This is a genomic window from Embleya hyalina (assembly GCF_003967355.1).
GTDB classification, from domain to species: Bacteria; Actinomycetota; Actinomycetes; order Streptomycetales; family Streptomycetaceae; genus Embleya; species Embleya hyalina.
Map to the genome: position 1 here is coordinate 1 of NZ_BIFH01000031.1, position 228,748 is coordinate 228,748.

The 228,748-nt window shown below is 70.3% G+C and carries 202 protein-coding genes, 1 tRNA gene and 17 pseudogenes; 119 read left to right on the forward strand and 101 right to left on the reverse strand.

All coding sequences use genetic code 11. From position 1 onward, the window contains the following. Nucleotides 1–520: 520 nt before the first annotated feature. A complete protein-coding gene (locus EMA17_RS33315; protein ID WP_126640909.1) occupies nt 521–988 on the reverse strand; it encodes a hypothetical protein in 468 nt (155 codons plus the stop codon). Nucleotides 989–1,077: 89 nt separating this feature from the next. Further along, complete coding sequence (locus tag EMA17_RS33320) at nt 1,078–1,266, reverse strand: hypothetical protein (protein WP_126640910.1); 189 nt, start codon at nt 1,264–1,266, stop codon at nt 1,078–1,080. 764 nt (nt 1,267–2,030) lie between these two features. On the opposite strand from EMA17_RS33320, the gene EMA17_RS33325 reads away from it, so the two are divergent. From EMA17_RS33325 to EMA17_RS52055, 22 genes are all read left to right on the forward strand, one after another. Further along, nucleotides 2,031–2,561 carry a VOC family protein gene (locus tag EMA17_RS33325; RefSeq protein ID WP_126640911.1) on the forward strand — a complete coding sequence of 177 codons (531 nt, stop codon included), beginning with the start codon at nt 2,031–2,033 and terminating at the stop codon, nt 2,559–2,561. A 102-nt stretch (nt 2,562–2,663) separates the two neighbouring features. Next, nucleotides 2,664–3,803: a PucR family transcriptional regulator gene (locus EMA17_RS33330; RefSeq protein ID WP_126640912.1), complete on the forward strand. Its 1,140-nt coding sequence runs from the start codon at nt 2,664–2,666 to the stop codon at nt 3,801–3,803. Between the two features lie 136 nt (nt 3,804–3,939). Further along, on the forward strand, nt 3,940–5,211 hold the full coding sequence (locus EMA17_RS33335; protein WP_218043147.1) for a cytochrome P450: 1,272 nt from the start codon (nt 3,940–3,942) through the stop codon (nt 5,209–5,211). Between the two features lie 3 nt (nt 5,212–5,214). Then, nucleotides 5,215–6,057, forward strand: a complete 843-nt coding sequence (locus EMA17_RS33340) for a polysaccharide deacetylase family protein (RefSeq protein WP_126640913.1) — start codon at nt 5,215–5,217, stop codon at nt 6,055–6,057. A gap of 57 nt (nt 6,058–6,114) precedes the next feature. Continuing rightward, nucleotides 6,115–7,089, forward strand: a complete 975-nt coding sequence (locus tag EMA17_RS33345) for a fumarylacetoacetate hydrolase family protein (protein WP_160161646.1) — start codon at nt 6,115–6,117, stop codon at nt 7,087–7,089. Next, the gene (locus tag EMA17_RS33350) at nt 7,086–7,400 is read left to right on the forward strand and encodes a 2Fe-2S iron-sulfur cluster-binding protein (RefSeq protein ID WP_126640915.1); all 315 of its coding nucleotides are present in this window, start codon (nt 7,086–7,088) and stop codon (nt 7,398–7,400) included. Before EMA17_RS33345 ends, EMA17_RS33350 begins: the two co-directional genes overlap by 4 nt. Next, nucleotides 7,397–8,701: an NAD(P)/FAD-dependent oxidoreductase gene (locus EMA17_RS33355; RefSeq protein WP_160161647.1), complete on the forward strand. Its 1,305-nt coding sequence runs from the start codon at nt 7,397–7,399 to the stop codon at nt 8,699–8,701. The genes EMA17_RS33350 and EMA17_RS33355 overlap by 4 nt, the downstream gene beginning before the upstream one ends. A 141-nt stretch (nt 8,702–8,842) precedes the next feature. Further along, on the forward strand, nt 8,843–9,958 hold the full coding sequence (gene pdhA / locus EMA17_RS33360) for a pyruvate dehydrogenase (acetyl-transferring) E1 component subunit alpha (RefSeq protein ID WP_371863079.1): 1,116 nt from the start codon (nt 8,843–8,845) through the stop codon (nt 9,956–9,958). 1 nt (nt 9,959) lies between these two features. After that, complete coding sequence (locus tag EMA17_RS33365) at nt 9,960–10,976, forward strand: alpha-ketoacid dehydrogenase subunit beta (protein ID WP_126640917.1); 1,017 nt, start codon at nt 9,960–9,962, stop codon at nt 10,974–10,976. Beyond that, nucleotides 10,973–12,307, forward strand: coding sequence for a dihydrolipoamide acetyltransferase family protein (locus tag EMA17_RS33370; RefSeq protein WP_126640918.1), 1,335 nt, complete (start codon nt 10,973–10,975; stop codon nt 12,305–12,307). Before EMA17_RS33365 ends, EMA17_RS33370 begins: the two co-directional genes overlap by 4 nt. Nucleotides 12,308–12,403: 96 nt before the next feature. Then, nucleotides 12,404–14,113: a phenylacetic acid degradation protein PaaN gene (gene paaN, locus EMA17_RS33375; RefSeq protein ID WP_126640919.1), complete on the forward strand. Its 1,710-nt coding sequence runs from the start codon at nt 12,404–12,406 to the stop codon at nt 14,111–14,113. Further along, the gene (locus tag EMA17_RS33380) at nt 14,106–15,326 is read left to right on the forward strand and encodes a thiolase family protein (protein ID WP_126640920.1); all 1,221 of its coding nucleotides are present in this window, start codon (nt 14,106–14,108) and stop codon (nt 15,324–15,326) included. The genes paaN and EMA17_RS33380 overlap by 8 nt, the downstream gene beginning before the upstream one ends. Then, a complete protein-coding gene (locus EMA17_RS33385) occupies nt 15,323–16,072 on the forward strand; it encodes an enoyl-CoA hydratase/isomerase family protein (RefSeq protein WP_126640921.1) in 750 nt (249 codons plus the stop codon). Before EMA17_RS33380 ends, EMA17_RS33385 begins: the two co-directional genes overlap by 4 nt. Beyond that, entirely contained in the window at nt 16,069–16,923 is an 855-nt protein-coding gene (locus tag EMA17_RS33390; RefSeq protein ID WP_126640922.1) for a 3-hydroxyacyl-CoA dehydrogenase family protein, read from the forward strand. Before EMA17_RS33385 ends, EMA17_RS33390 begins: the two co-directional genes overlap by 4 nt. Further along, the gene (locus EMA17_RS33395) at nt 16,914–17,741 is read left to right on the forward strand and encodes an enoyl-CoA hydratase/isomerase family protein (protein WP_126640923.1); all 828 of its coding nucleotides are present in this window, start codon (nt 16,914–16,916) and stop codon (nt 17,739–17,741) included. The genes EMA17_RS33390 and EMA17_RS33395 overlap by 10 nt, the downstream gene beginning before the upstream one ends. Nucleotides 17,742–17,812: 71 nt before the next feature. Then, entirely contained in the window at nt 17,813–18,799 is a 987-nt protein-coding gene (paaA, locus tag EMA17_RS33400) for a 1,2-phenylacetyl-CoA epoxidase subunit PaaA (RefSeq protein WP_126640924.1), read from the forward strand. Further along, a complete protein-coding gene (paaB, locus tag EMA17_RS33405; RefSeq protein ID WP_126640925.1) occupies nt 18,796–19,101 on the forward strand; it encodes a 1,2-phenylacetyl-CoA epoxidase subunit PaaB in 306 nt (101 codons plus the stop codon). The genes paaA and paaB overlap by 4 nt, the downstream gene beginning before the upstream one ends. A 16-nt stretch (nt 19,102–19,117) precedes the next feature. After that, nucleotides 19,118–19,972, forward strand: a complete 855-nt coding sequence (paaC, locus tag EMA17_RS52675; RefSeq protein ID WP_170222302.1) for a 1,2-phenylacetyl-CoA epoxidase subunit PaaC — start codon at nt 19,118–19,120, stop codon at nt 19,970–19,972. Beyond that, complete coding sequence (gene paaD, locus EMA17_RS52680; RefSeq protein ID WP_371863080.1) at nt 19,969–20,484, forward strand: 1,2-phenylacetyl-CoA epoxidase subunit PaaD; 516 nt, start codon at nt 19,969–19,971, stop codon at nt 20,482–20,484. The genes paaC and paaD overlap by 4 nt, the downstream gene beginning before the upstream one ends. Beyond that, entirely contained in the window at nt 20,484–21,590 is a 1,107-nt protein-coding gene (gene paaE / locus EMA17_RS33415) for a 1,2-phenylacetyl-CoA epoxidase subunit PaaE (protein WP_126640926.1), read from the forward strand. The genes paaD and paaE overlap by 1 nt, the downstream gene beginning before the upstream one ends. A 162-nt stretch (nt 21,591–21,752) precedes the next feature. Further along, nucleotides 21,753–23,012, forward strand: coding sequence for an AMP-binding protein (locus tag EMA17_RS33420; RefSeq protein WP_126641072.1), 1,260 nt, complete (start codon nt 21,753–21,755; stop codon nt 23,010–23,012). A 481-nt stretch (nt 23,013–23,493) separates the two neighbouring features. Beyond that, nucleotides 23,494–23,724, forward strand: coding sequence for an amino acid--tRNA ligase-related protein (locus EMA17_RS52055; RefSeq protein ID WP_160161648.1), 231 nt, complete (start codon nt 23,494–23,496; stop codon nt 23,722–23,724). Between the two features lie 80 nt (nt 23,725–23,804). On the opposite strand, the gene EMA17_RS54495 is transcribed toward EMA17_RS52055, so the two are convergent. The 4 genes from EMA17_RS54495 to EMA17_RS33445 all read right to left on the reverse strand — a co-directional run bounded on the left by EMA17_RS54495 (nt 23,805) and on the right by EMA17_RS33445 (nt 27,457). Further along, the gene (locus EMA17_RS54495; protein ID WP_246127063.1) at nt 23,805–24,428 is read right to left on the reverse strand and encodes a hypothetical protein; all 624 of its coding nucleotides are present in this window, start codon (nt 24,426–24,428) and stop codon (nt 23,805–23,807) included. A 236-nt stretch (nt 24,429–24,664) separates the two neighbouring features. Continuing rightward, a complete protein-coding gene (locus tag EMA17_RS33435; RefSeq protein ID WP_246127064.1) occupies nt 24,665–25,618 on the reverse strand; it encodes a phosphotransferase family protein in 954 nt (317 codons plus the stop codon). Between the two features lie 60 nt (nt 25,619–25,678). Next, complete coding sequence (locus tag EMA17_RS54500; protein WP_246127065.1) at nt 25,679–26,059, reverse strand: DUF397 domain-containing protein; 381 nt, start codon at nt 26,057–26,059, stop codon at nt 25,679–25,681. 69 nt (nt 26,060–26,128) lie between these two features. Next, the gene (locus tag EMA17_RS33445) at nt 26,129–27,457 is read right to left on the reverse strand and encodes a HEAT repeat domain-containing protein (RefSeq protein WP_160161649.1); all 1,329 of its coding nucleotides are present in this window, start codon (nt 27,455–27,457) and stop codon (nt 26,129–26,131) included. A 275-nt stretch (nt 27,458–27,732) separates the two neighbouring features. Here EMA17_RS33445 and EMA17_RS33450 point away from each other — a divergent pair, with 275 nt between their 5' ends. Beyond that, nucleotides 27,733–28,431, forward strand: coding sequence for a hypothetical protein (locus tag EMA17_RS33450; RefSeq protein ID WP_126641074.1), 699 nt, complete (start codon nt 27,733–27,735; stop codon nt 28,429–28,431). Here the strand turns inward: EMA17_RS33450 and EMA17_RS33455 are convergent. Next, entirely contained in the window at nt 28,361–29,617 is a 1,257-nt protein-coding gene (locus EMA17_RS33455; protein ID WP_174861472.1) for a site-specific integrase, read from the reverse strand. The two genes, EMA17_RS33450 and EMA17_RS33455, sit on opposite strands and share 71 nt — an antisense overlap. 33 nt (nt 29,618–29,650) lie before the next feature. On the opposite strand from EMA17_RS33455, the gene EMA17_RS33460 reads away from it, so the two are divergent. Continuing rightward, a complete protein-coding gene (locus EMA17_RS33460; RefSeq protein ID WP_126640931.1) occupies nt 29,651–30,673 on the forward strand; it encodes a HEAT repeat domain-containing protein in 1,023 nt (340 codons plus the stop codon). A gap of 192 nt (nt 30,674–30,865) precedes the next feature. Here the strand turns inward: EMA17_RS33460 and EMA17_RS33465 are convergent, their stop codons facing one another. Both EMA17_RS33465 and EMA17_RS52685 read right to left on the reverse strand, forming a co-directional pair. Continuing rightward, nucleotides 30,866–31,216 (reverse strand): hypothetical protein, encoded by a 351-nt coding sequence (locus EMA17_RS33465; protein ID WP_126640932.1) that lies wholly within the window; start codon nt 31,214–31,216, stop codon nt 30,866–30,868. Nucleotides 31,217–31,509: 293 nt separating this feature from the next. Continuing rightward, nucleotides 31,510–32,049 (reverse strand): hypothetical protein, encoded by a 540-nt coding sequence (locus EMA17_RS52685; protein WP_170222301.1) that lies wholly within the window; start codon nt 32,047–32,049, stop codon nt 31,510–31,512. A gap of 207 nt (nt 32,050–32,256) precedes the next feature. Between EMA17_RS52685 and EMA17_RS54505 the strand changes: the two genes are divergently transcribed. Beyond that, nucleotides 32,257–32,493, forward strand: a complete 237-nt coding sequence (locus EMA17_RS54505) for a hypothetical protein (RefSeq protein WP_246127066.1) — start codon at nt 32,257–32,259, stop codon at nt 32,491–32,493. Nucleotides 32,494–33,567: 1,074 nt separating this feature from the next. Here the strand turns inward: EMA17_RS54505 and EMA17_RS54515 are convergent. Beyond that, nucleotides 33,568–34,098: pseudogene (locus EMA17_RS54515) on the reverse strand (helix-turn-helix domain-containing protein); the annotation flags it as partial. Here EMA17_RS54515 and EMA17_RS33480 point away from each other — a divergent pair. The 5 genes and pseudogenes from EMA17_RS33480 (at nt 34,057) to EMA17_RS55825 (ending at nt 38,021) form a co-directional block, all read left to right on the forward strand. Continuing rightward, complete coding sequence (locus tag EMA17_RS33480; protein ID WP_160161650.1) at nt 34,057–34,650, forward strand: LbetaH domain-containing protein; 594 nt, start codon at nt 34,057–34,059, stop codon at nt 34,648–34,650. The pseudogene EMA17_RS54515 and the gene EMA17_RS33480 overlap by 42 nt on opposite strands. A gap of 5 nt (nt 34,651–34,655) precedes the next feature. Continuing rightward, a pseudogene (locus EMA17_RS33485) lies at nt 34,656–35,969 on the forward strand (carboxyvinyltransferase). Continuing rightward, a complete protein-coding gene (locus EMA17_RS33495; RefSeq protein ID WP_126640936.1) occupies nt 35,966–36,991 on the forward strand; it encodes a serine hydrolase domain-containing protein in 1,026 nt (341 codons plus the stop codon). Before EMA17_RS33485 ends, EMA17_RS33495 begins: the two are co-directional and overlap by 4 nt. Nucleotides 36,992–37,012: 21 nt before the next feature. After that, a complete protein-coding gene (locus EMA17_RS33500; RefSeq protein ID WP_126640937.1) occupies nt 37,013–37,651 on the forward strand; it encodes a UDP-N-acetylmuramate dehydrogenase in 639 nt (212 codons plus the stop codon). A gap of 172 nt (nt 37,652–37,823) precedes the next feature. After that, nucleotides 37,824–38,021, forward strand: coding sequence for a hypothetical protein (locus EMA17_RS55825; RefSeq protein WP_126640938.1), 198 nt, complete (start codon nt 37,824–37,826; stop codon nt 38,019–38,021). 1,449 nt (nt 38,022–39,470) lie between these two features. Here EMA17_RS55825 and EMA17_RS33510 read toward each other — a convergent pair. Further along, complete coding sequence (locus EMA17_RS33510; RefSeq protein ID WP_160161651.1) at nt 39,471–41,666, reverse strand: hemopexin repeat-containing protein; 2,196 nt, start codon at nt 41,664–41,666, stop codon at nt 39,471–39,473. 626 nt (nt 41,667–42,292) lie between these two features. Between EMA17_RS33510 and EMA17_RS56105 the strand changes: the two are divergent. Beyond that, nucleotides 42,293–42,640, forward strand: a pseudogene (locus EMA17_RS56105) (ISL3 family transposase); the annotation flags it as partial. 719 nt (nt 42,641–43,359) lie between these two features. Further along, nucleotides 43,360–43,803, forward strand: coding sequence for a hypothetical protein (locus EMA17_RS54525; RefSeq protein ID WP_246127093.1), 444 nt, complete (start codon nt 43,360–43,362; stop codon nt 43,801–43,803). On the opposite strand, the pseudogene EMA17_RS54530 reads toward EMA17_RS54525, so the two are convergent. Continuing rightward, nucleotides 43,748–44,309 (reverse strand): annotated as a pseudogene (locus EMA17_RS54530) (transposase family protein); the annotation flags it as partial. The gene EMA17_RS54525 and the pseudogene EMA17_RS54530 sit on opposite strands and share 56 nt — an antisense overlap. A gap of 320 nt (nt 44,310–44,629) precedes the next feature. Between EMA17_RS54530 and EMA17_RS33520 the strand changes: the two are divergent. Continuing rightward, nucleotides 44,630–45,103, forward strand: a complete 474-nt coding sequence (locus EMA17_RS33520) for a hypothetical protein (protein WP_126640941.1) — start codon at nt 44,630–44,632, stop codon at nt 45,101–45,103. A gap of 408 nt (nt 45,104–45,511) precedes the next feature. On the opposite strand, the gene EMA17_RS33525 is transcribed toward EMA17_RS33520, so the two are convergent. Continuing rightward, entirely contained in the window at nt 45,512–46,504 is a 993-nt protein-coding gene (locus EMA17_RS33525; RefSeq protein WP_126640942.1) for a hypothetical protein, read from the reverse strand. Between the two features lie 961 nt (nt 46,505–47,465). Here EMA17_RS33525 and EMA17_RS33530 point away from each other — a divergent pair. The 5 genes from EMA17_RS33530 (at nt 47,466) to EMA17_RS33550 (ending at nt 49,570) form a co-directional block, all read left to right on the forward strand. Continuing rightward, on the forward strand, nt 47,466–47,942 hold the full coding sequence (locus EMA17_RS33530; RefSeq protein WP_126640943.1) for a hypothetical protein: 477 nt from the start codon (nt 47,466–47,468) through the stop codon (nt 47,940–47,942). Then, entirely contained in the window at nt 47,939–48,565 is a 627-nt protein-coding gene (locus tag EMA17_RS33535; protein ID WP_126640944.1) for a hypothetical protein, read from the forward strand. The genes EMA17_RS33530 and EMA17_RS33535 overlap by 4 nt, the downstream gene beginning before the upstream one ends. Continuing rightward, nucleotides 48,547–48,759: a hypothetical protein gene (locus EMA17_RS33540; RefSeq protein ID WP_126640945.1), complete on the forward strand. Its 213-nt coding sequence runs from the start codon at nt 48,547–48,549 to the stop codon at nt 48,757–48,759. The genes EMA17_RS33535 and EMA17_RS33540 overlap by 19 nt, the downstream gene beginning before the upstream one ends. Next, nucleotides 48,756–49,136, forward strand: coding sequence for a fic family toxin-antitoxin system, toxin component (locus tag EMA17_RS33545; RefSeq protein ID WP_246127068.1), 381 nt, complete (start codon nt 48,756–48,758; stop codon nt 49,134–49,136). The genes EMA17_RS33540 and EMA17_RS33545 overlap by 4 nt, the downstream gene beginning before the upstream one ends. 236 nt (nt 49,137–49,372) lie before the next feature. After that, nucleotides 49,373–49,570 (forward strand): hypothetical protein, encoded by a 198-nt coding sequence (locus EMA17_RS33550; protein WP_126640946.1) that lies wholly within the window; start codon nt 49,373–49,375, stop codon nt 49,568–49,570. A 141-nt stretch (nt 49,571–49,711) separates the two neighbouring features. Here the strand turns inward: EMA17_RS33550 and EMA17_RS33555 are convergent, their stop codons facing one another. Both EMA17_RS33555 and EMA17_RS55520 read right to left on the reverse strand, forming a co-directional pair. Continuing rightward, nucleotides 49,712–50,842 (reverse strand): rRNA adenine N-6-methyltransferase family protein, encoded by a 1,131-nt coding sequence (locus EMA17_RS33555; RefSeq protein ID WP_126640947.1) that lies wholly within the window; start codon nt 50,840–50,842, stop codon nt 49,712–49,714. Further along, nucleotides 50,839–50,961, reverse strand: coding sequence for a hypothetical protein (locus EMA17_RS55520; protein ID WP_281290560.1), 123 nt, complete (start codon nt 50,959–50,961; stop codon nt 50,839–50,841). The genes EMA17_RS33555 and EMA17_RS55520 overlap by 4 nt, the downstream gene beginning before the upstream one ends. A gap of 823 nt (nt 50,962–51,784) precedes the next feature. Between EMA17_RS55520 and EMA17_RS33565 the strand changes: the two genes are divergently transcribed. The 8 genes from EMA17_RS33565 (at nt 51,785) to EMA17_RS52060 (ending at nt 58,672) form a co-directional block, all read left to right on the forward strand. Continuing rightward, complete coding sequence (locus tag EMA17_RS33565; protein WP_126640948.1) at nt 51,785–52,609, forward strand: class I SAM-dependent methyltransferase; 825 nt, start codon at nt 51,785–51,787, stop codon at nt 52,607–52,609. Nucleotides 52,610–52,664: 55 nt separating this feature from the next. Then, nucleotides 52,665–53,249, forward strand: a complete 585-nt coding sequence (locus EMA17_RS33570) for a hypothetical protein (RefSeq protein ID WP_126640949.1) — start codon at nt 52,665–52,667, stop codon at nt 53,247–53,249. A 528-nt stretch (nt 53,250–53,777) separates the two neighbouring features. Next, nucleotides 53,778–54,227 (forward strand): group I truncated hemoglobin, encoded by a 450-nt coding sequence (locus EMA17_RS33575; protein ID WP_126640950.1) that lies wholly within the window; start codon nt 53,778–53,780, stop codon nt 54,225–54,227. A gap of 267 nt (nt 54,228–54,494) precedes the next feature. After that, on the forward strand, nt 54,495–54,968 hold the full coding sequence (locus tag EMA17_RS33580; protein ID WP_126640951.1) for a hypothetical protein: 474 nt from the start codon (nt 54,495–54,497) through the stop codon (nt 54,966–54,968). A gap of 391 nt (nt 54,969–55,359) precedes the next feature. Then, entirely contained in the window at nt 55,360–55,959 is a 600-nt protein-coding gene (locus tag EMA17_RS33585; RefSeq protein WP_126640952.1) for an RICIN domain-containing protein, read from the forward strand. A gap of 280 nt (nt 55,960–56,239) precedes the next feature. Beyond that, on the forward strand, nt 56,240–57,598 hold the full coding sequence (locus EMA17_RS33590) for a Mu transposase domain-containing protein (RefSeq protein ID WP_126640953.1): 1,359 nt from the start codon (nt 56,240–56,242) through the stop codon (nt 57,596–57,598). A gap of 523 nt (nt 57,599–58,121) precedes the next feature. After that, nucleotides 58,122–58,484: a hypothetical protein gene (locus tag EMA17_RS33600; RefSeq protein ID WP_307721577.1), complete on the forward strand. Its 363-nt coding sequence runs from the start codon at nt 58,122–58,124 to the stop codon at nt 58,482–58,484. 38 nt (nt 58,485–58,522) lie between these two features. Next, a complete protein-coding gene (locus EMA17_RS52060; protein ID WP_160161652.1) occupies nt 58,523–58,672 on the forward strand; it encodes a hypothetical protein in 150 nt (49 codons plus the stop codon). Nucleotides 58,673–58,727: 55 nt separating this feature from the next. Here the strand turns inward: EMA17_RS52060 and EMA17_RS56110 are convergent. The 4 genes and pseudogenes from EMA17_RS56110 to EMA17_RS33615 all read right to left on the reverse strand — a co-directional run. After that, nucleotides 58,728–58,955: pseudogene (locus EMA17_RS56110) on the reverse strand (DUF6262 family protein); the annotation flags it as partial. Then, complete coding sequence (locus tag EMA17_RS33605) at nt 58,952–60,190, reverse strand: tyrosine-type recombinase/integrase (protein WP_126640954.1); 1,239 nt, start codon at nt 60,188–60,190, stop codon at nt 58,952–58,954. The gene EMA17_RS33605 and the pseudogene EMA17_RS56110, both read right to left, overlap by 4 nt. 293 nt (nt 60,191–60,483) lie before the next feature. Then, a complete protein-coding gene (locus EMA17_RS33610; RefSeq protein WP_126640955.1) occupies nt 60,484–61,146 on the reverse strand; it encodes a hypothetical protein in 663 nt (220 codons plus the stop codon). Then, nucleotides 61,143–62,348 (reverse strand): tyrosine-type recombinase/integrase, encoded by a 1,206-nt coding sequence (locus tag EMA17_RS33615; protein ID WP_126640956.1) that lies wholly within the window; start codon nt 62,346–62,348, stop codon nt 61,143–61,145. The genes EMA17_RS33610 and EMA17_RS33615 overlap by 4 nt, the downstream gene beginning before the upstream one ends. A 183-nt stretch (nt 62,349–62,531) precedes the next feature. On the opposite strand from EMA17_RS33615, the pseudogene EMA17_RS33620 reads away from it, so the two are divergent. Further along, nucleotides 62,532–62,819: pseudogene (locus EMA17_RS33620) on the forward strand (ATP-binding protein); the annotation flags it as partial. A gap of 103 nt (nt 62,820–62,922) precedes the next feature. On the opposite strand, the gene EMA17_RS33625 reads toward EMA17_RS33620, so the two are convergent. The 4 genes from EMA17_RS33625 to EMA17_RS33640 form a co-directional block, all read right to left on the reverse strand. Next, complete coding sequence (locus EMA17_RS33625) at nt 62,923–63,435, reverse strand: hypothetical protein (protein WP_126640957.1); 513 nt, start codon at nt 63,433–63,435, stop codon at nt 62,923–62,925. Between the two features lie 172 nt (nt 63,436–63,607). Continuing rightward, complete coding sequence (locus tag EMA17_RS33630; protein WP_218043149.1) at nt 63,608–64,438, reverse strand: site-specific integrase; 831 nt, start codon at nt 64,436–64,438, stop codon at nt 63,608–63,610. Between the two features lie 329 nt (nt 64,439–64,767). After that, the gene (locus EMA17_RS33635) at nt 64,768–65,643 is read right to left on the reverse strand and encodes a helix-turn-helix domain-containing protein (protein WP_126640958.1); all 876 of its coding nucleotides are present in this window, start codon (nt 65,641–65,643) and stop codon (nt 64,768–64,770) included. Then, a complete protein-coding gene (locus EMA17_RS33640; protein WP_126640959.1) occupies nt 65,640–66,611 on the reverse strand; it encodes a helix-turn-helix domain-containing protein in 972 nt (323 codons plus the stop codon). The genes EMA17_RS33635 and EMA17_RS33640 overlap by 4 nt, the downstream gene beginning before the upstream one ends. Before the next feature lie 1,604 nt (nt 66,612–68,215). Here EMA17_RS33640 and EMA17_RS52065 point away from each other — a divergent pair. From EMA17_RS52065 to EMA17_RS33685, 10 genes and pseudogenes are all read left to right on the forward strand, one after another. Then, a complete protein-coding gene (locus EMA17_RS52065) occupies nt 68,216–68,986 on the forward strand; it encodes an AraC family transcriptional regulator (protein WP_160161653.1) in 771 nt (256 codons plus the stop codon). A 121-nt stretch (nt 68,987–69,107) separates the two neighbouring features. Further along, nucleotides 69,108–69,275 carry a hypothetical protein gene (locus EMA17_RS52070; protein ID WP_160161654.1) on the forward strand — a complete coding sequence of 56 codons (168 nt, stop codon included), beginning with the start codon at nt 69,108–69,110 and terminating at the stop codon, nt 69,273–69,275. 157 nt (nt 69,276–69,432) lie between these two features. Further along, a complete protein-coding gene (locus EMA17_RS52075) occupies nt 69,433–69,993 on the forward strand; it encodes a MauE/DoxX family redox-associated membrane protein (protein WP_160161655.1) in 561 nt (186 codons plus the stop codon). Nucleotides 69,994–70,011: 18 nt separating this feature from the next. After that, nucleotides 70,012–70,557, forward strand: coding sequence for a TlpA disulfide reductase family protein (locus EMA17_RS33655; RefSeq protein WP_126640962.1), 546 nt, complete (start codon nt 70,012–70,014; stop codon nt 70,555–70,557). After that, the gene (locus tag EMA17_RS33660; protein WP_126640963.1) at nt 70,554–72,461 is read left to right on the forward strand and encodes an ABC transporter ATP-binding protein; all 1,908 of its coding nucleotides are present in this window, start codon (nt 70,554–70,556) and stop codon (nt 72,459–72,461) included. Before EMA17_RS33655 ends, EMA17_RS33660 begins: the two co-directional genes overlap by 4 nt. After that, a complete protein-coding gene (locus EMA17_RS33665; RefSeq protein WP_126640964.1) occupies nt 72,458–72,997 on the forward strand; it encodes a S26 family signal peptidase in 540 nt (179 codons plus the stop codon). The genes EMA17_RS33660 and EMA17_RS33665 overlap by 4 nt, the downstream gene beginning before the upstream one ends. Nucleotides 72,998–73,192: 195 nt before the next feature. Continuing rightward, a pseudogene (locus EMA17_RS33670) lies at nt 73,193–74,053 on the forward strand (transposase); the annotation flags it as partial. Nucleotides 74,054–74,091: 38 nt separating this feature from the next. Beyond that, a complete protein-coding gene (locus tag EMA17_RS33675; protein ID WP_246127088.1) occupies nt 74,092–74,841 on the forward strand; it encodes a DnaB-like helicase C-terminal domain-containing protein in 750 nt (249 codons plus the stop codon). Between the two features lie 345 nt (nt 74,842–75,186). Then, nucleotides 75,187–75,456 carry a hypothetical protein gene (locus EMA17_RS33680; RefSeq protein WP_307721578.1) on the forward strand — a complete coding sequence of 90 codons (270 nt, stop codon included), beginning with the start codon at nt 75,187–75,189 and terminating at the stop codon, nt 75,454–75,456. Nucleotides 75,457–75,885: 429 nt separating this feature from the next. Continuing rightward, nucleotides 75,886–76,566, forward strand: a complete 681-nt coding sequence (locus tag EMA17_RS33685; protein WP_126640966.1) for a hypothetical protein — start codon at nt 75,886–75,888, stop codon at nt 76,564–76,566. 796 nt (nt 76,567–77,362) lie between these two features. Here EMA17_RS33685 and EMA17_RS33690 read toward each other — a convergent pair. Beyond that, nucleotides 77,363–78,517, reverse strand: coding sequence for a methyltransferase domain-containing protein (locus EMA17_RS33690; protein ID WP_126640967.1), 1,155 nt, complete (start codon nt 78,515–78,517; stop codon nt 77,363–77,365). Between the two features lie 1,507 nt (nt 78,518–80,024). On the opposite strand from EMA17_RS33690, the gene EMA17_RS33695 reads away from it, so the two are divergent. Beyond that, nucleotides 80,025–80,933 carry a calcium-binding protein gene (locus tag EMA17_RS33695; RefSeq protein ID WP_126640968.1) on the forward strand — a complete coding sequence of 303 codons (909 nt, stop codon included), beginning with the start codon at nt 80,025–80,027 and terminating at the stop codon, nt 80,931–80,933. A gap of 271 nt (nt 80,934–81,204) precedes the next feature. Next, a complete protein-coding gene (locus EMA17_RS55525) occupies nt 81,205–82,167 on the forward strand; it encodes a calcium-binding protein (protein WP_126640969.1) in 963 nt (320 codons plus the stop codon). Between the two features lie 1,159 nt (nt 82,168–83,326). On the opposite strand, the gene EMA17_RS33705 is transcribed toward EMA17_RS55525, so the two are convergent. Beyond that, nucleotides 83,327–83,590 carry a hypothetical protein gene (locus tag EMA17_RS33705; RefSeq protein WP_126640970.1) on the reverse strand — a complete coding sequence of 88 codons (264 nt, stop codon included), beginning with the start codon at nt 83,588–83,590 and terminating at the stop codon, nt 83,327–83,329. A 1,278-nt stretch (nt 83,591–84,868) separates the two neighbouring features. Here EMA17_RS33705 and EMA17_RS33710 point away from each other — a divergent pair. Further along, the gene (locus EMA17_RS33710) at nt 84,869–85,516 is read left to right on the forward strand and encodes a hypothetical protein (RefSeq protein ID WP_160161656.1); all 648 of its coding nucleotides are present in this window, start codon (nt 84,869–84,871) and stop codon (nt 85,514–85,516) included. A 356-nt stretch (nt 85,517–85,872) separates the two neighbouring features. Next, nucleotides 85,873–86,259, forward strand: a complete 387-nt coding sequence (locus EMA17_RS33715; RefSeq protein WP_126640972.1) for a DUF4365 domain-containing protein — start codon at nt 85,873–85,875, stop codon at nt 86,257–86,259. A 17-nt stretch (nt 86,260–86,276) separates the two neighbouring features. On the opposite strand, the gene EMA17_RS33720 is transcribed toward EMA17_RS33715, so the two are convergent. Both EMA17_RS33720 and EMA17_RS53015 read right to left on the reverse strand, forming a co-directional pair. Beyond that, on the reverse strand, nt 86,277–87,161 hold the full coding sequence (locus EMA17_RS33720; RefSeq protein WP_126640973.1) for an IS3 family transposase: 885 nt from the start codon (nt 87,159–87,161) through the stop codon (nt 86,277–86,279). Continuing rightward, the gene (locus EMA17_RS53015; protein WP_174861473.1) at nt 87,158–87,388 is read right to left on the reverse strand and encodes a hypothetical protein; all 231 of its coding nucleotides are present in this window, start codon (nt 87,386–87,388) and stop codon (nt 87,158–87,160) included. Before EMA17_RS53015 ends, EMA17_RS33720 begins: the two co-directional genes overlap by 4 nt. Before the next feature lie 301 nt (nt 87,389–87,689). Between EMA17_RS53015 and EMA17_RS52080 the strand changes: the two genes are divergently transcribed. From EMA17_RS52080 to EMA17_RS33735, 3 genes are all read left to right on the forward strand, one after another. After that, complete coding sequence (locus EMA17_RS52080) at nt 87,690–88,148, forward strand: hypothetical protein (protein WP_160161657.1); 459 nt, start codon at nt 87,690–87,692, stop codon at nt 88,146–88,148. 44 nt (nt 88,149–88,192) lie between these two features. Then, nucleotides 88,193–91,609 carry a DnaJ C-terminal domain-containing protein gene (locus EMA17_RS33730; protein WP_126640974.1) on the forward strand — a complete coding sequence of 1,139 codons (3,417 nt, stop codon included), beginning with the start codon at nt 88,193–88,195 and terminating at the stop codon, nt 91,607–91,609. Nucleotides 91,610–92,253: 644 nt separating this feature from the next. Then, nucleotides 92,254–93,531 carry an IS701 family transposase gene (locus tag EMA17_RS33735; protein ID WP_371863081.1) on the forward strand — a complete coding sequence of 426 codons (1,278 nt, stop codon included), beginning with the start codon at nt 92,254–92,256 and terminating at the stop codon, nt 93,529–93,531. Between the two features lie 133 nt (nt 93,532–93,664). Here EMA17_RS33735 and EMA17_RS33740 read toward each other — a convergent pair whose 3' ends face one another. From EMA17_RS33740 to EMA17_RS33750, 3 genes are all read right to left on the reverse strand, one after another. Then, nucleotides 93,665–97,582, reverse strand: a complete 3,918-nt coding sequence (locus EMA17_RS33740; RefSeq protein WP_126640975.1) for a hypothetical protein — start codon at nt 97,580–97,582, stop codon at nt 93,665–93,667. A 65-nt stretch (nt 97,583–97,647) separates the two neighbouring features. Beyond that, nucleotides 97,648–100,458: a hypothetical protein gene (locus EMA17_RS33745; protein WP_126640976.1), complete on the reverse strand. Its 2,811-nt coding sequence runs from the start codon at nt 100,456–100,458 to the stop codon at nt 97,648–97,650. 320 nt (nt 100,459–100,778) lie between these two features. Then, the gene (locus EMA17_RS33750; protein ID WP_126640977.1) at nt 100,779–101,783 is read right to left on the reverse strand and encodes a DUF2278 family protein; all 1,005 of its coding nucleotides are present in this window, start codon (nt 101,781–101,783) and stop codon (nt 100,779–100,781) included. A gap of 376 nt (nt 101,784–102,159) precedes the next feature. Between EMA17_RS33750 and EMA17_RS33755 the strand changes: the two genes are divergently transcribed. Further along, nucleotides 102,160–103,920: a S8 family serine peptidase gene (locus EMA17_RS33755; RefSeq protein WP_160161658.1), complete on the forward strand. Its 1,761-nt coding sequence runs from the start codon at nt 102,160–102,162 to the stop codon at nt 103,918–103,920. Between the two features lie 22 nt (nt 103,921–103,942). Continuing rightward, a complete protein-coding gene (locus EMA17_RS33760) occupies nt 103,943–105,100 on the forward strand; it encodes a hypothetical protein (RefSeq protein WP_126640979.1) in 1,158 nt (385 codons plus the stop codon). Nucleotides 105,101–105,169: 69 nt separating this feature from the next. Here EMA17_RS33760 and EMA17_RS33765 read toward each other — a convergent pair whose 3' ends face one another. Continuing rightward, nucleotides 105,170–105,709 carry a hypothetical protein gene (locus EMA17_RS33765; RefSeq protein ID WP_126640980.1) on the reverse strand — a complete coding sequence of 180 codons (540 nt, stop codon included), beginning with the start codon at nt 105,707–105,709 and terminating at the stop codon, nt 105,170–105,172. A gap of 249 nt (nt 105,710–105,958) precedes the next feature. Here EMA17_RS33765 and EMA17_RS33770 point away from each other — a divergent pair, with 249 nt between their 5' ends. From EMA17_RS33770 to EMA17_RS56340, 3 genes and pseudogenes are all read left to right on the forward strand, one after another. Continuing rightward, a complete protein-coding gene (locus EMA17_RS33770) occupies nt 105,959–106,414 on the forward strand; it encodes a hypothetical protein (protein WP_126640981.1) in 456 nt (151 codons plus the stop codon). 361 nt (nt 106,415–106,775) lie between these two features. Then, nucleotides 106,776–106,865, forward strand: a pseudogene (locus EMA17_RS55830) (hypothetical protein); the annotation flags it as partial. A gap of 218 nt (nt 106,866–107,083) precedes the next feature. Next, the gene (locus EMA17_RS56340; RefSeq protein WP_443093126.1) at nt 107,084–107,401 is read left to right on the forward strand and encodes a hypothetical protein; all 318 of its coding nucleotides are present in this window, start codon (nt 107,084–107,086) and stop codon (nt 107,399–107,401) included. Between the two features lie 541 nt (nt 107,402–107,942). Here the strand turns inward: EMA17_RS56340 and EMA17_RS52090 are convergent. After that, on the reverse strand, nt 107,943–108,218 hold the full coding sequence (locus tag EMA17_RS52090) for a peptidoglycan-binding domain-containing protein (protein WP_160161659.1): 276 nt from the start codon (nt 108,216–108,218) through the stop codon (nt 107,943–107,945). A 372-nt stretch (nt 108,219–108,590) separates the two neighbouring features. After that, nucleotides 108,591–108,728 (reverse strand): annotated as a pseudogene (locus tag EMA17_RS54560) (hemin transporter); the annotation flags it as partial. 43 nt (nt 108,729–108,771) lie between these two features. Between EMA17_RS54560 and EMA17_RS33795 the strand changes: the two are divergent. Together EMA17_RS33795 and EMA17_RS56345 are read left to right on the forward strand one after the other, a co-directional pair. Next, on the forward strand, nt 108,772–109,788 hold the full coding sequence (locus tag EMA17_RS33795) for an IS701 family transposase (RefSeq protein WP_443093123.1): 1,017 nt from the start codon (nt 108,772–108,774) through the stop codon (nt 109,786–109,788). Next, on the forward strand, nt 109,728–110,009 hold the full coding sequence (locus EMA17_RS56345; RefSeq protein WP_443093124.1) for a transposase: 282 nt from the start codon (nt 109,728–109,730) through the stop codon (nt 110,007–110,009). The genes EMA17_RS33795 and EMA17_RS56345 overlap by 61 nt, the downstream gene beginning before the upstream one ends. Before the next feature lie 724 nt (nt 110,010–110,733). Here EMA17_RS56345 and EMA17_RS33805 read toward each other — a convergent pair. Continuing rightward, a complete protein-coding gene (locus tag EMA17_RS33805; RefSeq protein WP_126640984.1) occupies nt 110,734–111,186 on the reverse strand; it encodes an ATP-binding protein in 453 nt (150 codons plus the stop codon). Between the two features lie 353 nt (nt 111,187–111,539). Continuing rightward, nucleotides 111,540–111,923: a nuclear transport factor 2 family protein gene (locus tag EMA17_RS33810; protein ID WP_160161660.1), complete on the reverse strand. Its 384-nt coding sequence runs from the start codon at nt 111,921–111,923 to the stop codon at nt 111,540–111,542. Nucleotides 111,924–112,108: 185 nt separating this feature from the next. On the opposite strand from EMA17_RS33810, the gene EMA17_RS33815 reads away from it, so the two are divergent. Together EMA17_RS33815 and EMA17_RS33820 are read left to right on the forward strand one after the other, a co-directional pair. After that, nucleotides 112,109–113,404: a purine-cytosine permease family protein gene (locus EMA17_RS33815; RefSeq protein ID WP_246127090.1), complete on the forward strand. Its 1,296-nt coding sequence runs from the start codon at nt 112,109–112,111 to the stop codon at nt 113,402–113,404. Then, nucleotides 113,397–114,944 carry an N-acyl-D-amino-acid deacylase family protein gene (locus EMA17_RS33820; RefSeq protein ID WP_126640987.1) on the forward strand — a complete coding sequence of 516 codons (1,548 nt, stop codon included), beginning with the start codon at nt 113,397–113,399 and terminating at the stop codon, nt 114,942–114,944. The genes EMA17_RS33815 and EMA17_RS33820 overlap by 8 nt, the downstream gene beginning before the upstream one ends. A 7-nt stretch (nt 114,945–114,951) precedes the next feature. On the opposite strand, the gene EMA17_RS33825 is transcribed toward EMA17_RS33820, so the two are convergent. From EMA17_RS33825 to EMA17_RS33835, 4 genes are read right to left on the reverse strand one after another with little or no spacing between them, the layout of a single operon-like run. Further along, nucleotides 114,952–116,538, reverse strand: coding sequence for a helix-turn-helix domain-containing protein (locus EMA17_RS33825; RefSeq protein WP_126640988.1), 1,587 nt, complete (start codon nt 116,536–116,538; stop codon nt 114,952–114,954). A gap of 18 nt (nt 116,539–116,556) precedes the next feature. Then, nucleotides 116,557–118,137, reverse strand: a complete 1,581-nt coding sequence (locus EMA17_RS33830; protein ID WP_126640989.1) for a hydantoinase/oxoprolinase N-terminal domain-containing protein — start codon at nt 118,135–118,137, stop codon at nt 116,557–116,559. Next, entirely contained in the window at nt 118,134–118,475 is a 342-nt protein-coding gene (locus tag EMA17_RS55535; RefSeq protein WP_281290561.1) for an S-methyl thiohydantoin desulfurase domain-containing protein, read from the reverse strand. Before EMA17_RS55535 ends, EMA17_RS33830 begins: the two co-directional genes overlap by 4 nt. Then, nucleotides 118,364–119,206 carry an S-methyl thiohydantoin desulfurase family protein gene (locus EMA17_RS33835; RefSeq protein ID WP_218043153.1) on the reverse strand — a complete coding sequence of 281 codons (843 nt, stop codon included), beginning with the start codon at nt 119,204–119,206 and terminating at the stop codon, nt 118,364–118,366. The genes EMA17_RS55535 and EMA17_RS33835 overlap by 112 nt, the downstream gene beginning before the upstream one ends. 498 nt (nt 119,207–119,704) lie before the next feature. Between EMA17_RS33835 and EMA17_RS52095 the strand changes: the two genes are divergently transcribed. After that, a complete protein-coding gene (locus EMA17_RS52095; protein ID WP_160161661.1) occupies nt 119,705–119,851 on the forward strand; it encodes a hypothetical protein in 147 nt (48 codons plus the stop codon). 694 nt (nt 119,852–120,545) lie between these two features. Here the strand turns inward: EMA17_RS52095 and EMA17_RS33845 are convergent. Continuing rightward, nucleotides 120,546–121,070: a hypothetical protein gene (locus tag EMA17_RS33845; RefSeq protein WP_174861474.1), complete on the reverse strand. Its 525-nt coding sequence runs from the start codon at nt 121,068–121,070 to the stop codon at nt 120,546–120,548. A gap of 585 nt (nt 121,071–121,655) precedes the next feature. After that, nucleotides 121,656–122,855 carry a permease-like cell division protein FtsX gene (locus tag EMA17_RS33850; protein WP_126640992.1) on the reverse strand — a complete coding sequence of 400 codons (1,200 nt, stop codon included), beginning with the start codon at nt 122,853–122,855 and terminating at the stop codon, nt 121,656–121,658. Between the two features lie 412 nt (nt 122,856–123,267). On the opposite strand from EMA17_RS33850, the gene EMA17_RS33855 reads away from it, so the two are divergent. Then, complete coding sequence (locus tag EMA17_RS33855; RefSeq protein WP_174861475.1) at nt 123,268–123,648, forward strand: hypothetical protein; 381 nt, start codon at nt 123,268–123,270, stop codon at nt 123,646–123,648. 115 nt (nt 123,649–123,763) lie between these two features. On the opposite strand, the gene EMA17_RS33860 is transcribed toward EMA17_RS33855, so the two are convergent. Continuing rightward, nucleotides 123,764–124,600, reverse strand: a complete 837-nt coding sequence (locus EMA17_RS33860; RefSeq protein WP_126640993.1) for a hypothetical protein — start codon at nt 124,598–124,600, stop codon at nt 123,764–123,766. 1,068 nt (nt 124,601–125,668) lie between these two features. Continuing rightward, nucleotides 125,669–126,208 carry a DUF6193 family natural product biosynthesis protein gene (locus EMA17_RS52100; protein WP_160161662.1) on the reverse strand — a complete coding sequence of 180 codons (540 nt, stop codon included), beginning with the start codon at nt 126,206–126,208 and terminating at the stop codon, nt 125,669–125,671. A 285-nt stretch (nt 126,209–126,493) separates the two neighbouring features. Here EMA17_RS52100 and EMA17_RS33870 point away from each other — a divergent pair, with 285 nt between their 5' ends. Further along, nucleotides 126,494–127,393, forward strand: coding sequence for an SDR family oxidoreductase (locus EMA17_RS33870; RefSeq protein WP_246127070.1), 900 nt, complete (start codon nt 126,494–126,496; stop codon nt 127,391–127,393). Here the strand turns inward: EMA17_RS33870 and EMA17_RS33875 are convergent. The 4 genes from EMA17_RS33875 to EMA17_RS33890 all read right to left on the reverse strand — a co-directional run bounded on the left by EMA17_RS33875 (nt 127,365) and on the right by EMA17_RS33890 (nt 132,817). After that, complete coding sequence (locus tag EMA17_RS33875; RefSeq protein ID WP_246127071.1) at nt 127,365–128,123, reverse strand: ABC transporter ATP-binding protein; 759 nt, start codon at nt 128,121–128,123, stop codon at nt 127,365–127,367. The two genes, EMA17_RS33870 and EMA17_RS33875, sit on opposite strands and share 29 nt — an antisense overlap. A gap of 65 nt (nt 128,124–128,188) precedes the next feature. Further along, complete coding sequence (locus EMA17_RS33880) at nt 128,189–130,168, reverse strand: dipeptide/oligopeptide/nickel ABC transporter permease/ATP-binding protein (RefSeq protein ID WP_126640995.1); 1,980 nt, start codon at nt 130,166–130,168, stop codon at nt 128,189–128,191. Further along, a complete protein-coding gene (locus tag EMA17_RS33885; protein WP_246127072.1) occupies nt 130,165–131,232 on the reverse strand; it encodes an ABC transporter permease in 1,068 nt (355 codons plus the stop codon). Before EMA17_RS33885 ends, EMA17_RS33880 begins: the two co-directional genes overlap by 4 nt. Nucleotides 131,233–131,239: 7 nt before the next feature. Then, on the reverse strand, nt 131,240–132,817 hold the full coding sequence (locus EMA17_RS33890; RefSeq protein WP_160161663.1) for an ABC transporter substrate-binding protein: 1,578 nt from the start codon (nt 132,815–132,817) through the stop codon (nt 131,240–131,242). 744 nt (nt 132,818–133,561) lie between these two features. On the opposite strand from EMA17_RS33890, the gene EMA17_RS33895 reads away from it, so the two are divergent. Both EMA17_RS33895 and EMA17_RS33900 read left to right on the forward strand, forming a co-directional pair. Beyond that, nucleotides 133,562–134,221, forward strand: coding sequence for a sigma-70 family RNA polymerase sigma factor (locus tag EMA17_RS33895; protein WP_246127073.1), 660 nt, complete (start codon nt 133,562–133,564; stop codon nt 134,219–134,221). 155 nt (nt 134,222–134,376) lie between these two features. Beyond that, nucleotides 134,377–137,148, forward strand: a complete 2,772-nt coding sequence (locus EMA17_RS33900) for a helix-turn-helix transcriptional regulator (RefSeq protein ID WP_126640998.1) — start codon at nt 134,377–134,379, stop codon at nt 137,146–137,148. Between the two features lie 101 nt (nt 137,149–137,249). Here EMA17_RS33900 and EMA17_RS33905 read toward each other — a convergent pair whose 3' ends face one another. The 3 genes from EMA17_RS33905 to EMA17_RS33915 all read right to left on the reverse strand — a co-directional run bounded on the left by EMA17_RS33905 (nt 137,250) and on the right by EMA17_RS33915 (nt 140,981). Continuing rightward, nucleotides 137,250–137,972, reverse strand: a complete 723-nt coding sequence (locus EMA17_RS33905) for an alpha/beta fold hydrolase (RefSeq protein WP_126640999.1) — start codon at nt 137,970–137,972, stop codon at nt 137,250–137,252. 280 nt (nt 137,973–138,252) lie between these two features. After that, nucleotides 138,253–140,043: a ferritin-like domain-containing protein gene (locus EMA17_RS33910; protein ID WP_126641000.1), complete on the reverse strand. Its 1,791-nt coding sequence runs from the start codon at nt 140,041–140,043 to the stop codon at nt 138,253–138,255. Further along, nucleotides 140,040–140,981: a class I SAM-dependent methyltransferase gene (locus EMA17_RS33915; protein WP_126641001.1), complete on the reverse strand. Its 942-nt coding sequence runs from the start codon at nt 140,979–140,981 to the stop codon at nt 140,040–140,042. The genes EMA17_RS33910 and EMA17_RS33915 overlap by 4 nt, the downstream gene beginning before the upstream one ends. Before the next feature lie 304 nt (nt 140,982–141,285). On the opposite strand from EMA17_RS33915, the gene EMA17_RS33920 reads away from it, so the two are divergent. Together EMA17_RS33920 and EMA17_RS33925 are read left to right on the forward strand one after the other, a co-directional pair. After that, nucleotides 141,286–142,503, forward strand: coding sequence for a low temperature requirement protein A (locus tag EMA17_RS33920; protein WP_246127074.1), 1,218 nt, complete (start codon nt 141,286–141,288; stop codon nt 142,501–142,503). Between the two features lie 92 nt (nt 142,504–142,595). Then, nucleotides 142,596–143,942, forward strand: a complete 1,347-nt coding sequence (locus tag EMA17_RS33925; RefSeq protein ID WP_126641002.1) for an NAD(P)/FAD-dependent oxidoreductase — start codon at nt 142,596–142,598, stop codon at nt 143,940–143,942. Between the two features lie 35 nt (nt 143,943–143,977). On the opposite strand, the gene EMA17_RS33930 is transcribed toward EMA17_RS33925, so the two are convergent. Then, nucleotides 143,978–144,493, reverse strand: coding sequence for a hypothetical protein (locus tag EMA17_RS33930; protein WP_126641003.1), 516 nt, complete (start codon nt 144,491–144,493; stop codon nt 143,978–143,980). 224 nt (nt 144,494–144,717) lie between these two features. Here EMA17_RS33930 and EMA17_RS33935 point away from each other — a divergent pair, with 224 nt between their 5' ends. Continuing rightward, nucleotides 144,718–145,629 carry a sigma-70 family RNA polymerase sigma factor family protein gene (locus EMA17_RS33935; RefSeq protein ID WP_246127075.1) on the forward strand — a complete coding sequence of 304 codons (912 nt, stop codon included), beginning with the start codon at nt 144,718–144,720 and terminating at the stop codon, nt 145,627–145,629. A 338-nt stretch (nt 145,630–145,967) separates the two neighbouring features. Next, complete coding sequence (locus EMA17_RS33940; RefSeq protein ID WP_126641004.1) at nt 145,968–146,270, forward strand: WhiB family transcriptional regulator; 303 nt, start codon at nt 145,968–145,970, stop codon at nt 146,268–146,270. Between the two features lie 87 nt (nt 146,271–146,357). Here the strand turns inward: EMA17_RS33940 and EMA17_RS33945 are convergent, their stop codons facing one another. The 4 genes from EMA17_RS33945 to EMA17_RS33960 all read right to left on the reverse strand — a co-directional run bounded on the left by EMA17_RS33945 (nt 146,358) and on the right by EMA17_RS33960 (nt 150,107). After that, nucleotides 146,358–146,567, reverse strand: a complete 210-nt coding sequence (locus EMA17_RS33945; RefSeq protein ID WP_148112337.1) for a hypothetical protein — start codon at nt 146,565–146,567, stop codon at nt 146,358–146,360. 81 nt (nt 146,568–146,648) lie between these two features. Then, nucleotides 146,649–148,379: an L-aspartate oxidase gene (locus EMA17_RS33950; RefSeq protein WP_126641006.1), complete on the reverse strand. Its 1,731-nt coding sequence runs from the start codon at nt 148,377–148,379 to the stop codon at nt 146,649–146,651. 329 nt (nt 148,380–148,708) lie between these two features. Then, complete coding sequence (locus tag EMA17_RS33955) at nt 148,709–149,206, reverse strand: Ohr family peroxiredoxin (RefSeq protein WP_126641007.1); 498 nt, start codon at nt 149,204–149,206, stop codon at nt 148,709–148,711. Beyond that, a complete protein-coding gene (locus EMA17_RS33960; protein WP_126641008.1) occupies nt 149,199–150,107 on the reverse strand; it encodes an RNA polymerase sigma-70 factor in 909 nt (302 codons plus the stop codon). The genes EMA17_RS33955 and EMA17_RS33960 overlap by 8 nt, the downstream gene beginning before the upstream one ends. A gap of 346 nt (nt 150,108–150,453) precedes the next feature. Between EMA17_RS33960 and EMA17_RS33965 the strand changes: the two genes are divergently transcribed. Further along, complete coding sequence (locus EMA17_RS33965) at nt 150,454–150,840, forward strand: cupin domain-containing protein (RefSeq protein WP_126641009.1); 387 nt, start codon at nt 150,454–150,456, stop codon at nt 150,838–150,840. 130 nt (nt 150,841–150,970) lie between these two features. On the opposite strand, the gene EMA17_RS33970 is transcribed toward EMA17_RS33965, so the two are convergent. Beyond that, a complete protein-coding gene (locus tag EMA17_RS33970; RefSeq protein ID WP_126641010.1) occupies nt 150,971–151,444 on the reverse strand; it encodes a carboxymuconolactone decarboxylase family protein in 474 nt (157 codons plus the stop codon). 244 nt (nt 151,445–151,688) lie between these two features. Between EMA17_RS33970 and EMA17_RS33975 the strand changes: the two genes are divergently transcribed. The 3 genes from EMA17_RS33975 to EMA17_RS33985 all read left to right on the forward strand — a co-directional run bounded on the left by EMA17_RS33975 (nt 151,689) and on the right by EMA17_RS33985 (nt 154,474). Then, entirely contained in the window at nt 151,689–152,639 is a 951-nt protein-coding gene (locus EMA17_RS33975) for an alpha/beta hydrolase (protein ID WP_126641011.1), read from the forward strand. A gap of 116 nt (nt 152,640–152,755) precedes the next feature. Further along, nucleotides 152,756–153,562 (forward strand): alpha/beta fold hydrolase, encoded by an 807-nt coding sequence (locus EMA17_RS33980; protein ID WP_246127091.1) that lies wholly within the window; start codon nt 152,756–152,758, stop codon nt 153,560–153,562. A gap of 108 nt (nt 153,563–153,670) precedes the next feature. Beyond that, a complete protein-coding gene (locus EMA17_RS33985) occupies nt 153,671–154,474 on the forward strand; it encodes a DUF427 domain-containing protein (RefSeq protein ID WP_126641013.1) in 804 nt (267 codons plus the stop codon). 47 nt (nt 154,475–154,521) lie between these two features. On the opposite strand, the gene EMA17_RS33990 is transcribed toward EMA17_RS33985, so the two are convergent. Further along, nucleotides 154,522–155,235 carry a sigma factor gene (locus EMA17_RS33990; protein ID WP_126641014.1) on the reverse strand — a complete coding sequence of 238 codons (714 nt, stop codon included), beginning with the start codon at nt 155,233–155,235 and terminating at the stop codon, nt 154,522–154,524. 72 nt (nt 155,236–155,307) lie between these two features. Continuing rightward, nucleotides 155,308–158,169, reverse strand: coding sequence for a helix-turn-helix transcriptional regulator (locus EMA17_RS33995; protein ID WP_126641015.1), 2,862 nt, complete (start codon nt 158,167–158,169; stop codon nt 155,308–155,310). A 213-nt stretch (nt 158,170–158,382) separates the two neighbouring features. Here EMA17_RS33995 and EMA17_RS34000 point away from each other — a divergent pair, with 213 nt between their 5' ends. The 6 genes and pseudogenes from EMA17_RS34000 (at nt 158,383) to EMA17_RS34025 (ending at nt 165,538) form a co-directional block, all read left to right on the forward strand. Beyond that, nucleotides 158,383–160,071, forward strand: coding sequence for an FAD-binding protein (locus EMA17_RS34000; RefSeq protein ID WP_174861477.1), 1,689 nt, complete (start codon nt 158,383–158,385; stop codon nt 160,069–160,071). A 221-nt stretch (nt 160,072–160,292) separates the two neighbouring features. Further along, nucleotides 160,293–161,579, forward strand: a complete 1,287-nt coding sequence (locus EMA17_RS34005) for a PP2C family protein-serine/threonine phosphatase (protein ID WP_246127076.1) — start codon at nt 160,293–160,295, stop codon at nt 161,577–161,579. Between the two features lie 749 nt (nt 161,580–162,328). Beyond that, nucleotides 162,329–162,958: pseudogene (locus EMA17_RS34010) on the forward strand (sigma-70 family RNA polymerase sigma factor); the annotation flags it as partial. Nucleotides 162,959–163,179: 221 nt separating this feature from the next. After that, nucleotides 163,180–163,929, forward strand: coding sequence for an SDR family oxidoreductase (locus EMA17_RS34015; RefSeq protein WP_126641018.1), 750 nt, complete (start codon nt 163,180–163,182; stop codon nt 163,927–163,929). Between the two features lie 119 nt (nt 163,930–164,048). Next, entirely contained in the window at nt 164,049–164,471 is a 423-nt protein-coding gene (locus EMA17_RS34020) for a hypothetical protein (RefSeq protein WP_126641019.1), read from the forward strand. Nucleotides 164,472–164,536: 65 nt separating this feature from the next. Continuing rightward, entirely contained in the window at nt 164,537–165,538 is a 1,002-nt protein-coding gene (locus EMA17_RS34025) for a ferritin-like domain-containing protein (RefSeq protein WP_246127077.1), read from the forward strand. Nucleotides 165,539–166,732: 1,194 nt separating this feature from the next. Here EMA17_RS34025 and EMA17_RS34030 read toward each other — a convergent pair. Both EMA17_RS34030 and EMA17_RS34035 read right to left on the reverse strand, forming a co-directional pair. Next, nucleotides 166,733–167,563, reverse strand: a complete 831-nt coding sequence (locus EMA17_RS34030; RefSeq protein WP_160161664.1) for a DUF4344 domain-containing metallopeptidase — start codon at nt 167,561–167,563, stop codon at nt 166,733–166,735. A gap of 1,531 nt (nt 167,564–169,094) precedes the next feature. Continuing rightward, the gene (locus EMA17_RS34035; RefSeq protein WP_126641021.1) at nt 169,095–169,343 is read right to left on the reverse strand and encodes a hypothetical protein; all 249 of its coding nucleotides are present in this window, start codon (nt 169,341–169,343) and stop codon (nt 169,095–169,097) included. 534 nt (nt 169,344–169,877) lie between these two features. Here EMA17_RS34035 and EMA17_RS34040 point away from each other — a divergent pair. After that, nucleotides 169,878–170,902: pseudogene (locus EMA17_RS34040) on the forward strand (SAM-dependent methyltransferase). Nucleotides 170,903–171,105: 203 nt separating this feature from the next. On the opposite strand, the gene EMA17_RS34045 reads toward EMA17_RS34040, so the two are convergent. The 4 genes from EMA17_RS34045 to EMA17_RS34055 form a co-directional block, all read right to left on the reverse strand. Continuing rightward, nucleotides 171,106–171,870, reverse strand: a complete 765-nt coding sequence (locus EMA17_RS34045; protein ID WP_126641022.1) for a hypothetical protein — start codon at nt 171,868–171,870, stop codon at nt 171,106–171,108. A gap of 32 nt (nt 171,871–171,902) precedes the next feature. Further along, nucleotides 171,903–172,547 (reverse strand): Scr1 family TA system antitoxin-like transcriptional regulator, encoded by a 645-nt coding sequence (locus EMA17_RS56120; RefSeq protein ID WP_371863082.1) that lies wholly within the window; start codon nt 172,545–172,547, stop codon nt 171,903–171,905. A gap of 299 nt (nt 172,548–172,846) precedes the next feature. Next, nucleotides 172,847–174,244: an amino acid adenylation domain-containing protein gene (locus EMA17_RS34050; RefSeq protein WP_126641023.1), complete on the reverse strand. Its 1,398-nt coding sequence runs from the start codon at nt 174,242–174,244 to the stop codon at nt 172,847–172,849. 61 nt (nt 174,245–174,305) lie between these two features. Further along, nucleotides 174,306–174,698 (reverse strand): polymorphic toxin type 27 domain-containing protein, encoded by a 393-nt coding sequence (locus tag EMA17_RS34055; protein ID WP_126641024.1) that lies wholly within the window; start codon nt 174,696–174,698, stop codon nt 174,306–174,308. 9 nt (nt 174,699–174,707) lie between these two features. On the opposite strand from EMA17_RS34055, the pseudogene EMA17_RS34060 reads away from it, so the two are divergent. Continuing rightward, a pseudogene (locus tag EMA17_RS34060) lies at nt 174,708–175,621 on the forward strand (IS256 family transposase); the annotation flags it as partial. A gap of 484 nt (nt 175,622–176,105) precedes the next feature. Here the strand turns inward: EMA17_RS34060 and EMA17_RS34065 are convergent. The 6 genes from EMA17_RS34065 to EMA17_RS34090 all read right to left on the reverse strand — a co-directional run bounded on the left by EMA17_RS34065 (nt 176,106) and on the right by EMA17_RS34090 (nt 180,621). Then, nucleotides 176,106–176,741: a hypothetical protein gene (locus tag EMA17_RS34065; RefSeq protein WP_126641025.1), complete on the reverse strand. Its 636-nt coding sequence runs from the start codon at nt 176,739–176,741 to the stop codon at nt 176,106–176,108. A gap of 403 nt (nt 176,742–177,144) precedes the next feature. Next, nucleotides 177,145–177,807 carry a nucleoside/nucleotide kinase family protein gene (locus EMA17_RS34070; RefSeq protein ID WP_126641026.1) on the reverse strand — a complete coding sequence of 221 codons (663 nt, stop codon included), beginning with the start codon at nt 177,805–177,807 and terminating at the stop codon, nt 177,145–177,147. After that, nucleotides 177,804–178,100, reverse strand: a complete 297-nt coding sequence (locus EMA17_RS34075; RefSeq protein ID WP_126641027.1) for a hypothetical protein — start codon at nt 178,098–178,100, stop codon at nt 177,804–177,806. The genes EMA17_RS34070 and EMA17_RS34075 overlap by 4 nt, the downstream gene beginning before the upstream one ends. Next, on the reverse strand, nt 178,097–178,405 hold the full coding sequence (locus EMA17_RS34080) for a hypothetical protein (protein WP_126641028.1): 309 nt from the start codon (nt 178,403–178,405) through the stop codon (nt 178,097–178,099). The genes EMA17_RS34075 and EMA17_RS34080 overlap by 4 nt, the downstream gene beginning before the upstream one ends. A 377-nt stretch (nt 178,406–178,782) precedes the next feature. Continuing rightward, nucleotides 178,783–180,249, reverse strand: coding sequence for an NF041680 family putative transposase (locus tag EMA17_RS34085; RefSeq protein WP_126641029.1), 1,467 nt, complete (start codon nt 180,247–180,249; stop codon nt 178,783–178,785). Between the two features lie 144 nt (nt 180,250–180,393). Next, nucleotides 180,394–180,621, reverse strand: coding sequence for a hypothetical protein (locus tag EMA17_RS34090; RefSeq protein ID WP_126641030.1), 228 nt, complete (start codon nt 180,619–180,621; stop codon nt 180,394–180,396). Nucleotides 180,622–181,008: 387 nt separating this feature from the next. Here EMA17_RS34090 and EMA17_RS34095 point away from each other — a divergent pair, with 387 nt between their 5' ends. Continuing rightward, complete coding sequence (locus EMA17_RS34095; protein WP_126641031.1) at nt 181,009–181,509, forward strand: hypothetical protein; 501 nt, start codon at nt 181,009–181,011, stop codon at nt 181,507–181,509. 127 nt (nt 181,510–181,636) lie between these two features. Here EMA17_RS34095 and EMA17_RS34100 read toward each other — a convergent pair whose 3' ends face one another. The 8 genes from EMA17_RS34100 to EMA17_RS34135 form a co-directional block, all read right to left on the reverse strand. Then, entirely contained in the window at nt 181,637–182,491 is an 855-nt protein-coding gene (locus EMA17_RS34100) for an IS5 family transposase (RefSeq protein WP_126641032.1), read from the reverse strand. A gap of 58 nt (nt 182,492–182,549) precedes the next feature. Beyond that, complete coding sequence (locus EMA17_RS34105) at nt 182,550–182,978, reverse strand: RacP protein (RefSeq protein ID WP_126641033.1); 429 nt, start codon at nt 182,976–182,978, stop codon at nt 182,550–182,552. 3 nt (nt 182,979–182,981) lie between these two features. Next, nucleotides 182,982–183,845 (reverse strand): DUF6192 family protein, encoded by an 864-nt coding sequence (locus EMA17_RS34110; RefSeq protein ID WP_246127092.1) that lies wholly within the window; start codon nt 183,843–183,845, stop codon nt 182,982–182,984. Nucleotides 183,846–184,161: 316 nt separating this feature from the next. Then, nucleotides 184,162–184,521, reverse strand: coding sequence for a hypothetical protein (locus tag EMA17_RS34115; protein ID WP_246127078.1), 360 nt, complete (start codon nt 184,519–184,521; stop codon nt 184,162–184,164). A gap of 258 nt (nt 184,522–184,779) precedes the next feature. After that, nucleotides 184,780–185,214: a DUF6283 family protein gene (locus EMA17_RS34120; protein WP_281290566.1), complete on the reverse strand. Its 435-nt coding sequence runs from the start codon at nt 185,212–185,214 to the stop codon at nt 184,780–184,782. A 634-nt stretch (nt 185,215–185,848) separates the two neighbouring features. Continuing rightward, nucleotides 185,849–186,493 (reverse strand): hypothetical protein, encoded by a 645-nt coding sequence (locus EMA17_RS34125; RefSeq protein WP_126641035.1) that lies wholly within the window; start codon nt 186,491–186,493, stop codon nt 185,849–185,851. Nucleotides 186,494–186,681: 188 nt separating this feature from the next. After that, nucleotides 186,682–186,915, reverse strand: a complete 234-nt coding sequence (locus EMA17_RS34130) for a hypothetical protein (RefSeq protein ID WP_126641036.1) — start codon at nt 186,913–186,915, stop codon at nt 186,682–186,684. A 19-nt stretch (nt 186,916–186,934) separates the two neighbouring features. Beyond that, nucleotides 186,935–187,012, reverse strand: a tRNA-Met gene (locus tag EMA17_RS34135). A gap of 291 nt (nt 187,013–187,303) precedes the next feature. On the opposite strand from EMA17_RS34135, the gene EMA17_RS34140 reads away from it, so the two are divergent. The 3 genes from EMA17_RS34140 (at nt 187,304) to EMA17_RS34150 (ending at nt 188,742) form a co-directional block, all read left to right on the forward strand. Beyond that, nucleotides 187,304–187,771, forward strand: coding sequence for a hypothetical protein (locus EMA17_RS34140; RefSeq protein ID WP_126641037.1), 468 nt, complete (start codon nt 187,304–187,306; stop codon nt 187,769–187,771). 33 nt (nt 187,772–187,804) lie between these two features. After that, the gene (locus EMA17_RS34145) at nt 187,805–188,143 is read left to right on the forward strand and encodes a hypothetical protein (RefSeq protein WP_126641038.1); all 339 of its coding nucleotides are present in this window, start codon (nt 187,805–187,807) and stop codon (nt 188,141–188,143) included. Between the two features lie 251 nt (nt 188,144–188,394). Further along, nucleotides 188,395–188,742 carry a hypothetical protein gene (locus EMA17_RS34150; protein WP_126641039.1) on the forward strand — a complete coding sequence of 116 codons (348 nt, stop codon included), beginning with the start codon at nt 188,395–188,397 and terminating at the stop codon, nt 188,740–188,742. A 560-nt stretch (nt 188,743–189,302) separates the two neighbouring features. Here EMA17_RS34150 and EMA17_RS34155 read toward each other — a convergent pair. The 3 genes and pseudogenes from EMA17_RS34155 to EMA17_RS34165 form a co-directional block, all read right to left on the reverse strand. Continuing rightward, nucleotides 189,303–189,761 carry a DUF4279 domain-containing protein gene (locus EMA17_RS34155; RefSeq protein WP_126641040.1) on the reverse strand — a complete coding sequence of 153 codons (459 nt, stop codon included), beginning with the start codon at nt 189,759–189,761 and terminating at the stop codon, nt 189,303–189,305. Nucleotides 189,762–189,881: 120 nt separating this feature from the next. After that, complete coding sequence (locus tag EMA17_RS34160; protein ID WP_246127080.1) at nt 189,882–190,292, reverse strand: hypothetical protein; 411 nt, start codon at nt 190,290–190,292, stop codon at nt 189,882–189,884. A 38-nt stretch (nt 190,293–190,330) separates the two neighbouring features. Next, a pseudogene (locus EMA17_RS34165) lies at nt 190,331–190,791 on the reverse strand (DUF2199 domain-containing protein). 451 nt (nt 190,792–191,242) lie between these two features. Between EMA17_RS34165 and EMA17_RS52105 the strand changes: the two are divergent. The 5 genes from EMA17_RS52105 (at nt 191,243) to EMA17_RS54565 (ending at nt 194,647) form a co-directional block, all read left to right on the forward strand. Next, nucleotides 191,243–191,464, forward strand: coding sequence for a hypothetical protein (locus EMA17_RS52105; protein WP_160161666.1), 222 nt, complete (start codon nt 191,243–191,245; stop codon nt 191,462–191,464). Nucleotides 191,465–191,594: 130 nt separating this feature from the next. Next, complete coding sequence (gene mihF, locus EMA17_RS34180; protein ID WP_126641041.1) at nt 191,595–191,909, forward strand: integration host factor, actinobacterial type; 315 nt, start codon at nt 191,595–191,597, stop codon at nt 191,907–191,909. Nucleotides 191,910–192,608: 699 nt separating this feature from the next. Continuing rightward, entirely contained in the window at nt 192,609–193,565 is a 957-nt protein-coding gene (locus EMA17_RS34185) for a DUF8094 domain-containing protein (protein WP_126641042.1), read from the forward strand. Between the two features lie 93 nt (nt 193,566–193,658). Further along, on the forward strand, nt 193,659–194,132 hold the full coding sequence (locus EMA17_RS34190) for a hypothetical protein (RefSeq protein WP_126641043.1): 474 nt from the start codon (nt 193,659–193,661) through the stop codon (nt 194,130–194,132). Nucleotides 194,133–194,431: 299 nt separating this feature from the next. Further along, a complete protein-coding gene (locus EMA17_RS54565) occupies nt 194,432–194,647 on the forward strand; it encodes a hypothetical protein (protein WP_246127082.1) in 216 nt (71 codons plus the stop codon). A gap of 19 nt (nt 194,648–194,666) precedes the next feature. On the opposite strand, the pseudogene EMA17_RS53445 reads toward EMA17_RS54565, so the two are convergent. The 3 genes and pseudogenes from EMA17_RS53445 to EMA17_RS34210 all read right to left on the reverse strand — a co-directional run. After that, nucleotides 194,667–194,807, reverse strand: a pseudogene (locus EMA17_RS53445) (IS21-like element helper ATPase IstB); the annotation flags it as partial. Nucleotides 194,808–194,835: 28 nt separating this feature from the next. After that, nucleotides 194,836–195,030: pseudogene (locus EMA17_RS54570) on the reverse strand (IS5/IS1182 family transposase); the annotation flags it as partial. Nucleotides 195,031–195,126: 96 nt separating this feature from the next. Beyond that, on the reverse strand, nt 195,127–195,543 hold the full coding sequence (locus tag EMA17_RS34210; RefSeq protein WP_126641083.1) for a hypothetical protein: 417 nt from the start codon (nt 195,541–195,543) through the stop codon (nt 195,127–195,129). A gap of 187 nt (nt 195,544–195,730) precedes the next feature. On the opposite strand from EMA17_RS34210, the pseudogene EMA17_RS56350 reads away from it, so the two are divergent. After that, nucleotides 195,731–196,091, forward strand: a pseudogene (locus tag EMA17_RS56350) (ATP-binding protein); the annotation flags it as partial. Here the strand turns inward: EMA17_RS56350 and EMA17_RS34220 are convergent. Together EMA17_RS34220 and EMA17_RS34225 are read right to left on the reverse strand one after the other, a co-directional pair. Further along, nucleotides 196,088–196,609, reverse strand: a complete 522-nt coding sequence (locus EMA17_RS34220) for a hypothetical protein (RefSeq protein ID WP_126641084.1) — start codon at nt 196,607–196,609, stop codon at nt 196,088–196,090. The pseudogene EMA17_RS56350 and the gene EMA17_RS34220 sit on opposite strands and share 4 nt — an antisense overlap. Before the next feature lie 123 nt (nt 196,610–196,732). Next, entirely contained in the window at nt 196,733–196,918 is a 186-nt protein-coding gene (locus tag EMA17_RS34225) for a hypothetical protein (RefSeq protein ID WP_126641044.1), read from the reverse strand. Nucleotides 196,919–197,585: 667 nt separating this feature from the next. Here EMA17_RS34225 and EMA17_RS34230 point away from each other — a divergent pair. The 5 genes and pseudogenes from EMA17_RS34230 to EMA17_RS34250 all read left to right on the forward strand — a co-directional run bounded on the left by EMA17_RS34230 (nt 197,586) and on the right by EMA17_RS34250 (nt 201,682). Then, nucleotides 197,586–198,571, forward strand: a pseudogene (locus EMA17_RS34230) (IS5 family transposase). Nucleotides 198,572–198,797: 226 nt separating this feature from the next. Further along, on the forward strand, nt 198,798–199,319 hold the full coding sequence (locus EMA17_RS34235) for a S1 RNA-binding domain-containing protein (protein ID WP_160161668.1): 522 nt from the start codon (nt 198,798–198,800) through the stop codon (nt 199,317–199,319). A 698-nt stretch (nt 199,320–200,017) separates the two neighbouring features. Next, entirely contained in the window at nt 200,018–200,374 is a 357-nt protein-coding gene (locus EMA17_RS34240; protein ID WP_246127084.1) for a hypothetical protein, read from the forward strand. 20 nt (nt 200,375–200,394) lie between these two features. Further along, on the forward strand, nt 200,395–200,907 hold the full coding sequence (locus EMA17_RS53020; RefSeq protein WP_246127085.1) for a hypothetical protein: 513 nt from the start codon (nt 200,395–200,397) through the stop codon (nt 200,905–200,907). Between the two features lie 250 nt (nt 200,908–201,157). Next, nucleotides 201,158–201,682 carry a DUF1877 domain-containing protein gene (locus EMA17_RS34250; protein WP_126641047.1) on the forward strand — a complete coding sequence of 175 codons (525 nt, stop codon included), beginning with the start codon at nt 201,158–201,160 and terminating at the stop codon, nt 201,680–201,682. 223 nt (nt 201,683–201,905) lie between these two features. Here EMA17_RS34250 and EMA17_RS34255 read toward each other — a convergent pair whose 3' ends face one another. After that, entirely contained in the window at nt 201,906–202,811 is a 906-nt protein-coding gene (locus tag EMA17_RS34255; RefSeq protein ID WP_126641048.1) for a hypothetical protein, read from the reverse strand. A gap of 223 nt (nt 202,812–203,034) precedes the next feature. Between EMA17_RS34255 and EMA17_RS34260 the strand changes: the two genes are divergently transcribed. Then, nucleotides 203,035–203,253, forward strand: coding sequence for a hypothetical protein (locus EMA17_RS34260; RefSeq protein ID WP_126641049.1), 219 nt, complete (start codon nt 203,035–203,037; stop codon nt 203,251–203,253). A gap of 583 nt (nt 203,254–203,836) precedes the next feature. On the opposite strand, the gene EMA17_RS34265 is transcribed toward EMA17_RS34260, so the two are convergent. Then, nucleotides 203,837–204,958 (reverse strand): methyltransferase domain-containing protein, encoded by a 1,122-nt coding sequence (locus EMA17_RS34265; RefSeq protein WP_126641050.1) that lies wholly within the window; start codon nt 204,956–204,958, stop codon nt 203,837–203,839. A 275-nt stretch (nt 204,959–205,233) separates the two neighbouring features. Here EMA17_RS34265 and EMA17_RS34270 point away from each other — a divergent pair, with 275 nt between their 5' ends. Next, complete coding sequence (locus EMA17_RS34270; protein WP_443093125.1) at nt 205,234–205,422, forward strand: ATP dependent DNA ligase; 189 nt, start codon at nt 205,234–205,236, stop codon at nt 205,420–205,422. A gap of 105 nt (nt 205,423–205,527) precedes the next feature. Here the strand turns inward: EMA17_RS34270 and EMA17_RS34275 are convergent, their stop codons facing one another. After that, on the reverse strand, nt 205,528–205,734 hold the full coding sequence (locus EMA17_RS34275) for a hypothetical protein (RefSeq protein WP_126641051.1): 207 nt from the start codon (nt 205,732–205,734) through the stop codon (nt 205,528–205,530). A 131-nt stretch (nt 205,735–205,865) separates the two neighbouring features. On the opposite strand from EMA17_RS34275, the gene EMA17_RS34280 reads away from it, so the two are divergent. Beyond that, the gene (locus EMA17_RS34280) at nt 205,866–206,315 is read left to right on the forward strand and encodes a hypothetical protein (RefSeq protein WP_126641052.1); all 450 of its coding nucleotides are present in this window, start codon (nt 205,866–205,868) and stop codon (nt 206,313–206,315) included. A 27-nt stretch (nt 206,316–206,342) separates the two neighbouring features. Here the strand turns inward: EMA17_RS34280 and EMA17_RS34285 are convergent, their stop codons facing one another. Continuing rightward, on the reverse strand, nt 206,343–206,615 hold the full coding sequence (locus EMA17_RS34285; RefSeq protein ID WP_126641053.1) for a hypothetical protein: 273 nt from the start codon (nt 206,613–206,615) through the stop codon (nt 206,343–206,345). 1,024 nt (nt 206,616–207,639) lie between these two features. On the opposite strand from EMA17_RS34285, the gene EMA17_RS34290 reads away from it, so the two are divergent. The 4 genes from EMA17_RS34290 to EMA17_RS34305 all read left to right on the forward strand — a co-directional run bounded on the left by EMA17_RS34290 (nt 207,640) and on the right by EMA17_RS34305 (nt 210,023). After that, the gene (locus tag EMA17_RS34290; RefSeq protein WP_126641054.1) at nt 207,640–207,852 is read left to right on the forward strand and encodes a hypothetical protein; all 213 of its coding nucleotides are present in this window, start codon (nt 207,640–207,642) and stop codon (nt 207,850–207,852) included. Next, entirely contained in the window at nt 207,852–208,814 is a 963-nt protein-coding gene (locus EMA17_RS34295) for an MvdC/MvdD family ATP grasp protein (RefSeq protein WP_126641055.1), read from the forward strand. Before EMA17_RS34290 ends, EMA17_RS34295 begins: the two co-directional genes overlap by 1 nt. 2 nt (nt 208,815–208,816) lie before the next feature. After that, nucleotides 208,817–209,647: a BUD32 family EKC/KEOPS complex subunit gene (locus tag EMA17_RS34300; protein WP_246127086.1), complete on the forward strand. Its 831-nt coding sequence runs from the start codon at nt 208,817–208,819 to the stop codon at nt 209,645–209,647. Between the two features lie 85 nt (nt 209,648–209,732). Next, nucleotides 209,733–210,023 (forward strand): hypothetical protein, encoded by a 291-nt coding sequence (locus EMA17_RS34305; RefSeq protein WP_126641057.1) that lies wholly within the window; start codon nt 209,733–209,735, stop codon nt 210,021–210,023. Nucleotides 210,024–210,254: 231 nt separating this feature from the next. Here EMA17_RS34305 and EMA17_RS34310 read toward each other — a convergent pair whose 3' ends face one another. The 4 genes from EMA17_RS34310 to EMA17_RS55550 all read right to left on the reverse strand — a co-directional run bounded on the left by EMA17_RS34310 (nt 210,255) and on the right by EMA17_RS55550 (nt 213,219). Then, nucleotides 210,255–210,443: a hypothetical protein gene (locus EMA17_RS34310; protein WP_126641058.1), complete on the reverse strand. Its 189-nt coding sequence runs from the start codon at nt 210,441–210,443 to the stop codon at nt 210,255–210,257. Between the two features lie 124 nt (nt 210,444–210,567). Beyond that, complete coding sequence (locus EMA17_RS55545) at nt 210,568–210,699, reverse strand: hypothetical protein (RefSeq protein WP_281290562.1); 132 nt, start codon at nt 210,697–210,699, stop codon at nt 210,568–210,570. A gap of 579 nt (nt 210,700–211,278) precedes the next feature. Further along, nucleotides 211,279–212,550, reverse strand: a complete 1,272-nt coding sequence (locus EMA17_RS34315; RefSeq protein WP_503826244.1) for an Ea47 family protein — start codon at nt 212,548–212,550, stop codon at nt 211,279–211,281. Between the two features lie 537 nt (nt 212,551–213,087). After that, complete coding sequence (locus EMA17_RS55550; protein WP_281290563.1) at nt 213,088–213,219, reverse strand: hypothetical protein; 132 nt, start codon at nt 213,217–213,219, stop codon at nt 213,088–213,090. A 170-nt stretch (nt 213,220–213,389) separates the two neighbouring features. On the opposite strand from EMA17_RS55550, the gene EMA17_RS34320 reads away from it, so the two are divergent. Both EMA17_RS34320 and EMA17_RS34325 read left to right on the forward strand, forming a co-directional pair. Continuing rightward, nucleotides 213,390–213,659, forward strand: a complete 270-nt coding sequence (locus EMA17_RS34320; RefSeq protein WP_126641060.1) for a hypothetical protein — start codon at nt 213,390–213,392, stop codon at nt 213,657–213,659. Nucleotides 213,660–213,667: 8 nt separating this feature from the next. Then, entirely contained in the window at nt 213,668–213,922 is a 255-nt protein-coding gene (locus EMA17_RS34325) for a hypothetical protein (protein WP_126641061.1), read from the forward strand. Nucleotides 213,923–214,032: 110 nt separating this feature from the next. Here EMA17_RS34325 and EMA17_RS34330 read toward each other — a convergent pair whose 3' ends face one another. Together EMA17_RS34330 and EMA17_RS34335 are read right to left on the reverse strand one after the other, a co-directional pair. Continuing rightward, a complete protein-coding gene (locus EMA17_RS34330; RefSeq protein ID WP_126641062.1) occupies nt 214,033–214,287 on the reverse strand; it encodes a helicase associated domain-containing protein in 255 nt (84 codons plus the stop codon). A 201-nt stretch (nt 214,288–214,488) separates the two neighbouring features. Continuing rightward, nucleotides 214,489–214,815, reverse strand: coding sequence for a hypothetical protein (locus EMA17_RS34335; protein WP_246127087.1), 327 nt, complete (start codon nt 214,813–214,815; stop codon nt 214,489–214,491). A 907-nt stretch (nt 214,816–215,722) separates the two neighbouring features. Between EMA17_RS34335 and EMA17_RS34340 the strand changes: the two genes are divergently transcribed. Continuing rightward, nucleotides 215,723–216,646: a pPIWI-associating nuclease domain-containing protein gene (locus EMA17_RS34340; RefSeq protein WP_126641063.1), complete on the forward strand. Its 924-nt coding sequence runs from the start codon at nt 215,723–215,725 to the stop codon at nt 216,644–216,646. Between the two features lie 553 nt (nt 216,647–217,199). On the opposite strand, the gene EMA17_RS34345 is transcribed toward EMA17_RS34340, so the two are convergent. The 5 genes from EMA17_RS34345 to EMA17_RS34365 form a co-directional block, all read right to left on the reverse strand. Continuing rightward, nucleotides 217,200–218,321, reverse strand: a complete 1,122-nt coding sequence (locus EMA17_RS34345; RefSeq protein ID WP_126641064.1) for a methyltransferase domain-containing protein — start codon at nt 218,319–218,321, stop codon at nt 217,200–217,202. 411 nt (nt 218,322–218,732) lie between these two features. Further along, nucleotides 218,733–223,712, reverse strand: coding sequence for a serine protease (locus EMA17_RS34350; RefSeq protein WP_126641065.1), 4,980 nt, complete (start codon nt 223,710–223,712; stop codon nt 218,733–218,735). Continuing rightward, nucleotides 223,690–223,998: a trypco2 family protein gene (locus EMA17_RS34355; protein WP_126641066.1), complete on the reverse strand. Its 309-nt coding sequence runs from the start codon at nt 223,996–223,998 to the stop codon at nt 223,690–223,692. The genes EMA17_RS34350 and EMA17_RS34355 overlap by 23 nt, the downstream gene beginning before the upstream one ends. 668 nt (nt 223,999–224,666) lie before the next feature. Then, complete coding sequence (locus EMA17_RS34360; protein ID WP_126641067.1) at nt 224,667–227,747, reverse strand: trypsin-like peptidase domain-containing protein; 3,081 nt, start codon at nt 227,745–227,747, stop codon at nt 224,667–224,669. Beyond that, nucleotides 227,744–228,043, reverse strand: coding sequence for a trypco2 family protein (locus tag EMA17_RS34365; RefSeq protein WP_126641068.1), 300 nt, complete (start codon nt 228,041–228,043; stop codon nt 227,744–227,746). The genes EMA17_RS34360 and EMA17_RS34365 overlap by 4 nt, the downstream gene beginning before the upstream one ends. Between the last annotated feature and the right edge of the window lie 705 nt (nt 228,044–228,748).

The window sequence follows — 228,748 nt, forward strand, 5'->3', positions numbered from 1 at the left end:
GTGCACCGACGCGGCCAGTGCTCACGACACCCGGATTCCGGCGTTTCCGCAGGGCCCAGTGCTCACGATCAAGCGGAACCTACAGGGATTCCAGGATCCGCGTTTCCGTTGACAAAGGAGGATGGAAATTGACAGTGGGTCGGCAAAACCTCGTCCGCGTCAACAATCGATCTCCCCACCTGCGTCAACGTCTCGGGGGACTGCGGCATCCTGCGGCGAGGCGGTGGGAGTGCGCGCTCCGGACCGACGGGGCGAGTGCGTGTTGAACGCGGATTCCGGTGTTTCCGCAGGAACCAGTGCGTTGAGGACCGCAGGGGGCTATGACGGCCTTGGCCGTCTACGACACCGCCCGGGATCAGACCCTGGCGATGCGTCGTTGCCGGTGGGGAAGCGGTATGAGGTCCGACTCGGATAGTGCAAGCGGTCTGCGGAGTTCCCGGCTCTCCGCTTCGAGTGGATCGACAGCGCGAACGAGGCCGGGAGGCTCGCGGGGCGGTTCATGCGCGGTCGGTCCGGCCGGTCAGTCACCAGTCCCCGGGATCGCCTGGGTGTTTACCCACACGTGCCGCAGATGGTTGCCGAGCGTATCGACGATGGCTTCACGTCCGCGGAGGCAGGGAAGCGTGAAGTCCACGTCGCCGTAGCCGTTCTCGACTCCGTCCTCGCTGTTGAAGACGACACTCGCGACACCGGAGGGGAGCAGCCCGAGGAACCACGTGCTCAACACCTCGGCAGCGGCGTGCACATCGCAGATGCGAATGCTCAACGACGACGGGTCGGGCGTGCATGAGCCCTCGAACTGCCAGGAGGCGATGGAGAACCCGAGATTCACCAGAGGCTCACCGTAGAGGCCCTCCCCGAGCCTCCAGTGGGCGCCGGACCGCGTTTCGAGGGCGACGACGACCCTGTCGAGGGCCAGGCCCCAGGGCTGATTCCGTGCCGGGGCGAGGAACCAGGCAGTGGCGTACCGCACGGGATCGGGCGTCACGGTCTCGTCCGCTCGGTGTCGGCCGCGATCTCCGGGGCTCGGAGGGACGATGAGCGTCCTTTCCTCCGGGCACCGTGCCCGGCGGATACTCACCGTCGTCGTGTCGGGGTCGCGGGCGGAAAGGTTACGAATCCGGGGGAGGGGCCGTCGTAGTAGTAGATCCTCGGTTGGTAGACGGAGTCGTCGGGGTCGGGTGCGGGATGATCGTCGCCGGAGCATCCCGCGAGGAAGACCACGGCGACCATCGCCGTCACGGCGAGCGTGCGGGGAATCGTCACCCTGCGAGGCTACCGGCGGGCAACACACGCCACCGCAACGCACCTTGTGCGCCGTCGCCTCCGCGCATCACGTCCACACAGCAGGGACCGGTTTCATGCAAGGCGGGATCAAGCGGGCGCCGGCGGTGCCCGCCGGCCGGAAATCGTCCCTGCCTGTCGGTTGTGCGCCCTACAGTGCGAGGTTCCGCCACCGCACCCCGCCGCCGCACCGCCCACCCGACTCGACGCCGTCCACACCGTCGCCTGCACGCGAGTCCACACCGGCGAGATCTACGCCGTGTTCACCCTCGACTCCCAGGCGCCCACCGTCGATGCCGAGTCCCTGAACGTCGTGGCCACCACCCGATGCGTCGCCCTGGCACGCGAGTTCATTCCCTCCTCCGGCGTCGCCCCGCAGCCCGGCGACGTGCGTTACCTCCTCCCCGATCACAGCAGTGGACCCGGGTGGGCACACGATCGCCTGTTACGCGCGGGACAGCGGACTGCGTTTGACACCTCGGTCCGAGAAGTGAGCACTCTCCACCTTGTGTATCCGCCGGTCGGTCGGTGCGTTCGCCCCTTGCGCCAAACCGAGTCGAGAAGGTGGCTCTGGCCGCCTGGCGGTGGAGCCGCGACGCATCCATACGGCGGCGTCTTCGTTGGGTGAACCACCATCGCGGCCCGGGTTATTTCGGGGATTCGCCGATGACGAGAGCCTGTTTCGGAGCCTACGGTCCCTGCACGAGCCGCAACCGCGGCCCGCACTACCGCCCGGGGAGCCGGCCATGTCCACCAGCGAATCCAGTCACCTTGCCTCGTCGATCCTCGGTGAGGTCTTCCACGTCGCCTACGCGGTCGAAGACCTGGCCGGCGCCGCCGACGCACTGATCGCACTCGGCGGTGGAACCGTCACCGAGCCGGTTGCCATGGAGGCGCTGGTGGTGGCGCCCGCACTGTCCGCGGACCCTGTTCGGGTCGCCGGACGCCTGTGTTGGGTGCTGGGCTCCCAGCCGCCGATCGAGCTTTGGGAGGGCGACTCCGAGTCCCCTTGGGCCTGTCCGGCCGGCGGTATGCGGTTCCACCACATCGCCTACTACGTCGACGATCTGGACGAGGCCGCTCGCCGCCTGGAGGGGCAGGGGTTCGCTCTCGATCTGACGCCGTATCACGACGGCGAGGGCATTCTCGGCTTCGCCTACTTCCGCAGCGCGGGGGGCTTGCGCGTCGAGATCCAGCACATCGACGACAAGCCGGCCATGGATGCCTGGCTTCGGGGCGAGCCGCTGCGGGTGGGTTGGCTCGCCGAGCTTCGGTAGGCGGAGGGGTGGACGCGATGGACACTGCGGACGTCCCGACGCACGTATCCGTCGCCTTCTCCTGCCGCGGCGGCACCGATGTGCCGCAATAAGCTGTGGATCATGACGTCGGACCCCACCGCGATGAGCAGGTTGTGTGACGCGGTCGCCCTGCGGCTCGAACACGAGGATCCCGATCTGACGGCCCGGATCCGTGTCGAGTTGCCCTCGTACGAGCACCTGCCGGAACTCGAACACCGGCGCACGGTACACGACCTCACCCGTCGCATGCTGGCCAGCATCGCGTCCGGACAGGGGCCGATAGCCGAACATCTCCAGTTCACGCGGCGCTCCGCGCTGCGGCGGACGCAGTTGGGCGTGTCCGCCTACGACGTGCTGGGTTCGTTCCACATCGTGCGTCGCGAGGTCTGGGCGGCACTGCGGTCCGCACCCGAGGCGACCGACGAACTGCTGCTCCGGTTGGTCGAACCGCTCGGCCGGTGGACCGAGGCGATGAGTACGGCGGTCGTCGACGCGTTCGTCGCGGACGCGCCGGGTACGGCCGTGCAGCATGCCGAACTGCGGCAGCGTTTCCTGAGCGAACTGGGCGATCGGTCCCTCGGGGAGCAGGTCATCGAGAGCGCGCGTGCGCTGGCGTTCGACGTGGAGGGGCGGTTCCAGGCGTTCTGCGCGGCCCGTGCGGCGTGGCCCCGGCCGGAGGTGGAGAACCTCCAGCGCGCGACCCGGCGACTGTCCGGTGTCGTGCATTGCGGAGTGCGTGGCGACGTCATGATCGCCATCGCGCAGGACTGCGACCCGGTGCTCGTGGTGCGCACCGTACACGGGATCGCCGGAGACCGGTCCGCCGTCGGGATCGGGTTGCCCCGTCGGGGCCTGGAGGGCGCGCATCTGAGCATCGTCGACGCCGAGCGCGCGTTGCGGACGGCGCGATTGTGGAACGAGCCGTCGGTGCGTTTCTCGGATTCCTGGCTCGAGGCGACGTTGCTCGACAGTCGATCCCGGCTGATGCCGATCCTCGCCGACATCCAGCAGGCTCAGCGGGACCACCCCGACCTCGCCGCCGCCGTCCTGGCGTTCGCCGACTGCGGATTCTCCCTCGCCGACGCCGCCAGGCGACTCAATGTGCACCCGAACACGATGGGCTACCGACTGACGCGCTGGCAGGAACTCACCGGCGCCGATCCTCGGACGTTCGCCGGGCTGGTTCGGTCGGTGATCGGCTGCCGGTCGGCGCCGCGGTAGGCCGCGGTACATGGTCGGCCGGGTCGGGGAACATCGAGGGCGTCGGGGGACGGAGCGGCTTGTGTAAAGCACAGGAAGCCGATGCTCAAGCTCATGTTTTCCCCAAAGACATGTTGGTTCGCGCGAACGTACCGTCGTGGCAGCAAGCAGAGATGTCACCATCCGCGACGGCAACGACTCGACGAGGAGCCCCATGTCCGCCCTGGAGTATCTGAGCCTTGGTGATCCCACGATTCGCGCGGATCGTTTCGCCACCTACCGGCGACTGCGGGACGACAACCCCATTGCCCGGGTCGAGCCCGACGGCGCGAGAGTCGTTCTGACCCGCTACGCCGACGTCGAGCGCATCTTCAAGGATCCATTGATGCGGGTGCAGCCGAAGGCCGGCGAGTATCCGGCCGACATCGGTTCCGGCCCCGGCGCCACCTTCCACAAACTGTCGCTGCCGGACATGGACCCGCCGACGCACACGCGGCTGCGCAAACTCGTCTCGCCCGCGTTCGCGCCGCGGGCGCTGGCCCACATGCGTTCGTGGGTCGAGCGGATCATCACCGACAACGTCGAAGCCCTTGCCGACGTCGACGGCGAAGTCGACTTCGTCGAGCATTTCGGTATGCGCGTGCCTGCGGAGATCGCCTGTCGTCTGCTGCACGCGCCCGCCGCCGACGCGGCGACGGTACTGCGGCGGATGCCCGCGCTCAACCCCGTCCTGACCCACACGCCCCTCACCCCGAGGCAGCTTGCCGCGGCCGACGAGGCCGCGCAGTTCTACTTCGACTACATCGGCGAGATCGTCGACTCGAAGCGTGGAAAGCTCGGTCCCGAGGATCCGGTCGGTGCCCTGATGCTGGCCGAGGAGGAGGGCGGACGGCTCAGCCGGGACGAACTGATCGTGACGCTCGTCGGATTCTTCATCGCCAGTTACCACACCACGATGGTGGCGATGACCAACGCCGTCCACGCGCTGCTGTCCCATCCCGACCAGATGCGTCTGCTCGCGGACGACCCGGACCTGGCGCCGGCGGCATGGGAAGAAGTGCTGCGCTGGCAGTCGCCGGTGCACTTCATCTCCCGCTACGCCGGCTACGACTTCGAGCTCCACGGCGCGACCATCACCGAGGGCACCCAGCTCATGCTCGGGCTCGCGGCGGCCAATCGCGACGAACGCCGCTTCACCGACCCGGACACCTTCGACATTCGACGCGCCAACAATCGGCACTTGGCGTTCACCGCGGGCGGGCACTACTGCATCGGCGCGCCACTGTCCCGCCTCGAGGGCGACATCCTCCTGCGACTCCTGCCGCAGCGCCTGCCCGCGATGACGCTCACCGATTCCAACCCCCCGTGGAACGACGAACTCGTGTTCCCCTCGATGACCGCGCTGAAGGTCGCGCCGAAGGGGATGTAGGCGATGACCGAAGGAAGGTGGCCCGGCGAGCGCCGAGCCGCGGCTTGCGTCACGTTCGACCACCTCGGCGAGGCCGCCGAGCTGGGGATGCAATCCTGGCCCGCCGACGTCCCGGTCGGCTGTCACCACAGTGTGTCCGTCGAACTCCCGAACGTCTTGGCGATGCTGCGCGATCGGCCGGTGCGGTCGACGTTCTACGTCGAGGCGTGGAACATCGACGTCTACCCGGACGCCGTGCGGTCCATCGCGGACGCCGGACACGACGTGGGGTGGCACGGTTGGTTGCACGAACCGTGGTCCCGAACGGGCGAAGTCGCCCTGCGCGCGGCCCTGGACCGCAGCTTCGACCGGTACGACCGACTGGGAATCCGGCCGATCGCGGCGCGCCCTCCCGGCGGCCTCCTCGGCGACCACTCACCGGCGCTGCTGCGCGAGTACGGGTTCGAACTCGCCTCGTTGGCCGGCGACGTCCACGGTGTCCAGGACGGGTTGGCCCTGCTGCCGTACCCGTGGGTGGGCGTCGACGGCGCCTACTACATCCCCGGCTTCACCCGGCTGCGCAAGGTGGAGCCGGGTGACCACCCGGTCGGGCCGGACGTCCTGCTGCGCGCACATGAGCAGACGCTCGAGGAGGCCGTCGAGGCCGGCGGCTTCGCGTCGTACGTGTTCCACGTGTGTTGGCAGGACACCCCGGACAAGGTCGCCGCCATCGGCGCCCTGATGGATCGACTCGACGCCGACGACCGCGTGTGGCACGCCCGGTCGACCGAGATCGCACGGTGGATGCGGGCGCACCCCGAACACTTCGCGGAGGCCGTGCACGTCGACGCGCCTCCCGCGTGGTGACGCCGCCATCCCCCCGTCAGACATTCCCCCTTTGGAGACGACATGCCTGGAGACGACATGCGTATCGTCAGCTTCGGCGGACCCGGCGGCGAACAGCCGGGCGTGCTGGTCGACGATCACACGATCCTGCCCCTGGCACCGGTTCTCGCGCCGTTCGGGCTCCCCTGCACGGACACCGCGCAGATACTCGCGCTGTGGCCGACGATCCGCCCCATCGTGGAAGCAACACTGCACGATACGCGTCACCACATCGCCCGCGCGGGCGTGCGTCTGGGGCCGCCGGTTCCGCGCCCCGGCAAGGTGCTCGCCGTCGGGTTCAACTACCCCTTGCACTCCAACGCCGTACTCGGGGACGTCACCCCGCCCACCGAGCCCGTCCTGTTCGTCAAGCTGCCCGGCAGCGTGTGCGGACCGTACGACCCGCTGATCAAGCCGCCCGAGACGAAGGCACTCGACTACGAGCTCGAACTGGCCGTGGTGATCGGCCGGGCCGGGCGGCGGATCGCTCCCGCCGACGCCCTTGACCACGTCGCCGGTTACATGATCGCCAACGACGTCACCGCGCGGGACGTGGCGCTGGGCGCCGGAATCGGCTCGCCCCTGCAGATGCAACTCGTCCGCGGCAAGGGATTCCCGTCTTTCTGCGCCACCGGACCCTGGTTGCTCATGCGCGACGAGCGCGACGAGCGCGGTGAGCGCGGCGAACGCCTCGACGCGGAGCCGCGACGCCTGAAGCTTTCCGTCAACGGCCAGGCCCGCCAGGACGGTTGGAGCAGTGACATGCTCTTCGACATACCGACCCTCATCGCGTCGATCAGCAGCACCACAGACCTGCTCCCCGGCGACGTGATCCTCACCGGCACCCCGAGCGGCTGCGGATTCGAACTCGACCCGCCGGCCTACCTCGTCGACGGCGACGAGATCCGCGGCACCATCACCGGACTCGGCGAACAACACCAGTGGGTCATGGACGAAGTCACCACCCACTACGAAATTCCCGTCACCCCCACCACCGTTCGGACAGCGTCATGACGAAGATCGACTACATCCAATCGGACGGTACCCGCATCACCGTCGACGCGGCCCCCGGCGACACCGTCATGTCGGCCGCCATCGCCGCCGACGTGGACGGGATCGTCGGCGAATGCGGCGGCAACATGATGTGCGCGACCTGTCACGTCTACGTCGACGAGGCGCCGGCCGCGCGGCTCCCGGCCATGACCGACGACGAGGATCAGATGCTCGCCTGCACCGAGGCGCCGCGCACCGCCCTCAGCCGACTGGGATGCCAACTCCCCACCGACGAGCCGATGGTCGTCACCGTACCGGGGATCCCGACATGAAACCCGACACCACCGTCGTGATCGTCGGCGCGGGCCAGGGCGGCTTCCAGGTCGCGGCATCGCTGCGCGAACGCGGACACGCCGGCCCCGTCGTCCTCGTCGGTGACGAACCGGGCCTGCCCTACCAACGGCCGCCCCTGTCCAAGAACTTCCTGCTGCACGCCGAGACGCAGACCGAGTTGCGCCCCCGCTCGTTCTACGAGCGCCGCGACATCGAACTGCGCCACGCGCGCGTCGGCTCCATCGACCGGTTCGGCCGGCGGGTGCGACTGGCCGACGGACACACCCTGGCGTACGACCATCTCGTCCTGGCCACGGGAGCCCGCAACCGCACCCCGCCCATCGAGGGCGTCACCCTGGACGGGGTCGTCCAGGTCCGCACCCGAGACGACGCGGAACGCCTGCGCGCCCGCCTGTCGGCCGCCTCGCACCTGGCGATCATCGGTGCCGGGTTCATCGGCATGGAAGTGGCGGCCGTCGGGGCGAGGACGGGAATCACGACCACCGTCATCGAGGCGCTGCACCGCCCGATGGCCCGGTCGGTGTCCGTGGCGACCTCGACACACATCGCCGACCTGCACCGCGCGCAGGGCACGACGCTGCGCATGGGACGCACCGTCGTACGCCTGGACGGCGACGACACCGGAGCCGTCACCGGCGTCCGCCTCCACGACGGCACGCTCGTGCCGGCGGACCTCGTGGTCGTCGGGGTCGGCGTGGCACCCGCCGTGGAGCTGGCGACCGACGCCGGCATCGACGTCGGGGACGGCATCCGGGTCGACGCCCACCTGGCCACCAGCGATCCGCACGTGTCCGCCATCGGCGACTGCGCCGAATTCCCCAACACCCACACCGGAACCCGAACCCGACTCGAGTCGATCCAGAACGCCGTCGACCAGGCCCGCTGCCTCGCCGCCCGCTTGACGGGTACACCCGCCCCCTACACGGCCGTTCCCTGGTTCTGGACCGAACAGTTCTCCACGAAACTGCAGATCGCCGGCATCGGGCAGGGCCACGACGACAGCACCGTCCTCGGTGACCCGGCGACCGGATCGTTCTCCACCCTGTTGTTCAAGGACGAACTCCTCACCGCCGTCGAGTCGGTCAACGCACCGGCGGACCACACCGCGGCTCGCCGCATCCTCGCCTTCGACCGGCCGTTGCGCCGCGAGGAGACGGCCGTCGACGGATTCTCGCTCGCCCAATGGGCCGGCGGCCGACAGCGCCGCGGCCAGGACCGCACTGTGGCGCCGCAGGACGCGGTCGACGCCCGGCTCGGCCACACCGCCGACGTCCACTGAGCGAGTCGGGCGGGGGAGCCGCCACGGCACACCCACAACACCACGCACGCGCGCCGTGAATCGGCCCGACGCGCGGGGAGCCTTCACGTTCCTCGCCGGGCCCGTTCACGGATCACACGTCCAATGAATGCGAGCCTCCCGATGTCCACGATTTCCGCGAAGGCCCTGCGCCGATCGATGCAGAACTTCCTTCCCTCGCTCGCGCCGGTGCGCTTCGTGGCCGAGGACGGCACACCGGAGAAGCCACCGCCCGGCTATCGCGCGCCGGACGACGCGCTGCTGCGCGAGGCCTACCGACGGATGGTGCTCGGGCGGCGGTTCGACACCCAGGCGTCGGCGTTGACCAAGCAGGGCCGGCTCGCCGTGTACCCCTCCAGTCGCGGCCAGGAGGCGTGTCAGATCGCCGCGGCGCTGGTGTTGCGTGAGGACGACTGGTTGTTCCCGACCTACCGCGACTCGGTGGCGCTGGTCGCGCGTGGTGTCGATCCCGTCGAGGTGTTGACGCTGCTGCGCGGGGACTGGCACTGCGGTTACGACCCGATGGCCATCCGGGTGGCGCCGCAGTGCACGCCGCTGGCCACCCAGGTGGTGCACGCCGTGGGCATGGCCGAGGCGATGCGGCGCAAGGGCGAGGAGGGCGTGGCGATGGCGTTGATCGGCGACGGCGGGACCAGCGAGGGCGACTTCCACGAGGCGCTCAATTTCGCCGCGGTGTTCGCGTCGCCGGTGGTGTTCTTCGTGCAGAACAACAAGTACGCCATCTCGGTGCCGCTGGCCCGGCAGAGCGCCGCGCCCACGCTGGCGTACAAGGGCGTCGGATACGGCGTGCGGTCGGAGCAGGTGGACGGAAACGACCCGGTGGCGGTGTTGTCGGTGTTGACCGTCGCGGTCGAGCACGCGCGCGCCGGGCGGGGCCCGTTCCTGGTGGAGGCACACACCTACCGGATGGACGCGCACACCAACGCCGACGACGCGACGCGCTACCGCGACGCGGCCGAGGTGGAGCGGTGGCGGGCGGCCGATCCGCTGGACCGGTTGGAGACGTACCTGCGGGCGCGTGCCGTGCTGACCGACGACGACATCGAGGCCGACCGGTCGGATGCCGAGAGCCTCGCCGCGGACCTGCGCGCGCGGATGAACATCGCCCACGAGGGCGACCCGCTGGAGTTGTTCGACCACGTCTTCGCCGAACCCACCCCTCAGCTGCGCGAGCAACGTGCCCTGCTCGCGGCCGAGTTCACTGCCCAGGAGGACTGACATGGCGACCGTGACGATGGCGCAGGCGCTGAACACCGCGCTGCGCGACGCCTTGACCGCGGACGAGCGCGTCCTGGTGTTCGGCGAGGACGTCGGCCCCCTGGGCGGCGTCTTCCGGATCACCGACGGCCTGACCCGGGACTTCGGCGAGCAACGCTGCTTCGACACCCCGCTCGCGGAGGCCGGCATCGTCGGCCTAGCCGTCGGGATGGCCATGGGCGGCTTCCGGCCCGTGGTGGAGATGCAGTTCGACGCCTTCGCCTATCCGGCGTTCGAACAGATCGCCTCGCACGTCGCGAAGTCGCGCAACCGGACCCGGGGGCGGGTGTCGCTGCCGATGGTGATCCGCATTCCGTACGCGGGCGGCATCGGCGGTGTCGAGCACCACTGCGACTCCAGCGAGGCGTACTACGCGCACACGCCCGGCCTGAAGGTGGTCACCCCGGCGACGGTCGAGGACGCCTACTGGCTGTTGCGCGACGCGATCGACGACCCCGACCCCGTGGTCTTCCTGGAACCCAAGAAGTTGTACTGGTCGAAGCAGGACACCGACTTCGCCACGCGCCACGCGCCGCCGTTCGGTCGCGCGATCGTGCGCCGCGAGGGAAGCGACGCGACGCTCGTGACCTACGGCCCCTCCGTACCGGTGGCGCTCGAAGCCGCCGAGGTCGCGGCGCGCGACGGACGCGGCCTGGAGGTCGTCGACCTGCGCACCCTGGTGCCGTTCGACGACGAGACCGTGGCCGCGTCCGTACGACGTACGGGTCGCTGCGTCGTGATCCAGGAGGCCCAGGGATTCGCCGGTGTGGGCGCCGAGATCGCCGCCCGGGTGCAGGAGCGCTGCTTCCACTCGCTGGCCGCGCCGGTGTTGCGCGTCGCCGGATTCGACATCCCCTACCCGCCGCCGAAGTTGGAGCACGCGCACCTGCCCGGCGTGGACCGCGTCCTCGACGCGGTGGACCGGTTGCAGTTCGACGACGTGCCCGACGTCCGGCACCTGATCGTGGGGGCGGCATGAGCACCGGCACGCTCGAAGCGCAGGTCTTCCTCCTACCCGATCTGGGCGAGGGACTGACCGAGGCCGAAATCGTCGAGTGGAAGGTCGCGGTCGGCGACACGGTGGGGGTCGACCACATCGTGGTGGAGGTCGAGACCGCCAAGGCCGCCGTCGAGGTCCCGGTGCCGTATGCGGGCACGGTGCTGCGCCTGCACGCCGACGCCGGCACGGCGCTCGCGGTGGGACAACCGCTCATCTCGGTCGGCACGGCGCCGACCGATGGCCGGGCGGAACCCCTCACCGCCGCCGAGCGATACCGCGAGGAGGAGCAGGCCGGGTCCGGGAACGTCCTGATCGGCTACGGCACCGGCCACGCGCCGCCTTCCCGGAGGCGTCGCCAGCCCGCACCGGAATCGGCTCCCGCGCGGGACGAGGCCGCGGAAGGTGTGGGCAGCGTGCCGACACCCGAGCGGAGTCGGCCGGAAGTGCCGCTGGTGATATCTCCGTTGGTGCGCAGGCTGGCCCGCGACCACGATGTCGACGTCGCCCGGCTGGCACCGAACGGAACCGGCGGCGTGGTCCGCCGCCAGGACGTGGAACAGGCCATCGTCCGGGACAGGACGCCGGCGGCCACCCGCGCCGACGCGGTCGCCGGCGCCGCGGTGGAGCGGATCCCCCTGCGTGGCCTGCGTCGCGCGGTCGCGAGCAAACTCACGCGCAGCCGCACCGAGATCCCCGACGCCACGACCTGGGTGGACGTGGACGCGACGGCGCTGGTGCACGCCAAGGACGTGCTCCGAGTCGCGCACCCGGATCGCCGCATCGGCCTGCTGCCGCTGCTTGCCCGCATCTGTGTGGCGGGACTGCGGCGATACCCCGAACTGAACTCCACCGTCGATACCGAGCGGGAGGAGATCGTCCGCTTCCCGCACGTGCACCTGGGCTTCGCCGCCCAGACCGAACGCGGCCTGGTGGTGCCCGTGTTGCGCGAGGCGCACACCCTGACGACGACGGGGATCGCCGCCGAACTGGGGCGCCTGACCGACCTGGCCCGCACCGGCGACCTCCCTCCGCAGGCGCTGACCGGCGGGACGTTCACCCTCAACAACTACGGCGTATTCGGCGTGGACGGCTCCACCCCGATCATCAACCATCCCGAGGCAGCCCTCCTGGGCGTGGGCCGGATCGTCGACAAACCCTGGGTCGTCGACGGCGAACTCGCCGTACGCAAGGTCACCCAACTCTCGCTCAGCTTCGACCACCGCGTCTGCGACGGCGGCGTGGCCGGCGGCTTCCTGCGCTACGTGGCCGACTGCGTCGAGCGACCCGCGACGCTGCTCGCCGACATGTGAGCGAACCCGAGGTCGCTTGGCCTCGCTGCACCCGGCGCGTGTGCGACGGCGCCGTTCCCGCGCCGCAATCCCGACATCCCCACGAGGTGAGAACACATGGTGCACGACACCCCCACCACGCCCGACTTCTTCGCCCGACACCGTGAACTGCTCGACCGGGCCGTGACCGGCACCGCCAACCGCGAGTACTGGTCGCCCTTTCCGGAATCACCCAGCACCTCGGTGTACGGCGAGGACGCCCCCAAGCGGGGCGAGGCCGCGTTCCGGGAACAACTCGGCAGGCCCTTCGTCCTCGACGGCCACCCCGGCAGCGGCACCGTCGACCCCGGCGAAGTCTCCCCGTACGGGCTCGCGTTGCACATCTCCTATCCCCGGCTCACGCCGGACGAGGCGATCGAGGCCGCGACGGCGGGCATCGGCGCGTGGCGGGCCGCCGGCCCCGACACCCGTGCCGGGGTGGCCGCCGAGATCCTGGCCCGGATCAACGCCGCGAGCTTCGAGATCGCGCACGCGGTGCGGCACACCACGGGTCAGGCGTTCGTGATGGCCTTCCAGGCGGGCGGGCCGCACGCCCAGGACCGCGGCCTGGAGGCGGTGGCCTACGCGTGGGCCGAGCAGAAGCGCCACCCCGCGGCCGCGCACTGGAACAAGCCGCAGCGCAGGGGCGAACCGCTCGCCCTGGACAAGAAGTTCACCCCGGTCGGTCGGGGCCTGGCGCTGCTGATCGCGTGCAACACCTTCCCGACCTGGAACGGCTACCCGGGCCTGTTCGCGAGCCTGGTCACCGGCAACCCGGTGATCGTCAAGCCGCATCCCGGCGCCGTGTTGCCGCTCGCGATCTCCGTACGCGTCGCCCGCGAGGTCCTGACCGAGGCGGGCCACGACCCGAACCTGGTGATCCTGATGGCGGAAGGCCCCAAGGACCGCGTCGCGAGTCTGCTCGCGGTACGCCCGGAGGTGCGGATCGTCGACTTCACCGGCTCGACCGAATTCGGCGACTGGCTGGAGGCCAACGCCCGCCACGCCGTGGTCTACACCGAGAAGGCCGGCCTGAACACGGTCGTGCTCGACTCCACCGACGACTACCGGGGCCTGCTGCGCAACCTGGCGTTCTCGCTGTCCCTCTACAGCGGGCAGATGTGCACCACCCCGCAGAACCTGCTGATCCCGCGCGAGGGCTTCGACACCGACCAGGGCGTGCGCTCCGCGGCCGAGTTCGCCGACGACCTGGGTACCGCGCTGGACAAGCTACTCGGCGACCCCGCCCGCGCGGCCGGGACGCTGGGCGCGATCGTCAACGAGGGCGTGCAGGCCCGGTTGGCCGAGGCGGCGAAGGTCGGCCGCACCGTGCGCGCGTCGGCGCCGGTCGAGGACCCCGACCACCCCGACGCGGTGCTGCGCACACCGCTGGTCGCGCTCGTGGACGCCGCCGATCACGAGACGTACACCCGCGAATGGTTCGGCCCCGTGTCCTTCGTGATCGGAACCGACTCCACGGCACACAGCCTGAGTATCTTCCGCACGATCGTGCGCGAGCACGGCGCGCTGACCGCCGCCGTCCACTCCACGTCCGACGACATGTTGGCCGAGGCCGAACTGGCCGCGCTGGAAGCGGGCGTGCACCTGTCGGAGAACCTCACCGGCGGCGTCTTCGTCAACCAGTCGGCCGCGTTCAGCGACTTCCACGGCAGCGCCGCGAACCCGGCGGCGAGTGCCACACTGTCCGATCCCGCCTTCGTCACCGGCCGCTTCGCCACGCTCCAGTCGCGACGCCCCGCCCGGAGCCCGGAGGTCGGCGATGCCTGAGGTCTACCTGATCGACGGGGCCCGCACCCCGCAGGGCCGCTACGGCGGCGCCCTGGCCGGTGTCCGGCCCGACGACCTGGCCGCCCTCGTGGTCGCCGAGGCGGTGCGCCGAGCCGGGATCCCCGGCGCGGCGATCGACGAGGTGATCCTCGGCGCGGCCAACCAGGCCGGCGAGGACAACCGCGACGTGGCGCGCATGGCCGTGCTGCTCGCCGGACTTCCGCACACCGTGCCCGGATACACGGTCAACCGGTTGTGCGCGTCCGGCCTGACGGCCGTTGCCTCCGCCGCCCAGGCCATCCGGGCCGGCGAGGCCGACCTGGTCGTGGCCGGCGGCGTGGAATCGATGACGCGCGCACCCTGGGTCATGGCCAAGCCCGGTACCCCCTGGGCCAAGCCGGGGGAGGTGCACGACACCGCGCTCGGCTGGCGCTTCACCAATCCGAGGTTCGCCGAGGCCGACCGTGCCGTCCCGGCGGGCGCCGGACCCGAAACCGTCAAGACCACGCTGTCGATGGGCGAGACCGCCGAGGAGGTCGCCGCCCTCGACGGCATCACCCGCGCCGAGTCCGACGCCTTCGCGCTGCGCAGCCATCGACGCGCGGTGGCGGCCCGGGACGCCGGACACTTCGACCGGGAGATCGTGCCGGTGCAGGTCAAGGACGGCCTGTTCACCCGTGACGAGGGCCCGCGCCCGGAAACGAGCCCGGACAAACTCGGCGCGCTGCGTGCCCTCTTCCGTCCCGACGGCATCGTCACCGCCGGATCCGCCTCCCCCCTGTCGGACGGGGCCGCCGCCCTGGTGGTGGCGAGCGAGGCGGCCGTGGCCCGCTACGCCCTGACGCCCCGGGCCCGCGTGGTGAACTCCGCCTCGGCCGGGGTGCAGCCGCACCTGATGGGCCTGGGCCCGGTGCCCGCCACCGAGAAGGCCCTCGACCGGGCGGGTTGGCGGGTCGGCAACCTGGACGCGGTCGAACTCAACGAGGCCTTCGCAGCCCAGGCGTTGGCGGTGACGCGTCGACTCGGGCTCGACGAGGACCGGGTCAACGCCGACGGCGGTGCCATCGCGCTGGGCCACCCGCTCGGCTGCTCCGGCGCCCGTATCCTGCTCACCCTCCTGGGCCGGCTGGAGCGCGAAGACGCCCGCCGGGGGCTGGCCACGCTGTGCGTGGGCGTCGGGCAGGGCGTCGCGATGCTCGTGGAGCGGCCGTGAACAGGGATTGGGAAACGCTCCTGGTCGAGGAGCGCACCGATCGGGTCGTGGTCACCCTGCACCGACCCGAGGCTCGCAACGCGATCAACGCCCGGATGATCGACGAACTGCACGACGTCTGCGCCCTATTGGAGCGCGACCCGAGGCTGCTGCTGCTCATCGGCCACGGCGGGGTCTTCGCCGGCGGCGCCGACATCGGCGAACTGCTGCACCGAGGCCGCGACGAGGCGCTGCGGGGCATCAACAGCCGCTTGTTCGAGCGGATTCACCGCCTGCCGATGCCCACCGTGGCCGCGGTCGACGGCTGGGCCCTTGGTGGGGGAGCCGAGTTGGCATACGCGTGCGATATCCGGATCGCCGGCCCCGACGCGCGCTTCGGCAACCCCGAACCGGCCCTGGGCATCCTCGCCGCGGCCGGCGCCTGCTGGCGGTTGCGGGAACTGGTCGGCGAATCCCTCGCCAAGCAGGTCCTGTTGGCGGGGCGCGTCCTCGACGCCCAGGCGGCCCTCGCCGCCGGCCTGGTCATCGACGTCGTACCGGCCCCGACCCTCCCGACCGCCGCCCACGAACTCCTCGACCGGATGGCGCGCTCCTCGGCCGTCGCGCTGCGCCTGACCAAACTCGTCGCCGACGCGCCCGGGGTTCATCCGCTGGCCGACGACCTCGCCCAGGCCGCGTTGTTCGAGGGCCCGGACAAGCAGGAACGCATGACCCGGTTCCTGGCGAAGAAGGAGAGCATGACATGAGCACCGCACCCGCCGTGGTCGGCGTGATCGGCGGCGGCCGCATGGGCGCGGGCATCGCCCAGTCCTTCGCCGCCGTCGGATCCGCCGTCACCGTCGTCGAAAACGACGACCGGGCGGCCGAAGCCGCACGCGCGCGGATCGCGGACGGCCTCGCCCGCGCCGCCGAACGCGGTGGCCTCCACGAGCCGTCCGCACGGGTCCTCGACCGGATCACCACCACGGACTCCGTCGCCGGACTGCCCGCCGACGCCGACCTCGTCGTCGAAGCCGTCTCCGAGGACGCCGCCCTCAAGGCCCGACTGCTCGCCGCGGCCGAACGGGCCGTCGGCGAACGCGCCGTCCTGGCCAGCAACACCAGTTCCCTGTCCATCGCCGAACTGGGCGCCGCGCTGGCTCACCCGGGCCGGTTCCTCGGCATGCACTTCTTCAACCCCGTCCCCGCCTCCGCCCTGATCGAACTCGTCGCCGCGCCCACCACCGACGAGCGGACCCTGCGCGCCGCGTCCGCTTGGACCCACGCCCTGGGGAAGCAGGACGTGGTCGTCAAGGACTCCCCGGGTTTCGCCAGCAGCCGCCTGGGCGTGGCACTGGGTCTGGAGGCGATCCGCATGGTCGAGGAAGGGGTCGCCGATCCCGAGGCCATCGACGACGCCATGCGGCTCGGCTACAAGCACCCGATGGGGCCGCTGCGCCTGACCGACCTCGTCGGCCTCGACGTGCGCCTGGCCATCGCCGACCACCTGCACGCCACCCTCGGCGAGCGCTTCGCCGCGCCCCGGCTGCTGCGCGAGAAGGTCGCGCGCGGCGAACTGGGCCGAAAGAGCGGAAAGGGCTTCCACACATGGGAATAGCCGACGACCACGGCGTCGACGCCGCACCGGTGCATGGCGTCGACCTGTCGCTGACGGACGGCGTCGCGGTCATCCTCCTGTGTGGCTCCACACCGGGAAACGCTCTCGACGCGGCCCTCAGGGAAGAACTCCTCGCCGCCGTGCGCCGGGTGCGCGACCACGGGAGCGACGTTCGCGCGGTCCTGCTCGCGGCGCGAGGTCCGTCCTTCTGTGTCGGACAGGATCTCAAGGAGCACGCACGGGATTTGGAGGCCGATCCCGAATCGGCGTTCGCGAAGATCCGGGCCGAGTACAACCCGATCGTCGAAGCCCTGCACGCGCTGTCCCAGCCGGTGGTCGCCGCCGTCGAGGGCGCCTGCGTGGGGGCCGGACTGGCCCTGGCGTTGAGCGCCGACGTCCGGGTCGTGGCCGAGGGCGCCCGCTTCGCCACCGCCTTCGCCGGCATCGGGCTCGCCGCCGACAGCGGGTTGAGCGCGACGCTGACCCGGGCGGTGGGCCCCTCGCGCACGGCGGGGCTGTTCCTGCTCGGTGACCGCTTCGACGCGCGGGACGCGCTGCGCTGGGGCCTGGCCCACCGGGTCACGCCCGACGGAACCGCCGCCGACGAAGGCCTCACGCTCGCCCGCCGGCTCGCGGCGGGACCCACCGCCGCCTACCGCGAGATCAAGGCCCTGCTGCGACAGCCGGACGACGCACCCCTGCCCACCGTCCTCGACCGCGAGGCCGCCGCCCAGGAGCGACTGGGCCCCACCGATGACCACCGGGGTGCAGTACGGGCGTTCCTGGCCCGGGAAACGCCCACATTCCACGGCTCGTGAGACGGCGGCCGGTGCCACCACGGGGCGCTCCGAGCCATCGGGCGCCCCATCAGGAAGGAGCTTCGAGACACATGACTGGATTCGAGACCACGTCGCTCGAAGAGAGCGACTTCGAACTACGCCTGCACGAGCAGTTCGACGACACGATCGCGCGAGACCAACGCATCGAGCCTCGCGACTGGATGCCGGACGGCTACCGCCGGACGCTGATCCGCCAGATCGCCCAGCACGCCCACTCCGAGATCATCGGCATGCAGCCGGAGGGGGAGTGGATCACCCGCGCGCCCTCGCTGCGCCGCAAGGCGATCCTGTTCGCCAAGGTGCAGGACGAGGCAGGCCACGGCCTCTACCTCTACTCGGCGGCCGAGACGCTGGGCGCCGACCGCGCCGACCTGACACAGCGGCTGATCGACGGCCGCCAGAAGTACTCGTCGATCTTCAACTACCCCACCCCCACCTTCGCCGACGTCGGCGTGATCGCCTGGCTCGTCGACGGCGCCGCCATCTGCAACCAGGTTCCGCTGTGCCGGAGTTCGTTCGGCCCCTACGCGCGCGCGATGGTCCGCGTGTGCAAGGAGGAGTCCTTCCACCAGCGGCAGGGCTACGAACTCCTGTCGACGATGATGCGCGGCACCGACCACCAGCGGGCGACGGTGCAGGACGCGGTCGACCGCTGGTGGTGGCCGTCCCTGATGATGTTCGGCCCGCCCGACGGCGACTCGCCCAACTCCGAGCAGTCGATGGCCTGGAGGATCAAGCGGCACACCAACGACGAACTGCGCCAACGCTTCGTGGACATGACCGTGCCCCAGGCGGCCGCACTCGGCGTCACCCTGCCCGACCCCGAACTGCGCTGGAACGAGGAACGCGGCCGACACGACTTCGGCACCCCGGACTGGTCCGAACTGCACCGCGTGATCACCGGCGACGGCCCCTGCAACACCGAACGCGTCGCGCGTCGCCGCGCGGCCCACGAGGACGGCGCCTGGGTCCGCGAAGCGGCAAGCGCCCACGCCGCCACGCAGGCCGCCCGCGCCCGGGAAGGAGCGGCGGCATGACCGACGCGACACCGCGGACGAGCGCCCAATGGCCGCTGTACGAGGTGTTCGTGCGCGGCAAGCGCGGGCTCAACCACGTCCACGTGGGATCCCTGCACGCCGCCGACGAGCGCATGGCCCTGACCCACGCCCGCGACCTGTACACCCGACGCAACGAGGGCGTGAGCATCTGGGTCGTGCGCTCGGACCTGATCACCGCGTCGACACCCGACGAGCGCGACCCGTTCTTCGCGCCCAGCGGCGACAAGGTCTACCGACACCCCACGTTTTACGACATCCCCGCCGACGTTCCGCACATCTGACAGCCAGGAGCAGGTCATGCACGACGACCATGTCCACCCCTCCCCGAGCGGGGAACATGTCGAGGCCGACGGCCAATGGGCGTTCGGCACGGGCTTCGAGGACCCCCTGTACGGCGCCGACACCACCGTGCCGGACGGGATCGACGGCGCGGAACTCGCTTCCTGCTGCGTGCTCCTGGCCGACGACGCCCTGATCGCCGCTCAACGCCTGGCCCAATGGTGCACAAACGCCCCGGAGTTGGAGGAGGAGCTCGCCCTCGCCAACATCGGTCTGGACCTGCTCGGCCAGGCCCGGCACCTCTACGCCCGCGCCGGCCGGGCCGACGGTACCGGCCGAGGCGAGGACGCGTACGCGTACTTCCGCGACCCGGCGGAGTTCCGCAACGTGCGGCTCGTCGAACTGCCCAACGGAGACTACGCGTTCTCCGTCGTGCGACTCCTCGTCTTCGCCACGTGGCGTCTGGAGCTGTTCACCCGATTGACCGACACGCCCGACCCCGTCCTCGCCGCCATCGCGAGCAAGTCGATCAAGGAACTCGACTACCACCGGTCGTACGCGGCGCAGTGGGTCGTGCGCCTGGGCGACGGCACCGCGGAGTCGCGGCTGCGGGCACAACGCGCACTGGACGAAGTGGCTCCCCACCTCGGGGAACTCTTCACCCCGCACGAGCACCTGCGCGTCGACGTCGCCTCGGTACGTGCGGAGACGACGGCGATCGTGAGCCGAGTCCTGGACACCGCCGGTCTGGTGCTTCCGATCACAGAGTCGGCGACCGGCGGGGGCCGCGACGGACTCCACACCGAGCATCTGCCGGCGCTGTTGGCCGAGTTGCAGAGCGTGGCCCGAGCCGATCCGCAGGCGACCTGGTGAGTACGACCCCCGTCGGCGCCCGGCGCGCACGGCGCGTCGCCGAGCAGTCGACCGACCCGGAACTGCCGATGCTCACCCTCGCCGACCTGGGCGTGCTGCGCGACGTCGACATCGACGACGACGGCACGGTGACCGCGACCCTCACGCCCACCTACTCGGGCTGCCCGGCCATGGCCGAGATGCGCGCCGACGTGACCCGCCGGCTGCACGAGGCCGGGTTTCCCGAGGTACGGATCCGCACCCGCCTGGACCCGCCGTGGACCACCGACTGGATCACCCCGCGGGGACGACGCCTGCTCGCCGAACACGGCATCGCCCCGCCCGGGCCCGTGTCCCGGCAGACCGCCGGACCCGTACCGCTGCTGCTGTCCACCGCCCCACCCGCAGCGCGGTGTCCGCAGTGCGGGTCGGTCGACACCGAGGAGACCTCCCGCTTCTCCGGCACCGCCTGCAAGGCGCTGTGGCGCTGTCGCACGTGCCGCGAACCCTTCGAGTACTTCAAGGAGATCTGATGGCCCCGACCACCGCACCGGCCGCCGGGCCGGTTCGCGCGCGCCGCCGCCCGGCGTTCCATCCCCTACGGGTCGCCGCCGTCGAACCGTTGTGCGCGGACGCCGCGGCCGTCTCCTTCGAGATCCCCGAGCACCTTGCGGCCGAATTCGTCTTCGCGCCGGGGCAGTCGCTGACGCTGCGCCGGGTGGTCGACGGCCACGACGAACGCCGCTCCTACTCGATCTGCGCCCCGGTCGGCGCCCGTCCCCGCATCGGCGTGCGCGTGGTGCCGGGCGGCCTGTTCTCCTCCTGGCTGGTCAACGAGCTGCGCCCCGGTGACACCGTCGAGGCGATGGGGCCCACGGGGAACTTCACGCCGGACCCGACCGAGCCCGGCCGGCACGTCCTGATCGCCGCCGGCTCGGGCATCACCCCGATGGTGTCGATCGCCGGGTCCGTCCTCGCCGGCAACCCGGCGTCGCAGGTGACCCTGTTCTACGGCAACCGTCGCAGCGGCAGCGTCATGTTCGCCGACGAGCTCGCCGACCTGAAGAACCTCCATCCCGAGCGGCTGCACCTGGTCCACGTGCTCTCCCGCGAGCCCCGCGAGGCCCGCCTGCTGTCCGGGCGCCTCGACGCCGAACGGCTTCGGGCCCTGCTCACGTCCCTGGTTGCCGTGCACGACGCCGACCATTGGTGGCTCTGCGGGCCCCACGGCATGGTCGAGGACGCCCGACGGGTGCTCGCCGACTTCGACGTCCCGGGTGATCGAGTCCATCGGGAGCTGTTCCACGCCGAGGACGAGGCACCACAAACCGTCGACCACCGCGACTCCGCCCCGACCGGCCCGGTCAGTCGAGCGACCCTCACGCTCGACGGGCGCACCACGCCCATCGCCCTGCCGCGTGATCGGTCCATCCTGGACGGCGCCCAACTCGTGCGCTCCGACCTGCCGTTCGCCTGCAAGGGCGGCGTCTGCGGCACCTGCCGGGCGCGCGTGAGCGACGGCGAGGTCGACATGCGCCGCAACTTCGCTCTGGAGCAGGCCGAGGTCGACGCCGGCTACGTGTTGACCTGCCAGAGCTACCCCGTCTCCGACGTACTCACCGTCGACTTCGACGGCTGAGGACGAGCCCACCCGCCGTTGCGGCATCGCGGTCGTCGCCGAATCCCGCTCAGGCCCGGTGTGCCCGACCACCGCACGTCACCTCGCCCAGGAGGACCACCCGTGACCACGCAGCCCACCGCCACCCCCGCCGCCCCCGAACTCCACGACGATGCCGAGCGGATGACCCGCGACGAGATCGAGGCGCTGCAACTGATCCGACTGCGCGCGACATTGCGCCACGCATACGCGCATGTCCCGTTCTACCGGCGCCGGTTCGACGAGGCCGGCGTCGTTCCGGACGACTGCCGCACCCTGGCCGACCTGGCCCGGTTCCCGTTCACCACGAAGGCCGACCTGCGGGAGAACTACCCGTACGGGATGTTCGCCGTGCCGGAGGCGGACATCCGCCGCATCCACGTCTCCAGCGGCACCACCGGCCTGCCCACGGTCGTCGGATACACCGAACCCGACCTGCGCACCTGGGCGAGCCTGGTCGCCCGCTGTATCCGCGGGGCCGGAGGCAGACCGGGGAACAAGGTCCATGTGGCCTTCGGCTACGGCCTGTTCACCGGAGGCATAGGCGCGCACTACGGCGCGGAACACCTCGGCTGTACCGTGGTCCCCGCTTCCGGCGGCATGACCGCCCGCCAGGTCCGACTGATCCAGGACCTGCGCCCGGAGATCATCATGGTGACCCCGTCCTACATGCTCACCCTGCTCGACGAATTCGACCGCCAGGGCATCGACGCGGCCGCCTCCTCGCTGCGGGTGGGCATCTTCGGCGCGGAGCCGTGGGGCGAGGGCATGCGTCACGAGATCGAGCAACGCGCCGGAATCGACGCGGTCGACATCTACGGACTGTCCGAACTCATGGGCCCCGGCGTCGCCGGCGAAAGCGTCACGACCAAGGACGGCCTGCACATCTGGGAGGACCACTTCCGCCCCGAGATCGTCGACCCGCTCGGCGACCGAACCCTGCCCGACGGCACCACCGGCGAACTCGTCCTGACCTCGCTGACCAAGGAGGCCGTGCCGATCATCCGCTACCGCACGCGCGACCTGACTCGACTGCTCCCCGGGACCGCCTGGCCGGGCATGCGCCGGATGGACCGCGTGAGCGGACGCAGCGACGACATGATCATCCTGCGCGGCGTCAACGTCTTCCCCACCCAGATCGAGGAACTGGTCCTGCGAACACCGGGCCTGTCCCCGCATTTCCAACTCGTCCTGGCCCGCCGGGAGCGCATGGATCACCTGATCGTGCGCGTCGAGGCCCGCCCCGATCTGCCCACGAGTGCCCGCTCCGGAGCCTCCGCCGCCCTGACCCGGGCCGTCAAGGACGGAGTCGGCGTCAGCGTGGAGGTCGCGGTGCTCGACCCCGACACCCTGGAGCGCTCCGTCGGCAAACTCCGCCGCCTGGTCGACACCCGCGACCACTGACCCGACGGACGAGCGGTGGTGGTGGCAGGCCGGCCCGAACGAGACGCGTCGAACTCGGGATCGCCGGTCGTTGGGCCCGGCCGTCGCATTCGACGTCGTCCGGCCCGGGCCGCGTCGCCGTGCCCGGTCGGGCGGCGTGGGTCGGTTGCGGGCGCACCGCACGGTCGTTGTGGCGACCGAGGAGCGGACGAGCAGGCCGAACGTCCGGTGTGCAGTGCTTTGTGGGTCGCCGATGCTCGTGATTGTGCCCGCGAGCTCGGAACCGAAGGCAGTCGCGGCCGGCGGGACGGTGGTGACCGACGAGCCGACGAGGCCCTGTCCTTCGTCCGGCGTCGATTGCACGACACGGGCCGATCGGACGGAGCCACGCCATACCGACGCGCCAACCGAGGAGGAGCAGCGGCCCATTGCCACGACCGCGACGACGGTGCTCGAGGGAACCGGATCGGCGACAGCGAGGGCGCTGACCCGGGCTTTTACCATGGTCAGCGCCGACGGTGCGGCACTCCGCGACCGGCTGCGCCCGAACGGCCACCGGGCCGGCGGCGACGAGGCGGCGACCATCGACGACGCCTGGCTGAACGTGTTCGACGCCGACATGCTCCCGGCCGGCGGCCTGTGCATCGGCCTGGACCGCCTCGTGCAGGTCCTCACCGGCGCCGAGCACATCGACGACGTCATCCCCTTCCCGCTCCCCGGGCGGCCCGGATGAACCCCGCGGACCGCATCGCCGCCGACCCGCGCCCGATCCTCGAACACGCGGCGCGGCGGTGCGGGTTGGGCCGCGTCCTGTCATGGACGCCGATCACGACCGGTTTCGAGGACTGCAACATCGACACCCGCACCGAGAACGGCCGCGTGGTCGTCAAGATCTTCGCGGCGTGGCGCGATGGCGACGCGCCCCGAAGGACCGCCCGCCTGATCACCGACGCCATCGCAGCCGGGGTGCGTCACCCGCGGTTGTACCCCGACGTCGACGGCGACGTGCTCCACCACCCGCCCGGCGGCGCCGCGTGCCTCGTCCTCGAACGTGTCGACGCCCGCGACTACTACAGCCCCACCCGCGCGCCCACCGCGGCCGAACCGGGCGACCTGATCGCACAGACCACCCTGATCCACCGACTCGACACCCGGGTGGATCCCGTCGCCGATCCGTGGGCGGTCACCAACATCGGCCCCACGCCGGCCGCCGCCGAGCCGTACCTGACCGACGAACATCGCGCCCTTGCCCGCCGGGCCGCCGCCGTGTTCGCGACGATCGACCACCGTGCCCTCCCGCACGCGCTGATCCACGCGGACCTGACCAAGGGCAACGTGCTTGCCGACGGCCGCGACGTGCAGGTGATCGACTTCGCGGTCGCGGGCCGGCACCCGAGGATCCAGGAACTCGCGGTCGCCGCCGCCAATCTCACCCACCGGCCCCGAACCGCTCCCGGACCGGGCCGAGACCATCGCGGACCTGTACTCGGCGGCAAACCCCCACGCGCCCCTGACCTGCGGCGAACGGCACGCGTTTCCGACGTTCGTCCTCGCCGCTGCGGCGATGGCATTCCTGGGCGCCGTGCGGGCCCGGCACGTCCACCACGACGACCGACCCGAGATCGCCCACCTGATCGAGCTGGGGCCGGCCGGACTGCGCGACTGCGCCGACGTCAACTGATCCGCGACCGCAGCCAGGTCAGCGTCGCGTCGCCCTTCGCCCGCTGATGCGCCCGCAGCCCCGGCACGTTCCGGGGCGCGGGCAGCGTCGACTGATACAACCAGTCGCCCGCCAACGCGGCCAACACCGCGTCCACCGCGTCCGGATCGGCCGCCCGCCCGACCTCGCCGACGCGCCACAGGGCGGCCGGATCCACGGGACCGGTTGCGGTCGCGGCCACCGACGGCAGGAAGAACAACAGGTCCAGCCACGGCGCGCCGGTGACGGCGTGGGGCCAGTCGACGAACACCACCCTCCCGTCGGGCGCGAGCAGCATGTTGTCCGCGCGCAGATCCGCGTGCACCAGGGTGTCGCCCGTCGCGGCCCGCTCCCAGCCGGCCTCCAACTCGGCCAACCGATCCAGGTTCGCCCGTGCCCACGGGTGGTCCAGGTCCCGGTACAGCGCCGGGTCGGCGGACATCCGCCGCCAGGAGCGGAAGTTGTCGGCCAGGTCCTCGACGACGCCGGGACCCGCGAGCGGGCTCGGCGTCAGAGCCTGCGCCAAGTCGTCGAGCGCGCGCACGACCCGGCCCAACTCGCCGTCGTCCCACGGCTCCCGGGGCGAACGACCGTCGACCCACTCCAGGACCAGGACCACCCACTTTCCGTCGTCCCACGTCCACAATAACTCCGGCGCCGGAACCCGCGCCGGCAACGTCGCCATCACCGCTGCCTCACGCCGATACAACCCCGGCGCGTGCGGGTTGCGCGCCGCGCTGATCGCCTTGACGAACACCCGCCGCCCGTCCGCCAACGTCAACCCGCTCGCCACCCCCGGCGAGAACCCGCCCGGCCGCGGATCCTCCGCCACCACCGCCGCGTTCAACGCCTGGTGGGCCGCGTCCCGCACGCGTGCCGGAAGCGCGTCCCACCGCAGCCGCGGCGAAGCCGCCGCCCTCGTCGTCACGTCCCACACATCCCTCGACCACATCCACGCACCGCACCCGGATCGGGCGCGGCCGGCGACCTACAGACCGCGCCCGCCACGTTTCGCCGCCTCCAGGAAGCGGCCCCACGACGACGATCCGAACTCCAGCACCGGCCCCTGACCGCGCGCCTTGGTATCCCGTACGCCGACACCTCCACCCGCATCGACCGTTCCGGCGACCTCCACGCAGTTCGAACTCTCGTCGCTGCGGCGGAACTTGTGCCAGCTCGTGTACTTCTCGCTCATGTCGGTCGTCGTTTCCCAACGGTCGGCCGGCCGCGCCGCGGCCGCGATGAGTTCGACGCTGTCCCCACAGGACAGGGCGGCGTCACGCAGGAGGTCGTATCGCTGCGTGTAGCGAGCGACGTCGTCCGGCTCCGTCAGGACGACATCCGTGGCGACCGCCTCGATCGCGACCACCCTGACCAAGGCTGGATTGCTGCCAGTCGATCCTGACCGGCAGCCGATGTGCGGTGAAGGGCTGCGGCGTCAGCGGTTGCGGATCGCTTCCCAGGGGTCGGGGAGGGGTGCCGTCGGGTCCTCGCCCTCGGTGGGTAGGCCGACCCAGGCGCGCAGTGCGGCGCGGGTGTCGGGGAGGCCACGCTCGGTGAACCGTTCGTGGAGGTCCGAGCCGAACGGCCAGGACTGGAAGTCCTTGGCGGTCAGCAGGTCGGCCAGGGCGTGCAGCAGTTCCCGGCGTCCGGGGGAGAGGTCGGCGAACATCGGTGCGGTGTCCGCAGGGTCGAACAGTGCCGCCAACAGGTTCCCGGTGCGGGCCGCGAGCGGGCGGGGCACGACCCGGGTGTCCTTGATGTGGGGCAGGGCGGCGGCGATCCTCGGGAGGATTGCGTCCGGGTCCTCGGCGACGGCCGTCAGGCTCAGCAGGCTGCGGACGGTGTAGCTGTGCGGGTCGCCGTCGTCGTGGGCGGTGGCGGGTTCGGGCGCGGGGCCGGCGCCGAAGGCGGCCAGTTCGGCCGTGATGCGCTCGGTCGGCGGCAGGTCGGGTGCGGCGGTCGGGTGTGCGATTCGCAGGCGGGCCAGGGCGGTGGCGGCGGCCCAGCGTGGCAGGGGGTGCCCGTGGTCGAGGTGGCGCCGGAGCCGGCCGCCAGGGTCGTGGTCGGCGAGCAGCCCGACGGCGACGAGGACCGTGGCGGCCGTGACCGGGTCCGGCTCGCGGTCGAGGCGGGCGAGCAGCGGGGGCAGGGCGGCGTCGGCCTCCTCGGGGAACCAGCCCAGGAGGTACGCGGTCCGGGTGCGGATATCGGGGTCCGGGTCGCCGAGCAGGTCGAACAGCGCGGGGAGCAGGGCGCGGACCGCGTCGTAGGAGCGCAGTGCGCCCTCGCGGGCGTCGACCGGGTGCCCCGCCGCGCAATATGCCCGCGCCTCGCGCAGGCCCCGCAGCCGCTCCTCGTCGGTCTCGGCGGCGATCTCCTCGTCGTACCAGCGCAGGTTCTCCTCGGAGCTGACGGCCGCGGCGCGCCAGGCGGCGGTATCGATGCCGAGCGGGAGGTCGTACTCGTCGTGCCAGTCGACGGCCAACCGGGTCAGCAGCAGCAGCGCAGTGGCCCGTGCGCCGGACGGGCCGGTCGCGGCGATCCGGGCGAGGAACGGCACGGCGTACGGGGAGGCCGAGTACCGGGTCCCCTGGTGGAAGATGTTGCCGAACAGGTGTCGGAAGGCGTCCTTCCGGGCCTCCTCGTCCGGCCCGCACACCGCCCGGAGCTGGTCCGGAACGTCCTCGGCGGTGCCGTAGGCGTGCCCCAGAGCCGCCCAGTCGATGTCGTCCAGCCCGGCCAGGAGATCGTCGGATCGCTTCATGATCCGCATGCTCGCAGGCACCACCGACGCCCATCCCGCGGACGAATCGCCTCCGGGAGCCCGGCGGTTCCCACGCACACGACTTCGGCCATCAGCGCATCCAACTCCGGAGCTGCGGGCACCGACACGCGCCGAGCCCCCGCGTGCGGAGCCGGGCCCCGGCTACCGGCCTTGGTACTGGTGAGCTCGCGTATTCAACTGACGTGTGTTGGCCTACGGGGCTCCGCTTGCTGTCACTCATCGTGAAGTATCCGGCGGACTCCGGCGTCAGGGGCATGCGCTTGGATGGGCGGGTGACTGTCTATGACGTAGCTCGTCTGCTCCCCGCCATCACCGATCTTCGTGACCTGTGCCGCTCGCTGGCCATGCTTGATGCGATCCTGAGCCCGGACTGGGAAAGCCGGTACTACTCCTTCAACGCGGGGTGGGCCGATGGCGAAGAGATGGCCTCGAAGCGCAACGGATCGGGGGACGAGTACTCCATCGTGTTCTCGGCGGTCGGAGTCTATGTCCGAGGCTTCGACCACGAGTCGCCGATGAGCCCTTACGGCCATGACGGTGTGCCCTGGCCAGGTGTGATCGACGATGTTCCCGCACTCTTCACGCCCTATGTCGAGGAGCCGGCGTTCACTGACGAGGACGACGTTCCGGTCGTGACCGCATGTCTGTGGCGCGAAGCGACGGACGACCATTGGCGGCACGGGCAGATCGATTTCCCTGCCGGCCGTCCCGACCCTGATGGGGCGGAAGGCTTGTTCGAACTCCTCGTCGATCGGTCTCCAGAAGCGTTCCAGCGCTTCGCGGAGGACTACTACGAGGTTCCGGTGGACCTGGAAGCAGTGCGCCATGTGTATGCGCTGAAACCGTTGGACCAGGCGCTCGTGTCGTCGCTCAACGCGGAGGTCACATTGGCGGATCTGGCCGAGGACATCGCCGAGATCGGATATCCGCAGCCGGGCCCGGACTCGATCTGACTGCCTCCGCTGTGCGGCCGGAGTGGTCGCCAGGGGCGTATCGGCTCCACGGCGTGCCGGTGTCCGTTTGCAGCCGGGTGGTGGTCTTGTGGTGGTAGCCGAGTGCGTCCGCGACGACCGGGGCGGGCAGTTCGCGCACGTGTTGTCGGATCGCTGCCACCCGGCTGGCGACTGCGGGGACGCCGAGTTCGTTGACCTGGGCTGAGAGCGCGTCCGGGTGCATCGGTTGTCCGGCCCGTCGGCCGGGGAACAGCCGGCGGGAGTCGCGGTTGGTCGCGGTGTTCATGTTGTCCCGGTTGGCGATCCAGTACAGGAGAAGTTCCGCGACCGCCGTGGGCACCGGGGTCGGCGGGTCGCCGAGCCGTAGGAGCACGTGTCGGTCGTCGTGGATGACGTCGTCGACGGTGAGGTGGACGATGCGGCTGAGCGGTTGCGCATGGAGAAGGACGATGAGAGCGGCGACGCGGCTTCGCAGCGGCGGCGTCTCGTCGGTGAGGACGCGGCCGAGCATGTCGAGTCGTTCGCGCTGGGCGAGCGGGGCGGCCCTTTGGATCTGGGCGGCGGGAAGTCGGAATCGTCGGCTGAGCTTGGTGTTCTGGCACCGGAGGAGGAAGGCCCGGACGCTTTTGCGGTCGTGCTCGTTGTGTTCGGCGTGCCAGAGGTCGATGTCGGCTTGGCCGCAGGTGGCGAGGTCGCGGCCGTGGTCGTCGAGCCGGCGCAGGAACACGGTCGCGTGCTTGACCCGGTCCGCGGCGTATCTCGTGCTGGACGGGGTGAGAGCTCGGCGGTCCGCGCTGGTCCGTAGGCGGGGCAGCACTTCCCAGGTCGCGAACCGGCGGACAAGTTGCGCTTGCCGGGGGTTGGTGATGCCGGCGAGGTGGTCGACGAGCCACCGCTCGAAGAGGCAGACTCGCTTGTCGATCGCGGGGAGGACGCCGCAGTCCATGAGGAGTTCCCGCAGGTGGGCGGCAGCCCGCCAGGGCTGGAGCGTGTGGAACGCGTCGTGGGGCAGCCCGATCTCGCCGCGTCCGAGGCGGCGGAGCAGATTCTCGGGCGAGTCGGGGTGTTCTCTGCGGGTGTTGAGCCGGGTCAGTCCGGAGATCGGGTTGTCCATGGACAGCAACGCGTCGGCGAGCGGCGCCAGTTCGGACCGCGATGCGGCCGCGTCGTGGGTGCACGGGTGCACGGGTGCGAGGGCCTGCGGGGGACGGAGCGGGACGTGCGGGTGGTCGTGGCGGGCTTGCCGGTGGGGGTGCGGGAGGGGTTGGGGTACGAGCGGGTGCCGTGGGATCGCTTCGCCCACGCCAACGGTTCGGCCGCGGACGTGCCCGAACTCCTGGAGGGCCTGCGTTCCGGCGACGCGGCCGTGGCCGGCGACTGTCTGTCCTCGTTGGTGGGTTCGGTCTGTCATCAGGGCACCCGGTACGCGCCGGCGGCGTTGGCGGTGCCGTTTCTGCTGCGGATCGCCGCGGACCGCACGGCGCACCCTCGGGTGGGCGTGCTCTTCCTGGTCGCGGAGGCGGCGCGCGACGGATACGGCGGCGCCGCGCCGCAGGCGGGCCTGTTGCGGGTCGGTGGGGACCATACGCGGTTCGACACGGGCGCCTACCGGGAGGACTGGACCGTGCGGGCGGCACGCGCCGCGATCGCCGTCGACGCGCACATCCCGATCGCGCTCCTGGACGACCCGGATCCGCGGGTGCGGATGGGCGCGGCATACGTTCTGTCCGCCGCGGCGCAGCGCGCCGAGAGGATCTCCGCCGCCCTGCACGAGAGCCTGCGCGGCGAGAGCGACCCGCGGGTGTGCGCGGGCCTGATCCTGGCGATCGCGCAACTGGCCCACCAGCACCAGCACCAGCACCACCAGCACCGGGACCGGGATCGGGACGCCGCCGTCCTCGCCCGCGCCCACTGGTCGGACCCCGCCCACCCGCTCGTGGTCCGCACGGCCGCGGCGCTCGCATGGCTGGGCCTGGTCGACGACCCCGTCCCGACGATCTGCGCACCCACCTCGAGGCGATCCCCGCGGACGAACTCGACCGCCTGGCGGCCGGACTGCCGTCGCTGTGGTCCGTCGCTCACCACGGCGGCTTCGGAGCGAGGGCGGTCCTGCGCAGGATGCTCGACCCGAACATCCCCCCGACCACCGACGATCCGCCGGTGCGGGGCCAGGGCTGAGCGGACGACCCACCCTTTTAGCCCTTCGTCGGCAACGTTCGCCTTCGTGGCGACCGCGCCGTAGCCCATCGTCGGTGGCGCGCTTGTCTCGCCGGATGACGTAGCGGTGAATTGTGGCCTCGGGTCTTGTGACCGGGGGGCGTTGCCGTGGAGGGTGAAGCAGTGCGGGGCGGTGAACCGGGCTTCGACGCGGGTGAGCCGGGGGTGCCGGTCGGGGTGCAGGCGTTGATGTGGTCCCGGCCCCCGGCCCCGGGGCCTACCTGGCGGCGTGGATGCAGCCGTTCGGGTCGGACGGGCCGAGGTCGGCAACGATCAGTTGCCGTTGCCCGCGAGCCTCGCACGTGCTGTTGAGCGGCGGCTCCATGTGCGCCCCGATCACGGTGACGCGGTGCCCCTGTCGTGTACGGACCACGAGCGGCATCCCGTCCGTCCAGTCGCCCGCGCGCCAGTGGCCGGAGATTCGCGCCCGACCGTCGGACTGACGGCGCACCGCGACCACCATGAAATGGAACCAGTCGCCATTGCCTCGGCCCGTCTGTCGGTAGGGCTTTCCGCAGGAGGTGCAGACGACGGTCGGCGACGGCGAAGGGGCTTCGTCGGCAGTCACGATGCTCCGTCCCCCTCGGGTCGACAACGACTGGGCACGGTCGGCATTCTGCAGTCGCGGCTGCCCGAAGTCACGTGGTTTTGCACGGCAGGCAGGGGCCACGTGGTTCGACGCGGCACCGGCAGTTCGGCAGCGAGCCGGGTGCGCAGGTGCAGGGGCCTGCCGCGTTTCGGGCACACGCCCGATCCGACTGCCGCGCGGTGTCGGGGCACCCGCTCACTCGGCGGTGGCGTGACGCGCGGGAGGCCGCCGTTGCGGATGTCGGCGGGCCGGAGTGGCGGGGGTGGGGTGTTTCAGGCGGGCGCGGTGCGGTCGTGAAGTGCGGCGTCGATCCAGGGGGTGTCGGGGGAGATGTGCCACACGGCGGCGACCATGGTCTTGAGTTCGTCGGGTGGACCGTCCCATTTCGTGGTGGTCCAGGCGATCGGCAGGCCGATGATGTTGTCCATCCATCGGCCGCCGCGTCGGGTGTCGAGGCCGGTGCGGCGGCGGTACTCGGGGGTGGCGACGATGCCGACCCAGTGGCTGCCGTCGCGCACCCGCCAGGACACCACCGCCTCCACGTCCGCCCACGCCACCCGCCGAGAGCGCCATATTCCTCGGGACACGGCGACGCCCTCGGCGTCCATGCGCAGCGCCACCGGCGCGATCCGGGGCATCGCTGCGGCGAGCAGCCCGCCCAGCCCGAAGAACACCCAGCCTGCGATCGCCAGGCCGAGCGGAATGTCGGGTACGAACATCAACGCGCAGACACCGATCGCCATCGCGATCATCTTCGTGTTGTTCCGGGTCCAGCGAAGACGCAACTCGAACGGCGGTGAGGTGGACGGCATTCCCCCATGCTGCCGCAACCGACGGGCGTACCGGACCGGGGAAGACCATCGCAGCCCACGCCGATCACAGGCCCGCGGCCTCGAGGGGTGCTCCGGTTGCGCGTGTTTCCGCCTCCGTGCGACGACTACCCACAAGTCGGCAGGTTTTCGCGTCGGATCACGGTAGGATCGAGAAGGAAGAGGCTTGGGAAGGAAGTGGTCGGGCGCATGAGCGAGGGATCGCGCGGGTCGGACGAGAACGCGTCCACGACGCCCCTCCCGTACTCCGCACCCGGGCCCGGGTCCGGCGGGGATGTCGGGTCGGCGTTCGGTGTGGAGGAGGTCCGCAAGCGGTGGGCGCGGGTGGTCGACGACGCCGCGGCCGGGGCGCGGATCGTGATCCACGCCCCCCACGGCGTACGCGCCGTGCTGACCGCGCCGACGCCGGAGGTGATCGCCGCGTAGGGGGAGTTGCCCGCGTTCACGATGACCGACACCCGGCAGCACCTGGGCAACCTGGTGCGCGCCGCCGCTGCGGGCACCCCGCAACTCCTGCTGCGCTACGGCACCGTCCACGCCCAGATCACCCACCTCGCCGCCACACCCGCCCCCGAGGACACGCCCTCGGCCATCACCACCCCGCCGCGGGCCGTCGCAGCCCCGGCCCCGCCGCCTTCGGCCGACACGCCCCCGGACACCGACGACCCCGCGTCCGGGCGGCCCGCCGCCAAGGCCGGGCGCAGGGTGGCGGGGTTCGCGACGGCGTTGGGGGAGGCGACCGCCGCCCGCCGCCGCGCCGTCTCGTTCGGCCCCACCGCCCTGGACGAGGCCCTGGGCGGCGGCGCGCTGCCCGGTCGCCTGGTGGTGGTCGTCGGCGCGCCCGGCGCCGGCGGAGGCCTGCTCGCGGCGGGCACCGTGTTGTCCGCGACCCTGGCCCCGCCGACGACCCCGACACACCACGCCGTGCTGTCCTGCACACCCGGCCGCCCCCGCGCCGACGTCGCCGCCCGCCTGACCGCGGCCGCCGCCGGAGTGGACCACCGCCGCCTGCGCGCGGGCACCCTCACCGACATCGAACGCGCCGCCGACGGCGCGTCGACTCGACTGGCCGCCGGGGGACTGCTCCTGGACGACGGCACCGACCTGACCTCCGACCTCCTCCACGCCACCGCCGCCGACATCGCGGGCCTGCGCCTGGTCGCCCTGGACCCGCTCAACCACCTCGTCCGCCCCACCGCCGACGCCGGGCGTCCCGGCCCCGCCCGGGAAACCGTGGGCGCGTTGCGCCCGCGCGCCTCCGGCCCCGACGAGGGGGAGGGAGGCGGTGGCCGCCAGGTTCGCCAACAGGCGTCGTCTGCGCACTCTCTCGCCCTCTCGTGGGTTCTCGCGCACCACAGTAGGACTCGGCAACCCCGGAAACGATTCCCTCGCTGCCTGTCGCGGCCCCGGTATCGCCGGTGCCGGTGCAAGCCCGAAGTCCTCAACCGACAATTCCAGGGCGTAGGCGAACCGCCGGATGACCGTGACGTCGGTCAACGGCGCGAGGCCGCGTTCGTACCGGGAGACCTGCGCGGCGGAGTATCCGGCCCGGCGGCCGAGTTCGGCGAGTGTCCACGCCCGCGCCAGGCGGGCCCGGCGAACCCGCGTACCCGACCCCGAGCGCTGCCGCTGTTGCTTGACGGTGGCCACGGACGACCTCCTCGCCTGCCGATACAGGGACTCCCACTGATAGCACCCGCACACCCCCGCGATGAATCGCTTTGCACAACACGCAAAGCGTTTGCGGCATGCGTCCCCGGCGGAGACGCCGGGGCTCGGCGCGAGGCGTGATGGGACCGCGCGGCACCCCACTTCCCGGGCCGCGTCCGACGCGGACACACCACCGCCCGGCCCCACCGCACGAGGAGCGACCGTGCGCACCCTTCCCCCGCTCCCCACCCCGACGAACGCCTCACCCCCGCCTACTACATCGACCCCACACGGGCCGCACACCGCTACGTCGCCGACGTCCTGGTCCGCTGCGCCACCGTGTTCGACGTCAAGCCGGCGATCGCCGCCGACCTGGACCACCTCACCGCCAACATCGCCGACACCGCCGATGTCGACCCCGACGCGCGTCTGACCGACTCGGTCCGCGTCGAGGACGGGGCGAGGATCGAGGCCGGTGCCGTGATCGCGGGGCCCGTGCTGATCTGCGCCGGCGCCGTGATCGGGTCCGGCGCGGTGATCCGCGACCACACCGTCATCGGCCCGGGTTGCCGGATCGCGGGCGGCGCGGAGATCACCCGCAGCCTCCTGGCGGGCGGTGTGCTGATGGTGCATCAGGCGTTCGTCGGGGACTCGATCCTGGGCCACGGCGTCAACGTCGGCGCGTTCTGCACCACCACCGGCATGCGCGTCACCGGCCCGGTCACCGAACCCGCCACCACCGAGATCACCCTCGTCCTCGACGACGAGCGCATCACCACCGGCCAGACGAAGTTCGGCGCGGTGATCGGCGACGACGTCGCCCTCCCCGCCGGCACCGTGCTGAGCCCCGCCACCCTCATCGGCCCCGGCACGGTGATCTTCCCCCGCAACCACGTCGGCGGCGTCCTGCCGCGCGGCACCCGAATCAGGTGACCCCCATGACCACCACACACCCCACCACCACCGCGACCCAAGCCACAGACATTCTGCGGATCACCGGCGGCACCCCGCTCACCGGCACCGCCGCCATCCAGGGCAGCAAGAACATCGCCCTCCACCTCTACGCCACCGCCCTCGCCTGCGACGGACTCACCGTCCTGCGCAACGCCCCCGCAATCATCGACACCGACGTGTGCGCCGCGATCCTGCGCCACACCGGCGCCGAAGCCCACCACGCCGACGGCGAGTTCCGCGTCACGCCCACCGGCCAGTCCGTCCCCGAGATCCACCCGAGATTGGGCGGCCGGGTCCGCGTCACCACCATCCTGGGCGCCGCCGTCCTGGCCCGGACAGGCCACGTGAGCATGCCCCGCCCGGGCGGGGACGCGATCTGCCCGCGTCTGATCGACCGCCACCTCGCCGCGATGACCGAAGCCGGCGCCACCGTCACCGACGACGGCCACACCCTCCGCGCCGTCCTCCACCCACGCGGCCTGTGGCCGTTCCGAGCCGATGTGAACACGCCCTACGGCCCGAGCATGGGCGCCACCGTCACCGCCCTGCTCCTCGCCGCCCGTGCGCCAGGGAGCAGCCTGATCACGCACCCGAGCATCGAACCCGAAGTCGTCCACACCGCCGCGTTCCTCGCCGCCGCCGGCGCGGACATCGACTGGGCCGACGACGGCCTGCGCGTCACCGGCACCGACCGCCCCACCGGCGGGGTGCACACGATCCCCGGCGACCGGATCGAGGCCGCCACCTGGGCGATGGCCTGCGCTGCCACTGGCGGCCGCGTCCTCCTCGACGGCATCACCCTGGTCGACCTGCCCACACCACATCCCTGCGCGGCGCCGGGGTGACCCTCACCGACCTGAACCACGCCGTCGCCGTCGTGGCCCCCGACGTGCTGCTCCCGGTCGCGGCGAGCACGGGCCCGCCCGGGCCTGCCGACCGACACCCAACCCCAACTCACCGCCATGCTCACCCGAGCCCACGGCACCTCCACCATCACCGAGACGATCTACCCCCGCCGCGACACCCACGTGGCCGGACAGCGCGCGTTCGGCGCCGACATCACCACCGACGGTCCCCATATCCGCGTTCGCGGACCCGTTCGACTCCACCCCGCCGACGTGCACGGCGACGACATCCGCGCCGCCACCGCCCACGTCATCGCCGCCCTCACGGCGCACGGAACCTCTACGATCCGCGGCATGCACCACCTCCGGCGCGGCTACCAACGGCTCCTGCCGACTCTTGCCGCCCTCGGAGCCCACGCCACCCTCACCACCCCGGAGAACCCACACCCATGAGCCCAACGCCGTTCACCCGCACCGACATCCAGGCCCTGCGCGACGCCCTCGACACCCTCGTCACCACCCAGGGCAGCCCCGGCGGCATCGTGGTCTGCGGCACGTCGGCCGGGCAGCGGCACACGATCACCGCAGGCGTCGTCGCACCCGAGTGCGGCGACGCCCCACCCACCGAACACACCGCCTACGACGCCGCGTCGCTCACCAAAGTCGTCGCCACCTGGCCACTGATCGGCCGCGCCCTCGACACCCGACTCCTCGACCTCGACACCCCCGTCGGCGCATACCTGCCCCCGATCACCGGCGACGCCCCCGGCGCCGACGCCACCATCCGCCAACTCCTCACCCACACCGGCGGCCTGCGCGCCGAAACCCGCCTGGACCGCTACCGCGGCGACCCCACCCCACTCGCCGAACTCCTGTGCCGCGAACCCCTCGACGAACCCCCGGGCCGCCACCGCTACCTCAACCGCGGCTTCATCCTCCTCGGCCTCGCCCTCGCCCACATCCACCGGCGACCCTTGCACGAACTCGCCACCGAACTATGGACAGACCTCGGCATGACCGACACCACGTACGGCCCCGTCACCCGCAACCCACACGTCGCACCCACCGAACAACGCCTCACCGGGGCACCCCGGATCTGGGGCGGAGTCCACGACGACAACGCCGCCCTCCTCGGCGGCACCGCCAGCCACGCCGGCACCTTCACCACCGCGAACGACCTCGCCGGCTACGCCGAACACCTCCTCGACCCCGAACACCCCCTCCACACCTGGCTCACCACCTCCCGCACACCCCACGCACCGGTCGAACCCGGCCTCGACCGGGGACTCGCGTGGCTGGTCGCGGACGACGGAAACGTCGTCTACCACCACGGCTGGACCGGCACCAGCCTGTACCTCGCCCCCACCACCGGCCGCTACGTCACGATCTGCACCAACGCCGTCTACCACGGCCCACCCAGCCCCCGCCTCGCCCCACTGCGCACCCTCGCCCGTAAGACCCTCACCACCACCTGACCCCCACCTCGGAGGCTCACCATGGGTGACCTTCTCGCCGACCACACCACCCTGCGCCTCGGCGACCCCGCCGACCGACTCCACACCCACACCGACCCCACCACCTGGCCCGACCTCCTCGCCGAACTTTCGTCCCGAACCTGGGTGTTGGGCGGCGGCAGCAACGTCCTGGCCCCCGACGCCGGACACCGTGGAACCGTCTTGATCATGGCGACCCGAGGCATCACCACCACCCACGGTCCGCGCGGCACCGTCGAGGTGACCGCCCGCGCCGGCGAACCCCTGGCCGAACTCGTCGCCCACACCGTCGCCCACGGCCTCTCCGGAATCGAGTACCTCACCGGCATCCCCGGCACCGCAGGAGCCGCACCTGTCCAAAACGCCGGCGCCTACGGACAGGAAATCGCCCACACCCTCACCACACTCACCGCCCACGACCACCACACCGCCCGCACCGTGCGCCTGACCCGCGAACAATGCCGATTCGGCTACCGCACCAGCCGCTTCAAACCCGAACCGGGCCGCTTCACCATCCTCGACGTCACCCTGCGCCTGACCCCACGCGCCAACGCCGCACCGATCCCCACTCGCACCTGGCCCAAGCCCTCGACGTCGCCCTCGGGGCGACCCCACCATTGGCCGAAGCCGCCGCCGGCGTAGCGGTCGACCGCAAAGCACGCGGACTCCTCCTTCCCGCCGACGGCCCCGACGCCCGCCAAGTCGGCTCCGTGTTCCTCAACCCACCCGTCACCGCGCGCCAGGCGCCGTCCGCGCGGCGGGAGGACCCGTCCACCGCACCTCGGACGGCACCGAACGCGCCGGCGCGGGCTGGATGATCCAACAACTCGGACACCGACCCGACTCACCGCTGGGCCCCGGCATCTGGTGCTCGACCCTCCGCGCACTGACCGTCGTCGCCCGGGAGAACGCCACCGCGATCGCATTCGCCGACGCACTGGCCGGTCTGGTGACCGACGTCGAAACGACGTTCGGCATCCGTCTGAGCCCCGAACCGACTACGCCCCACTGACGACCGGCACACGGTCGTCGAGGGTGGTCTGCGGCCGTCATGGGGCACGATGCCGACGCAGGGGACCACGGGGCGCCGTTCGTGGCGTGCTCGACCCGGGGGCTTGGATCCGCGCGGCCACCGGCGTGGTTCGAGTCCGGTCGGGAGTCGACGTGTCCGGACGGGTCGATACCGGGTGACGCGGCGTGGAGGAATGCGGTCTCGGGTGTGTGGTGGTCGGTGCGGGTCGAGTTGATCGGTGGCGGGCCGGGCGGTGTGTTGTGGCCGCGTCCGGGGCGGGTGTTCGCGATCGGTCCCGCGCACACGCTCCACGAGTTCACGGAGGCGATCGACGACGCGTTCGCACGACGGGATCGCTCCCACCGCCACGAGTTCGCCTTCGCGACCGGGCACAGGGCGACCGAACACCGCTTCCCGGTGTCGGTTTTCGCGGACGCGGGGGCGAGCCGCGTTCCAGTGTCGGGCGTATGTGGGGTCGACAGCGCGGCGAGAGGCCGGAGTTCGGTTACGGACGGCGTGGTCGGCCGTTGTGGACCGTGCGCGATCGCGACGCGGAGCGGGTGCGCAAGGTGTTGCGGTGGGCGCGGTGCCGGGAGTTCTCCGATCGTCGCGGGGGGTTCGTCGTCGAGGGCGGCGAGGACGACGGGCCGTTCGCCCTCGCGTGTGCGTCCGAGTCCCTGGCCGGGCGCGGTGAGGTCGGCCGCTACGCGGTGGCGTTGCGCGCCGCCGGCTACCACGTCGAGCCCGACGAGGAAGACGACGCCTCGCTGCTGGTGTGGCGTCCCGGGACCGCGCCGCAACCCCCTCGAGCAGAGCCCACGTCGGCCCGCGAACTGGTTGCCCGCGTCCTGCGAACGGTGACGGTCCTGGGCGACACGAAGGCCTCGTGTGTGAGCTCCCGCAGGAGCGCCGGCACCACGTCGCCGCCCAGGGCGACCGGCGCGTCCGCGGCCGCGTCACGGCGCTCCGGGTCCCCCAGGTCACGTATGAGCCCGTCCGCACGGTCAACCGCCCTGTTCAGTCCCCGATCCGATGTGCCCGACCCTCATGCAGGCGACATGATGCCGCCCATCACCGACAGGACGGGGTGCACGACGACGAGGACGGCGGGGCCGCGCGTTACGGCGCGGTGCTCGCGCGGACCGCCGGTCTGATCGCGATGACGGTCTGCGCCGGGATGATCGCGAACTCCTACCACCCGCCGTGACCGACGGCCGCCGGCGCGACGAGCGGGCCGCGCGCCGAACCCCGGGGACGTTACCCCCCGGGAGGATCGGCCGACCTCGACGATGCCGGCGGTGACGGGGGCTCGCCGCAGGAGCCTCGGTACCCCGCGCCGGTATGCCGGGCGGAACTGTTCGGCGGATCGCCCGGCCTGGTGGTCGCGGGACGGGCGTGCGCGACATTCGTTCCCACCTCGCCGGCGTCCACGGCGTCGCCGTCGACCGATCAGGGGGCGGGGAAGCCGAGGTTCCAGGTGTCGATGATGGGTTTGGGCCCGATGTCGATCCTGTCCTGGGTGAGGTTGTAGCGGAGGCAGAGGTCGGCGTGGAACATCCAGACCTCGTTGGCGATGTGGAGGGCGTGGTACGCGGCGTCGATGCGGCGGCTGAACGGGGTGTCGCGCAGGCCCTTCCATCCGTCGGCGATGGGGGTGGGGGGAACCCGTACCTCTCCCCATTCGCCGAAGCGGATGTACTGGTCGCCGGCGAAGAACCACGTGTCGCCGGTGCCGGGGACGTCGAGGGCGGTGTCGATTCCGCCGGCGAAGGCGGTGCCCTTCGTTGCCGTCCAGGCGTCGGCGATGGGGGTGGGCGCGACGTCGACGTTGTGGTTGTCGAGGTCGTAGCGCAGGTAGTGGTCGCCGTGGAAAAACCACGCCTGGTGGGGCGTGTTGTCCCTCTTGGGGACGGTGAGGGTGGCGTCGACGCGGTCGGCGAATCCGTGGACGTCCAGGCCGAGGAACATCGCGGCGGCCGTGCCGGCGTGCTCGACGACGACGTTGTCGTCGACGTCGAACCGGAGGCAGACCTCGTCGTGGAACATCCACACCTGCGTCCACGGTCCGGCGCCGGGGTTGGGGCGGGGCAGGAGGGCGCTGACGCCGTCGACGAACGTCTTGTACCGCAGGGTGGCCCAGCCGGCGTGGATGCGCCGGGGGCCGGCGAAGACGGTGTGGCTCTGGATGTTGTAGCGGAGGTAGTCCTCGCCCTGGAAGAGCCACAGATCCTCGGTGCTGCCGGGGATGTTCAGCGCGGCGCTGACGCCGAGGGCGAAGGGGGTGTCCGCGAGGTGGTACAGGTGTTGGCCGATGGGCCAGGGGCCGTCGATGGTGTTGGTCGCGAGGTGGTAGTAGAGGACCTCGGAGTCGCGGAAGAAGAACAGGCCGCCGGTGCGGTCGCCGGGGTCCTGGACGACGGCGTCGACGTAGTCGACGAACGAGGTGTTGCCCAGGGCGGGCCAGCCGTCGGCGATCTCGCGGACGCCGCCGGTGCGGTGGGTGGAGGTGTTGTAGCGCACGTACTGGTGTCCGCTGAACAGCCACACGTCGGTGGTGCTGCCGGGGACGGACACGACGGCGTCGATGCGCGAGGGAAAGTCGGTGTCCTTCAGGCCGGGCCACACCGACGCGATGGGGCGGGGATCGCCCGTGGCGACGGTGTTGTGGACGAGGTCGTAGGTCAGGCAGGTGCCCGGGCGGAACAACCACGCCTTGTTCGCGTCGGGTTGGTTCCCGGCGGCGTCCAGCACCGGGTAGAGACGAAGCCGCGGGGACGCCACGCTCGCGTACGCCCTCGCCTGCGCGGCCCCGGTCGCGGAGGTGGAGGTGGAGCCGGCGCCCCCGCGGCCGGGCCGCACGTGCAGGATCGTCAACGCCGCCGCGACCGCGGGGAGGCTGCCGTAGGCACGGGAAAGGGTGGTCTCCTGCACGGGTCGTCCCGGGGCGGTGAGGTAGTCGGTGAACAGGCCCGTGATCGAGTCCCAGCTGGTTTCCAACTGGGTGATCCGGTCCCGTTGGTCCCGGGTGATGGTGCCCCCGGTGACTCCCCACCTTCCCCGCCCCAGAATCGCCGCGATCCTGCGGAACCGTGTGGCCTCGCAGACCATCTCGACCAGGAAGCTCAACGCGGGCTGCTGGTTGGCCCGCAGGTCCGGCCCGGTCTGGAGCCGCGCGAGCGTGTCGCGCAAAGTGCCCCAGTTCAACCAGCCCCGGGTCAGACCGTCGGAACGATAGCTTTCACGGATCCCCGTGTCGTGGAGGGTGAAGCCTTCGTCGACGGCCATCGCCCGCACTCCGTCGGGCAGGTTCGACAGATGGTGGAAGGCGGTCTGCCCGGTCAGGGTGAAGCCCCACCCGTATACATCGGTGTCCTGGATGTAGAAGTCGACGGAGAACCTCGATTCGGCGTCGTACGAGGCGCTCCCGACGAGGCGGACCCGGAACACGCTGTCGGCCTGGTCGCGGGCATGGGCCCGCCGCAGCCGGTACATCGTGACCACGCCGCTCCCGTCGGAGTTGGCGGACGTGTCGACCCGGTCGCCGTGGGGGGCGGCGACATGGTCCCGGATGGACCTGATGAACGCGCCGTAGACCTCGACGTCGGCGTCGTCGAGGTCCAAGGTGGCGGCGAGGTACACGGGCATGTCGGTTTCCTGCTCCTGTCTCGAAGGGTCACAACGGAGTCCGGGCACGCGCCCCCCCAACCGGGGGCGCGCTTTACTCGGCGTCGGCCGGTACGCAGCGGACCCGAGGAGCCGCTCGCGGCCCGCCGTCCGTCGGGGCCCGTCCCGTCCCGCCGGTTCCGCACGTAGCGCACGGGCTTCGATCGGCATGCCGACCCCATCCCACCCCGACCGGTGCCTGTCCGAGCGGTCCACCACCGGAGGCGACCGAAAATCGCAGAAGGTTGACCGGATCAATGATGGGAACGGGCGGGGGCTCGTGCCGAATCGATGGTGATCCTCGCGAGGCGACGCCAGGGAGGTCGAGGACTCGGACGGGACACGGGACCACCCGAAGGCGAACCCCGCGCACCCCGGACGGCCCGGCGGCCCGACGCGCACGGCGCCCGCGTGGTTCGACCGTGTGCGTCGGCTCGACGAAGCCGCCGCCGCGGGCCGACGCATGGTGGAGTTACGAGTCCGCCGGTTCCACTGTCGCGAACAGGCGTGCCCGAAGGCCACGTTCGCCGAACGGGTGCCGGGGCTGACATTCCGCCACGGCCGACGGAGCCGGGGATTGTAGGCGGCCATTGCAGCGGGTGGCGCCGATGCCGGCCGGCCGCGCCGGGGCCCGTCTCGCGGATGCGCCGGCCGCGCCGGTAAGCCGCTCAACGCCGCAGCAGCCGATACGCGCCGTCCCCGAGAACGCGCCGGCCACGCCGCGAGTGCTGGGGATCGACGAGTTCGCACCGCGCAAGGGTCACGTCCATGCCACCGTGCCGGTGGACATCGAGACCCGCTGTGTCGTCGACCTCCTGCCCGGCCGCACGATCGAGACGGTGTCCGCCCGGCCGGCCGCCCACCCCGGCGTCGAAATGATCTGCCGCGACCGCTCGGCCTCGTTCGGCGAGGCCGGCCGCCCGGGCTCGCCCGATGCGATCCACGTCACCGACCGCCACCACCTCTGGAAGAACCTTACCGAGGCCGTCGAGAAGACCGTGGTCCGGCACCGGGCTCTCCTGCCCGAGCCCGCACCGGAACCCGGACCCGCGGTCGTGCCGTTGCCGCCACAGCCCGCCTCGATGCGGACCACCGGGCGCCTGGCCGACCGGGTCCGCGAGCAGCACTCCGCCGTCCACACCCTCCTCGCCACCGGTGCCGGCCCCAAGACGATCGGTCGTGAGTCGGGGCCGGCCCGCAACACCGTCCGCCGCTACGCGGCGGCCGGCGACCCCGCCGAGCCGCCGGTGGGACGCCGGACCGGCCGCGTCGGCATCCCGGACCCGTTCAAACCGCACCTCGACCAGCGGTTCGCCCAAGGCTGCACCAACGTACAGCGTCCGTTCGAGGAGATCGCCGAGCGCGGCCACCCCGGCATGGAGCAGATCGTCCGCAAGTATGTTCACCAGCTCCGGCGGGCATTCCCACGCCAGGACCCGCCACGGCGCAAGTCGGCCGTCCGCGAAGTCGCCGGCCGGCTCACCCGCCATCCCGACCGGCTCGACGCCGACGACGCCCGGCGGCTGAAGGAGACTCTCGCCCGGGCGGATGCGAGTATGCGGTCGCGTAGTTCGTGCAGGGACGGCGGGTACGCCGCGGGGGACGTGGGCAGTGGTGCAACATGCGAGACACTCCCGACAAGCACCTCCGGGTGCGAGCAGATGATCCGACCCGAGTGCACGTCGGCGAGAACGCAGGAATCGACCTGTACCCGTTCTCGCCCCGGCACGTCCACGTCGGGTACTCCGCCGATGTCATGGCCTACTCGCTTGCCGATGGTTCTCCCGGTCGACCGTTCCTGCGATTGCGCTCGGCCGAGGAGCAGTTTCCCTTCGACGAGGACGGAGACGACCGCAACTCCTTCTTCGACCTTGACGAACTGCGCGACATCAGCGAACTCATCGCCCAATATGCGGGGAGCCTCGCCCACCTGGCTCTGCTGCAGCGCCGGATCATCGACCGGGAGGCACAACACCCCTCCGCGCCCTCACGGTTGCACCCCGACGGCCTATTGCCTGCGCCGATCGGCCCGTTCCGGGAACACGTCCGCGATGCGTTCGATCCCGTTCGCCGGTCTCGGCGTCGGTCGGCACGGTCGCGTAGCGGTGGCGGCGCTTGAGCGCGAAGTCGTCCACGCCTGGGACACACGGCACCGGGCGGGCCGGCAGCGGGATGCCGGTCAAAATGCGCAGGGCGGTGCACCGCGACAGCCCGGCCCCGAGGGCTTCCAGTGTTCGTGCGCCGGCGCGGCCTGCGAGTTCCCGCACGACGGCACGGACTTGAGCGAGCAGCCGCACCGTCCGTCGCTGGTAGCGGTCCAACACACCGGGGACCTGCTCACGAAACGTGATGCGGGGGCAGGCCGAGGTGGGGCAGACGAGCCGGCGGAGCCGCGCCGAAACGACAACCCCGGCGGGCGTCGACGGGGACATCCGTCACCGTGCGTTCGTGGAAGGCGTGCACCCGACCAGTCCGACCGCCGTAATCCGGGCAATCCACCGGACCGCCAGGCGTCCGGGCCCGCACCCGAATGACCTCGCCCTCGTCGGCAACCTCCTCAACCACCAGCGGCCCATGCCCCGAAAACACCACACCCACAAGCTCGTTCGCGTTCAGCACCCGCACATGATCACGGACTTACAGTCCGTCACCACCGGATATGAGGCAGACCCGTTAGTTTTACAGTCCCCCCTCGACGACATCCCGGCCGCGGACGTGTGGTCCCTCACCCTCGAGGACGACGCCCGCCCCCGCGTCATCACCGGCCGCGCTGGGTGGACGCGTGCCGTCGGAACCTCCCGAGCTGGGGCATCTTCCGTTGTCGAAGGACCGGTTGAGCGCTTCCGGCAACGTGGCACCGTCGGTGCTTGCCGAGGGTCGGAAGACTTCTCGGGCACCCGTCGAACGCCCTGGCCCCGGTGAATTCGCGGTCGTAGCCTGCGTCCATGAACACGTTGGAATTCCGGCCGCCGCGCTCGCACGGGCTGTGGGTCGTCACCGTCGTCACGGTCGCCATTGCCCTCGCCATGGCTGTGTCGGTGGCCCTGGGCCTGCCCACCTCCGCCGACCGGGAACCCTTCCCCGGGACCGCCCTGATCTGGTCCGGCTGGATCGTCGCCGGGACGTTCGTGTACTTCACGCTGCGCACGCTCCGGAGCTACACCCGGCTCACCCCCGAGGGCATCACCGACCGCACAGTCTGGGAAGTCCGCTTCATCCCATGGTCGGAGGTCACCGACATCTCGATCGAATTGGCCTTCTTGAGGAGGCGCAGCCAGGTCTTCGTTCGCTGCAGGCACGAACCCGACCTCCGCGTATCGGCCATCTTCGCGATATCCCCCGACACGCGCGAGGAAGAGATCATCGCCTACTGGCACGAGGTGCAGGCCGGCCTCGAATCAGCCCGAACCGCCTCCTGATCCGAAGCCCGGCCCGCCCGGCAACCGCGCGGGGCCGCACGCTCCTTCGGGCCTGTCAAGATTCGGGGTCTTCGGCGATTTTCGTGAAGCGGATCATGGTGTGGCAGTCGTGCCGGGTGCTCGGGGGTCGAGGTGCCGAACTGCTGAGAGTCCTGTTTCCGCATCTCGCGCGGGTGGCGGTCGAGGCGGTCGCCGCCGTCGGGAGGTCGGTGCGGGTCAAGGCGCGTGGTACCGGTCCGGAGGCCGAGTGCCCCGGGGTGCGCACCGCCGCTCCGGCGGGTCCACAGCCGGTCGTTCCATCCTCACGTCCACCGTATGCCGAGCGCGGGCGCGCCACGCCACGCGGCGGGCGAACCGCCCCGGTCGTCCGCGGCAGGGCGCTGCCGCCGGTTTTCACGCCGCCGTTCCTCAACTCCCGGTTCTGCCCGGCATTTCGAAGGCTTCCGGCGCGAAGTCGCGGATCGTGACGAACGCGGCGCCCGAAGGATCGGCCGCGTCGACCAGTTCGAACGGGCCGCTCATCGTGCACTCGAACGTGTCGCGCGCGACGTGGCCGATCGAGTGCAGGTCCGCGGTCAAGGACAACGGTTCGCGGGTGCGCACGACGAGGTCGGGGCGCTTGCTCATGGTGCCTTCCAGACGCGCGTGGACGGACAGACGCGCGGGGAAGAAATCCGGACCCCGCCCCGTGCGCTCGCGTGTCCCGGACGTCAAAACGCCGCCGGCGGGACCTTCCTCGGCCATTCGGAGCTCGATTCCGCCGAACTTGCGGGAGGCGATTTTGAGGTACGCGCCGTCGACGGTCAGCGGCACCTCGTGCAGCCCGGACGGCGGGTCGACGCGGGGCCGGGCCAGCGTCATCACGACGAAGCCGAAGACCTGCGTCAGGGGCTTCCTGCGTTCACCCGACTCGAAGAACCGGACATCCGAGCGTTGGGCGACCAGCGTCCACCGCCAATTCGTGCCCGGCGCGGGACAGTTCGGCAGCGGACGGGGCTCGAAATCCGAATGGGGGACCGGGTGCAGCCGTCCCGACGCGTCCCGCTTCACCGTCCCCTCCACCGGGTCGCCGGGCCCGTGACCGGCGAACGCGGTCCGCAGCTCCACGGCGAGGTCCATGACCACCTCCACAGGCAGTTCCTCGACGCCCGGATAGTCGGTGACCAGACGGCCCCGGTCGCCGTGGGTCACGACGCCGTCGGTGCCGTCGACGACGTCCTGGGACGAGTCCACGATCACCACGACGGCCTTGCTCAACTCGTGCTGCACCCGATCGCGCACGGCCGGGTCCACGATCGCGGCGATCCGATCCATCAGCAGCCGCGTCGGCCCCTCCACCGTCACGGTCGTCGTGCCGTCGTCACCGACTCGCACACGAAACAACGACAGGCCAGACTCCATGCGTCCCCCCACGACGGCGCGTCCGAGATCGAGCAGACCCATCATGCGCGAACAGCGGACGCCGCACCCCACGCTCCCCGGAACGCCTCGATCCTGGTCGGCAGGGGGCACGCCGGCAGCCGTCGCGACCCCGGCCGGCGGCGTCGTTCGTCACCTCCCCGATCGGAGCCGGAACGCACGCCGCGTCGTCACCGGCCGTGCCCGGCGACATCGCCCCGCAGCGGCTGCTCGGTCCGACACGCGGCTCGGGCAGGCCGGTCGGCGGGCACGTAGGCGCCCACCCGCAACCGCATCCGCCCGGGACGGCGCCGCAGCTCCTGCCGGGCACGCCGGCCGCGGCGGCGGGTGTGCCGTACGCGGTCCAGGGCCTGCGCCGAACCCGGCCCGATGATCGTGCGGAGTTCGCCGGCCTCAGGGAGCGCGCGGCGCGTACATGATCACGGCCACGCCGACCAGGCAGATCAGGGCATCGATGACCGTGTCGCCCCAGCGGGGTGGTGCGGGCGGGGTGCTCCGACCCGAGGTGCGGCACGGACTGAGAAGGTCGGCGCGTGTTTCGTGACCTGGGGTCCGGTGCGTGGTGTGGGAGGGTGTGTCCTTCGTCGGGGCGTCGGATGACCTGCGGTGCTGCAGGGTTCGAGAGGGACGGGCAACACGATTGGGAATTCCCTTTGGCGTGCGGTGCGTGGGGAGCGATAGCGATACATGGTCGACCTGCCCCGCCCGGGATTCCTGCCCGAGTGTCCCGACGCCTTGTGGTGGCTCGGGTGTGGGCCCGTCCGCCCGTCCGGGTCCCGTCGCCGCGCCCCGTGTTCGTCCGTGTCGACCCTGTCGATGTGTAGCCCGGGTGGGGTGCGGCGTGCGATCCCGGGCCGGGGTTTGACGGGCGCATTCGGTGGTTTTGTGTTCCCTTGTGGGTGGTGGGATGCGGACTGGAGGGCGGACGTCGCGGAGCGGGGGTGTGGTCGGATGGGGCGTGGGCGACTGGATGACCGGGCAGGCCGGCCGGGAGGTCACCGTGCGGTTCATGCCCCACCACACCCACGAGATGGACGTCTGCACCCGCCACGGCTGCCGCCTGGGCGCCGCTCACCTCGCCGACCGGGCCACCGACGGACAACGCGCCGCACTGCGCCGCGCCCGGGCGACCCGCGCCCGCCGCCTGCGCGCCGAGGCCAAAGCCGCCGAACAGCCCCGCCGGGACCGCTTCGCCCCCGCCACGCTTCCCGCCGACGCCCACCGCCTGGACGCCGTCACCGCCCACGAGGCCGACCGTGAACCGGCCCGCCACTACGACGGCGACCTGACCGAGTCGGCGCCGCCCGACCTGATCCCGCCCGCACCGCCACCGGCCGACCGGGCCACCCCCGACACCCTCAAAGCCCGCACCCGGCCCACCGACTCGACACCCACCCCCGCCCGAGAGGACGCCCCATGACCTCTCGCCTGCCGCCCGCGCCCACCGACCAGTACGTCTGCCCGCCCGACGCGCGCCCGGTGACCACGCGCGCGCTGCTCACCGTGCGCGAGAACCCGGCCGACACGATCGCCGCCCGCGCCATGACCTGCATCCACGGCGGGGCCGGCTTCGGCAGGACGGTGGCGGTCACCGGCTGCCTGCGCGAACTCGAACCCGACCAGGGCATCCACCGCATCACCTTCCACGCCCGCCCCACCACCCGCGCGGTACGCCACGAACTGTTCACCGGCCTCGGACTCCCGGGCCGGCCCCCGCGCTACGCAAGCGAGTTCGACCACCTCCTCAAACCCAGCTCGCCGCCCACCCCCGCACCCTCGTCCTCGACGAAGCACAGTGGCTCTCCAGCGACCGTGTGGGACGCGTGGTTTCTCCACGGGTGGCGCGTCGTGTGTTGCGGTGTCTCGTTGGAGTGTTCGGCGCGGCTGTCGACGTTCGGGTGGCGCCTGAACGCGCGGTCGCGCCGTCCCGGGGAAGGGGGATCGCCGCCGACCGGCCGAACGTTCACGGCCGTGGCTGTTCGCAGGGCACGACCCGACTGGTATCAGGTGGTATCTTGTCGGATATGGCGAAGACCCAGGTGAACGTGCGGATGACCGACGAGACCGCCGAGATGGCGCGGCAGGCCGCGGAGACGCGGCACATGCCGCTCAACGACTACATCGAGCAACTCGTGCGTCGGGACAACGACGGTGTGCGGGAGCGGTTCCTGGAGGGCGCCCGCGAGGTGATCGTCGGCTACGGCGACCTCATCGAGGAACTGGCCGCGAGCCGGTGACCCCGCCCAACCTGAGTGTCGACCTGGCGTGGATCCTGGAGGTCGCCCGCGAGGTGGGGGAGAACGATCCGGCGCCCGAGGACTACGGCCTGCCCATCGCCGCCGTCGCCCGCCACCAGGCGGTCCTGGCCGGACAGGACGTCTACAGCGGCCCGTTCGTCCGCGCCGCCGCCCTGTGTCAACTCCTGGGCCGCGTCGTGTGGCTGGAACGCTCCAACATGACCGTCGCCGTCGCCGTCGCCCACGGCTACCTCACCGCCTGCGGCATCACCACCAAACTCGGCCGCGACGAGATCACCGCCCTGGTCACCGAACTGCGCAAGGACACCTGTACCGTCCCCGACATCGCCGCGATCCTGCGTACCTGGACGGTCTGACTCCCGCGCCGACCGCGCGGACGCGCCCTCGACCTCCCCGGGTGGACGTGCGGCACTTCCAAGTGTCCGATCCGGGCCCGGTACGCCGACGCCGCGGCCGGCGCGATCTCGAACGCCTCCTGTCGGGTGCGCTCGGGCGTGGGCCCGTCCGGCACCGACACCACCGCCCCCACCAGCACACCACCACCCTGTGGCGCGAGTCCCACTCCAGCGGTGAAGTCCTCCTCCGAGACCGGGTGGAGCAGCAACTCCGCCGGCGGCAACTCCACGCTTTCATCGACACGTTGCCGGGCCAAGCGGCCGTGCCCGACGGAGACAGCCCGCCGTTCACCACAGACACGGCCCTGGACGCCGCCACGACGATGGTCCGGTGGCTGTCTCCCCGGATCAACGCGCAGCTGAACGCCGGCCTGACCGCGGACGAGGAAGACTGAGAACCACGGCGTTGCCGCCACGGGAACGCGTTCGTCGAGAGACCGCTTCGAGGGGACGAACCCGTTCCGATCGGCCGTTGCGGACCGGTACCCCTCTCGGTCGGATCGATCCGATACTGCTCCGCCGCCGTGCCAGTGGGTTCACATTCTCCAGCGTTGGTCGGGTGTGCCGGCCCAGGCCCATTGGGCATCCGGCTCGACGGTGATGCCGAAGTCGTAGGCGTGGACTTGGGCGTCGTCCTGCCAGGCGATCACGGCGGCGGCCTCATCCCACAGCTGTCGGGGACCGCCCTGGAGGGCGTGACCGGCGCCAGGGCTGTCGTTGACCAGGGCCCACGAGTCCTTGCCGTCGTGCAGCCACCACTTCGCACCTGCCGCCGCGGTGGCGCGGTGCACGTCCGCAAGCTTGAGCGCCAGCGCCTGGACGTAGTTGCCGTCCACGGACACGGCGGCGAGATGCCAGTCCACGGGCGTGCTGACATGGGCCGGATGCGCGGCGCGAATCGCCTGGAACGCCTCGTGCCCGGGGCCGCGTTGCCCGCGCAGGGGCATGAACACCACGCTCTTGACGAACCGCCCGCTCGCCACGCCGTGCTCGTCGACGATCAGGCGCAGCAGGCCGCCGGATCCGAACGGCGGGGAGAAAGGCACCGCCAACACCGCGCCCGGTGCGGCGTGTTCGATCCACGCGTGGGGGAGGCGGTGGGTGACGGCGGCGGTGACGTGGACACGGTCCCATCCCGCGCCCGTCCCGGTGTCCGGGACCGTGTCCTCGCCGTCGTGGGCCACGACGTCGACGGTGTCCGCCCAGGGGGTCAGGCGGGCGCGGGCGGCGTCGGCGAGGACCGGGTCGATCTCGACCGTCACCACCCGCCCGCGCGGGCCGACGCGGTGGGCCAGCAGTGCGGCGGTCCAGCCGGAGCCGGTGCCCACCTCCCACACCCGCTGCCCCGGGCGCACGTCCAAGGCGGTCAGGAAGCTCGCGACGGCGAGGCGGTCGCTGATCGAACTGGTCGCCGTCTCGCCGTGCTCGGTGTCGGCGCCGTCGTCGACCTGGGTGACCACCGGTCCGCGTCCGTCCACGATCGCCGACCACCCGACGAGATCAGAACGCCGGTCCACACGGGTGTAGACGTCGCCGTCGTCGCGCCAGATCACCTCGGGGGCGAACGCCTCGCGCCGTACCGCGTCCATCGCCTCGCGTATCCACGGCGCGTCGGAGAACGCGCCCCGTGCGTCGAGTTCGCGGATGGCGTCCTCGTGGGCGGTCACGGCTTCTTGTGCCTGCCGCCGCCGGGCTTTTGCACGTCCGGGTTCTGCCCGTCCTGGTCCCGAGTCGGCTGCGGCGTGTCGTCCGGCTTCCCGTCGTTCGGTTTCGAATGCTCACCCATGGCAACCCCCTTGCCTACCGACAGTCAGCGCTGCTTCGAGCATGGCGGGCCGCACCCGCCGAAGCAATACCACGGTCATTGGAACCGCACGCGGCTGCCGACCGGCCCTCTCGCCGCGCCGCCCGGTACGTCACCGCGACACCACCTTGGTCGAACGCGCGCAAGGAACCACGGGTGTGGCCGGGCGGGACGTGAGCGTGTGGGTGACCCAGGGATGATGCGTGCCGCCGCGGCGCAGCGCGCGAGCGGGGAGGCAACCCCCGAGCGGGCGATCGGTCGCCGGGCCCGCAGCGAACCGAACACCGCACCGGGACCGACTGCGGACCCCCGGCGGGTCACCCTCCCCGCACCCCGCAAGGGGTGTCAACGGTCATTGAGATGCCCAGGTGGGTGGCCGTCGGGTGTCCGGGCTGTTGGCCATCGGAAACCCCGGTGTGTGGCCGGTGGTGGTTACAAGGTGAGCGTGGTGCATGAGGTGGTCGTTGCTTGCGCCCGCGAGGGTCCTCGGCATGATCGTGTCGCAGCGCGAGGGGTGGATGTTGCCGGTCACCGCGATGGAACGACGCGGTGGAACGCCTCGGCGGCGTCCTCGCCGACCGGCAGCAGGCCGATGTCGTCGACTCTGTCCGACTTCGTCACAGGACCGCTCCGGCCGGTCGCTGATGTTCGCGAACACCAGCGAATTCGTGGTCGTGCTCGGAGCGTGCGGTGGACTCCCGTGGTCGTGGTCGGGCCTGCTTCCCCGTTTTTCGCGGTCGTTGCGTGCCGCGTACGGCGGTTGTGTTCGGGGTGACCAAGGCGCCGGTGGATCGTTGGTGGGGGCATGACTGTGGACTCGTCGGCGCAGCGTTACGGCGATGTGTTGTTCTCCTCCGGCCGTGACGGCGAGCGGGAGCGTCTGGGCGCCTTGGCCCGCGCGTTGGACCCGATCAGTCGGGACCTGCTGCTGGGGCTCGGCGTTGCTCGCGGCCGGCACTGTCTGGATGTCGGAGCGGGGACCGGCACCCTCGGCCGCTGGCTGAGCCGGCGGGTGGGGGCGCGGGTGACCGCGGTGGACCGCGACACGGCGTTCCTTCGGGATTGTTCCGGTGAACTGGACGTGCTCCGGGCGGACGTCACCGACCCGGGGTTCCGGCCGGGCCGGTTCGATCTGGTGCACGCGCGTCTGGTGTTGGCGCATGTACGCGAGCGTGAGGACCTGCTGCCCCGGATGCTCTCCTGGCTCAAGCCGGGGGGTCTGCTGGTGCTCACCGATCCCGTCGTGATTCCCGCGACGCAGCTGCTGCACCCGCACTACCGCGCGGCGGTGACGGGGCACTTCCGGATGATGGCCGAGGTGATCGGCAGCGACCTGCACTTCGCGGACCGATACGCGCAGGCGTTCGCCGACCTGGGGCTGACCGGGATCGGGGTGCACACATACCTGCCGGTCGTCGGTGCGGACCGCGGCTTCACCGAGTTCGTCGAGGGTACCCTGCGCCAGTCCCGGCACTTCCTCCTCACCCACGGGATGCGGCCGGCCGCGTTCGAGGAGGCACTCGACCACGTGCGCCGGCCCGGTACGCGGGAGAAGTTCTTCGAACTGCGCACGGCATGGGGACGCGTGCCGCTCCCCTCGCCCCGGGACCCGGACCCAGAGCACTCCTGACGCGTCCCGACCGCCCGACGTACGAGCACCGCACCAGCCGGCGGAGGTTGTCCCCGTGCCCCAGACGTCCCCCGCCCCCGCCGTCGCCCCGCCCCCCGGCCGGTGCCCGCGGGGCCCGGACTCGCGCATCGCCCGATTCGCCTCCCCGGCCACCCGGATGCTGCTGGCGGGAGACGGCCTGACCACGGTGCTCCTCCAGGCCGTGTTGCGCGTGCCGCTGGGCATCCGCACCGACTCGATCGAGCAGGCCCGCGCGAGCGTCCTCGGCGACACCGAAGCGGTGTCCGCACTGCGCGTGCCGGGACGACGGCCGTGCTGGTCGCGCCACAGCCGCCTGCTCACGCCCGACGGTGCGACGGTCTCCTTCAACAGGGTCGTCGCGCCGACGGCGCGCGACCCTCGTGTGGACGCGGCCATGGCAGACCCGGAACAGCCCTTGGGATTCGCCCTGAACGGGGCCGGGCTCACCACGGTCCGGCAATTGCACGGCGTCGGCCGCGTCCGATGGCCCGCGGGCACCGGTCGGCTCTGTGCGTTCAAGACGTACACCTTGCACGGCCCCGGGGGCGTACTGGCCTTCGTACACGAGAGATACAGCCCCGACTGGTTCTCCGCGGCCGTCGACGCTCCGGCGGGCTGACCGGGCGGGCGGTCATCACCCGCGGCCCGGGCGTACGCGGCCGTGCCGTCGCGGTGTCGCGCCAGGCGCCGGTGGGACCGATACGCGAGGCCGATCTCGGGGAGCCCAACCGTGTCGAGGGGCCCGGCAGGCGTGGCTCGCTCGCCCAATAGTTGGTGGTGGGGGCACCACATGCGGTCCGCGGGCGGATACGTCCGCGCGGTATCGCCGGCCCCGCGGGTGCGGTGTCGTACGCACACCGGGCAGGCCCGGATGCCTTGCTCGTCGGTGTCCACGACGCGTACCCGCGCGCCGGTCGTCCGCCTCGGCTGCGCGGGGCCGGTGGGCGCGACTCCCCCTCCTGGCTCGGGTACTTCACGGTCGCCGAACTCGCGGGCACCACCGCGTCCGACTATCGTCGCGCCACGACAGCGGTCGATCATTTCGTCAGCGAAAACGAGCGCAACTCCGTACAGGTGCCGGGGCTTGCCAATGCCCGCCTTCCTCGGCTGACATCGGAGGGGCGGCCCCGGTGACCCGAGGAGTGTCATGAGCATCTACGAGTCCATCGGCGGTGAGTCGGTCCTGGTAGAGGTGTTGGACAGGCTCTACCGGCGCATCGAGCTTGATCCGGACCTTGCCCGGTTCTTCGCGAACAGCGACCTCGGGCGGCTCGAGCAGCGTCAGGCCGAGTTCTTGGGTCAGGCTCTGGGCGGCCCGGTGGAGTACCGGGGCCGTGTGATGTGGCGGGGGCAGGCTCACGGCAGTGCCGTGCAGTTCCGGAGCCGCTCGATGAAGGACGTCCATGGCTTCAGGGGGTTTCGCATAGAGCAGCGGCACTTCGACAAGTTCGTCGAGCACCTGGCGGCGTCGCTGACCGCCGCCGGGGTACCGGACGACATCACAGAGGAGATCCTCGCTGTGGTGGCCCCACTGGCCGACGAGATCGTAAGCGGGCCTCCCGAATGGGACGACGGTGGTGCGCTGACCGGATTCTGACAGGACCCCGGTGGCAATCGCCGAAGATCCAGCGATCCAGCCTGTGCGAGGAAACGCCGTCCGGGTGTCGCGGGTCGGCATCGGCTGACATTTCTCGCGTGTCCAATTCACTGACAGTCCGAATCCTGTCCGAAAAGCGCGAGGCCTCTCACCCCCTCGACGCCACCGGAACCTGGACGCGAACCCGGACCGAACCAGCGGGGCGGCCCTGTTCGATCCATACCGCCGGGACGCTCGCGCCTCGGCCGAATCCGGAAGGACGACCCCGTGACGACGGACCCCGCCGGCTACGCCACGCCCTGGTACTTCGCCCCGACCCCGGACCAACCGTGGGACCTCGCCGTCCAGCAGGTCGTCGCCTCCCTCGAACAACGACCCGACGCCCATTGGAGGGCCGGGGAGGGCCTTCGCGGAGAGTCTCTCCTCGAGGTGTGGTTCCCCATCGGACCGTGGCTGTTCCAGGGCTCCTACGCCCCGCGTCCGCCGTGCCTGGGCATCCGCATCTGCGACGCCCGCGCCGCCACCGAGGCGTGGACCACCTGGTTCCTTCCACAGCTCCCCGCACACGTCACGAGCGTCGTCTTCAACACCGAGGACGGAGTCGAGAACGGCTACGCCGACGTCGACTTCGTCCTGGCCTGCCGCGACGGCCGCGACGCCGTCGTCGACACGCTCACCGACCACCTCCGGCACGTGTGGCGCGCCGGCGGCACATCCCCGCCGCCCCGCGCCGACGATTGAGCGCAGGGCACGACGGAACGGCTCCGCTGACCCCGTCTGAGTGACCCGCGGCGCTCCACCGGGGCCAGGCGCCGTGTGGGTTCCTCCACCTGACGCCCGTAGGGGGGCGATGACGAGGACGTTGAGCCTGCGGCCGTCGGGAATCTTGATCAGTCGTCTGCCGATGCACTGGTCGATGATCTCCAGGCGCTCCACGGCCGCGCAGCCACGTATTCCTCGTGCGGTCGGCTGCTGGACGCGGTCCGGCTGCCGGTTGTGGGCCGCGCCGAAAACGCCGGCCGCATGAAACGCATCGCGCTGCTCGGGTTCCTCGGCGGCGGGCAAGCCATGCGCTCAGCGCCTACATCAGTGCGCCTTCCGCCAATGCGCCAAAGGGAACGAGGGCACCACGATGGCTGTATCGACGCGCGATGTCGATTCGATCGACCCTCCGGGAGGCCTTCTACCGACCCTCGCCCTGTCCGCGACACTCCTGGCCGCCGGGACGCTCCCGGCCATGGCCGCCGAACCGACGGCCGCCGCGACGCCCGACGTCGTCGCGGCGGCCCCGGGCTTCACCCCGCTGATCAACTACCACTCCGGCAAGTGCCTGGATGTTCCCGGCGGCTCCACCCGCGACGGCGTGCAGGTTCAGCAGTGGACTTGCAACGGCAAGGCCCACCAAAGGTGGAACCTGCGCTACGCGAGGACCGCTCTGGGGCTGAAGCTCTACTACGTCGTGAACGAGAAGAGCGGCAAGTGCCTGTCCGTGAAGGGCAACAGCAAAAAGAATGGCACTCCCATCATCCAGTGGCCCTGCAAGGAAGGCGACACGGCGGAGTTCTTCGCCCCCTTGAAGGTGAACGACGTGCCCGGCACCAACTTCGTCCTGTGGGGCGCCCACTCCGGCAAGTACCCGCAGGTCGACGGGGGCAGCCAGGCCAACGGCGCCAAGGTCAGCCTGTGGGAGGGCAAGAGCGGCCGGCACCACTACTACTGGCGCTTCGGCTGAGACCTCGGGACCGATCGCTCGACGGAACGCCCTGATCGAGGTCGGGGCGTTCCCGCCTGTCGGGCGACTCTTGCCGCCCAAGGTGGTATATCGCCTGGGTGTCGCAAGGCGGCAGGCTCACCGCCCGGGTGGCGGGCCGCCGGTGGTGCGCCACGAACGGCCGCTCTCTCAGGGTTGTTGCGTCTCGTCCCGGCCGCTGGGGCCATCCTCGGCACCGGCCTTGATGCGGTGCGTTCATCGATCTTGGTGTGAGTGACGGTTCGGCCTGTTCGGGGGCCTGATGCTCACCCGGGAGGAAGACGTGGACGCGCACGCGCTCCGTCGGCAGGGTTGGTCGATCTCTGCGATCGCGCGGCATCTGGGCCGTGACCGCAAGACGATCCGCGCGTATCTGAACGGCGAACAGGTCGTGGGTGTTCGGCGTCGGGCCCCGGACGCGTTCGTGCCCTTCCTCGACTACGCCCGGCAGCGACTGGCGGACGATCCGCATCTGTGGGCGTCGACGTTGTTCGACGAGCTGGTCGAACTCGGATACGAGGGTGCGTATCCGACGCTCACGCGGGCGCTTCGCCGTCATCGGGTGCGTCCGCACTGCGAGCCCTGCAAGGTCTCGAACGGCCGCGATGTCGCGGTGATCGCCCATCCGCCGGGTGAGGAAATCCAGTTCGACTGGCTGGAGTTGCCCGATCCGCCCGAGCAGTGGGGAGTCGGCGAACACGCCCATCTGTTGGTCGGGGCGCTCGCGCATTCGAGCCGGTGGCGGGCGGTGATCGCCGAATCCGAGGACTTCCCGCACCTGGTCCAGGCCCTGGATCGGGTCGTCCGCAAGCTGGGTGGAACCGGGCGGCGGTGGCGCTTCGACCGGATGGCCACCGTCTGCCATCCGGCGACCGGTCGGGTCCTGCCGGCCTTCGCCGCGGTGGCGAAGTACTACGGCGTCGGCGTCGACATCTGCCCGGCGCGTCGGGGCAACCGCAAGGGCGTGGTCGAGAAGGCCAACCATTCCGCGGCCCAACGCTGGTGCCGCACGGTTCCCGACGGACTCACCGTCGAGCAGGCCCAGTCCGGGATCGACAAGCTCGCCGTTCGCATGGACGAACGCCGCCGCAGGGTGGCCGGCGCCCTGACCACGGTCGGCGAACTCGCCGACGTGGAAAGCTTGTTAGAGCTGCCCGGCCTTCCGTTCCCCGCCGAGTTGGAGGCCGAACGAACGGTCAGTCCGCAGGGCCTGGTCTCCTTCGAGGGCAACCTCTACTCGGTCCCACCGGGTCTGCCCGGAGCCCGGGTGATCGTGCTGCACCGACTCGGCGAGGACCACCTCCACATCGTCACCACCGGCCGGGTGGTGGTCGCCCGGCATCACCGCGCGCCTCGCGGTTCCGGCCGGGTCGTCCGCGACTCCGGGCACGTCATCGCCCTCGAGCGCGCGGTGTTGGACTCCTTCACCGATCGCGCGCCCTGCAGGACGAAGGTCCGTCGCCCGCTCACCCAGGCCGCCCTGGACGAGGCCGAGCGCCTGCGGAGCCGGGCCGCCGGCACGAGCTCGGCCGAGCGCGTGGTGATCGATCTGACCGCCTATGCCGCCGTTGCCGATCGGCTGCGGACCGCACCCCAACCCAAGGAGGAGACCGGGGAGTGAGCACGACACCCATGCAGATGAGCGAGGCTCGACGCTTCCAACAACTCAAGGGCCACCTGTCCTATCTCAAGCTTAACGACGCCGCGAAGGCCCTGAACCGGGTCCTGGACCAGGCCCGCAGCGAGGGAATGTCGCTGACCGCCGCCCTGGAACGGCTCCTGGAGATCGAGGTCGAGGCCACCGAGGCCCGACGGCTCGCCGCGCGTCTGCGGTTCGCCTGCCTGCCGGAGCCCTGGACGTTGCGGTTATCTGGGGTAGTGACGAAGGACTTTTGCAAGGCTGCTGTTCAGGACGCTGCGGACGCGTCGGGAAGGCGGTTGAGGGCGCCCCCGCCCAGGCAGCCTGCTCTTGGAGGTAATCCGCTGTCCTGTTGGAGCGGTGCTTCCATAGGATCGCGTCATGACTGCCGATGCCCCGCTCACCCGAGAGTCGTTCCGGCGCCTCCACCCGATCAACACGCCCCGGCCGGTGTCTCAGTTGCCGGATCGTGTCTGGACTGACGAGGACTGGAACCGGATCCGGCGTGGGTATCGAGCCCGGGGGCATGGATGAGAAGTGGAACGTCTTCGTCGAAGGCGATGTCCTTTTCATGCACCGGAGTTGGACCGGGCACGGCATCTATGAAGCATCCTTTGCCCCGGTGATCGGTGGTGGGGTGAGGATCACCTCCGCCGTGGTGGAGAGCGATCGGGAGAACTATCGGAGCATGGGCGACGAGTACGACCGTCTGATGATGGAGCTGATCATCGGCGCGATCGTCCTCGGTGAGCCGGCCGCCGACCTCCGGGCCGGACTCGTGGAGCTGATGGCACGGGCTTCAGGAAAGAGCGATCTTCCCTCGGGCGTGGTGGAGCACAGTGCTCTGGGATTGCGCTCCGGATCGTAGGTTCCGTCGTCTGGCGAGTGTCGTCACGGCCTCGGGCCATGCGACTGGATCACGCGTTGCAGGCGCAGGATCTCGCCGTGCGCGGCGGCCAGTCGTTGTTCGAGTTCTCGGACGCGCTCGCGGTGGGTGGTGCGGTCGCGGCGGAGGGCTTCGGTGAGGGCGTGGATGACCGTGCCGTCGTCGGATGAGGGGGCTTGCGGGGGAGGCCGGTCCTCGGCTCGTTGTTGGCCGCAAGGTCTCGATGCGTTGACGCAGATCGGTGTGGGCATAGAGGAAGTCCAAGCTGACGCCTGCTCTGCGGGCGACGGCCCGGAAGTTGATCTCCTCGCCTTCCTTGATCAGTCTTCGGAGGCCCGCTTCTGCTCGTTGGACGGCCTGCTGGTGTTTGTCCCGGGCCGCCTGCCGGAGGGCGGCGACCCGCCGGTCAACAGGCGCGGTCTCCAGGGCCGTTTCGTTCGGTTGCTTGTTCATGAGCGTGATGCCCCTTGGCTGTCCGAGGTGTTGGCGGTGTCCTGGTAGCCGGTGCGGCCGAGCACGCCGGCGCCGCGGACGACGGCGGTGCTGTCGGTCGGTTGGGCTTCGAGGGCGACGATCTCCAGCTGCATGCTGCGGATCTCCGCGTTGCGCTGTTCCAGCCAGACGTTGGCCCCGGTCATCGGGTCGCCGTAGCGCTCGGTGTGGCGGGCCTGCCGGGTGGCGACCAGGGACTGGGTCTCGGCGAGTTGACGCTGGATGTCCGGCAGGAACGTGCGGTCGGTGGCGAAGTGGTCGCAGCCGTGGCAGGCGTTTCCCTTGTCGCAGGACCGGGTGGGTGGCAGCAGGCAGTAGCCGTTGGGCAGGATGCGGTCGGTGCGGCGGTCGAGTTGCACGAGGTCGAGCATGTCGCGGCGGTCCATCCCGATCTCGCGCCCGTCGCGCCCGACCTTGGCCAGGGCGAGGAACTCGCGCTCGGCGGTGCTCGCGAGGGTCGCCGCGTATCGCATCGTCATCTCCGGGGAAAGGTGGCCGAGGTAGCGCTGGACGACGTGGATGGGGGCACCGGCGTTGATGAGCGTGGTTGCCTTCGTGTGGCGGAGCCGGTGGCTTCGCGAGTAGAGGAGGAACTCGCCGTGTGAGTCGCGCAGGTCCAGGTGGTGGCTGAAGTCCTTCAGGACGTGGTTGTAGTTGCTGGTCTCCCAGGACTTGGTGCCGTGGCGGTTGCCGGTGGTCTTCGGGAACAGGTAGCGGATGGTGTCGGCGGGGCCCAGGTGCCAGTGTTCGCGTACCCATACCTGCTGTTCCCGGATGATCTCGACGACATCGCGGCCGACGAGGATGGTGTTCGGTGCCGTGTCGATCTTCGTCTGCTGGTAGCGGAGCCGGGCGACCATCCCGCCCTCGGGGACGGCTGCGGCGTCCAGACCGGGGATGTCGGAGAGCGGTTCGAAGTCCATCATCAGCACTTCGCTGGCCCGGCGTCCGGTCATGGCCTGGATGAGCCAGGCCCGCATGACTGCGGGATGTCCGAGTCCGGCCAGTTCGACCCGGCGGGCGTCGCGGACAACGGTGCGGGTCTGCTTGGCCGGCAGGCCGAGGAGCTCGATGTGGGTGAGCATGCTGCTGAGGTCGGTGTCGTTGATGTAGTTGCGCTCGTCGGCCTCGCGAACCTCGCGTTGTCGGGGCCGGTCGCCGAGGCGGAACATGCGGGCTCGGTCAGCGCCAGCCACCGGGCATCATCGTCCAGGGCTTCGGCCGCCTCGGTGCGGCAGTCGGTCATGACCCGGTAGAACAGGTCGATCGTCTGCAGGTTCTTGTTGATCGTCCTCGGCTGGAGGCTGCCGCCGACCTCGGCTCGGCCCGGCGTCTCGCGCTGCCAGTGGTGCAGGAAGGTGCCGAAGTCCAGCGCGAGTGTGCGCAGGCTTCGCTCGGAGCCTTCCGCCAGGGCGGGGTGGTCCATTCCGCGTTCGGTTACGAACGTGGCGAAGCGCGCCGTGTTCACGCGGTGCTGTATCACCGTCGATCAGGTCAGTTGCCCGGACTCCATCTGCAGCCGGAGGTAGAACTTGGTCCCCTCCCGCAGCCAGACCGGGGTGATGTCGCCCCAGCGGACGGCGGTGTTGGCGCGCGGCTCGTGCTCGCGCCGCGGGATGCGCGGGTCCAGCCGCAGCGACCAGATGTCGTGCCGCCACCAGTCGACGTCGCTGGCGTACTGCCGCAGCAGCCGCTCCAGCATGCCGCGCAGAGCGTGCTCGGCCCGGAGCCGATGCCCGGGGGCGGGCATCCGGCCCCGGTCGGCGTGGAATCTCCGAGCCCAGGCGGTCATCCACTCAGCCAACGGCCGGTCGGCGAAGGAGGCGACGTGCGGGTGACGCGCGATGACGTCGGCGACGGTGACCGCCCAGCGGTTCCACTCACTGGCGTGGGCCTGACGTTCGCTGGTGCGCGCGCAGGTGGCCAACCACCAACCGACCTCACGGCGCATGATCAACGGCAAGGCGGTGATGTCCAGCCGGACCTGCCGCGATCCGCGCATGAACACCCCGGCCAGCTTCGGGTCACGTCCGTCGAACAGCGGCCCTGCGAACACCGGGTCCAGCCCGTTGATCAGCGCAGCACTCTGGGCGGACCGGTCCGGGGCAGTCGAACCGCCGGCACGAGCCGACGGGATGCGATGGTCGGTCATGCCGAACTTCCTTCCAGTCCACGCCAGTTGGTGGTGAATGACTTCCAGTTCGCCAGGGTCTTCAAATCGGCGTCCTCGGTGACCCAGCCGTAGAGGGTCAGCGTGGTCTGCACGTCGGCGTGGCCCATCCGCCGCATCACCACGTGCTCGTGAGCCCCGGAAAGCAGCAGAGCGGTCGCGTGGGTATGGCGCCACCAGTGCGGTGTCCAGGCGGACGGAACCGCCTTCCCCAGCCTGCGCTTGAGACCGTCGACCAGGTCATAGACGGTCTCCGGCCGCAGCGGCGCGAGCCACTCGCCGCGACGCAGGTTGACGAACACCCACCAGTTCTCCAGGTCCACCGCCCGGTGGGCGTCGGCGTCGCACAGTTCCCACACGTACTCGCTGTGCAGACGCTCCAGATCGTCGCTGATGTGGATGCGGCGGAACCGGCTGTTCTTCACCCGCACCCCGGCCGGGTGGTCCTGCCGCGGTACGACCTCGACGAACGGGGTCCCACCCCGGCCGACATGCCAGTCACAGTGCTTGAGCGACAGGCACTCGCCCAGCCGCATCCCGGTTTCGCTCAACGTCGCGAACAGCAGCCGGTCGCGTACCGATCCCGACCACTGCCCCGAAACTGCGTCGAAGCGCGCGCATCCGTCGAGGATCGCCTCGGCCTGGGCCGGCGTGAGCACCGGTGCCGGCCCGCGATCGCGGGCCCGGACACGCACCGCCGGGCTCACATGGTCACTCCCGCGGTCCAAGTGAGCCAGGGCTCCGACGTATCGGCTGCGGGCCCGGCGTCCACCGACCCGGTAGAGCCGTCCGGCGACCGCCACCCCGTGCACATCCGCGTGATACCGGTAGAACGACAGCACCGCCGCCACCCGCAGCCCCACCGTCGACTCCGCGGCCCCGCCGGCCCGGGTGGCACCGGAACCCGGCAAACGGTGCACTCCGAATGGATCACCGGTCCGCAGCACCGTCAGGAACGGCAGGAACGAGGGCAGCGTCACCTCGTCCCACGCCAGCCCGACCGCCTCCAGGTAGTCCCACCACGCGTTCAGCGACGCGGCGTAGGAACGGAGGGTGTGAGGCGACGCGTCCCGGCCGATGCGCAAGAACTCCAGGAACTTCTCGACGGGCACGACCGGCAGGTAGTCGGAACCGACCACCGTCCACGTCCGCCCATCACCCAACTCGACTCTCTGTACTGGCACGAAGCCATGCTGCCGACGTCACCGACGCTGCGGGGCCACCCCGGATAGCAAAACGCCAACGACCACTACAACGAGTGAAGCCAACGCTGACTACGTTCCAGACGGGCACATACGAACCCCGGATAGCTCGCCGACTTCGACTTCGCCGCCCAGCCCGGGGTCGACGAGAAACTCATCCGTGACCTGGCCACCCTGCGGTTCCTCGACGACGCAAGCAATGTGCTGTTCGTCGGGCCGCCGGGGGTGGGCAAGACGATGCCGGCGACCGCGCCGGCGCGCGCGGCGGTGGACGGCGGCCACCGCGTCTACTTCACCACGGCCACCGACCTGGCCGCCAAGTGCCACAAGGCCGCGCTGGAAGGCCGCTGGAAGACGGTGATGAACTTCTTCGCCGGTCCCAAGCTTCTGGTCATCGACGAACTCGGCTATCTGCCGCTGCCCGAGGACGGTGCCTCCGCGTTGTTCCAGGTGATCAATCAGAGGTATCTGAAGTCGAGCACGATCCTGACGACCAACGTCCGCATCGCCAAAGCGCACATGTTCCGGCGAACCCGTGCGAGGCGGCGCCGAAATCTCACGGGTTCACTGGTGCGTCAAGACTGTCGTCGACGGGCGGGACGTCGGCGAGAGGCAACGTGTCACGCCATGCGGTCCGCAGATCTTCCAGGTCGGTGCGTGGAAACGGTGACAGCCATCTCTTGCGGTAGGCCTCCTCACCCAGGTCCTGGGCGACGCGGTCGAAGCCGTCGATCACCGCCCTGGCTATCGCATCCACTCCCTGGCGGCGTGACTCCCAGATGACCTGTCCCTCGCTGTCGGGACGTTGCCCGTCCTCCAGAAACAGCAGGTCGATGTCCACGAAATCGCCGTACCGGTGGAAGACCCAGCGGTGAGCGCCTGGCTCGCCGTCGAATTGTGCCTTGACCATGCGGGCACCGAGAACGACTCTTGTCACCGCGTTGAGCAGGTCCTCGGGTGCGTTGCTGATGTAGGAGGCGTGGGCCCTGCCTTCTGACCGGCCATCGTTGATGGTGCAATCGGCCGAACCGGCCCAGCCAGGGGTCCAAGTGAATGTTATCGGCGTCATCGAGGCTCCTGCGGTTGGAATTTGGGACTGTTCAAGGAATGGAAAGCCGACCGGCGTCGATGTGGTCGGCGAGGTAGATCATGACGCCTTCGGGGTCCATCCCGAGGGCTGCGGCGACGAGCTTGGGATCGAGTGTGTTCACCAGGTTGGCGAGCCGGGTGCTCCGCAGGGTTCACGGTGGGACACCGCAGGGGTCCAAAAGGTGGCTGACGTAAGCGGTCGAGGCCGGGGCCCGGCCGGTCTTGGTGATCTTGGTGACGATCAGGTGCGGGTTGTCGGTGTGTTGGTCCGCCCGGTGGGCCAGGCAGTGCTGGAGTGCCGACCAGCTGGGCGGGTCCATGGGCACTGGATGCGGGCGTTTGCCCAGGCGGACGGTGCGGTTGGTGGGGTCGAGGTCGTCCACGCGCAGGAGCCGGACCTCGCTGCTGGAGGCTGCGTGGAGGAGGGCCAGGATTCCGAGCAGTGCCTCGTGCGGGTGCGCGTCGGTGCCGCTGGTCCAGCGGCGGAACAGCTGTCGCTGCTGGTCGACGGCGATGGTGGTGCCGCTGAACCCGGACGGACCCTTGGCCTTCACTCCCTGTGTGGGGTCGATGAGCACGACCTTGCGGGAGCGGGCGAAGCGGAAGTACTGCCGCAGCACAGTCAGTCGGCGTTGCCGGGCCTTGGGCATGGTCGCCAGGAAGGCCTCGACGTCGTGGACGTCGGTCAGGGCCCAGCCCTGCTTGTTGCGCGTGCCCGTCAGGAAGCGGGCGAGGTCACGGACGGTGGCAAGGGCCGCTTCGATGGTGCTGTCCGTGCGAGGCAGGGTGCCGGCCTTGAGGGCGCGCTCGCGTGCTCGCAGCATGGACTCGGCGAACGCCTGGACCTGCGGTCGGAGCGGGGGTGGGGTTGCGTCGATGCGGCGTCGGCGGCGTCCGGCGGCGAGCCGTTGCGCCTGGTCGGTGGGAAGGGCGAGGCCGCGCTGGGTGAAGAAGCCTTCGAGCGCGCGGGCGAGGGAGCCCATTGACCGGCCGGGCGGCGGGCGCGGTCCAGCAGGGCCTGGGGGTGGTTGGGCTGTTCTTCGACTCCCGCGACCACGAGCACTCGCGGCCGATCGTCCGGCCACGACAACCCCGAGCGCTGCGGGCACTGTGAACGGAGCATCCGCCACCGCGCCGGGCCCCGACCAACCCAGGACGACGTACACGCGACCTCCGCGACCCACTCCTCGCTCCACCGCTCCAGAAACGGCCGCCACGCCGTGCGCTCACCCATCGTCCCGTCCTTTCTCACCGGCGGCCCGCCATCGCCACAACCACAGGGATACGGCAACCGCCTTTCGCGGATGTGTCCTCAGATGTCGAAGCACTCCCTGCTCGTATCGCCCGCCGGAATGAAGCACAGTCGTAGTCCGGTCCGGGCCGGGGCGCCGATCATCGGGGTGAAACGGTAGGCGTCGGTGTCGGTGGTGTGGGTGACGACGAATCGCTGCGGACGGGTGCCGAGGGCGGAGATCTCGATCGTGTCCCCGACCTTCGAGTGCCAGATCCGGCCCCACGCGGCGGCACACACCGAGCTGTAGCGGACCTCCACGCGGGTACCGGTCGCGGTGTGGTGCTGTGCTCCGAGCGAGTCGTCCCGGCCGGGCAACCCGCAGGACATCTCGTCGGGGTCCCTCCCGTCACACGAGTCCGCACGGCATCCGGGAGCGGGGTCCAGCACGGGGGAGCGCAGGATCGGCGGCGGTCCCGCGTCGTGGCTCCGCGGGGCCGTCAGCACCGGGATCGAGGCGATGGCCGCTGCGGCCACGCCGGTGGCGACGAGGACGAACAACCACCCGCGCCGAGGCCGCCGTTGCACGCCCGAGGCGCCCGTGCTGCCCGTGCTGCCCGTGGCGACGGTGGGGACCGGTGCGGGTGTGGGCAGGGACGGCGACGGAGGCGAGGGCGCGGGTGGGCCGGAGGGACGGGCCTGGCGGGCGCGTCCGCTCCATTCGGCGTCCGCCAGTTCCCACAGCGCGAGCAGTCGTCCGGTGGGCTCGCCCGCGATCGCGCACAGTGCCTCGACGGCGTGGCGGGGTACCGGCGTCCTGCCGTTGAGACAGCGTTCCCACGACGACTTGCTGTACGCGGTGCGTTCGGCCAGCGCGGCCAGGCTCAGGCCCGTACGCGCCCTCAGCTCGCGGAGCCCTTCGGCCAGTGCCGCGCACTCCGGTGCGGGAGCACTCATCCGCGCAGCACCTGCCAGGTGTGGGGGCCCACGATGCCGTCCGCCGGTAATCCGGCCTCCTTCTGCATGCGTATCACGGCCGCGATGGTCTGTTGCCCGTACACTCCGTCCACGATGCCCGGATCCATCCGGTGATGGTCCAGCAGGCACTGGGCCTCCACCACGTCCCAGCCCGGTCCGGCGAGCTCGACGGTCCGGGAGGCGCTGTATCCGGCGGACAGCCCCCCGCCCACCGCGTCGGCCCTACGAACCTCGCAGGGGTAGGCCTTGCCCGGCTGGAAGCGGTAGCGGCCGGGCCCGCCGGCGGTGGTCGGAGGACCGTCGGTCGGGCGCGGGCCCGGCGTCCCCACCCCCGTCGTGACCCTGCGGCGCCCGTCGTCGTCGCCCCGGGGCCCGCCGATCAGCATGCCGACGCCCACCCCCACGAGCGCGGCGATCACGACGGCGGCGAGGACGACGGGCCGGCGTACGCCCGGCGGTCGGGCCGTGCCGGGCGAGTCCTCCGAGGCGGCGGGCTCCTCCGAGGCGCCGGCTCGCTCCTTTGCCGGCGCGCGATCCTGCGCCGGCGCGGAGCCCTCGACCGCATCGGAGTGCTCTGCCGTACCGAAATCCTCGGCCGGACCGGGCCCTTCGGCCGCGGCCCCGCCACGTGCTCCCGGCGCGCCTTCGTCCCGCACGGCGGGCGCGGTCGGCGCCGTCGACTGCCGCCAGGCCTCCTCGGCCACCTCGTGCAGCACCAGCAGCCGGACCGGATCCGCGCCCACGATCCGCGCCAGCCCCTCCACCACGTGCCGCGGCGGCAGCGCCCTGCCGTTGAGGCAGCGCTCCCACGACGAGCGGCTGTACCCGGTCCTGGCCGCGAGCGAGACCAGGCTCAGCCCGCTGCGGTCCTTCAACCTCCGTAACTGCACCACGAGTTGCCGAACCCTCCGGTCCAGCGAATCCGGTAATTCCTGCCAACGCGACATGCTCCACCCCGTACGGCGTCAAGGATCCCCAAGGTCTTCACCCTCTTGTTCTCCGGTGGCACACCGTCTGCACACGCTACGGGCCCGGCCGAGACGCCGCGCCGTTTCCATCGCAAGGCCGCGCATCGGTACGGACGTCCCGGCGCTGCCGCGTTCCACCGGACGTCCCCGCAGGTCAGCGCCCCGAGCGTCCCACGGTGTCCCAACGGGCCGGACTTCGCCGATCCGGCTCCGGAATGGCCGGCAAGCTCGGTGGTGCGAGCCGGACGGCGCGATCCACCACACATCGTCTTCGCATCCCTCGACCGCGTGCCCCACGGGGGTGGGCGCGCGGACGCGGCGAGCAGGCGCGGCCCGGTCAACGCCCACCCACACGAAAACGGAGAGACCGATGCGTGTCATCACAAAGACCGTTCTTGGCGCGGCAATGGCCCTGGCAGGCCTGACGGGTAACGCCCTGCCGGCCGGCGCGCGGCCGGCTCGACCGCCACCGCCGAGGAGTCCGTCTCCTCGGCCGCGGCGTGCAAGAAGTCCGTCATGTTCGGGACACGTCCCGAACATGTTTCGAACAGGCCCGGAACTGTTCCCGGCCGGCCCGCTTGCCAGTCTGAGCGACGCCAACGGGTCGGCCCGACCACGGGACCGGACCCATTCGCGCCGAACGGATGGAGAGAACATGGAAGCCTGTCGAAGGATTCTCGCCGGCACGCTCGCCGGAGTCGCGACCACGGTCGCGCTTGCCTTCGTGGCTCCACCGGCGCAAGCCGAGTCGCAAAGCACTGCGGCGACGACTCGGGTCCAACAGACCGACGGTCGCGTCGGGACCCTTGGCTTTGGCGAATGCGCAGACGTCCTCAGCGCAGCCGGCTACACCGTGTACTACGCGAGGGCGGCTGCCTGTTCCGTGGGAACGGGGGTGGGCACCGTAAGCGCGATCGCGGCATGTGGTGTCTCACTCACATCCACGTTCGTGATGCCGTTCGTCGCCGGAGCGGCCTGCGCCGCAGCAGCCCTTCCGTAGCCCACGGCTGACCACCTCGAGACACCTTCCTCGGTGCGGTCGAGGGTGAACCGAAGCCGAAGCGTGGGAGAACTCCTGGCCGGCCCGGAAGAGAGTGGATCCGTGTCGACGGGAGATCCCCCGCCATCCCCCAACCAGCGAGACGGACATGGGGACGGTGGCCACCGGGATGTCCTCCGGTAGGTGCAAGGGGATGCGCGGATCGGCCGACGGGCAGCGGGCCCTGGTTGCGTCATGTCGTGACCCAGGGCTTGCGTGCGAGGCAGGACCTGCGGCTGCCTCAGGCCGGTGCGCCGTCGACGCTCCCCGCGCACCACATGGCAACCCTGGAACTCCTGCTCTGCACCCACGACTCCGGATCGGCGCCGGCCGCTGGCGCCCGGCAGCGACACCCTCCTGGCGCGTTCGCGCCATCCATCTCCGGCCGAGAGGACCGATCGTGCGCAATTCGGCATGCACTGACGGGACATGGCAAGTGGCATCCGCCTCACCTCATCCCAGGCTGCGCCCAGGTGTGAGCTGCTATCGGGGGTTCCGGCTCGGCCCGGACCGACTGCACAGGGCCAAGGAAGTGCCCATAGGTATGGCGGTGGCCCTGGTGATCCCCTTCGACGAGAAACTGCAACTCACCCCGTCGCAGTTACCTTCGGGGCCGGTGGACGCGAACGCCTCGACCTCCCCGATCGGCGGCCCGAAGACCAGCAGGACAGGCGAGGAGGACAATGGCTGCTGGTCCGAAGTGGAGGTGACCTTCGCCCCCTGGGCCGCTCTCACGATCTTCGGTACAACCCTGCAGCAGTTGGCGAACGTGGCCATCGAGCCTCGCGCATTGCTCGGCCCCCGCGCCGACGACCTCACTGAGGCGCTCGCGACCGCGGTGGGCTGGAAGGAACGTTTCGCTCTGCTCGACGTCGTGCTCACCGAATGGGCCCGGAGTGGCCCTGCGTCCTCGACGCGCGTGGCCTGGGCCTGGCAGGAACTCGCCCATAGGGCCGGCGCCGTTCCCATCCCGGTACTCGCCCGAAGGGTGGGATGGTCGCAGCGACAGCTGGAGAAACGATTTCGGGAACAGATCGGCCTCACTCCCAAAGCCATCGCTCGCGTCTTTCGGCTTCAACGGGCACTCCAACTCCTCGACAGCGGGCTTCCCTCGGCCGAAGTGGCGACGCTGGCGGGCTACCACGATCAGGCCCACTTCGGCCATGACTGCAAGGCGATGACCGGTCATGCTCCAGGTCGCTTTATTGCCTGCCGGGTAGCCGGCAGTCCGGGCCCCTGGTCCGCGGACCGCGGCGAGGGGCAGGCCCCAGGCGTGCCGATGCCTGCCTCTATCCGGACCGCAACCTCCGTCTGACGAGAGTGCGGTTAATTACAAGACGTCACCGGCCAGCTCGCGCGAGTCTCGTGCTGCGGGCGCTTCCGGCCCGGAACGAATCAAGCGAAGGAGTACGGACGTGTTCAAGAAGCTTGGATCGATGGGGGACAGCCTCCTCGAACGATTCGCCCCCAAGGTTGACGCGGCGGCAGCAGTACGCCGGTGCTGGAGCTGGCCGGCCTGCTACCAGTGCCAGAACGAGTGCGGCTACCACGCCTCCTGCACACGCTGCGACAGCGCTCCCAACCTCTACATCTGCGACTGCTGAGCATTCGCCCTCGACGGGGGCGGCGGCGCACGTCAACGCAGGCGTAGAACCAAAGACAGGCGTAGGACCAGGGGCACCGGGTTGGGTCTCGGAGCCCCTGGTCCCCCTCTCCCAAGCCGTGGGACGACGACACGGAAGACGACACGGAAGGTGTGCAGTGCACTATCTGGAGCTCGGGATCCGCTCCCTGATCGCAGTGGTGTTCCTGGCCTCGTCCGTCGGCAAGACGGCGGGGAGAGGCGCGTTCGGCGCGTTCGTAGCTTCGCTGCGTGGTCTGGAACTGCTGTCGGCGAAGGCATGCCGACCGGTGGCACTGCTCGTGGTTGTCGCCGAATACGCCGTGTGGTTGCTGCTGTTGCTGGGTTCGACGACGGTCGCTGCGACCGGATTTCTGGTTGCGGCAGGGTTGCTGGTGATGTTCGCGACGGCGATCGCCCTCACGGCCCGTCGGGGCATCCGTCCACCGTGCCGGTGCTTCGGCGCCTCAACGACCCCACTCGGTGCCCGGCACATCGTGCGTAACGTCGTCCTCGCGGCCGTCGCGTGCCTCGGTGCGGTCACCGTACCGGCGACGAATACGTCTTCGGATCCCGGCGCACTTGTGGTGGCCATACTCGCTGGCCTGCTGTTGGGCGCGGTGGTTGCGCTGTTCGACGACATCCTCGAACTGTTCGAGCCCCTCGGCGACGGCCCGGGCGCTGCCCGGAGACGTCCATGACCCAGAAGGAGATTCACGATGCCCTTGTTGATCGCGGCCCTGACGCTCGTGGGTTCGCTGTGCCTGCTCAACCTGATCCTGACGGTAGGAGTGATCAAGCGGCTGCGTGAGCACACGGAGATGCTGGCCAACGTGGGCGGTGCGGGCAACGGCCGGGCCTCGATCACGGTGGGGGAGGAGGTCGGTGATTTCACGGCCTCCACGGTGGACGGTGAACAACTCGCCCGTGACCTCCTGGTCGGTGAGACACTGGTGGCCTTCTTCTCGCCCACCTGTAAGCCCTGCAAGGAGAAGCTGCCGAAGTTCCTGGACTTCGCGGCGACGCTGCCCGGTGGGCGCGACCGGGTGTTGGCAACGGTGGTCGGCGACGCTGAAGCGTCCGCCGCGCTCGTCGCCGAGCTCACTCCGGTGGCGCGCGTGATCGTCGAGGAGTACGACGGGGCGCTGAGTGCCGCGTTCCAGGCCAAGGCGTACCCGACCTTGCTCATGGTCGCCCGGGACGGCGCCGGGCGGCTGGTCGTCACAGAGGACGAGGTCCGGCTGGGCCATCTCGCCATCGCATGACCGCCCTCGTGACCGAACAGCAGCCGCAGAAGCGGTCCGGCGCGGGGCGGCAGGCGGTCGCCGCGTTTTCGCTCGCCGTCCGGGCAGCTCCCGGCACACTCGCGCTGTACGCGGCGCTGGCACTGATCGTGGGTCTGCTTCCGGTGGTGGTCGCCTGGCTGACCAAGCTGGTGCTGGACCGCCTTGCCGCAGGTGCCGACGTCGGGGCCCTGACCGGGCTGGGAGTGGGACTCGCCCTGGCCGGACTGGTCACCGCGGTAGCTCCACAGGTGACCCGGTATCTGCGGGCGGGGATCGACCGGGAGGTGGGGATGGTCGCCCAGGACCGGTTGTTCACCGCTGTGGAGGGTTTCGTCGGACTGAGCCGGTTCGAGGACCCGCGTTTCCTCGACCGGCTGCGGTTGGCCCAGCAATCCGGCGGGACGGCCCCCACTCTGGTGGTGGACGGAGTCCTCGGCATGACCCGGGCGGCCCTCACCATCACCGGTTTCCTCGGCTCCTTGATTCTGCTCAGCCCGATGATGACCGTGCTGGTGCTCGCCTCGGGAGTGCCGACTCTGCTTGCGGAAATTGCGCTGTCGCGGAGGCGGGCGCGGATGTTCTGGGATGTCGGTCCCGTCGAGCGGCGGGAACTCTTCTACGGCCAGTTGCTGTCCAGTGTGGAAGCGGCCAAGGAGGTACGGCTGTTCGGCGCCGGTGCCTTTCTGCGGCACCGCATGCTGACCGAGCGCCGTACGGCCAACGCCGCGAAGCGGGCCATGGACAGGCGCGAGGTCGTCGTCCAGGCCGGGTTGGGAGTACTTGCCGCCGTGGTGTCCGGCGGTGGGCTGCTGTGGGCAGTTGGCGCGGCGCGGACCGGGGCGTTATCCGTGGGAGGCATCACCATGTTCGTGGCAGCGGTCAGCGGAGTGCAGGGCGCGCTCGCCGCACTCGCCGGCGAGGTGGCCCGCTCTCACCAGGCGGTGCTGATGTTCCGACACTACGCGACGGTCACCACGGCCGGTCCGGAGCTGCCGGTGCCCGCCGCACCTCGCGCGCTGCCTGAGCTGCGCGACGCGATCGAGCTGCGTGACGTGTGGTTCCGCTACTCGGAGGAGCATCCCTGGGTGTTGCGCGGCGTCAGCCTGCGCATACCCCACGACCAAGCGGTGGCACTGGTCGGGCTGAATGGCGCCGGTAAGTCCACACTGGTCAAGCTCCTGTGCCGGTTCTATGACCCCACCCGGGGGGCGATTCTGTGGGACGGCGTGGACTTGCGCGACACCGATCCGGTCGAACTGCGGCGGAGGATCGGCGCGGTGTTCCAGGACTACATGGAATACGACCTGACGGCGGCGGACAACATAGCCCTGGGCGGTCTGGGTTCCTCCGACAATCCGGACTCCCTCCCCGACGACCGTGTGCCGATTCAGGCCGCAGCGAAACGGGCGGGCATCCACCACAAGCTCGCAGGCCTGCCCCACGGCTACGACACGCTGCTGTCTCGCATGTTCTTCATGGAATCCGACAAGGACAATCCGGCCACCGGCGTGATGCTGTCGGGCGGCCAATGGCAACGGCTCGCCCTGGCTCGGGCTTTCCTGCGGGACGAGCAGGGCAAACGAGACCTGATGATCCTCGACGAACCCTCCGCCGGACTCGACGCCGAGGCCGAGCACGAGATCCACGCCGAGCTGCGGCGGCACCGCACGGGGCGGACCAGCCTGCTGATCTCGCACCGACTCGGCGCCGTGCGCGAGGCCGACCTTATCGTCGTGCTCTCCGAGGGATGTGTAGCCGAGCGGGGCGACCACGCCGCCCTCATGGCAACCGGTGGGGAGTATGCCCGATTGTTCACGCTTCAGGCAACCGGCTACCAGGACGACCCGGAAGCCGAATCAGTCTTCACTGGAGGAAACCGATGATCCCCACGCGACCGCGCGACGGTACGCTGCGAGTCGCCGGAGTCACCAGGGTCGCGCTGCTTTGCGGAGCACCGGCAGCGCTTCTGGGCCTGGCGGGCCTGGTCGTCTCGGTACTGCAGGCGCGCAGGCTGGTCGTGGTAACCGTGCGTGGGGCGAGCATGGAACCGGCGTACCGCGATGGTGACCGGGTCCTCGTACGTCGTGACCTGGCCCCTTCGCCGGGGCAGGTGATCGTGATGGAACACCCCGGTGCCGGGATGGTTCCCGGCTCCGCCTGGTATGGCCCGCCTGTGGGGCGCACTGCACGGGCGCCCGCCATTACAGGGCGGCAGTGGTTGATCAAGCGTGTGGCGGCCGCACCGGGCGACCCCGTACCGCGCGACCGGTTCCCCGCCCTGGCTGGAGTGCTCGAAACCCGGGTCCCCGTCAGCAGTTTGGTCCTGCTGGGCGACAACGAGGAGATCAGCTTCGACTCCCGGCAAGCCGGCTACTTTCCGGCGGAGCGCGTGCTGGGGACGGTGCTTCGCCACCTGTGAGTGTGCGTTGTGGTGGCGGTGGTTGGTCGTCAGTGGGGCGCGGGTGTCGTGTGGGTGTTTGTGTGCTGGTCGGGGTGTGGATGACCGTGATTGTTTCGACTGTCACGGGAGTGACCATCGACTGACGTCGGGTGCTTAACACAAGCGGGGGTGGATTCAACTGGTCGTCGCAACACTTGGATGTGGAGGTGTTGCATGGGAAGACCGGTCGGGTGGATTACGCCGTTCACCGGGCGTCCGGCGATGCGTTCGCCGGGTCGTCCGCCTCCCCGGCGGGAGGTGGAGCGGGCGTTCCGGGCGAGGGTCGCCGAGGGCTTGACGATCGAGGACGCCGCGGTCGCGTGCGGTGTGTCGGGCCCGGTCGGTTCGCGGTGGTTCCGCAAGGGTGGCGGCATGCCGCCGATGCAGTCGGATCCGCCGTCGGGTGGATACCTGTCGTTCGCCGAGCGTGAGGAGATCGCGCTGCTCAAGGCCCAGGACGTGGGAGTCCGCGAGATTGCGCGCCGCCTGGGCGGGGGTCCCGCCACGGTCTCCCGGGAGCTGCGGCGCAACGCTGCCACGCGCGGCGGCCGGCTGGAGTACCGGGCGTCGACCGCGCAGTGGAAGGCCGAGTTGGCGGCGCGGCGGCCCAAGACCGCGAAGCCGGCGGGCGACGAGCGGCTGCGCACGTATGTGCAGGACCGCCTCGCGGGCGAAGTCCGGTTCCCGGACGGCACGCCCGCGGCAGGGCCGCAGGCGTCGCGGTGGAAGGGCCGGAACAAGCCCCGCCGTCGGGACCGTCGGTGGGCGACGTCGTGGAGCCCGGAGCGGATCTCCCGCCGACTCGGGACGGACTTCCCCGATGACGAGTCCATGCGGATCTCGCACGAGGCGATCCACCAGGCGCTGTTCGTCCAAGGACGTGGGGCACTCAAGCGTGAGCTGGTCGCCTGCCTGCGCACAGGACGGGCGTTGCGCGTCCCGAGGGAACGCGCACGCAACCGCGCTCGCGGTCATGTCACGCCGGATGTGGTGATCAGTGAGCGGCCCTCGGAGGCGGCCGACCGGGCGGTGCCCCCACTCGCCTGGTCGGCCTCGACCGCCTCACCGGCGGCCTGCACCCGGGACAACTCGTCGTGATCGCCGCGCGGCCGGCCCACGGCAAGAGCACCCTGGCGATCAACCTCGCGCGGTCCTGTGCCGTTGCCGAGGGCCGCCCCGTGTTGCTGTTCTCTCCGCAGATGAGCCGTCTGGACATCCAGCGGCGCGTGATGTCCGCGGAGGGCCGCATCCCCCTGCACCACCTCACCCACCGGCGACCGACCGGCGACGACTTGCAGGCCTTCACCGAAGCCATGCCCCGCGTTGCCAAGGCCGCGCTGACCGTCGACACGACGGCCCGACCCGATGTGGACGCGATCCGCTCCCAATGCCACCGGATGCGCACCCGCGGCGGCGTGGACCTGCTGATCGTCGACACCGTCCACGAACTCGCCCCCGCGCGCCGGTACGACAACCGGTACGGCGAACTCGAGGAGATCAGCCGCTCCCTCAAACGCGTCGCCCGAGAACTGGGCATCCCTGTGGTAGTCACCGCCCAGCTCAACCGTGATCCCGAGACTCGGCCGGCCCGGGAACCCAGGCCGAGCGATATCAGGGACTGCGGGGCTTTCGAGGAGGACGCGGACCTGGTCGTACTGATCAACCGCGACGACGTGCACGATCCGCGATCCCCGCGCGCGGGTGAGGCCGACCTCATCGTGGCCAAACATCGCAACGGCCCCACCGGCCGCCTCACTGTCGCCTTCCAGGGACACCTGGCGCGCTTCATCGACCTCGCCGCCGACTACACGCCGCGTGTGTAGGGTCTCGGATTTCATGTCGGAATCTCAGAACTGATGTCGGATCAGAGTCGGATCCGACACGGACTTGAGACTCGCAGATTGTCTCGTCTCGACTGGGTTGTCGGATTCTCGCTGCGTCTCATAGCGAGGTGGCCGGTTCTCGCGTACCTGGCTGTTCTGGCGGTGTCCCGTCTCGGGCCATCCGGTCCGGTTCGCTCGGGGTTTTCGAAGATCCGGTCGGTTGGGCTGCTGTCGGTAGGGGATGGCAGGTTGCGTCGATGAGCTACGACCTTGCTGTGGGAGGGCGAGCGGCCGGCAGACAATGCCGCTGCGGCCGAGTGCTTTGCCGATCTGTACGACCGGTACATGGACACGGAGGAGCCCGTGGTTCCCCCGGCGGATCGCATCACGGCCTTCGTCGCCGCGCTGTTGGAACGGTGGCCGGATCCCACGGAGAACGACGACGAGGACTCGCCCTGGTCGGCGGGGACGCTGATCGGCGCTGCCTGCGGCCCGCTGATCTACTTCTCCATGAGCTGGAGCATGGCCGAGGAGGCATCCGCCCACGCAGCGGAGGTTGCCTCGTCGCTGGGCCTCAACTGCTTCGACCCGCGGGCACGGCAACTCCGGCCCTGACAACGGCGCGGGAGCGATCGAACTTCGGCAGGCGGCGGGCCTGGCGGGCGCCCCCGGGTCAGGTGCCGGCTCGAAACACGGCCAACCCGATCATCCGTGGACGGAGGTCGAACCAGACGCCCGTCAATCTCCGAATCTACCCCACCGCAGAGTCCGGCTTCGGCGCTCGAGCATTCCACCTGCCGACCGCAGCCAAACCGCGAGCCGTTTCGCGCGGCACTGCAGCAACCTCGGCACCCGCGATTCGCTCTACCGCCGCTTCCGCAAAAGCCATGTCGTTTGCGAACAGCGGAACTCGTGTTCTCAAACGACATGGCAACCGCCCAGCTCGTAGGTGTCTCAATCGCCATCTGCACTGCGACGGAACACAGATCGTGCGAGGGGGCATGCAGCGCGAGCGCCGTCGTGTCGGTGGGTGCTGGTTAGGTGGTGGCTGTGGAGACCCCTGGTTCGCCGTTGCCGATTCGTGCGTGCTGGCTCTCGTGGATTGCCGTGTACGGGGCAGGCCAAGCCGAGTTGGCGGCGCTGCTCGGGCTCACGGGCGTCCGCGAGACGACATGGGCGGAGGGCGCGGATCTTGTCGACGACGTGGCGCACAGCGGTGAGGAGCGGTTCTCGACCGTTGTGATCCTTCCGCCGATCAACGCGTGGACGCTGGTGATTGGGGCTTGGGTCGGGCTCCCGTACCTTGAGCGCACCGCGTATGTCACCGAGCTCTGCCGGCGGTTGAGTGCCGAGTTCGGGCGAGCCCATGCATACTTCCACAGCGAGCAGAACGACGGCGAGGCATGGCTGATCGCCGAAGGTGGCCGGGTGGTCAGGCGGTGGATTGCCGAGTATCCGGGACTCGCGCTCGGCGAACCGTTCGGTGTCGAGCGCCGACTGCTGGACGAGTTCGGGATCCCCGGCAGGCCCGAGGACCTCGACCCCGAAGATGACCGGGCGAGCAGTTGGGGTGCCAGTTGGGGCGAGTGCTGGGCGCCGGTCGTCGCGTCGGAGTCGAGCGTTGATCCGCGGCAGATCGGGCCTGAGACCCCGGCGCCCGGGGTGGTGCTCGTGGCCGACACGCCGCTGCCCGATGGGCAGTCCGAGAAATTGGCATCGTCCTGAGACAGCCGCCGACTGACACGTCGTGAGGCAACTGGGGGACGTCTAGTTCACAGCCCTGGCATACGACACCGGGAGCGAGAACCTACAGCGTGTGTAGGTTCTCAGGATCCGCACCGTATTCTCAGCGCCGACGCCATGCCGCACATGTGGCGTCGGCGTGAGAACGCGCTGGTCAGTACCCCAGGCCTTCCCGCGTCGCCCGCCGCCGGCCGGCCGAATCCGGGTGTCCGCGGGCCCGTGCCGGCCCTCCCGCACCCGCCGGGCCGACAGCGGTACCTTCCTCGCCGCGTGTTTCGCTACGGACAACCCCCGCCCTCGGTGAACACCACGCCGGGAGGATCCGGACCGCCGGCGGGCCTTGGGTGCCCCGCTCACGCCACGCGCGTCGATGTGAGGAAGCGCGCCGCATGCACCGGTCGGGCCGCCTCTTCCCCTGAGGCGGCGGCCGTCGCGTCGGTGACGGCGGCGTGACGCCGGGTCCGCGACGCGTTTCGCAACGGCCCCGGCGTGGGAAACCCCGCGAAAGGAGTGTGTGGACCGACACGGGACGGGCCTCGCCCGGCGGCCCCGCCCCGTCGCCGCGGCAAGTCCACGCGAAAGAGCGCCCGTTGCCGCCGGGCCGTCGCTGCGGCCGATCCGATCCCACCCCGGACCGCACGCGGCGACCCGAGCGCAACCCCCGCCCCGACGGGCGACGTTGATCGGCGCATGGCCCGCCCACACACCCCCCGTCCGGCATCACACGGGGGCGGAGACAACAGCCACCGGGCTTGGCCACAGGGCAATAAATGCGGTTTCAGGTGGATCCGGGCGAGGGGAGTCGGTGGCGGCGGCCGGTGTCGGGGTCGCCTTCCCACACGTACTGTTCGCGCTCGGTGAGGGTGATGCCGTGGTCCCAGCGGCTGACCTGCCAGTGTGCGGTCCACGCGTCCCAGGCAGTTTCGACCGCGTCGAACAGGCGGCGAGGTCCGCCTTGTTCGGTGCGGGCGCCGCCGTCGGGCTCGGTGGTGACGACGGCCCAGGAGGAGGTGCCGTCGTGGATCCAGGCGTTGACGCCGTCCCGGTCGGTGTCGGTGGCGTAGACGACGTCGGGCAGGGCCATGCGCAGCGCCCACAGCAGGTTCACGTCGGTGTGCAGGGGAGTGATGTCGCGGTCGACGCCCCGCTTGTCGTCGGGCGCGCGGCCGGCGCGGACCTGCGTATAGGAGCGGACGGTGGCGGCGGGCGCCGGTATGTCGCGAGCGTTCATGAATTGAGCCAGGCCGTGCATCCAGCCCCGGGCGCTGCGGTGGTCGTCGGCGACGGTGACGGCGAAGTGGCCCATGCGCCCGAGGGGGAAGACCAGGTCGCCGCCGGGGACGGTCTGTGCGATCCAGGTCCAGGGGACGTGGTCGACGGCGTAGGTGGCGATCACCCGGTCGTGAGGGGCCGTTGCGGGCCGGCCGAGGTTGCCGTTGCCGACCGCGACGTCGACGCGGGCCCCGGCACGGTTCAGTGCGCGGGCGGCTGCGTCGGCGAGTCCCGTCGAAGCCTCCACGCTGGTGACTCGCCCGGAGGTGCCGACGCGGTGGGCGATCAGTGCCGCGTTCCAGCCGGTCCCGGTCCCCAACTCCAGCACGTGGTGGCCGGGGTGGACGTCGAGGGAATCGAGCATGGTCGCCACGACCGCGGGCGCCGACAGCGATGACGAGGGGAGGCCGTCGGTGATCTCGGTGACGGCCGCGTCGTCGGGCCCGGCGTAGACGAGTTCGGCCCACCGGCCCGGGCTCGCGCTGCGGTCGACGGGCACGTAGGCGTTCCCGTCCCAGTCCCACAGGCGGTCGGGCGCGAACGCGTGGCGGGGCAGCGCGTCGAACGCGTCGCGCACCCACGGGGCGTCCTCGGGCCACGCGCCGCGCGTCCGCATCGCCTCGTCCAGGGCGCGGCGGCGTTCCTCCAGGACGTCGGTCATCTACTTGGGGTCCTTCTTGTGGCGGCCGTCCGGGGTCGGTTCCGGGGTGGGCCGGCCGTCCTTGTTGCCCGGCGGGGGGTTGCCCTTGGACGGTCGGGGGCCGGTTTGCTGTGGTCGCCCATGATGGTGGTCGCCCCTTCTCGGGTCGTCACGGTCCGAAACCTCATGATGACGCAACCGGGGGGAGGGGGAACGGTTCACGACGACCGAAGCCGGCACGCGGCGGGACGCAGTGTCACGGCGCCTGTCCGTGCCGCCGCCGTCGAGGACCACCTCGCCGGGTCCGTACGCATGACCACCCGCGATGCGGTTCGCTCCGCCTTTCCCAGGACTCGAGGAGAAGAATTCAAACGCCCGGAGCGCCGGTGCCTTTCCGAGCCGACGGTTGCACGGTCCGCACGACCGCGGTCGTGGGCTGCCGTGTGCGAGCCCACCGCCGCCCCAGTGGCAGGCGCGGTCGACGCGCGGAAAACGGGGTGAGCCGGCCGAGGCGGGAGTGAGACGATTCCGGGGTGGCTCGTGTTCCCCTGCTGGTGCACCCGGACGCGTACGTGCAGCGCGTGCGCGGGCACCCGCCCTCCTCCCTGCTCCCGCTGGTGGCCGCCGCGCATCCATGTGGAACGCTGCATCCGCCTCGGCTCGGACATTCCGGCCCTGATTCCCCAGGTGTATCTGCACTACGACCCGTACACCCGCGCCCGCCACGCTCCCGCGGCCCCGCCTCTGGCCCGACAGCGCATGGACTTCCTTCTGCTGCTGCCGCAACGGGCCCGGATCGTGATCGAGTGCGACGGCCACCGGCACTACGCCGACCCCACGGGACGCGCGGACCCCTCCCGTACACCGAGATGGTCGCCGAGGACTGCGAACTGCGCCTGCGCGGCTACGAGGTCTACCGCTTCGGTGGCGCCGAACCGACCGACCCCCGGCCACCGGCCGCCGTCTCGCCGCGTTCCTCGATCGCCTCGCCGAGCGCCACGCCTGACGGCCCACGAAGCCACTTCCGACCGATTCGGCAACGGAGCCATGCAGCGGTGTTGCGGCGCTTCGGGGCGCTCCCGACCGACCCGGGTCGTGTTTGGCAAGACCCAACGCCCGTCCCGTGGGGGTGTACGAGTCCGTTCCGGTCGAGGAGTGGCACGCCTGCCGAGTCCGACGGCCTTGCCGGCGCGCGAAGTGCCTGGGCCCTCTGCTCGTCGAGTCGAGCCGTGCCGGCGTATCCGAGGTCCCGGTCGGGGCGTTCGTCGCCACCGATACGCACCAGTCCGCAGTCCGGCAGCACGTTCGGCTGAATTGCGTCGTGCGCCCGGCGAACTGCCCCGAGGATGCTGAGAGTTGGCGGGCATCCGCTCGCCAGGTCGCGTGATTCGACCCGTGTTCGAGGCGGCGGGGACCGGCTCGGTTCCCGTCTCTTCGGCCGCCCATCGAGCGCGCGGCGCCGACGGACGGCGCGGTCGTGCCCCGGTTCTTTTCGGGCGCGCGGTCACGAACCGGGGAGGGTTCGCTCATGTCGATACGACGCAAGGTGGCGGGAACGGTGACGATGTCGCTGTTCACGATGGGAATGACGGGGGGCGTCGCGGTCGTGGCGGCGCCGCCGTCGGCTGTCATGGCGCCGCCCACGGCGGCATATGTCGACGGCGGGGTGCTGTACGTGACGTCGTTACCGGGTGCCGACAACGACCTTTCGATCTACCCGCTGGGAGGCAGAACGCGGATCTGGGCACCACCCGGCAAGCCCGGCGTCATTTTCGGCGACGGCTGCGTGCGGGAGGACGGTAGCGGCGGTTGGTGCCAGGGCTACACGTCGGTGGTGGTGGACACCGGTGACGGGAACGACTGGGTGCACGTCGACGGCACCGGCAAGGACTGCCGGGTGAACACGGGTTCGGGCAAGGACTTCCTGCTGATCGACGCCTGTCGCGCCGACGCGGGGGCGGACGCCGATCACATCGAGGTCCGGGCCGGTGCGACGGTCCTGGGGGGCGATGGCGACGATGACATCCTCGTCTCGGATCTGCCCGGTACGGCCCCGCGGGAGATCTTCGGTGGCGCGGGTACTGATCGCGTCGACTTCACCTACGTCACGGCGCCGGTGTCGGTCACGTTGGACAACGTGCGGGACGACGGACCGCGAGGCAACACCACGATCAACGTGCACACCGACGTCGAACAGGTGGACGGCAGCCCGGGCGACGACGCCATCTCCGGCTCGGCGGTGGCCAACGTCCTGCGCGGCGGGGGCGGCAACGACCTGCTGATCGGGGGCGGAGGCAACGACACGCTGGAGGGCGGGGACGGCAACGACCGCCTCAAGGGAGGAGCCGGTTTCGACACCCTGATCGGCGGAACCGGCGTCGACGAATGCGACGTCGGCGCGGACGGCGGAACCGTCTCGGACGACTGCGAGGGATGACGGCGAGCGCGACGCAGACGCCCGAGTCGAGCATCGGGCCACCGAATCCCGGCGCGGCCACGTGGCGGCGGATCGGCCGAAATGCGCGCTGTGCAAAGGGAGTTCGTAGAGGACGCTGGGACCCGGTGGGCGCCTGCCCGCTCCGCCGCGGTCCCTTCCTCGCACGCCGACCCGCAACGACCGGTGTGCGAGGACACGGCGCGTGGTGGCGATCGACGACGCCCGGTGTCCCGATCGGACACACATCATCACCACCAAGGGAGGATCGTGCATGTTCGCTGGACGTCGATGGGCGTTGCCCGCGGCTCTACTGCTCGTCAGCGCGAGTACGACGGGTGCCGCGGCAGCGGGCGCGGCGGGTGCCGCGTCCGCGTACGTGGTGCCCACGGTGGTGTACGTGGAGGGCGGTGTCCTGCACGTGACGTCGTCCCCGGGTACCACGAGCAACATCTGGATGTACCGACGAGTCGGGCAGACCTGGGGAGTCCACGACAGCATCGCCGGCGTGGCCTTCGGCAAGGGCTGTGCGCCGTTCGACACCGACTGGGCGACCTGCGACGGGGTCTCCAGCGTCGTGGTCGACATCGGTGACGGGGACGACCGGGCGTACGTGTGGGGGTCGGCGCAGACGCCGTGCCGGCTGCTCGGCGGCACGGGCAACGACAACCTCGAGGCGGAGTACTGCCGGATCGAGGGGGGAACGGGCAACGACACCATTCTTGTGAACGAGGGGGCGTCCGCCGACGGAGGCGACGGCGACGACTGGTTCGTGGCCCGGTATCTCACCACGACCGCGCCGCGCGACATCCGCGGCGGCCTCGGCGAGGACGGGGTCAGTTTCACCGAAAGCGCCACCGCCGCGCTGACGGTCACCCTGGACGATGTGGCCGACGACGGGCAGGCCGGGGCCAAGGTGATCAACGTTCATGCCGACATCGAGCAGGTCAACGGCGGACCCGGCGCCGACTCCATCGCCGGATACGCCGCCGCCAACCACATTCGCGGCTTCGGCGGCAACGACCGACTGTTCGGCGGCGGCGGGAACGACGTCATCGAGGGCGGCGACGGCGACGACGACCTGCGGGGAGGCGACGGCAACGACGTTCTCCAGGGCGGCGACGGCAATGACAACCTCAAGGGCGGGCCCGGCACGGACACGCTCTCCGGCGGACCCGGCGTCGACGACTGCGACCCCGGCTCCGACAGCGAACCCCTCCCACCCGACTGCGAGTAGGCGCGACCACACGACGGGCGGCCCGAGGGCCCGCAGGGCTCCACCCGCCCGTCGTCGTGCCGCGTCGTGCGCGGGGCCGGGAGTACGAAGTCCTCGCACCGACACGGACGCACCGGCGCGCGCCGAGTTCCGCCGGCAGCCGTTCGTGCTCCGATCGACAGCGAATCACACCGGGCATGTCGGTTGTCGATCGTCCGACCGGTGCCACCGCGATGGCCGCGCGTGCGCAGGCCCGGCGTATCCGACATGATCCGGGATGCCGTCCGTGCCTCGGCCGGCGACGCGGTGTCGAATTCGGCGCCGATGGCGTCGCCCGCTGCGCGGTGTGTGGTCGTGGTGGAGTCATTTGGGTCGGGGGTGGTAACAGGACCGCGAGCAACCGCTGGGCGGGCGGGTCGGGTTCGTGCCGGCCGTTCTCCCACGTGGACACAGTGCGTGTGGTGGTGGCGATGTTCACGCCCGCGCGGCCCCGAGCGCGCACGGCCGGTCGGCGAGGCCATGTTGGGACCAGCTGCTCCGTCCCGGCTGTTTTGAAGCATCTTGTCGGTCGATTATGCGCTGACCAGTGGACTTGCAGGATCTGGGACTTCGGATCTTGGTGTGTGACCTGTGGTTTTGGTGGCTTGTTCTGCTTTGTCCGGCCTGTGGTCTGTGGTTTTGCGGGATCTGGGCAGGATCGTCGGTTTCGTTGGGAAAACCGGTGAGCGGAGGAGCCGCCCTGGTCTGGAACGCCCGGTCGGCGGCTCTTGGGTTCGAGTTGGTGCCGAACGGTTGTCGCGGGCGCGGTGGTTCGTGTCTCTCGTTTGTTTTCCTGTCTGGTCTTCCTGTCGTATTTCCTTGCGACTTTCGGGTTGGTTGTTCGGGTGTGGCGGAGCGTTTCAGTGGTGGGGTGGGTTGATGGCTGGTCTGGGGTTTCGTGTATTAATTGAGAATCCAGCGGGTGGGTTGGTGGTCCCGGGTTGTGGTGGCGGGGGTTTCGCGGGGCGGGTCCGGTGGTGGTGGCCTGGGGTCTCGTAGTTTCGTGAGAACGGTTTCGGTTTTCTCGGTGATGTATTGATGCGTCGTGAAGTAGCCGCAGGTTTTCGCGGGGGTTTCGGGGTGTCGGTGTGGGTGGCCCGAGTTGGGTGTCGGCTCTTATCGGGAGGCGGGTCGTTGCCGGTCAGGCCGAGCCGTGGTGGTGGAGCCGCGCCCACAGGAGGTCGTCGGGCGGGACCACCAGGCGGGGGAGTTCGAGGTGTTCGGCGATGTGTTCCAGGGCCCGTGCGTGTCGATACGCCGCCGGCACGCAGGGGGTCCGGGAGACGGCCCGGGGGAGTGTGACCAACGCGCGGGCGAGGGCGACGGTTTCGGGATGGGTGACCACGGTACGTGCAAGGAGAGCGGCCGAGACGCTGCCGGTCGCGGTCAGGGTGGGGTTGCCCACGGTGAGCCGCCCAGCCGCCCCTGCCGGCGCTGCGCCATGTGGCGTCCGCGGTCGTTGCCGGCGGGTGATGACCGCCGCCGCCCAGATATGCGCGGCCACGCCGTCGCCGCCTCGTGCGAGGCGCTGGCGGACCCGGTATGCGCGGCCGATCTCGGGGAGCCCACCCGTGTCGAGGGGACTCGACAGGCGGACCTCGCTCGCCCAATACCGGCGACGGGGGCACCACATGCGGTCCGCAGGCGGATACGTCCACGCCACATCGGTTGCCCCGCGGGTCCGGCGTCGTGGGCCAGGCCTCGGCGGTCGAGGCGGGTGATGGTGTCGGCGTGGGTGGTGGTGCTGAGCGGGAGCATCGCGACCTTCGGGTGGTTCGGGCCCGAGTTCGACCTCTTCGGCGAGCAGGGTTCGCATCAGGTGGCCGACGGAGGCCGAGGGCAGGTCCTCGTCGACGGCGATGTGCAGCATCAGGTGTTCCTCGTGGCCGGTGTGCCATCGGACCTGCGCTACCCATGCCGACCGGACGGTGGGGAACTGTGCGTGCGCACCGACAAAAATTGTGTCGCCCGTATCGACACCGTTCGTTTCCCACCGGCAAGGGCATCCTGGTCCACGGCAGCGGCATGTGTCGCGCCACGACTTGACGCAGCGACAGTCCCGGAACGAACGCGTGTGCCACCCAAGGGATTTGCCCGTCCGTATCTGCCGCCACCACCGGGGCGACAAAGGAGCCGGCAGGCACCGCTGCGCGGCAGCGACCTCGGCCCGCAATCGTTCCCTGAACCCGGCCGATCGAAAGCCCATGTGCAACACGTGCTGACAGCCATCGCCGTCAACATCGAAGCCTCAGCGGCCGCCCCGAGGAATCCTCTCCGTCGAGACTGCCGACCGCCTTCCAGACCTATCCGGACCAGAACGACACCCCCCGGCCGAAGTCCTGCCGAACGCTTGGCAGTCGAGTCCCATCTATCAAGATCACCGACAGAGTCAAGCTATGTGACCCCGATGACGTACGTACGTCACGACCACGCCGCCGTCCCGGCCGGGCCCGGTCGACCCGCCGGGCCGATGCCTCCGGTGGTGTCGAGCATCGGCGCGGTCAACGCCTCGGCGACCGTGGCGAGTCCGGGTAGGAGCGCGGTTCGCCCGGTCGCGTCGTCCGCAGCACCGAGGACCGGGCGGTGCGCGGCGGCCAGGCGGCGGCCGTCGGGTACGCGGTGGCTCCATCGACGTCCGGCGCGGCCGCGACGTCGGGACGTCGTGCGGGTGGTCGTGGTACCGATGCGATTTCGGATGGGCCTGCGCGTCGGTTTCGCCCGGTGGTTTGATTGTTCCTGTCGGCGGCGGCTGGGGACGGGGACGGTCGTGTGGAAGGACGTGATGCCGATCGTGGTCGGCTTCCTGCTGACCACGGTGCTGGGCGGGCTGCTGGGGGTTCTCTTCCAGCGACAGAGCTGGGCGCACCAGTATCGCGTCCAACTCGCCGACCAGGAATTGCAGCTCGCGTTGCGGATCTTCGAGGAGATCAGCCGACTCCTGGACAGGCGGCTGTACCGGCTCCGGCTCCTTGCCGGCGAGGCCACCCCACCCAACACAGGAGCCCGCAGCGCGCTCGCCGAGTCCCACATGGACGCGTACCGGGCGGTGCTGTTCGAGTGGAACGACGGCATCAACCGGAACCTCGCCCTGGTTCAGCGCTACTACGGCGCCGAAATGCGCGATCGGCTCGACAACACGATCGGCGCCGCCTTCGTGGACCTCGGACGTGAGGTGGAAGCCCTGTGGAAAGGAGCAGGGCAGCTGCGCCCGGACCTCGAAACCCGTCTGCGACAACTCGGCGGTTTGGTCTACCACTTCAATCTGGAGATGATCCGGGCCGTTCAACAGCGTGACGTGGGCTTGCTGGGACGAGCAAGGCCAACAGCCTGACCAGTGCCGAACGGCGGCACCCGTGCCCCGTGAAGGCGCCCGGTCGGATGTACCGCCCGCCCGCACCGCTCGCCATCCGGGTCCACCGGCTCCGGCGGACACCTCGGTGACCTGCGCAGATCCCAAGTCCGGTGTCACAGGCCAGGTTTGCCCGATTCGCCACGGCGCCGTCGTTCGCGACCGGCGTCGGCGTCACGAACAGACGTCACGCGGTGACCTCTGTCTGCGGCTCGAAATTCGGCCTGTCGGGTGAAAGCACCCTTACTCCGTCGTGCCGGCATGATCGGGTCTTCGACATCCCGCGAGCCCTCGCCGTGTCCCCGCGACCTCGTGGAGCGTAGGGAAGGCACGCGACGATGAGGGTCGACTCCAACCACGAAACCGACCGACGAGGTGTCAACCTGGTCGGTTTGCGCGCGAGCGAGATGGGGTGGCTCTTTCGGGAACAGACCGTGAGCGACTTCGGAATCGACGCACATTTCGAAGTCGTCGACGACGACGTCGACGAAACCGGCACGCGCGACGTCACCGGCCGGTTGTTGGCCGTGCAGATCAAGTCCGGACCCAGCTTCTTCGAACGTCCGACGAACACCGGCTGGTGGTTTCCCTGCAAGACCCACCACGTGGACTACTGGCGCGACCATTCGCTGCCCGTGGTGATCGCGCTCGTCGACCTCAGGAAGCAACTCGTCTACTGGCAACACGTTAACGACACGACCCTTGAGCTGACCCGAGTTTTATAGAGTCCGTTTGCGGTTGTTCACGCCGACTGCGTGGTTTGCTCCTGTTCGGCCCAATGTTGCTGCTCGTACTCGACCGGTGGCATGTAGTCGATTGCGGAGTGCAGGCGTTCGTCGTTGTACCAGGTCACCCACTCGGACACGGCACGCTCCACCTGAGCGAAGTCCCGCCAGGGCCCCTGCATTTCGATGAGCTCGGCCTTGAACGTGCCGTTGAGCGCCTCGGCCATCGCGTTGTCGTACGAGTCCGCCGCCGAGCCGACCGAGGCGGCCGCGCCGACGTCGGCGAGCCGTTCGGTGTACCGAATGGATACGTATTGCGACCCGCGGTTGCTGTGGTGGACCAAGCCGGAGTCCTTCTTTATGCGGCGGCGCCACAGCGCCATCTCCAAGGCGTCCAGCGGCAGTTCGGTGAGCGGAGGCTCGGCGATCTGCCGGCCGACGATCATCCGGGAGTACACGTCCAGGACGAACGCGGCATATGCCCGGCCGGACCACGTCCGCACATACGTCGGATCGGCGACCCACAGCCGGTCCGGGCCGTCGGCGGCGAAAACTCGGTCGACCAGGTCCGGCGGACGAGGCGCGGCAGGCTCGGGGACCGTGGTGCGACGGCGCCGGCCGCGGATGACACCCTCGATGCCCGGCTCGCGCATCAGCCGCTCGACAGTGCACCGCGCGATCGAGTGGCCCTTGCGAGCCGGGGCGCGAGTGATCCGCCGGGCGCCACAAGTACCGCCGGAGTCGGTGTGCTCACGCTCGATCGGCGCAACGAGCTGCTCGTCGCGCAGTTGTCGAGCGGACTTCGGGCGCTTCCTGCGCGCGAAGTACGTCGACGGCGACAGGTCGAGCACCCGGCATACGGGATCGACCCCGAGGCCTTTGTCACGCAGGTGGTCGATCACCTGCTCGGCCTCGTCCGGGGACGGTCGATCTCCTGGGCAAAAAACACCGAGGCGGCCTTGAGGATCTCGTTCGCCCGCCGCAACTCGGCGACTTCCCTGCGGAGTTGCTTCAGCTCGTCCTGTTCGCCGGTCGTCATCCGCTCGTCGCGTTCGCCCGCGTCCGCCTCGGCCTGGCGGACCCGGTTCCGCAGGGCCTCCTTGTGGATGCCCAGGGTCCCGGGCGACATGCGCGACCGGACGCCCGGAGGTGCGTACCTCCCGGATCGCCCGTTTTCGCAGCTCATCAGGGTATTTGCGTGGTGCCGGCACAGCTTGTGGTGCTCCTTTACGCCGGGCACCACAACCCGGCTTGAAGGACTCCACAAAACTCAGAGCAGCTCAGGGTTCGGTATTGGACGGGTGATGTCGCGCACTGTCCTCCAGCACCCGGGAGCGGCTCCCTGCCCGCCGACCCGCCGACGTTGGCGTGCCGGGAGAGAAACCGGCGTTGGGCCGCCTTCACCCGCCGCGCTCTGGCATAGTCGGGCCATGGATCCTGAACTGGTCGCCTTAGCCTCGGCGGGTGGAACAGCACTGGTCGGCGTGATGGCCACCGACTCCTGGAATGCGGCACGGCGGATGGTGACGCGGCTATTCTCGCGCCAGGGTCAAGACCGTGAGGCTGCGATCGAATCGCAACTCGATGGCAATCAGGCATTGATCCTTGGCGCCGAAGACCCGGACCAGACCCGCACCTACCTGGCCCCGTTGTGGGAGAGGGAGTTCTCCACCCTGCTCACGGCCCACCCGGATGCCGAGGCCGATCTGCGTCGCCTGGTGGATCAACTACAGGCCGCTTCGAAGAACCGCCCGGCGTGGACGCAGATCAACACCGCCCGCGACAATTCCCGGGTATTCGCCGCGCAGGGCGGCAACGTGGTGGTACACGGAACCGAGCCGTCGCAGCACGAGCGATCGTCAACCGACGAGCCGGACGCCGGGCGGTGAGCGGTCCCGGGGAGGCGCCCGGGCCGCGACAGGAAGTGCACGCCGTGGACGGATTCGCTTACGGCGTCATCGGCGCGGACCTGCACGTGCTCCCGGATCGCGGGCCGGTCTACCTGCTGCACCGGCACCGCCCGGCATCCCGGACGTCCGACCCCGCGTGGCTGATGCTTCAGCCCAGCCGACTGCTCGACGCCCGGCACACGGTGGTCGGCTTCACCGGCCGACAACGCGAACTCGATGAACTGTGCGGGTGGCGGGACGGTGCGTCCACCCGGATCTCCGCCTGTTGGCTACACGCGCCGGGCGGGCAGGGCAAGACCCGGCTGGCGGAGGAGTTCGCCCGCCTCAGCGGCGAGGCCGGCTGGCGGGTGGTCACGGCGACGCAGGGCCTCGGCATCGTGCACCCTCGGCCGGGCAGTCAGGATCTCCGCCCGGACGGCTCGTCGGGTGTCCTCCTGGTGGTGGACTATGCCGACCGATGGCCGGTCTCGCACCTGACCTGGTTGTTCAGCAACGCCCTGCTCCACCACGAGATACCGACCCGAGTGCTGTTGATCGCGCGCTCCGCACATGGCTGGCCTGCGGTTCGCGCTGCGCTCGCCGCGGTCGGGGCGGAACTCGGCGATCGGCACCTGGCTCCCTTGCCGGACGATCCAGCCGCCCGGCACCACATGTTCCGGGCCGCCCGAGACGCCTTCGCCGAACGCTACGGCGTCGACCCCGACGGGGTACCGTACCCGGATCGGCTGGACGGATCGGACTTCGGCCTGACCCTGGCGCTGCACATGGCGGCCCTGGTGGCGGTGGACGCCGTGGTATCCGATGCCCGCCCGCCCGAGGACCTGGCAGGCCTGTCCGCGTATCTGCTCGATCGCGAACTCGCGCACTGGCGCGCGATGTACGAGAAGCGCGTGGAAGGGATGGACTTCGCCACGTCGCCCACCGAACTGGCCCGCACCGTGTTCACCGCCACCCTCACCGGCCCGGTCAGCCACTCCGACGGTGTGACCGCGGTGATCGCGCTCGCCGCGAGCGAACATCCGCAGCGAGCCCTGGCCGACCACGCAATCTGCTACCCGAGCGCCGATCCGGGCCGCGGCGAGGTCCTCGAACCGCTCTATCCCGACCGGATCGCCGAGGATTTCCTGGCGCTGACCCTGCCCGGACACGATCTGACCGCCTACCCGTCCGATCCATGGTGTGTGGAGGCGCCCGCCCGGCTGTTGGCGGCCCAACCGCGCCACACGCCTCGCGCGGTCACCTTCCTCACCGCTGCGGCAGCGCGGTGGCCACACCTCGCGCGCCGGCACTTGTACCCGTTGCTGCGCAGCGATCCCACGCTCGGTGTCCGGGCGGGCAACGCCGCCCTGTCCGCCCTGGCGCAGCTGCCCGACGTCCCAGTCGACGTGCTCACCGCGGTGATGGAACGATTCCCGGAAGGTCGGGACATCGACCTCGATTCCGGGATCGCCTCGGTCACCGAACGCCTGATCGCCTACCGGCTCGCCGAGACGGACGACCCGGCGCAGACCGCAGAACTGCGCAATCTCCTCGCCCGGCGACTCGCTTACGCCGGCCGCGACGACGAGGCCGTCACCGCGGCCCGGAAGGCCGTCGAGGACTGCCGACGGCTTCCCAGGACGGTCCCGGACTCTGTGATCCCCCTCGCAGTCTCCCTCACCAATCTCGCGTCACACCTCGGCCACAGCAACCTGCCATCCCCTGAGGCCGTCGAGCGAGCAGAGGAGGCGGTGATACTGCTGGAGCGCTTGGTCACGGTCAGGCCGGGAACTCTGCTGAAGGAACTCACCACCGCCCGCGCCGTGTTGAGCGTGGCATACCAGGCCATGGGACGGCACGACAGCAACGTCCGCGCCCTGTCGAAACAAACGATCAGTGCATATCGGGCACTGGCCGCAATCGACTCGCGACAATACGAGCCGTACCTCATGCACGCCCTGCACAACGCCGCCGTGCACTATCGCGAAGACGGCCGGATCGCGGATGCGCTCGCATGCAGCGGTGAAGCGCTGGAGATCGCCGGCCGACTGTCCGCCGCCGCTCCGGCTACCCACCTGCCGAGCCGCGCGCAGGAACTTTTCATCCACGGCAACCTGTTGATGGAGAGCGGTCGGGCCGACCTCGCCCTGCCCGTCGCCACCAAGGCCGTCGAGGTGATTCGGAGGATGCAGCGCAGCGACGTGCGCGCCCACGAGCCCGACCTGGCCCGAGCGCTCGACCTGCTCGGCAACTGTCGGCAGCTGGTGGGACAGGTCGACGACGCCATCGAAGCGACGGAGGAGGCTGTTCGGATCGGCCGGCGGCTCGTGAGACGCGATGCCCGCGCGCACGAATGGTTTCTGGCCATGGTCCTGGACAACCTCGGCACCCGGCAGGCGGCCCACTCCATGTTGCGTCAGGAGGCGGGGTCGCCGGAGTCGATGAAGCACAGCGCGGAGTCAGCCACCATCCTGCGCCAATTGGCCGACGAGACTCCGGAACGATTCGATCCCGAACTCGCCCGTGTGCTCAGCAATCTCGCCGTCCGGCAGATGGAGAACGGCCGGATGGACGACGCACTCGAGACCATGCACGAAGCCTTGGCGCTGCGAGAGCGGCTGGTCGAGCGGAATCCGGCGGCCCACCGATTCCGACAGGGCTGGGACCTGGGGAACCTCGCACAGATCCTGCTCGAGAGCGGCGCGCCCGCGAACGAGTCGGCACACGCGGCCGAGCGCGCGGTCACCATCTTTCGGGAAGCCGCACGGACGAATCCGCGCGAGTACGAGTTGCAGCTCGCGAAAGTCCTCATGTTCCTGGCCTGCGCCAGGGCGCAACTCCCTGACGAAACGGACCACGCCAGGCAGCACGCGGCCGAGGCCATCGAGATCTGCCGCCACCACCTGCCCCGTCTTCCGGGATTCGTACAGCCCTTCCTGGACGAAGCACTGGCACTGCATAGGCAACTGGGTGGAGCAAGCGGGCACGGCGAAACCGCCCCAGTGAGTGTGTCGCTGGAACAGGCGGCCATGAGAGGCGTCGTATCGGTCACGCAGCCCGGTACCGGCCGCGAGATACGCATGCGGCTGCCGGCCGGTATCCGTTCCGGACAGCGGGTCAGAGTCGACTGCCTGGAACTCACGGTCACGGTACGCCCGCATCCCACGTTCCGGCGCGACGGCGACGATCTCCGACTCGGCATACCCGTGACCTGGGCCGAGAGAGCAGCCGGCCTCGTGCTGCGGGTACCGCTATTGGAAGGAGGCTTGGTTAAGGTGCGTTTGCCGCCGGCCGCTCCCGTCGACCGTCTGCTGCGGATTCCCGGCCGCGGATGCCTACGCGCCGACGGGACCCGCGGCGACATGCTGATCTCCTTGGACACCACCCCCGGCAACGTCGACGCCTCCACCCTTCGCGACTCGCTGCTGGCACCGGATTCGTCAGGCGGATCGACGGAATGACACTGATCGTCGTGTACACGCCAGGCACGTCAATGCCCCCTACAGCGTAGGCATTGGGGCTTGTTCGGCCCGGCCGATGATCGACCCGGTGACGACGACGTGATGCCGCATTGCGAGCGGAAGCATCACCCATCTGCGAGGTTTTCCCGCAGGCGGTGGCAGAGTGCGGACCAACCAGCGTTGACGGCTGACCGAGGGTGAGCGGCGGGAGGCGGCCGTCTGTGCGATGGAGTCCTCGTGGTCAGTGTCGAGCAGGCGGGGATGGCGTCCCACCCACAGGGTTTCGGGCCAGCAATGCCCGCCTGCGTGAAGCTGTGGACCGCGTCGCAGACGGTGCCTCCGTCCGCACGGACCAGCGCGCGATCACCGGACGGCGCTCTCCGCGGCGGAGGCATCGCTCTGCGGAACCGTGTCGCGCTGGCCGACTCACGACGCGCGATGCTTTTGAGGTTTTGTCCTTGCTTGGCCTGCGGACTATGACCTGCTCCGCCAGCAAAACTCCAACGCCGATTGGATGTTGAAGACATCCAATCGGCGTTCGGCATCGAAGTCACTCCGCCAAACCGGTGAGCGCTTCCGGTCACGTTCCTCGTAGGACTTCGTTAGGTCTCGCCTGACTTGTCGGTTGGGAGCATGTTGTTTGTGTGGACATGCGGCAGGCTCGGGGCCTGCGGGCGGGGTTGGCGGAGTTCGTGGCGGATGTGTTCGGATCGTTGCCGCGGCGGGATCAGCGGGAGAAGGGCGATTGCTACCTGCGTGGGTTGATGCTGGAGGGCCGTCGGAAGTCGATCGACGCGATGGCGTCGCGGTTGCCGGACGGGAACACGCAGAACCTGCAGCAGTTCGTGAGTGCGTCGACGTGGGATCCGGTGCCGGTGCGGCGGCGGATCGCCGAGCGGTTGCTCCCCCTGGTGCGTGCGGACGCGTGGGCGATCGACGACGTGTCCTTTCCCAAGGACGGGCGCATGTCCGTGGGGGTCGCGCCGCAGTACTGCGGCGCGTTGGGCAAGCAGGCGAACTGCCAGGTCGCGGTGAGCGTGCACGCGGTCTCCGACACCGCGTCGTGTCCGCTGCAGTGGCGACTGTTCCTGCCCCCCGAGTGGGACGCGGACACGGAACGCCGCCTGCGGACGGGGGTCCCGGACGCGGTGCGACACGTGGAGAAGTGGCAGCTCGCGCTGGACGCCCTGGACGAGGCCGCCGCCTGGGGGATGCATCCGCCGGTGGTCGTGGCGGACGCCGCCTACGGGCAGAACGCTTTGTCCCGGGCGGGGTTGACGGAACGCGGGCTCGACCACGTGGTCGCGATCCGCGCCGACGCCGTCGTCCACCCCGCCTGCGCGATCCCCGCGACGCTCGCGTGGACGGGGACGGGCCGCCCGTCGGTGGCGCGGTATCGCGAGGCGGCCGTGAGCGTGGCCGCGCTCGCCGCGGCGCGCGGCCGTGACGCCTTCGCCGACGTCACCTGGCGCTGCGGCTCGCGCGGTCCGATGCGCTCGCGGTTCCTGCGGCTGCGGGTGCGACCGGCCGGCAGGACGGTGGGCCACCTCGCCCGCGAGGCTGCCGGGGCCGACGGCCGGGCGTGGGACGGTGCCATGCCCGAGGCGGGCCTGTTGGTCCAGTGGCCCGACGGGGCGGAACACCCCACCGATTACTGGTTGTTCGATCTGCCGGAGGAGACGTCGACGGCGGAGGTGGTGCGGTTGGCGAAGATCCGGTGGCGGATCGAGCACGACCACCGCGAGATGAAACACGGCCTGGGACTGGACCACTTCGAGGGCCGCTCCTGGACCGGATGGCACCACCACGTCACCCTGGTCACCGCCGCCCACGCCTTCCTCACCGAACGACGGCTCTCCCCAAAAGCACCCACGAGGGCCTCACCCTCTACCAGGTCGTCGACGCGATCCAATCCCTCCTGAACTGCTGGACCGGAACCTGCACCACCTGCCACCGACCACTTCCAACCAACACCCGAAGATACCCAAAAACCCATCCAAACCTAACGAAGTCCTACTAGAGCGCGTCCGGAAGCCCACGCACACCCGGGTCGGGTCACAGTTCCACGGCGTCCGCGTAGACCAGGTTCCCCACCGTCGGGCCGAACTCGTCGACGGCGAAGTCGGAGCGCATCACCGCCATTTCGGTGATCATCAGGCGGCAGGGTTGGTCCGGGCGGGGATCGGGGAGCGGGACTTCGGCGGAGTAGGTGGGGAAGAGGCTGGTGTCGTCGTCGGCGAAGAGGTCGGTGACGGTCTCGCCGAGCTCGAACCAACCGAGGACCGGGTCGGGGACGTCGGGGTCGCGCTGCTCGATGGCGGCCGTCACCGAGGGCGGACCGTTGTCGTCGTGGTAGGCGGGCCCGGTGAGCTGCACGTTCAGCGAGTCGGTGCCGGACAGGGTGAGGGTGCGTTCGGGCAACAGCCGCAAGGTGTCGGCGAGGACGATCGGGGACAGGTGACAGGTCTCCATCGAGCGCGGTTGCAGACGGGCGAGCGCGGGCCGCAGGAAGGGGAAGTAGGCGCCGCCGGTATCGACGTCGATGTCGCAGTACCACCGGCCGGACGGTCTGTCGAAGATGGGCTCGAAGCCGGCCGCGGTGACGGTGAATCCGTCGAAGACCTCGGGCAGTGCCAGGTCCAGCGTGATCGTCGCGCCGGGGAAGTTGCTCGCGGACGGGAGGAACACCGGTGCCGCGCTGCGGATCGGATCGCGTCCCATGAGGGTGATGAACGGGTGTGCCTGGGGCGGCTGTTCGTCGCCCTCCACGCCCAACACCACGGCCAACAGCTCACCGTCTCCCGACGAGAACCACGGCCGAGACAGATAGACCCGAAAACCCCCGCCGCGGCGCCGCCTGACCAGTTCGTTCGGCAGGCTTCCGGAGGTCTCGAACCCGAGGGTGAGGAAGCTGCCCAACACCCGCGGCGCCGCCGGTTTGGCGCTGCTGAGCACGGTGTGCTCGACGGGACCGCCGTGCACGCTCAGGAGTTCCCGTTCGGTGTCCTGGGTGAACTCCGGCGGGAAACAGTCGCCGAACCGGCTGGTCGCCACGGGGGTGAAGGTCACGTCGCGGCGTTTGGTGTCACCGAACTCGCACTTGGCCGGCACCGGTGTCGCCGGTGGACGGCCCGGTTCCACCGCGGAGGCGAGTTCCTCGGCCACGACTGTGTTGAACGTCAGGGTGTCACCGTCGAGGGTGCTGGGTGGGGCCTCGCTCGCGACCGGATCCAGCGGGACGGCGGCGGCCAGCGGCAGCCGGAACACCGGAGTGGTGACGTCGAGGACGCTCGGGCTCGGCATGGTGAGGTCGTCCACGTTCTCGCTCCACGACGCGATCATGTCGATGCGTTCGGTGCTCGCCGCGCTCAACTCCAGCGAGCCGACGAGGTGTTCGCCGGTCGCCCCGAGCAGCCGGTCGGTCCCGTCGTCGAGCGTCAACAGCGGTGCGACCAACGGACGTTGCACGGCATGGACGAGCGTCACGTCGTACCACGGGGTCAGCATCCAGTGCCGGTTGGCCCGGGCGGCGGCCATCACGCTTTCGAACTGGTCGGGTTGGAGCGCGTCCCGGCACCACTTGAGCATGCCCATGGTCTTCTCGTTGACCTTGACCCGCGAGCACACCCGCACGGTCGCCACCGTCGCCTTCGGCAGCAGCACGGTCAGCACCCGGGTCGAGGTGTCGAAGACGGGCGGTCCGCTGCCCTCCCGGATGCGCAGGAGGATCGATTTCGGCGCATGCCAGGCCGACGCGTCCCACGGCAGCGTGAACCCCTGGCCCGCCGGCACGCCCGGGAGTTCGTGGAAGACCACGCCCTCGGCGAGCGGGTCGGGCAGATACGGCAGTTCGACCGTCTCGCCCGTGTACAGCACGTAGTGGCCCTCCGCCGTGTCGGGGGTCGCCGACGGGTACGTCACGGACGCCGTGCCGGGCCGGGACGCGTCGTCGAGCGACCCGCTCTCCCGCGACGCGATCGTGTACACCCGTTCGCGTGCGTCGGCGTCGCCCGAGCCGATGGCCTCGTCGAGTTTGCCGTGCCGTTCGGCGCATTGCAGCGACGTCTTGGGCGCGACCACGTGCCGCTCGTCGACCTCCCGGTACGGCGCGTGGGTGCCGCCGGAGACCGGCGGCGAGGCGTTGAAGGTCTCGGCGTACTGTGCCGGGGTCAGTTCGGCGGTGCTGCGGATCACCAGTCGGTGCGCCGAGGTCCCTTCGGTGAACGCGACGCGCGGCAGCAGCAGCGGCGGGGGGATCGCCTCGAACCTGCGGAAGACCGGCCCGCCCGCAGCCGGCAGCACCAGGACGTCCTGGTCGAGGAGTCCGTCGGCCTCCGCCGCCGTCGGCCCGTTGCCCGCGAGGTCCACGGTGCGGACCCGGATCCGGTAGGAGTTCCCGAACCTCAGGCGCGGCAGCGAGCCGGGCCGGGCGCGGGTTTCGATCTCCAACGGCATTGTCGTGGCCGCCGTGTTGGAGATGCGCTCGGGGCTGTCCCCCTTCGCCACGGCCATCCCCGGGTGCGGTGCGGACAACGCCCACCCGTCCCAGGTGACCAGGTGTTCGTGCACGTGGACGCGCTGCGCGGCGCCCGGCGCGGTGACCGGGGTGGCCAGGCTGAGCTGGAAGAATCCCTCGTCGGACGCGGTGTCCAGGTGGTCGCCGGGGCTGCCCGCCCGGTCGTAGGCGATCTCACGCTCGTGCAGCGAGAACCACTTCTGCCGGGTCTCGTCGAAGATGTCCAGGCGGTGTCCGCGCACGAGGTCCTCGGCACTGAGGACCACCGTGGTGTCCTCGTCGGCGAGCGCGTCCTGCCGGTCGGCGGCCCGCTGGAAGTTCTCGTGCAGGTGCCGCGTGCGGTCGCCGAGCACGAGCGAGAGCCCCTTGGTGCGGACCGTCGGCGGTGCGGCCTCGGCGTCCCCGTCGGTGGCGGTCGCCACGGCGGCGGTCATCAGTTTGAGCGTGACGCCGTCGATGTCGGCCTGCTCGATGGTGTACTCGTCCTCCGGCAGGGCCAGCAGCCCGCGCGCGGGCGGCCCGAACGCGTCGTTGCCGTCCGCGGCGGCGCAGAAGCCCTGGCCCGGAGCGAGAGCGTAGCGCGTCGCGGCGGGGTGGTCGTGCGACGCGTCCCGGCCCAGCAGCGGCTCCCAGGTGGGCACCAGGACGATGGTCCGCTCCCCGCTCGCGCCCGGCAGCTTGTCGACCGGAAGCACGAAGTCCAGCACCAGCCCCAGGCGTCGGAGCAGCTTGGGGTGGTCGCCGAGCGAGGACAACAACTGGTGGAAGTCGACCCGCGGCACCTCCGGTGGCGGTGCGATGTGCGGGCCGCCGTCCGCGACCAGGCCGGCGACCTGCGGTTGCGGTTCGTGGAAGGCGAGGAACGCCTCCTGCGGGCTCAGTTGCGGCCGGACCAGTTCGCCCGACCGGTTGGCGACGAGTTCGTCGGCGGCGGCGAGTTGCGTGACGATGTTCTCGCGCATGCCCTGCATGGTGCCCTGCATGTCGGTGGCCGCGGCGAACCCGGCGAGGGTGCTCATGGCCTGGCTCGGGGGCATGCTGTCGGGTGACTCGGCCGCGGTGCTCGCGAAGGATTGGCGGGTGGTGTCGGCGAGGTCGCGCGCCGGGTAGCTCACCATGGTGTTCTGCCGGTGGTCGTCGAACTCGAACGCCTCCACCGGGGTGCCCTCGGGGAAGAACAGCTGCCACAGCGCGGAATCGCTCGGCTGCCCGGTGCGGGTCAGCGGCACGACCGCGGCTCCGCCGTCGAGGACACCGGACTCGTCCCCGAGGGCGAGTGCGAACGTCGCGCCGGCCACCCGGGCTGGCCAGTCCCGGAAGTCCGGGAACGCCGCGAGAGTGCCGGGGCCGTCGCTCATCAGCCGAGGTGCCACGAACACGGACAGGCGCGCCTGCGTCCCGTCGGGGGACAGACCGGCCGGCAGGGCGATCCACTGGATGTTCTGTGCGGTCGTCATGGGGGGAGCCTTCCAGCCGGGGTCACCCGGGATGGACCTCGGATCGGGGTGGCCGTGGCGCGGGTTCACTCGGCGAAGTCCTGGCAGTACTCGTGCCAGTGCTCGAGTTTCATGGTGTCCGTGAACGACGGGTCGGCTGCCGAACCGGTGAACCGGCGCTCCAGCGCGAGGCTCACGGATTTGCTGAAGAACGCGACGCGGACGCTGACGGTGACGCTGCCCTGGCCGATCACCTCGGAGATGCCGTTGTCCTTGTGGTAGGTGAGGGCCAGGTAGAACTCGACGGTGATGCTGACGATGCCGAGCACGGACAGGTAGCCGCCGCAGCGCAGGTATCCGGTCAGCGTGACCGAGTCGCCGGCCATCTGGAACGCGATGCCCGCCATCAGGTGCACGCCGCCGCTGGCCACACCCAGGTCGAGCGATGCGTTGCCGCCGAACTCCAGGGATCCTTCGATCTGTTCGATGCCGCGGGTGCTCACTTCGAGGGCGAAGAAGCCGCCGCCGCCGAACAGCGACACGCTGACGCAGAACGGGTTGTGCCGTTCGGAGACGGCGAAACGGAACCGTGCCGGCTTGTCGTCGAAGGGGATGGTCAGGCGCGCGGCCAGGGCGACGTTGCTCAGGTTGAACATGCCCAGGGAGAGCGTCGGCAGGGTCAGCGAATAACCGGCGGTGATCCCGGAGGTGTTCACGTCGACGAATGAGCCGGGCCCGAACACGTCCGAGGGCAGCGCCTCGCGGAGCTGGTTGACGAACTCGAGGCTCTCCTCGAAGGTGAGCGCGACACCCGCGGCGCTGACGTCCGGTGCGCTGCCGGGGCGCGCGGTGAACGTCAGGCGTTCGAAGTCGCCCCGCACGATGTCCGCGAACACGAATGCGAAGTGCTTGAGTTCGCCGCGCACGCTGGACTTGCTCAGGGCGTCCGGCGAGCGCACGGTGGTCGCTTCGAGGACGAGGGCGGCGCCGTCCAGATCCAGCAGCGGCAGGTCGTTCTTCAGCGCGGGCTTCCATACGTATCGCAGTTCGGAGCCGGATCCGTCCAAGAGATCGCCGAACCGCATCAGTGGTACCGGCAGCAGTTCCTGGGAGACACCGTCGAGCCGGCGGCGGATCTCGTCCTCGCCGAGGTCCCGCAACTCCGCGACGGATGTCGCCGGGACGTCCGCGAGCAGGTCGGCCAGATCGATGGGGCCCAGCAGTTTCGTACCGCCGAAGATCTGCGCCAGCGACGCGGAGTCGACACCCACCGCGTCGCCCGCCGCGCCGAGGAACTTCGGTGCGAGCAACCCCGCTCGGGTGGTGACGGCCTGGACGGCCATGCTGGGTTTGGCCAGGCCGCCCGCCTTCTCGGCGGAGAGGTTCATCGGCAGCGCGTCGACCAGATGCAGGAACGCGCCGGTGGGTTGGCCGTCCAAGCCCTGTTCGAGGTAGGCGTTGTGCAGCCGTACGGCGGTTTCGGTGGCCAGTCCGGTGAGTTGTTCGACCGCGGGCACCCGCGCCACCGCGTCGACCATGGCGGGAAGCACCCCGGCCGGGTTCCCGGAGGCCGGTGCCAGGGTGAAGCGCGCCGAGGTCACCGGCATGCCGGTGCTGCCGTCCCCGCTCGGGTTCTCGGCCAGGGCGACGGTCTGTCCGCCCAGCCCCACGTTCGCGCGGTCGGCGGTGGCGGGGTCGTTGTAGACCGCCGCCATGCGGTCGAGGGCGTCCGAGGAGGCGAACACGAGCGGCAGGTCCAGGCTGACGTGCCGGCCCTCGGCATCGGTCGCGGTGGCGTGGAACCGGTACGGCTCGCCGCCCACGGTCACCCAGAACGCGCCCTCCCCGGGACCGATCACGGGGGTGACCAGGTCGGTGAGCCGCAGCGATCGGAACGGCATCTGCCGTCCCTGATGCCGGTCGTAGCCCGCGTTCGCACCGTAGGCGACCTCGACCTGGTCCACCACGATGTGCCTTTCCTTGTGCAGGTAGGCGACCGAGGTGAGGTCGCCCGGGTCGTCGTAGGTCCGCCTGGTGATGTCGACGAGGGACGCCCGATGGCCGCTGCTGAGGAAGCCCTGGCGCACGGTGTGCACGAACTCGTCGCGCCCGAGCGACGCGATGTGCTCGTAGCCGGTCAGACTCAGCCCGAGGAAGTCCGGCGCGGTGGGCCAGGAGCCGCTGATGCGCACCGTCGCGCCCAGCGGCGTGAGCATGAACCGGTCGGCCAGTAGGGGCCGTCGCAGCGAAGTCCCGTCCACGTCGATGAACTGGTCGAGGCTGGTGCGGACGAGCAGCTCGCCGGGCACGAACCGGTCCAGCGGCATCCCGGTGCGCTCGGGGCCGGCCTTGACGGAGAACACCTTCAGGTGCACGGGCGCGCCGTTCTCGCCCGACAGTTCGGCGTGCCACAGTTCGGCCCGACCGTCGAGCACGACTGGTTCGGCCAGGTGCGCCGACCACTCGAACGCCGAACCGTCGTGGTCGTGGCCCAGTAGCACGCGGGTGGGGAACTCGATGGCGGTGCGCGGGAGTCCGCCGACCACGGTCGGTTCGTCCGGGGTGTCCAGTGGCTGGTTGGCCGGGGCGATCGTGGGGGTCAGTCCGTTCCAGTCCATCAGCGCGTCGACGGTCAGGTCGATGCCGTCCTGCCCGTCCGGGAGCAGGAACACCAGTGTGCTCGACCCCGCTGCGAAGGCGGGTACGGTCTCCGGGAACCGGCCGCCGGGCAGCACGCTTTCGTTCACGTGTTGGGAGGGCAGCTGAAGCAGCACCAGCGCCGGTGCGGCGGGATCCTCCCGAACCAGACGCGCGCCCTCGCGTCGGAGGTTGACCACCTCGACGCGCAGGAAGAGCATGTCCTCGATGCGGAGGATGCTGAACGGGTCGGCAGTCATGACTGCCCGCCTTCCGATCGACCGGCCGGGGGACGCACCTCGCCGACCGTCGGGCCACGGCGGGGCACGCGACCTGTCTCCAGCGTGACAAACGCGGCCCCGGCACGCACCTTTTGGGCCGGACGGCCGGCGGGGTCCGCCGGGCCTGCGGCGGAGGGGCGACGTGCATCGCGCCGCCCCTCCGCACGTGCCGATCGCATCCACACGTGCATCCGCGCGTACGGATCAGAGCATGTATCGATCAGAACACGTACCGGTACGACATGCCCCGGTATGACAAATATTGATACAACACATACCTCTAATACGACGCGTACCGCTCAGAAGACGATCGTCCAACCCTCGCGACGCCCCTGGTCCGCGGTGTACGTGACACCGTGCACCTTGAGTCCGGCCGGGTCGAGCAGGGTGATCGCGCCGCCGCGGTTGCCGAGTTGGAATGACGGGCTTCCGGGCACCTCCAGGACGGCGCCGGGCGCCAGCGTCGTCGCGGGGAGCAGCAGCGCGGTCTTGTTGCGGTCCACGAGCCGCCAGCCGTCGAGCACGATCGGTGCGGGGGAGGCGTTGAGCAGGGTGACGGTCTCCGCCTCGGGTGCCGGTCCGGGCGGGTTGACCAGCGCCCCGACGATCCGCATTCGCTCCTCGCCGGTGCCCGGGAGGGTCGGCGCGGTGTCGAGGGCGTGACCGGTGGTGTCGTCGGTGTGCCAGGACTGGGACTGGAAGGCCAGGAAGACGGCCACCCAGCGGCCGTCCGGCAGGTGGATGAGCAGGCCGCCGTCCTGCCAGACCCCGTCGTCCCGGCGGAAATCCTCGCTGTTGCCCTGATTCATGTGCACGTCGTGCACGCCGTTGCCGGGCAGGAAGCCGAACACCTTGTCCGGCTTGTCGGGTTCGGGGCCGAAGCGCTCGCCGAACACGTAAACCGCGGCCGCCGCGTCGCCGATCGCGCGCTGCACGTAGTGGTCGAGCAGATCGGCCAGGTCGTTGTCCTCGCCGGGTACGTCCGGGGGCAGCGGCCGTACGGTCGTCGGGTCGAACAGGTTGGCGCGGATGTAGTCGAGCGCGGCGTGGCCGGGCTGCGACGCGAGCGGCGTCCACCCGCTGCCCGCGGCGGGCAGCGAGTCGGTCAGCGGGTGGCGGAAGTCCTCCACCAGCACGAACAGCAGCTCGGACGGCGCTTCCTTGGACAGCACGTTGATCGCCGCACGGTACGCGGTGCCCGCGTCGTCGGCCAGATGGATCTGGTAGTGCGGCGTGCCGGAGGCGCCTTCGCGTACGCGCGCCACCGCCCGCGCGGCCAGAACTCCGTAGCTCCTCAGCGGCATGGGCATCCCTTCCCACCGGGCCCGGACCCCGCCGGGCGGACCTGGCCATCGTGGCGGGCGTACCCCCCGGAATCGGGCTCGACACACCGGGCGCCGGCGACCCGCACCCGATCGCCGGGCCGAAATCCCTCGGCGGTGCACGACAGTTGCCGGCTGCGGGCCGACTCCGACCCACCGCCGGGCCACGACACGATGCGCCGCAGGGACACCCACGCGAACCGCCGCCCGGGTCACCCACGCGGCGCGGCAACGGACCGCACCCGGCGCCGACCGGTCCGACGCGACCGCGCCGGCACTCTGGCCTAGGCTGGAAGAGCGGCACCCCGTCCCAGGGTCGAGCGCGGGGATCCGCTCACCCATTCATTCTGGAGGGGCCATGTCGCCCATCGACGAGAAACACGATTCCCTCATCTCCAACGGCATACTGAACCTGGGCGATCCGGTCGGGGAAGAGGAAGAACTCTACGACGGCGGCTCCTGCCGGGCCTATACATTCGGACGAATCTACTTCCATCCGCGCGTGGGCGAGGCGTTCGAGCTGCACGGACTGATCATGGACAACTATCTCGGGCTGGGCGCGGAGACCGGCGGACTGGGCTATCCGATCACCGACGAGGTGGACAACCCGGACGTCCTCGGCGGGCGGATGAACCGCTTCGAACTCGGCGACATCACTTTCGACCCGGCCTTCGGCATCAACGTGCGGACGACCGATCCCCAGATCGCCCCGCAGGTGATCGTCAAGATCGCCGACAGTGTCTTCGTGCCACTCGGCCAGGGCGGCAGTCTCGACCTGGACCGGTTCGCCGCCGATGTCCTGGGCCCGGGCAGCGGGTTCGCCGTCGAGGCGGTGCGCGCGCTGCTGCCCGACCTCACGTTGCACCGCGTCTTCGACGGACTGTCCGCAGAGCAGATCCAGGTGCTGGTCGATCAGGCCGTCCAGGAGGAACCCGACTACGAGCGGACGAACTTCGAGAACTACCTCGAGATCGACTGCCCCGCCGGATTCGACACCGAGGCGCTCGCGGCCTCCATGGCCGCGTTCGGGGGGTCTGTGGAATTCGCCTACAGCATGCCGCTTGCCTCGGATCCGGTGGTCGGCACCGGCAACGCGCTGTTCTTCCGACAGGGTTACCTGGACCCGGCACAGGACGGCATCGGCGTGCAAGCGGCGTGGGCCAAGGGCGCGGGCGGCGACGGCACCCAGTTCATCGACCTCGAACAGGGCTGGTTCGTCGGCCACGAAGACCTTCCCCCGGGGCTGCGCCTGATCGACGGCGTCAACACCCGGCTGAGCTTCGCGCACGGCACCGCCGTCGTGGGCTCGATCGTCGGTGTCGACAACACCCGGGGCATCTGTGGCATCGCACCGAACGCGTCGGCACGGATGATCTCCTACTTCCACTCGAAGGAGGCCTTCAACTCGCCGGCGGACCGGCAACGCGTCGCCAACGCCATCATGCGGGCACAGTCGGAGCTCTCCGCCGGCGACGTGCTGCTGCTGGAAGTCCAGTTCGCGGCGCAGTTCAACGGCGTGCTCCGGTTCGTGCCGGCGGAGACCGACCCGGGCTGCTTCGCCGCGATCGCGCTGGCCACCGCCCGCGGCGTGATCGTCGTGGAGGCGGCGGGGAACAAGAATGCCAACCTCGACGAATTCCGCGACCCCGTCACGAATCGGCGCGTGCTCAACCGCAACGAGCCGGGCGAGTTCCGTGAGTCGCGGGCCATCATGGTGGGGTCCGGCACGTCCGTGCAGCCGCACGGCCGGATCGCGGTGGAGAACCTGGCCACCGGCTCCTCGCAGAGCAGCTTCGGCAGTCGCATCGACTGCTTCACCTGGGGCGAGAACATCGTCACCACCGGCAATCCGAACACGCCCACGAAACGCGACGCCTACTGGACCGGCCCGTTCTTCGGCGGCACCTCGGGCGCGGCCGCGATCATCGCCGGCGTGTGCCTGCTGGTGCAGGACCTGTTCACCAGGCTGAACCCGGGCGTCGGCGCCCCGGGCAAACTGCGCCCGAAGCGTATGCGCACGGTGTTGACCACCCCCGGCAACAGCACGGCAGGCGCTCCCGGCGCGTCCATCGGGGTGATGCCGGACCTGAAGAAGCTGATCGCGCGGGAATTCGTCTGACTCGTCGTTCATAGTCGAATACATGGAGTCAAAGTCGACACCCTCGGAGCCACCCCCGCCGCCGCCCGCCGACACCTCCCGTCGAAACGGGCGTTCGGAGGCTCGGAACCTTCGACGGCACGAACGCGGACAGTGGGAGTTGCGCGAAGGACTGCGCTCTCGCGTCATCGAACTCGAGGCACTCCTCAAGAGCAAGACCGCGCCGGGCCCGCTCGCCGCGTGCGATCAGGTTCTGGCCGACCAGGCCCTCGAGTCGCTCGAGGAGGCGAAGGAGGCCCTGGGGCACGAACACGGCCGACCGGCCGCGCACATCGCGGTCGCCCAGACGCAACTGGACGTCGCCTACATCTTCCTGCTTCGGCTGCTGACGCTGGAGGACATCACCGCACACCTGCCCGGCATCGTGGCCTTCATCAAGGAGCACCTGCCGCTCGGCGACGAACGCCGCGCCCACGTGGACGAAATCGCGCTGTCCGTCCGCACCGGTGACACGCTGACCGAAAACCAGCGCGAAGTCCTGGTCGACGCCTCGACGGTGGCACACCAAGTGCACCTGAAGGAGAAGCTCAGGGTCCGCAGCTTCGCGCACATCGTCCTCGGCGTCACCGCGGCGCTCGCGATCATCGCCGCCCTGATCGCGATGGCCGGCGCCGCCTCGCCCGGGACGGTGCCGTTGTGCTTCAACCCCACGGGCATCGGCATCGTCTGTGCCATGGCCACCGCCCCCGCCCCCGCCGGTGCCGCGGCGAACGGCGAGCGGGTCGACGAGCGAAGCCTGGACCAGATGTACGCCGACGTCGCCTCCCAGTGGGACTACCCGGTGGTCGAACTGGTCGGCCTGGTCGCCGCCGCCGTGGCCGCGGCCGCGTCGCTGCGCCGGATCCACGGCACCTCGACGCCGTACAACGTGCCCGTGGCGCTGGCCCTGCTCAAGCTCCCCACCGGCGCGCTCACCGCGCTCCTGGGGCTGTTGCTCATGCGCGGCGACTTCATTCCCGGCCTGAGCGCGCTCGACTCGTCCGCGCAGATCATCGCCTGGGCGGTCATCTTCGGCTACGCGCAGCAGTTGTTCACCCGCTTCGTGGACAACCAGGCCCAGCTGGTCCTCAACTCCGTCGGCGGCCCGACGACGCGCAACCCCGGCAAGACGATGCGCGGTTCACCGGGCCAACCGAGCTGAGCCCGCCGCGGGCAGCGCGGCGGCGCCGTCGCGCACGCGCCACGTCGAGGCCCCGCCGAGGACCTCGCGTCACCGCCCGTCGTGGGCCAACGCGGGCAGCGCGGCGGTGGGATCGCCCGGCAGCACCAGGCTCTGGCGGTCGAGCGCCGACACACGCAGCCGGGTCAACGTCTCGCGGACCGACGTGTCGCCGCCCGCCGAGGATTCCCGCAGTCGGGCCCAGCGGGTGTGCAACTCGCCCACGTAGGGCCGGTATTCGGCCAAGGCCGAGCCCAGCGGTTCGCCCGTGTACAGATGCGTGGACAGCGCGGAGACCAGCCGCCCGCCGAGCCCCTGCCCGGTGTCGTCGACCTGCGGGGTCCAGCTGAAGGTGGGTTCGACGTGTCCGGGCACGGCCCGCACCGGACTCTCCCGACCGAGCAATTCCAGGGGCGCGGGCACCACCATCGTGCCCAGGCCGTCGACGGCCTCGACCGTGCCGAAGGCGGAGCTGCCGACCGGCAGCAGCCCGGCGTGGAAGCTCTCCCCGGCGGCGCCGGCCGAGCGGCACGCCTGGGCGTACCGGATGCAGCCACTCGGCATGGCGTCGCACAGCTTGCCCAGCGGCACGGTGGCGTGCGTGCCGTCGACCGGAAGGCGAGCGCGGCGCGCATCTCGGCGGGGTTGCCCAGCGGTCCGGTGCGGCCGTGGCCGGAGGCCGCGAGCAGTCCGGGGCGGATCTCGGCCAGAGCGCTCGGCAGCGCCGCGCCGGTGGCCTCGGGCGCCGCGACATCGCGGAACTGCGCGAGCGGGGCGGCGTGAGCCGATCGGCCGGCGGCGCGGCGCGACCTCTCCATCCGCGCGACCTTGTTGAACTGGTTGGCTTCCACGGCCTACGACGCCTCCGACGAGATTGTCGACCGCGTCGAGCAGTACCTCCCCGGCTTCCGCGCCCACGACACCACGCCGGCAGCCTTCCGGAACCTGCGCCCGATACGCTTTCGAGCCGTCGTGCCCTACCTGCACGACAGTCACGAGGACGTGCGCGAAGCCGCCGGCCTCGCCGCGCTCGTCCTCGCCGAACACCCCACGCTTGCCCGACACCACGATCACTTCGCCGTGCACGCGCGCCACATCCTGGACGCCGGCAGCAACGGCCCCAACCGGCGCACTGGCCGGAAGGCCCTCGAAACATGGGGCCACGACGTCGCCGACATCGAACCGCTCCAGGAGGAGCCCTCGAACTGCGGGCCACACAGCGACGGCCGCGGCGATCTCGAACCTCCCTTCTCACTGACCAGGGGTTCTCAGGCAACACTTCCGGTACTTGGCTGAGCGCCATGTCGACCTCCACCAAGGAAAGCACTGCACTGGCCGAGCTATTCAGAGGGTTCGAACGTGCGACTGCGCCGACGTGGTGGTACCGGCCCTCGGGCGGGTGGTCGAATCCGGCCCGGGCGTACGGGTGCCGGCGGCGTCGGATCGGCCTGCCGGCCGGACCGTCGTCGCACGACGGGCGACTTTGCCGGCCCCCGCTCCCGGGTGGTGGCCGAATTTCGTTCGGATGTCGGCGACATGGTGGCCCGACACCGTGCGCGCGGTCGGTCGGTCGACGTGCTGCACGGCGTGAGCCTGGCGGTGGCGGGGGGGCGAATGCCTGGCGCTGGTGGGGCGTTCCGGTAGCGGCAAGATCACCGTGGGGCGGTGCGTGGCCGGGCCGCACAGTGATCACGACGGCCGGATCCTGCTCGACGGCGTGCCGCTGCGGCGCTCGCTGCGCGCCCGCGATCGTGCCGAACCGGCGGGCGTACAGTACGTGTTCCAGGACGCGCGGGCCGCATTCGACGAGTATCGCCGGGTGATCGAGCAGGTGGTCCGGACCGCGGTCCGGCTGCGCGGCGTCGAGCCGGGCGCGGCCGTGTGCTGGCGCTGTGCACGCCGGCCGAACTCGGCCTCCCGGCCGAGACGTCCGGACGCCGTCCCGGCGCATTGTCCGGAGGCGAGATGCAGCGCGCCGCGCCGGCCCGGGCACTGCTTGCCCGACCTCGGGTGCTGGTGTGCGACGAGATCACCTCCGGCCTGGACGCGTCCGACCCGACAGGGGATCCTGGACGTCCTTGCGGGATGGTGCGAACGCCTCCAGCCGAGCCTGGCGTTCATCACCCACGATTTGGCGGCGGCGGGTCGGCTCGCCGATCGGATCGCCGTCCCGGACGGCGGGCGGGTGGTCGAACAGGGCCCGGCGCGGCGCATCCTGACCGAGGCTGGGCCCCCGTTCACCAGGATGCTGGTGGGTGCCTCGGGCGCGGAGGACGGGGGTGAGGGGCCGAGGGGCCGAGGGGCCCTGGAGGTTGCCCCCATGGAGGGCGAACGACACAACGGCACCGACGCGCGTGCGCGCTCCTCCGCGCGATGGCGGGATGTCTGGGTTACCGTGACCATTATGTCCACGAAAACAATGCATTTCACCCATTACACGGTCCAGTCCGGTGACACGCTCACAGTCATCGCGAACATGTTCGGGACGACCATCGATCAACTGGCCAAGTGGAACAACATTTCCAACCCGGATCTGATCAATATCGGTCAGAAACTCATCGTCAACAAGTCCGACGCACCGCACGACACCTTCTACACGGTGAAATCCGGTGACACGCTCACGGCGATCGCCCACAGGTTCGGCACGACGATCGATCAACTCGTCACGTGGAATGGAATTCCCGACCCGGACGTGATCCAGGTCGCGCAGCGGCTGATCGTCGCCAAGTCGGTACCGGTGCAGGCCTGAGGACAGCACGGGTGAACGGCGGTTGGCATACCAACCGCCGTTCACCCGCAGCCGTTCGACGTGTATGCCAGGGGTTCAGCAGACGAAGTCCGCCGAGTTGGCCCAGAACGTAAGGAACGACCAGGTCTGCGGGCCGCAGATACCGTCGATGGTGATTTTCGCGCAGGTTTGAAATCTGCGCGTGGCGGCGTCGGTCACCGGACCGAAGATTCCGTCCTCCAGGAGTTTGGTCCCGGTCAACGAGTTGTTGAGGTAACACTGCTCCTGTTTGACCGCGTCCCCCGTGGCGCCACGCTTGATCGTGGGCCTGGCGTCGGTGAAATTGCAGGGCTGAGTGATGTCGCCGGGCATCTTCGGCTCCTTCGCGTGGCGCGGTTTGTCAGTCGCTCGGCGCGACAAAGGGCGTCGCGCGTTCGGTTCGGTCGCGATCGCTCGCGCCCATCCCAGCGGAACACAGGGCGGCACGAACCGCATGTCAACGGTACGCCACGAGGAGTGACCAACAAGGGGGCGATCCGGCGATTCGGCGAGCGTCTCGGGCGCCACACCATGTGCCGACGCATGCTTGCGCATTCCGTACATTGCGCCACTCGTGGTATGAACCCAAGCCCAGGCCGCGTGGTTCTACCTTCCGGCCGAGACGAGGCCGACCCGCCGATCCGCTGTGAACTCCAGGAGCACGGTTCCCAGCGGCAGCCGGTGGGAACCATTTGCGAAGCTCGCCTACTGTTGTCCGAGCCACAGGTCGGGGCCGAAAACCTCGTATTGGATCGCCGCAGCGGGCAAACCGCGGCGCAGCAGATCACCGCGAACGGCGCGCATAAGGGGCACCGGACCGCACAGGTAGGCGGTCAGGCCATCCGAACGCCCACTTCGCAGAGCACACCACGGCATCCATGCGAGGGTGGATCTCGGGGATGTGGAGCGTCTGCGGGAGGAACTCGCGGCGTTCGTGGGTGAGATGTTCGGGTCGCTGTCGAGGGTGGATCAGCGGCGTCAGGGCGATTGTTATGTGCGTGGGTTGATGGTGGACGGTCGGCGGAAGTCGATCGTGCCGATGGCGGAGCGGCTTCCGGACGGGAACGCGCAGGCGTTGCAGCAGTTCGTGGTGGACTCGCCGTGGGATCACCAACGGGTGTTGCGGCGGGTCGCGGAGCGGATGTGCGCGGCGATCGACCCGCGGGTGTGGGTGGTGGACGACACCTCGTTCCCCAAGTGCGGGAGGGCGTCGGTCGGGGTCGCCCGGCAGTACTGCGGTGCGTTGGGCCAACGGGCGAACTGCCAGGTGGGGGTGAGTGTGCACGCGGCGACGGACGCGATGTCGTGTCCGTTGCAGTGGCGGTTGTTCCTGCCCGAGGAGTGGGCGCAGGACCCGGCGCGACGGGCGCGGGCCGGGGTTCCCGACGACGTCGGGCACGTCGAGAAGTGGCGCCTGGCCCTGGACGCGATCGACACCCTCGCCGGGTGGGGACTGGCCCCGCCGGTGGTCGTCGCGGACGCCGGATACGGGCAGATCGGCGAGTTCCGGCACGAACTCGGCGCGCGGGGACTCGACTTCGTGGTCGCGGTGCGCGGCGACGAGATCGCCCACGCCGGTGACGCCGTCCCGTCGACGATCGCGTACTCGGGCCTGGGACCGCGTCCGCTGCCCCGATACCGGCAACGGGCCCGTTCCCTGGTGAAGCACGCGGTCGCCGCAGGCCGGGGGCGTTCGTCGAGGTCGTGTGGCGGCAGGGCTCGCGCGGCGCGATGCGCTCGCGATTCGCCACGACCGCGGTGCGACCGGCGGGAAAGGTCCCGGCGCGGCTCGCCCGGGCCGCCGCGGGGGATGCCGACGTCGCCTGGGACGGGGTGCTGCCGGTGTTCACCCTGCTCACCGAGTGGCCGGCCGAGGCCGAGGAGCCGACCGACCACTGGTTGACGAACCTGCCCCCGGACACGCGCGTCGCGGAAGTGGTGCGGCTCGCGAAGATGCGATGGCGCGTCGAGCACGACTACCGCGAGCTGAAACACGGTCTCGGGTTGGATCACTACGAGGGCCGGACCTGGCGCGGATGGCACCACCACGTCACCCTGGTCACCGCCGCCCACGCGTTCCTCACGCTCCACCGGACCGACCCAAAAGCCCTCACACCGGCCTGACACTCTACCGGGTCCTCGACACCCTCCAGGACCTCCTCGGCTGTTGGCCCGGAACCTGCCCCACCTGCCACCGAACCCTGCCCCACCAACGCCGACCACGAAGACCAAAACCAACACCGACCTGACAAAGCACTACTAGACGGTCCAGCAGCTCGCCGGACAGCGGCCCCGTCCTCGTCGGTGAGGCCGATCGTGCAGTCCCGGCTGACGTACGACACCTCCTCTCCGGTCACCGGATGCGCGAGCACCGCGGACTGGACCACCGCGGGCGTCTCCCGGTCGACCTCCTCGACCGGGTCGTGGATCGGGCGGTACACATCACTCGGCCGGATCTTGAAGTACCGGTTGGCGCTGTGCCGCGCCCGGATCCCCCGCAGCTCTTCGCGTAGGCCCGGGTCGAGGGACCGGTAAGGCGGCGGCCATGTCGATGAACAGCGCCCCGCGCGTCCGCGCCGGAACCACCCGCGGGTACACGAGCGTCAGCGCGAACGGCTCGGCCGTGAACTGGTAGTCCGCGTGCCAGAACTGCCCGGTCTTGGGGCACCCCAACCTGCCCGCCGTCGCTCGGCACGTTCGACCCGAGGCCCCTCGGACCTGTCGCTCGGGGCCGAGTGGAACGTCTGGCGCAAGGTCTCCGCTTCTGCCCCGGATCACCTTCTGTGGAATCTTCGCCCGCCGGATGGCGGGGAAACACCGAAGCACGGGACGGCGCGGCCCGACGAGGTCAGGGGGAGCCCTGCGACACTCCGATCTCGCACCAGACCCTCTTCCCCTGCGGGAAGAGATCCTGGCCCCACCTGTCCGCGAGTGCCTCCACCAGGGCCAGACCTCGTCCGTGTTCCTCGTGCCCGGCCGCTTGACGACGCCGAACACGTTCGCAGGAAGCGTCCGTCACCTCGACTCGCAGAACAGAAGAGCCGGTGGCGTTCTTCTCGCCGCAGGAGAGCGAGAAGCCGACCGGGCCTTTGCCGTGGGCCACTGCGTTGGTCACCAGTTCGCTCACCACGAGCAGCATCGTCTCCACGGAATCACCGGGGACCAACCACCGGACCAGCGCACTCTCCACGATGCGGCGTGCGGCGCCCGGCGATTCGGTCGTTGCGGGCAACCCGAGGGAGATCCTGCCCGGATTCGCGGTTGCAGTCGTCGTGACGAGGGTCTGCATGATCGTGCCCATCAGCGATCGAGGCGTGCGGTTCAACCCGAAACCGATCTCCGCGGTGCGGACCCGACATCCGATTGATCCTGCTTGGTATTTACGACGCTATAGGCCAAATCGTGTCCAATCACGGTGCACCTTCACCATCGAAGGCGCCCAATATGCACACAATGCACAATGCATTGATCAGTGGAGCACTCTGATAGCAATCGAACATTTGGGAATCACGCATCGACGATGCCCTGCCGCTCATCGACGTGAACGGCAGGGCCATGAGGTCCACGGCCGCGCGCGTGCCCCGTGACCCGCGCGGTCCGGGCCCTCGTGCACGTGCACGGGTCGCGATGTCGGGACACGGGTGCACGCTCCTGTCAGACCTCGTGCGGAACACCTTCCGAGATATGGCAGTGCGCGACCTTCCAGCCGTCGCCGGCCCGGAGGAGGACCATGGTCAGTCGAACGTCCAGAAAGCCGTCCTCGAGCATGTCCACCCGTCCCGTGCCGCAGAGCCAGGCGACACCGTCGTGCGCCCAGCCGTCCAGGTCCAGGTCGACGACCTCGCGCGGGGGGAAGTCGGCGAGGTGTCCGAGGAGAGCGGCCAGGCTGAGGCTCGAGTCCGGGCCGGAGGCGATCGTGTGCACGGCCGCGTCGTCGGCGCTGTACGACGCCTTCTCGATGAAGTCGACGTCGCGGGCGTGGGCCCTGACGATCCACTGCCCGGCGAATGCGACGAGATCTGCTGATGCCTTGTCCATGAGCCCCGATGGTAGGAGTGACGCCGCCTGCCGCGAGTGGGCGGTCACGCCAACACCGTCGCCCTGGTTGTGCGATCCGTCCATCTCCCAGGTCATCGTCCGCCCCTTAGCTTCCTCCTTCAAAGACGCCGACGAGGAAAGCGAACATGACACTCAACGGAAATGACGATTACGCCTTGAGCAGGGTGCCGACATCGGCCCGGCGGTCGTGGTTCGGTCTGGCGGTGCAGCGGTTCGGGCAGCTCTCGGCACTCGTCCAGTTCCTGGTCGGGGCCGCCCTGGGCTTCGGGATGAACTTCTGGGACGCGTTCCTGGCCCTGACGCTCGGCTCGGTGATCCTCGAGTTGGTAGCGATCGCCATCGGGGTGATCGGTGTCCGTGAGGGGCTGTCCACGACGGTGCTCGCGCGGTGGACCGGCTTCGGCCAGGGCGGCAGCGCCCTCCTGGGGCTGCTCATCGGGCTGAGCGTCACGGTCGCCTTCGGTATCCAGTCCGCAGTGTCCGCCGAAGGGCTGGTCGCGCTCTTCGGTGGTCTGCCCTCCTGGGCCTGGTCGCTGGTCTTCGGACTGTCGGTGACCGCGATCGTGGTGATGGGCATCCGCTCCATGGCGTGGACGGCCTATCTGACGGTCCCGGTCTTCCTCGCGCTGGTCGCCTGGTCGGTCGGGCGTGCCCTGACGTCGCACTCCATCGGCGACCTCATCCCCGGCTCGCCGCCCGGGCCGCCCATGACCCTGGTGCAGGGCACCACGATGGTGGCGGGGAGCTTCATCGTCGGTGCGGTCATCACCGCGGACATGACCCGGTTCAACCGCTCGGTGAAGGACGTGGTCAAGCAGACCCTGGTCGGTGTGACGCTGGGGGAATACGTGATCGGATTGGCCGGCGTACTGCTGGCGCACGCCTCGAGGTCGAGCGATGTGATCGCGATCGTCGTCTCCAACGTCGGGTGGGTGGGAGCGCTGATCATCGTGGGTGCCACCCTGAAGATCAACGACTGGAATCTGTACAGCGCGAGCCTGGGCACCGTCGGTTTCCTCGAGGCGATCACCGGCAGACGGATGCACCGCGGTGTGGTGACCGTGGTCCTGGGTGTGACCGGCAGCGCGCTGGCCGCCGCCGGGGTGCTGACACAGTTCGCCACGGTGCTCGGCGTGCTGGGCTACGTGTTCCCACCCGTCGCCGGCGTGATGCTGGCCGAGTACTTCGTGGTCCGGCGCTGGCGGCCGGAACTGGATGCGAGCCGAGCGTCGGGCACCCTGCCGGACACAGCCCCGCAGTGGGTGCCCGCGACACTCGTGGTGTGGGCGGCGTCGGCGACCGTCGGCGGAACGGTGTCCTTCGGGTTCCCCAGCATCAACGCGCTCGTGTGCGCGTTCGTGCTGTACACCGTCGCGGGCAAGGCCGGGCTCGTACACGCATTCGGTGCGACGCGCAGGAACCCCGCGGTCACGGCGGACGGGGCAGTCCTCGATGCATGATCTGGTACTCGGCGGCGGCACGGTCTACGACGGCCGGGGCGCACGCGGGGTGTCCGCGGATGTGGCCGTCGTAGACGGCCGCATCCGTGCGGTGGGCCGGGGACTCGGTGCCGCCCGTCGGGTGATCGACGTCGGCGGGCTCGCGGTCGCCCCGGGTTTCGTCGACGCGCACACACACTCCGATCTCATGCCGCTGACCGGGCCGGCGCAGCCGTTCAAACTGCTTCAGGGAGTGACGACCGAAGTCGTGGGGAACTGCGGGATCTCTTTCGCCCCCGTCGACACCGAGGCCGCCGAGACCCTCCAGAGCATCTACGGGGACCTGGCCTGCGGAACGGAGCTGCGGGCGCGGAGCTTCGGCGAATACCTGGACGAGGTGCAGGCCGCCGGTCCGATGACCAACATCGCGGCACTCGTCGGGCACGGCACCCTCAGGGTCGTCGCCAACGGTATGCGGGAAAGACTGCGCGAGGGTGCGTTGGGCCGGATGCGGGCGCTCCTCGGCGAAGCCCTGGCCGCAGGTGCCTTCGGGCTCTCATCGGGTCTGATCTATCCCCCCGGCAGCTACGCCGACACCGCCGAGCTGGTCGCGCTGGCCGAAGTCCTCCGCCCGTGGGGCCGCGTGTACGCGACCCATCTGCGGGACGAGGGGGATCGGCTGCTGCCGGCGCTGGACGAGGCGATCGAGGTCGCGGAAGGTGCCGGCGTGCGGCTGCAGGTCTCCCACTGCAAGGTGACCGGGCGCCGCAACCACGGCTCGGCCCCGGCGCTGCTCGATCGCCTGAGGGCGGCCCGGGAGCGGGGCGTCGACGTCCGGGGGGACGCGTACCCCTATACGTCCGGGGCGACGGTACTGGTCGCGTTGCTGCCGCCGGCGGCTGCCGCCGGCGGCAGCAACGCGTTGGCCGGGCGTCTGGCCGATGCCGGCGAGCGGGAGGCGCTGAGGGCGTCGGCCTCGGCCGGCCGGGGGCTCTGGAGCGCGGTGACTCCGGCCGATGTCCTGGTGTCCCGGCACGCGGACGGCGCGGTCGTCGGTCGCACGCTCGCCGATCTTTCGCGTGGGCAGGACCCGTGGCTGGTCCTGTGCCGGATCATCGCGTCGGATCCGGCGGCGACGGCCGTCCTCACCGCGATGGATCTCGGTGACGTCTGCACGATCCTGGCCGATCCGCTCATCGGGATCGGCTCGGACAGCATCCCCTCGGCCGGTCCGGGACATCCGCGAAGCTACGGCTGTTTCCCCGAGTTCCTCGGCCGCTACGTCCGCGAACTGGGCGTGGTCGACCTGCCGGTGGCCGTACGGAAGCTGACCTTCGACAACGCCGCCCGCTTCGGTCTGGCCGACCGCGGCCGGCTCGAGGCCGGGGTGGTCGCCGACGTCTGTGTCTTCGACCCGGAGGTGATCGCGCACCCGGGCGGGTACGCCGATCCGCGCCGAGCGCCGGTGGGAGTCGAACACGTTCTCCTCGCCGGGCAGCCGGTCGTCGTGGGCGGCGAGTTCTCGGGGGATCGGGTCGGACAGGTGCTCCGGGCGAGGTGACGCGGGGTCAGGGTTCCTTGATCTCCAGCTGCCCGGCGCGGGTGGCCAGATGCGCGGCCAAGCGGTCGTTGGGGTCCGAGAGGTCGATACCGAGTGCCGTGCGGATGCGGCTGAGCCGGTGCAGCACCGTGTTGCGGTGGATCCCCAGTACTGCCGCGGTCGTGGCCAGCGACGACTCGTGGTCCAGGTAGCAGGCCAGCGTGCGGCCGAGCTGGCCCGTGGGGTCCACCGCGCGCAACGGCGCCAGGACCTCCACGGCCAGCTCCTGGGTCGGCGCATAGGCGTACCACGCGTCGAGCAGACGGCGCAGGCCGCCCGGGTCGGTGAGTTCCACTGCGCCGTCCACCTCCCTCGCCCGCGCGATCATGCACGCACGGCGCGATTCCTCCAGCGAGGCACCGATCCCGGCTGTTCCGGAGTGGGCCAGGCCGATGCCCGCGCACAGGCTCCCGAGTTGTCCCTGTGAAGCGACATCGAGGATTGCCGTGCGCACGGACCGGGCCAGTTCCCCGACCGCGGCGGCGTCGGGCGGGGCGTCGTCCGTCACCCAGAACATCCAGCCGTCGGGGCGGTCGACCAGCGTCACGGTACGGCCGGCCCGTGTGAGGGCCGCTTCGAGCAGGCCGATGGCACCGACCGGACGCACACCGGAACCGCGGGTGGAGACCGCCAGGTGCACGACGGTGTGCCAGCCGGACAGCCGCCATCCCAGGACCGCGGCCCGCTCGACCGTGTCGCGCGCCGGTACGGGCGCCGTTTCGAGGATCTCCGTCAGCAGCAGGGTCCGCTCACGGCCTTCCTGCGCCCGGGCCAGTGAGCGCCCGGCGACGTGGGCGGTGAAAGCGAGGGCGGCGATCGCCAGGCAGTCCCGGGCCGATTCGGGCGCGGTGGCCATGTCGGGACCGACGAGCGTCGCGAACCACAGTCCGGCCCGGCTGCTCGGGGGCAGGACGACGGGGTGCAGCAGCACCTCGTTGTCGTCCCGGGCGCCGAGGTTCCGGGGAGCGGGGTGGTCGGCGTCCAGTCGCATGCGGGTCGCCCCGATGAGGCCCGGCCAGTCCACGGTCGCGTCGCCCTCTACGGGTCGGCCCTCGCCGTCCAGCAGGGCGACCGGCAGGTGCAGGATGCCGCCGAGGGTCCGGACGATGTCCGCCGCGTCGGAGTGGGGGCCGATCGCCCGCACGACGGAGCCGACGAGGTGGGCACCGGCGACCTCGGGCGCCCGGACCTCGCTCTCGAGCACGGTGACGGCCGTGGTCGGGTCGAGCGAGTCGACGACGATGAGCGGGACGGCGTGTTTGTCGGCCAGCCGGAGCGTCGACAGCGCGACCGCGGCGGACGGACGCCGCGTGAGGATGCCGGCGATCCGCGCGCCGACCCCGAACCGGATCGCGAGGTCGGCGTCCAACTCCTCGAGTCGGAGGCCGTCCCCCGCGAAGACGACCAGGCTTGCGGGCGCGACGTCGGCGAGGTCCCGGGGCAGGGTGCCGGCCACCACGGTGCGGACAGCGTTCGACAGCCCGGACGCGCCGGCCAGGACCGTATGTCCGTGCAGGACCTCGGAGGTGAGCAGGCGCCGCAGCCTGATCGTCATCGGCGATACCTTTCCCGCTCAGCCGTGACCGGCGTCGCGGCTCGGCGGCAGAAGGGGGCCGACTGCCTTGGCCTGGACCCGGACGCTGGTTCCCGGCATGTAGCTCATCGGGACTTCGGTCAGTGCCGTGATCCGGACCCGGACCGGGTCGGCCCCGGCACGGACCGCCTGTTCCACGGCCAGTTCACGGGCCTGCTCCAGGCAGTACGCCCGGCCGCCCTCGTCGTAGGAGAACGTGCGGTCGACCGATCCGGACGCCTCGGCGATCGCCGCGCCGATGGCGTTCGCGACGTCGGCGTGCTCGTGTCGGTGCACCATGTCGATCCCCTCGATGCGGTCGGGGACGAGGTGGGCGCCGCCGCCGACGGCGACGAGGGGCTGTGGGCCGCGCGAGGCCTTGATCCGGTCAGCGAGGGCGGCGAAGCGACCGTCGATCGACTCGAGCGCGCGACGTACGAGACCGCGGTCGAGCCTGGAGAGGTACTCTCGTTCGCCGATTGTACTGCGGCCCGCCGCGACACTCACGTCACTCAGGGTCAGGGTGCTCCCACCGAACACGATCGCCTCGCCGGCGAGCCGGTAGCCGACGCTGTCCGGTCCGATCCTCATACCGTTTTCGTCGGTGACGATGGTGCCGCCGCCGAGCCCGACGGCGATGAGGTCGGGCATGCGGTAGTTCGTGCGGACCCCGCCGATCTCGACGGCCAGGGCGGACTCGCGGGGGAAGCCGTTGACGAGCAGGCCGACGTCGGTGGAGGTCCCGCCGACGTCCATCACGACCGCGTCGGTGAGCCCGGTGAGGTAGGCGGCCCCGCGCATGGAGTTCGTCGGTCCGGAGCCGATGGTCAGCACCGGTCGGCGGATCGCCTCCTCCACGGTCAGAAGGGTTCCGTCGTTCTGGGTGAGGTAGACGTCGGGGGTCATCTCGTGGTGGGCCAGCGCCTGCAGCAGGCTTTCGACGACGTGCCGGCCGACACCGACGAGCGCGCTGTTGAGGATCGCCGAGTTCTCCCGCTCCAGCAGGCCGATCCCTCCGACGTCGCGGCTCTCGGTCACGGCGATGTCCCGGCCCAGCACCTCACGCAGGAGTTCCGCGGCGCGACGCTCGTGCGCCGGGTTGATGGGCGAGCTCATCGCCGTCACCGCGATGGCGTCGACCGCCCCCTCGCACTGCTTGGCGAAGTCGAGGATCGCGGCCTCGTCCAGCGGCCCGCACTCCACGCCGCTGTACTCGTGGCCGCCCCGCACGATGGCGGCAGGGCCGCGGAGCGCCGCGACCAGGTCGTTGGGCCATCCCGCGAGCGGGGGAACCGACAGCGTCGCGGGGGCACCTATCCGCAGCACGCCGACGCGCCCCAGGCCGGAGCGGCGGATGATCGCGTTGAGTGGGTGGGTGGTCCCCAGCATCACCTGCCCGATGGCGCTCCCGTCCACCGCGGACAGCACCGCCTCCAATGCCGCACGGACCCCGTCGAAGACGGCCGGTGTGGTCGGTGCCTTGTGACGGGCTCGCACCGTACCGGAGGAGTCGACTACGACCGCGTCGGTGTTGGTGCCACCGACATCGATCCCGATTCGAAGATTCGGCTTCGTGGTCACCGGGCGCCTCCGAAGGGAACGTAGTCGATGTCGTAGCCGAACGAACGCGGCCCGGCCAGGGCGATGCCGTCGGGCTCGTGCCAGCGCGAGTGGGCCGGGCAGGCCAGGACATGGAGCCGCTGCCCGTAGGCGAGGGTCTCCGTCGTCAGCGGTGTGCCGGTCTCGACATCGAGCATGGTGATCAGATCCGGCACCGTGACGAACGGGACCCCGTCCTCGGTGGCGATCAGGTTCTCGTTCTGGAAGTCGACCCGCAGTGCTCGGTCCGAGTCGTCCAGGTTCTCGAGGGTGACCGTGCCGCGTGCCCAGCCGCCCGACGTCCGGCGGTCGAGGTCCACGATCTTGCCGGTGAACACGAGGCGGCCGTCGGTGAAATCCAGGAGATCCGGTACGCGTCGGGTTCGCCGTCCTGGATCGCCCGGATCCGGCGGCCGATTTCGACGCAGTACGTCAGCGACCCGTGGATGGCGAATTCGTCGGCTTGGCGTGCCGTCACCGGATAGAGCGCGCCGACGGCGATCATCCCCATCTCGGTCGTCGCCGCTCGTGCCAGCCGCTCGGCCATCACGTTGTCCGTGGCCTGAACGACCACGGTGTTGCCAGCCGGGTCGACCAGCACGATCGGCGAGGCCGGGATTCCGGCGAGGTTGAACTGGGTGAGTTCCCCCCGGGGAAACGCCCGCCGCATCGTGTCGGCGTCGACGATGGGCAGGCCCAGTTCGGCTGCCGCGGCGACCGGCAACAGGGTGCTTCCGCCGCCGACCTCCACCGGCATCACCCCGACGCCCTTCCGCCCCAGCTGCCGTTCCAGTGCCCGCAGCGCGATCAGTGCCTCACTCCCGTTGAAGAACTTCTCGGCGAACGCCGTGGGCGCCCCGAAGACGGCCAGAGGGAGCAGCAGGCCCTCCGGATCGAGTTCCCCGGGCCGGACGACGGGTACCGGCCCATGGCGGCGCAGTGCCTCCTCGACCATCAACCGCGGCACGAACGGCTCGCCACCACCACCGGTCGCCAGCACGCCGGCCCCCAGCGTCAGATCAAGGACGTCCTCAAGAGTGATCTCGTCCATGTCACCTCCTAGTCACGGACAGAAAACCAGCTCGCCCCTGTTGCTTCACTGGGCCGTTCGCCCAACAGTCAACGGTATGTTGTGATACCTGCCCATGCCTGGCGCGACGCCCGGTGAAGGTGCGCTGCCCCAGCGGTTTGGGCAAGGTGTCGCAGGAGTCCTGGGAGGTTGGCAGCGCACCCGACTGCGTCGGGTGCAGCTTGCCGAGGAGTTCCGCGCAGCGACTCCCGCATCGGGCACGCAGTTTGAGTCGTTCGCAACCGCGCACCCGGTCAGGCAGTTCGCCGGGCACGGAGGAACAGCTGACCTACCTTGCCGGCCGCATCGACCCCGACCGGCGCACAGACGAATGGAATCCGGATCCATTGTTTTCACCGGTGACCTGGACAACCTGCGCACCGTTTCCCGCATCCGCCGGACCTGCGCGTCTGCTCGGGCCCGGCGGACAGGAGCGATATCGACCGCAACCCGGGGATGTCGTGGTCGTACCGGTTCGCTGTGTCCGAACCCCTGGCCACCATTCCCGGCGGCGGCCGGCCGGCGGCCGAAGTGATCCTCGCGGAGACCGGCGGGACATGGCCCGGTATCCACGCCACCATGACCGACCTCGGCCCGGCGGTGTGCGAGCCGCCCGCAGCGCTCTGATCGAAGTGGCCAAAGCGGTGGCACGACAAGGGACCTTCGGCCTCCGCGCTCGCTCAGACCGCGAAGGACCCGGGGGACAGCCGACTCACCGATCCCTTGCTCTCTTCCGGGACGCTCGCGAGCGAACTCGACGCCTCGTACGCGCACTGCAGCGGTCCTTCGGCGCAGGGGAGAATCGGTGACCGCCCACATCCGCTACAGGCGGCCGGCGCGGCCCGCCTCACCGCACAGGTCGGCTGAGCGTCTCGGAACTCGCCGCCCACCGGCAGTGACCGATATGTGCCGCGCAGATCGCGATCGGCTCGCCGCCGGAGGAGCGGCGCTGCCGCAACGGGTACCAAAACTGCACTCGTTCACCCGCCGAACGTCGCCCGGCACCGCATCCGCAATGACCTGCACGTCCTATCGGGTGAACGCACGATCCGGCTCCGGCAAGGTACGCCCGGCGGCCACCGGACGTCGGGAGAGCCGTCGCCCTCGTTCCGGATCGACATGCGCCGATCAGCCACCCCAGCGTACGAAGCCGGTCGACAACGACGAGCCCGGGACACGGAGACAGGTTCGCCGCCGCACGAGCGCGCGAACCGCCTGTGCCCGAGGGGACCCGGACCCCCGAAGACAGCCCAGGGGAAACACCACACGCAGGCCCTCCTCTGCCTCGCCCGGCGAAGAGCCGACGTCCTCTTCGCCATGCTCAGAGACGGCACCTTCCACGAGCCCCGGCCGGCGGCGGGTACCTGAGCGGCGGCTGGATCAGGAGGACGACCCGGTCGGCCTCGACCTCGAATCCGAGCACCGCATGGCCGTGATCGCCCTCCGGGTCCATGAGCACGGGCTTGCCCACACTCCGCCCGATCTCCCGCAGGAATTCGCAGAACGCATCGAGTCGCTCCTGGCCCTGCAACTCCCGCAGGTCGACGTCGAAGTCGATTTCGTCGTGGTCGCGGAAACGGAAGATCGCCAACACACCGGCCGTCGGCCGGACCCGCAGGTTCGGACACTCGGCGCCCCGCGGGCGGGACAGCACGGCCTTCGCGCGGGGCACCGGAAGCACCGTCTCGCCTTCGGAGTACCGGCACTTCCAGCCTCTCGCCTCGACAAGATCAAGGACCGTCTGCCAGTCCTCCACCGAGGCGTCGGGGACACGCACATCGGGAAGCGACCCCATCAGGTCGGGGTCGAAGAAGCACTTCACGTCATCCCACAGCAGATCGGGCACATCCCCATGTTCCCCGGCTCCCACCCCGAACGCAGCCCGACTTCCCTTGACGAAACCCATAGGGGCACCCCCCGGGGGTCGCGGACCCGCGGCCTGGCCGGACCGCCCCGACGGCACGGCGAATCCGCGCGGCTTGACGGACGGGTTCGTCGCAGCCCGAGCGCGCGACGCCACCACCGAGCTGTGCGAACGCTGCGGGCCTTCGCGTTTGTCATCCCGCGCGGGTAACGCACCTGCGGATATGGGGAGTTGCGGGCGGAGCGGGCATCCACGCGGGGACGACTCCGGACAGCGACACGGCACCGATGAGCGAGCTCGTGCCCGCTCCGGGCGTCACCCGCTCTTCCGAGGCTCATCCGCGTGGTTGACCCTTTCGCGCGATCCCGCGGTTCGGACGACATCAGCCCGCCACTGTCGGTAGGGACATCTACGCTCCGCGTGATGGCATCGAGCCCGTACCTCCCCGCGCGGCGATCCGAACCATCCAAGCCGGCTGCCTCCACAGCGAGTTCGGCCGGACCCGACAGCGAACACACGCCCCCGTCCGTACAGAAGGGGAGTCGAGTGCGAGATGTGTGGGTCCGTTCAGTCGCGGCCGGCGTGTAGGAGGTGTTCCGCTGCGCGGCGGGTGAGTCGGTCCGAGGTGGTGGGGTCGAGGCCGGCGTCGGCGGGGAGCGTGACGGTGGCGAGGTTGGGCCCGATGCGGACGAGGATCGAGTCGACGGTCCTGGCGGTGCCGCTCTGGTCGGTGACGATGCGCATGCCGAGTGTTTCGTCCCCGACGGTGGGGGAGGCGACGGCACGAAAACGTGCGGTGGCACCCGCCCACGGCACCGGCAGATCCGCACAGCCGGTCAACATGGCGCGGGTCTTGGCCAACTGAAGCGCGGCGCCGTTGCCTTCGTATGCCTGGACGGTGGCGACCAGTCGGGTACCGGCCGCGTTCTCGAACGTTCGCTGTGCGCCGAGGAGGACGACGATCGGCCCGGTCGGGGCGCCCGCCAGGGCGCGGTCGCACCCGGCGTCACCGCTGACGCCCGAGTACGGCGCGGCGGCCGGCTTGGGCCCGGTGTCGGCCAGGGCGCCCGCGGTCCAGCCGGTGCCGACGTCGTCCACGGTCAACACGGCGCGCCCGGCCTGCTCCGGGGTCAGCGCGGCCGTGGCGGTGACCGGGGCAGTGGCGGGCGGGCCGGAGGCGGTGTGCTTCATGGTCGAGGCAACTCCCGGGCGTCCCTCGAACGCGGAGGCCACCGCCGTGATGGTGCCGGGGTCCTTGAGCTTGACGCGGAAGGACTCCGGGAGTTGCTCTGCCGTCACGGCGTCGAGAAGGAGGGGGTTGGCGGCGTTCTGCGCGCGAAACAACTCCCAGGCCTGTCTCCGGTCCTCGAAGTACACGTGCTTGACCTGCGGCATGGCCTTGAGGGCGGCGAGGATCTCCTCGCGTTGGGCGTTGGTGACGGCGCCGTTCGAGCAGCCGCCCGTCTTCGGGTCGGAGGCCTGGCACAGGAACACCGCCAGGTCCACCTTCCCGGCCCAGAAGTCGACGCCCGGCGGCAGGTTGTCCGTGCTCCAGGCGGGAGCCTCCTCGTTCGCGTCGTCGGAGCCGGGCCCGGCGGACCCCGGTGCCCCCGCAGCCGCCGAAGGGGCCGCCTTCGGTTGCTGCGGATGTGCCTTGTCGCCGTCGCCGTCGCCGTCGGAGCAGGCGCCGGCCGTCGTGATCGCCAGGATCACGGCCGCGCACCGGACGGCGATCCCGCCCGTGCGGGACGTGTCTCGCTTGCCCATCTCATCCCCCCGATGTGAACGTGTCTGGTACCGAGCGTAGTTGCCGGGTCTCTCACGGGATCCGACCCGCCCTCGTGGGTGTCCGACGGGCCGAGCGTCCGCCGCGACCGCCCGTCGTTCCGGCTGACCCTGCGTCGTGTTCGGAGGCACGGGCGACCAGGCCGGATCATGGCCGGGATCGATCGGTCCGGCCTATTCCTTTCGGAAGGTCCGAGGTCTACCGTTTACGGCCCGGGAGAGGTTCGTGTGCCGAGGCACGCTGGTTGTCACATCGGCACGGTTGTTGTCACCGGGGTCGTCGGCGCGTGGATCTCTGCTCGGAGGGACACGTTTTTGGGCAGGTCGGGGAGTGGTCGGAGCGATCCGGCCGGTGACAACACGTGTGCCTTGTCGGTCGTTGGTGACAACCAGCGTGCTTCGGCACAGCGGCCTGGGGCTGCACGTTCCCGACTGCCTCGCCCAACGCGTCCCGGACGGACACGGCAGCGGAACCCTGTGGCTGCACGCCCCCGAAACCGGCCCGGGGCACTCGATCGCCGCCGCCGGATTCGCCCCCGGACACACCCCGAACATCCTGCGGAACGGACCGCGAGGCCTGTGGGAAGAGGTGGAGGCTGCGTGGCGCTGGTGGGACGGGCAAGGACGCCCCACCGTGCACGACTTCGGCCTCGCCGCCACCGTCACCACGACCGCCGACGCGGCCGTCGTCGAGCAACTCGCCTGGTACCGCGCCCGCGACCACCCGCTCACCCCGGCGGTACACGACCGACACCCCGCCCGGACGGCACGCTGAACACCCGCACGCGGGGCGCAGCGATCGGAAGCCGTTTCCGTCGCCGGTCGGGGTCGGCCGGCCTCGGAGGGCGCGGGTGTGTGCCGGCCGGTTCCCGGTCGTCTCGGCCCGGGGTTCAGGCCGTGGAATGCCCGCTGCCCGGGTACTCCTCGGAGGGTATCGAGTGCCACTCGGTGTTCGCGCCCTCGCGGGTCACCATGAACAACGGGCGCGATCGCAGGACCTGCCCGACCGTCTGCCCGCACAACACGATCCCGGAGTCGTCCGGTCCCGCGAAACCCTCGAGCGAGTAGCGAAGGTACACGCCCCTCGCCTCGGCATACGCGATCGCGTCGCTCTCCAACTCCTCCCGGTCCCTGCCGACCAGGGCGAGTTGATCGTGGGCGACCCGGGGACCGTGCACGGCGTCGACGGCCACGCAGAACAGCCCCGCGTCCCGGCTCACATAGGCCGTGACCGCAGGCGGTGAGGGAGCCGGCTCGTGACGGCGGACCTCGATCCACCACGTCGGCGAGAACGCCGCGTGGCCGCGCACGCACTCGCCGACCCCCGTCCTGCCGAGCATCCCGGCCGCCGCCTCGACCACCTCCTCGACCGTCATACCGAACCGCAGCGGCCCGACACCGACATCCGGCACGTAGAACCACTCGTCCCACTCGGCAACCCCGGTCCCGGGCACCGCGGTCGCCCCCCATGCCTGCCTCCGCCTCGCGATCGGGGCGTCGTCCGGCATCGGGAACGGCGGACGCGGCGGGCGGTCGGCGAGAACCTCCTCCAAGTGTTCGCGCTCGTAGCACTCGATCGCGTACGCCAACGCCCCGTACGCGTCGACGTCCAACCGGGGCACCCACCCCATGTAGCGGGCGTGGTCCGCCGCGAAGACCGCGTCGACGGCCCGCATGTACGCGTCGAAATCGGCGAGAACGGCGCCGGGCACCGGAACATCGGTCACGGGAACGATCATCACCGGCGGCACCGACACACCGGGCGCGGCACCGCGTCGTCCACACAGGGACCGGCACCGTCGGCGGCGCACCCGGGAACGGGAACGGTGCCGCATACGGTCCGAGTCCGCCTCCGGGACGGCGCGCCCAGGGGGTTGCGCGGTTGCGGTTCGCGCGCGCCCGGTCCGCAGGATCGGTCCTGTGCGCCGCCCGCACCGCGTCGGCCTCCAGGTGCCGGTGAGGGTGCGGGGCCGGCCACCGGCAGTGACTCGCCACCACCTTCGTCACGTCGCGGCAGCCGATCGGTCGGGTACGTCGGCCGCCGAAGGGCGGGTCCGACGCCCGCGAGCAGGGTCGACACGGAGAACACGGCGCAGCGACGGGACCCGGACGACCGGACGGGCCCACTCCCGGCCCGCCGCAAGTGGTCGGGATACTCGGGCAGGAATCCCTGGCGGGTCAGGTCGACCATGCGCCCCTCCGCAGGCAGCGACCGGCATTCCGCGCTGCGGACCCGAACAACGTCGCGCACCGACCAACGGGCGAAGGGAATTCTCAAACGCGTTGCCCATCCCTCTCGAACCCCGCGGCACCGCAGGTCATCCCACGCCTCCACGAAGGACACACTCGCCCCACGCACCGAAACCCCAGGCCACGAAACACATGCCGACCTTCTCAAACCGTGCCGCGCCCCGGGTCGGGCCACCACACCCGCTCCACCCCGCTGAGACGACACAGCCACCCCATCCCACCCCGGCCACCGACGGTGCGGCAGGTCACCGGCCGGCTCACCCGCCACCCCGAGAGTCTGAGCGAGGACGAACGCGCTGATCCGAAAGAGGTCCTGGCCCGCTGTCCCGAACCGGATGCGGCCGCCGAACACGTCCGCGACTTCGGTGAGATACCCGGTCGCCGCTCCGGAGCCAGGCTTCCCACCTGGATCGAGGCCGTCGACGCCGGCCGGCTCCCTGGCCTCACCGGCTTCGCACTGCACCTCCTCCGGGACTTCGACGCCGTGACGGCCGCGCCGACCCTGGAGTGGAACTCCGGCAGTGTCGAAGGCGCCGTGAACCGCATCATTCTGTGGAATCAGAATTGTCAAGATCATCGGCAGTGCCAGCGGCTGCCGGCCCGCAGTCGGACGGAAGGTGGGCGAGGACCAGGGCGACAGCGTCACGCGGGTTGTCGGTCTCTCCGATGTCCGCCGGCCCCTGTGGCGAGCGGGTTTTCCACCAGGTGACGCGGTATTTCCCGTCCGCGGGGGTAATCACTGGGACATCGTGGGTGTAGGGGAATCCGGTGCAGCGGCTGAAGTTCAGCGACCTGTGGCTGTGGAAGGGGAACAGGGCTCGCAACTGCGGTTCAGCGTAGGCGGCCTCAATGAGGTCGTGGTCGACGTGACCGGCAGCGGTCTGTCGGTAGATCGTCCACATGGTCTCGACGGCGGTGCCGCGCTCGTGGGCCTCGGCCATTGCTCCGTAGCGGACAAACGGGCATGCGGCCTGCAGATCCTTTAGGTCAGCGCCGGACTGCCAGACCACCATGGCCGTGGCAGCCTCCTCCAAACTGGTTGTGTTGCCCTTGGCCATGGCGACGCCGCGTTCCCGGAAGCTCATGATGAAGCAGCGTTCCCGGATGCCCAGGAGAGCGTTCGTCGTTCGCTCACGGCTGTCCGAGCGGGCACCCGTTCGCTTCCACCCCGGGGCTCGTTCGGGGAGCACGTCAATCCGATATCCGGCCTTGTGACCGGCCCTTTGCAGGGCGATCTGCAGCGTTCCGCCCCGGCCGAGTTCAGGGTAGAGACTCTCCAGGGGCGGGGCAGGTTGAGACGTCACGCTTCACCCTTCATTTCCTGCCGCCGGGTGTCAACGGCTCTTCCTGGCTCCTCGCAACTGCTTGCTGTGCCGAACCTCAACGAGGGGGAGCAACTTGTCCGTCGCGGGTATTCCGAGTTGGCGCGGGGTCGGGCCGGCGGGAGTGGCGACGTCTGTGAGTCGGTCGAGGAGTTGGTCGAGTGCGGCCTGGCCGTCGTCGACCGCGGCACGTTCGTCGTCCGTCAGGGCGATGGCCGCGAGCATCTTCTGCAGGTTCTCCTTGGCCTCCGGGAGCCGGCCCTTGCTGGAGGTTTTCGGGGTGTAGAAGTCGCAGCGTGCGCAGGCCATTCGGTGCGGGCATTGCTCGAAGAAGGTGTAGCTGCAGTAGCCGTGTCCGAGGTCGTAGTGCTGCCAGGGTCGCTCGACGCGGCCATCGCGAACGCGGGCGGCGCGTTCGCGGATCACTTCCGGCCGGGGAGTGCCGGCGTCGTCGACGACGGCGATCCGGAGCTGTGGGCGCCGATGGTACTCGCCAACGTGCTCGGCCCGGCTCTGTCGGCCAAGGCGACCCTGCCCCACCTCGAGCGGTCCCGCGGCCGGCTGGTGCTCCTCGGCAGCGTGGCCGGAATCAAGAACAGCCCGGGCAACCTCTACTCCGCCACGAAGTGGGCGGTGGTCGGCCTCGCCGAGAACCTCCGCCTGCACGCCACGACCCGCGGCATCGGAGTCACGGTCGTGAATCCGGGCATGATCGACACGGAGTTCCGGCACGGCAGGGCTCCCTCCATCGCGATGAGCCCGGATTCGGTGGCCGAGGCGATCGGCTTCGCGCTCGACCAGCCGGCAGGCGTCGACCTCAACACGGTGACGATCCGTCCGATCGGTCGGCCCGTCCGACTCCGGGCGGGCGGCGTGTCGCTACGTCATCCTCGGGCGCGATCTCGCCCGGAACCGGGGACTACCTCGCTCCCGGTGAGCCGGCGCTGAGCAGAAGCCGAGTGTACGGCTCACGCGGTGCGCCGAACACGTCGGCCGCTGTGCCGACTTCGACGAGGCGACCGTGCCGCATCACCGCCACGTCGTCGCTGACGTGGCGGACGACCGCGAGGTCGTGGGAGATGAACAGCATGGTGAGTCCGAGATCGCGGCGCAGTGCCGTGAGGACGTTGAGCACCTCGGCCCGGACCGAGCAGTCGAGTGCCGAGGTGATCTCGTCGGCGATGATCAGCGCGGGTTCGACGGCGAGTGCGCGGGCGATGGCGATGCGCTGCCGCTGGCCGCCCGAGAACTCGTGCGGATAACGGTTCGCGGCGTCCGCGCCCAGGGCCACCTGGGCGAGCCGCCGTTCGACCGCGTTGCGGTGCCGGGTCGCGCCGCCCCGACGCGGGTCGATGGCCTCGGCGATCGTTTCGCCGACCGTCATGCGGGGGTTGAGCGAGGCGTACGGGTCCTGCGGGATCAGCTGTACCTGTCGCCGCCGCGTGAACAGTTCGGCACGGCCGCGCCACCGCGTGACGTCGGTGTCGTCGAGCAGGACGCGCCCACCGACGGGCCGGACGAGTCCGACCATCACCTTGGCGAGGGTGGACTTGCCGGAGCCCGATTCGCCTACCAGGCCGAGTGTGCGCCCGCGCAACAGGGCCAGGTCGACGCCGTGCAGCACCGTCTTGCGCCGCGGCCCGTGCCCGAAGACGGCGCTGACGCCGTCGACGGTCATAACAGGGGTGTCGGATCCGACCGAGCCGCCTCGCGTGGCGGACGGCCCGTTGGGTGTGAGGGCGGTCATCGGGTGGCCTCCGACGGCTTCTCCTCGGTCGCGGACCTCCGGCCGGGCAGGTGGCACACGACGCTGAGGCCGGGCGCCGGGGCGTGCACAGGAGGCGGCGTGGCGTGGCAGATCGGCGACACGGCGGGGCAGCGGGGGGCGAACGCGCAGCCCGGGGGCCGCTCGTCGGGTCGCGGCGGATGGCCGGGGATGGCCGCGAGCCGCCGATCCCCGTTGGCGTCCTCGGGAGACGGGGTGTCGTCGAGGTGCGGGGTTGCCGCCAGCAGTGCCAGGGTGTACGGGTGTTCCGCACGTCCGGCGCGCAGATCCGCGGTCGTCAGCTCCTCGACGAGCCGCCCGGCGTACATCACCAGGACCCGGTCGCACAGGTCGCCGACCACCCCGACGTCGTGCGAGATGAACAACATCGCCGTGCCGTCGCGTTCGTTCGCGGCGCGCAGCACTCGCAGTACCTCGGCCCGCACCACGACGTCCAGGGCGGTGGTCGGCTCGTCGGCGATGACGAGGCGGGGCCGGGGCAGTAGCGCCGAGGCGATCATCGCGCGCCCGCGCATCCCGCCGGACAACTCGTGGGGATACTGTCGCAGGCGTGCCTTGGGATCGGTGATCCGGACGAACTCCAGTTGCTCGACGGCGCGTCGGGCGGCCTCGCGGCGTGAGACCCCCATGTGCACGCGCAGGGTCTCGGTCAACTGTCCGCCGAGCTTGAGTGCCGGGTTGAACGACGCCGACGGGTCCTGGTGGACGATGCCGATCTCGGTGGCGAGTCGGCGCCGGGTCGCCGCGGACTCGGATCCGCTTGCCACCAGGTCCAATTCGTCTGCCCCGGGATCGCGCAGTACGGCGCGTCGCGCGGTGGCGTGCAGCCCGCCGGGCAGCAGTCGCGCGACGGCCATCGCCGTCAGGGTCTTGCCGGAGCCGGACTCGCCGAGCACGCCCACGATCTCGCCGGCACCGACGTGGAACGTCACCCCGTCGACCAGTGCGGTGCCGTCGGCACGCAGGACCCGCAGTCCATCGATCACCAGGACGGCGTCGTCCGGGACCCCTGCGGTGCGATCCGGGATGGCGGACACCGGGTCCGACTCCGCCGCCCCCGATGCCTTCGCCTTCATCGCCGGCGCCGAGGAGCGTTCCGCCGCCGCGGCCAGTCCGTCGCCGACGAAGCTCGCGCTCAGCCCGGCCAGCACGACGGCGACGGCGGGGCCGACCGCCTCGACCGGGTTGGTGTACAGGCTCTGGAGCCCGACGGCCAGCAACTGGCCCCAGTCGTAGTCGGGAAGCTGCACGCCCAGGCCGAGGAAGGACAGGGCGGAGAGCGCCATCAGGGTGTGTGCGTACGACACCGACAGCAGGACCAGCAGCGGTTCGGCGATGTTGGGCAGGATGTGTCGCCGCATCAGGCGCAGCGGTCCGACGCCGAGCAGGCGTGCCGAGCCGACGAAGTCGCGCCCCGCCACCGACGCCGTGAGGTTCGCGGTCAGCCGGGCGAAGGTGGGGCTGCCCGCCGCGCCGATGGCGATGACGCATGCCTTCGGCCCGGGGTCCAGGATCGCGGCGATCGCGAGGGCGAGGATGACGGCCGGGTAGGCGATCATCACGTCGATCACCCGCAGGCCGACGGCCCGTAGGCGCGGTCCACCAACCCAGACGAGGCCGCCCAGCGCGATGCCGACCGTCGAGGCGATGAGCGTTGCCAGGGCCGACAGCTCCAGGGTCGGCCGGGTGGCGACGAGGGTGCGCGCGAAGATGTCGCGGCCCAGCGCGTCGGTGCCGAGCCAGTGTTCGCCCGACGAGCCGAGGTGCACTTCGGGGCCCAGCCTGTCGGCGTCGTCGCCCCAGATCCACGGGGCGACGACGGCGAGCAGTACCAGCAGGCCCAGCCCGGCGAGGCCGATCACGAGCATCGCGCCGAGGCGCTTGCGTGGCGGTCGGGTGGCCGCGCGGTCGCGGCGCGGGGGGAGCCCGGCGGTCATGACGCGGCTCTCCCCGTCAGGGTGCGCGGGTCGAGGAGCCCGAGCACGACGTCGATGAGCAGGTTGAGCAGGCACGCCAGGATGCCGAGGACGAGGACGACGCCCTGGACGACCGGCAGGTCCCGCAGGGTGACGGCCTCCACGACCCGGGTGCCGACGCCCGGCCAGGCGAACACGCTCTCGATGACGACCGCGCCGCCGAGCAGTCCGGTGAGCAGGAGGCCGGCGACGGTGAGTGTGCCGGTCAGCAGGTTGGGCAGGGCGTGCCGCAGGTAGAGGCGGTGGGCCGGGAGGCGGCGTCCGCGTGCCGCGCGCATGTAGTCCCGGGCGAGGACGACGGCGGTTTCGCGGCGCACGATCCGGGCGATGGTGCACACCGGCCCGAGCGCCACGGCGATCACCGGGAGGACGAGCGCGTCCGCGGTGGCGGCCCCGGCGACCGGCAGCCAACCGAGTTCGATGCCGACCACGAGCACGAGGAGCGTGCCGAGGATGTACTCGGGCGTGGAACCGATGATCCCGGTCGCCAGGGTGAAGCCGCCGTCCAGGTGCCGCCGTCGGCCGTCGCGGCACGCGACCGCGACGGCCATGCCGAGCGGTACGCCGACCAGCAACACCACCAGGATGCCCAGCAGCGCGAGTTCGGAGGTGTAGGGCAGGCGGTCCGCGATGATGTCGGAGACCTTCTCCTCGGTGGTGTAGCTGGTGCCGAGGTCGCCCCGGAGGAGGCCGCCGACATAGTGGCCGAACTGCGCGGCCACCGAATGGTCGAGGCCGAGGTCGTGCCGCATCCGGGTGATCTGCTCGGGCGTCGCGTTGTTGCCGGCCGCGACCCGGGCCGGGTCGCCGGGCATCGACTGCACCATGCAGAACGTCAGTCCGACCAGGACGGCGAGGACGAGCACGACGCCGAAGAGACGGCGCAGCGCGAAGCCGAACCATGGCGACTCGAGGACGCGCCGCGGCCCCGTCGCCGGGCCGGGCTCCTCGGGCTCGACCGGCCCGACGTCCGCGGCGGCGTCCTCGAGCACCGCCGCGGGCATCTTGTCGGTTCCTTGCGTCACGGCTCGGTCAGCCCTTGAGCCACAGGAGGGTCGGGTCGGAGTAGCCACCGGGGGTGACGGCCGAGATGCGCTTGCCGTAGATGCTCTTCTCCGGCACGGTCGCCAGCGGGACCGTGTCGAAACGGGTGATCAGCGCGTTCTGCGCCGCCTCCCACTTGGCGCAGTGTTCGGCCGTGTCGGTGGTGCCGAGCGCGTCGAGGAAGTTCTGCGAGTACTCGGGATTTTGAGTACCGCCGATGTTGCGGCCCTTCGGCGGGTCGTCACCGTGCATGAAGCTGCCGGGTGTGGTCAGCGTCGCCGACAGGTTGATGTTGACCATCACACCGAGGTCCCACTGGCCGGCGTTGCCGATGAACTCGGTTGCCCAGGTGGCGAAGCCGACGTTGCGCAACTCGACGTCCGCGCCCGCCTCCTTCAGGACCGCCTGGAGGTAGGCGGTGCCCGCGCCGCCGGACAGGACGTTGACGCCGAGGACGCGGATCTTCTTGCCGGCCAGGATCTGCCTGGCGGCGGCCTTGTCCATGCCGGCCCCGGCGTATTCCTGCCGGAGGACGCACGGGCTGGTCTTGTCGGTGATGCTGGTGAGCAGCTCGCCCTTGCCGCGCGTGGAGGCGTTGTTGTACGCGGTGCGGTCGATCATCGCGGCGATGGCCTGCCGAACCCGCGGGTCGGCGCCGGGGTGCCCGGGGCGCTCGTTGAAGACCACGAACTGGTTCGGGCCGGGGAGGGTGCTGCTTGCCCAGTCGCTGCCGAAGCGGTCCATGTCGGGGCCGGTGAGCGCGATGTGGTCGAGCGCGCCGGTCTGCAGTTGGTTGGCCTGCGTGCTCTCGTTCGTGACCACGGATGCGGTCAACGCGCTGGGGGGCCTGCCCTCCGGCATCCTCGCGAAGATTGGGCCCCAGGAGTAGTCGGTGCGGCGGGAGAAGGTGTAGCCGGCGCCGCGCCGGCTGCTCTCGAGGGTGAAGGGCCCGGTGCCGGGGGTCTTGCCGGCGGCCAGCGCCGCCGGGTCCTTGATGCCCGCGGCGCACACGATGCCGGTCTGCGGCATCGCCAGGCCGAACATCATGTCGGCCCAGGGGTGGTCGAGCTCGATGTGCACGGTGCTCGCGGTGTTGTCGCCGGTCGCGGTCATCGTGCCGGTGCCGAACACCTGTTTGGCGGCGGGGGCCTTGGTCTCCGGGGCGGCGAAGTAGGTGAGCGACGCCGCGACGTCGGTCGCGGTGAGCGGGCTGCCGTCCGAGCAGGTGACGCCCGACTTGATCCTGAGATCGACGGTGGTTGCCGTGGCGTTCCACGACTCGGCGATGCCCGGGATCAGCTTGCCGCCGTCGTCACGGCGTACGAGCGTGTCGTACAGGACGCGCGCGGACATGTAGTCGTTGTTGTTGTCGCCCTTGGCCGGGTCGAAGCTCTTCGGGTCGGAGGTGAACGTCGTGCGTACGACGGTCGCGCCGCCGTTCGACGTGTTGCCGCTCCCGCCTCCGCCGCCGGATGAACCGGAGTTCCCGGTCGTACAGGCGGGGACCAGCATGATCAGGGTGGCAGCCGAAACGCCTGCCGACCAAAGCCGGTTGACTCGTCTCATGGATTTCCTTCCACGCGGAACACGCCGCCCGCACGGCGGGAGCCGGATGGTGTGAAGAGCCGTCGTGCCGACGGGATCGAGGCGGGCGGGTCGCGGAGCGCCCGACCACCGGGCCTCGACCGGGACGAGGTCGGGTGCGTCGACATCGCCGTGACGGCGGGCGCCGTCGTCGGCACCGGTCCGCGCGGTGGGGGAATCGGTCATCGGCTTCCCCGGATCGTGGGATTCCTGCGTGCTGCGACGTGCGCGATGCTAGCAAGCGTGTTCGGGAGGGTGGTTTCCGGATCATCGGGGTGGCCGGTTCCGTCACCGTGAGCACGAGTGGTGACTACCGGGCGAGACGCGGGGCAGGTCGCCGGGGCCGGGCCGGGAGCCGTACCCGCCGAGCGTGAATGCGTCCGAGCACACGACGAGATGCCCGCCGAGTCCGCGGCGGAGCGATACCGGGCCGGGCGAACGGCGCGTGCGGTCCCGGTGCGGTCGGCGCCGATACCGACCCCGGGCACGGCGGGGCGACCGGGGCGCCGGCCGGGCCGGCCCGGGGGGACCCGGGGGGTCCACCCGGGTTTCCACGGGCGCGCCCGGGGCCCGCCGAGGACGACGGTGGTTGGAGATCAAGCCGGGCCCTTTCGGGTGACGAGTCGTTCCCGGCGGTCCGGAACATCGGGAGCGAGGGGGATCGCCATGTGCTTGTCCGGCGTCGATGTCGTAGCGGAGCCGTGCCTGTCGTGCGGAGACACACCTGTGGACACGGCGACCACGAACGCCGCACGCGGACCCGGGCCCGGCGGTGGGGCCCATGCCGCGGCCGACGTGGACTTCGAGAGCGTGCGTTCGCGGCTGTTCGGGATCGCGTATCGCCAACTCGGTCGTCTCGTCGACGCCGAGGACGTCGTCCAGGACGTTTGGCTCCGCTGGCAGCGTGTGGACCGCGACCGGGTGCGGGACTGTGCGGCGTTCCTGGCGACCGTCACGACCCGTGCGGCGCTCAACGCGGCGACGTCGGCATGGGCGCGGCGCGAGATCAGCGTCGAGGACTGGAGCCCGCAGCGTGCGCCGGAGTCGGTCGATCCGGCGCCGGGCGCCGAACGACGGGAGGCGCTCGAGAACGCGGTGCGACTGCTGATGGAACGGCTGTCGCCGGTCGAACGCGCCGTGTACGTGCTGCGCGAGGCTTTCGAGTACCCCTTCCGCGAAATCGCCGAACTCCTCGGTCTCAGCGAGGGCAATGCCCGGCAGTTGGCGTTCCGTGCGCGCAGGCACCTCGCGGGGCGCCGGCGCCTCCCGGTCGACCCGGCGGAGTCGGACCGGCTGCTGGAGGCCTTTCTGCGAGCGGCGCGCGCCGGCGACATGGCGAGCCTGCTCGGCCTGTTCGAGGGCCTGCGCACCCCGCCGAAGCCGTGAGAACCGGTGCGCCGACCCAGGCGGGCCGCACGGCGGTCCAGGTGACGATCGGGCCGAATGCCCGAACCGCTCGCACGCGTCCATGATCACTGGTGCATCATGGGGACAGCCTCGGGCGGACGCGGGTCCGACCTCTATGACCTGCGGTGGTTTCGATGTCGAACGGCACTCCGGTGCGCTGGCTGCGTGGCCGGCGCAGCGAATGCCTGACCCTGGACCAGGCCGTCGCCGATGCCAGGTCCGGGCAGAGCCGGGTGCTGGTGCTGCGCGGCGAGGCCGGGATCGGCAAGTCCGCGTTGGTGGAGCACATGGTGGGCAAGGCCGCCGAGTGCCGGGTCCTGCGCGTGGCCGGCGTCGAGTCCGAGATGGAACTGCCCTTCGCCGGACTGCACCTGCTGTGCATGCCGATGATGGGGCGGATCGACCGTCTCCCCGACCCGCAGCGCGATGCCTTGGCCGTCGCGTTCGGCCTCAGCGCGGGAAACGCGCCGGACCGCTTCATGGTCGGGCTGGCGGTCCTCAGCCTGCTGGCCGCGGTGGCGGAGGAGCAGCCACTGGTCTGCGTCGTGGACGACGCCCAGTGGCTGGACCGGGTCTCCGCGCAGGTGCTCGCCTTCGTCGCGCGGCGACTGCTGGCGGAGCACGTGGCGTTGGTGTTCGCGGTGCGTACGACGGCGCCCGCCGCGGCCGGCGAGTCGGCCGGCGATCCGTTGGCGGGGTTGCCCGGGTTGGTCGTCGGCGGGCTGCGGGACGACGACGCGCGCGCGCTCTTGGACACGGTGGTCCCCGGACGGCTGGACGCGCGCATCCGGGACCGCATCGTCGCGGAGACGCGCGGCAATCCGCTGGCGCTGCTGGAGTTGACCCGGGGGTTGACGCCGGCGGAACTGGCCGGGTTCGGACGCCCGGACGCGCTGCCGCTGGCGAGTCGGATCGAGGAGAGTTTTCTGCGCCAGATCGGGAGCCTTTCCGACGCGGCCCAGCGGCTGCTGCTGGCGGCGGCCGCGGAGCCGGTCGGGGACGCGTCGTTGCTGCGGAGGGTGGCCGAGCGGCTCGACATCACGGCGGACGCCGAACGGGCGGTCGAGGCGTCGGGACTGATCGAGTTCGGTCCGCGAGTGCGGTTCCGACATCCGCTGGTGCGTTCCGCGGCCTACCGCGGGGCCGATCCCGGAGCGCGCCGCGACGTGCACCGTGCGCTGGCCGAGGCGACCGATTCCGATTTCGACTCCGATCGTCAGGCCTGGCACCGGGCGCACGCGGCGGTCGCACCCGACGAAGCCCTGGCGGCGGAACTGGAGCGCTCCGCGGACCAGGCCAACGCCCGAGGCGGCATCGCGGCGGCGGCCGCGTTCCTCAGACGCGCGACCGAACTGACGCCCGATCCGCTCCGATACGGGACGAGGGCGGTGGCCGCCGCGCGTGCCGCCTTCGAGGCCGGAGCCCCCGACGCGGCACTCGAACTCGTCGCCGCCGCCGAGACGAGCCCCCTGGGCGACGTCGAGCGCGCACGCCTGGCCCGGCTGCGCGCCCAGATCGTCTTCGCCCGCAGACGCGGTAGCGAGGCTCTTCCGCTGATGCTCGACGCGGCCGGGCGACTGGAACACGGTGACGGCGCCCAGGCGCGTGAGGCCTACCTCGAAGCGGTGGGAGCGGCGGTTTTCGGCGGTCGTCTCAACGGACCGGTCGGCCTGCGGGACGTTGCCGAGGCCGCCCGTGCGGCACCGCGCGGACCCCGGCCCGGCAGGCCGGCGGACGCCCTCCTCGACGGACTGGCGACGTGGTTCACCGAAGGGTGCACGAAAGGCGCGGCGCTGCTGAAGCCGGCACTGGGCGCGTTCCGGGGAGCCGCCGCGCGCAACGAGGACGATGTCATGCGCTGGCTCTGGTTGGCCTGGCCGGCCGCGGGCGACATGTGGGACGACGAGACGTGGCATGTGCTGACCACGCACGCGGTACGGGCGGCCCGCGAGACCGGCGCGCTCAACTTCCTTCCGCTGGCGCTCACGTACCGTGCCGCCGTGCACGTGCACGCGGGGGAGTTCGACCTCGCCTCCACGCTGACCGACGAGGCCGACAGCATCACCGAGGCGACCGGCAACTCGCCCCTGGGGTACGCCGCGCTGCTGCTCGTGGCCTGGCGCGGCAAGGACGTCCAGGCGGCGGAGGTGATCCGGGCCACCGTTCAGGACGCGACCGCCTGGGGCGAGGGGCGGGCTATCGGCAACGGCAACTACCTGCTCTCGGTGCTGTACAACGGCCTCGGCCGATACCGGGACGCCCTGGGCAGCGCGCAACTGTCCGGTGAGCACGAGGACGTGGGGGTCGCCGGGTTCGCCCTCCTCGAACTCGTCGAAGCGGGCGTCCGCAGCGATGCCCCCGAGTCCGCCGCGGCGGCCCTGCGCCGACTCGAGGAACGCATCGGCGCGGACGGCACGGACTGGGGCCGGGGCGTGCTGGCCCGGTCGCGAGCGCTGCTCAGCGAAGGCGAGACGGCCGACCTGCTCTACCGCGAAGCCATCGAGCACCTGGAACACAGCCGGATCGCCGTCCACCTCGCTCGCACCCACCTGGTCTACGGCGAGTGGCTTCGCCGGGAGAACCGGCGTGTCGACGCACGCGAGCACCTGCGTACCGCCTACGAGATGCTGCACGGCTTCGGCGCACGCGCCTTCGCCGAGCGGGCCCGCCGAGAACTCCAGGCCACCGGCGAATCGGTGCGCCGGAGCACGCTCGACCTGCGGGAGTCCCTTACCGCGCAGGAGGTCCAGATCGCCCGGCTGGCCGCCGACGGCAGGACGAACTCCGAGATAGGCGCCGAGTTGTTCATCAGCCCGCGCACGGTCGAATGGCACCTGCACAAGGTGTTCACCAAGCTCGGCATCAACTCGCGGAACAAGCTCCGCGAGGCGATGACCCGCGCCTGACCGCGACATACCGGCGCCTCCTGCCTCGGCCCGGGGCGGACCGCATCGGACCGGCGGACGTGCCGGGCGGGAGATCCGCCGGGCACGTCCCGGTCCGACGCTCAGCCCTGCTTCCCCTCGGCGGCGTCGACAATCGTGGCGGCAACCGCCTCGGGTCGGCTCGCCGCGATGGCGTGCGAGGCGTCGGCGACCTCGCGGGTTCCGCGCGAGGAGGCGCGTTCGGCCATGAAACGCAGTGTCTTTGCGGGGATGTTGAGATCCCGGCCGCCGAAGGCGAACCACGAGGGTACGGTCCGCCACGCGGGTTCGCCGGCCAGGCCGTCGGTCAACGCCCGCTCGGTGACCGGGCGTTGGGTCGCCGCCATCAGGGCGGCCTCGTCGGCGTACAGATCGGCGCAGAACTGTTGATGGAACCTGTCCTCGGCGATCCGGAACTCGTTGCCGCCGGAGGCGACCGGGTACGCGGTCAGCGTTTCCGCCAGGGAGCTGCCGGGGAACCTGCCCGACAGCCCGAAGGCGGACTCGCCGGTCTCGGGCGCGAACGCGGAGACGTAGACCAGGGATCGAACCGCCGGCAGATCGGCTGCGGCCTGGGTGATCACCATGCCGGCGTAGGAGTGGCCGACCAGGACGACGGGATGGCCGATGCCGTCGACGACGTCGCGTACGTAGGCCGTGTCGTCCGCCAGAGCGCGCAGCGGGTTGGCCACCGCGACGGCGTGGAGCCCGCGGCCGTCGAGTTGCCGGATGACGCGGTTCCAACTCGCCGATTCGGCGAACGCGCCGTGGACGAGGACGACAACAGGCTGGTCGGTGGTGCTCACGAGTGGTCCTTTCCGGTGTTCGGAGTGTTCTCGAGGGCCATGACGGACCGCGCGGTCGCGGCGGTCGTGGCCCGGGGGTCGAGGACGGGGTCGGGCATCACGAAGTCCTGGCGGATACCGTGCCGGCCGACGACGGTGTTCGGGACGTCCGCCGCGGTGCGCCGGCGGGTGAGGGCCTCGTTCGCGGTCGGGAACCGCGCGACGGCGTATGGGGACAGGAACGGGGGATCGCACGTGGTGTCGGCGATCGCCAGGGCGGCGGGTTCGAGGGCGTGGTGGTTCAGGGCGTCGTTCCTTCGTCGGTGGTGGCGGGCTCTTCACGAAAGCCGATCCTTCGGTGGGTTCCGTCGCACAGCGGCTTGCCGGCGGAATGGCCGCACCGGCACAGCGTCGTTCGTGTGCGGGTCTCCAGGGGTTTGCCGTCCGCGCGGTGCACGGGCACTCCGCCGGTGACCCACAGCGCGCTCGCGAGGCCGTCCTCCTCCTCGAGGACCGAGACGGCCTGCGGCACGTCGACCTCGATGCTCTCGTCGTCGTGTTCCACGGCGTAGGTGTAGGAGCCCGAGGGGCAGTGGTCGATGCGCCCCATGATGTCGGAGCGCACGTCGGGGTCGTCGGTATCGTCGAGCATCCTGGCGATCGGTCGGGTGGCACCCACGCAGAAGGCCGCGTGGATGCACAACTCGCCGACCCGCCGCGCCGATATTCCGATGCCGTCGTGGACGTGCCGGAGTTCGCGGTACGGCGTGAGGACGGCGTTCTCGCTCCCGTCGAAGCCGACGAAGGCGTGCGTCCCGTCGCAGAACGGCTTCGCCTTCGAGTGGCCGCAGCGGCACAGGGCGTAGACGGGCTCGGTCGGCAGGTTCGCGCCGGTCTTCCAGGTCAGCGCGTCGTTGTTCTCCGGCGACACGATCTTGGTCTTGCGCCGCAGCGGGACGTCGCCGAAGACGAGGTACGGCCCGTCGGCGAGTACGGTGATCCGCCGCCGATCGCCGACGGGCCCGTCGCGCCGCTCGGGCGGCACGTAGTCGAAGGTGGGGCCGGCCGTCGTGTGCTCCCCGTCGGGCATCGACGTCAGCGCCTCGGCCTGCGTCCGAAGCCGGTACATCAGCCCGGTCGCGACCGGCAGCAGTCGCGGGCTGCCGTCGAACGCCTTCTCCAGCAGGCGGAGCAGCGTGCAGTAGGTGCGGTTGAACTCCTCCTGGGCGGCGCGGATGGGGTTGCCCGGCGCGTGGTCCTCGAGCCGCGGATTGCGCCGCATCGGGCGTACGCCCGCGAAGTCGACCGGGAGCGGTTCTCCGGTCGGCCCGGACCGCGGAGTGTCGCCGCGCCGGTGGCGGCGGCCGACGCTGAGCTCTCGGAAGCGGTAGTAGTGCGCGACCTCGTCCAGCTCGGGATCGTGGACGTCCCGGTCGCCGTCCCAGACCTCGCCCCGCAGCAGGCCCTCGCCCTGGTCGACGATCTCCTCCAACGCGGTCAGCGCCGACGCCAGGTTCACGACCTCGACCAGCCGTCCGGCGGTGTGCCGGAAATGGCAGTCCCGGACCTGGCGGGCGACATCGCCGCGGAAGACCTCCTCCTCGCCGAGCCGAGCGCACAGGTCGCGCAGCCCGTCGGTGATCGCGCCGTAGAACTGGCCGATCGTCGCGTATTCCTCGGCCTGCGCGGGCGCGTCCGCGGGCGCGGGCCGTTCGAGCCGCAGGAACTGCTCGAGGGCCTCCGCTCCGAACGGGAGCAGCGACACCTCCAGGGACGGATCTCCGTGCGGCAGCCGCCGGGGGTGCGGCGGCAACATCCGCGGCGTATCCAGTTCGGGTCTGCCGCCGACCGCGTTGAGGAGGTTGGCGACCAGGACCATGTGCAGCATCTCCTCGACGAAGACACCGGTGACGACCCGAGCGGCCTCGGGGTTTCGCGCCGGGTCCAGCGTGTAGAGCGCGCACAGATACGGAGGAAGGGTCGCATGCTCCAACTCGAGGGCCCATTGGAGGTGTTCGCGCAGATCGTGAACCGTGGTGATCCGCGCCGCCGCAGGGGACCGATCGTGTTCTCGCCGTGGCGGTTGATTCACTGGTCTCTCGTTTCGCCGCTGGTCGGATCCGCATCGGCCGCCGGGGCACGATGGGATGGCTGTCGGTCCCGCTCCGTTTCCCGGCCGTCGAACAGCGCGCCGAACAGGCGTTCGCCGTCCTCGTCGTCGCCCGTGACCGCGGTGGTCTCGCCTCCATGCGGGGCATCGGGTCGGCTCCCGTCATCCCGTCGCCGGACCGCGTGGATCAGCTGTATCGAGGCCTGCCCGGACGCGAACAGGTGCGCGAAGCTCTCCTGCTGCGCCGCGGCCAGCGCGTAGGCGGGGTCGTCGTGGTGGCGGGCCGCGACGAACTCGGCGACCCGCGCGGCACGCCGAGACCACGACTGCGGTACGTCTCGGGGGCGTTCGATCTGTTCGACGAGGTCGAATCCGGCTCCGGCGAGGAGTTCGGAAAGCTCCCACTGGGCAGGGAAATGGTTGCCCTGCGGAATGGGGGAGACCCAGGGATCTCGCGCGACGACCACGAGCAGCCCCAGCGAGGCTCCGGGCTTGAGCACCCGGCGTATCTCGTCGAGCAGCGCCGCCTTGTCCCGGACGGTGTCCAGCACCCCCAGGCACCAGACGGCGTCGATCGACTCCGATCGCAACGGCATCCGGCGTCCGTCGGCCATCAGGACGGGCAGCGCGAACATCCGGGTGGCGGCCCGGCAGGCGGCGGGCATACGTTCCAGCAGGATCGGCCGTACGCCGAAACGCCGGGCCGCCCAGGCCGCGGGACCACCGAGGCCGGCACCCACGTCCAGCAGCACACTCCCGGCGGTCAGTTCGCACGCCTCGGCCAGCCACGCCAACGCGGCCGGGCTCGCACTGCCGCGGCAAGCCGCCGGGATTGCGTAGGCCTCTCCCAATTGCGCGACCGCGTCGGCGGTCCATACCGCGACGGCGTCGAACTCGGCTTCCATCGCCAACGCCGTCATGGCGGGCCTTTCCTCGGGGCGGGAGGCGGTCCGGGCGGCCCCGCCTCCGAGGTTCCGGAGTCGCCCGCGCGCCGGGCAACCGCGTGGCGTGCGCGGCGACGGCCACGATCTCCATGCCGGGTCCTCCTGTGTGGCCGGGACTTCGTCGTCGCCCGGTTGCCAGGTAGGACCGGGTAGCCCGCGCTGCTGTGACACCTTCACGGGAATCCCGATGCGCGAAAATTCGGACACCCGTGTCACAGGTGCGGGCCCGGCCCGGTCTTGCTCATGGGCACCCGCCCCGGAAAACGGAGGGACCGAGCCCGTGCCACCAGTAGCCGCGCTGTACCGGATCCGGATGCGGATGACCGCGCGAGCGATCGACGAGCCGCACCGCACCGCGAGCCCGCTCGAACTGCTCTTCGACCTCACCTTCGTGGTCGCGGTCGCCGCGGTCACCGCCCAGTTCGCACGCGACATCGCGGAAGGGCAAGCCCGGTCGGGAGTCGTTTCGTTCCTCGAGGTCTTCTTCGCCGTGTGGTGGGCGTGGATGAACTTCACCTGGTTCGCGTCCTCGTACGACACCGACGACGTCGCCTACCGGCTGCTGACGATGGTGCAGATGGCCGGTGTGCTGACCCTCGCCGCAGGGGTACCGGCCGCGGGTGCCGAGCCGGACTTCCGCCTCATCACCGCCGGCTATCTGGTCATGCGCGTCGCGCTCGTCGCGCAATGGCTGCGGGCCGCCGTCGAACACCCGGAGAGCCGCCGCACCGCTCTGCGATACGCCGCGGGCATCACGGCCCTGGAGGTCGGCTGGATTCTCCGCCTGACCCTGGCGGAGACCGGCGCCCTGCCCGACCGGGTCGACCTTCCGTCGTTCGTCGTCCTGGCCGCCCTGGAACTCGCCGTGCCGTGGTGGGCGGAACGCTCCGGACCGACGGCCTGGCATCCACACCACATCGCCGAACGCTACGGCCTGTTCACGATCATCCTCTTCGGGGAGAGTGTCCTCGCCGCGTCCAACGGCGTCCGCGCCGCGCTCGACGCCTCTGCGGCCGGCGGCTCGCTGGTCGTCATCGTCGGCTCCGGCCTCGTCCTGCTGTTCGCCCTCTGGTGGCTCTACTTCCTTCTCCCCTCCGGGGAAGGGCTCAGCGAGCGCCGCCTCCGCTCCTACCCGTGGGGATACGGCCACTTCGGCGTCTTCGCCGCGCTCGCGGCTCTCGGCGCCGGACTGGAGGTCGCGGTCGAGCGGACCGGACACCACCTGGCGGTCTCACCGATCGCCGCCTGCTACGCGGTCGCCGCCCCGACGGCCCTCTTCGTCGTGTTGCTGCATGCGACCCATACACCCATCCTGGCCCCGCACGTCATCCCGGCCGCGGTGGCGCTGTGCGGCGCGGCGGCCTTCCTGCTCCTGCCCCTGGCGGCGCCCGTGGCCGGGACGGCCGCCGTCGTCGCCGCGCTGGCCGTCGTCGCCGTGCTGATGGTCCTCGCGACGTACCTCGCCGCGGCCCGGCGGTACGCGCCGGTCGGAGCATGACGCGGACGCCGAAGTGGGAAGGTGGTGACGGTGTCACAATCGGCGGTTCTGTTCGGTCTCTACGGGAGCAACCCAGAGGAACAGAGGACACCGTGCGTGAGATCTTGATCGTCGGCGGCGGTTACGCGGGCTTTTACGCCGCGTGGGGCCTGGAGAAGAAGTTGGGTCGGGGCGAGGCACGTGTCACCGTGGTGGACCCGCGCCCGTACATGACGTATCAGCCGTTTCTCCCCGAGGTTGTCGCCGGGTCGGTGGAGGCGCGTCATGCGGCGGTCTCGCTGCGGCGGCACCTGCGCCGCACCCGGCTGATCGCGGGAACGGTGACGGAGATCCGCAACAGCGCGCGGACCGTGACCGTTCGATCGGAATCAGGGGCGGAGTACGAGCTGGCCTATGACATCCTCGTGGTCACGGCGGGGGCGGTCACCCGGACGTTTCCCATCCCGGGCATCAGCGAGGAAGCCTTCGGGTTGAAGCACGTCGAGGAGGCCGTGGCCATTCGTGACCGGCTGTTGGCCTCGTTCGATGTCGCGGCGACACTTCCTCGTGGCCCCGAGCGACGCAGGCTCCTCACCGTCACCTTCGTGGGTGGGGGATTCTCCGGTGTGGAGGGATTCGGCGAGTTGTTGTCCCTGGCGACCGCACTGCTGAAACTCTATCCGGAACTCGACGCGGAGGAACCGGACTTCCACCTGGTGGAGGCGCGTGGCCGGATTCTTCCCGAGGTCGGTGACGGGCCCGGAGCGTGGGTCGTACGGGAGCTGGAAGAGCGCGGAGCCCGGGTGCACTTGAACACGCAACTGGTCTCCGCCGCGGGCGGTCGTGTCGTGTTGTCGAACGGCGAGGAATTCGATTCGGGTCTGATCGTGTGGACGGCGGGAAACGCGTCCAATCCCGTCATTCGAAACCACACGGATCTTCCCGTCGACGAGCGCGGTCTGCTCGTCGTGCGGGCCGATCTTCGCGTGGGCACGGAGTCGGAGTCGGTGGCCGACGTCTGGGCGGCCGGCGACGATGCCTCGGTGCCCGATCTCGCGGTGGGGCGGCCGGGAGCGCACACGGTTCCCAACGCGCAGCACGCGGTTCGGCAGGGCAAGCGTCTGGCGAAGAACATCGTGGCGACGCTGCGGGGGCGGCCCACCCGCGACTATGTCCACCGCAGTCTGGGCGTGGTGGCCACGCTGGGCCTCGGCCGGGGCATCTTCCAGTACCGCCGCGTGGTCGTCAAAGGTTTCCCCGCCTGGCTCATGCATCGCGGGTACCACGTGCTCGCCGTTCCGACCTGGGAACGCAAGGTCCGGGTGTTCGCCGTCTGGATCACCGCGGCTTTCCACGGGCGGGACATCGTCTCCCTCGCGGCGGTGCAGCGTCCCCGGGAAGCCTTCGTGTCCGAGGGAGACCCACGACACGGCGAGCCGGCCGACGCTCCGGCGCAGTGAGCCATCCGTCTCGCGGCCACGCCCGCGGCAGTGGTTCAGGGTTTGCGAGCGCGGTACAGACCCCGGCCGGTGCGCTGGACGCGGGACGTGCCGACCAGGCGGTCGAGAGTGCTCCTGACCGCGTTGATACTGCCGCTGTCGGTGTCCCGGCCGAGCGCGGCCGCGACGTCCCGGGCGCGCACGTCGACGTCACTGACCGCCGAGAAGTACTCCATGATCTGTTCGGTGAGTTTGCCGTAGTTCTTGGGGTTGTCGTCGTCGGTTCCGGACACGGCGGCGGGGTCGATCGAGGAAGGCGTGTCCGGCTTCGGAGCCTCGGCCGCCGGGGACTTCGCGCCCGTGGTATCGGTTTCCGCGACCGCTGATACCACGGTTTCGGTCATCAGGGCTTCAAGGGCGCCGACGGCCCGTTGAACGGAGCCGAGATGGGCGACCACCGCGGCCAGTTCCCGCTCCAGGGCCTGCTTTTGGATCGCCAGACGGGCCAGCTCTTCCTGGAGACTCTTGGCGGTGATTTCGATGTTGCGCGCCGTGTGGGTTGCGGAATCCATGTGTTCCTCTCGTCCCCGAACCTTGCTTGTTGTGCCCCGTCCGGCACCTCGCCTCGGTATCGCATACCTCGAACGCTGGGACGGCTGCGTCCTGGGCATCATATGTGGAGTGGTTCCGGAACTCCGTTGTTGTGACCGTCTCGACGCGAGACGCCGTCTGCCCGGTTCGGGACGACTGCGATGTCGGCTGTGTTGTGGGATGCGGTGTGAGAGTGAGGATGCCGGTGGCGCATGCCGATGACGCGGTCCCGATCGCGGAGTTGTGGGAGGAGCGGCGGCATCTGATGGATGTCGCGTACTGGATGCTGGGCGGTGTCCGGGAGGCGGAGGGCGTGATCGCCGAGGCCTATGGGTGCTGGTACGGCCTGTCCGATGGGGCGCGGGCGGAGATCGCGACGCCGCGTTCCTGGCTGGCGCGGGCCGTTGGCGGTCTCTGCCTGGCCAGATTGGCGCTGCCGGCGAACGTTCGGACCCGGGCGGCGGGCGAGCGGGCGGTGGCGATCGGGGCGGTGGCGTACGCGACGCTGGAGCGTGAGGTCGGTGCGGTATTGCTGAGCACGCTGGATTCCTTGTCCACGGCGGAGCGGGCGGCGTTCGTGGCGAACGACGTGTCCGGGACGGTGCCGGGTGCCGTCGCCGAGAGTGTGGGGCGGCCGGAGCGGGTGTGTGTCGAGTCGGCGGAGCGTGTGCGTCGTAGTCTGGCGGCGCGGCGTTCGCGGCCCACGACGCCGGAGCAACAGGACGCGGTGGCCCGTGCGGTGTGGGACGCCTGTGTGGCGGAGGATTCGGCGGTTCTGGCGTCGTTGCTGGCGCCCGATGCCACGGTCTTCTTCGATGGCGGCGGCAAGCTCCGGGCTCTGATCGAGCCGGTTCGCGGCAATGAGCGGGTGGCCGGGAGCCTGCTGACGTTGCTGGCCCGGCATCCGCGTACGACGCTGCGGACCCATTCCGTCAACGGTCGGACGGGGCTTGTCGTCCGTTACGACGAGCAGGTCGTGGGCGTCATCGGTCTCGACGTCGCCGGTCGGCTGGTCGTCCGGGTCTGGGTCGTCCTGAACCCCGACAAACTGCTCTCCTGGAATCCACCGGGCGTTCCGCCACCTCGAAACAACACGTTGCGCGTACGCGGAGACTGAGATCCCACTATTCACACGTCGCGCCGACCGGTGCGGGGGAGTCGCCTCCATCGGACTTCGGTAGGGGTTCGCCCGGCGAGGCCGTCCGGACACGCGCGCCGGGCCCGTGTCACACATTCGCCGACCGCTCGGTCTCATCTATCGGAGACCGTGTCGTGTCCCATACGGCACCGGGGAAGGGTTTCCGACCCGCGTGTGAGGCTCGTTCGTACGCCGCCGGTCCATGAAAGAGGACGGTCGGCCCTCGCGTGGCCGAGAGAGTGTCGGCGCGTCGAATTCCCCTCCGGGACGTGGAGCCTTCGAATCCCGTCCGTCCCTCACCACCACAGGAGATTCCCATGAACTGGCGTGAAATGGCGGCCTGTAGAGGCGAAGATCCCGATCTTTTCTTCCCGATCGGCAACGTGCGTAGTGGTATGGGGCTGCTCCAGGTCGACGAGGCCAAGGCGGTCTGCCACCGTTGCCCCGTGGTGCGGCAGTGCCTGGACTGGGCCCTGGAGGTCCATCCGGTGGACGGCATCTGGGGTGGAACCACGGAAGAGGAACGCCGTGCCGTGAAGCGACGTGCGGTGCACAACCTCCGGACCCGGGGATCCGAGGCTCCCCGGAGAACTCGGAACACGACGGGCGCGGCCGCGTGATCGCGCCGTGTCCGCGCCGCGGGCCGGGGTGACCACGCCCCGGGGGGACGCCCGGACGGGTCTCGCATCGTTGCTCGACGGGTCACGTCACCCGCCGACGTGTTCCCCGGAGCGGGAGAATCGGTCGAGGGCGTCAAAGACGGTGCGCATCCGCTCGTCGATTCCCGTGAGCGCTCGGCGGAGCTCGGTGACGCGGGCCTCCAGCTCGACGGCTTCGGCGGTCAGCGACCGCACGGTGTCCTCGAGGGCGAGTCGGTCCCGAGAGTTCGTGGTCATCATGCCTCCTGGTCGGCTCATGCCGGAAGAGAATCGACCGGCACACGGGGCGTCCGTCACGGACGCCCCGTGTGCCGGTCGCGGTGGGGCATTGCGTGTGGGTTATTCGGCGAGTTTTCCGGTGGTGGAGATTTCCTCCATCAGGGCGGCGATCTCCTCGGGTATGGGCGGGATACCTTCGTGCGTGATCCCGGTGAGGGGGGACCACACGAGGTTCACCCGCAGGGCGGGATCGCTCTCCGGGTAGTCGCTGCGGTTGTGGCAGCCGCGGGTCTCGCGGCGTTCGAGCGCTGCTTCGAGGGTGGCGCGGGCCGCGAGGGCGGCCGACTTGAGGTCGAAGGCGTGTGCGAGGTCCTGGTAGCCGGCGATGTCGGGGTGGACGCCGACGTTCTCCATCCGCTTCTCGATCGTTTCCAGTTCCGCGAGTCCGGTGCGCAGCCCCTGCTCGTCGCGTACGACGCCCGCGTATTCCGTCATGGTGTTGCGGATGGCGCGCTGTAGGGCCCGAACGTTCTCGGGACCGTCCGCGGTGAGCAGATCGTCGATCTCGGCGCGGGCCTCGGCGACCGCCGGTGCCGAGCGTGGTTGCGCGGTCAGGGCCTGGGAGTAGTCGGCGGCGGCCCGTGCGGTGATCCGTCCGTAGACGAGCAGTTCTATCAGGCTGTTGCCGCCGAGCCGGTTGGCGCCGTGGAGTCCGCTTGACGCCTCTCCGATGGCATAGAGGCCGCGTACGTCGGTGCTGTGGTCCTCGGGACGGACCCACACGCCACCCATCGAGTAGTGGGCCGTGGGGGCGACCTCGATGGGGTCGCGCGTGATGTCCAGCATCTGCAGTTCCAGCAGTGTCTGGTAGACGCGGGGGAGACGGTTCATGATCGTCCGGCGCGGAAGGTGGGAGACGTCGAGCCAGACACCACCGTTGGGTGTGCCGCGGCCCTCCTTGATCTCGGTGTAGGCGGCCAGGGCGACACGGTCGCGTGTGGACAGTTCCATGCGGACGGGGTCGTAGCGCTTCATGAACCGCTCGCCCAGGCTGTTGCGCAGGATGCCGCCCTCGCCGCGGGCGGCCTCGCTGACCAGCGTGCCGGCCGCGTTCTCCGGCTCGATGATGCCCGAGGGGTGGAACTGGACGAGTTCGGGGTCGCGCAGCCGCGCACCGGCATCGACGGCGAGTCGGAAGGAGTCCCCGGTGTTCTCGTCGCGGCGTGACGAGGTGCGCCGCCAGATGCGGGTATGACCGCCGGCCGCGAGGATCACCGCGTCGGCGTGGATGAGATGGCGGGTTCCGCTGCCGAGGTCGAAGCCGTAGGCACCGAACACGGCCCCGTCGTGTACCAGGAGCCGGGTGATGTACACGGAGTCGAGCATGGGGATGTCCAGCTGATTCGCCCGCCGGATGAGCGTGCGCTGGATCTCCAGGCCGGTGTAGTCACCGGCGAAGGCGGTGCGCCGGAACTTGTGTGCGCCGAAGAAGCGCTGGGAGATACGGCCGTCCTCTTCCCTGGCGAAGGCCATGCCGTAGCGCTCGAGGTCGTCGATGCCGAGGGCCGCGCCCCGGGTGACGATCTCGGTCGTGCGCGGATCGCCGAGCAGGTAGCTCTCCTTGAGGGTGTCGGCGGCGTGTTGCTGCCAGCTGTCCTCGGGGTCCATGGTCGCCAGCGCGGCGTTGATCCCGCCGGCGGCGAGAGAGGTGTGGGCGTCTTCCTTGGGGCGTTTGCCGACCGCGAGCACGTCGAGCCCGGCCTCGGCCAGTTCGATCGCCGCTCGCAGCCCGGCGCCGCCGGTCCCGATCACCAGGACCGCGGTGGACAGGCGCTTTTCGATGGCAGCCACGATTGCTCCGATCAATGGGGGGCACTGACTACGACCGGGCCCCCCGGGTATTTGTGACACTCCGGTTCGCGTACGGCGGCGGAGCGCGGGAGAGAAGGCTGTCCGGCGGGTCGCTCTGTGCGCCCGCGTACTCCGGACCGGGGTCGTGTCCCGCGAGCCATGGTGTGACAACCACCCAACAGACCGGACGGCGGGGCGTTCCGTGACAACGAGCGGTCGGGCCGATCCCTCGCCCGCGCGGTGCATCGTTGTCACAGGGCGCAGGGGTCACCGGTCATACGGGCCGGGTCATGTGCGCGACATGCCTCGGCCAAGGACGGGTACCCCGGTTATGGAGCCGACACGATGGTTGTGGCGGTGCCTCGCCGGGCCATCCTGGCGTACGGACAGAGCGATTCCGCCTTCTCCAGGAGAGGAGCGGTGATCTCCGGATCGACGTCGGGCCACGTCACCTCGAGCTCGACCCGGACCAGGTAACCGCCGTCTCCGGGGTCCCGCCCGAGGGCGACCGTCGCCGCCACGGAGATCACCGTCGGATCGAGTTCCTCCTGTCGGGCCACCAGACTCAGGGCTCCGTGGAAGCTCGCGGCGAAGCCGGCGGCGAACAGCTGCTCGGGGTTGGTTCCCCGGCCGTCCCCGCCGAGTTCGGCGGGCATGCGTAGATCGAGGTCCAAGGCCCCGTCGGCCGACCGAGCCCTGCCCGAGGCACGACCGTGCGCGGCCGCGCCGCCGTCGACCGTCACCGTCGTCGTGTATATGGCGGAGAAGGACTCCGCGTCGAAGTCCTCCTCGGTGGAGAGGCCGGACAACGGGATCCGCTCAGTCACCGCATGGCCCGGTCGGCGATGCCACATAGGGCGACAGCTTGGCCGGGTTCATCATCCACATGATCCGGTCGATCCCTTCGGCGGACACATCGACGGAGAGGAGGGCCACGACCTCCCCGCCGGACGAGACGACCACGGCGGGACGACCGTTGGCCTCGACCCACCGCACCTCCGATCCGGGCCAGAACCGGGGGGCGAAGGCCACGAGGTACCTGGAGACGTGCAGGCGTCCGACGACCGGGATCCTGGACGCGCCGCGCATCCCTCCACCGTCGGTGTAGCTGACGACATCCGCGGCGAGCACGTTCTCCAGCGCCGCCAGATCACCCTTCTGCGCGGCGGCGAGGAACACCTCCAGGAGGCGGCGGTGATCCGTCGTACCGGCGCGTTGCCTGCGCTCGGCGGCCAGGTGTTTGCGCCCGCGGCTCACCAGTTGGCGGGCATTGGCCTCACTCGTCTCCAGGACGTCCGCGATCCGCGCATAGGGGTAGTCGAAGGCTTCCCGCAGGACGTACGCGGCACGCTCGATCGGGTTCAGCTTCTCCAGCAGGAAGAGAACCGCCAGTTCGAGGGCCTCGGCCCGTTCCGCGCCCACCTGCGGATCCGTGCTGGTGTCGACCGGCTCGGGAAGCCACGGGCCGACGTAGGACTCCCGCCGCACTCTGGCGGACCGGGCCAGGTTGATGGCCAGACGGGCGGTGACCGTGGTCAGGAACGCCGTCGGTTCCAGGACGTGGGCACGATCCGCGTTCTGCCACCGCAGCCACGCCTCCTGGACGATGTCCTCCGCCTCCACGGCGCTCCCGAGCACTCGATACGCGACACCGAAGAGCTGTGGGCGCGCCGCGAGGAACTCCCTCTCCGCCTCGTCGAGGGAATCGGTGTCGGCGTCGGCGTGCATGTTCGTCCCCTTCGGCTTCGGCGCGGCCATGCTACAAGCCGGTACGGAAGGGAGCTTCCGGGTGCACATCGAGACGACGAGGCGACCACTCGCGGCCGCGCACCACGCCCCTGGCCGGGCTCGTTCGATTGTTGTGACACCGACCATGGCGAATGCCTCTGTCACAGATCCGCTCGGCACCCGGTCATCACTGCGAACGGCCATGGGTCGGGGCGCCAAGACGCCCCGGCAGACGGTGTGTCCGCCCCAGGAAGCGGGCGGACCCGGGAAAGGTGTCAACACAGTGTCGAACAAGGACGCAGCGCACGAGCACGGGCCCGAGGAGCACGCGGGGTCGAAGGGATGGATGACCGCAGCGAAGATGCTGCAGGACGCCTCGCCGATCACCGTCCCCGAGGGCGCCTCGGCCATGACCATTCAGGTCGACTGGGAGCCCGGAGACCCGGGGACCCCTCCGCATCGTCACTCGGGACCGGCGTTCGGGTACGTCATCGAGGGCGCGGTCCGGTTCGAGCTGGAGGGTGAGCCCGAGCGTGTGGTCGAAGCCGGCGGGACGTTCTGGGAGCCGGGCGGCGACGCGATCCACTACCAGGACGGCAACGCGTTGTCGGACGCGCGCACCCGGTTCGTGGTCACCATGATGTGCGCGCCAGGAAGGCCAATGCTCGAACTGGTCGACCCGGAGGAGCTGGAGAAGCGGGCCCACCTGCGCGCCCCGCGGCCCGGCGCCTGACCGTCGTCCGAGAGGGGCGGTGGGTCCGAAGGCTCACCGCCCCTCTCGGCGCGTCACCCACATCGCTCGCTGCTCGCCCCCCGCACAGCGGACCGCCGGGTCTCCCAGGCGGTCCGCTGCTCCGGGCGGGTCAGCCGAACTGGCCGGGCCGGTAGTTCCCGGCGGGCTGCTGGTTGATGATGTTGATGCGGTTGTAGGCGTTGATGACGGCGATGAGCGAGATCAGCGCGGCGAGCTGGTCCTCGTCGAAGTGCTCGGCGGCGTTCGCCCAGGCTGCGTCCGTGACGCCACCGGCCGCGTCCGCGACGCGGGTGCCCTGTTCCGTCAGTTCCAGCGCGGCGCGCTCCGCGTCGGTGAAGACGGTGGCCTCCCGCCAGGTCGCCACCAGGTTGAGGCGCTGCTGGGTCTCTCCCGCGTGCGCTGCGTCCTTGGTGTGCATGTCGGTGCAGAAGCCGCAGCCGTTGATCTGACTGGCGCGGATCTTCACCAACTCCTGCGTCGTGCCCGGCAGTGTCGAGTTCGACAGCACCTGGTTGGCCGAGTTGAGATGCTTCAGCACCTTGCCGCCGAGGGAATTGCCGAAGTAGTCGAGACGTGCATTCATGCCGTGGTCTCCTCGCCGTTCGTGGGATACGCGCTATTGACCGGGTGACCCGGCCGGCTGTGACAGGAACACCGGCGTGATGTGGAACTCATCCGTCGTCGACCGTGTCGGGACACCGGCTCACAACATGTCGAACGAACGGTGAACGATCGCCGGCTCGGGCAGTACGTGTCACACCTTTCATGAGTCGGCTGTCATACCGGTGAAGGCGCTACACATCTCCACTCACACCAGGAGTAAAGCCGTGAATGATCCGATACTCGAGTCCGCTGCCCGGGCGCTGGCGGAGGCGACAGCCAATCCGCCGTTCCTGTACGAGTTGGGTGCGGAGGGCGCGCGGAAGGTCCTCGACGATCTGCAGGCGGCACCCATCGAGAAGCCCGACGTGGAGGAGAAGTGGGTAACGGTGCCCGCCGACGTCGGCGATGTGCGGGTGCGCGTGGTCCGGCCCGCCGGTGTCGAGGGTTCGCTTCCCGTCGTTCTGTATGTGCACGGTGGCGGGTGGGTCATCGGCAACGCGGGCACTCACGATCGCCTGGTGCGTGAACTGTCCGTCGGTGCGCGGGCGGCCGTGGTGTTCGTGGAGTACGACCGTTCCCCCGAGGCCAAATATCCGGTGGCGATCGAGCAGGCCTACGCGACCGCCCGGTGGATCACGGCGAACGGCGACCGGGAGGGGCTGGACGTCGCGCGCCTGGCGGTGGCCGGGGACTCGGTGGGCGGCAACATGACGGCCGCGCTGACGATCATGGCCAAACGACGTGGCGACGTGTCCTTCGTGCATCAGTCGCTGTACTACCCGGTGACGGACGCGGGCCAGGACACCGCGAGCTATCGGGAGTTCGCCGACGGGCCGTACCTGACCGCGAAGGCGATGGCCTGGTTCTGGGACTGCTACACCACCGATCCGGCCGAACGCGCCGAGATCACCGCGTCTCCGCTGCGGGCGGATCCGAAGGACCTGGCAGGGCTCCCGCCCGCGCTCGTCCTCGTCGACGAGAACGACGTCCTGCGCGATGAAGGCGAGGCGTACGCCCGCAAGCTGATCCGGGCCGGCGTCCCGACCACCAGCATTCGCTACAACGCCACGTTGCACGACTTCATGATGTTGAACCCGCTCCGGTCCACCGGAGCCACCACCGCCGCGATGCAGCAGGCCATCACCACACTTCGCGCCGCGCTGCACTCCGGCTGAGACCCGCCGTCCGCGACGGACCGCATGCCCATGGCCGTGGCTCGGACCACGGCAATCCGCTCGTTCATGAATCGAAAGGTTTTGTAATGAAACGTCCTCGTTCCGTGTTTTCCCTGATGGCCACGGTGACGGTGGCCGCGTCCGTTCTCGCGCTGTCGGTGTCGCCGGCGAGTGCGGGAAGGGACGGGTCGTCCTCTTCCTCCTCGTCGAAGCGCAAGCCGACGGTGGTTCTGGTCCATGGCGCGTTCGCCGACTCCAGCAGTTGGAACGGGGTGGTGACGAGGTTGCGGCGGGAGGGCTATCCGGTGGTGACCGCGGCCAATCCGCTGCGTGGACTGAACAGCGACGCCGGGTATCTGAAGGAGCTTCTGGCCGGGATCGAGGGACCGGTGGTGCTGGCCGGTCATTCGTACGGCGGTTCGGTCATCAGCAACGCCTCGTACGGTGCGCGGAACGTGCAGGCGCTGGTGTACATCGCGGCTTTCCTTCCGGAGAAAGGGGAGAGCGCTGTCCAGTTGTCGGGGAAGTTCCCGGGCAGCACGCTCGGTGAGACGCTGCGCCCGGTTCCGGTCACGCTGCCCAACGGGACGGCGGGTACGGATCTGTACATCGAGCAGGGGAAGTTCCGTCATCAGTTCGCGGCGGACGTCGCGAAGGGTACGGCGGATGTCATGGGGGTGACCCAGCGTCCGGTCACCAGCGCCGCGTTGGAGGAGGGTGCCTCCGAGCCGGGTTGGAAGACGATTCCGTCGTGGGTGCTGGTCACCGAGCAGGATCTCAACATCCCGCCCGCGGCCCAGCGCTTCATGGCCGAGCGCGCGGGTGCGCACACGGTGAAGGTGCGTGCTTCGCACGCGGTGAGCGTGTCGCGCCCCGACGAGGTGGCGCGGATCATCGAGAGTGCGGCGCGGCCGGTTCGCTGACCGGCGGGCGGAGGGATCCGGAGGGCGGGTTGGCGACACGGCCACCCGCCCTCCGGCGGTCGGCGCGCCTGTGGCGAGCGCATCATTACCGAAGACAAGGTGGTCACGATGGAAACCGAAAGTGTCCTGCACCCGAGCCTCATCGTTCCGATTGGGCACGTCGAGCCCGTTCCCCGCCGCATCCGGGGAATGATCGGCGCCCGTGTCGCCTTCGAAACCCGTCGCGCGTTGTACGTGTGGGAATGGCGCGCGTACCCCCAGTTCAGCATCCCGATCGCGGACCTGGTGGACGGTGTGCTTCATGACGACAAGCACACGGAGCAACGCGGCGCCGGCCCCGCGCACCGGCACACCCTGCAGGTCGGTCCGGAGGTCCGTGCGGGGAGTGCGTGGGTCTGGGGGGAGGGCGCCCCGGAACCCCTGCGTGGCACCGTGCGCTTCGAGTGGGAGGCGCTGGACTCCTGGTTCGAGGAGGACGAGCCGGTCTTCGTCCATCCCCGGAGCCCGTATTCCCGCGTGGACGCCCTGCGATCCGGCAGCGGCGTACGCGTCGAGCTGGACGGTGTCGTGCTGGCGGAGGCCGGCGGCTGCGTGAAACTGTTCGAGACCGGCCTGCCGACCCGCTACTACCTCGACCACACGAACATCGACTGGACCCGGCTGCGGCGCTCGGACACGGTGACCCGATGCCCGTACAAGGGGACGACGAGCAACTACTGGTCGTTCGACGGCGACACGGCCTCGCACGAGGACATCGCCTGGACGTACGACTTCCCCACCGTCCATGCCAACCGCATCGCCGGGCTCACCGCGTTCCACAACGAGCATGTCGACCTGTACGTCGACGGCTTCCTGCTGCCCAGGCCCGCCGACCCCAAGCGGGCGGCCTCCGCACAGGTCCGCCGACCGTGACGGCGGCGAGGCGGAGTGGGTGGCTCACTCCGCCTCGCCGTCCGCTTTCAGGGGCGTGCCGGGCGGACGGGTGAGCCGGACCGGGTGATCGGTGGGGCGGCGGCCGCAAGCGGTGCACGGGGCTCGGGGACGAGACATCGCACGAGACCCTCCAGGTCCCCGGTACCGGCGGCGGTCCGGAACGCGGCGACCAGGCGGCGGTGTTGCTCGACGGGGACCGGTCGTTCACGGTCGCATGCGAGGCGGGTCTGCGCGCGGTGGACCACCACCCTCGCGGTCGGGGCGCTGATCCGAAGCAACTCCGCGAGTTCGGCGTAGGCGTAGCCGAAGCCCTTCCGCAGCACGTAGGCGGCCAGCCGGACCGGCGTCAGCCTCGCCATGAGCAGCGCCAGGGCCGCCTCGACGGCCGTGGCCTGCTCGGCACGCAGTACGGGATCCGGGACGGTCCGGTCGCCGGCGTCGGCTGATTGCGGGTCGGCCGGGATCTCGTGGCGGTGCCGTCCCGAATGGATGACGTTGATCGCCAGCCGGGTCGTCGCCGTGGTCAGGAACGCGGCCGGATTCCTGATCTCCGCGCGGTGGGTGAGCTGCCAGCGCAACCACACCTCCTGAACCACGTCTTCGGCCCCGGAGACGTCGCCGAGGATGCGATAGGCGACGCGGAACAAACGTGTGCGCTGAGCGAGGAAGACTTCGAGGGCTACGTCCAGGTCGTCCGGAGGCCGGGTCGTCGTTGTCATCTCCGGGCCGGACGTGGACATCGGGGGCTCCTCTTCGTGGATGGGCCGCCCCCTCGCGGGGGCGATGCCTCCACCCTCGGCCCGAGGCGCCTCTCATCGCGCCCTTGGTCCACGTGGTCGAGCCCGTGGGGACCCCGGGGCCCGGCGCCTGCTCTCCGCGCCCTGGCTCCCGGTACCCCCGGCCGGAGTGCTCGCGAGGGCTTCCGGCAGCGCCCGACGTGTGTTGATCCCGAGCTTGGTGTACACCTTCCGCAGGTGCCACTCCACGGTGTGGGGGCTGATGAACAGCTCCGCGCCGATCCTCGCGTTCGTCATGCCGTCGGCGGCGAGCCCGGCGACCTGCGACTCCTGGGGAGTGAGGGCGCTCGCCGGCTTGTCCTCCCGCGCCTTGACGTGCTCGCCCGTGGCGAGCAACTCGCGCCGGGCTCGCTCGGCGAAGGCGTGGGCCCGCATTCCGTCGAACATCTCGTGAGCCGTGCGAAGGTGCTCCCGGGCCAGTGCTCGGCGGTGACCGCGGCGCAGCCACTCGCCGTACAGCAGATGGGTGCGTGCCACCTCCACGGTCACACCGCCGCGGCCGAACTCCTCGATCGCGGTCCGGTACAGGCCGTCGGCCTCGTCACCGTCGGCGAGCAGCGCCCGGCAGCGGGCGCCGGCGCCACGGGCCCAACCCGAGTCGGCGGCGCGGGTGAGTTCGATCAGCCGGGCCAGCGAGGCGCGGGCCTGGTCGAGGTGACCGCAGCGCGTGGCGGCCTCGACGTGCTCGACCAGCGACAGGCCGGTGAAGTTGAACCCGTCGTGCTCGATGCCCGTGCGAGCGGCCTCCAGGGCCTCCTCGTAGCGTGCCAGGCCGTTGAACAGCACCCCTTGGATGTAGCCCGTGGCGCCCAGCAGGGATACCTCGCCTCGTTGTTCGGCCTGCTGTCTGGCCTCGTCGATGATGGCGGCGGCAACGTCCGCCTCGCCTCGCCACGCGGCCAGGACGAGCGTCGCGTACTTGTGTGGGGCGTGGCCGGTCGCCTCGGCGAGCGCGTCGGCCTCGTCGATCATCCTGGCCGCCTCGCCGAAGTCGCCGTAGTGGATGTGCACCCCGCCGGCGTAGACGAGGGCGGGTGGCAGCGCGCTCAGCGCTCCGATGTCGCGGGCCAGGCGCACCGCGCGACTCGACAGCGCGTCCCACGCGTGCAGGTCCCAGGCGTGGTGAATGAACGCCTCCAGCGCGACCGGGGCCAGCAGCAGCCAGCGCATGGTCGACTCCCGGGAGTCGAGCTCCTCGTGGACGAGCAGTTCCAGCGCGTCGCGCAGCGCCGGGACACCGGTCTCGGATCCGTCCGCGAGAAGCGCCGCCACACTGTCCAGCAGCAGGTCGGCGGCCTCGGAGCCGGACGGCGGCGCCCCGGAGCCGCGGGCCGCGATCGCGGCGGCACGGGCACCCGCAGGACCGTGGACCCGGCCCGCGAAGATGGTCGCGCCGATCGCCTCCAGGTACGTCTCCCGCGCCAGTGGCGAGCCGGCGGCGGTGAACTGTGCCGCCGCTTCGAGCAGGAGCGGTGCCGCCTCGTCGCTGCGGCGGCGGGCGAACAGGATCCTGGCCCGCAGTCGAGCCAGGCGGGCGCGGTCCAGGGCGCTAAGGGGACACAGTTCGGCCAGCGTCGCGAGCTCCGTGGCCCGGTCGGGCGCGGCGGCCGAGAAGTGCGCCTCGGCCGCCGCGAGGGCTCGGCGCCCCCGCGGCCACCGGTCCGGTGTCACCTCGGCCGCGCGTTCCAGCAGTACCGCCTCGGCCGCGATGCCGCCGCGCTGCCGTGCGCGGTCGGCGGCCCGTTCCAGCCCGGCGGCGACCTCCTCATCCGGCCCGTCGGTGGCCTGGGCCGCGTGCCAGGCCCGCCGGTCGGGGTCCAGGACCGGGTCCGTGGCCTCGGCCAACGCCCGGTGCACGGCCCGGCGTTCCTCGGGTTCGGCGCCGTGGTAGACCGCCGAACGGGCCAGCGGATGCCGAAACCGAACGGACTCGCCGAATTCGATCAGGCCGGCGGCCTTGGCCGGCGCGGCATGTGTCGTGATCTCGAGGGAGGCGGCCGCGCGGACCAACAGGCGTGCGTCGCCGATCGGTTCCGCCGCAGCGATCAGCAGCAGCGTCCGGGTGGCGGTGGGCAGCGAACCGAGCCGGCTGACGAAGTCCCGTTCGACGCGGCTCGCGATCGGCATCCGGATGCTCGGGGCGCTCGACGAGTCCAGGCCGTAGGCCAGTTCGGCGGCGCCGCGACCGCGGGAGAACTCGAGCAGCGCGAGTGGATTGCCGTGCATCTCGGCCACGAAGCGGTCCCGGATCCGCCTCTCCAGCCGTCCGCCCACGGTGGCCTCGAGGAGTTCGCCCGCCGCGGCACTGTCGAGACCGCGAATCGGCAGTTCGGGCAGACCGCCGAGCGCGGCCCGCCCCTCGGGCTCGCGTACCGCGAACACCATCGCGACCGCCTCGGCGAACAGCCGCCGGGCCACGAACCCCAAGGTCTGCAGGGATACCTGGTCCAGCCACTGGGCATCGTCGACCAGGACGAGAACGGGTCGAGTCTCCGAGGCCTGGGTGAGCAGCGTGAGCACGGCCAGGCCGACCAGGAAGCGGTCGGGTGGATCTCCGGCCGCCATCCCGAACGCCACGCGCAGGGCCTCGCGTTGGGGTGTCGGCAGCTTTTCGAGTTCGCCCAGCAGCGGCGCACACAGTTGGTGCAGGCTCGCGTAGGGCAACTCCATGTCGGCCTCGACGCCGTGCGCCCGGGTCACCGTCACCCTCGACGCCTGCGCCGCCAGGTATTCCAGAAGCACCGACTTTCCGATGCCGGCTTCGCCGCGGACCACCAGTACTTGGGACGCGCCTTGGCGCAAGCCGATCAGCAACTCGTCGAGGGCCGCGCATTCGCGCTGTCGGCCGACCAGATCCGGAAGCGGACTGGCGATCATGCGACATGGCTCCTTAGGGAAATCCGGGACCGGAAAGCTCCCACAACGGTTCTTGGAAATGCTTTGCCACAATATCGGAAACAGTGTCAACACCTTGCGTTCGGATGCTGTGACGGATTCCACGTCGGGAAATGCCACGAGGCTGTCACGCTCGGCCCCGCTATTCGGTCGACCACTGCCTATGCTCTCGCTCGCCCTGTCGCAGGAGGTCCCGTGTCGTCATTGGCATACCAGCTCGCCACATCCGTGCTCGTGGTGGGAGCCGGCGGGGAAGGCCTCCGCGCGGCCGTCGAAGTCGCCGAGTCCGGCGTCGCGGTGATCGCGGTGGATCGACGAACGGCCGACGACGACCACACCTTCCCGACAACAGGAAGTTTCGCAAGGGCGAGTGCCACGGTCGGCGGCGATCCATGGGAACCGGGTGCGGCCGAGGCGTCGCGGGAGAGCCTCTCGCCGACCGACCCACGCACCGCGCAGATCGTGGCCCGGTACGCAGAGCGGGAGTTCCACGCCCCGGGAGGCTTCGGCACGCGTACCGACCATCGGGATCACGGCGGGCCCGCCCGGCGCCGGTTCGGCGACCCGACATCCTTGGGCATCCGGTCCGCCGGCGAGTACACCGGCTCGCAGGTGCGGCGTGCGCTCCGCGAACACGCGAAGCAGCTCGGTGTCCCCGTCCTGTCGAATGTGTACGTCACCCGCCTGCTGGTGGACGACGGGACGGTGTTCGGGGCCTACGGATTCGACCTCGTCGACGGCTCGCGCTACCTCGTGCACGCCGACTCCGTGATCCTGGCGACCGGAGGGCACACGCGCATCTGGAAACGTACGACTTCGGGTCGCCACGAGAACACCGGCGACGCCTTCCGCCTCGCGGTCGAGGCCGGCGCCCGGCTGCGCAACCCCGAACTGGTGCGGTTCCACCCCTTCGGGCTGATCGGGCCGGAGCACGCGGCCGGCGTGCTCGTCGGCGCGGCGGCACGCGGCGAGGGCGGAGCCCTGCTCAACAACCTCGGCGAGCGGTTCATGACGCGCTACGACGCCGAGCGGTGGGAACTCGGCACCCGGGACAGGATCGCCCTGGCGTCCCACATGGAGATCGACCAGGGCCGCGGAACCCGGGCCGGCGGCGTGTGGCTCGACCCGTCCCACCTGCCGCCCGAAACGATCCCGACGCGATTGCCGGGGGTGTACCGAACCCTGCCGGATCCGCGGACGCTCGACATCACCCACGACCCGATCGAGGTCGCGCCGACCGCCCAGTACTCCGTAGGTGGTGTCCGGGTCCGGCCCGAGGACCACGGCACCGATGTCATCGGGCTCTATGCGATCGGGGAGGCGGCCGGTGGTCCGCACGGTGCGAACCGGCAGACGGAGAACTCCCTCGTCGAACTCCTCGCCCACAGTCGACGCGCCGGCCGGGCCGCGGCGGCGTACTCGGCCAGGCTCACGGCCCACTACCGGTCGCCGGCGGCGGTTCGGGCCGCGGAGACGGACGTGAACCGGCTTTTGGCCACCGACGACGACGAGAACGTCCGCGCGCTGTCCCGCGCGGTGCGCCGCCTGACGACGCGGTTCGCCGGCGTCGTGCGGGACGGGATCGGCCTTGCCGCCGGGCTCGCCGAACTGGACGAGATCGAGGAACGTATGGGGAAAGCCGGCGTGCACGTCGACATCGGCGGCTTCCAGGACCTCGCGCACGCCTACGACCTCAGGTCGGCCGTTCTCGCCGCTCGCGCGACGCTGGAGTGTGCGTTGGAGCGGCGGGAATCACGGGATCGCCACCATCGATCGGACCACCCCGACCCGGACCCGGGTCCGGGCGTCGACCTGGTGTGGTCTCCGAAGACCGGGGTGCGCCGCGAACCCGCGCCGACATCCCCACCGACATTGCCGAGTTGACGCACGACATCTCGGCCGAATCGATGCACGGAAAGAGGGTCACAAAAAGGGCGCGCTACTCACCGCGAACCTCGAAGCCACAGAAGCCGCACCGCACGCTTTCCCGTAATGGCACGCCCGCCTGAGGTGTCACACTTCCCGCGCCTGACCTGTCTGAACATAGGACGATCAGGAGGTAACACATGTCGGCAGCCAACGCCGGGAGATCGACAGGTGCTCACTTGCCCACGGAAAGTCTCGACACGACCAGCGTATTCTCGGCGCCGACCGCGCATGACTCCCGTCGACGCAGGGCGAACGTCCCGGAAGATGTGGTGACGAAAGGGAATTCACGTTTTGGTGACCTCACCGTACTCCTCATTTCGGAAGACGAGGAAGAGGCCTTCCGGATAAGCCTTTTGCTACCGATCCCATTCGTGCGATCAATGGTGTGGCACCGCAACCCCGGTGAAGCAGGGCCCTTCCTGGCCGTGTGCCGCGGGCCGATGTGTGTTCTGGTGGGCCGTTCCGCTCCCGGGGCGAGACCGACCGAGACCGTCCGCCGGCTGCGCCGAGCCGCCCCACACGCGGCCCTGGTCGTTCTCGCCGCCGACACCGCATCGACTGCGGTGATCGCACCGGGTGAGGGCGCTGCGCACGCCTACGTGGACGGAAGGTGCGTCGACCCGGAAAAGTTGTGCGGTGTCATGCGGCGCGCTCTCCGGAGAAGGCACAAGGAAACGGCCACGGCCACGACGGAGGCCAATGCGCTGATCGTCCGCGACTCGCTCACGCTGGAGCGGGGTCTGCTTCCCGTGCCGGCTCTGCGTGGGAATGATTTCTCTGCGGCCGTACGATATGAACCGGGGCGCGCTCACGCGTTGTTGAGCGGCGACTTCTATGATGTGGTGCAACTTGAGGATTCCAGCGTGCATGTCATCCTGGGAGACGTCTCGGGGCATGGAGCGGCCGAAGCCGCACTGGCGGTGCAGTTGCGGGTGGCCTGGCGTACCGCCCTTCTCTGCGGAAAGACACAGCTCGAGCAACTGGGTCTTCTCGAAAAGATCCTGATCGGCGAAAGACCGGACGGCGACACGTACGCGACCGTCATCTCCCTGGTGTTTCCCCCCGGGGGCGCCTCCATGAGGGCGGTCAGCGCCGGGCATTCCGGTCTCCTCCTTCGGCGGGCGGGGGAGTTGCGCTGGGTGGAGCCACGAACAGGCACGGCACTGGGGCTCTTCCCCGGGCAGGCGGACTGGACGGAGACCGAGTTGGAACTTCTTCCGCTGGACCGTGTGGTCGTCTTCACCGACGGCCTGTCCGAGGGTAGGACGGAGCCTTCCGCACGGCTCGGCGAGGACGGACTCCTGCGCCTGGCGACCCGCTACTCCCATCTGCCGTCCCAGGAGTTCGTCGACGCCCTGGTGGGCGGCGTTGCCTCGATGGCGGCCCCCTTCGGAGGACTGGCGGACGACGTGGCCGTTCTCCACCTGGGCTGGAACCCGCCCACGTCACCGTTGCCGCGCTGAGAGCGAGTGGGTCGGACCTCCCGGCCGGAGGCCGGTCCAGAGTCGGGACCGGCCCTTCGCTCCGTGCGGCCGCTTCGACGAACTCGATCCTCGATCCCCCTGCGAGCCCGAGGTCTCGCTCGCACGCGACGACCTCCCCGCCAGGGGGCCGAGTCCGATGTCGAGCACCGATGCAGAGCACCGATGTAGAACACCGATGCAGAGCACCGACTCGGCCCACCGGATGGCGCCGAGCATTCGCTCCCGCCGCAGGCCGCCGAAAAGGGCGCCCGATCTCGGATCCCGCGCCCACTGCCCCGGCCGGACGGCAACCGTCCGCTGCGCCGCGCACATCGGGTCGTACACACCCTCGCCCGCGCAACCCCCCACCCCCGCCGAGCGGCTCGACCGGCCTCGGGGCACCAGGAGCCGGCACGTTCGCGGACGAGGCGGAGGGCTCCGCCATCGGTATGCGCAGTCGGATGCCGACAGCACTCGTGGGGTGGCGCCGACACCGGTCCGCCCCCCGGTACCCCCGGATGGCCCCCGGGGTGACCAGGGGGCGGACCAGGCATTCCTCAGGGTTCCACGGAGGAAGCGATGGACGACGGTGAACACAGCCGGATCGGCGGACGTCGTGGCCGGTCGGCTCCAGGGGCCGAGTCCGTTGCCTCGGGGCCGATTGCGCCGAGTCCGCCGGCCGCGCGAGTCATCGCATCCACACCCGCAGGAACGGAGACAACAGGCCCATGCATTCGGAGCCTTCCCCCATGCACGGCACGCTGGACGAGGCCGTTGCCGTGTTCGTGGAATTGCGCCCACGCCTGTTCGGTATCGCGTACCGGATGCTGGGCAGCACGGCCGAGGCGGAGGATGTGGTCCAAGAGGTGTGGCTGCGCTGGCAGCGGGCCGATCGTTCGGTGGTGGTGAGCCCCGCGGCGTTCCTGTCCAGCGCCACCACCCGCCTGGCCATCAACGTGGCCCAGTCCGCCCGGGTCCGCCGCGAGACCTCCATCGGCCCCTGGCTCCCCGAACCCGTCGACACCGGCGGCGACCCCGCGGCCGGCGCCGAACGCGCCGAGGCCCTCGAACTGGCCCTGCTCCTCGTCCTGGAGAAGCTGACCCCCACCGAACGGGCCGCGTACGTCCTGCGCGAGGCCTTCGACTACGCCTACGCCGACATCGCGGACATGCTCCGGCTCAGCTCCGTCAACGTACGAAAGATCGTGAGCCGGGCCCGTAGGCACCTGTTGAACGAACAGCGCGAGAACGTCGATACCGCCGAGCACCGACACCTGTTCGAAACCTTCGTCTCGGCGGCTCGGACGGGAGACATCGCCTCCCTGGAGGAACTTCTCACCCCTGCCGGCGTCGGCCTGCCCGTTGCCTCGGGCATGCGGGTCTCGCGCTGAACCGCGCGGACGCCGGGTCGATCCGGCCGGCTGGAGCGCGTCGATGCCGGACAGGCGCGTGCGGCGTACCCGGTGGTCAAGGGGTCGGCGCGGTTCGGAAGCCGAAAATAATGTCGGCGGATCCGGATCTGTCACATTCGTACGAGGTGCCCGGTCTTATCTGTCGTCCGGGTGACGACGAAGTCCCCGGTGAACAAGGAGGATCCGGAATGAAGATCGTGGTCATCGGTGGTACCGGCCTGATCGGTTCGAAGGTTGTCGCCAAGTTGGCCGAGCACGGGCACGAGGCGGTCGCGGCGGCGCCGAACACCGGGGTGAACACCCTCACGGGGGAGGGGCTGGCCGAGGTGATGAAGGGCGCGGACGCCGTTGTCGACGTGTCCAACTCGCCGTCGTTCGAGGACGCCGCAGTGTTGGATTTCTTCACCACCTCCACCCGTAACCTGTTGGCCGCCGAGGAGAAGGCGGGAGTGGGGCATCACCTGGTGCTGTCGGTGGTGGGCAGCGACCGCCGACCCGACATCGGCTACTTCCGCGCGAAGATCGCCCAGGAGCGACTCGTCAAGGAATCGTCGATCCCGTTCTCGATCGTGCACGCGACGCAGTTCTACGAGTTCGGCCGGCGGATCGCGGACGAGGCGACGACGGGCAACGAGGTGCACATCGCGCCGGTCGCCTTCCAACCGGTCGCCGGCGACGATGTCGCGCAGCTGGTGGGCCGGACAGCGGTGGGCGAACCGCGCAACGCGATGGTCGAGATCGCCGGGCCGACGCGGTACCGGATGGACGAGTTCTTCCGGAAGGCCCTGGCCGCCTGGGGCGACCCGCGTGAGGTGATCACCGACCCGCAGGCGCACTACTTCGGTGCGGTGCCCGACGAACTCACGCTTGTTCCGCTCGACGGCGCCATGCTGTCCGAGACCACCTACAAGGACTGGCTGCAGCGGGCCACCGTCTAGCACGTGGTACACCCGAACGACACATCGGCCGATGCGGCGGAGTCGACTGCCCGCCGTATCGGCCGAGTTCCACCCTCGGGACCCGAGGAAGGGCCGTCGACCGCATGGGGACGGCGGTCGTGTCGGACGAGCCGTATGCGATCCCGGTGGCCTGTCGCGGCAGTGCGAGCCCGGCCGCGCCGGCCCGACCGGCGAGTTGTCGCCCGGCGGCGTCGGAACCGACGCCCGACGCCTGCCGGGCCGCCGCGCGGACGGGCAACGAAACAAGCACGCCATCGTCCCCGGTCAATGCCGATTCACGCGATCCGGCGAACCGCTCGCATCGCGAGACGACCACTCGATTTCACCCCCTGGAGGCGCACATGACCGCCGGCACCGGCGACGACGAAGACGACGAGTTCGACGTGGGAATGAAGATGGCACTGGGTGGCCTGATCGGCGCGCTCTTCGACGGCGGGGAGGCGGTGCGCGAGCGGCATTCGACCGAGCCGTCCGCACCGGTGGAAACCGACCCGACGACCGGCGAAACGAGGGACCCGTGAACCGCTCGATGCGGCGACACCCCGACGATGTCCGCGCCTCGCCGCGGATCGCCACACTGGATGATTTGCGTGAACACCTCCAGTGGGCAGTCGAGTTGGAGCATGCAACGCTGCCGCCGTACCTGTGTGCGCTGTACTCGCTGGATCGGGAGCGAAACCCCGATGCCGTTCGGGCGGTGACCGGTGTCTTCGTCGAAGAGATGCTGCACCTGGCGTTGGTCGCGAACCTGCTCAACGCGGTGGGCGGTCGGCCGGAACTGGACGCACCGCGGATGCTGCGGCCGCACCCGCGACGGTTGCCGCACGGCGACCCGTCACTGGAACTGTCGCTGCTACCGTTCGGGCGTGCGGCGCTCGACCAGTTCCTCCGGCTGGAGCAGCCCGCACCGCCGGACGCGCCGGCGCAGTCGGACCGGTATGTGACGATCGGTCGATTCTACGCCGCGATCGAGGAGGGACTGCGCGAACTGTGCGCCCTGCTCGGCGAAGAGGAGGTCTTCCGCGGAGATCGCGCCCGTCAGGTGCGGGACTGCCATTTCCGGTACACCGCCGGCCGATTGGTCGAAGTCACCGATCTGGCATCGGCGTCGGCCGCGCTGGAAGAGATCGTCGACCAGGGCGAAGGCCTGCTGCGCGGCCAAGTGTGGGACGGCGACCGCCAGGTGCACCACCCTGAACGGGAACAAGTGGCGCACTACTACCGCTTCCAGGAGCTCCGGATCGGCCGCCGTTACCGCAGCGGCGACACACCGCAGTCCGGACCGACCGGCGAACCGCTGCGTGTGGACCCCAAAGGCATCCGCCGGATGCGACACAATCCGCGTCTTGACGACCACCTGCCGGGCAGCCCGATCCGTACGGCGCAGGACGGGTTCAACCGCATGTACTGCGTCCTCCTGCATCAACTGGAGGAGACGTTCAACGGCAGTCCGCAGTCGCTCCCCGCCGCCACGGGCACCATGTACCGCCTGCGGCTGCAAGCCGAGGCCCTGATGGCGATGCCCGACGGAGTGGACACCACGGCCGGACCGACGTTCGACTACGTCCCACCCGAACTGCGCGGCTGAATCCCGAGCCACGAGGTGTCGTGCCGTGTGGATGGCATTCGTGCACCCCACACGCGCCGTAGGGGCACGGTCGTTTTCGGCAGGTACGCGAAACCGGGAGAAGCCCTCGTCGAACGCGGTCTCCCGGTCTCTCGGAGCGATGCCCACAGTGATGTCGAGTGGGCATCGCTCCACCCGGCTCGATCGACAACCCGGCCCACACCTCGGGCCCGCCCTCTCGCCCGCCGCTCACACATCGATCCCAACCGCAGCGCGGCCGATCATCCCAGCCGACCGAACGCGCCCTACGACGGCGGGCTGTCGTTCACGAAACTCCGGCCCCAACGCGCCGAGTTCCCCGACGTCCACTGGCTCGCCGCCCGGAAACGCGTCGCCCGCCCCTCCACCCCGACCCTGACGATCGCCACCGTTACCGGCAGCCGCACGATCCGACGCTTCGGCGACTGGGTCCTCAACCCGGCCCCGCCCGACGCGGACCCGACGGTCGGGCTCGACCTGCAACCGCGGGTGCTGTTCCCCGCCACAGCGACCCGACCCGCGTCCCGGAACGTGACGGTGGCGACGCCCCGTCCGCCGGCGAGGGCTCGAACGGGTCGGTCAGACGCGACCCGGGGGCCGACCTCGCGTTGGCTCGTGAGGTGTGGGGAGTCGGGGTTCGCGGCGAGGACGGCGCCGTACGCGTCGTGCTGGGGTGTTCCGGGGATGTCGATGTCGACCGGCCCGTCCCGGATCGTGTGCTGGATCTCCTCCACGTACTCGCCGACCGGACGGATCACGAAGGGCGCGGCCCACGGCTCGGCCACGGGAAGGACGCGCTCCGGGTGGCGCTGACGCACCCCGGCCGTCATGGTGCCGCGTGTAGAGGCAGTGAAGGACGGCCGCCCGGCGCTCGGAGAACGACGCGGCCTGCGCGCTGTCCGGCTCATCGTTGTAGATGCGGTACGGGATCGCTCCCTCGTCCGTGCCATCGTTTCCTCGGCGCGGATCCACCGCATCGCGCTCACCCGGGGATGGATGGCCACTGCGCGGCGAACCCGCGCCCCGCGGGCTCGCACGCCGCGTCGCCCGACCCGACCCGTTTGACCTCACCGTCCTCGACGACCCGGCCTGCCACCGGTCCTCGCCGAGCTCACGACTCGCCGCGACGGACGAACCGACGAACGTGTAAGCGCAACACCAACTGTCGTCCCCCGATCAGTGGGTCCGCAGCGCGGGTTCCAGGTCCTTCAGCCACGTGTCGCGGACGTTCGTCCACTCGCCCGCGCACCCGGCGGCGCGTTCCGGGGGCAGCAGGTTCGTGTTCAACAGGTCGTGGTTGCCGTCGGGGGCGGCCCCGTAGAGGTAGCAGAGCAGATTGACGGCGCGGGCGGAATCGGGGAGGGCGTCGTCCCCGGTGGTGTCCGGTGCCGCAGTGGCGTCCTCGTCGGTCCGGTCGTCCTCGGCCGCGGAGAGCCGGTACTCCTCCAGCACCGCCCGCAACTGCCGCTCGCCCTCGGCCCCTCGACGCAGTTCCATGAAGGCGGCGAAGCGATCCGCGACGTCCTCCTCGGCCGCGTCGGCGACGTTCAGGTCGAGCGTGTCGACGAGAGCGTGGCCCGCCTCGTGGTACAGCACCTCGGTCACCACGGCGAGAACCTCGTCGTCGGCCGGGTGACGGCCGCCGCCCTCGAAGGTCTCGCGCACGTCGGAGACGTCGTCGTAGCACATCGCGATGCGACCGGTGGCGTTGTCGTAGGCGGAGCCCGCGCCGGCGCAGGATCGGCCGACGAGGGTGATCTCGCGGCCGGGCGCCACGAAGTCGTTCAGCGCCTCGGCGACGGCCTCCATCGCAGCCCGGTCGCGCAGGAGGGCGGCGGTCCGGGTGTCGGCGGGCGCCGGGTCCTCGAAGCGGACCAGGAACGTGCCGCCCGTCGGCGCCGATTCGGTGGAACCCTTCGTTTGCGTGGGCTTCGCGCCGGTCGGTGGCGCGGGTGTCGGCCGGACCCGGCCGGCGTGGTCCGACGACGTGCAGCCACCGAGTAGCACGATGGCGAGGACGCTCGCCGACGCCCCGAACAGGCCGAGCCCGCCAAGGCGTCGATCCGTTGTCCGCCCACCCGTCATTTCGCACCCACTGTCGTCAATGGCCGGTCGATGTCCCACCGGCCCGACTGTCGGGCCCGGACATGAGCACGGCACGAACGAGGAGAACGGCACCCGGTCGATCGGGGCGGCGACGCCGGCGGTCGGGATGATCGCGCAGACCCCGAAGGGTCCTTCGGCACAGGGTTGTCACCCCCGGAGCGGGTAGCGCGGGTCGTGGCCGCAGACGACGCTACCACCGGTCCCACGGGTGTCGTCCACCGATTGCCATCGGGCGGGCGCAGATTGTGAGTGGGCGGTGTGGTGGCGGTGTGTCGGTCGGCATCGTGCGGTGGGGGAGCCCGGCGTATTCGGCGGGCATGTCGCCGCCGCACCCGCAGGCGGCCCCGGTCGTCGCGTCGGGTCTGTCGTCCGTCGCCCCCACACACCGGGTGCGGGTCTGTGACCGAGCCCCGATCGAGGCGCGCCGACAACCGGGGTGTTCTTCCTCGCCGATGCCCACGGTCACGGCCGCCGGGAGCGGGCCGAACAGGGCGAGCCGTCGATTCGGCTCGGGCCCGGCGGGCAGGGGGCGTGGGGTTCGGGTGGGGCGATTACGGGTGTCTCCGCTGCGGTCGTCGGGTGGTGTGGTTGACGCGCCGAAACCGTGCGCGGCCCACTCGATCGTCGACCGCACCGGAACGTCACCCACCGGAGCCGGCCCCTGGACCCACGGCGCGATGATGTCGCCCCCGCTACGGCGGCTGTGACCGCGACTCCGTGATCGAGCTTGAGCTGCCCTGCGACGGCGGGAGATGTTGCATCGATGCGAAGTGGACACGGTGTTGATTGGGCGGCGGTCGAGAATGAAGTGCGAATCGCGCTGTCCCGGCCGCTGGAGCAGGTGATCGCCGCGGAGCGGCCCCTGCTCGTCCCGGAGGCTCGAAGCTGGGACATCCCCGAACGCGACCGGAGAGCCCTGGCCGAACCGGGCCTGCCGAGCCCGGGGCTCTTCACGACCGAGCCCCAAGCCGGCGGGGATCCCGTCTTGGTGCCCAATCGCGCGGGTCCACGCGAGCGCCGCCTGGTCGAAGCCGGCCGGCGGCTCTACCAACCGGGATTCTGGGGGCAGGGAGGGGACGACGGCATGGTCGGAGTGGTTCCCGGTGATGGTCGTGTCCTTACCTACTCCCCGCACCCATCACGGCGAAGGACATCCCGGAGATCCTCCACCCCCACCACGCCGACCTACACATACCGGCGGTCTCCTTGCTCAACACATCGGTGGCTCGGTATGTCGAAGCCGCCTGGCGCCGGCACGCAGCGATCGGGATCATCGGCAAGGTCGAGGAACCCGCCCCGACAGCGGCGGAGGACGTGCTCGCCCACCACGACGACCGCCTGTACGGGTGCGTCGAGCTCGTCGTGGACGCCGCACGACGCCTCGACCCCGTGTCCGGGAGCGACGGTTCCGAGTCCGTCTGGATCGAGCTGATCAGCGAGAACGAGCAGCCCGGGCCGGACCACAGGCGCCGCCTGACCCGGTACGGATGTCGATGGTGGTGACGACCGCGAGCGAGTCGTCGTTGCCCGCCGTCGCGAGGGTGTGTCCGTCGGGGGAGAACGCGACCAGGCTGTCGACGTCGTCCGGCCATCCGTCGAGGACGCGTCGCGCGCCGTCGGCCGGCCGGTGCAGGACCCATCGCACCACCGGACGCTGCGCCCACTGCACCCGGGAGACCATCCATCTTCCGTCGAGGGACAGGGCCGTGGCCGTGACTCCGGTGTTCGCAGGTGGTGGCGGGAGCGCGACGAACCGGTCGCCATGCGCGTCGAACACCGGCAGAGCCAGATCCGCGCAACCTCGGGCCCCGAGGAGCAACCGGGCCCGTTCCACAGGTCGTTCCCCAAGTGTGTCGGGCGTCGGTTCCCGGGGCGGTCCGTCGTCGGGCCCGGCGCCGCACGCTCCACGCCCGCCCGGTTCGTCCCCGTCCGCAACCCCGGGCGGCGGCAACTGTGGCGGCGGTGGCGAGTTCGCCGGCGTTGCTGCGGGAGTTGTGGGCGAGCAGGGCGAGCAGTTCGGTGTCGTGGATGCCCCAGTCGCCGAATCGCCGTACGAGTGTCGCGGTGGGGTGTCGGCGCAGCAGGTCCTTGAGGTCCCGCAGGAGGGCGTGTCCCCCTGGCGGGGGAGTGGCGCGGACGTCGAGGGGACCCCATGGACCAGGACACCGATTCCGGCCCGCCTCCGATCGACACGAGAACCCCCAGCGTCGCCCGCATGCACGACTACCTCCTCGGCGGCACCGACAACTACCCCGCCGACCGCCGCGCCTGCGCGAAACCCCTGCGCGTCGCCCCCGACCTTCGCGCCCTCCCGCTCAACAACAGGGCGTTCCTGCGCCGCGCGGTGCGCGTGCTGGCGCGCGAGCACGGGATCCGGCAGTTCCTCGACCACGGCTCCGGGCTGCCGACACGCGACAACGTCCACCGGGTCGCCCAGGCCGTCCACCCCGACTGCCGCGTCGTCTACGTCGACAACGACCCCACCGCGCTGGCCCACAGCCGCACCCTCCTCGACGAGAACGACGGATCGGCCCGATTCCTGTGCGCCGACCTGCGCGAACCCGACACCATCCCCGACCACCCCGACCTCCGCACCACCCTCGATCTGGACCGGCCCGTCGCCGCCCTGTTCGTGTCCGTACTCCACTGCATCCCCGAACACGACAACCCCAAGGCGATCGTGCGCCGCGTCGCCGAACGCCTGCGGCCGGGCAGCTTCGTCCTGGTGTGCCAACTCGTCAGCCACGACGCCCGCGCCCGCGAGGCGGTCACCCGCTGCATGGACGCGGCGGCCGATGGGGCGCCGTGCGATCCCCCGCCTCCGTCGACGCCTTCCTCGAGGGCCTGCACGTCGAACCACCCGGCCTGACCGAGGTCACCGACTGGCACCCCGACACCGAACCCCGCGTCCTGCAGGGCGGCGACTTCATCGAATACGGCGGCCTCGCCCGCATCCCCTTACCTTCCGCCGAACTTCCGCCGACACCGGCGCGATTGGTCCCCCCGTGCGGGGTTGCCGTCCCGTGCCCGTCGCCTGTCGCCGGCTCCGATCCCGGATGGCCACGGGCCGCCACACCGTTCCTCACCACGGTCGTGAGGTCGAGGCGAGGCCACGACAGTATCTCCGGGTTGTCCAGAATCTCGATTACCGACGAAGTCCAGGAGCAACGCGCTCGATCGGGGCGGGGCGGGGCGGGGCGGGGCTGGGCGGGGCTGGGCGGTGCGAAGGGTCGGCCTTGAGCATGCCGACCACTGCCACGCAGGTGCTTCGGCCGACGACGGAACCGCGTGCCCTGCAGGTGGAGATCGCTCGTTCGACGACGCGGTCTTTGGTCGGCCTCGTTCGCGCCCCGGGTGCTCGGGTCGCCGCCTCGGTGCGGTAGCGGTCGCGGACTGTGGCTCGGCCGTTGCGCCGTGTGGGGCTGCTCCGTCGTGGGAGCGCCTCAGATCTGCGGCGTGAACTCCCATGTGCCTCGCCGTAGGTCGAGGGTCGCCGTGCGGTCGATCCTCTCGGGGGGTTTGCGGCCGAGGCGCCAACGCTGCGGCAACACGGAAAGATGGATGACCGCGGTGCCGTTGTCCGTGTGGTCGGGATCCGCGGGGACACCGATCCAGTACGCGCTTTCGCGAATCAGGTCCCGCATCGCCGCGGCGTCAGGTTCCGCGATCGTGTCCGGCGATCGGTCGGATTCTCCGGCCGACGAAGAGCGGGCCGACAGAGCCAGCAGTCGGCCCAGTATCCGGGCGGGCATGGACGCATCGGTGGACTCGATCGCCGCGTAGCAGTCGTCGTGTCCCGAGTACCACAGCCGCGAACCGGCCAATCGGGGCAGGATCGGCGTGTCGTACTCGGCGGTTCCCACCGCGAGGGCCACGTCGTCGAGCTGCGCGGAGGTCGGTCGCGCCGGAACGTCCACGATCGACACCTGGTACGGCGACCACGTACCGTCCAGGAGACGGGGCAGATCGTCGCGGCGCATCACCAGGATCTCCTCGCCCAGCCCCGGGGTGCCCGCGGCCCACGAACCGACCCTGTGCACGGCGCACTCGACCTTCTGCTCGGCGGCGATCCGCGACGGTGACCACAACGAGTAATCCGCGTCCAGGAAACTCGTCGTCTCGAGACCGAGAACGACCACGGTCTCGCCCGCCCACCGCACCATCAGATCCACCACCTCGCCCGCCTCGGCCGGCGTCGCGTGAACCATCCACGAACCTTCGCCTTCACGAACGCCGAACGTCAGCGGGAACACGCCTCCGTGCGACCCCGCCCCGACGGCCCCGAAAGTCCCGTCGCCGCAAACTTCGACCATCGCCGCACCCCCCCGGAGAGCCGTAACACCGTTCCCACCCACCGGCGATGATCCACCACCGGCCGACACACCTCACCCGCAGGGCCGTCGACGTGGCTTCGTGCCCGACCAGGATCGCCACGACGCCAGGCACATCGACGCCGCCCCGGGAACGTCAGGCCGTTCGGGCACGATAGCGATGGTGAGCGGCGATGATCATTTCCTTGCTGCGGCTGCGCGATTCCGCGGCGAGGTAGAGCCGTTCCAGGAGCGCGGTAGCGCTCCACGTCGCGGGCGCGGCTGATGTAGGTGGCGGCCTCGACGTGTTCGAGGTAGACCATCTCCTGCGGGCCGCCGTGAGGGAACCGCAACAGCGTCATCGAGGAGGGCGGCGTCAGGTCCGTGGCGCCGGCGAACCTCACGATCCTCACCTGCACCCACCGGCGTTCGATCGCCTCGAGCAGGAACCCATCTGTTCGGCCATCACCCCCGCCCCGCCCACCGCGCAGGGCTCGCAGAGGTAGTCGAACGTGCGCCGGCCCGGATGAAAGACCCGCAGGAACGACGCATCGTTCACGTCGAGATGCGGACACCCACGCACGTCACGAAGGCCCGTCCGGGTAGAGGAGTCGTAATGCGGCGACCGCATGCGGGCGCCACTCCGGCGTGCCGGCGAAAGGTCCCGGCGGCCGGCTCGTGCGGACGATCGGCATCGCGCAGCCGACGCGACGGCTGATCGTGGACACTCTGGCACTTGGATCACGCGGTTCAGGAAGGGACGTGCGAGTCGCAGGCGTGACAAGCGCCAAGGTCGGTTGCGAGATGTCTCGCGCCTGCACGAACAGGTACACGGGGCGATTCCGCCATCCACGCTGTGCGTGTCTCGTCGACCCTAGAGTCGAAGTGGTGGCACTCCGGCCTGGTCGAGGAGCTGATGCATGTACTCCACGGGGAGCGCTGAGTTGGCCGCCGCGAACGACGCCGTTTCTTCGTCGTACAGCAATTCCACGAGCTGGCCCAAGGGAAGCCGTGCATCGCCGGCAGCCTCCTGCCGCACGCGAACATCGGAGTCGTGACTGAGTCGCTCGACCAACTCCGGCCCGGCATCCGGATCCATGAGTGCGATCTGACGCAACCTCTCGTTCGGGTGATCGGCATAGTGCGCCAACCCCGGCACGACGAAGTTCGGCCTGGACTTGATCATCGCCCAGGACAGGTGAGAGTCGTGTGCGTACATGTCGACGAGCAGTTGGTGCGGGGCGTCGTCGCAGTGGTGAGCGAGCATCAATCTGACGTAGGTGTCGTCATCCCTTGCGAGGAGTTCGACGACGTCCGGGGGCAGTTGGCGAAGGCTCGCAGCACTGCGCCGCAAAAGGACGTGAGCCGATGTGGCGGCTCTGCGCAGTGCGTCGGGGGTGTCGGAGGCTGCCCGGACCCATCGCGCGATCGGTTGTCTGCCTTCGGGAACGACGTAATCGATTGCGGCCCGCTCTTCCTCGGAGAGTTCCGCGTGCATGGAGGCCACAAGGCGCACGGTCGCATCGGGATCGAGACCGAGGCGTCTGGCCAGGTCCGCGGGCAAATGCTCGTTGCCCGCGACTCGAGCCCTGATGGAGGCGTCGGGATCGAGAGTCAACGCTTCGGCGAGATCCCGATCGAGCGTGCCGCCGGTCACGACCCGCTCTCGACGGGACGGATCGGCTTCGGCTCGAAACTCCACGAGAGATCTCGGCAATCGTGTCCGCGCGCGGACGAACGCTCGGATCGCTCTCTCCACGGCCGGGTCGGGATCGACCAATAGTCTTTCTCGAACTGCCGGACGCAGCATGATCCATACTGTTTCGTGCGACACGACGGCTGCTCGAACCGCAGGGTCGGGATCCTCTGCCAGTCGAACGCGGATGTCGTCGAACGGGCCGGGTAGACCCCCGGCGTACCGGCGAATCGTGGGATCGGGATCATCGGCCATACGTGTTACGGCCTCGCGTGACAGGACCGTGTCGGCCAGTGCCGCATTACGCGCGTACTTCTTTCGTACGCCGGCATCGACATCCTCGGCGAGCCGTCCGGAAATGTCCTGCGGCAAACGCTGATTCTCTGTCATCCGCATACGAATCTGCGGATCGGGATGAGCCACGAGAGCGGTGGCGATCGCACGCGACATGTCGTCGGACTCCAGCCATCGCCCCTGCGGAAGCGTTTCCATGGAGACGATACGCCGGGCGATCTCCGTCGGTGTGACCGGATTCGATACCAACGCACGCAACCACAGTGGATACAGCCTTGACATGGTGGAAACCCTCCGACATTCCCTCTTTGCCCGGAATTTATCGAACGTCGTCTTCAGGTCGTCAGAATATCCAGTCGACTTCCTTTATTCCGTCCTTGATATCGCGATAGTCCTTGTATATTTGGTCTTCCCATGAGTCGTCCGGAGCGGGTCCCATGTCTCTGTTCGGCACCTTCCAGCGATTCCCCTTCCCGTCTCCGTCGAACCATTCTATCTCCCCCCAGACACGCTTGTTTTCGAGAGCGGCTTCGAAGACTGTATACATCTCCCAGGCCGTCCCGAACCCCGGGGATGCTGGAGTCTCCCACCCATTCTTGTCTGGATAGAGCTTGGCCCAGAGACCTTTCACGGCAGCGTTGTGAAATTTTTCCCTCGGCGTGTTTCCCGGCAAGCCTTCCAAAGTGATGGAAAGCCGCGTGGAGTTATCATAAATAGCCTTCTCCACGGAGTCCATCCAGGCGCGTTGGACGAGATGGTGATCTCGTTGACGGCGAAGGGCCTGACCGGCGGCGAGATCGTCGCGCACCTGGCCGAGGTCTACGACATCTCCACGTCGAAGGAGACCGTCTCCACCATCACCGACCAGGTGTTGGCGGGATGAACGAGTGGCGCATCCGCCCGCTCGACCCGGTCTACCCGGTGGTCTTCGTGGACGCGATCCACGTGAGGATCCGGGACGGCCAGGTCGCCAACCGCCCCGTCTACGTGGCGTTGGGCGTCACCGTCGACGGCTACCGCGACATTCTCGGGTTGTGGGTCGGCGACGGCGGCGAAGGTGCCAAGTACTGGGGCCAGGTCCTGGGCGAACTCAAGAACCGGGGCCTCAAGGACTGTTGCGTCCTGGTCTGCGACGGGTTGAACGGCCTGCCCGACGCCGTCGCGTCGGTGTGGCCCGCCACCGTGGTCCAGACCTGCATCGTCCACCTCCTGCGGAACTCGTTCCGCTACGTGTCGAAGAAGGACTGGTCCGCGATCTCGCGAGACCTCAAGCCCGTCTACACGGCGGCGACCGAGGGCGCGGCGCACGAACGTCTCGCCGAGTTCGCCGCGACGTGGGAGGCCTCGTATCCGGCGATCGTGCGGTTGTGGGAACGCAGTTGGGCCGAGATGGTGCCCTTCCTCGCGTTCGACCGCGAGATCCGCACCATCATCTGCACGACCAACGCGATCGAGTCGATCAACGCCCGCTACCGCCGCGCGGCCAACGCCTCCGGGCACTTCCCCAACGAACAGGCCGCCCTCAAACGCCTCTACCTGGCGACCCTCGCCCTCGACCCCACCGGCAAGGGACGCGTGCGCTGGTCCAACAAGTGGAAGGCCGCGCTGAACGCCTTCGACCTGGCCTTCGACGGCCGCGTCACCGCCGGACGCACCTGAGCCGAACCGGCGACGACCGAACGAACGAAACCGAGTCGAAACCCAGACTCACTCGAACGAGACCCCGTACACCTAATTCCTGATACTCCCCCTTTACGGGTCGACTGGACTCCTGGCACGCGATGAAGCGGTCGACGAGGAGATCTACCCCCACCGACCGCCGCCAACGGGCATGAGGAGGTTGACAGCGATGATCTGCGCGGTGCTTGACGGAACTGACCATCGAAGTCGACTTTCGGACGCAGAGGCCGTCGGAATGACCGCCCGTCGCCGCCGATGTCCGGCGTGGCGTGGAGAACCGCGGGGGAAGCGGCGTGTGTTGCCCGGGGTGGCACGCGTTGCTGGCCGTCCCGGCTGGTGGTCCATGTCGCGACACTCCTGGGGGGAAGGCGACTTGACTCGGCGGGCGAAGCAGAGCGTCCATGGAGCCGAGCCCGGAACCACCGCGTAGGCCACGCGCCGGACCCACCCCCGGATGGGTCGGCTACGGTTCGTCGTTGACGATCGTGCAGCCGTGCAGGGTGCGGACCAGTTGGCGGGCCTGCATCCAGGGCAGGTGGGGTGAATCGAACGTCAGGGACTTCGCTGTGGAACTGGTGGTGCGGGTACGCGGGTCGATGCTCCAGAGCGTGCCGTACACGCCGGTGACCACCGATGCCGCCACGCGCACCGTCACCGCCCCGTTGCGTAGATGTGGGCACCATTGCAGGGATGGTTCGACGCCTGCGCGGGACATCGGCGGATGGGTGGTCTCCAGGCCGTTGGGCCAGTCCGCCCAGTCGCCGCGGTGGTCCTCCAGCAGCCACAACACGCGCTGTTCGTCGACGTCGCCCCGTTTCCCCGTGACCTGGCACAGGAGCAGTTCCATGGCTCTGCGTTGGCGTTGGGGGTGGACGAGTCCGAGGTCGGGGCGGCCGCGTCCCGGTCGTGAGGAGTAGCGGGCCCACAGGACGCCGTGGTCGTCGCGGTCGGTGGGTCGCGGTGGCAGGTGGGAGATGCGGAGGGTGTCGACCTGGAGATCGCGGGCGTCGCGGATCTCCCCGCTCCAAGTGCTCACGTAGGGGACCGGGATCGCGGGTTTGCGGTGGGCGGTGCGCTTCGGGTTCTTGGCGGCGCTCATGGCCACCGTGCCGGTCGATACACGGGGACGGGAAGGGTGTCGGGCGCTGGCAGATGTGGGACGCAGGGCGAGGCCGCCGGTGGCGGGGTCGGTGGGTCGACGTGCGCCGGGCGGTCCCGGGGAAGGTGTCCGTTGTTCGCCGGGTGTGCGGCCGCGATTCCGGAGACGATGCCGCCGCACCGTCCGAGGACGGCGACCGGGGCGAGGGCGCCCGCGCCGGCGTGGAGGGTCCCGGAGCGGGGGCAGGGCGTGCATGGTAACAACGCGGATCGTCCTCTCGAAGCGGTGGACAAGAGTCGCGGGGAAGGACGTCGGGGAACGAGACACGGGCGGGCGCGTGGGCGCGACGCACGGCGTCGCAGGAGTGCGCGGCCGACGCCCGCCGTCCGGTCGGGGCGGGCGTTCAGGCGGGGTGGGAGCCTGTCCCACAGATCAGGGACGTCACGGTGTCGGCGACGTCCTCCACGCTGCGGTGGTCGGTGTCCACGACCGGGCCCGGGAAAGCCGCGGCGATGCGGGTCTGGGCTTGCAGGCGATCCACGAGAAGGTGCCTGAAGGCCATCATGCCCCGATGGCGCGGGGTCGGGTTCTCGGCGGCGTCCAGGCGGTGGATCGCCTCGTAGGGGCTTACATCCAGGTGGATGATGAGGTCCGCCGGGGGGAGATGACGCTGAAGTCTGGCCGTCTCTTCGTCGGGGTCGGCGGTATCCGGGTCGAGATCGGTGAGGAAGGCGGCCATGGCGGTGACGGTGTAGCCGGCCATGAGTACCTCGCCGGGGGCGTCGAGCACGTGCGGATGCTCGGTGACGCATCGCAGGGCCGCCCGCCACAGCATGGTGCGGGTCTCGTTGCCGATGGTGGGGTGTTCCCAGGACAGGTCCACGAACCGGGGGTCCGGGCACGGCAGCGTCGTGATGCCCAACTCCCGGTGCACGCAGGCGGCGACGGCCGTCACCCCGGAGCCGGGGCCGCCCTCGATGGCGATCAGCCGTCGGGTGCGCGAGCCGGGCCGGCTCCTCGACCGAAACGGCGGGGCGATGGCGTTCGACGGTGCGGTGACGATCATGCGGCGCCTCCGAGTTCATCGGGGGTGAAGCTGGCGCCCACGAGCGAATCCCGCAGGTGCCGGAGCAGGGTCAAAGCCTGCGGGCGTGTCGGGTGCCGGGGCTCCGTCAGGACCATGGGCAGGCCCGTCGCGTCGAAGACGTTGAAACGCCACGTCAACACGACAGGGGTGGTGGGATGCGCCACACACGACGCGGTGACCGAGTGGGCGAGCGGAGTGAACGGGCGGAACGTCTCGTTCGGGACGAACAGCGGATGTTGTGGAACGTAGGGACGGGCCCGAGGCGTCGTCACCGCGCGCCGCCGTCCGATGCCGCGGCCGGGACCGTACCGAGCGTCGCGGCCACCTCCTCCCGCAACCGGCGGCGCTGCCCGGGAGCGGGGAACGCGTCCGCGATGCGCACGGCCTGGACGGCGGCCCGGATCAACGCGTCGCCGTCCGGCGACGCGTCCCGAAACGTGGCGGGGAGACGGGTCAGGTCGCCGACGGTACAGGAGACGGCCGGGGAACGGGTGCGTGCGGCGGCACGCGAAGTCCCGGTGGCGGTGCGGGCGGTGCGCGTGGGAACCGCGGCACCGCCCACACCGGCCCCGCCCACGCCCCCCGTTCCGGGGCGGGCGCATCCTCACGCCTTTGTGAGGAGCCGCGACCCACCGTGCTCTGTCTCGTCCACAGAGCACGGGTGCGGCAGTGCCGACGGCGGTGACCTCCGGATCGCGGTGCCACCGCCGTGGCGCCGATTACGGGCCGGCGGGTTGGGTGGCCGCGAGGAAGGAAATCCCGGGCTCCTGGCGGACTCGCGACCTGAACCGCAAACGGCGCAGGTTGCGAGAGTCGTTGGGGTGACGGTCCGTCGGGACTGGTTGTCCCGGCGGGGTTTCAGGTGACCATCGTGGTCGCTGCTCTCCAGGCCACGGAGTTGGCGGATTGGTCGTGAGTGGCCAGGCCGGGTTCAACAGGCGCTCAGCTTGATCTTTAACCCATTCTTCGGGGTTTGGTGCCCTTGTTGTGGTGGCTGGGTCGGGTGTAGGACTCGCCGGTTTTGACGATGCGCCCGACGTCGTGGCGGGGTGCCCGTCTGTAATTCCTCGAGCCTGGCGGTCGCCCCGGACCGGGGGTCGAGGGTTTGGGTGCACCGGCCGGACGTGCGGTCTTCGAGCGGAGGTTCCTGAACCCTCGACGGACGCGGGCCGGGGTCAGTCGGTTCGGTTCGGCCGGTTTCTCCCAGGGACGTCGCAGGTCGTCGGCGAGCGGCCGGGCGAGGAACAGTTGCGCGTAGGCGGCGATCACGATCCAGGTCCAGCGATCGGCGGATTCGGGGTCGCGGATCCTGGGCGCGGTCCAGCCGAGCGTCTGCTTGAACAGGCGGAACGTGTGCTCGATGTCGAACCTTCGCAGGAACGACTGCCAACAGCGGTCGACGTCGGCTTCGGTGGCATCGGTTCGGGACCCCCACAACCAGACCGGCTTGGGCTCGCCCCCGGTGGGCAGGTGGTCGACTCGGAGCCGGACCACTGTTCCGGAGATCATCGGCAGTTCGCCGTCGAACCCTTCCCAGGCACTGCGGCGGGTCAGCCGCGGGTGGAGCCGGTCCCACGCGGTCGCGGTCGCGGTGCCATAGCGGGTGGTCTCGGTGGTTGTCGCTGCCTGGGGTTCGCCCCAGGTGTCGGGTTGCCCGAACACAAACTCGCCCCCGTGCTTGGGCGGTCGGCCGCCCTGCGGGTCGTAGACCCTCGCAGGCGTCGGCCGGCGCATGACGCGGTCCGAGCGCATCCGGCCGAGCACCTCGACCGGCAGGTCCGCAAGGAGGAAGGCGATGCGGGGCACGTCGTAGCCGGTGTCGAGCACCACGAGCACGTCCGGGTCCCGAGGTGTGTACTGGTCGGCGTCGATCAGGCGTTCGACGACCGCTCGGACCTGGATGGCGGTGGTGGCCGCGACGTCCTCGCCCGGCCCGAGCCGGATCGCGTCCAGGACCACGGTCCACGAGCTGCGGCCCGGCTCCAGTGCCGCGACGATCGAGTACGGCCAGCCGGGCACCATCTGATGCTTGCCCTCGCCGCGGCCGAACGTGTGGCAGAACGAGCGGTCCGGGCTGGTGTCCGCGTCCGGCCGCAGCCACGGCGAGACGTCGACCGCAAGCACGATCCGCCCGTCCGCAGCTCTTGGCAGAGGCATCCGCGCCAGGGCGTCCCGCAATCGGTCGGTGTCGATCCGGCCGCCGTTGACCGCGTCGTAGAGCGCTCCGTGACCACGGCGGTGCTCCGGTGCGAGTGACAGCCCGACCAACGTTCTCACCGGGCCGTCGGCACACAACACGGCATCCGCCAACTCGAACAGCGCGTCACCGCGGCGGGTCAGACAGGCATGGAACTCGACCCGGAAGCGGGACAGTTCCGCGAATGCCTCAAGTCGCTCCGGCCCATACGGCGGACTCGTCACCACGGCCTCCGCCCCCGATCCCTCTGCGCCTTTTGGTCGAGGCAAAGGATCCGGCAAAGGCCGCCGACATCACACGCGATCACCGAAAGCGCGGACACACGAGCGCCGGACTGCTACCGGCCGAGCAGGAGGATCGGCATCAAGCTAGAGGAGCCGCCACCGGCGATACACACGGGCCATGCCGCCCGCAGGACGTTCACGATCACCGGATGCACGCTCGACCACGACCCCGCCGTCCTCGGTCCACAGCCGGTCCCCGGCGTGCAAGAACAGCGGCTGCTCCAGTTCGAACACCGAGCACCCGGGCTCGAAGTCCACCCTGTTCAGCAGCAACATCCTCGGGGCCGTCACACGTTCACCGGTCAGCATCACTTCCCCATACTCTCGCAGAGGTCGAGTGAGCTTCCCGAGCACGCCAGCGGAATCGATGATCGCGACCTGGGTTAAAGAACAAGCTGAGTGCCTGTTCCATATCCCGGGGCCAGGGACCGCGCGGGTTCGACCGCTCTTTGAGGGGGTTACGAGGTGTTACGCCCGGGGTGCCTCCGGGCGTAACACCTCGTAACCCCAACGGGCCCTTTCTTCCTTACTGTTGGTGATGTCGACGGGGTTCCTGTCGCGTCAAGTCACTGCGTTCCGTTTCTTGATTCGGGTACGGAGCCGGATGAGCAGGGCGGGCTGCAACCGTGACGGTGCCGAGGAAGCGGATTGAGTACCGATACTCAGGACATCACAGGGCCCGTTCGCAAGACTGCTCGCATGAGCCAGCTGCACAGCACATCGACGCAACAGATCGTTCCTTGGCGGAATACGCGACGCTTCGCGCCCGGCTTGTCGGTTCTCGCGTGGTCGCTGCTTCTGCCCGTGGCCACGGCGTGGAAGGTCGGCGTTCAAGACGATCCGACGGCGGCCGCCTCACGCCTGCCCGTCAAGCATGTGTTCGAGCCGTGGGTGACAGGCTCCGCCGACCGCGAGCTTGGCCTGATGGGCACGGTCCTGTTCGTCGTCGCCTCCACCGCGATCCTGACTCTCGCCGTGCGGGGATGGTTCGACGGCCGCTGGTGGTTCGTCATGGTCGGCGTTGCGGCGGTGGGCATACCGGCGGGCTGGGCGTACCGAGTGACGACGGCCGCTTACGTCGATTCCAGTATCGGTGGAGCATTCGTCGCCTTCGGAGTGATCTTCTGGGCCGTGCTCATCCTGCCCTTTGTCGTTATGGGAGCCCTGGCAGTCCTTGAGGACCCGGATCCCATCGACTAGGAAGGCTCCTCGGACGTGGCTGTGTCCGGTCGATGAGGGGATCGGGCTGTCGGATCGGGTGCTGGTGTGGGAGCGTGGAGAAGCTCCGAAATGTGGTGAGAGCGGGTGGCGGTGATCCGGATGGCCGTCAGTCTCGGTCGTTCTCGCGGGATGTCGGCTGGCTCGTCCGCCGTGATTGCCTGCGGGTAATACGCCTGGTCATGAGTGTGATCGCGGCCCAAGTGATCAACGACTCCGAGTGTTGAACGAGCCGTTCATAGTCGCGGGCGTGTCGGCGGGCGTGCATGACCCAGGCGAGCGACCGTTCGACCACCCAACGACGGGCCAGGACGACGAATCCGACGGCGTCCTTCGGCCGGCTGACGGTCTTCAGTGTCAGGTTCAGGTACTTCTTTGCCCAGGTCACCAGCTGTCCGGCATAGGCGGAGTCCGCCCAGACGATGGTGATCTCGGGGTGCAAGAGCCGCAGCCTGAACAGCACTTCCTTGGCCGCGTCGCGGTCGGTCATGTCGGCTGGGGTGACCAGGACGAACAGCAGCAGGCCCTTGGTGTCCACGACCAGGTGCCGCTTGCGGCCATTGACCTTTTTCGCCGCGTCGTAGCCGCGCGAGTCCTTGCCGACGGTCTCCGCGGCCTTCACGGACTGGGAGTCGATGACGGTGGCGACCGCCCCGGGGGCTCGGCCCATCCCGCGCCTCACGCGTTTGCGGAGCTGGTCGCGGATCTGTCCGACGACGCCGGCAGCCGCCCAGCGGGCCATGAAGTTGTAACAGGTTCGCCAGGGCGGGAAGTCCCGTGGCAGGGCCCGCCATTTGCAGCCGGTGTCGACGACGTAGCGGATCGCGTCGACGATTTCCCGTCGTGGGTGTTTCTCCGGTCGACCGCCGGTCGGGCTTTCGCAGGCCGGTGGCGGCAACAGCGGTTCGATCAGGGCCCATTCGTCGTCCCAGGTGTCCGAGGGATAGCAGCGGTGCCGCGCCATGTGCCTCTCCCGGAGGGACGGGGTCGGGGCCGGCCGCGAAGCGGCCGGCCCCGACCGATCAGGCGTCGATGTAGTCGGCGATCACGTCGAGCGTCGACTCGACGGAGTTGAGCTGGGTGTTGAGGTGCCTGATCCAGAGGCCCTTGGGTTGCAGGGCCGCGTGCGGGGCGACGACCCCGGTGATGAAGCGGCGGATCTCGGTGAGCTTCTCCCGGATCACCGCGACCTCGTATGCCTGGAGTTCGGAGGGGTCCGAGCAGAACTTGTAGCCGTCCGCCCTGGCCCAGATCAGCGGCGGCCAGGCGCGTTCGGCGATGATGTCCCGCAGGCAGGCCAGGCCCGCGCGGGTCTGGTGGGGCGACAACTCGGTTGATCTGACCAGCTGTTGGAAGGTCAGACCGGCTGGCCGTGCCTCGAAGAGGACGAACCGGACGGTGTCGGCGTGTCGCTGGGCTGCCGCCGATCTGCGCTCGGAGGCGCGGGGCATCGCCTATTCACCCTGGAGGAGCCGGGCGAGCTCGCCGTCGACGTCGACCCGCCCGGTGTCGACCGCCGTCTCGATCCAGTCCAGCGTCGCTCGAACACGTGAAACGTTCTCGTGCACGACCGTGCGTTCGTCCTCGCCCAGGTGGTGATCCCGCAGGCCCGGGACGACCCGGCCGGCCGCCGCGACGAACATGTGGCAGGCCGTGACCAGGTCCATGAACTCCATCGTCCGCTCGATCCGGCGGATCGCCGGTGCGGCGAGGTTGGTCTCCTCGAAGTGCTCGCGGGCCTGTCGGTCCCGCTCGACCTGGGCGTGGTTGACCTGGTGGCGGGCGGTGTCGTCGGACATCGCGCGGAAGGCGACGTCGGGGCGCCGCAGCAGACCGGTGGTCACCTCGGCGGCGACGTGGTCGTCGCGGGTCAACTCCTCGACGACCCGGACCCTGTCCTGCTGCTTGACCTGGGCGACCACCGTCGGCCGCCGCAGGAGATCGGTGGTGACCACCGCGGCGACCTCCTCGTCGCGGGCCAGGGTGTGGATCGCGCTGACCTTCTCCTGCGGTGTGATCGGCCGCTCGACCTGCCGACCGACCCGGCGCCTGGCCCCGTCCGCGGTCCATCGGGGCTTGCCCTCCGGTGGCGTGAGGATCGCGGCGAATCGCTCCCGCTCGTCGGTGATGCCCGCCAGGATCTTGTGGACCGTGAACGAAACTCCGGACTGACGACGCTCCTTCGGCCAACGTGAGGCCGTCCACCGGGCGTGGGTCACCGAGGCATACGACAGTCCGATGTCCTCGGCCAGGCGGAACAACGACGCCCTGACCGTGAAGGGTTCCTCGCTCCGCTCCTGGCCGCCGATCTCGCGCATCGGCTCGATCTCCACAACTCCCCGCACACATCACGAGCGTCGCCTTCAATACCGAGGACGGAGTCGAGAACGGCTACGCCGACGTCGACTTCGTTCTGACCTGCCGCGACGGCCGCGACGCCGTCGTCGACACGCTCACCGACCACCTCCGGCACGTGTGGCGCGCCGGCGGCACATCCCCGCCGCCCCGCGCCGACGATTGAGCGCAGAGCACGACGGGTGAACCGGCCGCCGTCGGTGCCGCCAGGGAATACGTCCACCGAGCACCTCGACCGCGATTGTTCGCGGTCGTCCGCGACCGTCCGCACGGACCGGGTTAGCGCCGCCGCGGTCGCCAGGTCCGCTCGCGCGGCGGGTCGTCGGGGGACAGGGCGATCGCCTCGTCGGCGACGCGCGCCGCCAACACGACCAGCCAGGAGGCGTGTTCGGCCAGGAACCGCAACCGCAGCGCCAACGTGTCCCGCGCTTCGAGGTCGCCGTCACCGGCCCGCTCCAGAGCCATGTTCCCCAGGGTGATGCCGTTTGCGACCTCGGACATCTCGACCGCGCTCTCCCGTGCCCGGTGGCGCGGTCCCGTGCAGGTGCCGCCGGCTCCCTCCACCAGCGCCGCGGCCGCGGCCAGGCCGAACGCGGTGACGTGCGGCCCCGTGCCACGACCGGATCGGGATGCGCCCACGATCGGAGGATCGCGCCGAACGCACGGGTGCCGTCCGGTTCCTGCTCCAGGTTGTCCTCCAGGTCCCATGCAGTTCTCGGGGGCTCGTAGCGCGGGATCGACAGCGAACATCGACGGCACCGGCTCCCCGATCGACGTCGGCCCCATCGGCAGCGCCGGCCAAACCCCACGACGCGCCGGACCGGCAAAGACCTCGGGCAGCACTGTCGAGGAGGGCACCGGTCACCTGCCGATCGATCGGCATACCGCAGCCGACGCTCACGCCCGACCCGAATCGGGCTGTTCCTTCGAGAGCGCGGTTCGGGGCGGGCGTCGCGTCCGCGTGATCTTGTCGATCGCCGCGCGGGCCGCCGCGCCGGGGCGATCGATGTCCGCCAGGCCATGTGCCGCGGCTTCCGCGCCGGAGCCGAAGAGCGGCACCGGGGACGTGTACTCGATCGCCGCCCATCGGGTGTCGGCGTCGATGCGACCGTCGAGCAGGGCCAATCGCAGCGCCAGGAGGTCGTCACCGCCGTGGCAGCTCACCCACCCGGCACAGACGCGGGCGCCCGGCGCGTCGCGGTCGATCACGTGGCATTGCCACAGTGCCGCCAGCTGAGCGGGCGTCGGCGCATCGTTCGGGGGAAGCTTGGCGTACTGCTCGGGCGCCCAGATGCCCGAAGGCACGTCGCGCCGATACGGGCAGGTTCGCAGGGACGGGGCGCGGGTGGGCCGTGGGTGGGCGAGACGCCACGCCCGGTGTCGTCGGGGTGGGGGGTCGGGAGCCTGTACGAATGCGACATGTTTCGGCCGTTGTCCTCTGTGACGGGTGCGGGTGCGCCGATGCGAGCCGGGATCACGATGGCACGCGGCGTACGGTCGGGTTCCGCCGAGGAGCCGGCCGGGTCACGGCCTCGGATGGCAGCGCGTGGTCCACCAACCGGACGCCACCTCGATTCATGAGGTTTTCGTCGCGACGAGCGCGGTTGTCGCGACCTCCTGGGTACCCGGGGCACGGCCGCGGCCAATCGGGTGGGCGCGACAGCGTGTTGTGCGTGCGCACCGACAGCAATCGTGTCGCCCGTATCGACACTGTTCGTTTCCCCACCGGCAAGGGCATCCTGGTCCACGTCACGGTGTGGCCGCTCCCGGGCTGAGGGATGGTGCCGTCGGAGGTCCTCGCCCTCGGCGACGGCCCAGGGGTTCGGCGCATCCCGCGCCGTCGGCGGCGGCGTCGCGGCCCGGGTGATCTGCGGCGGCCCCGGGAGGCGCCTCGCCGGGATGGTCACGAAGTTCGGGCGCCGACATGCCGGGCCGGATGGGTGGGCGCGGGAGAGGCCGTCGCGGGTCACAGGCAGCTCCACGGGCGGTTGCCGTCTGCGCAGGTCGCGGGTGGTTGGGGGAACATCGGGGTGTGCGGCGGGGTGGGCTTCGGCCTGGTGCGTTCGGTCCGGTAGTGGATCGTCGCGGATGCGCGGACGACGAACGGGTGTTCGGTGTAGGCGTGTTGCCAACGCACGGGCTCGGCGTCCGGGCTGCTCCCGCTCCCTCCGAGCGGGCCGTATTGCTCGTCCGCGCCCGGCGGGGGCGTCGGGTCCGGGGGGCGCAGGTCCGGAACCGGTTGTGGCCGTGCCCAGGTCGCCGTGTCCGGCGTCAGCCCGAGCCTTCGTGCCTCGCGCTCGAACGCGGTCGTCGATGTCGTGGGATCGTCCGTACCGTAGAAGTGCACGACCGTGGACGTGCATGTCACGCCCGTCATGCCCGCCCGGGGTTTCATCCGGGGTGTGGTGTCGCGCCAGCACCGGTCGAAGACGAAACGCTCGAACCTCGCACCCGTAGGCCGGCCGAAGACCCGGAAAGGCGCCTCCACCTCGACCCGCGCACGCCGCTCCTCCGCGCGATGCCTCTCGTGCTCCTTCCTCTCGTCCGCCGCGAACTGCCGTTGGCACGCGTACAGCCCGCCGAGGAAGGTCACGACCGCCAGGGTGATCACGGCCAGGACGCAACAGGCAACCACCCATCGGCCGCGTATCGGGACGCGAAGACATGTGCCCATCGTGGCCCGCAACCGCCCCGGTATCGGCGGCCGTTGCGCACTCGCAACCCACCCCGCCACGACGCGGCAAGCCCCCGTCCCGGCGCGTGACGCACGGCCGGGCCCGGCGGCCACGCTCGAGACCGCTACCGACGACAACTCCATTGCAGGCCGACGGCGTTGGTACAGAGCCGATCGGGGCGATCCTCCGCCTCGGCGCTCTCGGTATCGAACCGGCCGGCACTCCGGTGCCCGCCGTTCGGGTCGAAGTCACCGGGATCGACAACGGTGCCCGGTTCCGGTCCGCATTCCACCGGCGTCTTCGACAAAGCCATCGCCCACTGACGACCCGAGTACACAAAAAGCAGGAGCCCGGCCACCGGCCGGGCTCCTGAACACTGGTAGCGGGGGCAGGATTCGAACCGTGCGACCTCTGGGTTATGAGCCCAGCGAGCTACCGAGCTGCTCCACCCCGCGTCGGTACGACCAGTCTACGGATTCCGAGCGGCGGGCGCGTCTCCTTTTCTCCGGGCGGCCCACTACCGGTGCCCGATCCCCGAGTTTGCCGGCCCGCTCCCACCTTCACGACTTCACCTTCGTCGCGACCGGCCGCACCGCCGAGCCGCCAGGGCGGCAAAACCAAAACCCAACCCTATGTCCAGTTGAAATGGACAGATTCTGTCTATCCTTACTAGACAATCGAGAGTGGGGGAACTAGCGTCCTACCCGCACCACACGTCACGGCCCCCCGACCCGAAGGCTCACTCCATGTCCATCGACACCCTGTTCGACCAGCCGGACATCGACCCGGAGCTCGAAACCCGCGAGTGGAAGCCCGTCCCCAGCTACCCCGCCACCGTCACGCGGACCGCGAGCGGATGGACCGCCACCATCGCCGATCTCCCCGACGGTCGAGCCGCCGTGGCCCAGGGCCGCACCTGGAAGGAGGCCGAGCACAACGCCTTCGAATGCGTCGCCGAACTGCTCGGTCCCGACGCCGAGATCTTCACCATCGTCGCGAACCCCGCCGACCCCGACGCCGCCACCGTCGTCAACGCCCTCTTCGACGCCCGCCTCGCCCTCGCCCACGCCGAACAAGCCGTTCGCGACGCCGCCCGGCACGCCGCCCGCACCCTCACCGACCAGGGCTGGAACACCCGCGACGCGGGCGCCGTCCTGCGTTTGTCCCACCAACGGATCTCACAACTCGCGCCCCGCACCCCACGCTCCGCGTAGCCACCCAGAGACTCGACATACTCCGCCGATGTCATGGCCTACTCGCTTGCCGACGGTTCTCCCGGTCGACCGTTCCTGCGATTGCGCTCGGCCGAGGAGCAGTTTCCCTTCGACGAGGACGGAGACGACCGCAACTCCTTCTTCGACCTTGACGAACTGCGCGACATCAGCGAACTCATGGCCCAATATGCGGGGAGCCTCGCCCACCTGGCGCTGCTGCAGCGCCGGATCATCGACCGGGAGGCGCAACACCCCTCCGGGCCCTCACGGTTGCGCCCCGACGGCCTATTGCCCGCGCCGATCGGCCCGTTCCGGGAACACGTCCGCGATGCGTTCGATATCCCCCCGAGCCACGGCACATCCTCGATGTAGGACCCACAGCGGCGGACGAGGGCACAGCCGCAGGCTCCGGCCGCTTCTCGAGGAGGACACCGACCCGGTGCGGTCCCGCCATGTGTGCGCTCACATCCTCCGACGCTTCGCGGGGGCGTCCGCCCGAAGTGGCCGGGTGGCGGATCGCGCCGCACGTGGGGGCTCGGCCGCGGGCGGCCGGGCCGGCGGCGTCATGTGAGTACTCGGCCGAGTATGTGTGCGGACGCCCCGGGGCGGGGCGAGCTCGTAGCGTGCTCGGCATGGAGAAGACGGTTTCGACGCCGCGCGGTGGTATTCACGGGTTCCTGGCCGCGCTGGCTGGGGTCGCGATGCTCGGGGTGTTCGTGGTGATGGCGATGGCGGATCTGATGGCGCTCTACGGTGTCGCGGACGGGTCGGGGGTCTGTGATGATGCCGCGTGTCGGGCCCGGTATCGAAGTGACTTCCGGTGGACGCTCGGGACCTGCGGGCTCAGCTTCGTGGTGACGCTCGTCGGGTTCGCGTCGGCCGCGTGCCTGCGGCGGTGGCGGTTCGCGATCGGGGTGCCGGTGCTGCTTTCGGGCCTGGCGCTTCAGCTTCCCGGGCTGGGGTTGACCTAGGGCCTGTCCGACAAAACGATCATGGTTGTGGTTCGCGGAGCCACAGGATCAGCGAGGCCAGGACGACACCTGCGGTCGGTACGTCCAACGAAAACCGGACCACACCGCAGGACTCCTGAGCGAGATCTGCCCGGACGCCCGCACGCGGCCGGACCCGGCCCCCAAGACCGTGGGCCGATTCATCCGCCGATCCCTCCACCTCGACAGCACGCTCGGCAAGGAAACCATCGACGCGCACCTCGACATGGCCATCCCGCCGTCCGCGAAATCCGTCGCGAGCTCGTCAGGAGACCCCAGCCCGCTGCGCCCGCCGCAGTGCACCGTCGCCCGCTTCACCGTCCGCGTCCCCGACCCGTCCGGAACCCGGATCGTGCCGTGGACCGACTTCTGCCACGACGCCGCGAATCCCGCGGACACGACCCGTTTGCAGCGGAGCCTGGAGGATTCTTCTGAGAGTGGAGGTGATCTCCCCCAGTCGCACTCATGCGGTGCCGTCTCGGGATGCGGGTCGAGGGGCTCCCGACGACACGTAGCCGTGGCCCCGGTTTGAAAAGGCGGGGTCAGTCGTCGCTGGGCGTCATGTCGTATTCGCCGACGTCCAGATCCGCGCCGGTTGCGGCGAGGAAGTCCACCACCGCGCGGTCCAGGCGCCGGCCGAAGAGGTTCGTGTCGTCCACCGAGCTGGAGGGCTTCTCGTCATGCCGGTTGAAGAAGCGTTCGACCTGGAGAATCGTGCCCCCGGGGCCTTCCTCGGTTGCGAGACGGGTTGTCAGATCGGTGAGCGCCTCCATGCGGGGTCGGAGCCTGCCGATGACCTGGTGGATCTGCTCGTCGACGGACAGGCCGGGCTCGCAGCAGCGAATCTTCCAGCAGTGACAGAACGGGGTGACGGGAGGTGAGGCTGTCAGGCTCCCCCGCACCGTGACCTCGTCCGGTTCCACGCCAAGCAGCCGGGTGATCTCGTCGGCGGTGGTGTCCACGCTGGCGATCGCAAAGTAGACGTACTGAGTCAACGACACCCGCAGAGATTACCGACGCAGGCCCACTGCCGCCTGAGTATTTCCTCGACTGCTGCCTGGCGTCGGGCGGGGATGTTGCAGGCTGCCAGTCCGGTTCGGGTCCGGGCACCAGCACGTCGGTCATGCCGTTCCTTCGCTCGTCCGCCGCAGAGTGTCGGCTGTGATGCCCGCTCCAGTGGTTTCGTCGGCCTTGCACCCGTCGTCAGCCGCCTCGCGTTCGGCTGCGAACTCGTCGAGGAGTTCATAGAGGACCTCGATCGCGTGCTTGTCGTCGTCGGGCGGCAGGTCCCAGTACGTGTCCCAGCCGTGCGGGAGCGCGATGTGCAGGACCTGGCCCGGCCAGGCGTGGTTGCAGTCGCGGCCTCGGCGGGCGATGAGCCACTCCGACCAGCCGGCGAGACCTTGTCCGCCGTGTCGGGCGGCGCTTTGGTCGTAGCCGTTCAGGAACGCGGTGATCGTGTGGAAGGAGGTCTTGCCCATGAACATTCCGGGGCGGTGGCCGACGCAGGCGAAGTACTCGCGTTCGCTCATCTCCTCGAGAGGCTTCGTCTGACCCTCGTTCGTGCCGGTCATGAGTTGCCGCCGGTGGGGTGCAGGATGCTTTCGGCGATTTCGCGCACGCGGTCCGGGGTGATGCCGGTGCGTTGCTCGACGGCGAGGGGGTGGTCGGTGGGTTCGAGTTCGATGAACGGGCGGTCGCCGACCGGGCGGCTGTGGACGTGCGTCTTCAGGTTGACCGTGCTCGGTGAGTAGAGCGGCAGATCGGTGCTCAGCCAGCCGAAGTACGGGGGCTCGGACTCGCGTCCCGGGGTGTCCCACAGGTCCGCCATGCGGGCGAAGCTCTCGCGGCTGAGGGAGGCCCAGACGCCCCAGGAGAACACCTCGTCGCTGCCGATCACCGGTATTTCGACCAGTCCTTTCACGAAGTAGTGCTGCCCGTTGATGACGCACTGGTCCGACGACAGCAGGCAGTCGGGGCGTCGGCGAAGCTCGGGTCCCAGACGTAGGGAGCTGCAGCCGAGTAGTTCATCGCCGGTTCGGCGTGGCGCTCGCCGCAGCACGAGCAGGTGAATCCCAGGTCAGTGGCCATGGGACGGAGCCTAAGGATCGCCTTCGCCCCTGATTCACGGTGGGCTCGCGGGTCGGCCGATGATCGGCATGCCCGGGTCCACCGGCTTCCGCACACATGCCTGGTCGATCTGTGTGATCTTGTTGTTGGCCCCGGCGAGGCTGACCTGGAGCCCCTCGATCTCACCGAGCCGGCCCTCCCGGTCGGCTTCGGCGATCCGGGCCGGCAGGTTGTCACGGATCTCCGGCAGCCGTGGTCGCTGGGCGGGGTCTGGCCGCAGGAGTGAGCATCTGACACATGCTTCTCTGAACCATCGCTCGGGTCCCGCCGAATCGCGAACCCCTGTGCGTCGGCGAACGCCGGTGTCGGAGGCGCTGGTTACGGTGTCGCCGTTCGCATCCTCGGGAGGATCATGCGTCGGTACCGGAAGCACGTCGTGCTCTACGTGTTCGTCGTCGTGGCGGCGTGGTCGGCGACGCGTGTGCTCGACGAGGGTTCGCCGGCCGCCCCCGCGGAGCGGCCGGCGGTCGCGGACTCCCCGACGTCGCCGCCCCCGAGCGCCTCCGACGTCGCGGCGATGTGTGCCCGGCCGGACGTGGCCTGTCTGGTGGCGACCGCCACGTCGGGGAAGTAGGACGGGGCGGACGCCTCGCGCCGAGTCGCGTGCGTGGCCGCGAGGTTCGGCGCGGACGGCCGTGCCGGGCGTCGTCGGTGGCATCGACCATGATGGGCCCGTTCCGGATGGACGACGTGAGGAGTACCCGATGGCCGTGCCGACGATCAGTCCCGAGGAGCGCAGCGCCGCGCTCGCCAAGGCCGCCGCCGTCCGCAGGGAACGAGCCGCGGTGAAGGCGGCGCTCAAGAGCGGTCGGCTGTCACTGGGCGAGGTGTTGGCCACCGACACCCTTGCCGTGGGCAAGATGCCGGTCCGGGCCCTGCTCGAATCCCTCCCGTCCATCGGGAAGGCACGCGCCGCCGAACTTCTCGTCGAGTTGGGGATCTCCGGGAACCGCCGAGTCTGCGGCCTGGGCGTCCAACAGCGCGAGCGGCTCCTGGAGCGCTTCGCGCCTCGGGCGTGACCTGCGGACGCGGGGTGCCGACGCCCCACTTCGACGGATCCGACGAACCCCTCGACGTCGACACCGACTACCTGCCACGCGCCCGCAACAAACGCCGGGGGCGCCCCTGGCCGTCCGCGAACGCGAACACACCGCCCGACGCGCCGGCCACCCCTCGTGGGCCGAGGCGATCAGGGCGACGGCCATGCTGCCCGCCGCCCGAGCGGCCCGGGAATTGGGCGGCTCGATCCGATCGATCCGACTCCGGCGTGCCCGACTCGTCCCTGGGCCCGGCGCGAACGCGCCCGGGCCGGAAGAGCGGAGAGGGCCTTCGAGCGCTCCGCAGCCCGCGATATCCCGTCCCGCGTGCCGAGCCCGATGATTCCGGCCGCCCGCGCGGTACGCCACGCCGGCCCCGCCGATGGGGAACCTGCGCGTGGCCGAGGCCGAGGCGCCGTGAGGGACACGCCGTGCGGGGTCGACGTTCCCCGACGGTTCGCGCTCTTGATCCGATGTGCCCCACCCCTGCGCCCGCCCCCTGGGGCCTGCGCGTCCGCGTGGTCGGGGGCGCGTGAGAGTGTGGATTCGTCGGTGACGGACGGGAGTTCGGGGGAACGGATGCACAGTCGGGCGAGACGAATGGGTGCGGCGGTGATCGCTCTGGCGTCGGTCGGGGCCGCGCCGGGGTGCTCCTCGGGGGGCGGGTCGGGCAAGCCGCCCGTGCCCAGCACGTCGGTCGTGGCGCCGGTACCCGATCCTGCGGTGATCTCCGAGGCCGAGGCCCGCGCGGTCCTGGAGCGCTACGACACCGAGAACAACACGGCGAACGCGACACTCGACGGCGACCGCCTCGCCGGGGTCGAGGGCGGCGAACTGCTGGAAGGCTCACCGGCGGGGTACCGCGCCGACCGGGCACGCCCGGACCGGGAACCGTACAAACCGTTCACCCACCTCGACCCGCAGTTCTGGATACCCCGGGCGAGCGGCCATCCCCGCACGTTCGTCGCCATTGCCGCCACCGGAGCCGACAGCGAGGACAAGGCCGTCGTCCACTTCGTCCAGGACACGCCCGGCGCGCCGTGGAAGGCCGTGTTCACCGCCCACGCCCGGGTGGGCGACCCACCGGCGACGGCGAGCGCGAGCCCCGAACGCCTGGCTCGTCCCACACTCGACGACGTCGCCCGCGACGCCTCCGGCTCCGCGCGCACCACGACCGCGGGCGACGCCGCGGCGGTGTGCGGGCGATACGCCGCCGCAATGTCGGTACCCGCCGGCCCCGGCGCGGTCGAGGCCCGCCTCGCGCCGGGCAGTCACACCACCGACCTGCGCAAGCGGATCGAGGACGACGCCCACCGGGACGAGCGGATGTCGCAGACCACCACCGTCACCGCCCGCCCCGTGGCCCGGCAGACGTTCCAGACCGCCACCGGCGACCGCCTGGTCCCCTGCGTCCTGGACAAGACGATCGAGGCCAAGGCCCTGATACCCCAGGCACACCTGACCGCCACCGCCCCCACGACCATCGCGTTCCTGGGCCGGAGCGGCCCCTTCACCACCGTCAAGGAAACCTTCCTCGCCAGCGTCCTGATCCGGGTCCCCACCGCACCCGACACGCCGGCCACCGTCCTCACCGGCGGACTGGCCCAATCACACCCCCTCGACGCCACCGGAACCTAAGACGCGAACCCGGACCGAGCCCGCGGGGCGGCCCTGTTCGATCCACACCGGCCGCCACGCCCGCGCCTCGGCCGAATCCGGAAGGACGACCCCGTGACGACGGACCCCGCCGGCTACGCCACCCCCTGGTATTTCGCCCCGGCTCCGGACCAACCGTGGGACGTCAGCGTCGAGCAGGTCATCGCCTCCCTCGAACAACGACCCGACGCCCGCTGGAGGGCCGGGGAGGGCTTTCGCGCAGAGCCCCTCCTCGAGGTGTGGTTCCCCATCGGGCCGTGGCTGTTCCAGGGCTCCTACACCCCGCGTCCGCCGTCGCTGGGCATCCGCATCTGCGACGCCCGCGCCGCCGCCCAGGCGTGGACCACCTGGTTCCTTCCACAACTCCCCGCACACGTGTCGAGCGTCGTCTTCAACACCGAGGACGGAGTCGAGAACGGCTACGCCGACGTCGACTTCGTCCTGGCCTGCCGCGACGGCCGCGACGTCGTCGTCGACACGCTCACCGACCACCTCCGGCACGTGTGGCGCGCCGGCGGCACATCCCCGCCGCCCCGCGCCGACGATTGAGCACAGGGCAGACGGGTGAGCCACCGCCGTCGGCGGCGCCGGGGAACACGTCCACCGAGTACCTCGACCGCGATTGTCCGCGACCGTCCGCGACCGCCCGCGACCCTCCCGAGCGCGCGCCGCGTGCTCCCGTGAGGGTTCCCCACCAGCGCTCGCAGTGCCGGGTCGGTGAGGCATGATCTCGAACATGGACGCATCGGAGCCGGGCCTGCTTTCGCGGCTGTGGGACGAGCACCTGCGCGCGTCGTTCCCCCCATGTTCGCGGCCGGGAGTTCGAGCACGAAGGCAGACTGTTCGACATGGTGCTGCTGGACGCGGACATCGCCGGTTGTGTCTCCTCGTCGCTTTCGGGCCCCCTTGACGAGCAGAGGCAAGGACTCCTGCTCGTGTGTCTCGCGGCCGTCGAGAAGGTCCTGCCGTCGATCGATGACGAGGCCGGCGCGATCGAGTACTACGAGCGTTTGCGGGAGATGGCCGCTTTGGCGGTCGGAATCGGGTACGCCGATGCCCGGTAGCCCTCCGGTGGGCGGTGGATCAGCCGAGAGTTTGCTGTTCGGCGTGGGTACGGGTGGCGGCGAGGCGGTAGGAGTCGGTGCCGGTCACGATGATGTTGCCGCCGAACGTGAGGCGGTCGACGACGGCCGCGCAGAGTCGGGGGTCGGTAAAGGTCTTGGTCCGGACAACTCCCAGGCTTTGCAGTTGTTGCCCGTTCGGCCATCGTGTGGTCGCGGGTGGGCATGAGGGCGTCGTTGACGTTCGGCACGGATTTCTTGCGGAACCGCTTGCGCTGCCACAGCGCCGGCGGTGGTCCGAGATGGTCGACGACGCGGTCGGCCGCAGACTTTGAGACGCCGAACAGCGGTGCGGGTCGGCGCAGTATCGGGTTTGTGCGCCGGTAGCCGGTAGGCGGTGGCCGGGCGTATCGGATCCTCCGGACTCGCCCGCCGGGGCTGGTCCGGGCAGGTCCAGCCGGCCGACCGACGGGCGACGCAACCTAAGGATCCGTGCGCAGGCCGAGAGCGCTGTGTTGCACGAGCCCGGCGGGAACATCGGTGCTCCCCGACCTCTTCCGGGTCGATTCCACCAACTTTTCACGGAGTTCTCGAGCGGGCTCTCCCAGAACGATCGCGCTGAGCACCAACTCCAGCATCAGGCAGTCGTACTCGTCGTCGTCACCGCGATAGCGCTCCGCGTCGCGTTCCACCACGGCCTCGGCGATCCGCCGGCCACCGCCGTCGCCTGGGGCAAAGGTTGCTTCGAAGACCCCGTTGCCCGTCCAACTGCGGTGCAGGAATACGACATCGCCCTCGGCGAAGACATCCCACTTCTCGTCCATGTCCCGGGAGCGGTAACCGAGCCGGATGCGTTCCCAATCCTCATCCGACCAGACTCGGCGCGGCAGGAGCGGCATCGGACGAGGGACAGAGATCGGCTGGACGCGGTCGGAAAACGAGGACCGGGTCACGCGTTCGTCAGCTGGCATGCCGAGATCCTATGGGTGCTGCCCATGGCAAGATCGCTCACTGTTGTTGCAATAGCTGCACCGTCACAAGCTTGGCAAACGCGTGCGATACTGCACTCATCCGTTGGTAACGGGCGGTGTCGGCAAGACACACGTCGCCCAGGCCCTGGGCCACCTCGCCGTCCGCCAGGGCGCGAACGTCCGCTTCACGAAGACCAGCCGGGTCCTGGCCGAGCTCGCCGGCGGCCACGCGGACCGCACCTGGGACAAGCGCATGCGCGAGCTGATCCGACCCGATGTCCTGATCCTGGACGACTTCGCTATGCACCGGCGATCGGGCTCCCAGCGACTGGTATCCCCTCTTCCCCAACCCTGTCGTCGCCGAGTCGCTGCTGGACCGGCTGATCAACACCAGCCACCAGGTGATCATGAACGGCCCCGGTTACCGGCCGAACAAGTGGCCCAAGAACCCCGTCGACAAGCCTCCGGCCGCCTAGCGATCCGGCTCGGAGACATTCCACTCCAGAGGCAAGTCCTCGCCGCAGAAGACGCAGACGAAGTCCTCCTCCCGCACGATGTTGCGCTCCCGGCAGGAGCGGCAGCGGCGGAAGACCACCTCGTGCGTGAAGCCGGACGGGCGAGCGATCCTGATTCGGTCCAGGGCCTCGGCCACGGCCGGCCATGAGATGACGTCCGGGCAGTAGCCGGTCGACTGGTTGCTGACCTCCTCGACCGCCCACCGCCCGGATTCCTCACGGAAGCTCATCTCACCGGCGCTCAGGACCCCTTCGCCGCCGGCACACACCACGTGCTCGCTGCGGCGCGGAGCCAGTCGCAGCACCCCGCCGGCATCGACGACGAACGTGAACGGCTCGGCCAACTCATCCGGGGTCAGCGCGGCGGCCCACTCGTCGAAGTCCGCTGACGATCGCATGCTCCGACCCTCACCACCCGCCCGGACGAGCTCCTTCAACTCAACCGGACCCACATACCGATACATCCGCCCCCGCGTCATCACGCGCACCAACCTAGCCCTCACACAGCCAGGACCTGGGGAATTACGTGACCACAGCCCTCGGGGAAATACGTCGGGTCCGGTGTCGGGCGGTGTGCCCGACGGTTCGCTGGATTGCCGTGGTCACTGTGGCGTCGGGGAGTTCCATGCGAGCCCGGGGGAGGGACTACCGGAGTAGTAGTAGATGTTGGATCGGTACACGGGTGTGTCGTTCGGGTCCGGGGCGAGGGGCCCGTCGTGGTCGGAACAGCCCGCCAGGAGGAACACGGCGGCTGCCACGGCCGGGGCGACCGTGCGCAATCGAATCATCCCGCGACGCTATCCGCCCGCGGGCGGCGTGCGCCGGGATATCGGCGCCCCCCGTCCTCGCGGACCTGCTTGGCGCCTGCTTTTGAATCCCTGCCCGATATCAGCGGTGATAGGTCGAGTCCGCGATCGGCCGAAGTGACGCCTCCGGCACGCTCGCCATCGTCGGGCGGAGCGGAACGTCAACCACGCCGCGTCCCGGCCCCGTTCACGTTGCGATGCGCGCGGCGCGGCGGCCACGGCCCCGGTCTTGCCGACACCGGGCACCCCGGTGACGCACAGCACGGCGGGTGTCGCGACCGCCTCCCGCAGGAGTCATTTCTTCAGACGGGCCACGCCCTCGGGGCACCAGCGGAACTCGTCGTCCCCCTCGCTCGAAGAGTCCGAGTGTCCTGCCGAGCCGGAGCATGGCGGCCTCGACGTCCTGCCACTCGGCCAATTGTTCGGAGAGGTTCATGCGCCGATACTGCCGGCAGCCGCGCCCGAGCCCCGGGGGCGGAGGGGGCGGGCGGCGAGCCGGCGAACCCGAGGCGAACACCTCGCCCGGACCCTGTGAGTTCGCGGGTCTCTTCGTGGGCCTGGGCCGTGGCCTTAGGGCCTGTTCTGAGTTCGGATCACGATCGGGTCATTCCGGCCTCGGCGTCCGGGGGAATGGGGTAGACCGGACGGCATGACCCGGGGTGATCTGTCGGATGGCGAGTGGGAGTTGGTCGAGCCGCACCTGCCGTTGGGGGTGTCCGGGCCGATTCCTGACCTGCGGAGCTACTTCAACGCGGTGATGTGGCGGTTCCGGACCAGCAGCCCGTGGCGGGACGTCCCGGATCGCTACGGTTCCTGGTCGACGGTCTACGACCGGTTCCGGATGTGGGCCCGCGCGGGGATCTTCCAGTCCGTGATGGACGCGATGATCGCGGAGGCCGCAGCCCGCGGCGACGTCGATCTCGGCCTGGTCGGCGTCGACTCGACCACCGCACGCGCGCACCAGCACGCGGCCGGGATGGCCGTGGACCCCGCGCTCCTGGACGACCTGACGAAAGCCGTGACCGAGGAAAAGGGGCTTCGCGAAAGGGACGAAACGACACCGCGCCGGAACCGACCGACCCCGAGCGGGAACGACGGCGGGCGGAACGCCGACGTCGCAAAGCCCGACTGAAGGCAGCCGGCCTGGGCCGATCCCGCGGCGGACTCACCGGCAAGGTCCACCTCGCCGCCGACCGGCGGTGCCGCCCGCTGTCCATCGTGCTGACGCCCGGGCAGGCCGCCGACAGCCCGCAGTTCGTCCCGGTCATGGACAAGATCAAGGTCCGAGGACCCGTCGGGCGCCCGCGCACCCGGCCGGACGCGGCGGCCGGCGACAAGGCGTACTCCTCTCGCGCCAACCGCGCCTACCTGCGCCGACGCGGCATCAAAGCGGTGATCCCGGAGAAGGCCGACCAGGCCGCCAACCGCAAACGCAAAGGCCGACACGGCGGCCGCCCGGTCAGCCACGACCCCGAGCTATACAAGCAGCGCAACACCGCCGAACGCTGCATCAACCGGATGAAGGACTGGCGCGGCATCGCCTTCCGGACCGACAAGACCCCGGACAGCTACCTCGCCGGACTCCACCTACGCGGCGCCATCCTCTGGCTCCGCAGCCTCCCCACACGACCGTGATCCGAACCCAGAACAGGCCCTAGGGGCTTGGCAACGAACACCCTCCCCCGGGCGTCGGCAGACCCGAGGCATCCGCCACGGGGACGACCGCAGCGCCATGCGTGAACCAGGGCCGAGCTCCGGCGCGGTGGGGCACGGGCCGGTGCCACCGGAACGCGGTGGGCGTCGATGGGTGGGGCTGCGACCCGGCCGTGGGTTGCCGTCCGAGTACGCGAGAATGCCCGGCATGGTGGGGAGCTCCGATCCGGATCACGCGAGGGTCGTCGCGGATCTTCGAGCGCGGTTTCCGAGCGGGCGCATCTGCTCCGGGGTGGTGCGGCGGGTCCTGCGTTCGGTGGCCTTCGTGCGGCTCGACGACGCCCGGGGCGTGATCAACACGCTGCATCTCACTTCCGGGTACGTCCGTGACTTCAACGACCGGCTGCGGGTGGGCCAGGTCGTCACGGCCGAGGTGATGTACGTCGACGAGGCGAACGCGGTGGTGTACCTGTCCACGAGGGCCCTGGAGGCGAACCCCGCCGCGCCGTTCTCCGGCCGGATCGGCCAGGTGGTGCCGGCGACGGTCGTCGCCGTCCCGCAGGGCGGGGTCGTCCTGCTCACCCTCTCGGACACCCTCGTGGCCCTCCTGGCGGTGACCGACGAGGAACGCGCGGGACTTCGCGAGGGCGACCGGGTCCGCGTCCGGATCCGCGAGGTCGACCTCGGGACCGAACCCGGAACGCATCGGGTGACCGTCACCTGGCCGTGAGCCCCGACGTCCGCGCGAGGGGCCCGGCGTCGACCGCCGACGCCTCCCACCCCTGTCCCCGCCGCGATGCGGGGCCGGGGCTCCGGCCGGCGGCGAAGGCGGATGCCGCAAGGTCATTGCGTCCGGGCACACACCCTTCGTGTGCCGAGGGACGCCTGCCACCACGTCGGCACGATCGCGGCCACCGGATTTCCGGCGCGTCGATCGCTGCTCGACCGAAAGCGTCCGCACACGGGTCGGGATGCGATCGGGGCGATTCGGCCGGTGACGACGCGTATGCCCCAGGCTCGGCCTCTGAGCTGCCTTCGTCGTGCTGTCGGTACGCTTGCCGGCGTGGGGGAGGACGTGACGACGTGGCGGCCGGTGCTTCCACGCGGGAACGGGGCGTGGATCGGGATTTTGGCGTCCGGTCGGATCGGCGTCGGTGTCGCCGGCGAGGGGCGGGCGAGCCTTGAGGGCTCGGGTTTCGTGCCGATGTGGCCGTTCATGGAGCGCGGACTGTCGGAGTGCCTGGGCGAGTTCCGGGTTCGGTGGGACGCGCTTGCGGATGGTGGGATCGCCTCCCCGGAGCGACTGTTCGAGTCGCTCGTCTGTTGCCGACGTCGAAGAACACCGGACGCGGTGTCGTACCGCCGGCGAGCGCCACTTGGACCCGACCCTCGTGCGCAGCCCCGAACTCGCGTGCCTGACAATTTCGCATGCTCGACACCCAGGACGCCACACCGCTGCCGGCCTGGCTCGACCGGCTCACCGACAGCGGACTGGCGCCCTTCGTCGGGGTCGCAGCAGCCCTGCGCGAAGACCAAAACGCGGTAGTTCAGGGGATTACCACCCCCTACAATTCCGGCGTCAACGAAGGCCGCATCACCGACGTGAAACTCCAGAAACGCATCATGGCGGGACGCGCCGGCGTCCCCCTCCTTCGCCGCCGCGTCGTTCTGATCGCCCACCTACGCCGCCGATATCCGGGGGCGCGGCTTGTTTCGGGTGAAGCTTGCGATCAAGGGGTGGTAGGCGCTCTTGGATCGCCAGAAAATCCGGCGCGGGTGGCGTGAGCTGCGGTTACTGTGCTGCCGTGATTCTGACTGACGCTGAGATAGGTGACTTGCTCGCCTCCGCCGGGCTCCGACTCGTCGAACGAGTCCGGCAGGAGGTCCGACTACCGCTACCGAAATACGTGTCGCCTGCAAGCGCCGGGCCTGAGCACGGACGGTTCGACTCTGACCCGGAAGAGGTCGCCGACCCGGACGCTTCGGACTTCGCCGACAAGGTCAACACGGGCTGGTATCGAATGGCCGCGGAGTTCGGGCTCCTCGACGAGAAGCGCGAGTTTCTGCTCGCGCTCGGCCGAGCCCGCCTCGGGGACGATTCGGACCATGAGCCGTACGAGGTGTGGTTCCGTGTCCAACTGCTCGACGAGTGGGACCTGGTGAGAAGTGAGGTGGACTTGCTGCGGAGCGGCTTCGCGACCCTCTTCACTGATCGTTTCGTTCCGGAGTTCACGGTGGCTTCCCTGGACGGTCGGGTGATGATGAGCACCACCATCTGGGGTAACGGCACGCTCAGCACCATCGCCATCCGCCCGTAACCGGCGTTCCCGTGCGGAAGTTCGCGCTCACTGCATGATCAGTGTCGTCCCTCGAAACGAACCGCACCCATATCCGGATCGGCAGACCACGGTCTCGGGATGATCTCCGGCTACGAAAACCTTGCCGCCGCTGACGAGTACGCCGACAGGCCGGGTTCCCCTGGGGGTGTCCGCGGCCCGCGCCGTGGCGCTTGATCGGTTTCGGGCGGGTGGCCGGGAAGTCGGTGGACGTTGGCGGGATACTGTCGTCGTGGCTGTCACCCGGCAACTCGCCCGCGTCCCGGTGGAATACCTCGCCGCCTGCCGCCGGTCCGCCGTCACGTCCGCGGACGGTGATCCGCGCTGGGATCCGCCGTCGGCGGATGTGCTGGATCTGGACTGGGCACCTCCTCTGCTGCGGCGGGTCGGCGAGTTGGCCGGGCTTGACAGCGTCCGCCTGGACACGCTTCGCCGGGCCACCGACGGCGACACCGCCATCGACGTGGGCTTCCTCGACACGCACCCGTACGAAATCGGCCCTTTCGGGCCGACGCCCACCGCTCTGTCCGCTGCTCAGGTGGCCGACGTCGCGCAACGGCTCGCACGGATCCACATCCCGGCTCTCCTCGCGCTTTTGCCGGTCGACGATCGGGAGGCCGGTTCCCTGATCGGCCACGGCGCCGACCGGATCGTCGGCGGCCCCAAGGCGTATCTGAGGACACACTTCGACGCCCTGCGCGAGTTCTACCTCGACGCGGCCCGGCGGCAGCTGTTCATTGTGCTTTGGTGTGACTGACCGACACCCTCGCCCCGAGCGAGCTCCTGAGGAGGATTCACCTCCTCCGGGGCCGCGCGACGCACGGGAACGGCCCGCACCGCACCCGAAAAGGGGGTGGTAGCGGGGCTGTTCCACGTCATCTGCCACGGAGGCACGGCCCGCGGACCACGGCGCGGGGCGACGGTGTGGATCCCGCTTCCGAAGCACGCACCGCCGAAAGGAACGTCGCTGCCGTCGGGCATCAGCTCACGCGTCGTCGTGCGAGCAGGTCGTGGAACGTCTCGGTCTGGAGTTGCACGGGCGGAGCCATATCGCCGAAGGCGCCGGCGAACGCCCGCGGCGAGCAGTGCGGTTCCATGAGCACCTGCTCCGCCGTGTCGTCGCCGGCGAGGTCGGGCGCCAGGGCCGCGCAGGCCCGGACGCCCGCATGCGCATCGGTGAGCCAGGGGCGCGTGTCGCCGCCGAGGTGGCCGACGGCGATGACGATCGTCGCCAGGTCGTACGGGGAGTCGGCGGCCCCGGCCATCGACGTCAACCGTTCCCGTAGCCGCGGACGTTGCGCGTGGGCTGCGGGATGCCGGGCCAGGGACCCGACGGCCGCGGCGGCGCAGGCCCTGCGTCTGGGGCGTTGCGACGCGAGGTGGGGCAGTGTGCGCCGCAGGAGTTCGGGAACCGCGTCGAAGCAGGCGAGCGTCGCCCGGTCGAGGACGAGTTCCCCCAGCCCCGTGCCGTCCCGCCACATCCGGGTCCTGCCGTCCGCGTCGGCCGACACGTACTCGGCGGTCCAGGCCCGCAATTTCGGCGCGTGGTCCCGGACCCGGGTACGGATCTCCGCGGCCCGGTCGCCGAGGTCGGCGGCGACGCCGACCTCGTACAGATAGGCGAGCATGGCATCGGGCAGCGTGGGATCGTCGCGCCCGAGCAGCGGGTTGTCCAGGAGCTCGGTGACAAGCCTCGCCGTGGGCGCCGTCGCGGGCCAGGCCCCGCCCTCGCGGCGAAGCGTCTGCGACCACAGGTGCGAGTACCCGTCGACGAGGGCCCACGCGTCGTCGCCGAGAAGGGCCGCCAGGCGCCGCGGCGTGTCGCCGGCGGTGCCCGAGGCATGGAACAGGCCGGACCAGTCCACGTCATGCGCACGGTCATCCACGACGGGGATGCTGCCACAACACCTCGAGGCGGTGGGGCCGGTCGGGCGTCGGTGCAGCGCGGCCCGGCCAGGCCGGCCTGCCCGCTGCCGCCGCCGACGTGCTCCGAGTCCTCCGTATTCGATCCACGCCGAACGACCGCCGCAGCAGCGTGTTCCCACAGTCGGCTGTGGTTCGGCCGGCCGTAGGAGGTCGATGTCGGTGAGCGGCGGTAGCGTCCGCCGGATGAGTATCGATACGACTCCCGGTGCCGAGGTCCGTGTCCAGCTCTCGCCGGAAGCGGTGGGGCGGGTGCGGGAGTTGATCGGGCTCGGGCTCGCCGCGTCGGTCGAGGACTACGTGGCCGACTCCGTTCGCAACCGCCTTGCCGGATTCCAGGACCTCACCACCGGTCGGCCCGGCGGGGACCCGAAGGAATGGGTGGTCCCCGGCCGCCACGCGTGACCCCCAGCCGAACCACAGGCTCAAGGGAGGACGATGGTCCAGGGGCTGCTCCGTCCGTTCCGAGCGTTCATCGTCCGGATCCGGTGTGCCGGGGTGGTGTGCCGGCGTCGGCGGCGGGCCGAGGCCGGCAGCGACGGCTCGACGCACCCGGGTGATCCGTGGACCCCGCGATATCCGGCGCCGGCCGGGCGAGACGACGCCATGTGGAGCCCACGCCCGGCAGGGCACGCCGATCGACGGGGGAGAACCATGGGGGATGGAGATGAGTGCATGGGAGGCGGGGTCGTCCGGTGTCGGATCCGCCGTCGTGCGGGCGAATTTCGGGCGGCGGTTCCACGATCACCGGTTACGGGATCGGGTGGGTCCGCACGTCCCCCTTCTACGCGGCACACGATCACGACGCTGCTCCCGCGCACCGCCGGGGCGCGTTCACGACGGGTTGGGCGTCGGTCCGTGTGATGGTGTCGTCGGTGGCGCGCACGCCGGCGGGCCGCAACTGGGAAGAGAGGTAAGGTTCCCGGGCCAACGTCCCGCAACCGAGACGCCCAGGCTCACACGGGGCGGCAGGGCCGCGTCGATCGGGTCAGGCGTTGGTGGGCCATCGGGGTCCGGTGTCGGGGTGGTGGGCCCACACGTACTGCGCGTCGGGTGTGACGGTCATGCCGTGGTCGTACAACCCCGGCCCGCCCTCGGCGATCCACCGGTCCCAGGCCGTTTCCAGCTCGTCGCCCAGGCGCCGTGTCCCGCCCTGATACAGCGTGGTCCCGCCGCCCGTCGAGGCGGAGTACACGGCCCAGGAGGCGTGGCCGTCGTGGATCCAGGCATTGACGCCGTCGGCATCACGCGCGGCGTGTATACGCAGTTCGGGGAGGGCGACGCGCAACGCGAAGAGCAGGTCCGGGTCGTCGCACAACGGCGCCAGGGCCCGCGTCGCGCCGCGTTCGTCCTCGGCCAGCGCGTCGCCGCGGATGTCGGCGAAGCGGGCTTCGGCGCGGGTGCCGCGGGCGGGCATGAACGTGGCAAGTCCCTGGACCCAGCCGGACGCGGACAGCCCGTCGTCGGCGACGGTCAACGCGACATGCCCCAACCGCCCCCACGGTGTGACCAGGCGACCTCCGGGGCGGGTGTGCGCGATCCACGCCCACGGCACCCGCTCCACCGCGTACGTCGAGACCACCCGATCCCACGCCGGCTCCGCCGGGAGGCCGTGCGCGCCGTCCCCGACCTCGACGCGCACCTCGACCCCCGCCGCGGCGAGCGCCTTGCGGGCCCCCTCGGCCAGGTCGGGGTCGACCTCGACACTGACGACGTTGCCCGCCCCGGCGCGGCGGGCGAGCAGGGCCGCGTTCCACCCGGTCCCGGTGCCCAACTCCAGAACCCGGTGCCCAGGCTCCAGGAGCAGCGAGTCGAGCATGTCCACCACCACCGCCTGGCACGACAGGCTCGAGGTGGGCACTCCGTCCACGACCTGCGTCACCGCAGCATCGTCCGGTCCGGCGTAGACCAACGACAGCCACGCGTGTTCGTCGACCGCGCGATCCACCGCGACGTAGCCGGCGCCGTCCCAACGCCAGAGCCGATCGGGCGCGAACGCGTCCCGCGGCGTTGCCTCCACCGCGTCACGGATCCACGGCGCGCGCCCGGGCCAGTCCCCACGCCGTTCCATCTCGCCCGCCAGGCGCGACCGCGCCTCGATCGAGTCCACGGCGGTTACTCGTCCTTCTTGTGCCGGCCGTTGGACGGCGGGGGAGGGGGGACCCGCCCGTCGGCGTTGTCCGGCGGGGGAGTGCCCTTCGACGGATCCGGCGGCGGCTTCTCGTGTTGTCCCATGAACGCCTCCTCGGTCACGCACAGAGACCCCATGATGACGCGGCAACACATCCACACGGAAGACGTATCGCACCGCGAGGACCACGTGAGTGCGGCTGTTCGCCGCCCACCTGTGTCTCGCGGCCGCAGTCGTCGACCGAGGCAGAGCAGGTGCCCGGCCCCTATTGCTGCCATCTCCCGCGGTGCCCGTTCGAACGGGAACCCGCGGTGGTCGGGTCGCGGTGGGTCCTGCCGCGCCCGGTCGGCGAGGTCGCGTACGCCACCCGCACCCGCGCCGACCTGCTGCGCCACCCCTCCTGGCATCGCCTGCGCCCGGACCTGGCCCCGGGGGACCTGTGATTGGTCGAGATAGGCGTCGCTCGGTCGCGATATCTGTCACCTGCGTCGGTTCGGCGCGCATCGGCACCGATGCGAACAGCCTGGGAGCCGGCGCACGCCCCGGGGTCACATCATGTGCACTTCGACCGAGAAGCCACGGGCGAGGACGCCGTTGAGGTGCTCCGCATGGGCGCCGAGCCATTGCTCGGCTGCGCCGCTGGGGGAGCTGATCCCAAGGAGCACGTAGTCCTCGGAGTCGGAGGTGCTCCGGCCGCAGATACAGCACAGCAAGCGCTCGGACATGATCTCGGCGGGGCTCGCGATATCGGGCACGAGCGGCAGATTAACGAGCGTAGGTCGTTCGGCGTCGGGATTTATCGCCCTCACCGGAGTGACGACCACACCTGTGACCGGTCGGGATGTCTGTCACCGGCGACGGTTACGCGGCCTGCGATCATGCGGGGATGGCATGGGACGTAGTGTTCTTCCTCGCTCCCGACGACGAGGCTGCCACCGCGACGCAGGGGACGGGGCCCGGGCGGGCCTTCGAGTCCGTGGCATGCCGTTTCCTCGAGCCGGACAGCGCGATAGCCGAGTGGGACATGTACTTCTCGGAGCCCTCCGCAGACATCCCGGCACCCGAACTCCTGCACCGGTGGTGGCCGGAGCGGGTCGTCGGCCCCTTCAACGACGGCGTCGAGGTGTTCGCTCTGCCGCAGCGGCTGATCAGGGCCCTGGCGGATGCCGGCCCCACCGAGTTGGCGGAGTTGGCGCATCACTGGACCGCGAGGATCAGGGCGACCGACGGAGACGACATGACCGACGACGATCTGCTCGCGGTCGTGCAAGAAGTCGCCCGACTTGCGGCGTCCGCGGTGGACACGGGCGGCGGCCTCTACAGCTGGAGCTTCTGACCACCGCTTGGAATCCCTTCGGGCCGCCTACTCCAGGGCGTCGGCCGTCTCGTTCGCGAGCGCGGCCATGGCGGCGACCTTGAGGGCCTGGCGGTCGGGGGCGCTGTCGGCGCCGGCGTCGGCGCGGGCGGTGATCAGAGCGCGCATGGACCGTAGGCGTTCGGCGCGGCAGTGGTTGAGGGTGTCGTCGTCGCCGGTCTCGGCGGCGCGCAGGCACGCGAGGTGGGCCCGCTCGAAGCGAAGTTGGTACTCCAGCAGCGGGTGGAGGTGGTCGGGCAGCGGCGACGAATCTTCGGACATGTGTTCGACCATACGCGACGGTCGCACCGACCCGATCGAGGCGCTCCGCAGGCCGCGCGCCTCGTTCGGGTGAATCCCAACCCGCGCACCGCCTGAGGGTCCTGAACAGGCCGCGCAACTTGACGGCGGCCTGTTTGCGGACGTTCCCGGACAGGCCGGCCACGGCCGTGTCGATCCGGGGACGGTCGACCTCGCGCAATGTGGTCACACCGGCCTCGGCCCATGCGGTGAGGATCGGTTGTTGTGCCGTTCCATAGGGGTGCGCCTTCAGCGCCGCCGGTGACAACGAGTGACGATGCGAAGCCCTGGCCGAGTCCACTCGGATCACCCGATCACAGACTCCTACCAGTACCGGACCCCGGGCTGGGGCGCCGACGACCTTTCGGCCGCCGGCTACGACCTCAGCCTGCTTCGGGTGTTGGACCGTGCCGCCGGTTCTCGATCACAGACTCCTGCCAGTGAGCCCACGCCTTCGAAAAGATCGGACACGCTCGCTCCATCCTGCTGATCTTGGGGTTTCCGGAGCCCTGGTCGCAGGTAGGGCCGGGAAGCGTCCAGCTCCCCCAGAGGAGCCGAGGACGTGGCAGCCCACGATGAGGACTGAACTGCAGCCTCCACCTCACTGCCATCCACCCCGTTAACGCTCAGCGCCCCGGTCAGCGAAATCGCTGACCGGGGCGCTGTCGCGCGTGCCCAAACAAGCCTCTGCCTTCACACACGGAGGAGGTGAGTCACATGCTTCGCGACCTCGGAATTGCAATCGGCGGCGGTCTCATCGCCACGCTGCTGATCCAGATTGGAACGGCTGTCTGGCACCTGGCGATCTAGGTGCACTTCCAGCGCCTGCCAGTCATAGCGCGGCTTCCGGGCCCGGAAGCCGCGCAAGGGAAGTACCCATTCCTATCCCGTCCATGGAATCGAGTGGCACCGGTGTATTCCGAAACGTGACGGTCTCTCACAGAATGTGAGGGGTCACCGGTCGTGGGGCCGGCTTCGCGAACCGCGTCGACACGGGGAGGAATTCATGAGGCGACCGTTGGTCCTGGGGCGCGGGGCCGCCGCGATGCCCGCGGACACCACGCCGGTCCTGCCGGAGTACCACTACGACCCGGTGGTGGGCGCGAACGTCGTCGCGGACGGCCGCCTGCTGGTGGAGGCGGCCGATCCGGCGGTGGTGGCGAACTACACCAGCACCCAGGACCAGGGCGGTGTGCGCCGCAAGGACGACCCGAAGTAGTGCGCCCGCATGCCCGGGTGATCGTCGTCGCCGCCGAGGACGACTTCACGGCCGACCTGGTCGCGAGCCGGCTCGGCCGCGACGCGTTCGTGCGCCTGGACCCCGGCCGGCTGCGCGAGGAGGTCCTCGTCACCGGCCGGTTCACCGCGGGAGCCTGGACGGCCGTGATCGACGATGGCCATCGCACCGCGACCGTCGGTCCCGGCTGCGCGGTGTACTGGCGCAAACCCACCCGCCCCGAGACCCACACCGACCCGGACCAGCGGTGGCGCGCCCACGAGAACACCACCGCGCTCCTCGGACTGCTCCGTGCCCATCCGCTCCTGTGGGTCAACGACCCCACCGTGGTCGACGCGTCCGAGCACAAACCCGCCCAGCTCGCTTCCGCCGCCCGCCACGGGCTGCGCGTGCCCGACACGTTGTTCACCTGCCACCCCGAGGCCGCCCGCGCGTTCGTGGCCGAACATCACGACAGGGCCGTGGTCAAAGCGCTGACCCAGCGGCACACCACGTTCGTCCCCACCACCCGCATCCGCCTGACGGACGACCTGTCGGGCATCGCCGGCACCGTGCACTACGTCCAGGCCCTGGTCGAGGACCGGCTGTTCGACGCGCGGGTGACCGTGGTCGGCGACCGGGTGTTCACTGCCGCGATCCGCACGAACGGCGCGCTCGACTGGCGCACGCTGCCTCCCGCCGCGTGCGATCATCGGCCCGTCGAGACACCGGCACACATCGCGGCGGCGTGTGTGGAGCACGTGCGCGATCTGGGCCTGGTCTATGCCGCGTTGGACTTCGTCGTCACCGCCGACGGCTGGACGTATCTGGAGACCAACTGTGCTGGCGAGTTCGGCTGGATCGAGGCCCTGACCGGTGTGCCCATATCCGCCGCGATCGCCCACGTCCTCACCGGCGATACCCCCGACGCCCGGCACACGACCCGCGGACGGGCGAGGATGTGACGATGGACCCGCTGCTGGACGCCGCCGTACGCGCTCTCGGCGTCGCCGACGAACCGCGTCCGTTGACCGCGTACCACGACACCGCCTGGCGGGTCGGCCCCTGGAAGATCAAGACCGCGACCGCGCCGGCCGCCCGCGCGGCGCTGCTGCACGAGGTCCGCGCCGTGCGACTCCTGCACGCCCAGGGCCTGCACCCGGCCGACGGCAGGTACGGACACGTCGGCGAAGACCTGTGGACCGCCGTGGAGTTCCTTGCGGGCGTCGACCTGTGGCAATGGTGCGCCCCGGGCCGCACCACCCCGGACCCGGACTTCGCGCCGCGCCTGCTCGATATCGCGCACAGGGCGTTCGCCGTGCTGGGGCGTCTGCACGCCGCCGGGTGGCGCCACGGCGACATCCAACCCTGGAACATCCTGATCACTCCGACCGACGACGTCGCGTTCATCGACCACGAATACGCCCACCACCGAGATCTGCTGCCGCTCGCGGGCCCGTACCGGGGCGGGATGGACCACGCCACCGTCCCCGACGTCGCCCGCCGACTCCTGGCCACCACCCCCGACGTCCACATCCACCTCAGCCCCGCCGACGAACACCACGCCCTCGCCGCGGCCCTGCGCTGGGCATGGACCGGCACCACCCCCGAGACCCCGCGCGACGTCGGCCCCGGCGTCACCCTCGAAGACCTCCTCGAGGACATCGCCATCGGCCGGCACCGCATCCCCCTGACCGACGCGCGACCATGGCCCCACGCATCCCTCGAAGCACTCATCGAGGACGCCATGGCGCCCAACCGAGCCACGCGAGCCGGCGCGACCGCCCATCCGGCCTGACCGCCCGACGTGCTCCGACCCCCTGCGGATGCGATCCGCGCCGAACGACCGCGCTCGCGTCCTCGCCGGTGCAAGGATGCGGACCATGGACGACGATCAGCGGACCGTACTGCACGAAGAGATCGAGGCGGAACTCTCCTACCTGATGGGGGCGATGCGCGGGATCTCCGACCGCTACCGCGAACTCGGCTCCGGCTCCGGCACCGGCCGGGGCTTCGGCATCAACGCCGCGTACCGGGAGAACAACCTCAACAGCGGTGCAGCCCTGGCCCGATGGGCGACGGATCTCGCCGCCGAGGCCGCCGAGATCGCCGACCGCTGCTCGGCGATCGACGCCAAACGGGCCCTGCTGAAAGCGACCGGGGACGCCGGCTGACGAATGAGCCGGCCCGGCGGCGAGCCGTCTCTCGCAGGTCGCGGATCGGGCGCCGGTGTTGTGCCGACGGTGCCCAGTCCGTGACCCGCCCAGTCGGCCTCGGGGGATGGGCCGATCCGGTGCGGCCGGCCCGGCGACGGGGAGAGGCCGGGACCACCACACCCGGGCCCGACGACCCACCCGCCCCGGGGTGACGCCCCGGTGACGTCGACGGGCGGCCGGACCGATGGCTCAGTGCGGGCCGGCCAGGCCCAGGAACCCGGTCAGCGTGTCCAGCGCGGTGTTGGCCGCGCCCCGCCGATCGGTCGAGGACATCGCGTCGACCGTGGTGAACAGGACGTCGTTCGCGCCGTCGAGTCCGGCGCGGGCGGCCCGGCAGAACGCCGGATGGCTCATACCGGGGGCGTTGTCGTCGGTCATCGACGCCGGCAACCCGCCGAACGCGTCATGCGCGGCGATAACGCCAACTCGATCACCCGCCCCGTGGTCACCGGATCCTCGATCAACAGTGTCACCAACGGGTCCTGACACGAGACACAGCCGTTCATCGCCGCGCCCACGAGCAAGCCGAGCAGCACGTGATCGACCGGACGGCCGCCGCCGGCATCGTCTCCGGCGGCATGCCGTAGCCGCCGTGCTTGTGGGTCTCCTGCGACCCGGGCATGTCCTGGCTCATCGGGGTCTCCTGGTGGTGGGACCTCACGCGAGGTCGCGGATATGAAAGCGGTCCCGGCGGGACGCAGGGAAGGCGCCGGCCGCGTGGTCGGCGCCCTCCCCTCCTCGAGATGCCGGGAGCGGATCCGATCACGTGCCGCGGCCGGATCCATCCGTCGCGGGAGCACAAACCCGTACAACCCGCCACGAGGCAAACGCGGGACCCCACCCAGGACACCCCGACACGATCGCGCCGGCCGCGCCCCGGAACGGCCGGCGCGCCCGATCAGGTCGCCCGGCCGCTACGCCACCACCAAGGCCATGGTTCCCCACCCGGGCCGATCGACCGAAAGACCGACCCGGCCGCGGGGTGCCGGGCAGGCCGCGCAGACGGCCACGATGCACGTCTTCCCGGGGCCGGTGGCGACGACGACCCGGGTACACAGGCCGGCCCAGGGCTCGGTCCGCCCCGCAGATCGGCCACTTCCCGCCCGAGGCGTTGACCGGTCGCCATCGATGCCTCAACCCCCATGCCCGACCTCACGCGAACCTCACTTGGTGGCAAATGCAGCGCGCCTGAGACGTTGAACCTCAACGGAACTCAGATGCCCCTCTTCTCCATGTCTGCCCACCTCCGCTTGATCGGGAGGATCGCATTGGCCGAACCACCGAAGTCGGCAACAGCTGGCTCCCCGCAGTGGGCCTCACCATTTGGCCCGCGTTCAACCACGCTGTATAGCTCCGCGTGGCGGCCGTCCCGCGTCACCGCGTAGACAGTAAGACCTTCCGTGCGGTCGAGTCGATCACGAGCCGGGAAAAGGATTGTCTGCAACTGCTTCTCCGTCTCGGTCTGAACGGCCGTCCACACCTCTCCAATGATCAGTACCCCGTCGGATCGTGTCGACTCCACAAGGTCAGCAATTCTCTCGAAGGTCAGGATCTTGGTCTCTTGGTCATGAAATTCCAGATCCTGCATGGCTGTCACGATCTCCCCCTTATAGAGGAAGCAGAGTGTCCTGTGATATCCGTCCTTCTCCATGACCTTTCTTGCCGTCGCCATGAAGCCTGGGACGTTAGTGACAGGATCAGAGCTCGGGAACTCCAGTTCACCATACCTCTCAACTGCAGCCTCTACGCGCTCCGCATCAATATCGATAGGCTCATAGGAAGGCTCGATCAGGCTTCCATTCCTAAACGAGAAATGCCCCTGCAGTTCAGCCGAAGCGAAGTGCATGCAAGGACGTCGACCAGGTAGATCGTCGAGGGTTGAGGTGACGCAATCGACGGACCGGTCTTCGAGGTCGCACCTCTCGACGCCAGCCGCGACATGGACTTTCCGCAGGAGCTGGCTAAGCTGCGAATAAACTTCTGCGGTGGCATCCAGAAGCTCCCAGGCGGGAAGATCCTTGTCGACCCAGCGTCGCCGGACTGTGATCGTACCGATGGGTGGAGTTCCTTGGTGGAGGAGCTGATCAACGATCTCACTAGTTGTTAGTCGAGGCGGGAATTCCGCCGTCATCTCGACCCGCTGAACCCAGTCAAATATCCAGGTGACACGACAGGAGCTGAGAAGATCCAGATCGGATTCTTTGGTGACCCGGTTTCGAGATTCAACAGACCATCGCATGATCTCGCTTTGCTTCGCCGCCTGCTGAAATTTCGGATACCAAGTGTCAAATCCGATGAGGTTCGACTTCTGCCTCTGAAGCAGGAACGTGACATTCCTCAAATTTTGCAGCAGTGAGTTCAGGTGAAGCCGAAATGTGTCGGGGTCAAGATAAGATTCGTGCATCTGGTGCCAATGCGTATGGCAATCCATCAGGCGCCGATGAGAATCAGCGGCCGGGCAGGGTTGGACGGGCTCCGAAGGCATGAGGGAGATTCTAGACCTGGGGCATGCTCAGCCGCTGGATATTATTCGGAATCTGACGCCGACAGGTGATCAGTATGGAGCGACAGCAGCGAGTGACTGTTTGCAGTCCCACCCAGAGCCACAGCCACACTCCTCGCGGAGGGCCGCGTTGTCACGATGGAGGGCGCCAATGACGGTGGCGGCAGCGTCGAGCTGGCCCTGGAGGTTGCTCGGTTCCCGCGATCAGCGGCCCGCTGTGGCCCGGGGGACCTTGGCGTCCTGGAGGCACTTGGCGCCGGCAGGGTCGGCCTGGTCGGACGTTCGACCCGAAGCTGCCCGGCTGCTGGTACGTAGACCTGTCCGACGTCGACCTGGAGCCGCGTCTGCCGTCCCCGTTCGCCCCGACCGGCGTTGCCCCGACCGGGCCCGGTTGGTACGCCACCCCCACTCGCCTACGCCGCTGAGCCCACTGCCCGGGGAGGCCCACCCCTGGTCCAGGCCCGGTTCCCCCGAAGGAACGACGAAACGACGAGTAACGCCGTGTGACCGCGCTGGTCGCTACTCGGCCGGCGCGAGCGGGGCCGGCCCGAGCGCGAGGAGTTGCTCGTGCTGGGCCGCGTTCAGGCCGTCCCACCCGGAACGCCGCCGGGCGACCCACCGCCGGATCGACATCCCGTGGTGGACAGGCATGGCGCAGTGTGGCAGCCGCCTCCGACATCGGCGGTGATCGATGCTTCGCCCCAGCCGACGAGGCGGGTATGTCGTCGCTTGACCGTGATGCGTGCGGGGATCGGGTCGTGCGCGCCGTCTACCGATCCTCCCCATGCGGCCGGCAGGCTGGATGTCATGGCGGATTCGGATTGGACGCACATGGTGCGGGGGAAGTCATCACGCTGCCCTGGACCGTGGGCGGAATCCGCGCGGCGCTGCCCGAGGAGCCGCGTGAGGAGTTTGACAAGGTCGTGTACGACACGCCCCTCGAGCACCTGGTGCGGCGCGTGGTCCTGGACTGGGCTCTGCCGCCCGAGGCCCACGAGGAGGCCGAGGAAGCCCTCGAACGCGTTCGCCGAGGCGACTACACCGGTGTCGTCGACGCCGACGGCAACCCGGTGACCGGCCCACCCACATAGGAGACCACGTGGCCCGCCACCGCGTGCAATTCACCGACAGCGCCGAGGACAACATCGCCAAACTCCCCGCCACACGACAACAACAGATCAGGCACGCGGCCGATCACGCTCTCGGCTGCGACCCCTACGGCAACGGCTCCTCACCCGTACGCGGCGACCGCGGCCGCCGCGACGTCACCCTTGCCGACGCCATCCTCACCTACGGGGTCAGCCCGAACGTCGTGGTCGTCACCGTCGTCCAGGTCGTCGCCGCCTTCGGCTGATCCGAACCCGCATCCGGACACCCCCGCCGCCCCAAGTCCCGGCCCGGACGCGGTCGATGGCGGATCAGCCCTTCGGATCACAGACGGATCCGACACGAGCCACACATTCGTCATGTCCAGCGCATGCCCAACACGTCCAGCTCCGCGATCCGTTGGCCGGACAGCTTCGCCCGCCTGCTCCTGGTCGTGGTCACCCACACGCCCAGCCGGACGTCCTCGGGCCATCCGTCGAACGCCACCATCGTCTCGACGTGCCCACGCGGCACTTCCAGGTTTCCGACGCGGGCCCGGTAGGCCGCCGCCGCGCTCACCGCGATCGTCCACGCCTGTTCGCGCGTGCGCTTCGGTTTGGGCCCCTCCGGCATCGGCACCGGCGTCGAGTCGGCCGTTGGGAAACCTTTGGACGGGGGCGGGGCTGCCTCGGCGGGTGGGCCTGGGACGTCCGGTCGGCGGATCCTGGCCGCGGTTGATCCGCGGCCGGGAACGGCGCGCCGTGTCGGGTGGATTCGCTCCCGTGCCGCGCCCTGCGCGGCCGGTGCCCGCCGCAGCGGGAGTTCCGCGGGTGTTCAGGCGAAGCTGTCCCATTCCTCGGCGGGGATGGGGCCCTCCAACGCGTCCGAGCATTGCGGTGCCCATTCCCGGGCGACGAGGACCGGCCGGGTCAGGACGCGGTCCCCGGCGCGTTGGACGCGCATCACGACGCCGAGTTCGGGCGCGCACGGGTTCGCCTCCAGGGAGAACGCCGCTTGAAGGCCGTGTGCGGCGAGATGCCCGAACAACGTGTCCTCCAGGAGGGACGGCACCCGGCCCACCAGCGGGATCCCGTCGAGGTTCACCTGTGGGCCCATCCGCGCGTCGATCGCGATCGCGGCCAGGCCGATCCCCCGGGACACGCGGACGCGAGGACACGATGACCGGGACGTGGCGAAGAACCGGCGGGGAGTTGGAGGGCCTTGTCGAACCCGGGTGCGCCGTTTTCGCCGAGGGGCTTGAACCAGGGTGTGCCGCCGGGTCTCACCGTCGTGATGGCGGGGGTGGCTTCCCGATGCCCGTGTGGAACAGGCGGTCCGCGAGTGCGGTTGCGACCTGGTCTCGAGGGGGCCTCGCGCCCGCGAGTTGGTCGAGGTGGTGATCTCGGCTCGAGCGGCCGCGACGGATGGTTACGAAATCCCGGTGTCGCTGTCGTGAGGACGATCTACCGTGGCATGGCAGCACCTTGTGCCTGCCGAGTGATCGGAGCCAGCATCCATGAGTGGTCGGGGCATTGTGTCGGGCGAGGATGAACCGCCGGAACCCACCGGTCGATCCTCCAAGGCGGTCCGGGAGGCCCGGCGTGCGGCGGCCCGGGCCTCTGGGGTGAGCGAGGTGACTCGGTCGGCGACTGCGATGTCGGCCCCGTGGGCGGCCTTCGCGGTCAGCGAGGCGGTGCGGACGGCGAACGCGGGCATCGCGGAGCGCATTCTCGGAGGGACGGCGCCCGCGGACCTGGTCGGGCTGGGAATTCTCGCGAAGTCTCCGGTGGCCGAGTCCGTCGCGTTGGGTGGCTTGGAGATGATCGCCCGATCAGTGGCGCGTGACTCCCTCGCGTTCGGCGGTCTCTTGGCCGTGAGGGAATCCTCGGACCTCAAGTCCGTCGCGTTCGGTGGCTTGACGGCCGTGGCGAGGTCGGTGGCCACCGGCTCCACGGCGCTCGGCGGTCTGGGGGCCATCGCGGCAGCCGCCCGGACCCAGGCGAACTCGGGGCCCGGTGCCGGGCCACGATCGGTGTTCGACTCGTTGATCGCGAGGAACCTTCGGTACGTGGACCAGGCCGATCTCCCCATCGGGCGGGCGGACTTGTTCTCGGTGACGGCGCGGATGGTCCAGGACGTCGTGGGCTTCGGGGCGTTGTCGAGTTGGCGGTCCTCACTGGACGCGGACAACAGGATTCGCACGGCTTCGGGCCGGCCCGGCTTCGGGCCCGATCTCGGACGTGTCAGCCGGCACCAAGTGGACCTTCTGGACTGGGTCGTCGAGACCGATCCGGGTCCCCGGCTGCTCGGCGCGACATCGGGGCGGCCGATCCTGACGTGGCAGCGCGTGGTCACCGACGCCCTCGACAGTCCCACCCGACCCGCCTGGGACGCGATGACGCTCGCGGGCCGCACCAACCTCACCCTGACCGGTACCGACCTGCTGACCGCCGAGGACCTGGACGGCGACCTCGCCGACGAAGCCGCGGAACACGTCGAACAGGAAACGCTCCAACCCTGGCAGCAGGCCCGCCTGGACGCGACCGACGAGCTCTACACCGCCCTGGGAGACCTGGACAGGACGGTCCCCGAGCTCCTGGACGGCGCCTGGCACACCATCCGCAACCAGGGCCCGGCTGCCGCCGTGACCATCGCGAACTGCGTCGTCGAAGCGATGGACCGCTCCCTGCGGGCCGCCGCCCCCGACGACCAGGTTCACCCATGGCACGCCCGGAACCGGCGACCCTCGGCGGAGATCACGAAAGACGGACGGCCGACCCGCGCACTGCGCGTGAACTACGTGATGCGCGGCTTCAAGGGCGAGGCGGAACTCGTCCGCGCCCAGATCGACGCCCTCGTGACGATGACGACCAGGATCAGCAACCACGGCCAAAAACTCAAGCACGCCTCCCAAGGCGACATCACCACCGCCCGCACCCTCGTCTGCACGGTCGAGTCACTGCTCATGTCGCTGTTCCTGGAGCGTCTATGACACCGGCCGTCGCTGGAAACGCCGCACGGAGCGGGCGAAGCCGACCGCGTGAGCGACGGCGCGGCCAAGCGCTCCACACGCCGACGAGACCGCGCGGCCCGCCCGGCCCGGCTCCCGCGCCGGCCCCCGGCCTGCGACCCGGAATGCGCCAACCATCCGGGCGGACGACGACCTCGCCGCCGTCCACTCGGAAGCCGATAGGCGGTCCGGCCTGTCGATGATCGCGCGGATGAGGGCCTCCAGGCGTGGGGCGACGCGCTCCGCGTTCCGGCCGAACGCCGGACCAGGACGTACGCGGCGACCCAGAACATCAGCCCCCGAACTGCCCGTGGCCGGGTTGCTCATGGCGCCGGCTGCCGTCGCGCAGGACCGCCCGCGCGGCCGCGACCAGGTGGGCGCCGGCGCTTCACTCGCTCCACGCCCCCAGACGACCGCAGAGCACGCCCCAGGACCGTCAGCGCCCGCTTCGGACCGGTTTCCTCGCACCCACACACCCGCCGCTGAGCCGTACCCGTCCCGGCCGCCTGCGTGCTCCGCCCTCGGGAGCCGGCGGCTACATCTCCCAGCGTCGGTCGGGTCGTTCGGCCCAGGCCCACTGGTGGTCGGGTTCGACGGTGATGCCGAAGTCGTAGCCGTGGATGCGGTGTTCGTCCTGCCATGCGAGGGCGGTGTCGACCTCGTCCCACAGTCGGCGCGGCCCGCCCTGGACGGCTTTGCCGACGCCGGGCCGGTCGTCGACCAGGGCCCAGGAGCCCTGTCGGTCCCACAGCCGCCACACCGTTCCGGCCCCGAGTGTCTCCAGCCGCACGTCGGGGACTCTCAGTGCGACGGCGTGGGTGAAGTTCCCGTCCCGGTACAGCGAGTCCAGCACCCACTCCACCTCGGACTCGCCCGTGGCGGGCTCGGCCTCGCGCGCCGCCTCGAAGGCCGCCCCGGCGCCGTCGCGTTCACCGCGCAGTTCCATGAACGCCACGCTGCGCACGAGCTTGCCGGACGCGGTTCCGTCGTCGCCCGAGACCAGGCGCAGGAGGGCGCCCGCGCCGAAGCCGGGCGACCACGGCGCGACGATCACCGCGCCGGGGCGGGTCTGTTCGATCCACGCGTAGGGGACCCGGTGCGTGAACGCGGCGGTGGCGTGCACCCGGTCGAAGGTCCCGGCGTCGGGTGCGCCGAGGGTGCCGTCGCCGGTGATCACCGTCGGCGACAGGCCCACCCGGGCGTGGGCGGCGCGGGCGCCGGCCGCGAGGGCGGCGTCGATCTCGACCGAGACGATGTTCTCACCGCCCAGGCGCCAGGCGAGGAGCGCGGCGGTCCAGCCCGGCCCGGTGCCGATCTCCAGGACGCGTTGGCCCGGGTGGACGTCGAGTTCGGTGAGGAAGGAGGCGACCGCGCGGTAGTCGCTGAGCGAGCTGCTCGCCAGGTCTCCCACGGAGTCGGTGGTGCCGTCGTCGACCTGGGTGACCACCGGTTCCGGCCGCAGGACCACCTCGTCCCACGCGTCGGGGTCCGCGTGCCGGTCGACTGCGGTGTAGTGGCCCGTCGCGGGGTCGGGGTGCCAGACCACGTCGGGCGCGAACGCGGCGCGTGGCACGGCGAGCATGGCCTCGCGTACCCACGGGGCGGGGAAGGCGCCCTCCCTGTCGAGGGCGCCCACGATCTCGGCGTCGTCCCGCACTAGGGCTTGTCCTTCTTACGGCGTCCCGGACCAGGGTCCCCGATGCCGGGTAACGCGCCGTCCTGCTTCTGCTTGGGATCGGGCTGCGGCGGATCCGGCTGGGGCGCCGGCGGCTTGCTGTGATCACCCACGACGGGGCCTCCACGTCCTCGGAAGCGAGATGACGTTCCGAGCATGACGCGACACGACGAGCGACGGCAAGACCGCAACAGCCGGTGTCCGGCCGTACCCGCACCCGCGACCGGGACCGATCACGCGGAAGACCCGCCGACCACCCCGTGAAGAACTCCCCGCTGCGGCAGCCACGTCCCGAACGGGTCCCGTCGAAGTGGCGATCGCTCGGGGTGCCGACGTCCGGTGGCCGTGCCGATCCTGAAGTCGCTCCCCCCAGAGGACGAACAGGCCGTCGTATCAACCATCGAGGCGTTGCAGCGCTGCTGCCCGGCTATCGCCGTGGGTGGCGAGGCCGTCGACGAGGTGCTGGAGCCGAACCCGACTTGGGGGGCGAACGTGCGATGACGCGCTCAGCCCCTCCAACCACGGCACGAGTCGCCAGGATCGGGACGCGACGGCAGCGTGGTTGTCGCCGATCAGCTCGTCGATCCACTGGAGTCCGGTGGCGGCTTGCCAGGGTTCCGACGTGGTCTCGATCAAGCCGATGAGTGCGTCGACCGCTTCTGGGGTGCCACGGGCGATGGGCATCCACCGCGCAATGAGTGGACCGAGGGTCTCCGGGTCGATCCATTCCCTTGCCGCTGCCTGCAATGCGGCGGAAGGATTCTCACTGGCGCTGTCCAGCTGTGGGTGGGGAATGAGGCCGGCGATGGCGCTGCGCCCCCGGAGGGCACCCTTGAGCGGATCGGCGCCGGCGTCTATTGCGTCCAGAGCCGTTCGCATCACCGACGGCCAGATCCTGGGGAGGGTACGACGGAGGTCGGTGTCGTAGGTGCACAGCACCGACAGGTCCCTCAGGAGTTGGGCAAGCGCGGGTGCGTTGCCGGCAAACGCCCGAACATGATCGGCGAGTGGGGTGCCGTTGCCCCGATCCGCCTCCTGGAGGAGGACCCGAGCGACCCGGCGGTGACTTTCTTGGAGGGTGGGGGTGTTGTAGTTCTTCGTCGCCCAATGAGCCACGCCTCTACGGTGCGCGTCCCAGAGAGTCCCGAGGAGACGTTCCGCGCGGGAGGCGATGCAGCAGCGCGAACGCGCGGCGTCTGCGGCGCTCATGAGCGGGCCGGTTAGCCGATTGACCATGAGCCGATCGGTCTCCACGGTACGGAGGGCTTCCGCAGGCGGGCCGCTGAGACGTGCGACGGTGCGGCATTGCAGTTCCTCGTCCCACGGTCCCCAATGTTCGCGAAGACCCGACTCGACCGCAGTCCAGGCGATCTCGTGTCGGCATCGGCCTGATCGGGGACCCGTGCGGCGCAGGATCGACAAGATGCGGGCCGGAACAGGTCGGCGTCGACCAGCTTCGGGGACGTTGCTGCAGGGCGCCGACCACACCCGGGTCAAGCCCAGGGGAAGCGCGTACCGTACTTCGTCGAAGAGGCTGGTTGCACAGCGGTCCAAGGCACGTTCGACAACGTCGTGGTCGATTCGGACCGTGGCGAAGGCCGGAAGCAGCAGGAGTGGCACACCGATGGCGGCCGAGCGGTCGGCACCCACGGGGTAAAGGCTCGACATGCCGGCGTGCTCTTCCTCATGCGGGCACAAGGCGGCGTCGAGAAGAAGGCCGGCGGCCCAGTCGATGTCGTCTTCCACAAGGTCGATGCGTCCGTCGGCATGCGCGCGTAGCGCTGCGGCCGCGGTTGCCACCACGGAGTCCCTGGCATACGACAAGCCCAACTGGGGTGGATCGGCGGCCAGAGCTCGAGCCAGTGCCACGTCGGCGGCAAGGGAGTCGATCGGGGCAATCCTGTCCTCGTTGACCGCGTAGGTCGCCACGAGCCGGAACACCTGCCTGCCTCGTGCGAGTTCGGCATTGTCGGCGGCGAGCCCCGCAACGACGTCGGGCGGCGACTGATACTCCACGACCACACCGCCATCGACCGCGACGAGGCGGTAGTTGCGTGCCTGCAGTCGGCTCGCCCACCCCTTGGCCATGACGGTGCTCTCGGTACCCACCTGGTCCCCGCGGGCGTTCTCACCGGCGCGGCGCATCAATTCGTCACCCAGATCGTGGAGAACTGCGAGGCGCTCCTGATTTCCGCGGAGAACGGCGGTGGCAGTCAACTCTTCGGCGACCTCGAGGAAGGTTTGGTGGCGCCGTTCGCGGCCCATGACGTCGGCCGGGTCCGGACCTTGGACGTGAATGCTGGTCGTTTCGGCCGCGACACGGAGCGTCTCCAAGCGCCAGATTTCCGGCCGAGCGATCCAGCGGTCCAACTCGGTGCCGATACGCTCGATGTGACGTACCAGCAGACCGACGACGAGACCGGGCATGGCCAGGTTTCCGCAGTCGCGCAACAGCAGTTCCGTGACCCTGCCCACCGGTAGATCGTGGCTGTCGATGAGCTGGTCGGCGAACTGCTCGACGGCGAGAAGAGCGCTCACGCACGCGTCCGGACCGATCCCGGTGGCGCGGTACCAGGACCACACGTGCGCATCACCGACGCACAGTCGACGACCGCTGCCGGGAAGGTCGAGTTCCAGTCCCTCCGGCTCCCCGGCCGACTGCACCCGGTCTGATGAGTAGAAGCCCCTGAGGTGAACACGGGTTGCGGAAGCGTGGTCGAGCAGGCGGTGAATCATCGCGAGGGTTTCGATCGGCTTGGCGGCAAGGAGCCAGCGGAACGGGCCGAAGACCCGGCTCGCCCGCGGCCCGAGGAGGCCGGCGACGGTATGGCGGCGCACGCCGTCGTCCAACGGATCGGGCTGGGGAGACCAGGGGCCGCCGGGGCGGGGCCTTTTGATGTAGTACGCCTCGGTGAGCGACAGCAGCAGCTCCGGACGGACGCGCGACAACGACCGCGCGACATGCCCCGACTCGACGGCGGGGGCCAGATGGGTGCCGTCTTCGGCGAGCGCGCGCAGAAACCCCTCCGCCCGGGCGTCCAGGTCCGCGTCCAGCATCGCGATAGCCTCCACGGCGAACTGGTCGTGCCCGGGGGGCTCGGCGTCGAGGACCACGTCGCGGACCTGCCGGCGCAGCGGCAGGGAAGGGGTCCCCGCAGCGGCCAAACCACGGAGCCAAGCCAGCACCAGCTCCCGAACCAGGGCAGCGATTCCGGACGACTTGAAGATTTCATCCCCTTTCGCCGGATAAAGGCCGAGGCTGTGGGTGAGTTCGACGACAGGCGCCAGGATCACCGGGTCGCCGACCCCGCCCTGGCTGTGCCCATCCCGGGCGAGACGCAACAACATGGCCAGGTGACGGGGCGACTGGTCTCCACCGGTGATGGTGAGCCGGGCAGCCGCAAGGGCCTCCGCAGCCGATCCGAGGGTGAGCAGGGCTTCGGAGGGCAGTTCGGCCCACCGGGCACCGTGGTCGACCGCGAGGGAGTCGAAGTCCTGCTGGAGTCGGCGTCGCGCCGACTCACTGTCCGGATGGGCAGCGGCGAGTTGCGCCTGGCAGGCCAGGCGCACCGCGCGGAGCGTCCACCGTGGGGCGCCGGCGGTCTCAAGAAGCCCCCAGCCGTCGCTGAGCAGGAGATGGGCAAGGGCCAGGTCGCGCACCAGATCGCTGGCGAAATCGTCGACAGGACGCCACGTACGCCGGGGACCAGCGGGCATGAGAAGCCCGTCCGAACGCAGCGAGGGCAGCGCCGCCGAGTCCGGCGCCGCCAGGTCCGCGACATCGGGCAGCAGGCGCCGCCGCGCGAGCGCGACCATCGCCTGCTCCCGGGCATCGGGCGACGGACCGCCCACAGGCGTCATTTCGCCACGACGTACCAGCCGACTCCAGACCGCATCGAACACGTCGGCTTCCGACAACGCACCATCGGGCAGCACATGCGTGGCATCGGCCCTGAGCAGAAGATCCACCAGTCCCGGCCGCCCCAATAGCCAGGCCGAGCGCGGCTGTTGCCCGAAACGCGCCACCGAGGGGAACGCCTGGGTCAACTCCTCCTTCTCGGCTTGGCTGAGGTGAGGCACCTCGTGCTCGGCGGGCGGCGTGCGGGAATCCGCCGGAGTCGTGATGTCCGCAGCCTTCTCCAACGCATCCGACACCGCCTGCGCCGCGTCGGTACGCGTCACTGCGGCCACCCCGAATCCCGCGCGCAGAGCAGCGGCTGCCAGGTCGGTGAGTAGCTGCCCGCGGCCCTCCAACACCGCCTCGGCGCCATCGACGACCAGCAGCCGGGCAGCGGTGGCCTCCACCTCCTGCAGGACCTCGGTCAGATGCGCGCCGAGGTCGGACTCGAACTCGGCCACGGTGGGTGGCAGATCCCGCAGGCTCACCGACGCGACGCTGGCACCGGCCTCCTCCAAGTCTTGGATCACACGCAGGGCAAGCGCGGACTTGCCGACGTCCGGCTCGCCGACGACGACCAGCACGCCCGGACCGGTGGCCGTCTCGTCGAGACGCTGCGCCAGGGCGCGTCGGGCGCTGGTGCGGTCGAGTTCGACGTGTCGGTGTGTGTCGGTCAAGCGCGCGCGGGTGTTGTCGCGCAGCATGCCGGCGTAGCGGTCGAGCATCGTCCATGCAGGGCTGGACGGTGGTGCCACGTCCGGCAGGACCTCGGGGTCCAGGCTGCAGCCGAGTACCGCCTCCAATAGACCGAGTTCATCCGGCGTGAGCGTTTCGGCCCAGCGATCCACCCTGGTCGCGGCAAGGCGGCCCAGACCGTCGGAGAGATGGTGTCGGCTCACGACGCCCACGACCTTGCCGCGGCTGAATACGGCCGCACCCGACATACCTTCCCAAGGCGAAGCCTGGGGATTGGGGCGTGTCGCGGGTGGGGTGACGGTCAGGTCGAGGGTGCCTTCACGTTGATTGGAGTGCACCATGCAGGTGGCGTGTACGTGTTCGGAGTCCCTGTAGGGTTTGCCGTCTGCGTCGTCGCGGAGCTTGAAGCACGGAAAGCCGACGGCGCTGCAACGCACTTCGACGTCACGCTCGCCGAGCCTGGCAAAGGCAGCTGGCGCGACGCTGTTGCCGCTGGCCTGGTCTGGGACGGTGAGGACGGCGACGTCGATGCCGGGGTGTGCCCACTCCACCGTCGCGTCGACCGTCCGCTCACCGGGGCGGTCGGCGTCGAAGCGGACCTGGATACCGGTTGCCTCCGCAACGACGTGAGTTGCGGTAAGCACGGTTCCGACAGACACCAGGTAGCCGGACCCGCGACGTCGCTTGCCGTCCGGCTTGGTGACGATGATCTCGGCCGCGCGATCAGCCCGCAGCCCGGCCCAGTCCACCTCGCGGTCAGCGCTCGCCGTCGGCTTCATCTCCACCGATAAGGACAGACCGCTGTGAGCCGTCCGGCACGATCAGTCTCGGCTGCAGGGTGATGTTGATCCGATGAGTTTTCGACGTCGCGTACTTGCCGTCAGCATTTGCCTCGACGACCCAGAATTGGACCTTGCCGCTCACCCCAGCCTCCCGGGTCACCGCAACGGTCGCCTCGATCTCCACCGGGCCGACCTCAAAACGGACCGGTCCAACCGGTCCGTCCGCCATCGCGGTATACAGGTCCTGCCGCAACTGCCGGATCATATCGGTCAGTTCGATCACAATCTACTCCTCGCCAGAGTCCCAAGGCTGGAATCCTACCGAGCAGGCCCCGGGCCCGTGCCAGCAACGCCAGCAGGAGATCGACGTGAGCCCGGGCGCCTGCCCGGATGTCGCACGGTGCCTGCTCGACCGAGCCTTGCGTCCCGCCCGGGGCGGTCGGGTGCCGCGCCCGTTGGGACTCGTTCCGGTACTCGCCCGCCCGCGCGCATTCGCTCTCCTGGGACGACGACGCCGGTCTCCGGAACGGAAGTTCCGGAGACCGGCGTCGAGCGGGGCCCGGGTCGACCGACGGCGTTGCCGTCGTGGGTCGGGTCCTGCGGGTCGTGTGTGTTCTGAGCTCGTCCACCTTGCCTCGCGCCTCCGGTGGGGCCGGTCGATTCCCGGCCTTCGATCCGACCCGGGCGACTGTTCGGTCAGGCGGGTTCGGGTACTTCGTGCTCGGCTTCCGCGGGCCACGGGCGTATGAACAACACTCCCGAGGCGGAGTGGCATGTCGGCGTCCGGCGGCAGGTACGCCAACACACCCGGCTCGGCTTGACCCGCCGAAGGGCAACCACGCTGTAGGGCTCGGTAATCGCTGGCATCGCCTCTCCCTGAGGCACGCGTACTTGCTGGGCCCGACAGACGCTTTCGCAGCCTTCGGTGGACTACCGCTGACGTTGATTGCCTCAGACGTAGCCGCCCGCTGCTTCGAGCCAGATGTCGGTGGTCAGAGGGGCTCCTCGCACGGGGTCCACCCTCTCCAGCGCCTGAGCCGCCTCCATGCGAGCGTCGATCTGCAAGTGTGGGTCGACGGCGAGGGCTTCGAGTATGCGCGCGCCTCGTTCCACGTCCCCCTGGGCCGCCAGTGCCTCGCCTGCCGAGAGGCGTCCTGCGAAGGTGAGGGTGGGATCGTTGAGGACGGGTTCGTTGGCGCGGGTTTCGGGTACTCTCACGGCTCGCTCCACGGCCACCCTGGTCTTGGCCGCCTGTGCGTGGGTCTCGCTGTCGCGGGTGGGATCGTTGATGAGGGCTTCCAAGAGCCGCACGCCTCGTCCCGGGTCGATCCGGCCCAGCGCTTCAGCCGCCTGCATCTGGTAGCGGAGAAGGTGAGTCATGTCGTAGGCGAAAGCTTCGAGGAGCTGCGCGCCCCGCTCCATGCCCGTCCTGGCCAGGACCCCTGCTGCCCCGACGCGGGCATCGGGGGGGAGGGCGGTGTTCTCGGCGAGGGATTCGAGGAGCTGCGCGCCCCGTTCCATGTTCACCTCAGCCAGTTGGCTGGCCGCCCGGATGCGGAGCTGGTCAGGGAAGGCGGACTCCGTGGCGAGGGTTTCGAGGACCTGCGCGCCTTGCTCCACGTTCACCACCACCAGTGCCTCGGCCGCGTTGTTCCGGCGGTAGGGCGTGACGGTGGAGTCGGTGGTGTAGCGGGCGAGTTGGCGGGTGGTTGACTCGACGGGCAGGTTGGTCCTGAGCGTTACCTGCTGCACGAGGAAGTCGAGGAACTCGAGCCTTTGTTCTCCGCCGGTTGTTGCGGGGTCTTGCAAGCGAGCCTCGGTTTCCTCGCTGATCCGGTCGTCGTGGGGAGTGAGGAGCCGGTCGAGGAGGAAGCCCACGTAGGACGGATCCTGGTTCTGCCAGCCGGGCGAGGGTTCGCCCGGGTCGAATAGCTGGTGGAGGGTTTCGCGGCGGGCGTGCCGGTCCCGGGTGGCGTGGCGGGCGGCGTGGTATTCGCGGAAGGTCTGGTGGGAGAAGCCGAGGCCGTCCGCATCGTGGACGACCAGGCCGGTGTGGCGCAGGAGATCCTCCAGGAACGCGTCCCAGAGCTCTGGGCGTACTTTTCCGGGTCGACAGATGGCGGCCTTGTGCGCGACGTGCGTCGCGGCGGCCTCGGCCTGGTGACCGGTGTGCCTTTGGTGGGCGAGGTGGTCGATCAGTTCGGGCAGCTGTTCGTGGACCTGTCGCGCGGCCTCGTCGACCTCCCGGCGAGCCCGCGGGCTCTGGAAGCCTTCCACGAGGCGCCTGATGGCTTCCTCGTGGCTGTCCGCGACGTGCTTGCTGTGGTTGTTCTCGTAGATCAGTTCGGTGAATGCTTCGTACAGTGCGGTGCGGCCTTCCGGCAGCGGGCGTTCGGGCTTGGCGAGGTAGAACTGGCACAGCATGAAGGCCATCAGCGGTGTCCGGGCCAGCTCGGCCAGGGAGGCGCCGCGCAGCGCGCCGGTGAACTGCTGAGCGCGGCGGACGGCCTCCCCCTGCTGCCACCGGATGCCGAAGTACTTTTCGGTATAGGTGTGTAGGTCGCCGTCGGTGAAGCGCTGCAGGTCGTAGCGTGGCACAGGATGGCCGACGACGCGATCGAGGACCTTGAGTTCGTTCCCGGTCAGAGGGCGGGTTGCCACCACGCACCGGTACAGAGGCGGGTCCTCCACGACGGCGTTGCCCAGCTTCTCCAGTACGGCGCGGCGCTCGGCGGCGTTGGCGAGTTCGTCGAGGCCGTCGACGAGCAGCTGCCAGTACCCGCCGGTGCACGGCCGCTCGAGGAAGCGGGCCGTGGCCAGTTCCGGGTGCCGCCCGTATCGGCTGAGGCCTCGGGTGGCGGCGGCGAGCGCGTCGGGCACCTGCGTCTGCTCGCCGACGAGGGAGCGTGCGCTCACCCAGACCGGGACCGCCGCACCGGTACTTCCGACAGTCCCGGCGCCACCGAGCCACTCAAGGGCCGCCTCGCCCAGTCGTGTCCGCAGCAGCGTTGACTTGCCGCATCCCGGGCCGGCGATGAGCACGCACACGCGGTCGGGCTTCCGGAAGACCGCCTCGGCAGGCTCGGGCCCGGCGGGCACGCCGGGGCCACTGTCTCCGGCAGGCGGACTGTCGCCGCAGGATGCGTCGGGCCCGCCGGGGGACACGGGAATGCTGCGCTGGCGCACGTACACCTTGGCCAGAGGAGGAGCCGTGTGCCCGGGGATCCCCGGATGCGGGTGCTGCTCGGCGGCCTTGCCGACGGCTTCGAGGTAGGCACGCACCGGGGCGTCCAGACCGGACCCTCGCACAAGGTCGGCGCTGTCGGGCAAGCCGATCAGAGCGCGCAGCGTGACGAGCCGGTCCGGGTCCAGCAGTTCGAACCAGGCCGTGACCCGAGAGGCGGTCAGCCGCCCCCGGCCCTCGCGAGGATGGTGCTCGTTGACCACCGCGATCAGACGGCCGCCGGCGAACACCGCCGCCCCCGACATCCCCTCCCAGGGCGAGCGGCCCGCATCCGGATCGGGCCCGGGCGCCGGAACGGTCAGCTCCAAAGTACCGGCGTACCGGTTGGACGCCGGATGGCACACCCCCGCGGCATGGTGCGAATCCCGATACCGTCCCCGCACCGCCTTCGGGCTGGCCCCGATTGTCCGGTCGGGGCCAGCAGCGCGGTGGTCGTTGTTGAGTTTGAACCGCGGGAACCCCACCGCATCGCAGTCCATCCGACCGTCTGGATCCCCGAACACCACGCTACCCGTCGGCGGCTCGGACTGGCGTAGCCGCAGGACCGCCACATCCGCTCGCGCGTCGGCGAACACGGCAGCGGCGCCCGTCTCGCGCACCCGGCCCGGGGCGTCTACGAACCGCACCATGACCGAGCCCGCGCCGTGCAGGACATGCTGCGCGGTCAGGACCAGATCGGCGGTCACCAGGTAACCCGAGCCGAACCAGCGCCCACCGGCCGCGTCGACGGCGACCGTCTGCACCGCCCGGGTGGGATCCCACCCGGCGGCGCCCGTATCCGGGCTCACTGCTCATCGCTCTCGGCTGCCCTGGACACCAACGGCGTTGCCCTGCCGGGGTTGAGCCTCGGGGTGAGGGACAGGTTGATTCGCTGCGTGCCGGTCGAACCCACCTTGCCTTCGCCCGAGGCCTCCACCACCCAGAACTGCACGTTCGCCCCGGCTGTGGCCGAGCGTTCGACCGCGACCGACACCTCCAGCTCTATCGGCCCCAGTTCGAACAGCAGCGCGGCACCGTCGGCGGCGGTCACCGCTGCCTCCAGCTCGGCTCGCAAATCCCTGATCACAGCAGTCAACTCGGTCATGTATGCGACCCCCAGTCACAGACACGCGCTCCCGAGGTTGACTGTAGAACATGACAGACCGCGCGGAATACCGACATCAGTCGAGTCGGATGTTCCGCCCCAGCTGCTTTGAAAGGTCTTGTCGTTTGATCATGTGTTGACCATTGGGGTTTGCAGGATCTGGGATTTTGGATCTTGGCTGTGTGGCTTGCGTTTTGCTGTCTTACTCGACCTTGTCTGGCCTGTGGCTTTGCAGGATCTGGGACGGAACGGATGGTCGGTTCCGTTGGGAAAACCCGTGGACGGGGGCGGGGTCGCCTCTCGGTGGCCGTTCGTGTCGTTCTTGATCGGTGTCCTTTCCGAGGGCTGCCTCGGCGGGTGAGGTCTGGAACGCCCGGTCGGCGGGGCCGAACCGATGTCGCCGGCGCGGCGGGTCCTGCTGCGCCTCTCGGTTTCCTGTCGGGTTTTCCTGTCCGGTTTTCCTCACGACTTTCGGGTCGGGTTGTCGATCTGACGCCCGGGCCTGTCGATGGCGCTGTGTGGTGTTGCCCGGGCCCCTGGTGGCGTGTGGCGGATCGGGGCGTGAGGGCCGCAGGAGGGCTCCAGGCCGCTTGTGGAGTGGTTGCTGGTGGTTGCCGGGGCGGGCTTGTGGTGGCTGTGGAGGGCTGGTTCGATGTGTCTGCGGGTCGGTGCCGGTTCGTTCGGTGGTGGGGCCTGCGGGTCGGG

What these genes read in the sequence shown, in the direction of transcription:
- EMA17_RS33510 (WP_160161651.1), bottom strand. Translation starts at nt 41,666, where the DNA reads ATGCCCGTGTACCTCGCCGCCACCTTGGACCTCGACGACGCCGACGTC.
- EMA17_RS34225 (WP_126641044.1), bottom strand. Translation starts at nt 196,918, where the DNA reads ATGATTCGATTGCGCACGGTCGCCCCGGCCGTGGCAGCCGCCGTGTTC.
- EMA17_RS34095 (WP_126641031.1), top strand. Translation starts at nt 181,009, where the DNA reads ATGAGCCAGCTGCACAGCACATCGACGCAACAGATCGTTCCTTGGCGG.
- EMA17_RS33755 (WP_160161658.1), top strand. Translation starts at nt 102,160, where the DNA reads ATGTCGCCCATCGACGAGAAACACGATTCCCTCATCTCCAACGGCATA.
- EMA17_RS34235 (WP_160161668.1), top strand. Translation starts at nt 198,798, where the DNA reads ATGGTGGGGAGCTCCGATCCGGATCACGCGAGGGTCGTCGCGGATCTT.
- EMA17_RS33810 (WP_160161660.1), bottom strand. Translation starts at nt 111,923, where the DNA reads ATGGACAAGGCATCAGCAGATCTCGTCGCATTCGCCGGGCAGTGGATC.
- EMA17_RS33640 (WP_126640959.1), bottom strand. Translation starts at nt 66,611, where the DNA reads ATGTCGCGTTGGCAGGAATTACCGGATTCGCTGGACCGGAGGGTTCGG.
- EMA17_RS52105 (WP_160161666.1), top strand. Translation starts at nt 191,243, where the DNA reads ATGCGTCGGTACCGGAAGCACGTCGTGCTCTACGTGTTCGTCGTCGTG.
- EMA17_RS55550 (WP_281290563.1), bottom strand. Translation starts at nt 213,219, where the DNA reads ATGCCTGTCCACCACGGGATGTCGATCCGGCGGTGGGTCGCCCGGCGG.
- pdhA (WP_371863079.1), top strand. Translation starts at nt 8,843, where the DNA reads ATGTCCACGATTTCCGCGAAGGCCCTGCGCCGATCGATGCAGAACTTC.
- EMA17_RS33655 (WP_126640962.1), top strand. Translation starts at nt 70,012, where the DNA reads ATGCCCTTGTTGATCGCGGCCCTGACGCTCGTGGGTTCGCTGTGCCTG.
- EMA17_RS33445 (WP_160161649.1), bottom strand. Translation starts at nt 27,457, where the DNA reads ATGAAGCGATCCGACGATCTCCTGGCCGGGCTGGACGACATCGACTGG.
- EMA17_RS34285 (WP_126641053.1), bottom strand. Translation starts at nt 206,615, where the DNA reads ATGTCCGAAGATTCGTCGCCGCTGCCCGACCACCTCCACCCGCTGCTG.
- EMA17_RS34070 (WP_126641026.1), bottom strand. Translation starts at nt 177,807, where the DNA reads ATGATCGTCACCGCACCGTCGAACGCCATCGCCCCGCCGTTTCGGTCG.
- EMA17_RS34330 (WP_126641062.1), bottom strand. Translation starts at nt 214,287, where the DNA reads ATGCCGGAGGGGCCCAAACCGAAGCGCACGCGCGAACAGGCGTGGACG.
- EMA17_RS34240 (WP_246127084.1), top strand. Translation starts at nt 200,018, where the DNA reads ATGCTCGACACCCAGGACGCCACACCGCTGCCGGCCTGGCTCGACCGG.
- EMA17_RS33680 (WP_307721578.1), top strand. Translation starts at nt 75,187, where the DNA reads ATGGACACGGAGGAGCCCGTGGTTCCCCCGGCGGATCGCATCACGGCC.
- paaN (WP_126640919.1), top strand. Translation starts at nt 12,404, where the DNA reads ATGGTGCACGACACCCCCACCACGCCCGACTTCTTCGCCCGACACCGT.
- EMA17_RS33915 (WP_126641001.1), bottom strand. Translation starts at nt 140,981, where the DNA reads ATGACGGCGTTGGCGATGGAAGCCGAGTTCGACGCCGTCGCGGTATGG.
- EMA17_RS55545 (WP_281290562.1), bottom strand. Translation starts at nt 210,699, where the DNA reads ATGAGCCAGGACATGCCCGGGTCGCAGGAGACCCACAAGCACGGCGGC.
- EMA17_RS33340 (WP_126640913.1), top strand. Translation starts at nt 5,215, where the DNA reads ATGACCGAAGGAAGGTGGCCCGGCGAGCGCCGAGCCGCGGCTTGCGTC.
- EMA17_RS33930 (WP_126641003.1), bottom strand. Translation starts at nt 144,493, where the DNA reads ATGGATTCCGCAACCCACACGGCGCGCAACATCGAAATCACCGCCAAG.
- EMA17_RS34350 (WP_126641065.1), bottom strand. Translation starts at nt 223,712, where the DNA reads ATGAAGCCGACGGCGAGCGCTGACCGCGAGGTGGACTGGGCCGGGCTG.
- EMA17_RS33365 (WP_126640917.1), top strand. Translation starts at nt 9,960, where the DNA reads ATGGCGACCGTGACGATGGCGCAGGCGCTGAACACCGCGCTGCGCGAC.
- EMA17_RS33355 (WP_160161647.1), top strand. Translation starts at nt 7,397, where the DNA reads ATGAAACCCGACACCACCGTCGTGATCGTCGGCGCGGGCCAGGGCGGC.
- EMA17_RS34100 (WP_126641032.1), bottom strand. Translation starts at nt 182,491, where the DNA reads ATGGCGCGGCACCGCTGCTATCCCTCGGACACCTGGGACGACGAATGG.
- EMA17_RS33495 (WP_126640936.1), top strand. Translation starts at nt 35,966, where the DNA reads ATGAGCCCAACGCCGTTCACCCGCACCGACATCCAGGCCCTGCGCGAC.
- EMA17_RS34260 (WP_126641049.1), top strand. Translation starts at nt 203,035, where the DNA reads ATGAGTATCGATACGACTCCCGGTGCCGAGGTCCGTGTCCAGCTCTCG.
- EMA17_RS33625 (WP_126640957.1), bottom strand. Translation starts at nt 63,435, where the DNA reads ATGACGCCGATAACATTCACTTGGACCCCTGGCTGGGCCGGTTCGGCC.
- EMA17_RS33900 (WP_126640998.1), top strand. Translation starts at nt 134,377, where the DNA reads ATGTCGAACGGCACTCCGGTGCGCTGGCTGCGTGGCCGGCGCAGCGAA.
- EMA17_RS33585 (WP_126640952.1), top strand. Translation starts at nt 55,360, where the DNA reads ATGGCTGTATCGACGCGCGATGTCGATTCGATCGACCCTCCGGGAGGC.
- EMA17_RS33610 (WP_126640955.1), bottom strand. Translation starts at nt 61,146, where the DNA reads ATGACCGACCATCGCATCCCGTCGGCTCGTGCCGGCGGTTCGACTGCC.
- EMA17_RS33525 (WP_126640942.1), bottom strand. Translation starts at nt 46,504, where the DNA reads ATGGAGTCTGGCCTGTCGTTGTTTCGTGTGCGAGTCGGTGACGACGGC.
- EMA17_RS33500 (WP_126640937.1), top strand. Translation starts at nt 37,013, where the DNA reads ATGGGTGACCTTCTCGCCGACCACACCACCCTGCGCCTCGGCGACCCC.
- mihF (WP_126641041.1), top strand. Translation starts at nt 191,595, where the DNA reads ATGGCCGTGCCGACGATCAGTCCCGAGGAGCGCAGCGCCGCGCTCGCC.
- EMA17_RS33990 (WP_126641014.1), bottom strand. Translation starts at nt 155,235, where the DNA reads ATGTCCACGTCCGGCCCGGAGATGACAACGACGACCCGGCCTCCGGAC.
- EMA17_RS33750 (WP_126640977.1), bottom strand. Translation starts at nt 101,783, where the DNA reads ATGCCGCTGAGGAGCTACGGAGTTCTGGCCGCGCGGGCGGTGGCGCGC.
- EMA17_RS33820 (WP_126640987.1), top strand. Translation starts at nt 113,397, where the DNA reads ATGCATGATCTGGTACTCGGCGGCGGCACGGTCTACGACGGCCGGGGC.
- EMA17_RS34310 (WP_126641058.1), bottom strand. Translation starts at nt 210,443, where the DNA reads ATGACCGACGACAACGCCCCCGGTATGAGCCATCCGGCGTTCTGCCGG.
- EMA17_RS52100 (WP_160161662.1), bottom strand. Translation starts at nt 126,208, where the DNA reads ATGAGCTTCCGGGAACGCGGCGTCGCCATGGCCAAGGGCAACACAACC.
- EMA17_RS33690 (WP_126640967.1), bottom strand. Translation starts at nt 78,517, where the DNA reads ATGACCGACGTCCTGGAGGAACGCCGCCGCGCCCTGGACGAGGCGATG.
- EMA17_RS33970 (WP_126641010.1), bottom strand. Translation starts at nt 151,444, where the DNA reads ATGAATGCACGTCTCGACTACTTCGGCAATTCCCTCGGCGGCAAGGTG.
- EMA17_RS33520 (WP_126640941.1), top strand. Translation starts at nt 44,630, where the DNA reads ATGAACACGTTGGAATTCCGGCCGCCGCGCTCGCACGGGCTGTGGGTC.
- EMA17_RS33380 (WP_126640920.1), top strand. Translation starts at nt 14,106, where the DNA reads ATGCCTGAGGTCTACCTGATCGACGGGGCCCGCACCCCGCAGGGCCGC.
- EMA17_RS33665 (WP_126640964.1), top strand. Translation starts at nt 72,458, where the DNA reads ATGATCCCCACGCGACCGCGCGACGGTACGCTGCGAGTCGCCGGAGTC.
- EMA17_RS33635 (WP_126640958.1), bottom strand. Translation starts at nt 65,643, where the DNA reads ATGAGTGCTCCCGCACCGGAGTGCGCGGCACTGGCCGAAGGGCTCCGC.
- EMA17_RS52065 (WP_160161653.1), top strand. Translation starts at nt 68,216, where the DNA reads ATGGCGGTGGCCCTGGTGATCCCCTTCGACGAGAAACTGCAACTCACC.
- EMA17_RS33590 (WP_126640953.1), top strand. Translation starts at nt 56,240, where the DNA reads ATGCTCACCCGGGAGGAAGACGTGGACGCGCACGCGCTCCGTCGGCAG.
- EMA17_RS33330 (WP_126640912.1), top strand. Translation starts at nt 2,664, where the DNA reads ATGACGTCGGACCCCACCGCGATGAGCAGGTTGTGTGACGCGGTCGCC.
- EMA17_RS34280 (WP_126641052.1), top strand. Translation starts at nt 205,866, where the DNA reads ATGGCATGGGACGTAGTGTTCTTCCTCGCTCCCGACGACGAGGCTGCC.
- EMA17_RS52060 (WP_160161652.1), top strand. Translation starts at nt 58,523, where the DNA reads ATGCGACTGGATCACGCGTTGCAGGCGCAGGATCTCGCCGTGCGCGGC.
- EMA17_RS54505 (WP_246127066.1), top strand. Translation starts at nt 32,257, where the DNA reads ATGAGCGAGGGATCGCGCGGGTCGGACGAGAACGCGTCCACGACGCCC.
- EMA17_RS34300 (WP_246127086.1), top strand. Translation starts at nt 208,817, where the DNA reads ATGGACCCGCTGCTGGACGCCGCCGTACGCGCTCTCGGCGTCGCCGAC.
- EMA17_RS34145 (WP_126641038.1), top strand. Translation starts at nt 187,805, where the DNA reads ATGGCCTACTCGCTTGCCGACGGTTCTCCCGGTCGACCGTTCCTGCGA.
- EMA17_RS33535 (WP_126640944.1), top strand. Translation starts at nt 47,939, where the DNA reads ATGACCTCTCGCCTGCCGCCCGCGCCCACCGACCAGTACGTCTGCCCG.
- EMA17_RS55525 (WP_126640969.1), top strand. Translation starts at nt 81,205, where the DNA reads ATGTTCGCTGGACGTCGATGGGCGTTGCCCGCGGCTCTACTGCTCGTC.
- EMA17_RS33760 (WP_126640979.1), top strand. Translation starts at nt 103,943, where the DNA reads ATGGAGTCAAAGTCGACACCCTCGGAGCCACCCCCGCCGCCGCCCGCC.
- EMA17_RS34110 (WP_246127092.1), bottom strand. Translation starts at nt 183,845, where the DNA reads ATGCGCGAGATCGGCGGCCAGGAGCGGAGCGAGGAACCCTTCACGGTC.
- EMA17_RS33420 (WP_126641072.1), top strand. Translation starts at nt 21,753, where the DNA reads ATGACCCGCGACGAGATCGAGGCGCTGCAACTGATCCGACTGCGCGCG.
- EMA17_RS34365 (WP_126641068.1), bottom strand. Translation starts at nt 228,043, where the DNA reads ATGACCGAGTTGACTGCTGTGATCAGGGATTTGCGAGCCGAGCTGGAG.
- EMA17_RS33695 (WP_126640968.1), top strand. Translation starts at nt 80,025, where the DNA reads ATGTCGATACGACGCAAGGTGGCGGGAACGGTGACGATGTCGCTGTTC.
- EMA17_RS33630 (WP_218043149.1), bottom strand. Translation starts at nt 64,438, where the DNA reads ATGGGCTCCCTCGCCCGCGCGCTCGAAGGCTTCTTCACCCAGCGCGGC.
- EMA17_RS55520 (WP_281290560.1), bottom strand. Translation starts at nt 50,961, where the DNA reads ATGGGTGAGCATTCGAAACCGAACGACGGGAAGCCGGACGACACGCCG.
- EMA17_RS52055 (WP_160161648.1), top strand. Translation starts at nt 23,494, where the DNA reads ATGGTCAGCGCCGACGGTGCGGCACTCCGCGACCGGCTGCGCCCGAAC.
- EMA17_RS33565 (WP_126640948.1), top strand. Translation starts at nt 51,785, where the DNA reads ATGACTGTGGACTCGTCGGCGCAGCGTTACGGCGATGTGTTGTTCTCC.
- EMA17_RS34015 (WP_126641018.1), top strand. Translation starts at nt 163,180, where the DNA reads ATGAAGATCGTGGTCATCGGTGGTACCGGCCTGATCGGTTCGAAGGTT.
- EMA17_RS33540 (WP_126640945.1), top strand. Translation starts at nt 48,547, where the DNA reads ATGGCGAAGACCCAGGTGAACGTGCGGATGACCGACGAGACCGCCGAG.
- EMA17_RS56340 (WP_443093126.1), top strand. Translation starts at nt 107,084, where the DNA reads ATGCAGCGCGCCGCGCCGGCCCGGGCACTGCTTGCCCGACCTCGGGTG.
- EMA17_RS34035 (WP_126641021.1), bottom strand. Translation starts at nt 169,343, where the DNA reads ATGGTCTCCCGGGTGCAGTGGGCGCAGCGTCCGGTGGTGCGATGGGTC.
- EMA17_RS34105 (WP_126641033.1), bottom strand. Translation starts at nt 182,978, where the DNA reads ATGCCCCGCGCCTCCGAGCGCAGATCGGCGGCAGCCCAGCGACACGCC.
- EMA17_RS34305 (WP_126641057.1), top strand. Translation starts at nt 209,733, where the DNA reads ATGGACGACGATCAGCGGACCGTACTGCACGAAGAGATCGAGGCGGAA.
- EMA17_RS33575 (WP_126640950.1), top strand. Translation starts at nt 53,778, where the DNA reads ATGAGCATCTACGAGTCCATCGGCGGTGAGTCGGTCCTGGTAGAGGTG.
- EMA17_RS34220 (WP_126641084.1), bottom strand. Translation starts at nt 196,609, where the DNA reads ATGACGCGGGGGCGGATGTATCGGTATGTGGGTCCGGTTGAGTTGAAG.
- EMA17_RS33940 (WP_126641004.1), top strand. Translation starts at nt 145,968, where the DNA reads ATGAACTGGCGTGAAATGGCGGCCTGTAGAGGCGAAGATCCCGATCTT.
- EMA17_RS53015 (WP_174861473.1), bottom strand. Translation starts at nt 87,388, where the DNA reads ATGTCGCCCGGGACCCTGGGCATCCACAAGGAGGCCCTGCGGAACCGG.
- EMA17_RS33395 (WP_126640923.1), top strand. Translation starts at nt 16,914, where the DNA reads ATGGGAATAGCCGACGACCACGGCGTCGACGCCGCACCGGTGCATGGC.
- EMA17_RS33835 (WP_218043153.1), bottom strand. Translation starts at nt 119,206, where the DNA reads ATGGACGAGATCACTCTTGAGGACGTCCTTGATCTGACGCTGGGGGCC.
- EMA17_RS33740 (WP_126640975.1), bottom strand. Translation starts at nt 97,582, where the DNA reads ATGACGACCGCACAGAACATCCAGTGGATCGCCCTGCCGGCCGGTCTG.
- EMA17_RS33980 (WP_246127091.1), top strand. Translation starts at nt 152,756, where the DNA reads ATGGCCACGGTGACGGTGGCCGCGTCCGTTCTCGCGCTGTCGGTGTCG.
- EMA17_RS55825 (WP_126640938.1), top strand. Translation starts at nt 37,824, where the DNA reads ATGATCCAACAACTCGGACACCGACCCGACTCACCGCTGGGCCCCGGC.
- EMA17_RS33995 (WP_126641015.1), bottom strand. Translation starts at nt 158,169, where the DNA reads ATGATCGCCAGTCCGCTTCCGGATCTGGTCGGCCGACAGCGCGAATGC.
- EMA17_RS33960 (WP_126641008.1), bottom strand. Translation starts at nt 150,107, where the DNA reads ATGCACGCCGACGCCGACACCGATTCCCTCGACGAGGCGGAGAGGGAG.
- EMA17_RS33345 (WP_160161646.1), top strand. Translation starts at nt 6,115, where the DNA reads ATGCGTATCGTCAGCTTCGGCGGACCCGGCGGCGAACAGCCGGGCGTG.
- paaA (WP_126640924.1), top strand. Translation starts at nt 17,813, where the DNA reads ATGACTGGATTCGAGACCACGTCGCTCGAAGAGAGCGACTTCGAACTA.
- EMA17_RS33370 (WP_126640918.1), top strand. Translation starts at nt 10,973, where the DNA reads ATGAGCACCGGCACGCTCGAAGCGCAGGTCTTCCTCCTACCCGATCTG.
- EMA17_RS33875 (WP_246127071.1), bottom strand. Translation starts at nt 128,123, where the DNA reads ATGACCGTCGACGGCGTCAGCGCCGTCTTCGGGCACGGGCCGCGGCGC.
- EMA17_RS33890 (WP_160161663.1), bottom strand. Translation starts at nt 132,817, where the DNA reads ATGAGACGAGTCAACCGGCTTTGGTCGGCAGGCGTTTCGGCTGCCACC.
- EMA17_RS34065 (WP_126641025.1), bottom strand. Translation starts at nt 176,741, where the DNA reads ATGAGCGCCGCCAAGAACCCGAAGCGCACCGCCCACCGCAAACCCGCG.
- EMA17_RS33745 (WP_126640976.1), bottom strand. Translation starts at nt 100,458, where the DNA reads ATGACTGCCGACCCGTTCAGCATCCTCCGCATCGAGGACATGCTCTTC.
- paaB (WP_126640925.1), top strand. Translation starts at nt 18,796, where the DNA reads ATGACCGACGCGACACCGCGGACGAGCGCCCAATGGCCGCTGTACGAG.
- EMA17_RS33390 (WP_126640922.1), top strand. Translation starts at nt 16,069, where the DNA reads ATGAGCACCGCACCCGCCGTGGTCGGCGTGATCGGCGGCGGCCGCATG.
- EMA17_RS33965 (WP_126641009.1), top strand. Translation starts at nt 150,454, where the DNA reads ATGACCGCAGCGAAGATGCTGCAGGACGCCTCGCCGATCACCGTCCCC.
- EMA17_RS33825 (WP_126640988.1), bottom strand. Translation starts at nt 116,538, where the DNA reads ATGACGATCAGGCTGCGGCGCCTGCTCACCTCCGAGGTCCTGCACGGA.
- EMA17_RS33350 (WP_126640915.1), top strand. Translation starts at nt 7,086, where the DNA reads ATGACGAAGATCGACTACATCCAATCGGACGGTACCCGCATCACCGTC.
- EMA17_RS33850 (WP_126640992.1), bottom strand. Translation starts at nt 122,855, where the DNA reads ATGGGCAAGCGAGACACGTCCCGCACGGGCGGGATCGCCGTCCGGTGC.
- EMA17_RS34290 (WP_126641054.1), top strand. Translation starts at nt 207,640, where the DNA reads ATGAGGCGACCGTTGGTCCTGGGGCGCGGGGCCGCCGCGATGCCCGCG.
- EMA17_RS34210 (WP_126641083.1), bottom strand. Translation starts at nt 195,543, where the DNA reads ATGCCGCTCCTGCCGCGCCGAGTCTGGTCGGATGAGGATTGGGAACGC.
- EMA17_RS34050 (WP_126641023.1), bottom strand. Translation starts at nt 174,244, where the DNA reads ATGTCAAGGCTGTATCCACTGTGGTTGCGTGCGTTGGTATCGAATCCG.
- EMA17_RS33710 (WP_160161656.1), top strand. Translation starts at nt 84,869, where the DNA reads ATGCGATTTCGGATGGGCCTGCGCGTCGGTTTCGCCCGGTGGTTTGAT.
- EMA17_RS34140 (WP_126641037.1), top strand. Translation starts at nt 187,304, where the DNA reads ATGTCCATCGACACCCTGTTCGACCAGCCGGACATCGACCCGGAGCTC.
- EMA17_RS33450 (WP_126641074.1), top strand. Translation starts at nt 27,733, where the DNA reads ATGCGCTTGGATGGGCGGGTGACTGTCTATGACGTAGCTCGTCTGCTC.
- paaC (WP_170222302.1), top strand. Translation starts at nt 19,118, where the DNA reads ATGCACGACGACCATGTCCACCCCTCCCCGAGCGGGGAACATGTCGAG.
- EMA17_RS33880 (WP_126640995.1), bottom strand. Translation starts at nt 130,168, where the DNA reads ATGACCGCCGGGCTCCCCCCGCGCCGCGACCGCGCGGCCACCCGACCG.
- EMA17_RS52685 (WP_170222301.1), bottom strand. Translation starts at nt 32,049, where the DNA reads ATGCCGTCCACCTCACCGCCGTTCGAGTTGCGTCTTCGCTGGACCCGG.
- EMA17_RS52080 (WP_160161657.1), top strand. Translation starts at nt 87,690, where the DNA reads ATGGATCCTGAACTGGTCGCCTTAGCCTCGGCGGGTGGAACAGCACTG.
- EMA17_RS54565 (WP_246127082.1), top strand. Translation starts at nt 194,432, where the DNA reads ATGGTGCTGCTGGACGCGGACATCGCCGGTTGTGTCTCCTCGTCGCTT.
- EMA17_RS52090 (WP_160161659.1), bottom strand. Translation starts at nt 108,218, where the DNA reads ATGCCCGGCGACATCACTCAGCCCTGCAATTTCACCGACGCCAGGCCC.
- EMA17_RS33985 (WP_126641013.1), top strand. Translation starts at nt 153,671, where the DNA reads ATGGAAACCGAAAGTGTCCTGCACCCGAGCCTCATCGTTCCGATTGGG.
- paaE (WP_126640926.1), top strand. Translation starts at nt 20,484, where the DNA reads ATGGCCCCGACCACCGCACCGGCCGCCGGGCCGGTTCGCGCGCGCCGC.
- EMA17_RS33945 (WP_148112337.1), bottom strand. Translation starts at nt 146,567, where the DNA reads ATGAGCCGACCAGGAGGCATGATGACCACGAACTCTCGGGACCGACTC.
- EMA17_RS33715 (WP_126640972.1), top strand. Translation starts at nt 85,873, where the DNA reads ATGAGGGTCGACTCCAACCACGAAACCGACCGACGAGGTGTCAACCTG.
- EMA17_RS34045 (WP_126641022.1), bottom strand. Translation starts at nt 171,870, where the DNA reads ATGGTTCACGCGACGCCGGCCGAGGCGGGCGAGGTGGTGGATCTGATG.
- EMA17_RS34055 (WP_126641024.1), bottom strand. Translation starts at nt 174,698, where the DNA reads ATGGACTCCGTGGAGAAGGCTATTTATGATAACTCCACGCGGCTTTCC.
- EMA17_RS52070 (WP_160161654.1), top strand. Translation starts at nt 69,108, where the DNA reads ATGGGGGACAGCCTCCTCGAACGATTCGCCCCCAAGGTTGACGCGGCG.
- EMA17_RS33325 (WP_126640911.1), top strand. Translation starts at nt 2,031, where the DNA reads ATGTCCACCAGCGAATCCAGTCACCTTGCCTCGTCGATCCTCGGTGAG.
- EMA17_RS33660 (WP_126640963.1), top strand. Translation starts at nt 70,554, where the DNA reads ATGACCGCCCTCGTGACCGAACAGCAGCCGCAGAAGCGGTCCGGCGCG.
- EMA17_RS33805 (WP_126640984.1), bottom strand. Translation starts at nt 111,186, where the DNA reads ATGGGCACGATCATGCAGACCCTCGTCACGACGACTGCAACCGCGAAT.
- EMA17_RS34160 (WP_246127080.1), bottom strand. Translation starts at nt 190,292, where the DNA reads ATGAGCGAACGCGAGTACTTCGCCTGCGTCGGCCACCGCCCCGGAATG.
- EMA17_RS34315 (WP_503826244.1), bottom strand. Translation starts at nt 212,550, where the DNA reads ATGCCTTCGGAGCCCGTCCAACCCTGCCCGGCCGCTGATTCTCATCGG.